This window comes from Staphylococcus sp. FSL W8-0305, assembly GCF_037966415.1.
Classification (GTDB): domain Bacteria; phylum Bacillota; class Bacilli; order Staphylococcales; family Staphylococcaceae; genus Staphylococcus; species Staphylococcus aureus.
The window spans coordinates 2,422,202-2,652,887 of sequence record NZ_CP150198.1; the positions used below are offsets into that span (position 1 = coordinate 2,422,202).

Here is a 230,686-nt window from a genome sequence, read left to right on the forward strand (position 1 = left end):
CAAATATAACTGTAACTTTAAAAGGCGATACAAAATTAAATGATAGTTCTAAAAAAGTAACTATAAATGACCGTGAAATGGCATTTTCAAGTTCCAAAACGTATGGTCCATATCCACAAAATAAAGATATTACCATTTCAGCTTCAGGTAAAGCGAAAGGTAAAACATTTACAACACAGACAAAGACGATTAAAGCCAGCGATTTAAAATACAATACAGAGATAACTTTGAATTTTGACAGTGAAGATATCGAAGACTATGTTGAAAAGAAAGAAAAAGAAGAAAACAGCTTGAAGAACAAATTGATAGAATTCTTTGCTGGATATTCTTTAGCGAATAATGCTGCGTTTAATCAGTCGGATTTTGATTTTGTATCGTCATATATAAAAAAAGGATCATCTTTTTATGATGATGTAAAGAAGCGTGTATCTAAAGGAAGTTTAATGATGATTAGTTCACCACAAATTATAGATGCCGAAAAACATGGTGATAAGATTACTGCAACCGTAAGATTAGTAAATGAAAACGGTAAGCAAGTAGATAAAGAATATGAGCTTGAACAAGGTCCGCAAGACCGCTTGCAATTAATCAAGACATCAGAAAAATAGAGTATAAAACTTAAATAAGATGCATGTGTCATGGAATACAAACAACATCCTTTCAAAGTATTTACAATTAGTGTGAATTACTTTGAAGGGATTGTTTTTTGTGAAAAAATTATGGAGTGCTGAGGTTTATATCATTTTATACCTTTTATAAGTTGTAATGATGTTCATGAAACTTGTGAGTAATGCTAATATATAAAAGAGCATATTTAAAATTAGTTTCTGTTCGTGATAGTTATAAACTAATCATAATATAAAGGAGATAGTCATATGAATGATTTAACGCATTTTAACAAGCGTTCACCGATATTTATTATTATTTTAGGATCTTTGACTGCCATTGGAGCATTATCAATAGATATGTTTTTGCCTGGATTACCAGATATTAGACATGATTTTCAAACAACGACGTCTAACGCACAATTAACATTATCGATGTTTATGATTGGTTTAGCGTTCGGTAATTTGTTTGCTGGTCCAATTTCAGATTCAACTGGGCGCAGAAAGCCGCTTATTATAGCTATGATTATTTTTACATTAGCAAGTTTAGGTATTGTTTTTGTACATAATATTTGGCTGATGGTTGCATTAAGATTTCTTCAAGGAGTGACAGGTGGAGCAGCAGCAGTTATTTCAAGAGCTATAGCAAGTGATATGTATAGTGGTAATGAACTAACTAAGTTTATGGCATTATTGATGCTTGTTAATGGTATTGCACCAGTTGTTGCGCCAACAATAGGGGGCATAATTTTAAATTATTCTGTCTGGCGTATGGTCTTTGTCATTCTGACTATCTTTGGCTTCGTCATGGTCATAGGTTCTTTATTAAAAGTACCTGAATCATTAACAGTGACAAATCGTGAGTCAAGTAGTGGATTAAAGACAATGTTTAAAAACTTCAAAATATTATTGAAGACGCCACGTTTTGTATTACCAATGCTCATTCAAGGTATGACATTTGTAATATTATTTACTTATATTTCTGCGTCTCCGTTTATTATTCAAAAAATTTATGGCATGACTGCAATACAATTTAGTTGGATGTTTGCAGGAATTGGTATTACGCTCATTATATCAAGTCAACTTACTGGGTACCTTGTTGATTTTATAGACTCACAAAAATTGATGAGAGGCATGACGATGATTCAGATTATCGGTGTAATTTTAGTGACGATTGTATTGCTTAATCATTGGAACTTTTGGATTTTAGCGATAGGATTTATCATTTTAATAGCACCAGTGACAGGTGTTGCGACACTTGGTTTTACAATAGCTATGGATGAAAGTAGTAGTGGTAGAGGGAGTTCATCAAGTTTATTAGGTTTAGTGCAGTTTTTATTTGGTGGTATTGCATCGCCATTAGTGGGGGTAAAAGGTGAAGATAATCCTATACCTTACATAATTATTATTATAGCTACAGCAGTTATATTAATTATTTTACAGATATATAATATGAAGGTATTTAAAACAAATCGATGATAAACATAGTTTCTTCTATTATAATGAATTGAAAAATTTAAAAACAAAACTTGAGCTATTCATAGACCTATGAATTTAGCATCAAAAATAAAAATGAGGCTGGGACATAAATCCCTAAAAAAACAGCAGTAAGATAATTTTCAATTAGAAAATATCTTACTGCTGTTCTCTATTTATACAATACTTCGTATTGAATGGCTTCGCTTTCCTAGGGTGCCGTCTCAGCCTCGGTCTTCGACTGGCACTGCTCCCTCAGGAGTCTCGCCATTAATACTACGTATTAACATGTAATTTTACTTTTAAATACTTTAAAAAAATAAGACACTTTGCCCAACTTGCACATAAATGTAAAATTTAATAAAATGAATTTTCTGTGTTGGGTCCCTTCGTATAATTTAATAAATACCACTAAACTAAATTAACGAGGTGCCTTATGTATAAAAATCATAATATGACCCAACTTACACTACCAATAGAAACTTCTGTTAGAATTCCTCAAAATGATATTTCGCGATATGTTAATGAAATTGTTGAAACGATACCTGATAGCGAATTAGATGAATTCAGACATCATCGTGGCGCAACATCCTATCATCCAAAAATGATGTTAAAAATCATCTTATATGCATATGAGCTTAATGTCCCAAGCGCATTTTTATATTGATAGCACCATTACATATGTACTATTATCTGTCCATTTGGTTTAACTTTATCTAGTTGTTTTATAGCATTTCTTTATTAGAATGAAACCGTATTATTGGTTTTGAAGTTTAATCGTATTAGCCAATAAAATGTCAGCAACTTCTTCAGGTGATTCATTACAACCATTCGAAAGCCAATTAATAAATACCCCAGCTTGACCGCCTATGATATATGTAACATAAAGCTGTTTATTGGTTACTGTAGTACTATAGTCATTCATAATTTTTTGATAATAATCTCTCGCTAAATTTATATAGTCTATGAATAATGTTTTCATTGGATAGGTAACTAAAATGTCTTTGAAAAACTGCTCATTGCGCTTGATATACTTAGCAATAATAATGAAGAATTTATAAAGTTTAAGCTTATCCTGTTTAATATTTTCGAAATTATGATGTAGCGCGCTTAGAAGAAATTGGAATTTTTCTTTATGCTTTGAGTTGATGGTATCCAATAAATCAAATTTATCTTTGTAATAATCATAAAAAGTAGAACGATTAATATTACAATACGCGCAAATCATTTTAGTGGATATTTCTTGAAAAGGATATTCAGCCATCAAATCAACAAGTGCGTTTTGAATTTCTATTTTGGCTTGTCGTTTCATATTGTTACACCTTTGTGAATTTTAACCAACACTCTTATAAAAATTGTTGGTGTTTTTTTAGTTATCATGTCTCTATAATAAATAAAGTGAATTTTAAAAGCAAATAGGAGGAAATGTTTCATGAAAAAGATGATATTAATTAATGTCATTACGGTTGTTGTACTGCTAGCAATTGGGATTGCTGGTTTTTATTTCTGGAATAAAACAACAAGTTATATAACAACTGATAATGCTAAAGTAAATGGCGATCAAATTAAAATAGCAAGTCCAGCTTCTGGGCAAATCAAATCACTAAATGTTAAGCAAGGTGATAAACTTGATAAAGGTGATAAAGTAGCAACAGTTACTGTTCAAGGTCAAGATGGCGAAACTAAAGATATGGAACTTAAAATGCCACAAAAAGGTACAATTGCTAAATTAGATGGCATGGAAGGTTCTATGGTACAAGCAGGCAATCCAATTGCTTATGCTTACAATTTAGATGATTTATATGTAACTGCAAATATTGACGAAAAAGATATTAAAGATGTTGAAGTTGGTAAAGATGTTGATGTGACTATTGACGGTCAAAAAGCTTCTGTTAAAGGTAAAGTTGATAGTATTGGAAAAGCTACTGCTGCTAGTTTTTCATTAATGCCATCATCAAATAGTGATGGTAACTATACTAAAGTATCTCAAGTTATACCTGTTAAAATTACGTTAGATTCAGAACCGTCTAAACAAGTTGTTCCTGGAATGAACGCTGAAGTAAAAATCCATAAAAATTAAGGGGGTCATTAAATGACTACGACCTTCATTATTAGCTACATTGTTTTAGCGCTCATTATTGTTGGTGTTATCAATTTATTATTAATAAGATCAAGAAGAAAAGCAAAACGCCAACAAAAGGAACAACATTTTGCGACACGTCAATCAAATCAATCTAAATTTAAAGCAAGTGATTTAGACAGAACAACTGATCAATCGTCACAACATACGGCGCGTGAAGAGGCACGTATTGACAATAAAGACAATCAGAATCAAGTTAGTCTAAACAAACAGACAGAGGGGTCTGAACAAGATCAAGCATCATTCACTGATAATAATGAATCTGATGAAGAAGTATATGCTGCTAAAAATCCTAACTCAGAAGAATATAAAGTAAATGAGAAAATTAAAAAAGAACATAAAAACTTTATTTTTGGTGAAGGTGTTTCACGCGGTAAAATATTAGCAGCATTATTATTCGGTATGTTTATTGCGATTTTAAACCAAACATTATTAAATGTTGCTTTGCCAAAAATTAATACGGAATTTAATATTTCTGCGTCAACAGGGCAATGGTTGATGACGGGATTCATGTTAGTAAACGGTATTTTAATACCAATTACGGCGTATCTATTTAATAAATATTCATATCGAAAATTATTTTTAGTTGCGTTAGTACTCTTTACAATTGGTTCATTAATATGTGCGATTTCAATGAATTTTCCAATCATGATGGTTGGACGTGTATTACAAGCCATTGGTGCAGGTGTACTAATGCCATTAGGTTCAATTGTTATTATTACAATTTATCCACCTGAAAAACGTGGTGCTGCCATGGGTACAATGGGTATCGCAATGATTTTAGCACCTGCAATCGGTCCAACATTATCAGGTTATATTGTACAAAATTACCACTGGAATGTGATGTTTTACGGTATGTTCATTATCGGTATTCTTGCAATCTTAGTTGGTTTTGTATGGTTTAAGTTATATCAATATACAACAAACCCTAAAGCTGATATCCCAGGCATCATTTTTAGTACGATTGGTTTTGGTGCTTTGTTATACGGCTTTTCAGAAGCGGGGAACAAAGGCTGGGGTTCTGTTGAGATAGAAACAATGTTTGCGATTGGTATTATCTTTATTATTCTATTTGTAATAAGAGAATTAAGAATGAAAGCACCAATGTTGAATTTAGAAGTATTGAAATTTCCAACATTTACACTAACAACAGTAATTAATATGGTTGTAATGTTGAGCTTGTATGGTGGTATGATTTTATTACCAATTTACTTACAAAATTTACGTGGTTTCTCAGCATTAGATTCTGGATTGTTATTATTACCTGGTTCTCTAATTATGGGTCTACTAGGACCATTTGCTGGTAAGTTGTTAGACACGATTGGTTTAAAACCTTTAGCCATTTTTGGTATTGCTGTCATGACTTATGCAACATGGGAATTAACTAAATTGAATATGGATACGCCATATATGACAATCATGGGCATCTATGTACTACGTTCATTTGGTATGGCATTTATTATGATGCCAATGGTAACAGCAGCTATTAATGCGTTGCCGGGACGACTGGCATCCCATGGTAATGCCTTCTTAAATACGATGCGTCAACTAGCTGGTTCTATAGGAACAGCAATCTTGGTTACTGTAATGACAACGCAAACTACACAACATTTATCAGCTTTTGGGGAAGAGTTAGATAAAACGAATCCTGTTGTACAAGATCATATGCGTGAATTAGCATCGCAATATGGTGGTCAAGAAGGCGCAATGAAAGTGCTATTACAATTTGTAAATAAACTAGCAACAGTTGAAGGGATTAATGATGCATTTATAGTTGCAACGATATTTAGCATCATCGCTTTAATTTTATGCTTATTTTTACAAAGTAACAAAAAAGCAAAAGCTACGGCTCAAAAGATAGATGCAGATAATAGTATCAATCATGAATAAATAAAATAAGTTAATTGAAGTGTGACTAATCAAAAATTATGTTGTGGGGACATGATTTTTAAAGTATCGGTGCCAATATATGGTTATCGATACTTTTTTATTTGTTGATTTGTAGAATATTAGAGAAATTATATTAAAATTTGGCATTGATGTAGTAGGTCATTAATAAAGAAAAAGCAGGAAGTGGGTCAACGAAATGAATTTTGTGAAAATAACATTTCTGTCCCAATCCCTACTATATAACATTATTTTAATCGAGGCATGCGATTACGGAAGAATAAGCTTATAACAAGTAAACCAATGCTACAGCCCAGTAAAATGATGCCGTTATGAATAGCGTCAGCTTCTGTAATCACTTGATCTGGTGGTACATTTAAATAATATTTTTTTAAAGCATCTGCAATTTCTTGTGCGAGTGCTTTAATAATATAACTGAAATACAATGTAATGACTAACATAATTGTTAACACTAAAATATTTACTACTTTTAGAACTGTGCGATTAAATACAATTGTCAGTATTGTTATGACTAGGCTAACGATACATAAAATAAAGAAACCGTTAAAGACTAAAATTAAGCGATCGATTCCTTGTTGTAAATCATTGATATTACCCAAATTAATATTTAATTGATGCATTTTTCCAATTGTCTCGTTAAAATTTTTAATGCCATCAAAATTTACAGATTCTTTGGTGAAGACAATATTAAAAATGGGTTGTTTCCACATGCTGTATCCAGCGATTGCGGTTAATATAACAACAATGATTTGAATAATCATGCTTACCAATGAACGTTTTTTCTTACCATATCGCTTACCACGATGAATATTCGGTTGTTGAAATGTCTCATCAAATGGTTCTAATCGTTGATTTGGATTTGTCATACAAGGCACCTCCGTATAAAGTTCTTTTCTTTACTTATCAATATGTCTAGTTGTCTGTTATAATGATGAAAAATCACTGTTCAATTGTAGTCTTAAATTTGAAAGTGAAAAAGAAAATATCTTCTACATTATATACTTTTTTTGGCAAAGAATGTAGGGGATAGACAATCATTGGATACATAAAATATATAAAGGTAGGTTAAGACATTGATTAGAAACCGTGTTATGAATAGCGTTGTCAATAAATATTTGCTTCACAATCGCTCGATTATGTTTAAAAATGATCAAGATGTTGAAAGATTTTTTTATAAAAGAGAAATTGAAAATAGAAAAAAACATAAGCAGCCTTCAACATTAAATGTTAAAGCAAATTTAGAAAAATTATCATTGGATGATATGCAAGTCTTTCGCTTTAATTTCAGACATCAAATTGATAAGAAAATTTTATATATTCACGGTGGATTCAATGCACTACAACCATCACCGTTCCATTGGAGATTGTTGGATAAAATCACTTTAAGTACATTATATGAGGTTGTACTGCCTATCTATCCAAAGACACCAGAGTTTCATATTGACGACACTTTCCAAGCGATACAACGTGTTTATGATCAATTAGTATCTGAAGTAGGCCATCAAAATGTCGTAGTCATGGGTGATGGTTCAGGTGGTGCACTGGCATTATCCTTTGTACAATCTCTTTTAGACAATCAACAGCCATTACCGAATAAATTGTATTTAATCTCACCAATTTTAGATGCAACACTATCTAATAAAGATATTTCGGATGCTTTAATCGAACAAGATGCGGTTCTAAGTCAGTTTGGTGTCAATGAGATTATGAAAAAATGGGCGAATGGCCTACCATTAACAGATAAGCGCATATCACCAATTAATGGCACAATAGAAGGATTACCACCAGTTTATATGTTTGGTGGTGGACGTGAAATGACACATCCTGATATGAAGCTGTTCGAACAAATGATGTTGCAACATCATCAATACATTGAGTTTTATGATTATCCTAAGATGGTACATGATTTTCCAATTTATCCAATTAGACAATCACATAAAGCTATTAAACAAATTGCCAAATCGATAGATGAGGATGTAACACAAAACAACTAATAACATATAAATGACCCAGTTACGATTTCATGGTAGAAGATATTTAACATGAAAACGCAACTGGGTTTTGTTTTTGAAAATATAGCAAGGATTATATAGACTAATTGTTAATGAGCTTCTGAGTGAAAATCACCAATAAGTGTATTGATATGTGTGATGATAAAGTATTGCCCTTTAATTTGATAAAATTGATCTAAAAAATTATCGAATTGACGTGGAATATCACTAAGTTCTGCAAAGTTAGCTGTTTTATCATAATTGCGATGAGCAACCTCATTTTGAAATTTATCATAATGTTCTAGGAAATGTTGATCTTCAAGCTGTTGTTCCACAATAGTCATAATATTATCGATAGCTTGCTTTTGTCCTTGAACATAAGCCATATGCACGCCACGCTTAAGTAACTGATTTGCTGGTCCGTTAATGTATAACCCTTTTTGTGCATTTAATTCTGTTAATTCAAACTTAACATCATCTAATAAATCTAGTAGTTCGATATGAATCTTTTGTTGTAATGCATCTGTCATTTTAATGCTCCTTTGTGTGGAATTGCTATTTTATGTCCTAATTGTTCAGGCCAAGTGATAGTTGGTTGATTTTTATAATAGTGTGCTATTTGTGTTGAAAATGATTCAGGAAAAGCATCAGAACGACGTGTGTGCTGATTAATTCCCATCATCATTACTTCATTTGTTGATGCTAGTGTCCCATCTTCTTTAGTTAATGTTAAAAATAAATGCAACCGCTTATAATCGTAATCATAAATATATAAAGTAACAGTAAATACATCGCCAAGAGACAATTCTGAGAGGTATGTCGTATGTTCTTCTAGTGTAAATAGCGTATATGCTAAATTTTCTCGTTCTTTTAAAGAAAGACCGTGGCTGTAATTAAAACGATTCACGACGTCACTAAAAATGATATTATAATTTGCATCATGCATATGATTGTTATGGTCGATGAATTCAGATGTTACGGTTTGAGTATGTGTAAAAAGTTGTGTGATAATAACCATCTCCTTAGTGACTATCATACTAAAATAAATTAAGACATACACGTTATTTAATTCATGATAAAATAATAGAGAATTCGTTATTTAGGGGGAGTATCGATGGCTTTAACGATACGGTATCAAACTACATACGAACCGTTTAAAGTAGTTGATGATATCAAAGAGATACCAAAAGATGCGACTATTGTTTGGTATGATTTTGATGAACCGAATGAACAAGAAAATGAATGGTTTAAAGCACATTTTAGTTTTAATGATTTAGAAGTGGATGATGCAATTAACGGTATGCCACGAGCTAAATATAAATCTTATAAAGATTATCAATACTTAGTATTCCATAGTATTATGGGGTCAAACTATTCACCAATAGCACTAAATATTTTTATACAAGACAATGTATTAGTAACATATCATCATCAAACGTTGGAATCATTAAATAAAGTAGTCTATAAGTATATGAATACATTAGATGCAGAATTAGATTGTGCAGATGTCGTCATATTAATTTTAGATATGATGGTTGATAAATATTTCAACTTTGTATATGCACTTGAAGATAGTGTTTATCATTTTGAAGACCGCCATGTAGATGATCGCTTTAATAAAATGGTCATGGATAGTGTCTTTAAGTTACGTTCGGATTTGATTAAAGTAAAACGTGTACTGTTTCCTATGCAGGAGCTAATTGATACAATGAAACAAAATGGTGATTTGATTATAGATAATAAACATTCGCTATACATTCAACATATCGATGACCACTTGATTAAGCAACGTAATATCATTCGTACTGCACAAGAAATGACAAATGAAATACGAGAAAATTTTGAGTCATACACGTCATTTAGAATGAATAGTATTATGCAAGTATTAACATTAGTATCAGTTATATTTTCACCGTTAACATTCATAGCTGGGATTTATGGTATGAACTTTGTAAATATGCCGGCATTACATTTACATTATGGATATTATATTTGCTTAGCTGTAATGTTTGTTATAGCTGTCGTATTAATCATCTTTTTCAGACGTAAAAAATGGTTTTAAATTAGAAATGACGAAAAGGTAGGTTTAATCATGAGTGATTTTCAAAGAGAACAGAGAAAAAATGAACATGTTGAAATAGCAATGGCCCAATCTGACGCAATGCATTCAGATTTTGATAAGATGCGTTTTGTGCATCATTCTATCCCATCAATTAATGTAAATGATATCGATTTGACATCACAGACACCTGACTTAACGATGACATATCCGGTTTATATTAATGCAATGACGGGTGGTAGCGAGTGGACGAAAAACATCAATGAAAAGCTAGCTGTAGTTGCAAGAGAAACTGGCTTAGCGATGGCAGTTGGATCAACACATGCAGCATTGAGAAATCCACGCATGGCTGAGACATTTACGATTGCGCGAAAAATGAATCCTGAAGGCATGATTTTTAGCAATGTTGGTGCGGACGTACCAGTAGAAAAGGCTTTGGAAGCAGTTGAATTACTTGAGGCACAAGCGTTACAAATCCATGTTAATTCTCCTCAAGAATTAGTTATGCCTGAAGGGAATCGTGAATTTGTGACTTGGTTAGATAATATAGCGTCGATTGTATCACGAGTATCTGTTCCAGTCATTATAAAAGAAGTTGGATTTGGTATGAGCAAAGAATTAATGCATGACTTACAACAAATAGGCGTTAAGTATGTCGATGTTAGTGGCAAAGGTGGTACTAACTTTGTAGATATTGAAAATGAACGTCGTGCAAATAAAGATATGGATTACTTATCATCATGGGGACAGTCTACAGTTGAGTCATTACTTGAAACAACGGCTTATCAAAGCGAAATTTCAGTTTTCGCGAGTGGTGGTTTACGTACACCACTCGATGCAATTAAAAGTTTAGCACTTGGTGCAAAGGCAACTGGTATGTCACGTCCGTTTTTAAATCAAGTTGAAAATAATGGCATTGCACATACAGTAGCTTATGTAGAATCATTTATTGAACACATGAAATCAATAATGACGATGTTAGATGCTAAAAATATTGACGACTTAACACAAAAACAAATCGTATTTAGTCCGGAAATATTGTCATGGATAGAACAACGTAGCTTGAATATACATCGAGGATAAATAAAAGAGGAGGCGAAGGCCTCCTCTTTTATTTATGAGTTTGGTGTTTAACTAAACCATTGAATGAATCCCATAATGACTATAACACCAATTAAATCGATTAAGAATGCACCAACAATAGGTACAACTAAATATGCTTTAGGTGAGTTTCCATATTTTTTAGTAATAACATCTAAATTTGCCATGGCATTTGGCGTTGCACCAAGCCCATGCCCGATAAAACCACCTACCATTACTGCAGCATCATAATCTTTTCCTAAACCTCTAAATAAAATTAAAACAGCAAATAAAATCATAACGACAACTTGAACTAAAACGATAATAATAAGAGGTATAGCAAGTTTATAAATTTCGATTAATTGAATGCTCATTAGCGCAAGAGATAAGAAAATACCTAATGCGACATCGCCAATTTGATTAGTAATTTTTAAATCTACAATATTAAAATTAAAACTTTCAGAGATATTTCGGACAATAACCGCTACAAATAATGAGCCAACGTAAATTGGAACATTAATCCCTGTTTGAGCTGTAAATAAATGACTGAAATAACTTCCAACTGCCATACAGAATACAACGATTGTAAATTGAATGAAGAATACTTCAGTGGCATTAAATTTACTATGTAAATGTTCGTTATATGCAACTTGGCTATAATCTTTAAATGTATCGTCACTATGTTGAGGCTTTAAGTTATAACGTTTGATTAAAAATTTTACAACTGGTCCGCCGATAAGCCCTCCAAATACAAGACCTAAAGTTGCAGCCGCAAGTGCTGCTGTCAATGCTGAGTCAATGCCTAAATCTTGGATTGTCTTACCATAAGCGGCAGCATTACCGTGACCACCTTCCATAGACATAGAACCAGCTGTTAATCCTAGTAACGGTTTAATATTTAATACTTTTGCTAGTGATACACCAACTATGTTTTGAATGACTGAAATGATAGCACAAAACATAAAGTATAATAGCAAGACTTTGCCACCTAATTTAAATAATTTCAATGATGCACCAAGACCGATTGTCGTAAAGAATGCTAACATGAAGAAATCTTGAATGAATGAAGCATCTAATTTAATCTTGACCATGCCAAATGAATCCAAAGCCGCAACTAAAATAGCAAAGATTAAGCCACCAATCACTGGTGCTGGTATACAAATGCGTTTTAAAAAATTAACGTGATTAACGATAGCTTTACCAAGTAAGTAAAGTATACAGGCTAAACATAATGTTGTAATTGCATTAAGTTCTATCATTTTCAAATCCCCCTTGTTGAATATCCCTCTCCCTAAATAAGCTTTTATATGTAAGCGTTATAAAAGGGCACTTTTAACATTATACATGCAATAAATCAATATTTCTAGTTTTTGAAAATAATATCAATAATATTAATACATCTAAATTTAATAATTATAAATAATTCTATTGTTATATTTTAAAATTAAGAACAAGTTCAAAAAGAGGAGATGAATCAAAAAATATGATGGACACAAAGAAAAACAATCACCCCATCCGCATGTTGACGGCTGATTGATTGACTTATAAGGAGATAGATTTCATTTTCATGATAGTAATCAATGAAAGATGACATTTATTTCCAAGTATCTTCGGGAAACATACAATCTGATTTACGCATGCGAGACACAAATGGATTACCTTTCACTGTGTAACGTAAAGATTTATGTGTCCAATCACCTTTATTTGGAATACCGATTCGTGGACTAGCAATAATATCTTTAGGATATTTACGATTCTTAGTATCAATAGACAATCTACAGTCATTTAACGTAGCGCCATCGATAGCCCGTGGAATGTTAAATGCCTTAGTCCATTTTCCTGGACCATTCGTTACCTCGTAGCCTTTCTTACCTCTGTTACGGAACATAGCGGATAAACCGTCTTCTGGTTCAATTGCGCGGATAAGTACGCCTTCAGGTATACCTTCAGATTTTGTTACAAAATTAATGAGTAAATGCGTATGCATGACATGTGCATAAATTGTACCACCACGTTTATATAATGACGTAACTTTAGGTGTTATTTTACCACCATAGCCATGAGCCGCACGATCATTCAAACCTAAGTATGCTTCCGTTTCCACGATGTAGCCTGTATACGTTTGAGTGGTATCCTGATAAATCACTTTGACACCTAATAAGTTTTTAGCAATTTGTCTTGTATCATTATTAACGAAATCCATAATATTCTCCTCGCAATTATATGATTAATTTAAATAAAAATGAAAAAGATATTTTTATTGTAGTAAATGTTTGATAAAATAGTATTGTTAAGAATTATAAAAATGTAAAGTATATACTTTGTTATGGAATATTTTATTTGCAGAGATTGAGACTCTTTTAAACATGAACATTGCAGTGTGACATATTTTTAGTATAGTTAACGAAGCATTGACTTTCAAATGAGTCTCCATATAGATGCGTACTTGTAGCGGGTTTTCATTTAACTAGTGATGAAATATAAACTTCATTTTCCAAAGTGAATGACGATTGAAATGAAGTGGCTTGATAATGAATCTTGTAAATTATAACGGTAATAATAATTAAAAATATAAATATGATTAACGAAAGGGAGATTACAATGGAACAATTACCTCAAGTAGGTTTTATGAAATCATTCGTATTATTTTGGAAAAATTATGTTAATTTTAAGGGGAGATCAAGACGTAGTGAATATTGGTATATGATGTTGTGGCATTTAATACTTATGGTTCCAGCTGTGTGTGTGCTAATAATAAGCCTATTTATATTCTTTATTTCTATAGCGGCAGATAACGAAGCATTAATAGTTATGAGTATATTGATGATTATCCTTACATCTGTGTATACTTTTGTCTATAGTTTGGCAACGTTTATTCCAAATTTAGCGTTGTGCGTTCGAAGATTTCACGATATATCAAGAACAATGTTATTTCCAATGATTATGACAGTATTCAGTATTATATTTTATATAGTATTACAGATTATCGATAGTTATTATGACAGTGATTTTACCTTAATGCCGATGGGTCTTAATATTTTGTTAGTACTTCTTTATTTTGTTTATTTAGGCCTAACAATTGTTATGATAGTATTCCTATGCTTTGACAGTAAGCCGGCAAATAAATATGGCGAAAGCCCAAAATACCCATCTTCAATTAAAAATCAATCAGTGACATCTGAAACACCGAAAAAAGCGGGGACATCTGAAACACCGAAAACACCGGAAGAAACAGATAATCAATTGTAATGATATAGATATCTCAGCAGATTGTTGCTGGGATATTTTTTTTACCAATAAGGCAATAAAGGCATGGAAAAAAGCATATCTAACGCTCATGATACTTAACATGCAAAGAAGATACTATTTAAATATTTCAATTTCAGAAATTTTAAAAATAAATTCACTTTAAAAATATTGTATTTATAGAGAATAGAAATGTTATATTAAGATAAATACATATTGTTTTAGGAGGCAAAAGATGGGACTTGTAATTGAGCATGTTACGAAACGTTTTGGTAAGATGACGGCAGTAAATGATATGTCATTAGAGTTAGAATCAGGCAAAATGTTAGGTTTTCTAGGAAGAAATGGTGCAGGTAAAACAACGACATTTCGTATGATTTTAGGCTTAAGTGAACCAACTGAAGGACACATTACGTATAACGGTAAAAAACTAGATAAAACAATGTACAATCGTATTGGTTATTTACCGGAAGAACGCGGTTTACATGGGAAATTGACAGTTGAAGAAGAATTGAAATATTTGGCAACTTTAAAGGGAATGTCAAAAACAGAAATACAACAGCAAATATCGTATTGGCTTGAGCGTTTTGATATTACTGAAAACCGTAAAAAACGAATTGATAGTCTATCAAAAGGGAATCAACAAAAAATTCAGCTGTTAGCAAGTATGTTACATAAACCAGAATTACTAATATTAGATGAGCCTTTCAGTGGTCTAGACCCAGTTAATGTTGAGTTATTAAAAGAAGCAGTTAAAGACTTAAATGATTGGGGCAGTACAATCGTTTATAGTTCTCACCGTATGGAACATGTTGAAGAATTATGTGATGATGTTTGTATTTTAGATAAAGGTCAACTTGTTGTTTCTGGTGATATCAATCATGTACGTGCATCTAATGGTAACAAGAAAGTTGTCATTGAGTCAGAAACAACACTACCAGATTTAACACACATTAGAGGCATCATTCATAGTGAAAACATGAAGCAAGGTCTTCAGTTGACGATTGAGAATGAAGACGTATCCAAAGATATTTATCAAGTTGTAGCACATCAAGGTTATGTTAAACGATTCCAAGTTGTAGAACCATCATTACAAGATATATTCATTGAGAAGGTTGGTGGCAAGGATGCATAAGTTTTGGGCGACATTTACTTTGACATATATCAAAAAAATTAAAGCTAAATCATTTGTAATTTTTATGATTATCATTGCTGCCTTAATGATTGGCCTATCTAACATTGATAAGATTATTAACATGTTTGATGATGGTCCAGATAAAATTGGTGTAGCAGCACCGAATGAACAAATCTATAAGGTTTTCAAGCAACAGGCGAATACATTTCATAGTGATGCTAAGTTTACTAAAGTTTCTATAGAAGATGCTGAAAAAGAAGTAAAAAAACATAAACTTGATAAAGCTTATATTATCAAGGTGAATCAAAATCGCACGTTGCAAGGGACAATCATTAGTGAGAAGCGAGTAAGTCATGAAGATTCACAAAAAGTACAAGCACTACTTACAGCTATTCAAACAAATATGGTAGCCGGGGAATTAAATATCAACAAAGAAGACTTACAAAAATTACAAGCACAAAGTAAAGTTGATAATAAGGTGATTTCTAATGATGAAGTCGATAAAGTATCAGAAGGACAAAAGATTTTTAACTATGCTTTAGCTTATGGCATTATCTTTCTAATGTTCTTTATTGTTTTAAATTATGCATCTCAAATAGCTATGGAAATTGCTAGTGAGAAAACATCGCGTGTCATTGAAATGATTATTACAAGTATTTCACCAATCCAACATATTTTTGCTAAAATTTTAGGCATTATAGCAGTTGCCGTGACTCAGATTATTTTAATTGTATTGATGGCAGTCATATGCATTTTTGCCTTTGACTTAAAAGACTTGCTACAAGGTTTTAACGTGGAAATGAATCAATTGTCTTGGCAAATTATTATTGTCGGAATTATAAGTAGTATTGTTGGAATTATGGCGTATGTATTACTTGCAGCCATTCTCGGATCATTAACATCTAGAATAGAAGATTTAAATCAATCTTTGATGCCACTGACATTACTTGGTATGATTGCATTTTATATCGCCATATTCACGATAAATAATCCTGATGGGCGACTTGCTTTAATCACAAGTTATATTCCGTTTTTGGCGCCATTTCAATTAGTTGTACGCGCTCAAACTTCAGGGCTTCAATTACATGAAGTCATCTTAAGTTCATTAATCTCAATTGTAATGGTAGCTGTCTTGATATGGATTGCAATTAAAACATATAAAGATTCAGTACTTACATTTGAACGTGGCTTATTTAATTCAATGAAACGTGTATTTAAAAAATAAAATTGATGAGAGTGACACACATTTATCATATAAAATGATGATGAAAGCGTGTTACTCTTATTTTTTTATATTTAGCTATAGAATAATGTCTAAAAAAGTGTACAATATGAATGTGAAAACGAACTTTTTAAAATGGGAATGTGAAGTAAGAAGAAATGTAAACAAATGATATGTAGCCGATAGATTATTGGTAGCAAATGTGTGATGGAGTGATTTCATGTTATATCCGATTTTTATATTTATATTAGCTGGCTTATGTGAAATAGGTGGGGGATACCTGATTTGGCTGTGGCTTAGGGAAGGACAGTCTTCACTTGTTGGGCTAATAGGCGGTGTGATACTCATGTTATATGGTGTCATTGCGACATTTCAATCATTTCCATCATTCGGAAGAGTATATGCAGCATATGGTGGCGTATTTATCATCATGAGTTTGATTTTTGCGATGGTCGTAGATAAACAAATGCCAGATAAATATGATGTTATCGGTGCAATCATTTGTATTGTAGGTGTTTTAGTAATGTTGCTGCCCAGCAGAGCTTGAACACTTGTGGTTAGAAGGGAGAAGTAAAAATGATAGTTGAAGTTGAGCACCAAAGACAAGGTGTAGATTTAATCAAAATTGATAATGATGAAACTAAAATTATTTTTACGAATTATGGAGCAAGAGTAGTGTCTTGGAAATATCATGATAATAATATTGTTCTTGGAAATGTTGTTGAAGCGGATGAATTTTATCATAGTAATCCTTTTAAATTTGGTGCTTCTATAGGAAGATATAGCGGTAGAATTGATAATGCTAAATTTAAGTTGCAAGGTAAAGAATATCAGTTAGAAAAAAACAACGGCGAACATCATTTACATGGTGGATGTCATGGTTTGGACAATAAGTTATTTGATTATGAAATTAGAAATGAAATTGCTCAAATTAAAGTGATATTTAAAACGGTGTTGAAATCAGCTGATGATCATTTCCCAGGTGATATCGATGTGACGATTACACATATTTATGATGCGGATCACCAATGGTCGATTGAATACGAAGCAGTTGCATCAGAAGACACATTGTTTAGTCCTACGAATCATGTGTACTTCAATTTGAATCGAGATAATAATGTCGTTGATAATCATCGCATTTCAAGTAATCAATTAGATATGTATGTATTAGATGAGCGAAATATTGTTACAGGTGATATTCTAGATTTACATGAAGTGTTTGAAGATAACAAGATAAAATTGAGTGATATTTTTACATCACAACATGCGCAATTAAGCCAACAAATGACACGTTTTGGTGGTCTAGATCACCCATTTACAGTTGGTGAACATAAAATGTATGTTGAAAATCATGAATTTATGTTAGAGGTCGATACAGATATGCCTCATGTTGTATTCTTTACTTTTAATCAGCCTGATGAGTGGGATAGTCCATTTAATATTTATAAACCACATTCTGGCTTTACATTAGAAACACAATTTTTACCAAATGATATTAATTTATATGGTGAAAAAGCACCGTCAATTTTAAAAGCTGGTGAAGTGTTCAATTCGAAAACAAGTTTCCGTATCGAAGAAAAAGTAGAAAATGATTAAAAGTATCGGCATTTATATAATATTTATGTTATTTGGCGGAATTTTGAATAGGTTATCAAGAATCGTATCAAATGAAGTGACATCATTAATATACAGTTTGAAATAAAGAAAATATATAACATAAAAAAGGAATCAATAGCATCAGTAGTTATAGATAAGACTATTATACAAACGATGTGTAAGTTGATTCCTTTTTGTTTTGAAAAGTTCATTTAACATTTATAATGAAAGGTAATTATTTCAATGTTCTGTTATACATTTTTTGAAGTTTATCGCGTCTTGTTGGTGACAGAAATGGATTGTTTAGTGCATATCGTAACATATCTTGATTTTGTCTATCATTATAATAAAGGTCATTAAGCTGTTGTACAGATAAACGATGTTCGATTGGTGCTTCTTGTATTAAGTAAAGCTGATCATTTGGAGATACATAGCCTTGTTTTAATACCCGGAAATAGAAACCTGTTTTACCAGATGTAGACATGCGCTTCACTAAATCAGGAATATTATATTTTGCTTGAATTTTCCAGCATGGTTCTCTAATTTCAGAAACCTCAATTAACGCTTCACCTAAACGATATTGATTACCAAAGTAAACATCAGATTCGTCTAAATAATCAAATGTTAAATTCTCTCCAAACATCGCATGAGTAGGTAGTGAAGGTAAATCATCTTGATACAGTGCATAGTTATGTTTACTAAACCCACAAACTGCTTTATGTGGCCCACCATGATCTTTATAAGCCTGTTCATCACCAGTGAAACCAGTTGAAGATAACCATGTTGTTTGTGAAATCTTAGTTTTATCTAAAGCAGAGCGCATCGGTCTTTTCGAGCTATAAGGCAAATCTTGGATTTTTCCTGTCGAAATTGCGTGAATTGATATCATATCATTCTCCTTAACGTTAAGTTAAAGTATATTGTACTATAAAAAATTTTTAGAATTGTAAATTCTGATTGATATGTTTAAAAAAATGTTAGAAATAAGGGTATGTTAATTTATACGAGTCATGTAAAATATGAATTGAATAGATTACATAAATATGGGAGGCTACCTTCATGAAAGATGTCAAAGCACTCAAGTTAATGACATTAAATGATGTTTTAAGTCAAATCAATGGTGACATGACGCTGGGAATTGGTACAGGAAGTACAATGGAATTACTCTTACCTCAAATGGCGCAACTAATTAAAGAACGTGGTTACAATATTACAGGTGTATGCACTTCTAATAAAATTGCATTTTTAGCAAAAGAACTAGGTATTAAAATATGCGAAATCAATGATGTTGATCATATCGACTTAGCAATTGATGGTGCTGATGAAGTAGATCCATCTTTAAATATAATTAAAGGTGGTGGTGGTGCGCTGTTCAGAGAGAAAGTGATAGATGAAATGGCATCACGTTTTGTTGTGGTTGTCGATGAAACGAAAATGGTTCAATACTTAGGTGAGACGTTTAAGTTACCAGTAGAGGTGGATAAATTTAACTGGTATCACATATTACGTAAAATTGAATCATACGCTGATATAAAAGTAGAACGCCGTGTAAACGAAGATGTCGCATTTATAACTGATAATGGCAATTATATTTTAGATTGTAAGTTACCAAAAGGAATTGACCCATATAAGTTCCATGAGTATTTAATTCATCTGACAGGTGTGTTTGAGACAGGCTACTTCTTAGATATGGCAGATCAAGTTATTGTAGGTACTCAAGAGGGCGTTAAAATTTTAGAAAAATAATATATAGTATAGAAAAGCGCTTGCTAGCATCATCTTTTTAAGAGGTACTAGCAAGCGCTTTGTTATTATTTGTTTTTATCTGAAGATTGTTCTTCAGTTTTTTCGATATGTTTTTCTGCATCGATTACAACTGATGAACGTCTGTCTTCTTTATAGGTCGCAGGTTCTTTTAATGATTGCTCTGTTTCATCTTCATTTGAATCGTTTGTTAAATCGTCACTTTGTGGTGCATGTTTAACTGATTCTGCTGATTCTACTGACTTCGAAGTGATGTCATGATCTTCATCATGATTAGATTCAGTTTGATTATCTATGTGATGTTGAGATTCTGTTTTTTCAGTACCTTCATGAATGCTTGGTTCGTCAGCCACAGTATTTTCAGTATCATTTTTAGCAATACCGACCGTTGATGCAGTAGCTACACCTGTTTTTTCAGCATCTTTAATATTTGAAGAAGATTTTTCAGCCTCAGTATGATTAGTTTCTTCATCGTCATTGACATGGTCTAAATAATTATTAGGCTCAAGTTCTTCAAGGTTTCGTCTAGTTGTTAAATAAGCAATACCTCGAATAATTAAGCTTAAACCAATATAGCCAACCGCTACAATTGCTGTTGAAATAGCAATGACCTTAATTGAAAATAAATCACCGATTTCTTCGCTAAATAAGAAAATAAGGCCAAATGTCATTGAAGCATGAAATGTTGTTGCGATGTAGATCGTACGTCCTTTTGTAGCTCTAATTAACTCACCTAGAATCATTGAGAATGAGAATGTGTAAAGGAAATTATAAGCTGCAAATTCTGTATCGTAAGTTGTATTTGCTGAAAATACAGAGTACATTAAACCAACAACTATGCTTGCAAAGAACGTATTCATTTTCGTTTCAACAATATTTTGTAAGTATGAACGGAATCCGAATTCTACTACGAACGCCATTAGAATATGTCCAATCAGAATATGTGTAATAGGTACTGATAAGCCTGTTGATTGTAATAAAATAAAGCTATCTGCAAATGTATTAAAGCTGTACATACCAATAATTAGAATAATTAAAGGTAAAATTAAAGCTAGCAGTAGACGTTCAATTACTTTCAGGCTGATTGAGAATTTTAAACCTGCAAGTTGGATCTTTTTATATTTGAAAACGAGTATACAAATGATTGCAGCAATTAATGGTGCTAGATCTGTAACTTCAAATATAAAGTGTTTGACACCAATGACAGACTGGAAATCTCTAAGCATAATGGATAACGCCATTGTAATAACGAAAAAGACGAAGATCGTCATTGCCCATTGAAAACCAGAAATTTTATTGTTTTTCATTATATGTAACCTCCATTAGGTAACAAGCAAAATATCATTTTGTAACAATTATACATATTACAAGCCGTGAGTTAAATTGTCTGTGCTAATATTAATGAAAATGTAATAGTCTTGACGTATTTTATTAACATAAATCGCTTTCGTGTTCGTTAGTGAATAGAAAATAGGGGTAAAAGGTATATAGATAAGTACTTTTTAATTATGAATTGAATTCAAAATTTGTAGTACGTTATACTTTAATTGTTAAAAAGCCACATAAATAAGAGGGGGAAATGCTGTGTACAAGCAAGGTGAACCAAATTTATGGACTGGAAGGTTAGATAGTGAAACAGACCCGAAAAAATTCAGGCATTTTCAAACAGTGACATTTGAAGATTTGTCGAAATTGGAAAAAAGTAGTACACCATCAGGGGTTGGTATATTAGGCTATGCTGTTGACAAAGGTGTTGCTTTAAACAAGGGGCGCATTGGTGCAAAAGAAGGACCAGATGCGATTAAACAAGCATTTGCAGGTTTGCCGGATTTGAATCAATGTGAAACTTTAGTCGATTACGGAAATGTTTATCATGATCATGAGGAATTAATTGATACTCAAAAAGAATTTGCAACACTTGCAGCGAAGTCAATTGTTAATCATAGACAAACGTTTTTATTAGGTGGTGGACATGATATTGCGTATGCTCAATATTTAGCAACGCGTAAAGTCTATCCAACACAATCTATTGGTGTGATAAATATTGATGCGCATTTTGATACACGTGCTGAACAACAATCTACATCTGGAACGAGCTTTAGACAAATTTTAGAAGAAGATGAAAACACAGGTTATTTAGTGCTTGGTATTGCTCAAGGTGGGAATACGCAAAGTTTATTTGATTATGCTAAAGAGAAAAAGATTGATTATGTCTTTGCAGATGAATTATTGAGTCACGTATCACCAACAATCAAAGATATGATTGAGCGTTTTATACATGAACATGATGTCATTATGTTTACGATTTGTATGGATGTCATTGATAGTGCATTTGCGCCTGGGGTAAGTGCGCCGGCAGTGTTAGGTTTGTATCCACATACTGTTCTTGAATTGGCAAAACGTATTATTCCAAGTGATAAGGTGTCTTCAGTTAGTATTGCTGAGATGAATCCAACATATGACGCTGACAATAGAACTGCGAAGCTCGTTGCTAATTTAGTGCATCATTTTTTAAAATAATTAAAAATATTTATATGTGACGAAATTTGCATTGCAGGGCAGAATGTGAGTATTTCGTAATAGAAGTTATATTAACGTTGATATATTTGAAAGATAATTGCAGTAAGAAGACTCTTAAGTTGTAGTCATCTTACTGCTTATTTATGTTTGTTGAGATAGTAAAAATAACAACTGTATTGTTTGAAAAGTTCTCTTATTATATAATAATTAATTAAAATTTTAACGGAGTTCAAGAGGCCTTTTTATAATGACGCCTTATTTGTAAAATGTCATATGTGGTTTAGCCTTTTTATAATAATTTAATCTGTTCTCAAGTGTGCCAGTATGTAATTCTAGCTTATGACCATCAGGGTCAGTAAAGTAAATTGATTGTCTATCTCTAATATCTCTAACTCTTCCTTCTAAGATATTCACGTTATTATCTTTTAACCTCTGATGCCAATATTTAAATTCGCTGTCATCTATAGTGAAAGCTATATGTGTATATGAAAAGTGGATTTCATTACGTGGTATATCTTTTTCTTCATTTAAAGCAATCCATAGGCCTGCAAGCTTAAAATAAGCAGTTTTTTACCAGTCAATAGCAATTTTCCAAGTAAAATATCTCTATAAAAATGTATTGAATCGTTTAAATTTCTGACTGAAAAGCATATATGATTAATAGATTTTAACATCGGGTTCACTTCTTTCTTAGAATTTTTATAATAAATTATTTTTGTATCGATTTTTGAAATGACGTCATTAATTTTTATACAGTTGACTGAGCAACTGCATAAGAGGCTCTAATAACTTAAGTTAAAGGCAAAAGGTATACAGTTGACTGAGCAGCTGCATAAGAGGCTCTAATAACTTAAGTTAAAGGCAAAAGGTATACAGTTGACTGAGCAGCTGCATAAGAGGCTCTAATAACTTAAGTTAAAGGCAAAAGGTATACAGTTGACTGAGCAACTGCATAAGAGGCTCTAATAACTTAAGTTAAAGAGCCTCTAAAAGTCCATATAAATAATCTTGGCATTGTTGTACGAATGTATGTACTTGTTCGGAGTGTTTACGCTTTTTATGATAATTGATATAAATTTTTCGGCATAAGTTTGGACGAATTTTTTTATATTCTAAATTGGACGTGTGAAATGATTGGTAATAAAATCTCGGAATGATAGCGTAACCTAAGCCAAGATGAACAAATCCAACTGCTGATTCGAATCGATCTGTTTCTACAACGACATTTGGACGAATATTTCTTCTATTAAAATAGTCATCTAAGTGTTTGCGCACTTGAGAATTTTTGTTTGGCAATATGAGTGGCAAATTTTCAACATCTACCCAATTTTGATTTTTAAATGTTTCTTTAGGTGCTAATAAAATGTAAGATTCCTCATATAAAGGAATGGATCTTATATCTTCGTGGGTTATTTTTTCATTTGTTATAGCTAAATGAATATTAAAATTCAGTAATTGCTCTATAGATTGATGTTTGTCATGTATTTCATATAAACGATATTGCTGTTCAGGGTAGTCGGAATGGTGTTTTCGAATTAAATTCGCAATCCATTGATTCGTAGATTCAAGAGTCCCAATTTTTATCCTTGGTTCTGATGTAACGCTTAAATCATACATTTTTTCCATCGTGGATCGATATTGTTGAACTAATTCGCTCGCATAACGATAAAACTGTATTCCTTTTTCGGTAATCTTGATGTCTTTTGTTGAACGTGTAAATAAGTCATAACCTAAATCTGCTTCCATTTTTTTAATCGTAGCAGTTAAAGATGGCTGGCTAATATGTAAAAATTGTGCAGCTTTAGTAAAACTATTATATTTCACGATAGCCAAGAAGTATTCTAACTGAATAATTTTCATGTTTTTTGCTCCTTTTATTTATAGATTCAAGCTATGGATAATTAGTTTATTTATATTTGTTGGCTATATTTTAACATACTATAATGAATATTGAAGATAATAATGTAAGCGTTTTAAATTTAGTGGAATTAACTTCTAAAAAGAACAGGAGCGAATTTTATGAGAAAAATTCAAGCAAAAAAAGGTTTGAGTATTGAGTGTAAAGGTTGGGAACAAGAAGCAGTACTTAGAATGTTATACAACAATTTAGACACAGAAGTTGCTGAAAGACCAGAAGATTTAGTTGTTTATGGTGGTATTGGAAAAGCAGCTCGTAATTGGGAAGCTTTTGAAGCAATAGAGAAAACGTTACGCGAATTAGAATCAGATGAGACAATGTTAGTACAATCAGGAAAGCCAGTTGCTGTATTTAAAACACATGAAGAAGCGCCACGTGTATTAATTTCAAATTCAGTATTAGTGCCTGAATGGGCAAACTGGGATCATTTTAATGAATTAGATAAAAAAGGTTTAATCATGTATGGACAGATGACAGCCGGTAGTTGGATATATATTGGTTCTCAAGGTATTGTGCAAGGTACTTATGAGACATTTGCTGAGCTAGGTAATCAACACTTTAATGGAGATTTAGCAGGCACTGTTACACTGACAGCAGGTTTAGGTGGTATGGGTGGTGCGCAACCGTTAGCAATTACTATGAATCATGGGGTAGCAATTTGTGTGGATGTTGATGAAACACGTGTTGATAAGCGAATTGCTACGAAATATTGTGATATTAAAACAGCTAATTTAGATGAAGCATTAAAATTAGCAGAAGAAGCGAAAGAACGTGGAGAAGGATTGTCAATCGGGTTAGTTGGAAATGCTGTAGACCTCCATCAAGCGATTCTAGAAAAAGGATTTAAAATTGACATTATTACTGACCAAACAAGTGCACATGATCCGCTAAATGGATATGTGCCACAAGGATACTCCGTAGAAGAAGCGAAAGTATTGCGTGAAAAAGATCCGAAAAAATATGTTGAACTGTCACAAGCTTCAATGGCAAAGCATGTTGAATTAATGCTTGAATTCCATAAACGTGGAGCTGTAGCATTTGATTATGGTAACAATATTCGTCAAGTAGCCTTCAATAACGGAGTGAGAAATGCTTTTGACTTCCCAGGCTTTGTACCAGCTTACATTAGACCATTATTCTGTGAAGGTAAGGGGCCATTCCGCTTTGCTGCATTGAGTGGTGATCCAAAAGATATCGAGCGTGCGGATGAAGAAATGCGTAAACTTTTCCCAGAAAATGAAAAGTTATTAAGATGGCTTGATTTAGCTGAAGAAAAAATTTCATATCAAGGACTACCATCACGTATTGCTTGGTTAGGCTATGGAGAAAGAGCAAAAATGGGCTTAGCTTTAAATCGTCTTGTACGTGACGGTGAAATTTCAGCACCAATTGTTATTGGACGAGACCATTTAGATGCTGGTTCAGTTGCGAGTCCTAACCGTGAAACAGAAAGTATGAAAGATGGTAGTGACGCGGTTGGTGATTGGGCTGTATTGAATGCACTCATTAACACGGCTGCAGGTGGTTCATGGATTTCATTCCATCATGGTGGCGGTGTTGGCATGGGATATTCACTTCATGCGGGTATGGTTGTCGTAGCAGATGGATCAGAGCGTGCTGAAAGAAGATTGGAACGCGTATTGACGACTGATCCAGGTATGGGTGTTGCACGACATGTTGATGCTGGCTATGACATTGCTATTCAAACAGCTAAAGAAAAAGGTATTCATATTCCAATGATTGATAAAGCAGGTGATAAGTAATGAATGATTTAATAATTAATCATATAGCAGAATTAATTTTACCGAGATCAACAGATAAACCTTTGAAGGGTAAGGAATTAGATGAATTAAATGTTGTGAAAAATGGTACAGTTGTCATTAAAGATGGCAAAATTGTATATGCTGGAACACATACAGATGACTACGATGCGACTGAGACAATTGATGCTAGTGGGAAGGTAGTGTCCCCAGCATTAGTAGATGCTCATACCCATTTAACATTTGGTGGATCTCGAGAACATGAGATGTCATTAAAACGTCAAGGTAAGTCTTACCTTGAAATATTAGAAATGGGTGGTGGCATATTATCTACCGTTAATGCTACTAGAGAAACATCCGAAGATGACTTGTTTAAAAAAGCAGAGCATGATTTGCTTACTATGATTAAACACGGCGTGCTTGCAGTTGAAAGTAAGAGTGGTTATGGATTAGATAGAGAAAATGAACTGAAGCAATTGAAAGTGTCTAATCGTTTAGCTGAGAAATATGATTTAGATATGAAACATACTTTCCTAGGGCCTCATGCTGTACCTAAAGAGGCAAGTTCAAATGAGGCATTTTTAGAAGAAATGATTGCGTTACTTCCGGAAGTAAAACATTATGCAGACTTTGCGGATATATTCTGTGAAACAGGTGTATTTACAATAGAGCAATCGCAACATTATATGCAAAAAGCCAAAGAAGCAGGTTTTAAAGTGAAAATACATGCGGATGAAATTGATCCATTAGGCGGACTGGAATTAGCAATTGACGAACAAGCAATATCAGCTGACCACTTAGTAGCGTCTAGTGACAAAGGAAAAGAAAAGTTGCGAAATAGTGATACTGTAGCTGTCCTCTTACCTGCAACGACGTTCTATTTAGGTAAAGAAGATTATGCAGATGCAAGAGGCATGCTTGACAATAACGGTGCGATTGCATTAGCAACTGATTATAATCCGGGAAGTAGTGTCACAAACAACATACAGCTTGTTATGGCGATTGCAGCGTTGAAATTAAAGCTATCGCCTAATGAAGTTTGGAATGCTGTTACGGTCAATGCTGCTAAAGCAATAGACATTAACGCGGGTACAATTAACACAGGTGATAAGGCTAATTTAGTAATTTGGGATGCACCAAATCATGAATATATTCCTTATCATTTTGGTATCAATCACGCAGAAAAAGTTATTAAAGACGGTAAGGTCATCGTAGATAACACATTATCTTTTAAAGTATAAAGTAATTAAAAGCTCTAAGCATTGGTTTACACTAATGTTTAGAGCTTTTTGTGGTTTGTAAAACAAGTTTATCTGAGAACACGTTTTTGTATAGGTTCTTAATTATAAAAGTTAGAATAGTTTGACAATAATGTTACGATATTATTAAACAACTGTCTATCATTAGCGAAAGTAATTAACAAGAGTACATTGTTGTGAAATCATCGTTTAATAGTTAAAGACGATCATCGTAGGGTAGACAACATATCATTGACTTAAGGAAGGGGAATGACCGATGGGATTAAAAGATCAAGCTGTTGCCTGGAGAAGGTATTTTCATCAATTTCCAGAACTATCCGATAAAGAATTTAAGACTACACAAAAAATTAAAGATATTTTAACAGAATATAATATTAGAATATTAGACTTACCACTTGCGACTGGACTTGTTGCTGAAGTGGGGCAAGGTCTGAGTTGTATAGCTGTTCGGGCTGACATTGATGCTTTACCAATTCAAGAGCTTGTTGAACAGGATTTTAAATCTGAAAATGAAGGTGTGATGCATGCGTGTGGTCATGATATTCACATGGCTAGTATTTTGGCTACAGCTGTAAAGTTAAAAGAAATTGAGGGCACTCTTACTGGGCGTGTTAAATTCATTTTTCAACCAGCAGAAGAACTAGGACATGGCGCTTTTAAAATTATTGAAACACATGCATTACAAGATGTACAAGCAGTATTGGGTTTTCATAATGACCCATCGCGTCCGGTAGGTACATTTGCAATCAAAACAGGGGCAATTACATCAGCAGTAGATCGTTTTGAGTTTCATATTAAAGGCGTGGGTGGTCATGCTGCAAAGCCAGAACAATGCAACGATCCAGTTATTGTGTTGGCGCAATTGATTAATAGTATTCAATCCATAGTTAGTAGAAATCTATCTGCGTTTGATGAAGCGGTAGTAACAATTGGACAAATATCATGTGGTAATACTTGGAATGTCATTGCTGATCATGCGTATGTACAAGGCACAGTGCGTAGTTTTGATCCTGTGGTGCGAAAGCTTGTAGAAACACGATTACAAGATATTGCGGACGGGTTAGCTCAAGCATATAATATGAAAATTAATTTAAATTATACACATTTACCTGGCGCTGTGATGAATGATGAGGCGTTGACGCATAAAGCAATAGCAGTAGCCCAACATGTTGGATATAAGGTGGAAATGATGGAACAGCCGCTTACGATTGGAGAAGATTTTTCAGGTTATAGTCAACATTTTCCAAGTGTATTTGCGTTAATTGGTTCTCATAGTGAATATGATTTACATCACCCTCAATATAAACCGGATGAAAGGATTCTAGAAAAAGTACCTGAGTATTTTGTTGAATTTGTAAAGAGACTATTGCATGAGTAATTCGAGCTTGTTTTTATAAAGAAGAAAGTAATTTTTAGTGTAATCATGATTAAGTTCCTAGGAAGATTGGGTAAATAATAACCATTAAGCGAATAAGGAGATGTTTAAAAATGGCAGCTCAAGATCCTAGAACAAAATTTAAAACCACGGATTATGAAAAACAAGAGCAAGAGGTACCGGGTTTACAATCTGAAATGACGCCAGCACCTGATTGTGGCGAAACGTCTTACCAAGGTAATCAACGCTTACAAGGCTATAAAATGTTAGTTACAGGTGGTGACTCAGCAATAGGGCGTGCAGCAGCAATTGCGTATGCTAAAGAAGGTGCAGATGTAGCGATTAACTATCTTCCGAGTGAAGAACAAGATGCACAAGAAGTACGCCAAGTGATTGAAGAAAGTGGTCAAAAGGCAGTGTTAATTCCTGGTGATATAAGAGATGAGCAGTTCAACTATGACCTTGTTGAACAAGCATATCAACAATTAGGTGGCTTAGATAATGTTACTTTAGTTGCTGGACATCAACAGTATCATGATGATATTCATGGATTTACAACTGAGGCATTTACTGAAACATTTGAAACGAATGTCTATCCGCTATTTTGGACAGTTCAAAAAGCTTTGGAATATTTAAAACCGGGTGCGTCAATTACGACGACATCGTCTGTACAAGGTTATAATCCTAGTCCTATTCTTCATGATTATGCCGCTTCAAAAGCAGCAATTATTTCATTAACTAAAAGTTTTTCAGAAGAATTAGGACCAAAAGGAATTAGAGTGAACTGTGTAGCGCCTGGTCCATTCTGGTCACCATTACAAATTTCTGGTGGACAACCTCAAAGTAAAATCCCAACATTTGGTCAAAAAACACCTTTAGGTCGTGCAGGTCAACCTGTTGAGTTATGTGGAACTTATGTGCTATTAGCGTCAGAAGAATCAAGTTATACAACTGGACAAGTGTTCGGTGTTAGCGGTGGAGTGCAAATAGATTAGGTTTGTATGAAGCTTTTAATTGAACAACATAATATTAATTTAGCTACTTCAATCAAGTAAATTAAAATGAATTGGTGAAGTGTATTTTAAATAGTCGGTAAAGGTGTGTATCTTTATCGGCTTATTTTAATACTTTGTCATAAGGAGCGTTTGCTCAGGGTGTGGATTATAAGTTTTAAGCAGAATAAACTTTCTTAATGAGGATGTCAGGACAACAACGAAAAAGTTAAAAACTATTGCGGGATTGGGTTTAGTGGCGGTTAGTGGAAGAAAGTTAAATTTATTACCAAGTGTAATGCCTAAGGTTAGATATTAGACGTCAGAACGGACAAAGAATAATAGGATATGTTTTCAATTAAATAGCGAAGTATTTATATGTTAAGATGATGTAAATTACATAGAAACGCTGACCGTAGAAGTACTGATCATAGAAATGCTGATAAACGTAAATTTGCAAACTCGATATTAAACAAAGGGGTTGTTATTATGGCATTAATAGTATCTAGAGCTATTTTATTTTTGATTTTAGCATTAGCTTTAGGAATAGCGACTGTTTTTCCTGAACAAAAGTTGCCAGTTTATATATTATTCACACTGTTTGTTGTGGTTGCGATTGTTTCGAATGTATGGCTTACACATCAAAACGTTAAAAAACATATCATTAAGTTTGACAAACATGTTGCTTACTTTTTGGGTGTGCTCTCAGGGTTACTTTACATTGGATTTGTAATTTATACATTAACTATAGGGAGCTATGATGTTTTACCAATTATTATATTTGCAATAAGTATCGTATTGGTTCAAATATTAGAAAATATACTGGGAATCAGTATAAGAAATACGCGTCCATCAAACAAACAGTTGAAAGTTATTTCTGAACAAAGTGCACAGCAATTTAAAGTCATATCATTAATATTAGTAAGTGTGTCTATCGTGTTCATTTTTATTGCATTAATGCTTAAATGGTGGCTTATACTTGCGATTAGCATTATTGTTTTGATTATTATTACAGTAGCAATGATTGTTTATGAAAAATATTATACGACTCCTAATTAATTTATGATTGACGTACTAAGGATTATCTTGTAACGTAAACGTAAATAAGCATCACTTATCTAGAGAGGTGGAGGGACTGGCCCTATGAAGCCTCGGCAACATCTCGAATGTGCCAATTCCAGTAACCGTAATGGTTTGAAGATAAGCAGGTAAAGTACATGAAAACCTCTTTCTTCATCGTTTGTGAGAAAGAGGTATTTTTAATTGGAAAGCAGGTAAAAAGGATGGAAGTACATAAAAAGAGCAATGCTTGGGCATTATTCCCCTTGTTATTATTTGTGGCGTTGTTTTTAGGCGTAGGTATTATCACGGGTGATTTTACTTCAATGCCATTAAATGTTGCAATTACGATAACGGTAATTGTGGCGTTATTAATGAATCGAAAAGAATCATTTGCTAAAAAAGTTGAGGTTTTCACGAAAGGTGCAGGCCATTCAAACATTATTTTAATGATGTTGATTTTTATTTTAGCAGGTGCATTTTCAAATACAGCTGAAAAAATGGGTGGCGTAAAGTCGACAGTTAATTTAGGACTATCATTAATCCCAGAAAATTTAATTATTGTAGGATTGTTTGTGATTTGTATGTTTGTTTCTATATCTATGGGAACGTCAGTAGGGACTGTTGCTGCAATAGCACCTGTTGGTTACGGATTTGCACAAGCGACAGATGTACCAACTGCGCTAGCAATGGCTACAGTTGTTGGAGGTGCAATGTTCGGCGATAATCTATCAATGATTTCAGATACAACAATTGCTGCGGTTAGAACACAACATACGAAAATGAAAGATAAATTCAGAGTAAACTTTAAAATTGTATTGCCAGGTGCTATTTTAACGATTATTATTCTTTATTTCTTAACGAATGGCATTTCTTTAAATCATGCTAAAAACTATGATTATAATTTAATTAAAGTTGTACCGTATATTTTAGTATTGGTATTAGCATTATTAGGTGTAAATGTCATTATCGTATTGATTGGCGGAACATTATTAGCCGGAATCATTGGTCTCATAGATGGTTCATTCAGTTGGATGGGGCTACTAGATGCAGTGTCCAAAGGTATTATAAGCATGGAAGATATTGCTATGATTGCATTGCTAATTGGTGGTTTAGTCGGTATTATTCAACACAATGGTGGTATTGAATGGTTGTTGCAATTTGTTCGCTCTAAAGTGAAATCAAAGCGTGGCGCAGAATTAGGAATTGCGAGTTTGGTAAGTGTCGCAGATATTGCCACGGCAAACAACACCATCTCTATTATTATGTCAGGTCCTTTAGCTAAAAATATTGCAGATGAATATGATGTAGATTCAAGGAAATCAGCAAGTATTCTTGATATATTTGGAGGCTGCTTCCAAGGTTTATTACCATATAGCCCGCAAGTCATTTCAGCGGCTGGTGTAGCTGGTATTTCACCGTTAATGTTATTCCCATATAGCATTTATCCTATATTATTAGGTGTATGCGGACTTGTTGCGATTTTATTTAATTTTCCAAAGCTAAAAAAGAACACTAGTCAAGAAATGAAATAGTAATGCTTAACAATATATCGATGTAGCCAAGTAAGGTGGCTTGTTATATTAACAGATCATGTTGTACTCACCGTATAACGCTAATCTTTTAAAAATGATGATCATCTATGTTTGGAACTGAGCAAAAATACGTTAAAATAAAAGTAAGAGCGAAAGTGGGTGGACAACAGTGGCAAAATTTAATGTAGAGAATGAACATGTCGAAGTTGAAATTGAAAAGCTTTATAAATTTTCTCCAGAGTTAGTATACGAAGCTTGGACAAAGAAAGATTTGTTAAAACAATGGTTTATGACATCAGCCAGAACGAATAAAGAGATTGAAGCGGATGTTAAAGAAGGCGGTAATTATCGTATTGTAGATCAACAACGTAATGGCAAAGTAAATGTGATTGAAGGTATTTATGAATCTTTAGTTATGGATGAATACGTTAAGATGACTATCGGTATGCCTGGACTAAGTGAAACACAAGATGTCATTGAGGTAGAATTTTTTGAACGTGAAACAGGTGGCACCCAAATGCTATTTTATTATCGTTCATTAGTTGAAAAGGAAAGACGATTTACTAATTTAGAATACAAGCAAAAGAAAAAAGAATATCATGATTCCATGGTGCATGGTTTCGAATTGATGTTTGATAAAATGTACCACGTTATCGAAACATCAACACAACAATAAAATGATAAAAGGAAGTTATGATAGGCTCAAGGCCATTAAATCATAACTTCCTTTTTTCTAATTTGAAATATCATTATGTAGTAAATACTCATTATATTTTCTTACAAGTGTTTCAAAGAATATATGATAACTGATGAAGCTAGAATAGTCTGTACCATCAGTTAAGTAGAATGTGTTACTGGATACATAGACGTTGTAATTTGCTTTTTGAGCAAGGGTATTATCTTTCATTGTAGTAACAGAAATAAAGTATTTTTGTCTAAGTTGAAGCAAGTTTGTTACTTCTAATAATTCATGTGTTTCACCTGATAATGAAATAATAAAGAATAAATCATTAGGTTCACTCTTGTTCAAAATCATTTTAAGTTCATGTTCATCATGAAGTACAATGACATGATTATGTAACGTTAATAATATACGCTGTGCCTCTGAAGCAACGTTTAACTGTGCACGCCCTGTACCATACAAATATATTGTTGAAGCTGTATGCATTTTTTCAGTAAGAAGCTGGTAATCAACGCGTTCTAAATAACTGAATGTACTATCGATTTCTTGCTTGAAACTATCGATAGAGTTAGATGGTAATTGGTGTGTCTTATTACTTTCAAATTTAAGGTACGATTTAAAATCACTATAACCATCAAAACCTAATTTACGTGTGAATCGATGAATGGTTGCATTCGAGGCATGTGTGAATTGCGCTAAATCTTGTATCTTCATATTTTTACATTCATCAACGTGTGTGTTGATGAAGTGGGCGATATGTAAATCATTATCATTTAGTTTGTCAAAGTTTCTATTAATGTGTTCGTCTAAAAACATATTCAACCTCCTTGGAAAATAAATTTGTGATATATGGTTTTTACATTAAAAGGTGAAATTTTAGAAATTAATTTTTTGATTGTATATAAGGTTATACATGGCTATAGTACTTACATATTTTAAAATCGAGCATATTCTCGACATGCTTGTGAAAAAATTTTCACTATATGAAAAGATAATCTGATTATACAAAATACTTTCAAAATACGTCAATGTCGTTGTAGGTGTGTAAGCGTTTACTATATATTATATTTAAATAGTAAGGCATCTATTTATAAATGAATCTAATTAGATGTATTGTTAGGAAAGATGATATGGAGGGAATAGAAGATGAATGCGATAAAGCGTTTCGGTAGTGCAATGATTGTACCAGTATTAATGTTCGCTTTCTTTGGGATAGTGCTTGGCTTTGCGACATTATTTAAAAATCCTACAATCATGGGGAGTTTAGCAGATCAACATACGTTTTGGTTTAAATTTTGGTCAGTAATAGAATCTGGTGGCTGGGTTATTTTTACGCATATGGAAGTTGTATTTGTTGTAGGTTTACCACTTTCTTTAGCTAAAAAAGCACCAGGTCATGCAGCACTTGCAGCATTGATGGGTTACTTAATGTTTAATACATTTATAAATGCCATTTTAACTCAATGGCCACATACGTTTGGCGCTAATTTAGAAAAAGGCGTTGAAAATGTACCTGGTTTAAAATCAATTGCAGGTATTGCCACATTGGATACGAATATTCTAGGTGGTATTATTATTTCAGCTATTATTACTTGGATTCACAATAGATACTATAGTAAACGATTACCAGAAATGGTTGGAGTATTCCAAGGTTTAACATTTGTAGTTACAATCTCATTTTTTGTGATGTTACCATTAGCAGCAATTACTTGTGTTATTTGGCCAACTGTTCAGCACGGTATTGGCTCAATGCAACACTTTATCATTGCTTCAGGCTATATCGGTGTATGGTTGTATCACTTCTTAGAACGTGTATTAATACCAACAGGATTACATCACTTTATTTATGCGCCAATTGAAGTTGGACCAGTAGTAGTCAATCACGGCTTGAAAGCTGAATGGTTACAACATTTAAATGAGTTTGCTAAGAGTAGTAAGCCATTAAAAGAGCAATTCCCTTATGGCTTTATGCTTCAAGGAAATGGGAAAGTATTTGGATGTTTAGGTATTGCCTTAGCAATGTATGCTACGACACCTAAAGAAAATCGTAAAAAGGTGGCGGCACTACTTATTCCTGCCACATTAACAGCAGTCGTTGTAGGTATTACTGAGCCATTAGAATTTACATTCTTATTCATCGCGCCATACTTATTTGTTTTACATGCAGTTTTAGCAGCATCAATGGATACTTTAATGTACGCATTTGGTGTTGTAGGTAACATGGGTGGTGGTTTGTTAGACTTTATTTCAACAAACTGGTTACCACTTGGGAAAGAACATTGGGGCACTTATGTAGCACAAGTTGTTATAGGCTTAATATTTGTAGCGATTTACTTCTTCTTATTCAGATTCTTAATTTTGAAATTTGATATTCCATTACCTGGACGTAAGAAAACAGAAGAAGAGGTTAAGTTATTCTCTAAACAAGACTATAAAAATAAAAAAGGTGATAACGTTGACCCTAAACGTGCTTCAACTGGTAATGAATACGAAGACAAAGCTGCGTATTACCTAGACGGTTTAGGCGGCAAAGAAAATATCAAAGATGTTACTAACTGTACAACAAGATTACGCTTAACTGTTTATGATGAAAGTAAAGTTGAGGATACGGAATATTTCACGCATCAACAAATGGCACACGGATTAGTAAAGAGTGGTAAGAGTATCCAAGTTGTAGTAGGTATGACAGTACCACAAGTTCGTGAAGCATTTGAACAAATGGTTGAGGATCAATCGTCCGAAGATAAATAATACAAAAAAAGACACATCACTATACGCAATCATTGTAAATGATCATCGTATAGATGTGTCTTTTATTATGATATACGAGCTTTGCTCATAGATGACGATCTATAATTGGCAGATAGAATGTCGATATTTCTAGTTGCAATCGTATGTAACAATTTAGCGAATATTTCTGGCGTACATATAATATGCGCATGAGACTTATTCAACGTATAAGTGATATCAGTGTGATTTTGGAACATATTCATAATATCGATGACTTTGTCTTTAATGAAAGCATCTTGCAAGCCATCAATATTGATATCGAAACGCTTTGCAGATTGATATAAATTATCAGAATCAAGTAATTCATTTATTTTCTTTGGTGAAAGTACTTGGAAAATACTATACTGATGAAAACTTAAAAATGAAATGAAGTATGGAAGTTGTTGCTTTGGTAAGCTAATTTCTAATACATACTGATTAAACTGTTTGTTTATTGAGAATTGCAACGCATCACAAAATTGTACACTTTTGCATAACTTACTTAATTTTTTTCTAGTAGTACGGTCATTTAAACCGGCGATGTTGATGATGTATGTTTCGAATTTATCAATTAACATGTGAGGACCTCCCGAGGAATACATGGCATTAAATACACGTTTAATATTTATAAAGGTGACTTAATTTTGTTCAAGTTGATTTTACCACGCTTTTTTTCTTTATTCACTAAGACTTTTGAATGAAGTTTAAAATAATTGTTTATCAGTGATAAAATATTTGCAATAAAAAGAGAATGGCTAAATAATCTCAATTTTCAGAAAAGTAATTGTAACCTTACTGGTCTTATGGTAATATTTTTCAATATTATCGACGAGGATGTGTTAACAATGTTTCAAAAATTGAGTATATTTGCCACGAAGAGTTTTTTGGTATGGATGTTAGTAGCAGCTGTTATTGGATTTATTTTCCCACAACATGTTGCGACATTAGGTAAGTGGGTACCTTATTTACTTGGTATTGTTATGTTAGGTATGGGATTAACAATTACACCTAATGATTTCAAAATGGTCTTTAAAGCACCTAGAGCAGTAATTATTGGTGTCTGCCTACAATTCAGTATTATGCCCACATTAGCATTTATAATTGCAAAGTCTTTTCATTTACCACCTGATATTGCTGTTGGCGTAATATTAGTTGGATGTTGTCCGGGTGGGACATCAAGTAATGTAATGAGTTATTTAGCCAAAGCTAACGTAGCGCTTTCTGTTTCTATTACGACGGTCTCTACGTTGCTAGCGCCATTCGTTACACCTGCGTTAATATATCTATTTGCAAATGAATGGTTGGAAGTATCTTTCCTGAGTATGTTGTGGTCAGTTGTTCAAGTTGTATTAATTCCAATTGCTTTAGGTATTGTTTTGTAAATTATTAATCGTAAAATTGCTGAAAAAGCTTCTACAGCTTTGCCGATTATATCAGTTGTTGCTATTTCATTAATTTTAGCAATAGTTGTAGGTGGCAGTAAGCACCAAATCTTAACTACAGGATTGTTAATATTTTTAGTAGTTATGTTACATAACGTATTAGGGTATACGATTGGATATTGGTTAGCTCGTCTTTTAAAATTAGATCGACAAGATCAAAAAGCAGTCAGTATTGAAGTTGGAATGCAGAACTCTGGTTTAGCTGTGTCATTAGCAGCATTGCATTTTAATCCAATTGCAGCAGTACCAGGCGCAGTGTTTAGTTTCATTCATAATATAACAGGGCCTATTTTAGCAAAGTATTGGTCAAAAAAGTTATAATTGCACTAATAGAATGAAGTGGTCATCGGACTGTGTTAAGCTTTGATAAAGAGAAAAAATAGAGGAGTAAATATATGTATAGAGCAGTTATATTTGATTTCGATGGAACAATAATAGATACGGAACAACATTTATTTAATGTTATTAATAAACATTTAGAGATGCATAATGCCGATCCTATAAGCATTGATTTTTATCGTTCTTCTATTGGAGGAGCAGCTACAGATTTGCATGACCATTTAATTAAAGCGATTGGTTCGGAAAATAAAGATAAACTTTATGAAGAACATCATCTTACTAGTACAACATTACCGATGATTGATACGATTAAATCATTGATGGCATTTTTAAAGCAACGTCACATTCCTATGGCGATTGCCACAAGTAGTGTGAAAGCGGAAATAATGCCTACCTTTAAAGCATTAGGTCTAGACGAGTATATAGAGGTAGTTGTTGGTAGAGAAGATGTTGAACAAGTTAAACCTGACCCTGAATTATATTTATCTGCAGTACAACAATTAAATTATATGCCTACACAATGTTTGGCTATTGAAGATTCTGTAAATGGTGCAACAGCCGCGATTGCAGCTGGATTAGATGTTATTGTTAATACGAATAAAATGACAAGCGCACAGGACTTTTCTAATGTAGATTATGTAGCAAAAGATATTGATTACGATCAAATTGTAGCGCGTTTCTTTACGAAATAGGAGGCGTATCATGATGGGTTACATTATATTGTTTTTTCTAGCTGGTCCAGTAATTTTAGGCGTTGGAAATTTGGTGATTGGTCCTATATTTAACAAACAGACACCATTTCGCGTGCAAGTAAGATCTTTTGTTGTTGGTTCAATGATTTACTTAATACTCGCAATAATTGGCTATTTTTTACTATTACAAGGTAAACTTTAACGAGAAAACCACCTTACCTCATTAAATGGACGACCATATGTATGTGAAATGGTAGAACGTTCATGTTTATGTATGAGATAGGGTGGTTTAAATAGTTACATATATTTTAATAATAACGTCACGATGATAAGTACAATTAAGATAATATCTATGCCTACCATAATTGTAGCTCTTGTTGCATTACTTCCTTGTTCTTTTGCTGATTTCATAGCACGGTAGTTTGGCACAAAGCTAATAATTAGTAAGATTAATACAATTACACCAATTAATGCTGTTGTCATGATGAACGACCTCCTTTATTTTTTTCAATCAATTCCCAAATAAACGTAGCAATCACACCGATGATTAACCCAGTGATGACACCGATTTGTACCGTTAAAAATATGGCGCCGAAAATGATACCAATAATTAATGCAATCGGTAAAGTCGTACCGAGTTTAATCTTGCGCTCTGGAGAATTAATAATAGAAAATACTGTAAGACAAATGAGTATGAAAGCAAGTGTTGCAATAATAGTTCTTCCAACTAAATATAGGATGTCAGGTTTTTCCATACCGATATAATTTATGATGAAAAATGCTACAGCAAAGATTACCGATATTTTTGTAGCACGTGGCAGTATTTGTTTTAACATTGATATACTCCTTTTTAATATTATTAAAATTATATCATAATTACCGAGAATAGCTGAAGTTGTATGTGACGCAACGGTTCATGGACAACTTTTTTAATTTTTTAGAAAAATCACAAAATAATTGTTTGCAAAGTTGCAAAAGCCTGCTATAGTAGTTCTGTAAACGATTGCATGGTATGCAAATATTAATGTACCAAAATCGATAATTTATAGTATAATTACGGCAATAAGTTTTTTTATGGATTTATTTAGTATCAATCAGAGATGGGGTAAGAAGTTATGGAGAACAATGAACTACAAAGGGGATTGAGTGCCCGTCAAATTCAAATGATTGCACTTGGTGGTACGATTGGCGTGGGGCTTTTCATGGGTGCCACAAGTACAATTAAATGGACAGGCCCATCAGTTATCCTTGCATATTTAATTGCGGGTATCTTTTTATTTTTAATCATGAGAGCAATGGGGGAAATGATTTATTTAAACCCTACAACAGGATCATTTGCAACATTTGCAAGTGATTATATACATCCTGCAGCAGGTTATATGACAGCATGGAGTAATATATTCCAATGGATTGTTGTTGGTATGAGTGAGGTCATCGCAGTAGGAGAATATATGAAGTTTTGGTTCCCGGAATTGCCAACTTGGATTCCTGGTGTTATTGCTATTTTATTATTAATGGCAGCGAATTTATTCTCGGTAAAAGCGTTTGGAGAATTTGAATTTTGGTTTGCTTTAATTAAAGTTGTAACAATTATTTTAATGATTATTGCTGGTTTTGGTCTTATTTTCTTTGGTTTTGGAAATGGTGGCCATGCGGTAGGTATTTCTAATTTATGGACAAATGGCGGATTTATGCCAAATGGTATTGTTGGCTTCTTCTTTGCATTATCAATTGTAATTGGTTCATACCAAGGTGTGGAACTGATAGGTATTACTGCAGGTGAAACTAAAGATCCTCAGAAAAATATCGTTAAAGCAGTGAATGGTGTAATCTGGAGAATTTTAATTTTCTATTTAGGTGCTATTTTTGTTATTGTTTCTGTGTATCCTTGGAATCAATTAGGAGACATTGGAAGTCCGTTTGTTGCAACATTTGCTAAAATCGGTATTACATTTGCAGCTGGATTAATTAACTTTGTTGTATTAACTGCAGCAATGTCAGGATGTAACTCAGGTATTTTCAGTGCGAGTCGTATGATTTATACACTTGCTCATAAAGGTGAAATGCCGAAAATATTTACTAAAATCATGAGAAATGGTGTGCCATTGTACACTGTTGTTGCAGTATCTCTTGGTATTTTAATTGGTGCTTTATTAAATGTAATTTTACCTTTATATATCGATGGAGCGAAGAGTATTTTCGTATACGTATATAGTGCGTCTGTTTTACCAGGTATGATTCCTTGGTTTATGATTTTATTCAGTCACTTACGTTTTAGAAAATTACACCCAGAAGAAGTGGAAGGTCACCCATTCAAAATGCCTGGTGGCGCAGTAAGTAACTACTTAACAATATTATTCTTAATATTAGTATTGGTCGGTATGGTATTTAATGTTGAAACTAGAATATCAGTGCTTATTGGTGTCATCTTCTTAACGATTGTAACGATTTATTATTTTATTAGATATAATAAAAATAATGTAAAAGCAAAATAGTATGATAATAATGTGCGCTTATTTTATGACAAACTTGGCCCTAGCTTATTAAAGTTAAATAGCCAAAGAAATGTTATGAGTAGGCGCATTTTTTATAAATATAGCTTAAAACAAAGATGTAGTATGAATTTACTTATAAGTGGCAATACTATCGTTAGTTTTTACTGTGGGCTTAAAAAAATAGCATTATTAAAATAACAAACGCAATTGATATATGGAATGAATCCGTTAATCAACTGCGTTTGTTTTTAATATAAGAAATAGAATGGCCTTATCAAATCATTGGTCATATGCGTATGTTATACAAGATAAAAGACATGTAAGCTTTGAAAATGATGCATAAATTATTATATGACATGATTAAAGAATTTATATAAGACTGTTAATGTTTAAAGTTAATATTTGATAAATGTTTACGATAGTTATCTAAAGCCATTTTAGATTGTGTTATGAAATCTAATGATGCGTGATAATTTAATGCAACATAACGATAATATAAAATATCAATAGTGAACATTTGAGCAAATAATGAAGTTGTTGCTCCCATATGCATCTCATTTTCATCAGTTTTCCCATATGTTAAAACAATATTTGATGCCTGTGCTACGGGATTATCCCTTGTACTAGTAATTGTGATTATAGGTATATGGTAGTCATCAATAACTTTAACCATTGATTGCATTTCACTTTGTGTACCATTGTTAGTAATAAGAATAACACTATCGTTCGAATTGTGAGTTGCTAATAATGTTGCAAAAATATGTGTTTCTTGAACAAGTTGAATATTAAGACCTATTCTTGATAACTTTTGGTATAAGTCGGTAGCAACTACAAAAGATGCGCCAAAACCATATATAAAAATCGTCTCAGAACGTTTTAAACAATGACATATTTGATCAATAGTTTTATCATTTAATTCGTTATTTGCATGATTAAGTGCGCGTGTAGTACGTGTATGGAGTTTAGTTCTTAAAGATTCTGTGCTTTCGTTATTCATTAATTCAACATTGTAAATTGATGATGCTTTAGGAACATATTTAGATATATTTATTTTCAAGTCGTGAAAACCGCCATCAGTAATTTTCTTGCTGAATCGAATGACTGATGATGTACTAATATCTAATAAGCTTGCTAAGTCTTGAGACCTCATTTTAATCACCTTTTGAGGTGAATTTAGTATAAATTTAGCTATCTTTTTTTCATTTTTAGTCATATATGGATATTGACTATCTATTTCTGTTAGTACGTTTGACATATTAATCACTCCACTTTAACGCAATATATTTTATTAGCGTTGGCTATTGTTGTTTAACGCGATGGTATTTACAACTTGTAACGTAAGAGAATGAAAAATAAGCTGAATATGTTGTTTGTTTAATGATATTGAATTATAAAACTGTAAATTTTTTTAAGATGTATAGATAAAAAATAGCATACTCCCATGTGCAAATAATATATCAATATACTGATATATTACCGTAAGTCATACTGTATATTCCCAATTTATACATTATGTACTCATCTATTTAAATCTTAGTAAATGTAGTTATATAAGACTAAATCTACCATCTTAATCATTATGATTATAACTCGATTAATGCATCTTTACAATTTGAAGAAACTTTTTAATTGTATAATTTATGTAATAAAGTGAATTTTAATAAATAACTTGTTTAAATGACATTTTATGAAAAATAGGTTAATGAGCAAATTTAATTGCAAATAATGCGTTAGATAGTTCTGTATGATAAAAATTAAGATATTGAATTTTGTTACCATAGTCGACTTGTCGGAGGGGACGTTTATTAAGTAGTGTTATAATTTCATAATAGAAAACTTGATTTTCGTTTATTATATATGATGTTTCAAAGCCTTTGAACTTATTCAATTCATTAGTAACTATTTGGTTAAATTTATAAATATGCGTTTGAATGTTCCAATCTGTCATTAAAGTATTATATTTAATCGTATCAATGATTTGAATCAAATTAGTAATTTGTTGTCTCATATACTTAGTTTCGTTTATCATGTAGAAGTACCTCCAAAAATCAATTATTAAACAGGAAAGGATATAACAGTGGAAAATGAAAAAAAGAAATACACGTTTAAAGATATAGCATGGAGAGATTTGCTTATAATTCCAATTATAGGTGTTATATTTTATGCACTCACAATTGCAGCTTACATAGGACCAATTTTGTTTGGTTATTATGAAATCGATAGTAATCTGATATTTGTAGCGACTATCACACAAGCTTTAGCATATACGATTGGGATTGGCGCATTTTATTTATTTCATTTAAAAGTGATGCCATCAAGGCTTCGAGCTGGTTTTGCGTATATCAAAAAATATTGGCTTAGATTGTCAATAACGTATATTATTGCTCTCATCTTAATTTATACATATGAATATATGACACAGTTTCTACCTAAACATTTGCAATATAGTGAAACAGCCAATGAACTTGAGCTAAATAAAATGTTTGAAGTGCCTGCATTTTTACCTGTAGCATTCTTATTAATTGTGATTGTAGGTCCAATAGTTGAAGAAATCGTATTTAGACATATTTTAATTGGAGAATTAGGTAAGAAGTTTAATTTTATAGCTATGAGTATTGTTTCGGTGTTCTTATTTGCATTTATTCATGTGACTGATGCAAAGTCGCCGTTTGAGTTTGGTCCATATCTCATACTATCCATCATATTAGTTTTCACTTATATAAAATCTGGAAGAAACCTAGGTTCAACAATTGCATTACATATAGCAAATAATTTTGTTTCTTTCGTTATATCAGTAATAAGTATTTATGCGTAGATAAAACCCCGTCGACTCCATAGTTTAGGAATCGATGGGGTTTAAAAATTGATGATAGTTATCAATGGATATGTCTCTGGTTTGAATCGTCTTACCGAATGAATACGAAATATCTATAATATTTTCAATTTCGAGTTCGGCAGTTTTGTCTTGAGCAATGTCATAAATGACTGCATGCCAATGTCCATGTTTACACAAAAGGCCAATAAATATAACGTTTTCGGCTTTAATATTATCATCAACCCTATGATCTACTAACATCACATTTCGTTCTGTACAATAAATTAAAATGTCGGAAAACAACATTGGGAGTGTCATATGTTGTGTGTCATCAAATTTAATATAAAAGTCCATGCGCTTAAGCAACTTTCTTAAGCGTGTTTGTGGAAGACTTAAACATTGTTTTATAATTGCGTTGATTTCGCTTTTATATGGTAATGTCGAGTACGACTGACTTTCATTAAGCACTAAAAATAAGGCCGATAATTGTGTTTCAGATAAGTTTAATGCAATTTTAGATTGTGCTTGTTGTATTTGGTAACCACCATTTTTCCCATAATGCGCATAAATTTTAACACCTTGATTTTCTAAATCATCAATATCTCTTAAAATTGTGCGTTTGGATACGTTGCAATATTTAGCTAATTCTAAAGCGGTCATTTTTTTATTTTGTTGAATTGCAGTAATTATTAAATTTTGCCTTTCAGCTTTATTCATGACAGCCACCTCCTAAAAGATGATATATTACACAAAGTATAACATAAGAGTGACAATGAGGACATTTTCAATATCTTTTTAAAAAAATCGGAAAAATTTTGTGGAAAACGCTTACATTTTAAAAAAGATTGTGCTATGATATTACTTGTAACAGGGGGAGCGATTAAACAAAGGGGTAGAGCTATATAACAGATAGCTTTTAATCGTTCAAGTTACATCACAATATCTTCAATATTTATTACTTACTTTCCTTTCTATTTGTCGGCTAGCACGTGACTAGCCGATTTTTTTATGCATAAAATGAAGAAGTCTTCAGTTGTATTGTTGATTCTTTTAATATAGGGTAATAATAAAATGATAATGATATGAGAAGTGGTGGACGAAATGACAGATAAAACATTACAGCAAATAGATAAGTTAATATGTTCGTGGTTGAAACAAATAGACAATGTGATTCCACAATTAATTATGGAGATGACTACAGAAACCAAGCGTCATCGATTTGATTTAGTTACAAATGTAGATAAACAGATTCAACAACAATTTCAACAATTTTTAGCAACACATTTTCCGGAACACCAACTATTAGCGGAAGAAAAAAGTAATGAAATGATTACGAATGAAATTAATCATTTATGGATTATGGATCCCATTGATGGAACTGCCAATTTAGTAAAACAGCAAGAAGATTATTGTATTATATTGGCGTATTTTTATGAAGGTAAACCAATGTTATCGTACGTATATGATTATCCGCATAAAAAGCTTTATAAAGCAATACGAGGAGAAGGTGCTTTTTGTAATGGATTTAAGATGGAAGAACCACCATCGTTAAAATTGGAAGATGCTATTATATCGTTTAATGCACAAGTGATGAATCTGGATACGGTGCAAGATTTATTTGACGCCTCATTTAGTTATCGTTTAGTTGGTGCTTGCGGATTAGATTCTATGCGAGTGGCAAAAGGTCAATTTGGGGCACATATTAATACAAATCCTAAACCTTGGGACATTGCTGCACAGTTTTTATTTGCAGAACTATTGAATCTAAAAATGACAACTTTAGATGGTAAGGCAATTGATCATTTAAAGGGTGCACCTTTTATTATAAGTAATAAAGCATGTCATGAAACGGTACTTAAAATTTTAAATGCAAATGGTGGTTATCAAAAATACAGATAGATATTCTCGAGAGATAAAAAATGATAAAAAATAGTTATACGTCTACAGAAGTATAGTAAAAAAATTATTTTACTATATAATAAATAGAGAAACCAGACAAAGTATGTAAGGAATAGTAAAGGAGTGGTGGGATTGAAACGTTCGTCTAAAAGTAAAATGAGCCTACCGAAAAAAATATTTTTATGGGTATTCGGTATTTTAGTAATCTTAGCGATTGTAGCTGTTGTGTATGTAGCTGCTAAAATTTTTATTACTGGTAATAAGATACACAATCCGTTAGATCGTAATCATTCAGAATTAAGAGATAAAAAAGTGAGTTTAAACGATGGTGATCCATTCACAATCGCTTTATTTGGTGTCGATTCAGATGCTGATCGTAAGAAAAAGGGTGGCGGAGAGCGTAGTGATAGTATTATGATTTTATCTATCAACCCTAAAACAAAGAAAACTGAAATAGTAAGTATACCGCGTGATACAAGAGCGGAAATTGTTGGCCGTGGTACTACTGAAAAAATTGCACATGCCTATGCATATGGTGGACCAAATATGGCTGTTAAATCACTTGAAAAATTGATGAATGTGCCAATTGATCATTATGCGACAATCGATATGGATGGTTTGCATAATATGATAGATAGTATCGGCGGTGTTGATGTAGTAAGTAATGATACATTCACTGTTGATGGTGTTCGTTTTACAAAAGGACAGCAAACACATGTAAATGGTGATCAAGCATTGAAGTTTATTAGAAGTCGTAAAGAAGAAGGTGCTGGTGGTGACTTTGGTCGACAACAACGTCAGCAAATTGTACTTGAAGCGATGGCTAATAAGATTGCAAGCCCATCATCGATTACACATTTTAATAGTCTAATGAATGAAATTCAAAATAATGTTAAAACAGATTTAACATTAGGTGATTTGAATACGATTAGAAGCAATTATAAAGATGCTAATGACACAATTAATAAACATCAATTGAGTGGTCAAGGCGGCATTCAAAGTGACGGATTGTACTACTTCATTCCTAGTGAGCAGTCAAAAGCTGAAAGTACTAAGTTATTAAAAGATAATCTAGAGTAGTAAACTAAGGGAAAATAAGTTATCAAATTTGTACACAAATTAATTAGATAGAATGAGCTGTAAAAAGAATAACGAATAGAATTAATAGCCCGTAAATAGAAGGTGATAACACTTTGTATTTATGGGCTATTTTATTTAATGCCTGATTTGATTTTTACAAATTATTCCATTACAAATTTAATTTAAAGATAAATCTTACCTTATAAATGGCAGTAGATATTTATCAAACTTGGGTTATTAATTTTCAGAAAAAGGGTATTTATAAATAGTATAGCGATTTTTAGGTGAGGTGATTATTAAGTATTGTCATTAATAAGGTTGTGAAAGATATGGCAAAAAGCGTGACACAGATAATTGGAAAACTAATAATGATAATTATTTTCAATTAAACAAAAAGATGATTTAATTTCGCGCAAAATATTTCAAATAAAAATGATTGCAAAAATAAAAAATACAAAAATACGCTTAACATTATACACTTAAAGTAATACAATTATATTGATTCTATCTGAAAGATGTGTGGGGCATCTTTATTTTAGGTGGAAATTAGGCAATTTATTAAAAGTCATTTACGGAAAAATATATAGATGGGGTGAATAGTATGCAAGAACATTTGGTGGTCACGCTTGATGGTAAAGATTATCTTGTAGAACCAGGTACAAATTTACTTGAATTCATTAAATCGCAAGATACTTTTGTGCCTTCAATTTGTTATAACGAATCAATGGGACCGATACAAACGTGTGATACATGTACAGTTGAGATTGATGGTAAAATTGAACGTTCATGTAGTACAGTGATTGATCGTCCAATGACAGTAAATACAGTGAATAATGACGTGAAAGATGCTCAAAAAGAAGCGCTTGATCGAATTTTAGAAAAGCATATGCTGTATTGTACAGTATGTGATTATAATAATGGTGATTGTGAAATTCATAATACGATGGATGCATGGGGGCTTCAGCATCAAACGTATGAATATAAAGAGAAGCCATATGAAAAAGATTATGGCCCATTTTATCGCTATGATCCAAATCAATGTATCTTATGTGGCCGTTGTGTAGAAGCGTGTCAAGATATTGAAGTAAATGAAACAATTAGAATTGATTGGGATCGTGAGCATCCACGTGTCATTTGGGATAATGATGTACCGATTAATGAATCGTCATGTGTATCTTGTGGTCAATGCGCAACTGTATGCCCATGTAATGCGATGATGGAAGTTAACATGGAAGGTAATGCAGGTTATATGACTGATACGGAACCTGGTTCATTAGCGGCAATGATTGATTTAACTAAAAAAGCAGAACCTGGTTATGGTCCACTATTTGCAATCTCAGATTCAGAAGCAGAAATGCGTAAAGAGCGTATTAAGAAAACTAAAACAGTGTGTACATATTGTGGTGTGGGCTGTTCATTTGAAGTTTGGACTAAAGATAGAGAAATTTTAAAAGTACAACCATCACATGATTCTCCAGCAAATAAAATTGCAACTTGTGTTAAAGGTAAGTTTTCATGGGGACATATTAATTCAGATCAACGCTTAACGAAACCATTAGTAAGGAAAAATGGTGAGTTCCATGAAGTAGAATGGGATGAAGCATTAAATGTCATTGCAGATAATTTTACATCTATTAAAGAAAAGCATGGTCCAGATGCATTATCATTCATTTCTTCTTCTAAAGCGACGAATGAAGAATCGTATTTAATGCAAAAATTAGCAAGACAAGTTATTGGCACAAATAACGTTGATAACTGTTCAAGATATTGCCAAGCACCTGCAACAAAAGGCTTATTTAGAACGGTTGGACACGGCGGTGACTCAGGTAGTATTGAAGATTTAGAAAAAGCAGCAATGTCTGTATTGATTGGTACGAATACAGCTGAAGCACATCCGGTTATTGCATCACGCATGAAGCGTGCTCAAAAATTATTTGGACAAAAAATACATGTGTTTGATATTAGAAAACATGAAATGGCTGAACGCGCAGATCGTTTTTATCAACCGAAACCAGGTACAGATTTGGCTTGGTTAAGCGCAGTGACGAAATATATCATTGATCATGACTTACACGATAAAGCCTTTATCGAAGAGTGGGTTGAAGATTTTGATGAATATTACAAGTCATTAGAAACATTTACAATGGCATTCGCTGAAGAGGCTACTGGTATTCCAGAAGCAGAGTTGATTAAGTTCGCTGAAGAATGTGCCAAAGCTGAGTCCGTTGTCATTTGTTGGGCAATGGGTATCACACAACAAGACATTGGAAGTGATTCAAGTACAGCAATTTCAAACTTATTATTAGTTACTGGAAATTATCGTCGACCTGGTACAGGCGCGTATCCATTACGTGGACATAATAATGTTCAAGGTTGTAGTGATATGGGTAGTATGCCTGATAAAATTACTGGCTATCAAAGTATTGAAGCGGACGATATTCGCGCTAAATTCGAAAAAGAATATGGCGTTAAATTGAATCCGAAAGCTGGTAAAGATAATCATGAAATGGTTGAAGGTATCCATGATGGGCAAATTCACTCATTATATCTATATGGAGAAGATACTGGTATTGTAGATTCAAATATTAATTTTGTACAAGCTGCTTTTGAAAAATTAGATTTCATGGTAGTCCAAGATGAATTTTTAACATTCACAGCAACATATGCAGATGTTGTCTTGCCAGCAAGTCCTTCATTAGAAAAAGATGGTACTTTTACAAATACAGAGCGACGTATTCAACGTTTATACCAAGCATTGAAACCATTAGGTGATTCTAAACCTGACTGGAAAATATTCCAAGCAATTGCTAATAAATTAAGTTTCGATTGGAATTACAAACATCCAAGCGAAATTATGGATGAAATTGCTAGACTAACACCATTATATGCTGGCGTAAGCTACGAACGTTTAGAAGGATTTAATAGTTTACAATGGCCTGTGCATCCAGATGGTACAGATGAACCAATACTTTATTTAGAAGGATTTAATTTCGATAATGGTAAAGCAAAATTATTCCCATTATCATTTGATAATTACTTTAAGCAAGATGAAGTTTATGATATTCATGTAAACAATGGTCGATTGTTAGAGCACTTCCACGAAGGTAACATGACATATCAAACACCAATGCTTAAATACAAAGTGCCACGTGCATTTGTTGAAATTTCTCCAGAACTTGCTGAAGATAGAGGCATTCATGAAGGTGCAGAAGTTAAGTTGATATCTGAAACAGGAGAAGCGGTATTACAAGTTCACGTGACAGATCGTGTTAAAGGTAAAGAAATCTATATTCCATTAAATAATGATGCGATGGAAAATGGAGATCTAGGCGCAATTAACTTATTAACTAATAGTGATGTTGATCAATACACGGATACACCATCTTATAAACGTACAAGCTGTCGTATGGAGGTAATTACGAAACGTGGTAAGTCACCGTTGAACCCTAATAATTTCCGTGTCAATAAAAAACGTCATCCGCAGTACAGTGTTCAAGTACAGAAAAAATGGGAACGTCCAGATTATGTTTTCCCGGGAAATCAGGTGGATAAATAATGGCTGAGAGAATATCTTCTAAAATTAGACGCTTAGAAAAATCAGAAGAACAAATTAAGTTAGAAAGTTTAAATGAAGTTACAGAGGCAATTGCTGCAAACAAAGATAGCATTTTAAAAGCAATCAAGCTCATTAAAACATTAGATGATGCAAAACTATTAGATGCTTTAAATGGCACAGTTAGAGGACGTCAAGTGATTATTAATAAATTTGCTGTTGAGCTCAACAAAGATATTTATACAGGGCTATTATCTAATATGGCTTCAATGGTATTTTTATTAGGCGAATTGAATGTATCAGATTTAAGTGACTTCCTTAATAAAGTTAACAAAGGTTTACACGTTGCCAATCAAGCGAGTCCTAATGCGAAGACATCTGTAAGAAGTCTATTAGGCGTTTTAAAAGATGACGACATGAACCGTAGTTTAACATATATGCTTAATATGTTAAAAGGTATGTCTCGAGAAGATTAATATGAGTCTATAATAAATCGGATTGATGTAAAAGTTTTTTACTTTTCATCTTTCCGATTTTTTGTTTTTGAATATAACAGTGTTTCTGCATGTCGGTGTAGGGGCACTGTTTTAAGTTATATTGAAATATTATTTGTATCCGAGTCTTCATCAAACTTCAAACAATATTTTTGAGAATCGAGAAAATCATGTGCTATTGATAATCAACCATCGACAGGGCTATGAAACATCATGTATTATTATGATTATGTAAGTTATTTAAATAAAAAGGGTGAGTGCATATTAATTCGAGAATGTTAAAAACGTCAGCTGTAATTTCTAATACATTATTAGTCATAGGTTTAGTCTGTCTATTTATGATGAAATTAGTGTTAGCTATTACTTTTTTTGCTGTTTCATTATCAATTAGTCTAGTTGTCTTTAATATGATGTTCAGAGATAGAACAACGATGAAAGTAATCGTTAACGCTTCTTTTTTAATCGTAATATTAGCGATTGTAGTGGCATATTTTTTATTGTCTAAGTAAGAAAAATGAGGTTTTGTCTATATGAAGAAGAATTTCAAGTTACGTATTTCAACGCTACTATTGATAGTTATTTTAGTTGTTTTTTCTGTATTGCTCATCGTGAATGAAACTAAATTGTTTAAAAATGATGTGAATTACTCTTTTGATGAGGCTGTTTCAATGCAACAAGGGAAAGGTATTGTACAGACAAAAGAAGAGGATGGTAAATTTGTTGAAGCAAATAATAATGAAATTGCTAAAGCAATGACTATTTCACATAAAGACAATGATATGAAGTATATGGATATCACAGAAAAAGTGCCAATGTCGGAATCTGAAGTTAATCAATTGCTAAAAGGTAAGGGGATTTTAGAAAATCGAGGGAAAGTTTTTCTAGAAGCTCAAGAAAAATATGAGGTTAATGTCATTTATCTTGTTAGCCATGCATTAGTAGAAACAGGTAACGGCAAATCAGAATTAGCAAAAGGCATTAAAGATGGAAAAAAACGCTATTACAACTTTTTTGGTATAGGAGCATTCGATAGTAGTGCTGTTCGTAGTGGGAAAAGTTATGCTGAAAAGGAACAATGGACATCACCAGATAAGGCGATACTTGGTGGTGCAAAGTTCATTCGTAATGAATATTTTGAAAACAATCAACTGAATTTATATCAAATGCGATGGAATCCAGAAAATCCTGCGCAACATCAATATGCGAGTGACATTCGCTGGGCAGATAAAATTGCCAAATTAATGGATAAATCCTATAAGCAGTTTGGTATAAAGAAAGATGATATTAGACAAACATATTATAAATAAGACATCGGTGCTTAAAGGGGCTGGAACAATTTATTGTTTCGAGCTCCTTTAGCGCATTCTGAGTGTGTTAGTTAAATGGATTTTAACCTAACATAAAACGCGGGAGTGGGACAGAAATGATATTTTTACAAAATTTATTTCGTTGTCCCACCCCAACTTGCATTGTCTGTAGAAATTGGGAATCCAATTTCTCTTTGTTGGGGCCCCGCCAACTTGCATTGTCTGTAGAAATTGGGAATCCAATTTCTCTTTGTTGGGACCCACACCCCAACTCGCATTGCCTGTAGAATTTCTTTTCGAAATTCTCTTTGTTGGGGCCCCTGACTAGAGTTGAAAAAAGCTTGTTGCAAGCGCATTTTCGTTCAGTCAACTACTGCCAATATAATATTATAGACCCTAGGACATTGATTTATGTCCCAAGCTCCCACATCATTGTTACAAATGTACATTATGTAAATGAATATTGCTGTCTAAATGTGCATGTAATATACAATGGTGCAGATAATACACTTAAGTCTTTAAAAATGAAACGTTAGTTCCAAGAGTCATTTTTAAACAATAGTGCATGTGATAAAATAGAAAAGAATGAAAAATATAGAGGTGACAATATGAAGATAGCAATTATAGGTGCAGGCATCGGTGGATTAACAGCTGCTGCACTATTACAAGAACAAGGTCATACTATTAAAGTCTTTGAAAAAAATGAGTCAGTTAAAGAAATTGGCGCTGGGATTGGTATCGGAGATAATGTGCTTAAAAAACTAGGTAATCATGACTTAGCTAAAGGTATTAAAAATGCTGGGCAAATCTTATCTACAATGACAGTGTTAGATGACAAAGATCGCCCGTTAACTACAGTTAAATTAAAAAGTAATACATTGAATGTGACGTTACCACGCCAAACTTTAATTGACATTATTAAATCTTATGTAAAAGATGATGCAATATTTACAAATCATGAAGTCACGCATATAGATAATGAGACAGATAAAGTTACCATACATTTCGCGGAACAAGAGAGTGAAGCATTTGATTTATGTATTGGTGCTGATGGAATTCATTCTAAAGTGAGACAATCTGTAAATGCTGACAGTAAAGTATTATATCAAGGGTATACATGCTTTAGAGGTTTAATTGATGATATTGATTTAAAACATCCGGATTGTGCAAAAGAATACTGGGGAAGAAAAGGAAGAGTAGGTATTGTTCCGTTATTAAATAATCAAGCATACTGGTTCATTACAATTAACTCGAAGGAAAACAATCATAAATATAGTTCGTTTGGTAAACCTCATTTGCAAGCATACTTTAATCACTATCCAAATGAAGTTAGAGAGATCTTAGACAAACAAAGTGAAACAGGTATCTTATTGCATAATATTTATGATTTGAAACCACTCAAATCTTTTGTTTATGGTCGTACTATTTTACTAGGAGATGCAGCACATGCGACAACGCCTAATATGGGGCAAGGTGCTGGACAAGCAATGGAAGATGCTATCGTATTAGTAAATTGTTTTAATGCATACGACTTTGAAAAAGCATTACAGCGTTATGATAAAATACGTGTCAAACATACTGCAAAAGTAATTAAACGTTCTAGAAAAATCGGTAAAATTGCCCAATATCGTAGTCGTTTAGTTGTTGCAGTTAGAAATCGTATTATGAAAATGATGCCAAATGCATTAGCAGCTGGACAGACTAAATTCTTATATAAATCGAAAGAAAAGTAATACAACAATATGAAAACCCCCGTATGTTGAAATTAGAGCTCAACATATGGGGGGTCTTGTTTTTATAATGTCATTATAATAAATTCAATTATTAGTTAACGACAAATTGTGGTTTCTCACCTTGAACGGCACTAATTGCAGCATTAGCAACAATTTTAGACATCATGTCACGTGCTTCAAATGTAGCATTACCAATATGCGGTGTTAATACTACATTATTAAGTGATTTTAAGTCATCGGTAATGTCTGGTTCGAATTCATATACATCAAGTGCAGCACCTTCAATTTCATTATTTTTCAATGCTTGCACTAGTGCTTGTTCGTGCACGATTGGACCACGAGAGGCATTGATTAAATACGCCGTAGATTTCATCATTTTAAATTGTTCTGTATCAATTAAATGATGCATTTTAGGATTGTAAGCAGCGTTGATAGTGATAAAATCTGCATTCTTTAATAGTGTATCTAAATCTACATATTTTGCACCGATTTCTCGTTCTTTTTCTTCTTTGCGATTAGGTCCTGTGTATAGTACATCCATGTCAAATGCTCTTGCACGACGCGCTACTGCACTACCAATTTCACCTAAACCGATAATGCCGATTGTTTTCCCAGATACTTCTCTACCTCTGAAAAATAAAGGTGCCCATCCGTCAAATCCAGTTGTACGTGATAATTGGTCGCCTTCAACAATACGACGCGCTACTGCAAGTACTAATCCAATTGTTAAATCAGCAGTCGCGTTTGTTGATGCTTTAGGTGTGTTTGTAACATCTATACTTTTTTCTCGAGCATACTCGATATCAATATTATTAAAACCAGCACCATAGTTGGCAATGATTTTTAAGTCTTTACCAGCATCGATAACATCTTTATCAACGTTTGTAGATAATAAACTAATTAAGGCAGTCGCATCTTTAACACCTTTAATTAAAGTGTCTTTATCGACTAATCCTTTACCTTCATACATTTCAACTTCAAAATGTTCTTGTAAAAGTTTTAAACCTACTTCTGGTATTGCACCAGCAACATAAACTTTTTCCATAAAAGATCACTCCTTTTATCTTAGTATAGTAGAAGATTAGACAGTATACAACTATGTCATGATGTCTTGTGTATCAATGATGTAAGCGTGTACTTTTGATGGAGGTGATATAACTTAGTCACTGTAGAACTATGAATATTGTAATGTGGAAAACTGGATCAATTAAATTAGATAACGTAGTTTTAAAGTTAATAGTATTGAAAAAATTAATATTATGAATATGGGAGGAAATATATATAAGTAGGTGGCAATGAAAAATAGCAAAAAAAGAGCTTCTCCTATAAAGGAAAGCTCAAAGTTTTTGATGACATATGTACTAGAATTAAGTTTCAAGACAATATGTATCATCGTGTTTAAATTAAATATGGATGTAGTTATAGTTACCTGCTTCACTTGCAGAAATAGTTCTTGAGCTTACTGAGAAAGGTCCGCCACTATAATTCATTTCTGAAATTGTAACTGAACCATCACTGTTTACACTTTCTACATATGCAACGTGACCAAATGGTCCTTCAGAAGATTGTAGGATAGCGCCTTTAGAAGGTGTATGGTTTACTGTGAATCCAGCACCTTGTGCAGCAGCAGCCCAATTATTAGCATTTCCCCAAGTAGATCCGATTTCTCCGCCTACTTTATCATATACATACCAAGTACATTGTCCTGCAGTGTATAAGTTACCAGAATGTGAAATTGATGATGTAGTTGTCGTAGTTGTTGTAGTCGTTGTAGTTTGAGTCGTATTATAGTTATAATTTGTATAATTTTCAGCAGCGTCTGCATGTTGTGCATGACCTACTAATGCTGTACCAATTCCTGCTGTTAACGTAGTTGCTGTTACTAATTTTTTCATGAATAAAGTCCTCCAAAGTTCTATATCTTTTTTTATAAATAAAACGTAGCGACTGTTTTATTCTCACATCTCGAATTGATGACAATAGTTACTTTAACAAAATTAATGCTTCTTGTGGGGAATGTTATTGATTTGTAAAAGAATAAAAAAACTTTGACTAATTTTGTAATAAAAATTAGTCAAAGTTACAGTGAGATTAACAGATAATTAATAGGAAATATTTATTTGTAATATGTTTAAATAAATCGAATTGTTAAAGGTATTACATATTCTTGGCCATTATAATATTTGACACACGCAATAATTGTGAATACAAAAGATAAAATTGAGAAAGCGAATATGGATAAAATACCGATAAACGTAATGATGAAACCTATAATGATAATGAAATCAATATCGGTAGCAATTAGGAAAACGCCTATAAAAGTGATAACGACTAAAACGATAGACCAAATAATATAAGAAATCGTATAGTTAAGATAATTTTTTCCAGCACGATCAACTAGTTTCGATTCATCTTTTTTCAATAACCATATAATCAGTGGACCAATAATAGATGTGAATAAACTTAATAAATAGATAAGCATCGCCATAATGTTCTCATCATTGGATTTGCGATTCGGTTGATGATTTGTTACGTCGTTCATTTCAGTTGTCATATTAGACACTCCTTTGAAAATTGTAATATTATCTTTAACTATAACAAAATATAATCAAAAATAAACATGTTTATTAAACAATTATTAAAAATAAAAATAATTGGTGGACGTCGGCGTTTAAATAGGTTAATTTAAGGTTATATATACTTAACATTTATAATGATGCGTAATGAATTCGCATCATTTTTATATTGTCTTACGTATAATTTGTTTTTAATTTTAACCAAAGATAGAAAGAGGGTTGTTTATGAAAATAGCAATTGTAGGATCAGGAAATGGCGCAGTTACGGCAGCAGTAGATATGGTGAGCAAAGGCCACGATGTTAAATTATATTGTCGTAATCAATCTATAAGTAAGTTTCAAAACGCAATCGAAAAGGGCGGATTTGATTTTAATAATGAAGGTGATGAACGTTTCGTAAAATTCACTGATATTAGTGATGATATGGAATATGTTTTAAAAGATGCTGAAATTGTTCAAGTGATTATTCCATCTTCATACATAGAATATTATGCTGATGTAATGGCAGAGCATGTAACTGATAATCAGTTGATATTCTTCAACATGGCTGCAGCAATGGGGTCAATTCGTTTTATGAATGTTTTAGAAGATAGACATATTGAAACAAAACCACAATTAGCAGAAGCTAATACGTTGATGTATGGTACGCGTGTCGATTTTGAAAATGCAGCAGTTGATTTATCTCTAAATGTACGTCGTATCTTCTTTTCAACATATGATAGAAGCTGTCTAAATGATTGTTATGACAAAGTTTCAAGTATTTATGATCATTTAGTAAAAGAGGAAAGCTTAATTAAAACAAATCTTGAAAATGGTAATCCTGAAGTGCATCCAGGGCCAACATTATTGAATGTCGGTCGTATTGATTATGCTGGTGAGTTCGCTTTATATAAAGAAGGAATTACTAAACATACAGTTAGATTACTTCATGCAATCGAATTAGAACGTTTAAATTTAGGCCGTAGATTAGGTTTTGAATTATCAACAGCTAAAGAATCACGTATTGAACGTGGTTATTTAGAACGTGATAAAGAAGATGAACCATTAAATCGTTTGTTTAATACAAGCCCAGTATTTTCACAAATTCCAGGACCAAATCATGTAGAAAGCAGATATTTAACTGAGGATATTGCATATGGTTTAGTATTATGGTCAAGCTTAGGTCGTGTTATTGATGTACCGACACCAAATATAGATGCAGTAATTGTCATTGCATCAACCATTTTAGAGAGAGACTTCTTTGAGGAAGGCTTAACAGTTGAATCCATTGGCTTAGATAAGCTTGATTTAGAAAAATATTTAAAATAAATGATGGCTTGAAGATAGAAAAGGATATAGCATTATGCAAAAGCAATAAATTGAAGAAAAGAGGTTTCTCATCAATAAGCGAAGGGGACGATAGATGATGACAAGAAAACCAACCTTTTTAGAATCAATTTCGACAATGATTGTAATGGTTATTGTTGTTGTAACAGGCTTTGTGTTTTTTGATATTCCAATTCAAGTATTATTAATTATTGCCTCAGCATATGCCGCATGGATTGCAAAACGTGTAGGCTTAACATGGCAAGATTTAGAAACAGGCATTGCAGAACGTTTAAATACTGCAATGCCTGCAATTTTAATTATACTAGCGGTAGGAATTATAGTAGGCAGTTGGATGTTTTCTGGCACAGTGCCAGCCTTGATTTATTATGGCTTAGATTTATTGAATCCAAGCTATTTTTTAATATCAGCCTTTTTTATAAGTGCTGTTACATCTGTAGCAACTGGTACAGCATGGGGCTCTGCATCAACTGCAGGGATTGCACTTATTTCTATCGGTAATCAATTAAGTATCTCACCAGGAATGGCTGCGGGTGCTATTATAGCAGGCGCTGTATTTGGCGATAAAATGTCACCTTTATCAGATACAACTAATTTAGCGGCGCTTGTCACTAAAGTGAATATATTTAAACACATTCATTCAATGATGTGGACAACAATACCTGCGTCAATCATCGGTTTATTAGTATGGTTTATTGCTGGATTTCAATTTAAAGGGCATTCAAATGATAAGCAGATTCAAACATTGTTATCAGAGCTTGCACAGATTTATCAAATTAACATATGGGTCTGGGTTCCCTTAATTGTGATCATTGTTTGTTTGCTATTTAAAATGGCTACAGTGCCAGCTATGCTAATATCAAGCTTTTCTGCCATTATAGTGGGGACTTTTAATCATCATTTCAAAATGACAGATGGTTTCAAAGCAACATTTAGTGGTTTTAACGACTCAATGATACATCAGTCTCATATTTCATTCAGTGTGAAAAGCTTGTTAGAACAGGGTGGTATGATGAGTATGACCCAAATATTAGTAACGATATTTTGCGGATATGCATTTGCAGGTATTGTAGAAAAAGCAGGATGTTTAGAAGTCTTATTAACTACTATTTCTAAAGGCATCCATTCTGTAGGAAGTTTAATATGTATTACCGTTATTTGTTGTATTGCGCTTGTATTCGCTGCAGGTGTTGCTTCGATTGTAATTATTATGGTCGGTGTGTTAATGAAAGATTTGTTCGAAAAATACCAAGTCTCTCGTTCCGTTTTATCAAGAACACTTGAAGACTCAAGTACGATGGTTTTACCTTTAATACCATGGGGAACATCAGGTATTTACTATACGAATCAACTTCATGTCTCTGTTGGAGAATTTTTCATATGGACAGTACCATGTTATTTATGCGCAATTATAGCAATTATCTATGGTTTTACAGGAATAGGTATTAAAAAGTCATCGAATTCATGTTTAACTTAATGTGAGCGTGGAATATATATAATATGTTGAAACACTTTAATCATTTATAATTGTAGCGGTTATAATTTGAAAAGGTTTTAACTTAGAATAAATATCCTCTATACATATACTGAATATGTTTTGTAGCGGAACATGTTAATATATGTAATGTAAGCTTTATGTCATGGCATGTAATGACTAAATTAATTGAGAATTTGAAGGCAAGTATATTTGTAAGTACTTTAACTAAAAATTTATCAATGTATAGCCGATTTGACGCGCCTAAATTTGGGTGTGTCAATGGCTGTATGTTGTTTATTCTTTATTACAGAGTGAATCGGATTGGTGGAAATCGAAGTTTTGAGATTTTTACCAATCCGATTTTTTGATGTCTAGAAATTAAAAAAGCCAACAAGGCTCTTGAAACCTTGTTGGCTTAATTCACTTTCATCACAAATTAGTGAATGAAGTTATAACCAGCAGCTTGGCTAGCTGAGATTGTACGTGAAGTTACAACACCTGGGCCATAACCATAGTTCATTTCTGAAACTCTTACTGAACCATTGCTGTTAACACTTTCAACGTATGCAACGTGACCGTATGCACCTTGAGTTGTTTGCATAATTGCACCAGCTTTTGGTGTATTGTTCACTGTGTAACCAGCTCTTGCAGCTGCGTTAGCCCAGTTACTTGCATTGCCCCAAGTTGAACCGATTTTACCACCTACACGATCAAATACGTAGTATGTACATTGACCAGAAGTGTATAAGTTACGTCCTGAAGTATAACCACTTGAGATTGAACGGCCATTTGATGATGGAGCCATAGTTGTAGTTACTTGAACATTGTTGCTTGAAGTGCTGTAGCTTGCACCTAAACCACCAGTACGGTAGCTGTTTGTGTTGTAACTATTATAGTTGTTGTAGTTATATGATTGATTATTATTTGAGTAGTTGTTGTAACGGCTGTAGTTATTGTAGCTATAACCGTTGTTGTAATTGTTGTAGCTATAGTTATTGTAGCCATTGTAGTAGTAATAGCTGTAGTAGCCATTATCTTGGTTTAATTGACTTGGATGCCAGTTACCTTTCCATGTGTAATGGTAGTTACCTTGTGCATCAATAGTGTAAGTATAGCTATATGATGTTGGGTCATTTGGATTATAACCGTAGTTATCTTGCTCAGAAGCATGAGCTTGATTTCCTGATGCAATTGCGATTGTAGCGAATCCTGCAGTTGCGATAGTAGCTGTAGCGATTTTCTTCATTTTAAAAATATCCTCCTAAAAATTTTAAATCTAAAATATTTTCGTAATGTCCGTGTGACAAAATTAATGTTATAAGTTATCTCTCGTAATTAAACGACAAGAAAGACTATAACAGAAATTAGCGTCCTTGTGTGCTTTGTTAACGTTTTGTAATTTTTTGCTAATATCTTGACACAATAGAATTGTAAAAGTATAGAAATTTGCATTTTGCAAAACTTATAACTACGGCATTCTTTGTAAAAACTGAATGTTTCGAAAATAAGTATGTTACAAATTTGTAATATTACTGAAAATTCTAAATGTATATTTTGTGCATAATATAGGACTTTTAATCAGAAAATGCATAAAAATTCGACACGAACGATCAAATTTCTTTGGTTAGGAAAGCTTTGGTATTTGGATAAAAATGTATATTTAATGGATAAAATATCCTAATTTAGCATAAAAAAATGTTTTAATAAAAGTGTTATTTGATATAATCGATTTATGTTTTGTTACTGCTAAAAAACATGTGGCGATATAATTGGTAGTGAATATTAGATGTTGACAATTGATTTGAGAAAGACAAACAGGAGTAAATCAATATATTTGTATATGTGAGGATGTAAGATGACAGATAATTATTCACTACATATTTTTAAAAGTATGAAAATGAGTAGTGTGAAGGAAGCAAACTTAAAAATTATATATTGGCTTCAAGGTACAGGTGTAGTTTCAATCAATCTACAACAATATGATGTGAAAAGAAATGATGTCACCGTTATTATGTTGAATGATTTGTATCAGATTGATGGTCATGATGATAGTGTATGTTGTGTTGTTGAAGTAAGTGCAAAGACATTTTTGAAGTTTATGAATGCAAACTATATGATGCGTGGCAAGATATTAACAAATGAGGTTGCTAGCACTTTTAGAATCTTGATTAAGTATTTAATCTACAGCAAAATTAAACAACAGCCTTATAATGCTAATGATAAGATTATTAATTATATGTGTGTTGAATTAATGTCATTAAATACATACGATGGTAGTCGTCATTTAGTAGCCGAAGAAGTGCACGATTATTTAACAAACAACCACTATAAAAAGATAAATAGGAAAGATGTCATTAATCAAGTTAGTATCACAAACAAAGCTTTAAGTGACATGTTTAAAGCGACGCCTTATAGTAATTTTATTCAATATTTAAATCATATTAGACTGGAGCATTGCTTAATTGATATTTTAACTTCTAAGAAGCCCATTGAAGAAATCGCAAGTAGTCATGGTTTTAATCATTATTCTCGTTTTATACACCTCTTTAAAGAAACGTATGGTGACACTCCTAAATTAATTAGAAAAAGAAATAGTCCAACATCTCATTCAATTAACCATTCCCAATTAGTTGAAATTGATAAAAATATAATTGAATTATTTGATGATACTAATCAAAGTTCTTCAAGTATGCGCGAGATTGATATACCTTTTGAGCCTACAAAAAGGAGTCAAATGTATCAACCTAAAAACATCTATATTAAAGGAAGTAATTTTTATTGGATGGATTACTATACTATTAAACAAATCATTCAAAGATTAGGTGTTAATCCTGAAAACTTGCATATAATTGTTACAATCGACACAAGCAATGAGCTATCGATTGAACAAATCACTTTATTACTTCAAAAGATAGTGAATTACAATGTAAATGTAGTATTTCGTATTAAACATGAATATAAGGAATTGTTAACGAGTACTGAAAGAGGCAAGATAGAAAAGCTAGTAGCTACAATTTTTAATATGACTTTTGAGAGTAATAGATGTAAGATTGCATTTTTAATTAACGACTTAAATACTACTGCAATTCAAAAACTGAAACGTTTAATAGATAATTATATAGGAGTATTTGAATTAATATATCATCTGGAACCAAATGAGTTGAATACGCGCTATGATAAAGAAATTGATCATCTAATAGACTATTTTATCTTACCGCTAAGACAAATAGAACAGGTGTCTATTGCACGTTCTAAAATTATATGTGATGTAGATTTGATTAATGAGAATAATGACTTAAAAGAAAAAATCACAATGTCTGATATTAATAAGGTTACTGAACTTTTGACAAATTATACAAAATTTCGAGGACTTATTATGCACATGTCAATTATAAGTGAAGCGAGCAAAGAAATAAATTTGACTAGATTATCAATATTCATTTTTATCATAAATATACTTAATCAATTACGAGGGATTGTTATTTATCAAAATGACACGATGATTGTAACGAAGTTCAAACATGAAGTACAATGTGTCATTTGTTTGCCAGCCGCATTGTTAAATGAGAATTCAGACGCTATACGTTTATCGTGTAAGGGTCTTCAACAATTTAGCCATGCTAAAACTAAACAAATTGTTTTAAGTATAGATAAAGATAATCATACTTCCGAAAATGGTGTACTTGTGAATGATATTATGCAACAACACAGTTATTGGAAAGCTAATTTTATAGAAAGAAATATTTATGATCATTCATTAATGGTCTCAAGCAATAGTATTGTTCATTTGAAATATCATCTTGAGATATAGGCATGGTTTAAGAGAGGTTTTAAAGATGTCTAAATTTAAAGTTAAGCGTTTAACTGCACACATACTAATGTTGAAAGTCATTAATGATATGTTGAAATATTCATTTCATCTCACTTTGACTCAAGTGAAACTATTAAATCTATTAGTTAAATATGATAATTCTGATTCCAATAGCGCTTCAATAGATAGGTTATTAAAAATGAAAGAAATCCAATCTAAGATGGCACTTCTTCAAATGTTAAGTTATTTAAACAATCATCAATGGCTATTGAAAGCAAGAGATCAAAGGGATCAACGTAAATTGACTATTTCGATTAATAAAATGCATATAGATAAAATAGAATATATGAATAATGAGCTTAGTGACTATATTGAACGTTATTTTGGTCAATATACATTTGATTTTAGTTGTGACTATGTATCGTATTTATTGTCGTCACAAGAATTATTGCTAAATCTAAAGTGTTATTTAAATATGTGTCAATTATCATTAGAAGAGTTATACGTTTTAGGAATATTAAATCTGCATAAAGGTCAATTGACGGTTAAAGAATTACAGGGTGAATTCCATCACCCGATATTTGCGGTTAGTCCGATTTTAAAGTGTTTAATTTTGAAAGGATTAGTTAAAAAAGAGAGATGTGAATTAGATGAAAGGCGTGTTATTGTAACAATCAAGCGGGAAAAGTTTTCTAAAGTCACTATGCTTATTCAAGCATGTTATAATTATCTTGAAAAGGGAATACAAGTTAAGCTTAATAATAAATAGTTAATCACTTGTATTTCATATACCTATGAAGAATAGTTTATAGTTTTAAGTGGGAGGGATATTATGATTTTAGATAATGTGAATCCAAATGATTTATTTCCAACTGAAAAAAAGGGTCCGTCAGTGTTAGGAATAATTGAGTATCAAGTTCAAGGTGCGAATGAATTTGAAGGGGCATTTATAGCAACAAATGAAAGATTAATTATGAATGTAGATATGAATGGCCAATTTTATTATAGAAGTATTAGTTATAATGAAATAGAAAAGATAGATTATGATGGTCAAACTATAATGTTCAAATTTAATATTGGTAATGTCCCAATGCATGATATTAAAAGTAATAACGTTGAAATGTTTGTTGAATATGTAAAACAACATATGATAGTATAATGTCAATGTATGTAGGTTGATAAGAAGAGTTTGAATGATAACTCATTGCATTTAAAGATAAATGGCATGCGTTATGATTTAAAGCTCTTCTTTTTTTATATTTTATAAATTTTGTGAGCAAGCCATCCAATTAATATAAAAAATATCAAATCAAACACGTTGATATAGATTAAAATTTTAAAAGTTTACATATCAGTTAAGATACAAAATATTCAGACTAATAATTTTCAATTTGACAAAATATCTTAAACATCAAATTATTATAAGAAATAAATGTATTTAACCATATTCTAGTAATAAAAATATTGAATTTTTATACTTATTTGTTTAGAATGAACTTTATAACATAGTTGGATAGAGTTTCGATTTAATAAATTACATGTGAACCTTGCTACAACAAGATGTGCATCAGAGGAGTGGTTTAATAATGAGTAAAATTAATGACATTAATGATTTAGTCAACGCAACATTTCAAGTTAAGAAGTTTTTCAGAGATACAAAAAAGAAGTTCAATTTGAACTATGAAGAAATTTATATTTTAAATCATATTTTAAGAAGTGAGTCTAACGAAATCTCATCTAAAGAGATTGCTAAGTGCTCAGAGTTCAAACCTTACTATTTAACTAAAGCTTTACAAAAGCTAAAAGATTTAAAATTGTTATCAAAGAAAAGAAGTTTACAAGACGAAAGAACAGTTATTGTTTATGTTACAGATACACAAAAAGCAAATATTCAAAAACTGATTTCAGAATTAGAAGAATACATTAAAAATTAAATCAAGGTTAATTGCGTTTAATAACATTGAACGATAACAATTTATTAAAACGAAGTTATTTATTCAGCATTGGGACATAAAATTAACTTAAAATTTAAATATTGAAGATGCTTTAATTAAAGTTAAAGACTAGCCATACCTTATTTCAGCTTATTAAGCTTGAAACAAGGTACACTAGTCTTTTTATTTTAATATTTTCTTAGAAAATCAAGTTTACGATCATAAATATTTTCTGCGATATAGCTTTGGATGGTTCCAAGTATTTTCTCTATAATTTGTGTGCGATAAGCAAAAATTCTAACTGCAAAACCATGTGTAGGCAATTGAGAAATAGCAACACGACAATCGAATGTATTGCTGTAAGAACTAATGGTTTCATAAACTGAATCGATTAGTTTTTGGTTAACATCTTCGTGTATGAAGTAAGCAGAGCCATAATGAGAGTAATGTTCCATATAACCTATTTCATTGATCGATTGTTTATTAGGATTCAATAATAAATTATCATATGTGACTAACTCATCTTCAATATAAATTTCATTTATTAAATGCATATATTGATACTTGAAGGCTTCGCCAGTTTTTGAATAACCAGGAGTTAAAATATCAGTATAAAATAATGAACTAGAATTATTGAGATTGAACGTATTGTGTTGATAAAATTTAGCATTTTCATATGCGATGATTGGATCAGCGACATATTCTAAATATGCGTTATCTTTCAAATTAAAAGTTTGATACTGCTCAACATGATTGGAAGGTGTCTTGTATATTTTTGTTGCACCTTGAGATGTCAATGTCACTTTAGCGTTATCTTCGACATTCACATTCATACGGTAACGATCTCCATCTAAATAGCCACCACCTACATTTACTATATAAAATGTAGGAATGGTAGATTGATTTAGATAAACTGGACGTATCACTTTAAGTGCTTTTTCAAAGAAAATATCTCTTGACACTGATCGATTGCCATCAAAAAACACTGTTAAATCAAGTTGCCCAGTCCATTGTTGTTCATCCATTATGATAATCCTTTGAGTAAAGTGTCGCGTTCAATCCAATCGATAACTTCATCCAAACCTTCGTCGGTTTTTAAGTTAGTAAAAGTAAATGGACGTTTACCACGAAATACTTTAGTATCTTCAGCCATTTGTTCTAATGATGCACCAACATAGGGAGCTAAATCAGTTTTGTTAATTACAAAGAAATCTGACTTAATCATACCTTGACCACCTTTACGTGGAATCTTTTCACCTTGAGCAACATCGATAATATAAATTGAAAAGTCAACAAGTTCTGGACTAAATGTTGCTGCTAAGTTATCGCCACCAGATTCTATGAAAATTAGTTCTATATCGTCATGACGTTCTAATAATTCGTCTATTGCTGCAAAGTTCATAGATGCATCTTCACGAATCGCAGTATGAGGACATCCACCAGTTTCAACACCAATGATTCGACTTTCAGGTAGAACTCCTGAATTTACTAATATCTTTTCGTCTTCTTTTGTATATATATCATTTGTAATAACGCCGATGCTCATTTCTTTTGAAAGACGTTTTACAACTTTTTCAATTAATTGTGTTTTACCTGCACCTACAGGACCACCAATACCAATTTTAATCGGATTTGCCACAATTATAACCTCCTATGATATGAAAATTCTAACATTGACATTCTCATGCGCCATTTGATTTAGTTCTAAACCAGGCGCTGTCATGCCAAAATCTGCTTCTTTTAATTCGAAAATCTGCTTTCTTGTTTCTTCTATATAAGGAATCATGTGAGTAACTATCTTTTGACCAGCAGTTTGTCCAAGTGGAATAGCACGAACAGCATTTTGAGTTAAACTTGAAACATTTTGATATAAATAGTAATCAATAATCGTTTCAATATCTACACCTAAATAATGGCCTAGCATAGTAAAACAAATAGCTGGATTTAACTTTGCTTTCTTATCTTGCATTTGTTGATGATACCAAGCAATCCATGGGCTATTATAAAGTTCTAAAGCCAATTTAACCATGCGAGTCCCCATTTGTTTTGCACCAACACGTGTTTCTTTAGGTAAGTTTTGAACAAACATCAGCTTATCTATGTGTAATACTTTTTGTGTATCATCATTTTCCAATGCATCATAAACTAAACGCATGGCTAAACCATCAGAATAGGTAAGTTGCTCTTGTAAAAACATTTTTAACCAAGCAATAAAAGTATGATCATCATGAATTATATTTCGTTGAATATATGTTTCAAGACCAAATGAATGACTGAAAGCACCTGTTGGAAATTGTGAATCACAGAACTGAAATAATCTTAAGTGTGTATGATCAATCATGAGAATGTCCTATATGTCTAAAAGCCTTATTAACTTTACGGTCTTCTCGAACATATGGGATGCCTAAACTTTTTAATAAATCTTCAACTAAATAATCATATTGTACTAGCATTTCAGTCTCTGTAAATTGTGCTGGCAAATGACGATTTCCTAATTGATGGGCTATATCTCCCATTTCTTGCAATGTTCTTGGTTGAATCACTAAAAGATCTTCTGAATTAACATCCACAACAATCATATTATGGTCATCTGCGTATAAAATATCTCCATATTGTAAGTCAATAGGTTGTTTTAAACGAATGCCAATTTCAGTGCCATGATCTGTTACGACTCTTTGAATACGTTTAACGAGATCTGAATTTTCAAGGTATACTTTTTCGACGTGCTTTTGTTTTTCTGAATTTGACAAATTGGCAATATTGCCTTGGATTTCTTCAACAATCATTCTATGTTCCTCCTAGAATAAGAAGTATCTTTGAGTTAATGGTAACTCAGTTGCTGCATTACTTGTAATTTTTTCTCCATCTACATATACTTCATATGTTTGTGGATCAACGTCTAATTTAGGTGTTGCGCTGTTATTTTTCATATCTGCTTTAGATAATTGTCTAATATTTTTAACTGGACGCACCATGCGTTTTAAATTTAATGCACGATTGATACCATTTTCATAAGCAGTTTTAGACACGAATGTCATTGACGTACTTGTAAGGTTTCCGCCGTATTGACCATACATTTTACGGTACTTCATCGGTTCAGATGTAGGTATAGAACCATTTGCATCACCATTTACGGCAGAGTTAATTAATCCGCCCTTTACAACTAATTCAGGTTTAACACCAAAGAAAATTGGATCCCATAAGACAATATCAGCTAGTTTGCCCGGCTCGATAGATCCTACATATTCAGAAATACCATGTGTAATTGCTGGGTTAATTGTATATTTAGCGATATAACGTTTGATACGATTATTATCATTATGTTCATAATCACCATCTAAAGGACCACGTTGTTCTTTCATGCGATGTGCTACTTGCCATGTTCGTGTAATTACTTCACCTACACGGCCCATTGCCTGTGAATCGGAACTAATCATACTGAATACACCCATATCTTGCAGAACATCTTCAGCTGCAATCGTTTCTTTACGAATACGTGAATCTGCGAATGCGATATCTTCAGGAATAGCCGCATTTAAATGGTGAGTAATCATTACCATATCTAAATGTTCATCTACAGTATTATGTGTATAAGGCAAAGTTGGATTTGTAGATGAAGGTAAAATATTTGGAAATGCAGCGGATTTAATTAAATCAGGCGCATGACCGCCACCAGCACCTTCAGTATGGTACATATGAAGTACACGGTCTTTAACAGCAGCCATTGTGTCTTCCATAAATCCTGCTTCATTTAAAGTATCTGCATGTAATGCAATTTGAACATCAAATTCATCAGCAACATCTAATGCATGACTCAAAGCAGATGGTGTTGCACCCCAGTCTTCATGTACTTTTAATCCAATTGCTCCGGCATTGATTTGTTCAATGAGTGCAGTTGGATTTGTTGCTTGTCCTTTACCTGTAAAACCGACATTAATCGGTAAACCTTCGGCAGCTTCTAACATTCTATGAATATGCCATGGACCTGGAGTTACAGTAGTTGCTTTAGAACCTTCTGAAGCACCAGTACCACCACCAATATGAGTCGTAATACCACTTTCTAATGCGACTTCTGCTTGTTCAGGATTAATAAAATGAACATGAGTATCAATACCACCAGCAGTGACGATTTTACCTTCAGCGGCAATGATATCTGTTGTTGAACCTATAATAATGTCGACATTATCCATTATATCTGGGTTGCCGGCATTACCTATGGCGAAAATATAACCATTTTTAATGCCTATATCAGCTTTAACCACTTTATCGTAATCGATAATAACGGCATTAGAAATGACAAGGTCTGCAACGTTCACATCATCACGTGTTACACGAGGATTTTGCGCCATACCGTCTCTAATAGATTTACCACCACCAAAAGTAGCTTCTTCACCATAAACCGCATAGTCTTTTTCAATTTGAGCAAATAGATTCGTATCACCTAAACGAATAGAATCTCCAACAGTTGGACCGTATAAGCTCGTATATTGATTTTGCGTCATTTTAAAGCTCATGATCTTTTTCCTCCTTTTTTATTCACGTTTTCAGTACCGTTATCTCCGAATACGCCTGCATATTCATCATTTTCATCAGTTGGGCGATAGACACGTGACTCATCGATAGGACCATTGACCATACCACGAAAACCAAAAATTTTACGTTTGCCAGCATATTCAACTAATTGAACTTCTTTTTTATCCCCAGGTTCAAATCGAACAGCTGCTCCAGCTGGAATATCTAAATGTTTTCCATATGCCATTTCACGTTCGAAATCTAATGCTGCATTTGCTTCATAAAAATGAAAATGTGAGCCCACTTGAATTGGTCGATCTCCTGTATTTTCAACTTCGATAACTGTTTCAGGATGATGGTTATTAATTTCAACCTCTGTACTTTTTGTAATAATTTCTCCTGGTATCATTTGACTGCCTCCTTTAAACAATAGGGTGATGTACTGTGATTAACTTAGTACCATCGGGGAACGTAGCCTCGATTTCGATATCTGTAATCATGTGTTCGACACCATCCATGACATCTTCTTTGTTTAGAATTTGTCTACCATAACTCATTAACTCTGCAACGGTCTTACCATCGCGTGCACCTTCTAATAATTCATCGCTGATTAAAGCTAATGCCTCAGGATGATTTAGTTTCAAACCACGTGCTTTACGACGACGTGCAACTTCCGCCGCCACTACAATCATTAATTTGTCTTGCTCTCGTTGTGTAAAATGCAAATTAAAACCCCCAATTTCATATTAGATACAATTTACAAAATTTATATTAATCCTAATTGTTGTGATAAACAAGTAATATACAAAGTTTAATACGGAACAGCAAAAAATAAATTTACTATTTCGTATTTAAAAATATATGATTATGATTAAAACGAATAGCAAAAGATATTTAGGATTTGGAAAATAGAGTTTTTAATATAACTTTTTGTAAAATGGTAGTATATTAATGAGTAAACATTCAAGAAAAAGGGTGGGCATTTTGAAAATGATAGATGTGCTTTTGAAAAATATATCTCAAGTAGTGTTAATTAGTAATAAGTGGACTGGTTTATTTATCTTGATTGGATTATTTGTGGCCGACTGGACAGTTGGATTAGCAGCTATGATAGGTAGTATCATAGCTTATGCATTTGCACGTTACATTAATTATAGTGAAGCAGAGATTAATGATGGGTTAGCCGGATTTAATCCAGTGTTAACTGCCATTGCGTTAACAATCTTTTTAGATAAGTCAGGATTAGATATTGTTATAACAATGATAGCAACTTTATTAACATTACCAGTCGCTGCTGCAGTGAGAGAAGTTTTAAGACCATATAAAGTTCCGATGCTGACGATGCCTTTTGTCATTGTGACTTGGTTTACAATTTTACTTTCAGGACAGGTTAAATTTGTAGATACATCGTTAAAGTTAATGCCTCAAAACATTGAAACGGTTAATTTTAGCAACAATGATCGAATACATGTCATTCAGTCATTATTTGAAGGATTCAGTCAAGTATTTATCGAAGCGAGTGTAATTGGTGGTGTATGTATTTTAATCGGCATATTAATAGCATCAAGAAAAGCAGCACTCTTAGCTGTTATAGCTAGTTTGTTAAGCTTTATCATTGTAGCTCTATTAGGTGGTAATTATGATGATATTAATCAGGGGTTATTCGGTTATAACTTTGTATTAATGGCAATCGCACTAGGATATACATTTAAAACAGCGATTAACCCTTATATTTCGACTTTTTTAGGTGTGTTATTAACTGTAGTGGTGCAACTAGGTACAACAACATTGCTTGAACCGTTTGGCTTACCTGCATTAACATTGCCATTTATTATTGTGACATGGATTTTATTATTTGCGGGTATTAAACATGACAAAGTAGATGCTTGATAGTTAAATCAAACCTAGTATTGTTTGAATATCACCTTAAACCATACAGCGAATTGTATAGTTTAAGGTGTATTTTTGGAGAAAATTAATTGGATACTTAATCGAATTATCAGCTTTCTTTTAATTGTTCACAGCACGTTCCTTTTTATTTTTAAAGTCGAGTGTTAAACTAGGAATAAATAATTTATATTGTGTGATGTGTGGGGTGACTAATATGAATGATATGGATAATTCCTTTTTAATAACAACGGAAATTCAAAGAAAATGGATTGAAAAATTCAAAGTAATTGGAGATATATTTAAGGCTAAGGCTGAATATAATGATCAACATAGCCAATTTCCATATAAAAATATTGAATGGTTAATTAAAGAAGGTTATGGAAAATTAACGTTACCAAAAGAATATGGTGGTGAAGGTGCGACCATAGAAGACATGGTTATTTTGCAATCATTTTTAGGCGAACTTGATGGTGCCACAGCATTATCTATTGGTTGGCATGTGAGTGTCGTAGGACAAATTTATGAACAGAAATTATGGTCTCAAGATATGTTGGAGCAATTTGCTGTTGAAATTAATAATGGTGCATTAGTTAATAGAGCAGTTAGTGAAGCTGAAATGGGTAGTCCAACAAGAGGGGGAAGACCAAGTACACATGCTGTTAAAGCTGATGATGGGTATATTTTAAATGGTGTGAAGACATATACATCAATGAGTAAAGCACTAACACATATTATTGTTGCTGCTTATATAGAAGAATTAAAAAGTGTTGGTTTTTTCTTAGTGGACAGGAATTTGCCTGGTGTTGAAATTGCCGATAATTGGGACGTATTAGGTATGCGAGCGACAGAAAGTCATGATTTAATATTAAATGATGTAAAAGTACCATTAAAACATTTAGTGGAAACAGAGAAAAGTAAAGCGTCAAATGGTTGGATATTGCATATACCAAGCTGTTATTTAGGTATAGCACAAGCTGCTAGAAATTATGCTGTAGACTTTGCAATCCAACATAGCCCTAATAGTATAGAAGGAACGATTGCAACATTGCCAACTGTGCAACAAAATTTAGGAAAAATGGAAACGCTGTTGTTATGTGCGAGACAATTTTTATGGAGTACAGCGAAAGGCTATCAACAATATACAGCCGAAAGTCAGATTAGAAATGCGACGAGTGCGAGTAAAGTAATGGTAATGAACCAAGGCCTTGAAGTGATTGATTTAGCGATGCGCATTGTTGGTGCTAAAAGTTTAGAAATGAATCGGCCATTACAACGTTACTATCGTGACATGCGTGCAGGATTACACAATCCACCTATGGAAGATGCAGCATATACAAATATTGCTAAGAGTATTACAGATACATTTTAAATTTAAAAAGGTAAATCGATCGTTGATTGGCATAAAGAGATGAAATTTGACGTTCGGATTTACCTTTTTTGCGGGAATTTATAGGTATATTAAGATATTTTGCTAAATTTTTTGCGAAAATAAAAAAATAAATAACACTAGCTATTGTAAATGTATATGCAATCTTGTATAATTTTGGAATAATTGATAATCATTTTCAATAGGAGGAAATTATGAAAAAACTATTATTACCATTAATAATTATGTTATTAGTGTTAGCTGCGTGTGGGAACCAAGGTGAAAAAAATAACAAAGCTGAAACTAAATCTTATAAAATGGACGATGGCAAAACGGTAGATATTCCGAAAGACCCTAAACGCATTGCAGTAGTTGCGCCAACATATGCTGGTGGACTTAAAAAATTAGGTGCAAACATTGTAGCTGTAAATCAACAAGTTGATCAAAGCAAAGTGTTAAAAGATAAATTTAAAGGTGTTACTAAAATTGGTGATGGTGATATAGAAAAAGTTGCTAAAGAAAAGCCAGATTTAATTATTGTATACTCTACTGACAAAGACATTAAAAAGTATCAAAAAGTAGCACCAACAGTAGTTGTTGACTATAATAAGCATAAATACTTAGAACAACAAGAAATGTTAGGGAAAATTGTTGGTAAAGAAGATAAAGTAAAAGCTTGGAAGAAAGATTGGGAAGAAACAACTGCTAAAGACGGTAAAGAAATTAAAAAAGCAATTGGACAAGATGCAACAGTGTCATTGTTTGATGAATTTGATAAAAAATTATACACTTACGGCGATAACTGGGGTCGTGGTGGAGAAGTATTATATCAAGCATTTGGTTTAAAAATGCAACCAGAACAACAAAAGTTAACTGCAAAAGCAGGTTGGGCTGAAGTGAAACAAGAAGAAATTGAAAAATATGCTGGTGATTACATTGTGAGTACAAGTGAAGGTAAACCTACACCAGGATACGAATCAACAAACATGTGGAAGAATTTGAAAGCTACTAAAGAAGGACATATTGTTAAAGTTGATGCTGGTACATACTGGTACAACGATCCTTATACATTAGATTTCATGCGTAAAGATTTAAAAGAAAAATTAATTAAAGCTGCAAAATAATTCAGCTATATAAGCCAGTGAAATGAGAGTCTGAAACATATCAATCTTTTGATATTGTATTAGGCTCTTATTTTTATAGCAAGAAGGTTAGATTTTTGTATTTTTTTAAATAATAAGTGCCGTTATTATCATTCAATTTAATTAATGATAGATTAGTATTATTACAGCTAAAGTAGTATACCTGAGAAAATAGCTCAATGTATCTCTGCATTAATAAGTTATATCATAATTATTTTAGTGCATACTTTATGGAAGGCATATCAGGGAATGCCTATCAATTAAAGAAGAGGTTTAAAAGGATTACAACAGAATGTTATGATTTTGTAGAAAGATATATTACAACGTTTTATAAAAACATAATATTGTTAATGGAAAATGAAATGTAAGGGGGATTTCGAGTGACTAAGAAAGTTTATTTTAACCATGATGGTGGTGTAGATGATTTAGTATCTCTATTTTTATTATTACAAATGGAAAACGTTCAATTGATAGGGGTCAGTACAATTGGTGCTGATTGTTATTTAGAGCCATCTTTGAGCGCATCAGTAAAAATTATTAATCGTTTTTCAAAGGAAGATATTCAAGTTGCGCCATCATATGAACGAGGAAAAAATCCATTCCCTAAAGAATGGCGTATGCATGCCTTTTTTATGGACGCATTGCCAATTTTAAATGAGCCAGTCAAACACGTTGCTTCAAATGTGAGAGACAAAGAAGCCTTTGAAGACATTATTCAAACTTTAAAGAGACAATCAGAAAAAGTAACATTATTATTTACAGGCCCGCTTACAGATTTAGCAAAAGCACTACAAAAAGATTCATCAATCGTTCAGTATATAGAAAAATTAGTTTGGATGGGTGGTACCTTTTTACCAAAAGGAAATGTTGAAGAACCTGAGCATGATGGTTCTGCAGAATGGAATGCATATTGGGATCCAGAAGCGGTTAAAATTGTTTTTGATAGCGATATAGAGATTGATATGGTTGCTTTAGAAAGTACGAATCAAGTACCGCTAACGTTAGATGTTAGACAAAGATGGGCGAATGAACGCCAATATACGGGCATTGATTTTTTAGGAGTAAGTTATGCAGCGGTACCACCATTAACACACTTTATAACAAATTCTACTTACTTTTTATGGGATGTTTTAACGACTGCTTATATTGGTAACAAGGACTTAGTTCACTCAATTGAGAAAAAAGTGGATGTAATAAGTTATGGACCAAGTCAAGGTAAGACATTTGAGTGTAAAGATGGGCGCAAAATTAATGTCATAAATCATGTAGATAACAACGCATTTTTTGATTATATAACTGCACTTGCTAAAAAAGTAAATTAACAGCTGTGTAGAATAATTAAGGTTTTAATTTATATAGAACAACTTATTGTAAACTTTTCGTTCCTTAAAGTTTACAATGGTGCTATAATAATGGTCATGAAATACGAAAGGAAGTAAAAAATGACAACAAAACAGTTAGTATACACAGCTTTAATGACAGCGATTATCGCTATTTTAGGATTGGTACCGGTAATTCCACTACCATTTTCTTCAGTACCAATTGTACTTCAAAACATTGGTATTTTCTTAGCAGGTGTGATTTTAGGACGTAAATATGGCACATTAAGTGTTATCGTCTTTTTATTATTAGTAGTTGCTGGTTTGCCACTGTTATCAGGTGGTCGCGGTGGCATTGGTGTATTCGCAGGTCCTTCAACAGGGTTTTTACTATTATATCCAGTTGTAGCATTCATGATTGGTGCGATTCGTGATAGATTCATCAATGAAATTAATTTCTGGATTTTATTCGTTGGTATTTTAGTTTTTGGTGTTATAGCATTAGATGTTATTGGTACATTGATTATGGGCATGATTATTAACATACCATTTACGAAAGCTATTTCAATTTCATTAGCTTATTTGCCTGGTGATATATTAAAAGCAATTGTAGCAAGTTTGATTGGTACAGCTTTACTTAATCACTCGCAGTTTCGTCAAATTATGGGATTAAAGTAATCATATTTAAGATAAAAAAGTAATTGATTAAGTTGCTTTTCAATTGTTGAAAGTGAAAGGAGTAGGTGCCAATGTCTCATATAAGTATGTCAGATATTAATTGCGACGGTACAATATTTGAAAATAACGACAAGCAGTTGATTTATTTAACGCCTATTTTTCCACAACGATACACAAGCAACACATGGTTATATAAAAAGATGCCTACCCAAGAGCAATGGTTGAAAGACTTAAAGCGTCAACATCAATTACATACAAATCAAGGTTCAAATCATTATGCATTTAGTTTTCCGGAAAATGAACAACTTGATGACACTTGGATGGCTATTTTTAAAGATATGAATTTTGAACTAGGTATTATGGAATTGTATGCCATAGAAAGTGATGCGCTTGCTAATTTGCCGCGTAACTCTGACGTTGAAATTGCTATCGTTGACGAGTCGCATATAGATGCCTATTTAAAAGTTGCATATCAGTTTAGTTTGCCATTTGGAAGAGACTATGCAGATGCACATGAAAAAATGGTAAGGGAACATTATCAAAAAGATGTGATTAAACGCTTAGTAGCTTATTTAAATAATGAACCTATTGGCGTTGTAGATGTCATTGAAAGTGAAAATTACATTGAATTAGATGGATTTGGTGTACTAGAACAATTTCGACACCAAGGAATCGGTTCTACCATGCAGTCATTAGTAGGTGAATATGCTTTATCTAGAAATCATAAACCGGTTATATTAGTTGCAGATGGCGAAGATACAGCAAAAGATATGTATGCAAAGCAAGGTTATGTTTACCAATCATTTTGTTATCAAATATTAAAAGAAGATATTGGAAATTAACGATTGATGATAGGTTTGTATTAGAATAAAAAAGCAGTAAACTGGTTTCGAGTAGAAATCAACTTACTGCTTTTTAAATTGTTTTGAGCTACTTATACTTATAAAAATAGTGCTTTTATATTGTTGATTCATGTAGAATACGTTCATTATGACATACTATAATGAATATGTTATTGTTCAGAATCAATGATACGTTCTGGATGACTGTATATATTAAAGCCACCATTTCGAATAAATCCAACTGCCGTAATATTTAGGTCATTAGCTAAGGTTACAGCAAGCGTTGTCGGAGCAGATTTAGATAAAATGACGCCAACACCAATTTTCGCGGCTTTAATTAAAATTTCTGATGAAATACGTCCACTGAAAATTAATACTTTATCTCGGACAGTAATATGTCGCTGAATACAAAATCCATATAATTTATCTAGAGCGTTATGTCTGCCAATGTCTTGTCGATGTACAAAAAATGTCAAACCATCGCTTAGAGCAGCATTATGCAGGCCACCTGTTTCTTGGTAAATATGACTGGCACTTTGTAAACGCGTCATCATATTAATAATTTGTTGTGGTGTTAAAGTGATTTTAGACATAGATGTTTTAGCAACAGCAGCATCATTTTGAAAATAAAACTCACGACTCTTTCCACAACAAGATGCAATCATTCGTTTTGTGGAATATTGAAAGCGATCGCCTAAATCTTTATTCAGTTCAACATGGGCAAATCCTTTACTATCATCAATCAGTACAGATTTTAATTCATCTCGCTTTAAAATGGCACCTTCCGAAGCCAGAAATCCAATGACTAACTCCTCAAGGTTTGTTGGACTGCATATAACAGTCGCAAATTCTTCACCATTCACCATAATTGTAAGTGGAAATTCTGTCACATATTGATCTGTTGTATTGAATAATTTTCCATCTTCATATCTAACAATTGGTTGACCTAAAGATACATCTTTGTTCATTATCTAACCCCTTTAATTAGCTTGAACTTTATTTTAAATCAATATGCTTAATATTTTAACATATTTGCTTAAAACTGAAATTTGATTAACTAAATAAAATAGCAGGCAATTATTTAGAATTTGATTGGATTTAGAAAAAGGCACACTAGCAGCTCAATTAATAAAAAATAATTTTTAGAAAGTGTGACAATTATTTGAATCATTATTTAAAGAGAAAACGCTTCTTTTCAAAAATATTGTTAAGTGTATAATGAGAGTGTAAATATTTAATAATTGGGGGTATTTCATAATGAAAATGAAACGTTTTATAGCTATTGTAATGGCATTATTTTTAGTATTAGCTGGTTGTTCTAATTCTAATGATAATCAAGACAACAAAAAAGATGCAGCAGACAATGGAAAAAAACAAGAAATTCAAGTTGCAGCGGCAGCAAGTTTAACAGATGTTACAAAAAAATTAGCATCAGAATTTAAAAAAGAACATAAAAATGCTGATATTAAATTTAACTATGGTGGATCAGGAGCATTAAGAAAACAAATTGAATCAGGCGCACCTGTTGACGTATTTATGTCTGCAAATACTAAAGATGTAGATGCATTAAAAGACAAGAATAAAGCACATGATACATATAAATATGCGAAAAATAGTCTAGTATTAATTGGTGATAAAGATTCAAATTACACTTCAGTAAAAGACTTAAAAGGCAATGATAAATTAGCATTAGGTGAAGTGAAAACTGTACCAGCAGGAAAATATGCGAAACAGTATTTAGATAACAATAACTTGTTTAAAGAAGTTGAAAGTAAAATCGTTTATGCTAAAGATGTAAAACAAGTATTAAATTATGTTGAAAAAGGTAATGCGAAACAAGGTTTTGTATATAAAACTGACTTATATAAACAAAATAAAAAAATTGATACTGTAAAAGTAATTAAAGAAGTAGAACTTAAGAAACCAATCACATATGAAGCTGGTGCGACATCAGATAGTAAATTAGCTAAAGAGTGGATGGAATTCTTAAAATCAGATAAAGCTAAAGAAATATTAAAAGAATACCACTTTACAGCATAAGGAGTTGTAATCCATGCCTGACTTAACACCTTTTTGGATATCAATACGAGTTGCTGTAATCAGTACGATTATTGTAACGATTTTAGGTATTTTTATATCTAAATGGTTGTATCGTCGTAAGGGTTCGTGGGTTAAAGTATTGGAAAGTTTATTGATATTACCTATTGTTTTGCCGCCAACGGTATTAGGTTTTATTCTATTAATCATCTTCTCGCCAAGAGGACCAATTGGTCAATTCTTTGCGAATGTACTACATTTACCTGTAGTATTCACTTTGACAGGTGCTGTGATAGCATCTGTCATTGTTAGTTTTCCACTAATGTATCAACATACTGTGCAAGGCTTCAGAGGTATAGACACGAAAATGATTAATACAGCTAGAACGATGGGAGCAAGTGAAACGAAAATTTTCCTCAAATTAATTTTACCATTAGCTAAACGCTCTATTTTAGCAGGTATAATGATGAGTTTTGCTCGTGCATTAGGTGAGTTTGGTGCTACATTAATGGTTGCAGGATATATTCCAAATAAAACGAATACACTACCTTTAGAAATATACTTCTTAGTGGAACAAGGTAGAGAAAATGAAGCGTGGTTATGGGTATTAGTGCTAGTCGCATTCTCTATTGTGGTTATATCTACAATTAATTTATTGAATAAAGATAAATATAAGGAGGTCGACTAGATGCTTAAAATCAATTTAAAATATCAATTAAAGAATACTTTAATTCGCATCAATATAGATGATACTGAACCAAAAATTTATGCAGTTCGTGGTCCATCTGGCATTGGTAAAACTACTGTTTTAAATATGATTGCCGGATTACGTAAAGCAGATGAAGCTATTATCGAAGTGAATGGGCAATTGCTTACTGATACGGCAAAAAACGTGAATGTTAAAATTCAACAACGACGTATTGGATATTTATTTCAAGACTACCAACTGTTTCCTAATATGACGGTCTATAAAAATATTACTTTTATGGCTGAACCATCTGAACACATCGATCAATTAATCCAAACTTTAAATATTGATCATTTGATGAAACAATATCCTATGACATTGTCAGGTGGAGAGGCACAACGTGTAGCACTTGCACGTGCACTTAGCACGAAACCAGATTTAATTTTATTAGATGAACCTTTTTCTAGTTTGGATGATACTACAAAAGATGAGAGTATTACATTAGTTAAACGTATTTTCAACGAATGGCAAATACCAATCATATTTGTGACACATTCAAACTATGAAGCAGAACAAATGGCTCATGAAATTATTACAATTGGTTAATGATACATTTGCCTTGAAAGAGTTTAGAACGTATTTAAAAATGTAGAAGTGCAATCTTCTATTAGCATTTTAATGATGTTTTAAACTCTTTTTTAGGCGCAATTTTTGAGAGACATTGACGCACGTCATATAATGAAAGTAAGGATAAATAGAAAGGATAACTTAATGTGAGTCAAGAACGTTATTCAAGGCAAATTTTATTTAAACAAATAGGTGAAATAGGTCAAAACAAAATAAATCAAAAATGCGCGTTGATTATTGGTATGGGCGCATTGGGTACACATGTGGCTGAAGGTCTTGTGAGAGCAGGCATTGCTAAACTAATCATTGTTGACAGAGATTATATTGAATTTAGTAATTTACAAAGACAAACATTATTTACTGAAGAAGATGCTTTGAAAATGATGCCTAAAGTGGTTGCAGCTAAAAAGCATTTGCTAGCGTTACGTAGTGATGTTGATATTGATGATTATATTGACCATGTGGATTATTATTTTTTGGAGACACATGGACAGGACGTTGACGTTATCATTGATGCAACCGATAACTTTGAAACACGACAACTGATTAATGATTTTGCATATAAACATCGTATACCTTGGATTTATGGAGGTGTTGTACAGAGTACATATACAGAAGCTGCATTTATACCTGGTAAAACATCTTGCTTTAACTGTTTGGTACCACAATTGCCAGCATTAAATTTAACATGTGATACAGTAGGGGTCATTCAACCTGCCGTGACGATGGCAACAAGTTTACAATTAAGAGATGCGATGAAAGTATTAACGGAACAACCAATTGACACAAAAATAACTTATGGCGATATTTGGGAAGGTAGTCATTATTCATTTGGTTTCAGTAAAATGCAACGTACAGCCTGTACAACTTGTGGAGATGTACCAAGTTATCCGTATTTAAACAAGAATGAACAACGTTATGCAACATTGTGTGGGAGAGACACTGTACAGTATGAAAATACATCAATTACACACGATATTCTTGTTCAATTTTTAAAACAGCATCAACTAAATTATCGCAGTAATTCATATATGGTTATGTTTGAATTTAAAGGGCACCGCATTGTTGCTTTTAAAGGTGGAAGGTTTTTAATACATGGCATGACACGCACATCAGATGCCACACATCTAATGAATTTATTGTTTGGATAAAAAGGTGAAACAAAAGGAGTGTAATATTATGGGCGAACATCAAAACGTTAAATTGAATCGTACAGTTAAAGCAGCCGTACTAACGGTATCAGATACTAGAAACTTTGATACAGATAAAGGTGGTCAATGCGTGCTCCAACTGTTACAAGTAGATAATGTTGAAGTTAGCGATGCACATTATACCATTGTAAAAGACGAAAAAGTAGCTATTACGACGCAGGTGAAGAAGTGGTTAGAAGAAGATGTTGATGTCATCATTACGACTGGTGGAACGGGTATTGCACAACGTGATGTAACAATTGAAGCAGTAAAACCGCTTTTAACTAAAGAGATAGAAGGCTTTGGAGAATTATTTAGATATTTGAGTTATGTTGAAGATGTTGGCACGCGTGCATTATTATCTCGCGCAGTGGCAGGTACAGTAAATGATAAATTGATATTTTCAATTCCAGGATCAACAGGTGCAGTTAAATTAGCATTAGAAAAGCTCATTAAACCAGAATTAAATCATCTGATTCATGAGCTTACAAAATAATTTATTGATCTAATTGGCGTTGAAAATCTCCAGATTTACCGCCAGACTTGCTTTCAAGGTAGGTTTCGCCAATAATCATACCTTTATCAACTGCTTTCGTCATGTCGTAAATGGTTAAAGCCGTTGCTGATGCAGCGGTTAAAGCTTCCATTTCAACACCGGTTTTGCCAGTTGTAGAGACAGTTGTTTGAATGTTTAAAGTATAAAGGGGTGCATTTGTTTCATCCCAGTTGAAGTGAACATCTATGCCAGTCAATGGTAATGGATGACACATCGGAATAATTGTTGATGTATTTTTGGCAGCCATAATACCAGCGATTTGAGCAGTGTTCAATACATTGCCTTTGGTATTGGTGTTATTAGAAATCTGCTTATAAATAGTTTCATTTACAGTAATGCTTGAATGAGCGACAGCAGTTCTTTTTGTAATTTGTTTGTCTGATACATCGACCATTTTGGCGTGGCCTTGTTGATTAATATGAGTAAACTCAGTCATTTTACCCCTCCTAGTGCATCTAGTATATCATGAAAAAATAAAAGTTTTGGAGATGATTTTTAATGGTAGTAGAAAAAAGAAACCCAATCCCAGTTAAAGAAGCAATTCAACGTATCGTTAATCAGCAGAGTACAATGCCGGCAATTACGGTAGCACTTGAAAAAAGTCTAAATCATATTTTAGCAGAAGATATTGTAGCTACTTATGATATACCAAGATTTGATAAATCACCTTATGATGGTTTTGCAATTCGCAGTGTTGATTCACAAGGGGCAAGTGGTCAGAATCGAATTGAGTTTAAAGTGATTGATCATATTGGTGCAGGTTCAGTTTCTGATAAATTAGTTGGGGATCACGAAGCGGTGCGTATTATGACTGGAGCACAAATACCTAATGGCGCAGATGCTGTTGTTATGTTTGAACAAACGATTGAACTAGAAGATACATTTACAATTCGTAAACCATTTTCAAAAAATGAAAATATATCTTTAAAAGGTGAAGAAACAACGACAGGCGATGTTGTTCTAAAAAAAGGACAAGTAATTAATCCAGGGGCTATTGCGGTCCTTGCAACATATGGCTATGCAGAGGTTAAAGTTATTAAGCAACCGAGCGTCGCTGTTATTGCAACAGGAAGCGAATTATTAGATGTTAATGATGTATTAGAAGATGGAAAAATTCGTAACTCTAATGGTCCAATGATTCGTGCCTTAGCAGAAAAATTAGGTCTTGAAGTTGGTATTTACAAAACACAACAAGATGATTTAGATAGTGGTATACAAGTCGTTAAAGAAGCTATGGAAAAACACGATATCGTTATTACAACGGGCGGAGTTTCTGTTGGAGACTTTGACTATTTACCTGAGATTTATAAGGCTGTAAAGGTGGAAGTGTTATTTAATAAAGTAGCAATGCGTCCTGGTAGCGTTACAACGGTTGCATTTGCAGATGGAAAGTATTTGTTTGGATTATCTGGAAATCCATCAGCTTGTTTTACAGCATTTGAACTATTTGTGAAACCAGCTGTTAAACATATGTGTGGCGCACTAGAAGTCTTCCCGCAAATAATTAAAGCAACATTAATGGAAGATTTTACCAAGGCAAACCCATTCACACGATTTATACGTGCTAAAGCAACGTTAACAAGTGCTGGAGCTACTGTAGTACCTTCAGGATTCAATAAATCAGGTGCAGTTGTAGCGATTGCACATGCTAACTGTATGGTCATGTTACCAGGAGGGTCACGTGGTTTTAAAGCGGGTCATACAGTAGATATTATATTGACTGAATCTGACGCTGCTGAAGAGGAACTTCTTTTATGATTTTACAAATTGTAGGTTACAAAAAGTCTGGTAAGACAACATTGATGAGGCATATTGTCTCTTTCTTAAAGTCACATGGTTATACAGTTGCTACTATTAAACATCATGGGCATGGTAAGGAAGATATTCAATTACAGGATTCAGACGTCGATCACATGAAGCATTTTGAAGCGGGGGCAGATCAAAGTATTGTACAAGGATTTCAATATCAGCAAACTGTAACACGTGTAGATAATCAAAATCTTACTCAAATTATTGAGAAATCTGTTACAATTGACACCAATATCGTATTAGTTGAAGGCTTTAAAAATGCTGATTTTGAAAAAGTCGTAGTCTATCGAAATGAAGAAGAGTTGCAAGTATTACAACAATTGACGAATGTTTGTTATAGCATTAATGTAAGGGAGCATGAAGATTTTACAGCATTTGAGCAATGGTTATTAAATAAAATTAAAAATGATTGTGATACACAATTAACATAGAGGATTGAAATGAATGAAACAATTTGAAATCGTGACAGAACCGATACAAACAGAACAATATCGTGAATTCACTATAAATGAATATCAAGGTGCAGTAGTTGTTTTTACCGGTCATGTTCGCGAATGGACTAAAGGCGTCAAAACGGAATATTTAGAATATGAAGCGTATATTCCAATGGCTGAAAAGAAATTGGCACAAATTGGAGATGAAATAAATGAAAAATGGCCTGGAACGATAACGAGTATTGTTCATAGAATAGGGCCATTACAAATTTCAGATATCGCTGTATTAATTGCAGTTTCTTCACCGCATCGTAAAGATGCCTATCGAGCAAATGAATATGCAATTGAGCGTATCAAAGAAATTGTTCCGATTTGGAAAAAAGAAATTTGGGAAGATGGTTCAAAATGGCAAGGACATCAAAAAGGGAATTATGAAGAAGCGAAGAGGGAGGAATAAGAGAGATGAAGGTACTTTACTTCGCAGAAATTAAAGATATATTACAAAAAGCACAGGAAGATATTGTGCTTGAACAAGCATTGACTGTACAACAATTTGAAAATTTATTGTTTGAACGTTATCCGCAAATCAATAATAAAAAGTTTCAAGTTGCTGTAAATGAGGAATTTGTACAAAAATCCGATTTCATTCAACCTAATGATACCGTTGCATTAATTCCACCGGTTAGTGGAGGTTAAGCGAGCATGAAAGCAATAATTCTTGCAGGTGGTCATTCAGTAAGATTTGGTAAGCCCAAAGCTTTTGCGGAAGTGAACGGTGAGACCTTTTATAGTAGAGTAATTAAGACATTAGAATCAACAAATATGTTCAATGAAATTATTATTAGTACAAATGCGCAATTGGCAACGCAATTTAAATATCCAAATGTTGTTATAGATGATGAGAATCATAATGATAAAGGTCCATTAGCAGGAATTTATACAATCATGAAGCAACATCCTGAAGAAGAATTGTTTTTTGTCGTTTCTGTTGATACACCAATGATTACTGGTAAAGCTGTAAGCACGTTGTATCAGTTTTTAGTTTCTCATCTTATTGAAAATCATTTAGATGTCGCAGCTTTTAAAGAAGATGGACGTTTTATTCCAACAATTGCATTTTATAGTCCGAATGCATTAGGCGCTATAACTAAAGCACTACATTCTGATAATTACAGTTTTAAAAATGTATATCATGAATTATCAACTGATTATTTGGATGTCAGGGATGTAGATGCGCCCTCATATTGGTACAAAAATATAAATTATCAGCATGATTTGGACGCTTTAATTCAAAAATTGTAAGCCGTTAGGAGGTCCACAAATGGTAGAACAAATAAAAGATAAACTAGGACGTCCCATCCGTGACTTACGGTTATCTGTGACAGATCGGTGTAACTTTAGGTGTGATTATTGCATGCCTAAAGAGGTATTTGGAGATGATTTCGTATTTTTACCTAAAAATGAACTGTTAACGTTTGATGAAATGGCTAGAATCGCTAAGGTATATGCAGAATTAGGTGTAAAAAAAATACGCATTACAGGTGGAGAACCATTGATGCGACGGGATTTAGATGTACTTATTGCTAAATTAAATCAAATCGATGGTATTGAAGATATTGGTTTGACTACAAATGGTTTGTTATTAAAAAAGCATGGACAAAAGTTATATGATGCTGGGCTACGCAGAATTAATGTCAGTTTGGATGCTATTGATGATACGCTATTTCAATCAATCAATAATCGTAATATTAAAGCGACTACGATTTTAGAACAAATTGATTACGCGACGTCTATTGGTTTGAATGTAAAAGTAAATGTTGTTATACAAAAAGGTATTAACGATGATCAAATTATACCAATGCTTGAATATTTTAAAGATAAACATATAGAGATTCGATTTATAGAATTTATGGATGTTGGTAATGATAATGGATGGGATTTCAGCAAAGTTGTAACTAAAGATGAAATGCTTACTATGATAGAGCAGCACTTTGAAATTGATCCTGTAGAACCAAAATATTTTGGGGAAGTAGCAAAATATTATCGACATAAGGATAATGGTGTTCAATTTGGTTTGATTACAAGTGTTTCACAATCATTTTGTTCTACATGTACACGGGCAAGGCTGTCATCAGATGGGAAGTTTTACGGATGTTTATTTGCAACTGCCGATGGATTTAACGTTAAAGCGTTTATTCGTTCTGGCGTGACCGACGAAGAATTAAAAGAACAATTTAAAGCTTTATGGCAAATAAGAGATGATCGATATTCAGATGAGAGAACTGCTCAAACAGTTGCCAATCGTCAACGTAAAAAGATAAACATGAATTATATTGGTGGTTAATGTGTAGGAACCACTACATATTAAATCATTAGAGATTCTTTAATATTTCTGTCTTACTCCCTAAAATACAATATTATTTATTAAAGTAAAAACGGTCATATCTATGCCAAATTTAATAGAAATGATCGTTTTAAATATTTTTACAAATTGGCGGGGCCCCAACATAGAAGGTGACGAAAAGTCAGCTTACAATAATGTGCAAGTTGGGGAACGGGGCCCCAACATAGAGAATTCCAAAAAGAAATTCTACAGACAATGCAAGTTGGCGGGGCCCCAACATAGAGAATTTCAAAAAGAAATTCTACAGACAATGCAAGTTGGGGAACAACGAAATAAATTTTATGAAAATATCATTTCTATCCCACTCTTAAGAATCACTACATAATAAATCTTTAGTGGCTCTTTAACATTGTTGTCACACTCCAAGTCATTGAGTTGTAATATATCTTTTTTAGGTATAAATGTTGTCGAATAAACAACAAGTTGTCCAAAAGATATAAATCTAAACAAGATATAGCTAGCAATTTAATATTTGTAATAGATAAAATGCTAAGTTTGATATATAATAAATTTAAGTAATTGTATAATAATATGAATTACAAACATCTAAGAAGAAACATAGGAGGCATCATATTATGAGTAATAAAGTTCAACGTTTTATAGAAGCAGAAAGGGAGTTAAGTCAGTTAAAGCACTGGTTAAAAACAACACATAAGATTTCAATTGAAGAATTTGTAGTACTTTTTAAAGTGTATGAAGCTGAAAAGATTAGCGGTAAAGAATTGAGGGATACATTACATTTTGAAATGCTATGGGATACAAGTAAAATCGATGTGATTATCCGTAAAATCTATAAAAAAGAGCTTATTTCTAAATTGCGTTCTGAAACGGATGAAAGACAAGTATTCTATTTCTATAGTACTTCTCAAAAGAAATTGTTAGATAAAATTACTAAAGAAATAGAAGTGTTAAGCGTTACAAACTAAAAACTTAAAAAGCATGCCAATCAGTACATCATAATTGCGTCTTGGGGACAGACAAATGATGAATAGAGATTGGCATGCTTTTTATTTTTGAATATAAATATTTAGTTCATGGCATTTCTAGTTACATGACGTCCATGAATTAAGAAGTAAACAAGCATAGTAATGATTGCTAAAGCGGCCATAAAACCGAAGATTTCACTATATGAAAACATATGAGTAAATAACCCAAGGAATGATGGACCGAAGCCGACACCTGCATCTAGACCAACGTAAAAAGTAGATGTCGCGATACCATATTTAATCGGGGGTGAGACTTTTATCGCAATAGATTGCATTGCAGATGATAAATTTCCATACCCTAAACCTAGGCAAGCACCAGCAAGTAATATTAACCAGCTTTGATAGCTTGAAATTAAGCACACAAATGAAAGGAAAAGCATGATAAATGCTGGGTAGACAATAATATTTTCATTTTTATCATCCATCAATCTACCAGCAATAGGTCTAGTAATTAACGATGCTATAGCATAGCAAATAAAGAAATAGCTTGCTGCAGTTACTAGGTGTCGCTCTATAGCAAATGCTTGTAAATAAGTTAGGATGGACGCATAGGTAACGCCAATTAAAAGCATAATAACAGCAACAGGAATGGCCTCTTTTGCAATAAATTGATGAATACTAAATCTTGGTTTATCAATGACATTAGTTTCAGTTTTGCTATTTGTTACTTCGAAATCAACTTTTATAAATAATGAGATAATGACTCCGAGTATGCCTAATATAACACAAATAATAAACAGTAAATCAATTGCGTATTTTGTAATAAGTAACATGCCTAGAAATGGGCCAATCGCTGTACCTAATACTAAACTTAAAGAAAATAAACTGATGCCTTCACTTTTTCTATTAACAGGGGTAACGTATGCCGCAATAGTACCTGTTGCAGTTGTCACAACTGCAGTTGCGATACCGTTTATGAGACGTACAAAGATTAAAAAAGCTAAAGATCCATCAATAAAATAAAGTAATTGCGTGATAATTAAAGCAATTAAACCAATAAATAATAATCGTTTAGGTCCGATTTGATTTACAAATTTACCTGTAGCAAATCGACCAATTAAAGAACCGACAATAAATAGTCCTACAACTAATCCGGCTAATGAATCGGAAGCGTCGAAAGCTTGCTTACTATAGCCAGCAATAACTACAAGTAACAAATACATGCATAGGTATACGATAAAATTGACAAAAAAGTTAATTGTAAAACTTTTGGTGAAAATAGGTGATTTATTTAATGAGCCTTGATTAGTCATTGTGTGCCTCCTTTAATAATATCTCATGAATTTGATTCATCACATTTATGGTTTCTTGCATTTGATCTTGTGAAATGTTTGTTTTGGCAACTACTGCTTGTTGGAGCTTTTGTACATCAAGACAAACAATCTCATATAATTCATGCCCTTTAGGTGTTAAAGTTAAAAACTTTTGTCGTTTATCCTCTAAACTGTTTTCTACTGTTATAAGGTCATTTTCTATTAGAGCTTTTAAAGTTTTTCTTGCAGTAGGCTTTTCAATTGCACGTCTATGTGAAATTTCAATGAGAGTAGTGGGTTGATGTTTAGCGATATCGCGTAAGATTAACCATTGACCATAATATATATTGTGTTTTTCCAAAATAGGCTCTGTTAATTTTAAATACGGGCGATATATTGTTATAAAACTATTGAAAAATTCTTGTGATAGCATAGCGACATCTCCTAAGACAAAATAGTTAGCTTAGCTAACCTTTTTTACAACAATAGTAATTATAAAACGGGGACAATTAGAAATCAATATATAATTATTAAGAGCAAAAATATTTATACTTTGTTAAAATAAGCGTAATTACATGTAAATAGGGGGATACTAATGATATTGAAATTTGATCACATCATTCATTATATAGATCAGTTAGATCGGTTTAGTTTTCCAGGAGATGTTATAAAATTACATTCAGGTGGGTATCATCATAAATATGGAACATTCAATAAATTAGGTTATATCAATGAAAATTATATTGAGCTACTAGATGTAGAAAATAATGAAAAGTTGAAAAAGATGGCAAAAACGATAGAAGGTGGAGTCGCTTTTGCTACTCAAATTGTTCAAGAGAAGTATGAGCAAGGCTTTAAAAATATTTGTTTGCGTACAAATGATATAGAGGCAGTTAAAAATAAACTACAAAGTGAGCAGGTTGAAGTAGTAGGACCGATTCAAATGGAAAGAGATACACATAAAGATGGTAAGGTAAAGTGGCAATTGCTTTATATAATGAATCAGGATGATGATGAAATTAAGCCACCATTTTTTATTCAATGGGAAGAAAGTGATTCCATGCGTACTAAAAAATTACAAAAATATTTTCAAAAACAATTTTCAATTGAAACTGTTATTGTGAAAAGTAAAAACCGATCACAAACAGTATCGAATTGGTTGAAATGGTTTGATATGGACATTGTAGAAGAGAACGACCATTACACAGATTTGATTTTAAAAAATGATGATATTTATTTTAGAATTGAAGATGGTAAAGTTTCAAAATATCATTCGGTTATAATAAAAGACGCACAAGCAACTTCACCATATTCAATTTTTATCAGAGGTGCTATTTATCGCTTTGAACCATTAGTATAAATATACGTAAGTGCTATGAGCGAGAATGCCCATATGAATAATGGCAAGCGCAATGGAAAGAATCGTTAATATATTATTTAATCGTGATGACTTAATTAAAATGAAAAAGATTGATAATATAAATGTGAAAAAGATAAGTATAACCCGTAAACTAAAGTAATTCACGGTGAGAGGTTGACTCAATGTCATAATGATTGCAACGATGTTCATAATTATAAATAGACTTAAAATAATTGTTCTCATATCAAACACCTCATTGTTAGATTATTGACATTATAACAGGGGTAATTGTATATGAACATTAATGTGGTTGCTTGAGGAGAAATTTATTCATTGAAGTCAAATTGGTTCATGTTAGAAATGAATATCGTGTTAGATGATGAAAGTATATTGAAGTATAGGTAACTAGTTGAAAAGTATTAATTGTACGATAACATTAAATTTAACAGGAAGCATAGATATAAAATGATTCACAATTAAAATGAGTAAATTTGAACTTGCTAAACTATTAATTGGAGCATGGACATTTCAAAAATAAGAGTTCAAATCTTACACAAGCTCTGAATCGACACTATAAGATACAAACTGTATAATTAAAGGTATTGTTAAATAGAAGGAGATATCATAAATCATGGAAAAGATGCATATCACTAATCAGGAACATGACGCATTTGTTAAATCTAACCCAAATGGAGATTTATTACAATTAACGAAATGGGCAGAAACAAAAAAATTAACTGGATGGTACGCGCGAAGAATCGCTGTAGGTCGTGACGGTGAAATTCAGGGTGTTGCGCAGTTACTTTTTAAAAAAGTACCTAAATTACCTTATACGCTATGTTATATTTCACGTGGTTTTGTTGTTGATTATAGTAATAAAGAGGCGTTAAATGCATTGTTAGACAGTGCAAAAGAAATTGCTAAAGCTGAGAAAGCGTATGCAATTAAAATCGATCCTGATGTTGAAGTTGATAAAGGTACAGATGCTTTGCAAAATTTGAAAGCGCTTGGTTTTAAACATAAAGGATTTAAAGAAGGTTTATCAAAAGACTACATCCAACCACGTATGACTATGATTACACCAATTGATAAAAATGATGATGAGTTATTAAATAGCTTCGAACGCCGAAATCGTTCAAAAGTGCGCTTGGCTTTAAAACGAGGTACGACAGTAGAACGATCTGATAGAGAAGGTTTAAAAACATTTGCTGAATTAATGAAAATCACTGGGGAACGCGATGGCTTCTTAACGCGTGATATTAGTTACTTTGAAAATATTTATGATGCGTTGCATGAAGATGGAGATGCTGAACTATTTTTAGTAAAGTTGGATCCAAAAGAAAATATAGCGAAAGTAAATCAAGAATTGAATGAACTTCATGCCGAAATTGCTAAATGGCAGCAGAAGATGGAAACATCTGAAAAGCAAGCTAAAAAAGCGCAAAATATGATTAATGATGCGCAAAATAAAATTGCTAAAAATGAAGATTTAAAACGAGACCTAGAAGCTTTAGAAAAGGAACATCCTGAAGGTATTTATCTTTCTGGTGCACTATTAATGTTTGCTGGCTCAAAATCATATTACTTATATGGTGCGTCTTCTAATGAATTTAGAGATTTTTTACCAAATCATCATATGCAGTATACGATGATGAAGTATGCACGTGAACATGGTGCAACAACTTACGATTTCGGTGGTACAGATAATGATCCAGATAAAGACTCAGAACATTATGGATTATGGGCATTTAAAAAAGTGTGGGGAACATACTTAAGTGAAAAGATTGGTGAATTTGATTATGTATTGAATCAGCCATTGTACCAATTAATTGAGCAAGTTAAACCGCGTTTAACAAAAGCTAAAATTAAAATATCTCGTAAATTAAAACGAAAATAGATTAACGACTGAAATCTGAACGCTCATAAGACTGTCATTTGCGTTCAGATTTTTTTACACAATATAGAATGGTTGAGTAAAATATTTTTGAATATAGTGAAAGAGGGGGAAGTACTGTGATAAAAAAGCTATTACAATTTTCTTTGGGGAATAAGTTTGCTATCTTTTTAATGGTTGTTTTAGTTGTCTTGGGCGGTGTATACGCGAGTGCTAAATTGAAATTAGAATTACTACCAAATGTACAAAATCCAGTTATTTCAGTTACAACATCAATGCCGGGTGCAACGCCACAAAGTACCCAAGATGAAATAAGTAGTAAAATTGACAATCAAGTAAGATCGTTGGCATATGTGAAAAATGTTAAAACGCAATCCATACAAAATGCTTCAATTGTAACAGTTGAATATGAAAATAATACAGATATGGATAAAGCAGAAGAACAGCTTAAAAAAGAAATCGATAAAATTAAATTTAAAGATGAAGTTGGTCAACCAGAATTAAGACGTAATTCGATGGACGCTTTTCCGGTTTTAGCATATTCATTTTCAAATAAAGAGAATGACTTGAAAAAAGTAACGAAAGTACTGAATGAACAATTAATACCAAAATTACAAACGGTAGATGGTGTGCAAAATGCGCAATTAAATGGGCAGACGAACCGTGAAATCACCCTTAAATTTAAGCAAAATGAACTTGAAAAATATGGGTTGACTGCTGATGATGTAGAAAACTATCTAAAAACGGCAACAAGAACAACGCCACTTGGATTGTTCCAATTTGGTGATAAAGATAAATCAATTGTTGTTGATGGTCAATATCAATCTGTTGATGCTTTTAAAAACATAAATATTCCATTAACGTTGGCAGGAGGGCAAGGGCAATCTCAATCCCAAAGTGACAATAAACAAAATTCAGCCATGTCAGACGTTAATCAGGCATCACCGCAGCAAAATTCAAAAACGTCAGCATCAAATAATATAAGTGGTATGCCGACAGCGAAACTAGGAGATTTAGCTGATATTACAGTTGGTGATGTGCGTACTTCTATTTCTAAAACGAATGGCAAGGATGCGGTTAATCTACAAATAACTAAAGCTCAAGATGCCAATACAGTTCAAGTAGCCAAAGATGTACAGCGTAAAATTGATACATTCGTTGATGAAAATAAAGATTTTAATGTCACAAAAACAATGGATACTGCAAAGCCTGTTGAGAAATCACTTTATACGATGGTTGAAAAAGCATCATTAGGTACAATCGTGGCAATTATAGTTATTTTGCTGTTTTTAAGAAACATTCGTACGACGGCAATTTCTATTATATCCATTCCATTATCACTTCTTATGGCGCTTATTGCTCTGAAATTGAGTGATGTTTCATTGAATATACTAACGTTAGGTGCATTAACAGTAGCGATTGGACGTGTGATAGACGATTCGATTGTAGTTGTTGAAAATATTTATCGACGCTTAACAGATTCAGAAGAACAACTAAAAGGTGAAAATTTAATTATCAGTGCGACAACTGAAGTATTTAAACCAATAATGTCATCGACACTAGTTACTATTATCGTCTTCTTACCACTTGTGTTTGTATCAGGTTCAGTAGGAGAAATGTTTAGACCTTTTGCATTGGCTATTGCATTTAGTTTATTAGCATCGTTATTAGTGTCAATTACACTCGTTCCAGCGTTGGCAGCAACACTATTTAAAAAAGGCGTTAAACGTCGTAATAAACAACATCAAGAAGGATTAGGTGTTGTTAGTACAACTTATAAAAAAGTATTGCATTGGTCACTAAATCATAAGTGGATTGTAATTATATTAAGTACATTAATTTTGGTTACAACTATTGTATTTGGAGGACCGAGACTAGGCACTAGCTTTATTTCAGCAGGTGACGATAAATTTTTAGCTATTACTTATACACCGAAGCCTGGTGAAACGGAGCAAGCAGTGTTGAATCATGCGAAAGATGTTGAAAAATATTTAAAACAGAAAAAGCATGTAAAAACAATTCAATACTCAGTTGGCGGTAGTAGTCCAGTAGATCCAACGGGTAGTACAAATAGTATGGCAATCATGGTTGAATATGATAATGACACGCCTAATTTTGATGTAGAAGCGGATAAGGTTATTAAACATGCAGATGGCTTTAAACATCCTGGAGAGTGGAAAAATCAAGATTTAGGAACAGGTGCAGGTAATAAATCTGTAGAGGTTACTGTGAAAGGTCCATCTATGGATGCCATAAAATCAACTGTAAAAGATATTGAACAGAAAATGAAACAGGTTAAAGGTCTAGCCAATGTCAAATCTGATTTATCACAAACATATGATCAGTATGAAATTAAAGTTGATCAAAATAAAGCGGCAGAAAATGGTATTTCTGCAAGTCAACTTGCAATGCACTTGAATGAAAACTTACCAGAAAAAACAGTTACGACTGTTAAAGAAAATGGTAAAACTGTTGATGTTAAAGTCAAACAAAATAAGCAAACAGACTGGTCAGAAGATAAGTTGAATAATATAACTTTGAAAAAGCCGACTGGTGGTACGATTAAATTGGGAGATATCGCTACGTTAGTTAAAACAACGACACCAAGTAAATTGACGCAAGAACAAGGTGATTATGCAACGACGGTATCTGCTAAAGTAACAAATAAAGATGTGGGTGGCACAACACGACAAGTGATGTCTAAAATAAATAATTTGGACAAACCGAATAATGTAAAGGTTAATATCGGTGGTGCATCAGATGATATTAACAATGCAATGACACAATTAGCCTTTGCAATGTTAGCTGCAATCATTATCGTATATTTAATCCTAGTTATTACATTTAAAGGTGGCTTAGCACCATTTACAATTTTATTCTCTTTACCATTTACAGTTATCGGTGTAATTATTGCACTATTAATCACAGGAGAAACAATATCAGTACCAAGTTTAATTGGTATGCTAATGTTAATTGGAATTGTAGTAACAAATGCCATTGTGTTAATAGACCGTGTCATTAATAATGAGCAGCAGGGCATGGAGATGAAAGAAGCATTAATCGAAGCAGGCGGTACTAGAATTAGACCGATATTAATGACGGCGATTGCAACAATCGGTGCATTAGTTCCTTTGTTATTTGGTCAAGATAGCTCGATTCTTATTTCGAAAGGATTAGCCGCTACAGTTATTGGTGGTTTAATTTCATCAACTTTATTAACACTTGTAGTTGTACCAGTAATATATGAAATTCTCTTTACTTTAAAAAAACGATTCACTAAACGATAGATAATATAAAAGCCATAAAAGCGGTCATGATGTTGACTACTTTTATGGCTTTTTAAAATTTGAAATTTTAGACCTTATTTCACGTGCGATTTAATCGATGTGTTAATAAAACAATACTGGCATTCGATATGTAATCTGATGATAATATAAGGTTGCAATTATGTTATTGCATGTTTTGTTTATTACTTAGAATAGTACGATGGTTAAGATGAAATATATGACGAAGATAAATAATGACATTAAATTCAAGATGTTTACGCCTTTTAGATCTTTTTTAAGCATTTTAAATCCTGTCACTTCGACATTACCAACTAAGAGTAATAAGACGATAAATACCCACCAATTCTCTTTTGGAAAACTCATCGTCGTTAATGCTAAGACGAATAATAACAACACACCCATAATAATTCTCAAAATTCGAGTAAATACAACTTCCATTTTAAAAATACTAATAAAACTAACAATTAGATAAAGTATTGCTAGTAAAATCAGATAAAATTGCATATGATAACTTCCTCTCCGTTTCAAAGGGTTCATGTAGTACAGTAGCGTAGAAAACATAAATAGCAGTGTTGGGATAGATATGCGCGTATGTTGTTAATGAGACACTAAATCATAACACGACAACATCTTGTGATTCTAGATGTAATTGAGCGAAAAATGAAGCAATTCATCAATATAACGTATTCAGAGCAATGCTAGTCAAATTTATGTAATGAAAAGCATTTATTGTCTGAATGATAGATTATTAATCTTGCATTTGAGCACGAACGTTTCTAATTTCATTTTCAATATCTTTAAGTTGACGAACAAGAGCGGAAGTATCTAAATTCAAAGATTCCCGTTTTTCTAAGTCACCTTGAAGACGAACATAATCATATTTAAGTTCGGCTAGTTGGTTTTCTAAAGACATACTATAACACTCCTTTGAAATATAATTAAGTGCATTTAATGTAGATTATAGCATGAAACAGTAGACTTCTAAAATATCTGTGGAGTATGTTAAAGTTATAAATTATGAAGATTATTGAAAGAAGGGATAACAGTGACAGAACAATTTACTATGATTATTTTATTAATTGCGCTTGGTTACTTTTTGAAGCGCATTAATTATATAAAGGCAACAGATAGTCAAGTCATTGCTACATTAGTTCTTAATGTCACACTCCCATCTTTAGTTATTGTGAATTTAAACAGTGCAGAATTAAAATTGTCATTATCCATTTTACCAATTTTAATGATTATCTATGGTATTGTGGCGAAAATGATTGCTGTCTGGTTTTTTAGAAAATATGATAATCACATGCGTGGATCAGTAGGTATGATGACTGGTGCTATGAATATTGGATTGTTTGCATATCCACTAATTGAAGTGATATGGCCTAAAACGGGACTTATTTATTTTGGTATGGCTGATATAGGTGGTGCCTTTGTGATGTTTGGAATTACTTACTTTGTAGGTAGCTACTTTAGTGAAGGTAGTGATCAATTCGATTTTAAATATTTAGGTAAGAAATTATTACAATCAGTGCCACTCGTTACATACATTGTAATGTTTATATTGAATATAAGTCACATCCATTTACCACATGTGGCAATCGATTTCTTTAGCATACTTTCCCATGCAAATATGCCGTTATCAATGATTTTGCTAGGTGTCATGTTGAATTTTACTCTGGAAAGAAAGTATATACCTGCTACTATTAAATATTTATGTTTACATTATGGATTAGCATTAGTTGCGGGATTGTTAGTACATGTGTTGCTACCGGTATCAGATGATATGATTAAGACGACATTGTTGGTCACTTGGATGTTCCCGGTTGGTGTCGCAATTATTTCTTATGGTATTCAGTTTAAATATCGAACACTGCCATTTATAGGTATGACGACCAATTTAACAATCATTATTAGTATCATTATTTTGTACGTGTATCAGGCAGTGTTTGTCTAGTTTACACATTTGAAAATAAAATCCATTTTAGTATTCGTAGAAAATGAGAGCCCCCTTTACCACAATATGTAAATGCATAGTGTGAAAAGGGGGCTTTTATTTATGACATAGTTGTTCAACTCATACATTCTAGCAGATAATGCAGTGCGTTATGCAGCTATCCACTTCATATGTATGGCGCATACCTGATAAACGAATATCATCAAGACTTTAAAAGTATCGCTAATTTTAAAGTCTTAAACCGCATGATTAATGTCATGATGTGTTATTGCGTTTTGTTTTTAGAGCCATGTATTTCCTGGGACATATAGAGGAACATTCAACGTAAAATTCACGAAAATTAATTTTAAACATTCTAAAAGTGAATGGTTATTTTCAGAAACGATAACATTTTTACGTTACATGAGTATTTAACTTTCTATTTCAAATTACCTAGAATTATAGCAGCTATCACGATAATTATAATACCTACCCAAATACCAGTCATCTGACGACGATCTTTTCTTTCGCCTAAAATGAAAATACCGCCTAATGTTGAAACGATAACAAGTAACTGTGATAATGAGAAACTTGTAGCTACACCAACTTTTGGTTGAGAATAGAACATGAACAAGTTACCAATTCCCCAAATCACACCTGGCAATAGATTAAGTGCTGTTGATTTAAGTGATGTTTTATGATTCATGGATAGGATAAAGCCACCAATTGCCATACCGACAGATTGGAAGAACAATGCATCAGTTCCACCAACACCAAAGATGTCACCAAGTACAACGAAACCTACATATCCAACTGTAGATACAATTAAAATACCCATTGCTTTTTTAAATTCAGGATTATCTGATTGACGTTCATTTTTAGCTTTAAGTGAAGTAAGTGCTACACCAGTAACTAATAATATCATGGCGATTAAACCAAAGATAATTTGAGTCATTGAAGACCATTCACCTAAAAAGATAACACTGAATAATGTTGTACCAACTAATTGCATACCTGTAGAAACTGGCATAGTATTTGATACACCGATTAAACTAATAGATTTAAGCTGATTCGCTTGTCCAAACGCCCATAATGCACCAGAAATAAGACCGACAATAATTACAGTAGGATTATTGAATTTTGCGAAACCAGTAATAAGTAAACCTAATCCAACAATGAGTGCGCCTAGCGTCGTACCACGAATTTGGTTGTAAGGTCCACCGCCGACGAACACATTAATAAGAACGACACTTCCCCAGAATAAAGCAGGTAAAAGTGCGATTAAGAAATCAAGAAATTGCAAGACTACTCACTCTCCTATACTATTTATGCAAGTGCTCCCCTTAATTGACACTTGCATGTTATTGTAAAGCATTCTGCCCTAATAGTAAAAAACAACTACTTATAATTTTCAATATTTACAAAAAGTAGAAAAACCCACAATACATGCTAATGATGTACTGTGGGGTATTTGCTTGGTATTTTATTCAGGGATTGTTTGATCTTTTACGTTACGTGATTCGAATTTGAATTTAATGTACTCATAGTTGATATGGAAACCTAGACCATTAAATCGTTCGATGAGTTTATTATTTTTGTTACGAATTTTAAAATAAACTTTTCTAATATCAAAGTTATCAAAAGCATATTGCAATGCATACGCAAGCAACTCGAAAGCGATACCTTTCAAACGGTAATCTACATGAGAACTGAAGTATTTAATCTCGGCGATTGACTGTTGTGAATCAATTTCAAGGTATAAATAACCTTTAAGTAAACCTTCGCTAACAAATAAAAACAAATGATGATGGTCGTCTAAACTATCAATGATATCTTGTGGTGACTGGGCCTGATATTTAAATGTAGTTGTGTGTAATTTGCTGAAAGCACGATAAAACCCTTTGTGATAAGGAATGATATTTGGTTGGTGCATATCTTCTTCTAATCTTGTACGGGCTTCTATGTAATAGTCAGTGAAGTTATAACTTGCTTGAATAACTTTCATTAATGGTTTGTATTGTTGAATGCCTTCTTCAAAAGAAAAGTTAAAGACGGCATCGTCAGGTTGATTCGAAGTCATTGTTTTAAACAGCGTTTCAAACGTTTCGACAGATAATACATAATTGTCAGCCACGAAAGGACCTATGACTTTGAATTTATTTTTATCGTATGCAAAAGACAATATGATTGCTTTAATTGAATCGTTTTCTTTAATTGAAAATACACCAGGTGATTCAATCGCATCGGTTATTAATACATCTATTTCATTGTACTGTTGAGGAAGTTTATATAAGTATGATGCTGATTCATAATTCGAATGTTTAATGAACGATTTTATTTGTGTAATATCATATAACTGAACTATGCTCATGTCATTACCTCCGTACTTTTTGTTACTTTTATTATATAGTATTTCAACTGAAATGAAAGTTAATAGTGATATTAACATGTTACAATACATTTAACACATCATTTGCAATCATTGAATTTAAATCAAAGATTAGTGGAATAGATGAAGCACGTTCGAAATAAAAGAAAGTATGAGAAAGGATAATTTATGAAATCTTTAATATTAGCTGAAAAACCATCAGTCGCAAGAGATATTGCTGATGCTTTACAAATAAATCAAAAGCGTAATGGTTACTTTGAAAATAACCAATATATTGTCACGTGGGCGTTAGGTCATCTAGTGACAAATGCGACACCTGAACAATACGATAAAAATTTAAAGGAATGGCGATTAGAAGACCTTCCAATTATACCTAAATATATGAAAACTGTTGTTATTGGTAAAACAAGCAAACAATTTAAAACAGTAAAAGCGTTAATTTTAGATAATAAAGTGAAAGATATTATTATTGCAACAGATGCTGGACGAGAAGGTGAACTAGTTGCAAGATTGATTTTGGATAAAGTTGGTAACAAAAAGCCACTCCGTCGATTATGGATTAGCTCAGTTACTAAAAAAGCTATTCAACAAGGTTTTAAAAATTTAAAAGACGGTCGCCAATATAACGATTTGTATTATGCAGCGTTAGCGAGAAGTGAGGCGGATTGGATTGTTGGGATTAATGCAACGCGTGCACTAACAACAAAGTATGATGCACAGCTATCCCTGGGACGTGTTCAGACACCAACGATTCAATTAGTAAATACACGACAACAAGAGATTAATCAGTTCAAACCACAACAATACTATACATTATCATTAACGGTAAAAGGGTTTGATTTTCAGCTAGAATCAAATCAGCGATATACCAATAAAGAAACTTTAGAACAGATAGTTAATAATTTGAAAAATGTCGATGGTAAGATTAAATCTGTTGCTACTAAACATAAGAAGTCGTATCCGCAATCACTGTACAATTTAACAGATTTACAACAAGATATGTATAGACGTTATAAAATTGGACCTAAAGAAACATTGAATACACTTCAAAGTTTATATGAGAGACATAAAGTCGTAACCTATCCAAGAACAGATTCAAACTATTTAACAACTGATATGGTAGATACTATGAAAGAACGTATTCAGGCGACGATGGCAACAACATATAAAGACCAAGCGCGCCCATTAATGTCTAAAACATTTTCATCAAAAATGTCGATATTTAATAATCAAAAAGTATCTGATCACCATGCAATTATTCCTACAGAAGTGAGACCTGTCATGTCAGACTTAAGTAATAGAGAATTAAAGTTATACGATATGATTGTCGAGCGTTTTTTAGAAGCTTTAATGTCTCCGCACGAGTATGACGCGATAACTGTTACTTTAGAGGTTGCAGGGCACACATTTGTTTTGAAAGAGAATGTAACAACTGTATTAGGCTTTAAATCTATTAGACAAGGTGAATCTATTACAGAGATGCAACAGCCTTTTTCAGAAGGCGATGAAGTGAAGATTTCAAAAACAAACATTAGAGAACATGAAACAACACCTCCAGAATATTTTAATGAAGGTTCGTTATTAAAAGCGATGGAGAACCCTCAGAACTTTATTCAATTGAAGGATAAAAAATATGCGCAAACATTAAAACAAACAGGTGGTATCGGCACAGTTGCAACAAGGGCCGACATTATCGATAAATTATTTAATATGAATGCCATTGAATCAAGAGACGGTAAAATTAAAGTGACGTCAAAAGGTAAACAAATATTAGAATTAGCACCAGAAGAATTAACGTCGCCACTTTTAACTGCACAATGGGAAGAAAAATTACTTTTAATTGAACGTGGTAAATATCAGGCGAAAACATTCATTAATGAAATGAAAGATTTTACGAAAGATGTTGTAAATGGGATAAAAAATAGTGATCGTAAATATAAACACGATAATTTAACAACCACTGAATGCCCAACGTGTGGTAAATTCATGATTAAAGTTAAAACTAAAAATGGTCAGATGCTTGTGTGCCAAGATCCATCTTGTAAGACGAAAAAGAATGTACAGCGCAAAACAAATGCAAGATGTCCAAACTGTAAAAAGAAATTAACGTTGTTTGGTAAAGGAAAAGAAGCGGTATATCGTTGTGTTTGTGGACATTCTGAAACGCAAGCACATATGGATCAGCGTATGAAGTCTAAATCCTCTGGTAAAGTATCTCGTAAAGAAATGAAAAAGTATATGAATAAAAATGAAGGTTTAGACAATAATCCGTTTAAAGATGCATTAAAAAACTTGAATTTATAGATAAAATCGAACAAAGTTGAATCATAAAATCGAAAAGTTCGCTTTTGGTATTGTTTTTTATTAAGAATGATATTAAACTATTAAGGTATTTTAAAAAAAGGAGCATCCATTCGTGAAAAACTATTTCCAGTTCGATAAATATGGAACAAACTTTAAAAGAGAAATATTAGGCGGTATCACAACTTTCTTATCTATGGCCTATATTTTAGCAGTTAACCCGCAAGTTTTAAGTTTAGCAGGTGTTAAAGGCGTATCAGAAGATATGAAAATGGACCAAGGTGCCATTTTTGTAGCGACTGCATTAGCAGCATTTGTAGGCTCGCTATTCATGGGGCTAATAGCTAAATATCCAATTGCGTTAGCACCAGGTATGGGATTAAATGCATTCTTTGCATTTACTGTTGTGTTAACCATGGGTATTCCTTGGCAAGTTGGTTTAACAGGTGTTTTATTCTCAGGTATATTCTTTGCGATATTAACTGTCACAGGGTTTAGGGAAGTTATTATTAATGCAATTCCTTATCAAATGAAGATGGCTGTTTCAGCAGGTATAGGGTTATTCATTACATTTGTAGGTTTACAAAGTTCGGGTATTATAGTTAAAAATGAATCTACATTAGTAACATTGGGACATTTAACTGATCCACCAGTACTTTTAGCGATATTCGGTATCGTTATTACAGTTATTTTATATGCAATTAAATTGCCAGGTTCTATCTTTATCGGTATGATCATCACAGCAATCGTTGGTATGTTCACTGGATTGATTCAAATGCCATCTGGTATTGTAGGTAAGATTCCAAGTATTGAACCAACGTTCGGCGCTGCATTTGAAGCGTTTAAAGACCCAAGTCAATTATTAACGATACAGTTCTTAATTGTTATTTTAACGTTCTTATTTATTGATTTCTTTGATACAGCTGGTACATTAGTAGCCGTTGCTACTCAAGCAGGTATTATGAAAGATAATAAATTACCAAGAGCTGGTAGAGCATTGTTCTCAGATTCTTTAGCTACGATTGTAGGATCAGTTTTTGGAACAACTACAACAACTTCTTATATCGAATCAACTTCAGGTGTTGCTGTAGGTGCTAGAACAGGATTTGCTAGTATCGTAACAGGTTGTTGTTTCCTATTAGCGCTATTCTTTAGTCCGTTAATCGCTGTTGTAACAAGTGCAGTTACGACACCAGCTTTAGTGGTGGTAGGTGTATTAATGGCTGCAAACTTTGCTGAAATAAACTGGAAAAGTTTTGAAGTTGCAGTGCCAGCATTCATTACAATCATTATGATGCCTTTATCATATTCAATTGCAACTGGTATTGCGTGTGGATTTATTTTCTATCCAATTACAATGCTTATCTCTAAAAAACATAAAGAAGTACATCCGATAATGTATGTATTAATGGTACTATTCATTTTGTACTTCATATTTGTTCATGGTTAACTCCAGACACAAAAAACGACTGCCAATGATTGGTAGTCGTTTTTTCTTTGAAGTAAGGATAAAATAAGAAGCGAAATAACATAAAGCAATATTATGAATGTCTTTAAATATCCGATATAAATATACTTCTTTTAAAATTGTTGAACGTGTTTCTTCTATAATATATATACCTAATTAAAAAGGTTTTAAGAATTATTCTCTATGTCCATCTTTGTATTGTGTGTAAATGACACGAGCATTTTTATTAGGTATATAGGTTGGCGCTGATAATACAACTAGGACAAATAGAATCATTAGGAAAAATAAAATCCAATGAATCAAAATTCCTAAGAAGGGGATAATAGCTAAAAAACTACCTACTATACCAAATATTGGAATAATCGCTATAGGTCTAATTGTATTTTGTCTATTCACTAATAATATAATAGTAAGAATTAGATAAAGTAATGCATTAAAGAGTAAAGGCTGCCATCCAAAACTTAAAATAAACGTTGCACCTAAAAAAGGAATGCCATAGAAAAACTCACAAAGTATTAAAAAGATACCTATAAGTGCTAAAGATAATTTTGGTCCATTTTTCATATTCATTCACCACCGTTCTTATGACTAATTATATAGAATAATTTTCAATGATAATAATAAAATGATTCAAGGTACGAATTTACAATAAAGAAGGAAATAAAAAATATCTCGAAAATAGTTGAACTGACTAAGTATATAAAGTAAAATATAAAAGTATGTGTTAGACAGATAGAAAAATTATGTGAAAAGCCTTGATTTATCGATGTTTTTCGTGTAATATAACTAACGTTGGACTTTAAGAAAAGCGATGAAGCGAAAGGTTACTGACACACCCGGCCGCTTTGCCATGGCGCTGTGTAAGATAGTTTTCGTGGAGAAGTCTATCACTAAATGTAGACGAATAAGGAGGGAAAATTATGGCAAAACAAAAAATCAGAATCAGATTAAAAGCTTATGATCACCGCGTGATTGATCAATCAGCAGAGAAGATTGTAGAAACAGCGAAACGTTCTGGTGCAGATGTTTCTGGACCAATTCCGTTACCAACTGAGAAATCGGTATACACAATCATCCGTGCCGTGCATAAGTATAAAGATTCACGTGAACAATTCGAACAACGTACACATAAACGTTTAATCGATATTGTAAACCCAACACCAAAAACAGTTGACGCTTTAATGGGCTTAAACTTACCATCTGGTGTAGACATCGAAATCAAATTATAATAGACAATTTTAGGAGGTGGACTTTCGATGACCAAAGGAATCTTAGGAAGAAAAATTGGGATGACACAAGTATTCGGAGAAAACGGTGAATTAATCCCTGTAACAGTAGTAGAAGCTAAAGAAAATGTTGTATTACAAAAGAAAACTGTAGAAGTTGATGGATACAACGCAATCCAAGTTGGATTTGAAGACAAAAAAGCATACAAAAAAGATGCAAAATCTAACAAATATGCTAATAAACCAGCTGAAGGTCACGCTAAAAAAGCTGACGCAGCACCTAAGCGCTTCATTCGTGAATTCCGCAATGTAGACGTGGATGCTTACGAAGTAGGTCAAGAAGTCTCAGTAGATACTTTTGTAGCTGGCGACGTTATTGACGTAACAGGCGTATCAAAAGGTAAAGGTTTCCAAGGTGCAATTAAACGCCACGGACAATCTCGTGGACCTATGTCACACGGTTCTCATTTCCACAGAGCGCCAGGTTCTGTAGGTATGGCTTCAGATGCTTCTAGAGTATTCAAAGGCCAAAAAATGCCAGGACGTATGGGTGGAAACACTGTAACTGTTCAAAACTTAGAAGTAGTTCAAGTTGACACAGAAAACAAAGTTATCTTAGTAAAAGGTAATGTACCTGGACCTAAAAAAGGTTTAGTAGAAATCAGAACTTCAATTAAAAAAGGTAATAAATAATAAGAAGTGAAAGGAGGAAATGCATAATGGCTAATTATGATGTTTTAAAATTAGACGGAACTAAATCAGGTTCAATCGAATTAAGCGATGCAGTATTCGGTATTGAGCCAAATAATAGCGTTTTATTCGAAGCTATTAATTTACAACGTGCTTCATTACGTCAAGGTACGCATGCTGTTAAGAATCGTTCAGCAGTAAGCGGTGGCGGACGTAAACCATGGAAGCAAAAAGGAACAGGTCGTGCTCGTCAAGGTACAATCCGTGCTCCACAATGGCGTGGCGGTGGTATCGTATTCGGACCAACTCCAAGAAGTTATGCATACAAAATGCCTAAGAAAATGCGTCGTTTAGCTTTACGCTCAGCATTATCTTTCAAAGTTCAAGAGAATGGCTTAACTGTAGTTGACGCATTCAACTTCGAAGCTCCAAAAACTAAAGAATTCAAAAATGTATTATCTACATTAGAACAACCTAAAAAAGTATTAGTAGTTACTGAAAACGAAGATGTAAATGTTGAATTATCAGCACGCAACATCCCTGGCGTTCAAGTGACAACTGCTCAAGGTTTAAATGTTTTAGATATCACTAATGCTGACAGCTTAGTAATTACTGAAGCTGCTGCTAAAAAAGTTGAGGAGGTGCTCGGATAATGGAAGCAAGAGATATTCTTAAGCGCCCCGTAATCACTGAGAAATCTTCTGAAGCAATGGCTGAAGACAAATACACTTTCGACGTTGATACTCGTGTTAACAAAACACAAGTGAAAATGGCAGTTGAAGAAATCTTCAACGTAAAAGTTGCAAGTGTTAATATCATGAATTACAAACCTAAGAAAAAACGTATGGGCCGTTACCAAGGCTATACAAACAAAAGAAGAAAAGCGATTGTAACTCTTAAAGAAGGATCAATCGACTTATTTAACTAATAAACCAATTACCATTAAGGAGGTAAGCGACAATGGCTATTAAAAAGTATAAGCCAATAACAAATGGTCGTCGTAATATGACTTCGTTAGATTTCGCAGAAATCACGAAAACTACACCTGAAAAGTCATTATTAAAACCGCTACCGAAAAAAGCGGGACGTAACAACCAAGGTAAATTGACTGTAAGACACCATGGTGGTGGACACAAACGTCAATACCGTGTTATCGATTTCAAACGTAACAAAGATGGTATCAATGCAAAAGTTGATTCTATTCAATATGATCCAAACCGCTCAGCAAACATCGCTTTAGTTGTATATGCAGACGGTGAAAAACGATATATCATTGCTCCTAAAGGATTAGAAGTAGGTCAAATCGTTGAAAGTGGTGCTGAAGCTGACATCAAAGTTGGTAACGCATTACCATTACAAAACATTCCAGTTGGTACAGTAGTACACAACATCGAGCTTAAACCTGGTAAAGGTGGACAAATCGCTCGTTCAGCTGGTGCAAGTGCTCAAGTACTTGGTAAAGAAGGTAAATACGTATTAATCAGATTAAGATCTGGTGAAGTTCGTATGATCTTATCTACTTGCCGTGCTACAATCGGTCAAGTTGGTAACCTACAACACGAATTAGTTAACGTTGGTAAAGCCGGACGTTCAAGATGGAAAGGTATTCGTCCAACAGTTCGTGGTTCTGTAATGAACCCTAACGATCACCCACACGGTGGTGGTGAAGGTCGTGCTCCTATCGGTAGACCATCTCCAATGTCACCATGGGGTAAACCTACGCTTGGTAAGAAAACTCGTCGTGGTAAAAAATCATCAGACAAACTTATCGTTCGTGGACGTAAGAAAAAATAATATAATCAACTTATTTGGGTGTGCGGCTTAAAGCTGCACGCACATAATAAGAAGGGAGGCGCCCAAATGGCTCGTAGTATTAAAAAAGGACCTTTCGTCGATGAGCATTTAATGAAAAAAGTTGAAGCTCAAGAAGGAAGCGAAAAGAAACAAGTAATCAAAACATGGTCACGTCGTTCTACAATTTTCCCTAATTTCATCGGACATACTTTTGCAGTATACGACGGACGTAAACACGTACCTGTATATGTAACTGAAGATATGGTAGGTCATAAATTAGGTGAGTTTGCTCCTACTCGTACATTCAAAGGACACGTTGCAGACGACAAGAAAACAAGAAGATAATATCTATTAAGTAGAGGAGGACATCCTAATGGAAGCAAAAGCGGTTGCTAGAACAATAAGAATCGCACCTCGTAAAGTAAGACTAGTTCTTGACTTAATCAGAGGTAAAAATGCTGCTGAAGCTATTGCAATTTTAAAATTAACAAACAAAGCTTCATCACCAGTAATTGAAAAAGTATTAATGTCCGCTTTAGCTAATGCTGAACATAACTATGACATGAACACAGATGAATTAGTAGTTAAAGAAGCATATGCTAACGAAGGACCAACATTAAAACGTTTCCGTCCACGTGCGCAAGGTCGTGCAAGTGCGATTAACAAACGTACAAGCCACATTACAATCGTCGTAAGTGACGGTAAAGAAGAAGCTAAAGAAGCTTAATTAACTTTTAAGGAGGGAATACTGTGGGTCAAAAAATTAATCCAATCGGACTTCGTGTTGGTATTATCCGTGATTGGGAAGCTAAATGGTATGCTGAAAAAGACTTCGCTTCACTTTTACACGAAGATTTAAAAATCCGTAAATTTATTGATAATGAATTAAAAGAAGCATCAGTTTCTCACGTAGAGATTGAACGTGCTGCAAACCGTATCAACATTGCAATTCATACTGGTAAACCTGGTATGGTAATTGGTAAAGGCGGTTCAGAAATCGAAAAATTACGCAACAAATTAAATGCGTTAACTGATAAAAAAGTACACATCAACGTAATTGAAATCAAAAAAGTTGATCTTGACGCTCGTTTAGTAGCTGAAAACATCGCACGTCAATTAGAAAACCGTGCTTCATTCCGTCGTGTACAAAAACAAGCAATCACTAGAGCTATGAAACTTGGTGCAAAAGGTATCAAAACTCAAGTATCTGGTCGTTTAGGCGGAGCTGACATCGCTCGTGCTGAACAATATTCAGAAGGAACTGTTCCACTTCATACGTTACGTGCTGACATCGATTATGCACACGCTGAAGCTGACACTACTTACGGTAAATTAGGCGTTAAAGTATGGATCTATCGTGGAGAAGTTCTTCCTACTAAGAACACTAGTGGAGGAGGAAAATAATAATGTTACTACCAAAACGTGTAAAATATCGTCGTCAACATCGTCCTAAAACAACTGGTCGTTCTAAAGGCGGTAACTACGTAACATTTGGTGAGTTTGGTTTACAAGCTACAACAACGTCTTGGATCACATCTCGTCAAATCGAATCTGCTCGTATAGCAATGACACGTTACATGAAACGTGGCGGGAAAGTTTGGATTAAAATCTTCCCACATACACCATATACTAAAAAACCTTTAGAAGTACGTATGGGTGCTGGTAAAGGTGCGGTTGAAGGCTGGATCGCAGTTGTTAAACCAGGTAGAATTTTATTCGAAGTTGCTGGCGTTTCTGAAGAAGTTGCGCGTGAAGCACTACGTTTAGCAAGTCACAAACTTCCAGTAAAAACTAAGTTTGTAAAACGTGAGGAATTGGGTGGTGAAACAAATGAAAGCTAAGGAAATTAGAGACTTAACCACTTCAGAAATCGAAGAACAAATCAAATCTTCAAAAGAAGAGCTTTTTAACCTACGCTTTCAGTTAGCTACAGGTCAATTAGAAGAAACTGCACGTATTCGTACAGTAAGAAAAACGATTGCACGTCTAAAAACTGTTGCTCGTGAAAGAGAAATTGAACAAAGTAAGGCTAATCAATAATTAAGTAAGAGGAGGTTACAAAAGTGAGCGAAAGAAACGATCGTAAAGTTTATGTAGGTAAAGTTGTTTCAGACAAAATGGACAAGACTATTACAGTACTTGTTGAAACTTACAAAACACACAAATTATACGGTAAACGAGTGAAATACTCTAAAAAATACAAAACTCATGATGAAAACAATTCAGCTAAATTAGGAGACATTGTTAAAATTCAAGAAACTCGTCCTTTATCAGCAACAAAACGTTTTCGTTTAGTAGAGATTGTTGAAGAGTCAGTAATTATTTAATACAAGTTTAGAGATAAGGGAGGTTTAACTAATGATCCAACAAGAAACACGCTTGAAAGTAGCAGACAACTCTGGTGCTCGTGAAGTTCTTACAATCAAAGTATTAGGTGGATCTGGTCGTAAAACAGCAAACATCGGCGATGTTATCGTATGTACTGTTAAAAATGCAACACCAGGTGGCGTTGTTAAAAAAGGTGACGTTGTCAAAGCTGTAATCGTACGTACTAAGTCAGGTGTTCGTCGTAATGACGGTTCATATATCAAATTTGATGAAAATGCATGTGTTATCATCCGTGATGACAAAGGCCCACGTGGTACTCGTATCTTCGGACCTGTTGCTCGTGAATTACGTGAAGGTAACTTCATGAAAATCGTATCATTAGCACCAGAAGTACTTTAATTAATAACAACCAATACAAATAAGGAGGTGCCCACATGCATATCAAAAAAGGTGACAACGTTAAAGTTATCGCAGGTAAAGACAAAGGTAAAGAAGGTAAAGTAATCGCTACTCTACCTAAAAAAGACCGTGTCGTTGTGGAAGGTGTTAACATTATGAAAAAACACCAAAAACCAACTCAATTAAATCCTGAAGGTGGAATCTTAGAAACAGAGGCAGCAATCCATGTTTCTAATGTACAATTATTGGACCCTAAAACAAACGAACCAACTCGTGTAGGTTACAAATTTGTTGATGGTAAAAAAGTTCGTATCGCTAAAAAATCTGGCGAAGAAATTAAATCTAATAATTAATAACAAGTTGAAAGGAGGATCCCACTTTGAACCGTTTAAAAGAAAAGTTTAACACTGAAGTTACTGAAAACTTAATGAAAAAATTCAATTATAGTTCAGTAATGGAAGTACCAAAAATAGATAAAATCGTTGTGAACATGGGTGTAGGTGACGCAGTACAAAATTCTAAAGTATTAGACAATGCTGTTGAAGAATTAGAATTGATCACTGGTCAAAAACCATTAGTAACTAAAGCTAAAAAATCAATCGCGACTTTCCGTTTACGTGAAGGTATGCCAATCGGTGCGAAAGTAACACTTCGCGGTGAAAGAATGTATGAATTCTTAGACAAATTAATTTCAGTATCATTACCACGTGTACGTGACTTCCAAGGTGTTTCTAAAAAAGCATTTGACGGACGCGGTAACTACACTTTAGGTGTTAAAGAACAATTAATTTTCCCAGAAATCGACTATGATAAAGTAAGTAAAGTTAGAGGAATGGATATTGTTATCGTAACGACTGCTAACACTGATGAAGAAGCTCGTGAATTGTTAGCTAACTTCGGTATGCCATTCCGTAAATAATTATTTAAAGGAGGCTAATTAAGTGGCTAAAACTTCAATGGTTGCTAAGCAACAAAAAAAACAAAAATATGCAGTTCGTGAATACACTCGTTGTGAACGTTGTGGCCGTCCACATTCTGTATATCGTAAATTTAAATTATGCCGTATTTGTTTCCGTGAATTAGCTTACAAAGGCCAAATCCCTGGCGTTCGTAAAGCTAGCTGGTAATAAAAAAGAGTCTGAAAGGAGGCAACAATCAATGACAATGACAGATCCAATCGCAGATATGCTTACTCGTGTAAGAAACGCAAACATGGTGCGTCACGAGAAGTTAGAATTACCTGCATCAAATATTAAAAAAGAAATTGCTGAAATCTTAAAGAGTGAAGGTTTCATTAAAAATGTTGAATACGTAGAAGATGATAAACAAGGTGTACTTCGTTTATTCTTAAAATATGGTCAAAACGATGAGCGTGTTATCACAGGATTAAAACGTATTTCAAAACCAGGTTTACGTGTTTATGCAAAAGCTAGCGAAATGCCTAAAGTATTAAATGGTTTAGGTATTGCATTAGTATCAACTTCTGAAGGTGTAATCACTGACAAAGAAGCAAGAAAACGTAATGTTGGCGGAGAAATTATCGCATACGTTTGGTAATAAAAAATAAGGAGGTGCCATAACATGAGTCGTGTTGGTAAGAAAATTATTGACATCCCTAGTGACGTAACAGTAACTTTTGATGGAAATCATGTAACTGTTAAAGGTCCTAAAGGTGAATTATCAAGAACTTTAAATGAAAGAATGACATTCAAACAAGAAGAAAACACAATTGAAGTTGTAAGACCATCTGATTCTAAAGAAGATAGAACAAACCATGGTACAACTCGTGCTTTATTAAATAATATGGTACAAGGTGTTTCTCAAGGATACGTAAAAGTACTTGAACTTGTTGGTGTAGGTTACCGTGCTCAAATGCAAGGTAAAGACTTAATCCTTAACGTTGGTTATTCTCACCCAGTAGAAATTAAAGCTGAAGAAAACATTACTTTCTCAGTTGAGAAAAACACAGTCGTTAAAGTTGAAGGTATTTCAAAAGAACAAGTTGGAGCATTAGCATCTAACATCCGTTCAGTAAGACCTCCAGAGCCTTACAAAGGTAAAGGTATTCGTTACCAAGGTGAATACGTTCGCCGTAAAGAAGGTAAAACTGGTAAATAATAGATAAACTCTAAAGAAAGGAGTATTGAAATGATCAGTAAAATTGATAAAAATAAAGTGCGTTTAAAAAGACATGCTCGTGTTCGTACTAACTTATCAGGTACAGCTGAAAAGCCACGTTTAAACGTATATCGTTCAAACAAGCATATCTACGCTCAAATTATTGATGATAATAAAGGCGTAACATTAGCTCAAGCTTCTTCAAAAGACAGCGACATTGCTACTACAGCAACTAAAGTTGAATTAGCAACTAAAGTCGGTGAAGCAATTGCTAAAAAAGCTGCTGACAAAGGCATTAAAGAAATCGTATTTGACCGTGGAGGATATTTATATCACGGACGTGTTAAAGCATTAGCTGAAGCAGCAAGAGAAAGCGGATTAGAATTTTAATTTAAAGGAGGGACAAATACATGGCTCGTAGAGAAGAAGAGACGAAAGAATTTGAAGAACGCGTTGTTACAATCAACCGTGTAGCAAAAGTTGTAAAAGGTGGTCGTCGTTTCCGTTTCACTGCATTAGTTGTAGTTGGAGACAAAAATGGTCGTGTAGGTTTCGGTACTGGTAAAGCTCAAGAGGTACCAGAAGCAATCAAAAAAGCTGTTGAAGCAGCTAAAAAAGATTTAGTAGTTGTTCCACGTGTTGAAGGTACAACTCCACACACAATTACTGGCCGTTACGGTTCAGGAAGCGTATTTATGAAACCGGCTGCACCTGGTACAGGAGTTATCGCTGGTGGTCCTGTTCGTGCCGTACTTGAATTAGCAGGTATCACTGATATCTTAAGTAAATCATTAGGATCAAACACACCAATCAACATGGTTCGTGCTACAATCGATGGTTTACAAAACCTTAAAAATGCTGAAGATGTTGCGAAATTACGTGGCAAAACAGTAGAAGAATTATACAATTAAGGAGGGAAAACTAGTTATGGCTAAATTACAAATTACCCTCACTCGTAGTGTTATTGGTCGTCCTGAAACACAACGTAAAACTGTTGAAGCTTTAGGTCTTAAAAAGACTAACAGTTCAGTAGTTGTTGAAGATAACCCTGCTATTCGTGGGCAAATCAACAAAGTTAAGCACTTAGTAACAGTAGAAGAAAAATAATCAAGGAGGTGCCGAAATGAAATTACATGAGTTAAAACCGGCAGAAGGTTCACGTAAAGAACGCAATCGTGTTGGACGTGGTGTTGCGACAGGTAACGGTAAAACAAGTGGTCGCGGACACAAAGGTCAAAAAGCTCGTTCAGGCGGTGGTGTAAGACCAGGATTCGAAGGTGGTCAATTACCATTATTCCGTCGTTTACCAAAACGTGGTTTTACTAACATAAATCGTAAAGAATATGCTATTGTTAACTTAGACCAACTTAATAAATTTGAAGATGGTACTGAAGTAACTCCAGCTTTATTAGTAGAATCTGGTGTTGTTAAGAATGAAAAATCTGGTATCAAAATACTAGGTAATGGTTCACTTGATAAGAAATTGACAGTGAAAGCTCATAAATTCTCAGCTTCAGCAGCAGAAGCTATTGATGCTAAAGGTGGAGCACACGAGGTGATCTAATGATTCAAACCCTTGTGAACTTCTTTAGAACAAAAGAGGTTCGTAACAAGATTTTCTTCACACTAGCAATGTTAGTAATTTTTAAAATAGGGACTTATATACCAGCTCCAGGAGTAAATCCTGCAGCTTTTGATAATCCCCAAGGTTCTCAAGGTGCCACTGAGTTATTAAATACTTTTGGTGGCGGAGCCTTGAAACGATTTTCTATTTTTGCAATGGGTATTGTACCCTACATCACTGCATCAATCGTAATGCAATTATTACAAATGGATATTGTCCCTAAATTCTCAGAATGGGCAAAACAAGGTGAAGTAGGTAGAAGAAAGTTAAATAACGTTACTCGTTATTTAGCAATTTCTTTAGCATTTATCCAATCTATAGGTATGGCATTCCAATTTAATAATTATCTCAAAGGTGCGCTGATTATCAATCAGTCAATTATGAGTTATTTATTAATAGCACTAGTTTTGACAGCAGGAACTGCTTTCTTAATATGGCTTGGTGATCAAATCACTCAGTTCGGTGTTGGTAATGGTATTTCTATTATCATATTTGCGGGTATTTTATCAACGTTGCCAGCCAGTCTAATTCAATTTGGACAAACTGCGTTCGTTGGGCAAGAAGATACATCATTAGCATGGTTGAAAGTATTAGGACTTTTAGTGTCACTGATACTATTAACTGTAGGTGCTATTTATGTACTTGAAGCCGTTCGTAAAATTCCGATTCAATATGCTAAGAAACAAACTGCTCAAAGATTAGGTTCACAGGCAACTTATCTACCTTTAAAAGTGAACTCAGCCGGTGTTATTCCTGTAATCTTTGCAATGGCGTTCTTCTTACTGCCTAGAACATTAACGTTGTTCTATCCAGATAAAGAATGGGCACAAAACATTGCGAATGCTGCAAATCCTTCAAGTAATGTTGGTATGGTTGTATATATTGTACTAATTATACTATTCACATACTTCTATGCATTTGTACAAGTTAATCCGGAAAAAATGGCTGATAACCTTAAGAAACAAGGTAGCTATGTTCCAGGTATTAGACCTGGTGAACAAACCAAAAAATATATTACTAAAGTTTTATATCGTTTAACTTTTGTAGGTTCTATCTTCTTAGCCGTTATTTCAATTCTACCGATATTAGCAACTAAGTTTATGGGATTACCACAATCAATTCAGATTGGTGGTACAAGTTTACTTATCGTTATTGGTGTAGCGATTGAAACAATGAAATCTTTAGAAGCACAAGTATCTCAAAAAGAATATAAAGGCTTTGGTGGTAGATAATTTTAGGAGGGCACTTATGAATATCATTTTGATGGGTTTACCTGGCGCAGGTAAAGGAACTCAAGCAAGTGAAATTGTCAAGAAATTCCCAATACCCCACATTTCAACTGGTGACATGTTCAGAAAAGCTATAAAAGAAGAAACTGAATTAGGTAAAGAAGCTAAGTCTTATATGGACCGTGGCGAATTAGTTCCTGATGAAGTGACTGTAGGTATCGTTAAGGAAAGAATTTCTGAAGACGATGCAAAAAAAGGCTTTTTATTAGATGGCTTCCCAAGAACAATCGAGCAAGCTGAGGCATTAAATAATATTATGTCTGAGCTTGACAGAAACATTGATGCTGTCATCAATATCGAAGTTCCGGAAGAAGAATTAATGAACCGTCTTACAGGTCGTCGAATCTGTGAGTCATGTGGTACAACGTATCATCTTGTATTTAATCCTCCGAAGGTCGAAGGTATTTGTGATATCGATGGTGGTAAATTGTATCAACGAGAAGATGATAATCCTGAAACGGTAGCTAATCGTTTGAGTGTTAATATTAAACAATCTAAACCTATTTTAGATTTCTATGATCAAAAAGGTGTATTGAAAAATATTGATGGTTCAAAAGATATTAGCGACGTTACCAAAGATGTCATTGATATTTTAGATCATTTGTAATAGATCAACTTTTAGCGGTCTATTTTAAGTGAGGCATGATTTAATCATATTAGATAGATGAGAGTGGCAATTAACGATAATTAATTCCCGTAATTTTTGTTTAACTTATAAAATTAATCACTGATAGATTCGTAACAATAAAGTTGTCTATTGACGATTACCTTACTATTGCAAAAAGGGGGAAGTTAATCAATGGCTAAACAAGATGTAATTGAATTAGAAGGTACTGTATTAGATACTTTACCGAACGCAATGTTTAAAGTAGAATTAGAAAATGGTCATGAGATTTTAGCTCACGTAAGTGGTAAAATCAGAATGAATTACATTCGTATTCTACCTGGCGACAAAGTAACTGTTGAGATGTCTCCGTACGATTTAACACGCGGAAGAATTACTTATCGTTATAAATAATCGTCACTCCATAATATAGGGAGGTATAAAAATGAAAGTAAGACCATCAGTAAAACCTATTTGCGAAAAATGTAAAGTCATTAAACGTAAAGGTAAAGTAATGGTAATTTGTGAAAATCCAAAACACAAACAAAGACAAGGTTAATAAAAGAGAGGTGTAAATTAATATGGCACGTATTGCAGGAGTAGATATTCCACGTGAAAAACGCGTAGTTATCTCATTAACTTATATATACGGTATCGGTACGTCAACTGCTCAAAAAATTCTTGAAGAAGCTAACGTATCAGCTGATACTCGTGTGAAAGATTTAACTGATGACGAATTAGGTCGCATCCGTGAAGTTGTAGACGGTTATAAAGTCGAAGGTGACTTACGTCGTGAAACTAACTTAAATATCAAACGTTTAATGGAAATTTCATCATACCGTGGTATCCGTCACCGTCGTGGTTTACCAGTTCGTGGTCAAAAAACGAAAAACAACGCGCGTACTCGTAAAGGACCAGTTAAAACGGTAGCTAACAAGAAAAAATAATAGGTAAAGGAGGCAAATTTTAAATGGCACGTAAACAAGTATCTCGTAAACGTAGAGTGAAAAAGAATATTGAAAATGGTGTAGCACACATCCGTTCAACATTCAACAACACTATTGTAACTATCACTGATGAGTTCGGTAATGCTTTATCATGGTCATCAGCTGGTGCATTAGGATTCAAAGGATCTAAAAAATCAACACCATTTGCAGCACAAATGGCTTCTGAAACTGCATCTAAATCAGCTATGGAGCATGGTTTAAAAACAGTTGAAGTAACAGTTAAAGGACCTGGTCCAGGTCGTGAATCAGCTATTCGTGCATTACAATCTGCAGGTTTAGAAGTAACTGCGATCAGAGACGTTACTCCAGTACCTCATAACGGTTGTCGTCCACCAAAACGTCGTCGTGTATAATTTATGATGGTATTGTTACAGGTCACTGAGCAAACATTTTAAATTAAGTCGACGTATATAAGGAGGATATTTAAATGATAGAAATCGAAAAACCTAGAATTGAGACAATTGAAATTAGTGAAGATGCTAAATTCGGTAAGTTCGTTGTTGAACCACTAGAACGTGGCTACGGTACTACACTAGGAAACTCCTTACGTCGTATCCTACTATCTTCATTACCAGGTGCAGCCGTTAAGTACATTGAAATTGAGGGAGTTTTACATGAATTCTCAGCAGTAGACAATGTAGTTGAAGATGTTTCTACAATTATTATGAACATTAAACAATTAGCATTGAAAATTTACTCTGAAGAAGATAAAACTTTAGAAATTGATGTACGTGATGAAGGCGAAGTAACAGCAAGCGACATTACACATGACAGTGATGTTGAAATTTTAAACCCAGAGCTTAAAATTGCAACAGTATCTAAAGGTGGTCACTTAAAAATTCGTCTAGTTGCTAACAAGGGTAGAGGTTACGCATTAGCAGAACAAAATAATACTAGTGATTTACCAATTGGTGTAATCCCTGTTGATTCATTGTATTCACCTGTTGAACGTGTGAACTATACTGTTGAAAATACACGTGTAGGTCAAAGCAGTGATTTTGATAAATTAACATTGGATGTTTGGACTAATGGTTCAATCACACCACAAGAATCAGTTTCATTAGCAGCAAAAATAATGACTGAACACTTGAATATCTTCGTTGGTCTTACTGATGAAGCGCAAAACGCTGAAATCATGATTGAAAAAGAAGAAGATCAAAAAGAAAAAGTATTAGAAATGTCTATTGAAGAATTAGACTTATCTGTACGTTCATATAACTGCTTAAAACGCGCAGGAATCAATTCTGTTCAAGAGTTAGCTGACAAATCTGAAGCTGACATGATGAAAGTGCGTAATTTAGGTCGTAAATCTTTAGAAGAAGTTAAATACAAATTAGAAGATTTAGGATTAGGATTAAGAAAAGAAGATTGATAAAGGAGGTTAACTCATGGGTTACAGAAAATTAGGTCGTACTTCTGATCAACGTAAAGCTATGTTACGTGACTTAGCTACATCACTTATTATTAGTGAACGTATTGAAACTACAGAAGCTCGTGCAAAAGAAGTTCGCAGTGTTGTTGAGAAATTAATCACTTTAGGTAAAAAAGGAGATTTAGCTTCTCGTCGTAATGCAGCTAAAACTTTACGTAATGTTGAAATCTTAAACGAAGATGAAACTACACAAACTGCACTTCAAAAATTATTTGGTGAAATCGCAGAGCGTTACACAGAACGTCAAGGTGGTTACACTCGTATCCTTAAACAAGGCCCTCGTCGCGGTGACGGTGCTGAATCAGTAATTATCGAATTAGTATAAGAATTTATATAAATACACTAACTACTTTTATATAAAGCAAATGAGTGCAACGATAATGTTTGCCACATACAAATATTGTCTAGCTCAGAGTACCCCATCAACTAAATAAAGATTTAAAGCGTGAACTCAACAAACTTATGATGGGGTGCGCGCTTTTTTATTGAATAAGATATCGGACTTATGAACAGAAATGTGAAATGCTCCCTTCAAAGTAGACATTGAAAAAATGAAAACTTTGAAGGGAGCTTTATTTATGTCAATAAAACCTAAAGTAGACATAGATGTACTGCTATATATGTTTCAAGAATATGAAAAAGGCGTGTCGTTTCAATACTTAATCGATACATTACAATTAGATATTAATGTCAATACTTTGTATCCTAAGTATAAATATTATAAAACCCATGGTATTGAAACACTACTTACACAAAAACAATACAATCACTATTCAAAGGAACTAAAATTAAAAGTTGTAAATGAATATTTGAATTCAAATCAATCAACCCAAGACATCGCAATCAAATACAATATTCGTAGTTCGACACAAGTCAAAAATTGGATAAAAATGTATACTGTAGGAAAAGAGATTAAGAATCAATCTCCTAAAACTGGGGTGTATATCATGAAAGCAAGAAAAACCACATTTGAAGAACGTGTAACAATTGTTGAATATTACTTGAATCATAAACAATCTTATAGAGAAGTTGCAGAACACTTTAATATCTCATACGGTCAAATTTACCAGTGGGTTCATAAGTATCAAGCACATGGTAAAAATGGATTAGTAGATGGCAGAGGCAAAGGAAAACCCAAATCTATGATGACGCCAGAAGAACAAAAAGAAGCTGAAATTCAAGCATTAAAAGCACAAAATCGATTATTAGAGATGGAAAATGACGTTTTAAAAAAGTTTCAAGCATTGGAAAGAGAGATGATTCAAAGAGAAAACAAATCACGGCATACAAAACGATCGAAGCGTTAAAACATCAATACCCTATCCAACGCTTGTGTCGTATTTTAGGCATTTCTAGAGCGAGTTATTATAAGTGGGTACATTATCAATCGAGTGAACTTGAATTAGAGAATGAACAGCTTAAGCGAGAAATAGAATCAATCTATCATAAGTATAATGGTATTTATGGCTATCGTCGCATTTATATCTATATTCGCTTAAAACTAGGTAAACAAGTAAACCGAAAGCGAATTTATCGTTTGATGAAAGAACTTAATTTAAAAGCAGTAATACGTCAAAAGCGAAAACCTTATCGACGTTCAACGCCACAAATCACATCAGAAAATAAGCTTAATCGACAATTTGACATTGATACGCCAAATAAAGTTTGGTTAACAGATGTAACAGAATTTAAAATCAAAGAAGGTAGTAAGATATATTTGAGTGCCATTTATGACTTAGGTGCTAAACGTATTGTTAGTTATGAGCTAGGCCCTTCTAACAATAATCAATTAGTATTTAAAACATTCAATCAAGCGATAGAAAAAGTAGAAAATACCAAAGGTATTTTATTTCATAGTGACCGAGGTTTTCAATATACATCGAAAACATTTAAACATATGTTGGATGAATGTGGCATGATTCAAAGTATGTCACGTGTTAGCAAATGTATCGATAACGGTCCAATGGAAGGTGTATGGGGTACAATAAAAAGTGAAATTTTTAGAGGAAATAAGCACTTTAAATTTAATAGTGTAGAAGAAGCTACAAAAACAATTCATGATTTTATTCTTTTCTTTAATCATGAAAGAATTACATTAAAAATGGCTGATTCTGTATAACAACAAAACCAACCATTAATTTTAATTATTTAATTGTCTACTAGACTGGGTGCAGTTCAATGTTTTTAAGTCCGATTTCTTTATATCTACTTTTTTGAGTGCGAATCTAAAAATATGATCAAGCTAGTTTGATCAATTTCACTAGAACTGAATGAAGTGAAAGTATTATCGTTGAATCAAACGCGGCCAACACTAGTAAATCATTTATTTTATTAACGTTTATACATAATTGTTAGAGAGGAATAAATGTCCTTATCATTAGTTGTTAAACAACACTTTAAAGACTAGAAATGAGTCAGAAAATACTAGTAATATATAGCAAACCCAGTCAATGTCATATACAGCGATTTATAAATATTGTAAAATATGATAGATACACGAATCGTAAAGGAGAGAGACAAGTGGAGGATAAGAATTCAGTTATTGTATTTAAAAATGTTTCATTTCAATATCAAAGTGATGCATCCTTCACATTGAAAGATGTTTCTTTTAATATACCTAAAGGTCAGTGGACATCTATTGTTGGTCATAACGGTTCTGGGAAATCTACAATTGCCAAGTTAATGATTGGCATAGAGAAAGTTAAATCTGGAGAAATTTTTTATAATAATCAAGCTATAACAGATGATAATTTTGAAAAGTTAAGAAAAGACATAGGAATTGTATTTCAGAATCCGGATAATCAATTTGTTGGTTCAATTGTAAAATACGATGTGGCATTTGGACTCGAAAATCATGCGGTTCCACATGACGAAATGCACAGAAGAGTCAGCGAAGCACTTGAACAAGTAGATATGTTAGAACGTGCAGATTATGAACCTAATGCATTATCGGGGGGACAGAAGCAGCGTGTGGCTATAGCAAGTGTATTAGCACTTAACCCCTCTGTCATTATATTAGATGAGGCGACTTCTATGTTAGATCCTGATGCACGTCAAAATTTATTGGATTTAGTGAGAAAAGTTAAATCAGAACATAATATTACAATCATTTCTATTACGCATGATTTATCTGAGGCGATGGAAGCAGATCATGTTATCGTTATGAATAAAGGGACTGTCTATAAAGAAGGAACAGCGACTGAAATTTTCGACCATGCAGAAGAGTTAACAACAATAGGTCTAGATTTGCCATTCCCAATCAAAATAAATCAAATGCTGGGACACCAAACATCATTCTTAACTTATGAAGGGCTGGTGGATCAACTATGATTATACGCTTTGACAATGTAAGTTATACCTATCAAAAAGGGACACCATACCAGCATCAAGCTATTCATGATGTTAATACAGAATTTGAACAAGGTAAATATTATGCCATCGTTGGACAAACGGGTAGTGGTAAATCGACATTGATACAAAATATTAATGCACTGTTAAAGCCAACTACTGGGACAGTTACAGTTGATGATATTACTATTACACATAAGACCAAAGATAAATATATTAGACCTGTAAGAAAAAGAATTGGAATGGTATTTCAATTTCCCGAATCTCAATTATTTGAGGACACAGTAGAGCGTGAAATGATATTTGGACCTAAAAACTTTAAAATGAATTTAGATGAAGCCAAAAACTATGCCCATCGTCTGTTGATGGATTTAGGCTTTTCAAGAGATGTAATGTCACAATCACCATTTCAAATGTCAGGTGGACAAATGCGTAAAATAGCGATTGTATCGATATTGGCAATGAATCCTGATATTATCGTGGTTGATGAACCTACAGCAGGACTTGATCCACAAAGTAAACGACAAGTAATGCGATTACTCAAGTCACTACAAACAGATGAAAATAAGACAATTATCCTAATTTCACATGATATGAATGAAGTCGCACGTTATGCAGATGAAGTCATCGTAATGAAAGAAGGTAGTATCGTGTCGCAAACATCACCAAAAGAGCTCTTCAAAGATAAAGAAAAATTGGCGGATTGGCATATTGGTTTGCCTGAAATTGTTCAGTTACAATATGACTTTGAACAAAAACATCAAACAAAATTAAAAGATATTGCCTTAACTGAAGAAGCATTTGTAAGCTTGTATAAGGAGTGGCAACATGAAAAATAAATTGATTATAGGGCGATATTTACCAATTAATTCTTTTGTTCATCATCTTGATCCAAGAGCAAAGTTAATGTTTGTTTTTCTTTTTATTATATTAATATTTTTCTGTCATTCACCATTAACATATCTTTGGATGTTTGCACTTATCTTATTCTTTATGAGATTAGCAAAAATTCAATTATGGTTCCTAATCAAAGGTTTAACGCCAATATTTTTCTTTTTAATCTTCACATTAATGATGCATATATTTTTAACTAAAGGTGGATATGTATTAGTTGAATGGCATGGCATCACGATTGAAACTAATGGTATTTTAGAAGGGCTATATATATCACTGCGTTTAATTGGGATTGTGATGATTGCAACAATAATGACACTATCTACAAGTCCAATTGATTTAACAGATGCGTTTGAAAGATTACTTGCGCCACTAAAGATGTTTAAATTACCAGTTCATCAATTAAGTATGATAATGTCCATTGCGTTACGATTCATCCCGACGTTAATGGATGAGTTAGATAAAATCATTTTGGCGCAAAAGTCGCGTGGTTCTGAAATAAGTTCAGGGAACATTGCAACACGTATTAAATCATTTATTCCATTACTAGTGCCACTATTCATCTCAGCTTTCCAACGCGCCGAAGAATTAGCGGTCGCAATGGAAGTTAGGGGTTATGATGCCAATGTTAAGAGAACGAGCTACAGACAGCTTAAATGGCAATTGAGAGATACGTTATCTTTAATCATGATTATCCCAATTGCAATTATTTTATTCGTATTAAAATATTCAGGAGTGTAAATTCATGCGTATATTAGTAGAAATTGCGTATCAAGGAAATAATTTTCTAGGTTTTCAAATTCAACAAAATGGTCGAACGGTACAGCAACAATTTGAAAAGCTATTACAACGCATTCATAAAAGACATGTGAGAATCCATCCTTCAAGTAGGACTGATAGAGGTGTACATGCGATACAGCAGTACTTTCATTTCGACACAGATTTGAATATACCTATGTCACAATGGCAATATGCAATGAACCGAACGTTACCTGATGATATTTATGTCAACAATGTAGTTACAGTCGATGACGATTTTCATTGTCGTTACGATTGTGTCGGTAAACGCTATCGATATAAAGTATATCAAGCACAACAACGCGATCCATTTCAAAGTGGTTTGAAAACATTTATTCCTGAACCATTGGATTTAGACAAAATGAACAGAGCGGCACAACAATTCATAGGTACACATGATTTTACGGGTTTTTGTTCGCAAAAAACTGAAGTAGAAAGCAAGGTTAGAACATTATACCAAAGTGAAATTGTAAAGACAGATGATGGCTTTGATTATATTGTCACTGGATCTGGATTTTTATATAACATGGTGCGTGTCTTAGTTGCATTTTTAATAGAAGTCGGAAAAGGGCGACATGAAGTATCAGATGTACCAAAACTTCTTGAATCAAAGAATCGTAAGAATGTACCTTTCACTGCACCGGCTGAAGGATTATATTTAGAGAAAATTTATTTAGATGAAAATGAGTTATTAAAAGACTTTGGTAACGATATCAAAATACATCGTAAAAAATCATTATAAAATGACTGATTGCCATTGACAAAAAGCTTGTGAAATTATAAGATTATTAACGGTATTGTTTTATATCCACCCCACGATAAGCCCCGGAAACTTATTGTGTTACAAGATATATAAGCAGAAACGAACAACAGTTAACAAAATAAATGAAATGAAACGTTTTAAAAATGAAACAAATGAAATCATCTATTAGGTTATGAAACTGTTTATAGCTTGAATAGAAGCATTTATTTTTTAGGAGGACAATTATTATGCGTCAAACATTTATGGCAAATGAATCAAACATTGAGCGCAAATGGTATGTTATCGATGCTGAAGGCCAAACATTAGGTCGTTTATCATCAGAAGTAGCATCTATCTTACGCGGTAAAAATAAAGTAACTTACACACCACACGTTGATACTGGTGATTATGTAATCGTTATTAATGCATCAAAAATCGAATTTACTGGTAACAAAGAAACTGACAAAGTTTACTACCGTCACTCAAATCACCCAGGTGGTATCAAATCAATCACTGCTGGTGAATTAAGAAGAACTAACCCAGAACGTTTAATTGAAAATTCAATTAAAGGTATGTTACCAAGCACTCGTTTAGGCGAAAAACAAGGTAAAAAATTATTTGTATATGGTGGCGCTGAACATCCACACGCTGCACAACAACCAGAAAACTACGAATTACGTGGTTAATTAGAAGGAGGAAATGACTTTGGCACAAGTTGAATATAGAGGCACAGGCCGTCGTAAAAACTCAGTAGCACGTGTACGTTTAGTACCAGGTGAAGGTAACATCACAGTTAATAACCGTGACGTACGCGAATACTTACCATTCGAATCATTAATTTTAGACTTAAACCAACCATTTGATGTAACTGAAACTAAAGGTAACTATGATGTTTTAGTTAACGTACATGGTGGTGGTTTCACTGGACAAGCTCAAGCTATCCGTCACGGAATCGCTCGTGCATTATTAGAAGCAGATCCTGAATACAGAGGTTCTTTAAAACGCGCTGGATTACTTACTCGTGACCCACGTATGAAAGAACGTAAAAAACCAGGTCTTAAAGCAGCTCGTCGTTCACCTCAATTCTCAAAACGTTAAGCTGCAGCTGTTGCGAACTTGTTCGCTTACAGATGGAGTTCGCAAATTGCGTCAGCAATTTGTGTTCAACTGAAGAAACGTTTACAGCACTCTTTGGATTATTCCAAAGAGTGTTTTTTGTGTTTTTATAGAGTCATTTAGATACTATTTAGTTACCCCTAGAGGAACTAATTTGTTTCAATTCTGCTTAAAATTCAATGATATGAAACTTTAGGAAACCATATGAAATGACCTGGTTTTTCTTTGGGATTCGTACGACAAGCAGATAGAGGTTGTAATGATATTCGATAGATATAGTATTGAATGTTATAATAAAGTCAATAAGATGCGAGATTGCGAGGTTTATATATGACTAGTAGTAAGTATATTGAATATTTGCAAACTGAGGTTGAAGGACAGCTTCTAGATCGAAAGAGGGCATCTATAAATCCTAAAGATGTTGCTCAACACATTAGTGCGTTTGCAAATGCTGAAGGTGGCAAACTGGTAATTGGTATTGAAGATAATGGAGAAATTTCGGGATTTAATCATTCAAAAGCAAAAAAGAAAGAGGTTTATATTGAAGCACCTTTCGAACATTTATATAGAATACCTAAATATACATATGAAATAATAGAAGTGAAGAAACGCGATGGAACTATGGATGAAATTCTTATTTTCGACATTGAACCCAGTTATGATGCCATAATCACCTTAAAAGATGATTCAGTATATTTAAGGATTAACGATAAAAGTAGAAAACTGACACACAATCAAATTACAAATCTAGAATACGACCGTGGTTCACGAAGATTCGAAGAAGAATTAGTAGAGTATTCTAGTATTGAAGATGTGAATGAAGAACTAGTTGATGAATTTAAGCAATTACTTAATACAAACGTAGATAATGAAAAATTATTAAAAGCTAGAGGATTTATGCGTGAAGGTAAATTGACAGTTGCAGGTTTGTTATTGTTTAGTAATAACATCAATGTTTATTTACCAGGCGCTAGAATTCGATTTATGAGGTATGAAGGAACAAAAGAAGAATCTGGGACAAGACTTAACATTGTAAAAGATATTACTTTTGATAAAGCTTTGCCAGTAGCAATAAGAGAAGCGAGAGCCTTTATCAATACACAATTACGTGAATATACTTTTTTAGGTAAAGAGGGAAGATTTGTAACTTTGCCAGAATATCCAGAATTTGCTTGGTTTGAGGGGATGATAAATTCTATTGTACATCGCAGATATGATAATCAAGGCGATCATATAAGAATAAAAATGTTTGACGACAGATTAGAAATTAGTAGCCCGGGTGCACTGCCTGCTTCTGTTACGTTAGAGAATATTAAAGAAGAAAGATATTCAAGGAATCCAAAATTAGCTGCAGCATTAACTCAATATAAATGGGTGAGAGAATCAAATGAGGGCGTGGGACGTATATTTGACGAAATGAAGCAATTATTTTTTAGATGATCCTGTATACTCAGAGCCTAATAATAGTTCAGTACAACTAGCTTTGAAGAATAACATAATAGCAAGGAAAAAAAGAGAAACAGGGAGAGTGAGTAATATAATAACACCTGAATTATTTGAAAGTTTAAATGAGCAACAAGAATTAATTGTGAGACATTTATATAATCAAGGCGAACTAACAGCATCTAAAATTGCTAATATTATTCAAAGGTCTGTTCCTACTGCTAGAAAAAGATTGAAAGAATTAGAGGAAATGAATATTATATCGACACATGGATCAAGTAAGAATGATCCAAAGAGAACATATTATTTACTCGGATTCGAGTAAAGAGAAAAATTTTCGAGTAACTCAAAAGAAAAATATTAAAAAATCATGAGAAACCAATGATATCAAGGGTTTTGTGAGCTTTCGAGTAAAGAGGAAAATTTTCGAGTAACTCAAAATAAAAACATTAAAAAATCATGAGAAACCAGTGATATCAAGAGTTTTGTGAGCTTTCGAGTAAAGAGGCGGATTTTCGAGTAGTACTATTTAATAAGAATTACAAGTTAAATAAAATACCTACTAATCAGAAGTTGACAGAGATTGTAGAATTTCTGTCAGATGGTAAGTTAGCAAGTAGGCTAGAAATTCAAGAAACAATGGGACTTCAAAAAAGTTATACATCTGAGTTAATTGCTGAACTAAAGAAATTAGAGATTATCGGATCTGAAGGTAGAGGTCCGGGAACTAGATATTATTTAATTAGAGACTAATAAATTCATCAAGTGATAACCGGACGATAACCTATTGATATACATAAAAACATTGATAAATCAATATATTTACGACCGGACGATAACCGGACGATACGAGAGTATATACCACCGGACAGCAGTTTATTTAGTTACCCTTTAGTTACCCCTAGGTGATATTTGATGCAATTCTATGTGAACGAAAAAATTAGGAATCCTTTAGTATCAAGGCTTACGACAGTCTATACAATTGTACGAAACCCTAAAGTTTTTTGAACGTAAAAAACCAAGTCTTAAAGCAGCTCGTCGTTCACCTCAATTCTCAAAACGTTAATTGTCGGACGATATATACAAAACACCTCGATATTATGTCGAGGTGTTTTTTTACGTTTGTGTGGGGAATATGGAATGTGTAGAGTATAATGAATTTTCCTTTATTTAATGTCTAAGGAATAGAATAAATTCAACTATGAATTATTGATTTACACGTATAATTTGAACATGCTTACACAATCAAAAGTGTACATTATTAAATTGTCATTTAGCTTGCGGAGGACGGACAATAATGTTTTAATCATAGTGGTTCAAGGGAAAGGGCTATCGGATGAAAATCGGAAGATAGCTCAAGAACCATGATTTAAGAGTGTTATCAAAATAAGGAGTGACTTAATTGATAGATTCTGTATTTTGGAAGAAAGCTTTTATTCCTGTTTATTTTATTGTTGCAATGCTGGTGTTTCTACTTTTTAGGTTTTATATTAAAACAAATAACTTTTCTATATACTTAATGATTATCTTCTTAATGTGTTTAGGAACTGCATCTATCATTTATAACTATAAAAACAATCGATAAATATAAGTATGAAATGTATAAGTCACAGTTAGATCTAAGTCTTGCTGTGGCTTTTTTTATCGAAATGACAATTTTAAATCGCCAAAAACAGCATTTTCAAACCGTCATAAAACAGCATTTTCAGCCCGCCATAAAACGACAATTTCAAACCGTCATTGACTAAAGACCTCATTCTCAAATATGCTAACAATCCTCCACACCAATCAATCCAACATCCCTTATAATCACTCCCTTCAAAATCTACTCATGCATTTTTGGAATACTTAGTATTACAAATAACGATTTTTATTCATCTTACAAAGGATATATAATGTACTGAAGGCAATTTTTATGTATCACAAATCTAATTGTATATGTAAAGTTTTGATAAATATCATTAATTTTACATAACTATCATTAGATTACAAATCACAATGTAATTACATGTAATACACATCTACACATCACATTTGAAGGGAAATGAATATAAATGACTGATAAAAAGTACACTGCAGCCGATATGGTTATTGATACTTTGAAAAATAATGGGGTAGAATATGTTTTTGGTATTCCGGGTGCAAAGATAGACTATCTATTTAATGCTTTAATTGATGATGGTCCTGAACTTATTGTCACTCGTCATGAACAAAACGCCGCAATGATGGCGCAAGGTATTGGAAGATTAACAGGCAAACCGGGTGTAGTACTTGTTACAAGTGGTCCTGGTGTAAGTAATTTAACGACTGGACTATTAACAGCTACATCTGAAGGGGATCCTGTCTTGGCGTTAGGCGGCCAAGTGAAACGTAATGATTTATTACGATTAACGCATCAAAGTATTGATAATGCTGCGCTATTAAAATACTCATCAAAATACAGTGAAGAAGTACAAGATCCTGAATCATTATCAGAAGTTATGACAAATGCAATTCGTATTGCTACTTCAGGGAAAAATGGCGCAAGTTTTATTAGTATTCCGCAAGACGTGATTTCTTCACCAGTTGAATCTAAAGCTATATCACTTTGCCAAAAACCAAATTTAGGAGTACCGAGTGAACAAGATATTAATGATGTCATTGAAGCGATTAAAAATGCATCATTTCCTGTTTTATTAGCTGGTATGAGAAGTTCTAGTGCTGACGAGACGAATGCCATTCGCAAGCTAGTAGAGCGTACGAATTTACCAGTTGTAGAAACATTCCAAGGTGCAGGTGTAATTAGTCGTGAATTAGAAAATCATTTCTTCGGTCGTGTGGGCTTATTCCGTAATCAAGTTGGTGATGAATTATTACGTAAAAGTGATTTAGTTGTTACAATCGGTTATGATCCAATTGAATACGAAGCTAGTAACTGGAATAAAGAATTAGAAACACAAATTATCAATATTGACGAAGTTCAAGCTGAAATTACTAATTATATGCAACCGAAAAAAGAGTTGATTGGTAATATTGCTAAAACGATTGAAATGATTTCTGAAAAAGTAGATGAGCCATTTATAAATCAACAACATTTAGACGAATTAGAACAATTAAGAACACATATTGATGAAGAAACTGGTATTAAAGCGACGCATGAAGAAGGAATTCTACATCCAGTTGAAATTATTGAATCTATGCAAAAGGTATTAACTGATGATACAACAGTGACAGTTGATGTTGGAAGTCACTATATTTGGATGGCACGTAATTTCAGAAGTTACAATCCAAGACATTTATTATTTAGTAACGGTATGCAAACACTTGGTGTAGCATTACCGTGGGCAATTTCAGCTGCGCTTGTACGCCCTAATACGCAAGTTGTATCCGTTGCTGGCGATGGAGGCTTTTTATTTTCATCACAAGATTTAGAAACAGCCGTACGTAAAAATCTAAACATTATTCAACTTATTTGGAACGATGGAAAATATAACATGGTTGAATTCCAAGAAGAAATGAAATATAAACGTTCATCAGGTGTCGACTTCGGTCCTGTAGATTTCGTAAAATATGCTGAATCATTTGGCGCAAAAGGTTTACGAGTTACTAATCAAGAAGAATTAGAAGCGGCAATTAAAGAGGGCTATGAAACAGATGGTCCAGTATTAATTGATATACCTGTAAATTACAAAGATAATATCAAACTTTCAACAAATATGTTACCTGACGTATTTAACTAAAACAAAGATAAATGTTAATGAGGAGTGGGAAATTTTATGGCTAGTGTTTTATATCAACATGGTACATTAGGCACATTAATGGCAGGTTTATTAAAAGGAACTGCATCAATAAATGAATTATTGCAACATGGTGATTTAGGTATCGCTACACTAACAGGTTCAAATGGTGAGGTCATCTTTTTAGATGGAAAAGCCTATCATGCAAATGAACATAAAGAATTTGTGGAATTAAAAGGTGATGAGTTAACACCATATGCAACTGTAACTAAATTCGTAGCAGATACAAGCTATGAAACGAAAGATAAATCTTCTGAAGCAGTTTTTGCAGAAATTAAGGAAAAGATGTTGAGTGAAAATTTATTTTCTGCAGTAAAAATTTCAGGCTTATTTAAAAAAATGCATGTACGTATGATGCCGGCACAAGAGCCACCTTATACACGTTTAATTGACTCAGCTAGAAGACAACCTGAACAAACTGAAACGTACGTCAAAGGCGCAGTCGTTGGGTTCTTTACACCAGAACTATTCCATGGTATCGGGTCAGCAGGATTCCATGTACACTTTGCAAATGATGATCGTAACTTTGGTGGACATGTCTTAGATTTTGAAGTAGAAGATGTTAAGGTAGAAATCCAAAATATAGAAACATTTGAACAGCATTTTCCAATTCAAGATGAAGATTTCATAAATGCAAATATTGACTATAAAGATATTGCAGACGAAATTAGAGAAGCTGAATAATGAATGCGGAAATGTAATGATGGATTATAAAAATTGAAGCATTGACTTCATAATGTTCGATTTGGAAATTTAGCAATGATAAAAGGTTGTGTAATACGGTTAAGCATGGTTGTCATAGAGCATACGTCTATGTAATAAAATAAATCCCTTCACTATTAACGGTAGTGAGGGGATTTATTTATGTTCTAGCTATTTGTAATTTGCTGTTATGTTAGATTATAAATTACGGAAGACGTTAATATAGAATTTACTTTAGTATAGGCCAATCTAATCTATTGTCAGTAGAAGCAATCAATAATAAATTACAAGTTCGATTATTCATTTCATACTAAAAAGACAAACGCAATTTTTCAGCGTTTGCCCTGTATAACTATTTTCATTTTCAAATTATTATTTAACTACAATTTGTATTTGTTTGATTGTACTTGGATCAATTGAATTTTTAGCGTCGTCATTTTTCTTTAGATTCACTACTTTTTTATTACCATCATTCAAAGTAAGTGTATACGTTGCTGTTTGTGCATTATTAATTTTTTCTGTTGTAACACCACGTTGAGAAGCTAATTGATTTTTTACTTTACTGTCAATTTCTTGATAAAGTACTTTTTTATTTTCTGGAAAAACAAAGTAAGTTCGATGTAATGCAGTAATACCATCTACTGAAATCGTGTAAGGAACAGTGTGATAACCATCCATTGTCATTTCTTTATAGCCGTTATTACTATCTGCAGATGCTTCGTGACTAGGTAATGCAGCTCCGACCGTTGATAATAAGCCCAATGCTAAAGTGGCAGTAACAAATGATTTTAGTTTCATATCTCAATCTCCTTTTAAAGTTGTGGTATATTACACTATTTATATAACACGTTTCATAAAGTTTAAAACATACTTTTTGATTTTTTTATATTTTTGATTTTTAGTAATAGTTTTTAACGAGGGATATGACCCGTGTATTTTGAAAAGTGGTAAGCAATGTTTTTAGTTTATAGGGATTCATTAGTTGTATATAATAAGCATGAAAAGCATATAGTCGATCTTATACTTTTAATTGAGACTTATAGTGTATTTAAGTTATAGATAAATTCATTAAAATATTATGGAGGAATGAGTATGTCAAAGCGTCTATTATTGTTTGATTTTGATGAAACATATTTTAAACATAATACAAATGAAGAAGATTTAAGTCATTTAAGAGAAATGGAAAAATTGTTGGAAAAATTAACTAATAATAATGAAGTGATCACTGTTGTATTGACAGGAAGTACATTTCAAAGTGTCATGGATAAAATGGATCAAGTTAATATGACGTTTAAACCATTACATATCTTTTCTGATTTGAGTTCTAAAATGTTCACTTGGAATAATGGCGAATATGTTGAATCAGAAACATATAAAAAGAAAGTCTTGAGCGAACCATTTTTATTTGAAGATATTGAGGATATATTACATCATATTTCTGCGCAATATAATGTCGAATTTATTCCACAAAGAGCATTTGAAGGTAATGAAACACATTATAATTTTTATTTTCATTCAACAGGTAATCACAACAATGATAGGCGTATTCTAGAAGTACTTGTCAGATACGCAAATGACCAAAACTATACAGCGAGATTTAGTCGAAGCAATCCATTAGCTGGTGATCCTGAAAATGCGTATGATATTGACTTCACACCGTCAAATGCTGGAAAACTATATGCTACTCAATTTCTGATGAAGAAATATAATATACCAGTAAAATCAATATTAGGTTTTGGAGATAGCGGCAATGACGAAGCATATTTAAGCTATCTTGAACATGCCTATTTGATGTCGAATAGTAGAGATGAAGCATTAAAGCAGAAATTTAGATTAACAAAATATCCATATTATCAAGGGATAACACTGCATGTTAAAGAATTTGTTGAAGGTAAGTATGATTATTGATTGGTTGAGTGATATGTATACTTTTTAAGTACAAATATTAATATTTAAGGGATGATTAGAAAATATAGTGAATCGACTACACTTTAGTTTTAAAAAATTATTTATATGTTGATTTGTCCAATTAAGTGTAGACGATTCAGGTAGCGCAAAAATGACGCAGGAACTGGAGAAAGAATTGATACCAAAATTAATATAAGAGGTTAAGTATATATGAATAAAACAAACTTTGGGGATTATTTAAATAAAAGTAAGAGCAGGAAAATATATAAGATTTTTGATCAAAATTTGAAGCGAGAGTTTAGTTATTGGCAGTTTAGGAAACTTTTCAAATCTTATACATGGCAGTCTGATGTACATGAATTAAAAGTGTGTACTCAAAATGATGGTACTATTGAGCAAATATGGATAGATAAAGCAAATCAATTTGGAGTGGCAGTGACATGGAAAGATAATAGTATTATCGGATTTGTTATGCGTCCGTTAATCAATTATGATGCGATTAAGAATGAAACGACTTTAAAATACGCAGTGCCGACAACAGATTGCTATGAGGTTTTTTGGGGTGGAGATAATGAATTATATAATTATCACTATTTATACCCACATCAAAGGTATGCTATTGATTTAGTTATTAAAGAAAATCATAAAACATATAAGAACCTAGGAAAAGTAAATGCTGATTATTTTTGTTTTGGAAAAGATATCATTGCGCCAGCAAATGGTACAGTTGAAAAAGTAGTGAATGGGGTTCAAGACAACAGTATTGGAAGTACGAAGGAATCACAGTTTTTAGGAAATTATATTGTAATCAAGCACGCAGAAAATGAGTATAGCTTAATAGCTCATTTACAACAATATTCAATCATTGTGAATGAGGGGCAAAATGTTAAATATGGTGACATCATTGGGAAGGTTGGGAATTCTGGCAATTCTACTGAACCTCATATACATTTTCAAGTAATGAATGATAAGAATATTGAAGCATGTACATCTTTAAAAATTCGATTTATAAATAATCGAGAACTTATCAAAGGAGATGTGGTCTGCGGATTACAAGGTGAATGATAGTTATGCTTATAAAATCTCGACACTATAAAAATGGTATAGTGCCGAGATTTTCTTGCTTATTTAGTTAATTCAAAGCGTACGCCGGATTCATTAGAAGTCGACGTATTTTTGTTTATAATAGAGTATCCAGTCATTGAAATTTTAGATTCAATATCTGAAACGGAATTTGTAGATTCGGGATTATAGAAGCTACATTCATAAGTGTTATCATCTTTCTTTGTAAGAATAAACATTCCTTTGGCTTTAACTTCGACTTTAGTGTTATTAATTTCAAAAGTTTTAGCGCTATCACTATAATTGATACCAGCCCAAACCGATTCATTATCTTTCACAACGTGGAAGTCATCTTCTTGCTTAACGACAGTTACTTTGCTTGCTTTGGATTTAAAGACATCTTTAGATAAGCCTGGATACAACACATATGCATATTTACTATCTGTATTAGAATGCTTTTGAGTTACTTCATAATACTCATCAGTTTTTTGTATATCCTTTTGGCTTTTATTTATATCACTCCACTTACCAGTATGACTTTCTTTTTTTACAGTTATTTTCGATTCGTTAAAAAAATGATAACCTATATTGTTTTGAGTGCTATTCGTTGACTCTAAAAAGAGGGAATTGGTTTCCTGATTATCGGAATTGGTTGTTTGCGTATCATCTTTATATAATTTATAATCATTCGCTTTGCGATTTTCAATCGTTGTAACTGGATTCTTTGATGAATCAGTACTTTTAATGCCAGTTCCTAAGAAGACAATTTTATCGTTTAATATGAAATATGATTTTTTGGCAGTTAAAGTTTTGTCCTGATTTTCAAAATCCATTCCGATACTAGCATGTTGGTCATCGAATTTTGTTCCTCCTACAAAAGTTTTACTAGACTTTTTAACATCCGTACTTTTAGGTTCTTCATTATCTAAAGTTGTAGTACCTGCTAAACGTTTCATATCAGCTGTCGCCCAGAAGTTATCACGGTAGTGTTTCACATCGCTATTGTATAAATAAGACATTCCAGCACCAGTGTGCCAACCTTTTAAGTTCTCTCCGTTGATACTTTCGTAACGTGCGACGTTTTTCGACGTCATACTTAAACCAAATGCAAAGTCTAAGCCTTTATTGTGATAGGTGACACGATCCATGTCATTATATATTTTAAGTTGTTGTGTTAAACCGTTAGTAGAAATAGTGCTGTCTTCCATTAAAGACTTCATTTTGCTTATATCCGAATAAGAGCTTAAATAATCGGTTTGTTTATAACTTGAATCTGACTCTACTGAAGTCTTGACAATCTTTTTATATTTAGCTTTTGTAGACTTATCCATGGTATCACTCAATCTCAACAATGATTTCATTACTGTTGCAGATGCTGAGTGACTCGTTTCATTTTCACGACTGATAGCTCTACCTCTTGATAAATCCATCATTTCACCTTTATAAATGAGTGGCATAAATCCGTCGTCAATCCATGATTTTAAGGTTGTATCATTTTGGTTACTATCATTAAAAGGTGTTTCTTTTATCATCGGCATCATTTGAGAAATACCCTCTAATAGTACAACACCATAAGCACCAGTGTATGGGACGTCTTGATGATCAATGTAAGAGCCATCTTTATAGAATCCATTACGTTCTTTTCCAGTGGCAGAATTTTGCGCGTAAGTGAAGACTGTATTAAATGAATCTATAGACTTTTTCATCATATCTTTGTCTTCTTCGATAATACTTTCTAAAAGTTTTACTTTAGAAATGTCTACTAAATTTCCGCCTTTAGCAGGTTCAGATTTTCCTACAGAAGATAATATTTTGTCACTATCTGGGGCGAAAGTTTTAATAGGAGCTGTATATTTTTTCTTTTCTTCATCAGTGAAATCTTCTTGTAAGAGTATAAGCGTATTTGTTAATGCTCTAGGTGTTCCAATTTCATAATCCCACCAATTTAAGTTGGTATTTCTAGAAGTTTTATTTTTAAAGTTTGAGGTCAAATCAGCAACTTTTTTATCTGGTTCTTTTCCATATGCATTTTTATGCAGCCACTCAAGTGCATCTTTTACTTTTGTCTTGTTTTCATCTGTTTTTAATTTAGTATTTTTATGTTTCATCGCTTCTGAGATTTTCTCAATATTACGATAGGTACGAGTCATATCCGCAGACTTCGTATCTAAATCTTTTGAGCTTTCCCACAAGTATTTCCTATCACTTTCAGTTTTCATTTCCTTGAGTAATTTCTCTGCCTCATTCTCCGTAGCCTCAAACTTCTTCTTCATATCTGGATTATTCTCATCATACTTATCATAACCATAGTTAACGTCCAGCCATATGTTCCTCAACTTTTCATAATCTGTCGTTTGAACATTCGTATCAGCCACAGCGATTTGATGTTTATCAATACTTCTGAATTCACCACCATTCAAAGTAATCACACCAGCCATTAATAACGTAATGGTGGACAATTTTTGCCATTTCTTCATTCTATATGTCATTGACATGTCTCCTTTTTGTGTTGCGCGTGCGCAATGAATATTATGATTAAATAATGATTCAATTTTTCAAAATTCGTTAACGTATACAATTGACTGTCTACTGTCAAACAATCCACAAAGAATGTTGATGCATATAAACAATCGATCACCCAAATTTTCAGCATCACCCAAAAATTGCAACGAAAATATTTTTTAAAAATTAAATATTATCAACCTTTGTGATTATATCATTTTAAATATTTAAGTTATACAATTTTTAAAGTAATTAAAAACGATGAAATGTAAAATGTTAAAAAAGAGACAAATTTAAATTTGAGTAATAAAATAAGAAGTATTCAAACGAAGATGACAATATATAAAGTAACATTACTTTAGACAACCAAACATAACTGAAAGGATAGTCACAATGAAAACTAAAGAAGTCGTAGCGCTCATGAATATATCTCAAGACACTTTAAGATATTATGAAAAGGTTGGTGTGATTCCACCTGTTAATCGAGATGAAAATGGATATAGAATATACAATGATAATGATTTAAATTGGATTTATTTAGTGAAAAATTTGCGAAATGCAGGCGTCAGTATTGAATCGCTTATCGAATTTTGTAGGTTAGCGCAGCTTCCTAAAAATGAAAATATTCAAGCACAGCAAAAGCAAATTTTAAATAAGCAACTCGAAGAATTAAATGAAAACTTAAAGACAATTCATGATGCGAGAGATTTACTACAATATAAAATTGATAATTATGATAATCATATTGCTAAAATCAATGCTAGTGATAATCATGATGACAATGTTGAACGTCTTTGGGAGAGAAAGTAAACCTCTGGCTTGCTATAGAGTTTGCTCCATGGTTTATAGTGGACTTACAAGATAAAGGAGGTTCATTTTATGAATCATATTGAAATAAGTAAAGATGTAAAGATTCCAGTATTAGGTTTCGGAGTATTTCAAATTCCTCAAGAACAAACAGCAGAAGCGGTTAAAGAAGCAATTAAAGCGGGTTATAGACATATTGATACAGCACAAAGTTATTTAAATGAAACTGAAGTAGGTCAAGGTATTGAAGCTTCAGGTATTGATAGAAGTGAACTATTCATTACGACTAAAGTATGGATTGAAAATGTTAACTATGAAGATACTATCAAATCAATCGAACGATCATTACAACGATTAAAATTGGACTATATTGATCTAGTGCTTATTCACCAGCCTTACAATGATGTATATGGCTCATGGCGTGCATTAGAAGAGTTAAAAGAAACTGGTAAAATTAAAGCAATCGGTGTATCTAACTTCGGCGTTGATCGAATTGTAGATTTAGGTATTCACAATCAAATTCAACCACAAGTGAACCAAATAGAAATTAATCCATTCCATCAACAAGAAGAACAAGTTGCAGCACTTCAACAAGAAAATGTTGTGGTAGAAGCTTGGGCACCATTTGCAGAAGGTAAAAATCAATTATTCCAAAATCAATTGTTGCAGGCCATTGCAGATAAATATAACAAATCAATTGCACAAGTTATTTTACGGTGGTTAGTAGAACGTGACATCGTTGTACTCGCAAAATCAGTGAATCCAGAACGTATGGCTCAAAACTTAGATATATTTGATTTTGAACTTACAGAAGAAGATAAACAACAAATTGCGACATTAGAAGAAAGTAATAGCCAATTTTTCTCACATGCTGATCCAGAGATGATTAAAGCACTTACAAGCAGAGAATTAGATGTTTAATCATAATATAACAAAGTAAATAATTTACATTACGCTAACCTGAAACTTGGATGTTAAAGTCTATGTTTCAGGTTAATTTATTACTCTTAAAAAGTGAAAGGAGCAAGCAAATAAGCTATTATGAATTTTTATATTATGCAATAACTTACCTAAGGTTATAATTAGATAATTAATATGTCTTGGAATTAATTATCTAATAAGTTGTATAGCAGGTGGCGATATGACATATATACCCTTTTCTATTATTACATTAATTACAGGTATCATTATGCATATGACAATGTACTTTGTAAAATTTGAATGTCGGAAAATGCCATTATTCATGACGATTATTTTTACAATCTAAAAGCAGTAAAGACTCATAATATAGCCAAAAACGTTAATAAAAGTTTGTTAAATGATAAGGGGGTGAGTATTGGTAAATTTATTCAAAAGCTTAAAGGGAAAAATCCTACCTGGAGATATCCAAAAATTAAATGGACTATTTCCAAAAATAAAGGGCAATCATATGGTGGTTCTTATTGGAAGTTAATAAATAACAAAGGAAAAAGAATAGCTTCTTTAACTAAAGAAGGAAAAATCTTAAGGGAATAAGGTGTTGTAAATTATGTGCTTTGATATAAATAATTTTGATATAAAAAAGTTGAATTTTAGAAAGGTAAAAAACGCAATTCATTTAAGTTTAAGTGGCGATAAATACCAGTTTTTGGAGGACGGTAAAACTATCAATAATACTTATTTTTTAGCTGTATATGATAATGCAATAAACATTTTTGAAGATTTGTTTTCGCCTTCTGATTCTATAAATTTGGTTCATGTAGTATATGTTTATAATGAACCTTATAAGAGAACAAATGTTATAAAAAAATTTACATCGTTAACAATAGATGAATTGTATTACTTTAAAGAATATAAAAAGGAGAAGGATGATAATATTTTGTGCGAGGAGTTTTCATATAAGTGTTCCATAAAAGATATAAAATATAAAAAATTATTAAAAGCTATATCCAATCAAGACTTTAAAGGGTTAGTTCCAAATATCAATCAGAATGATAATTATTCTGAAATATATATAATTAACAATACTAAAAACTTAATATATCATTTATATGATGATAGAGGTCTATGGTTAGCTTTTAATAATAATGAAGATTATGCAAGATATTCTGAAAAATATAATGATTTAATATTGGAATTTGATAACGAAGATATCTGATTTTTTAATCTAACAAATGACAAACCATTAAAAGTAGCATCCCAACATCAAATAAAACACAAATCATCAAATAAAAATCGCTACAAAACCAAATCGTTAAGCACGCAATAAATAAAATTTCTCACTCATTTTAATTTGGAATTCCAAACGTCGAATTCCGAAAACCAAACTCCGAATTCCAAGCTCAAAAAATGAATACGCAACTTCAAAATTAAAAGCATTTCCCTGTTACTCGGGAAATGCTTTTTACGTACTGATTACTCTGTCATTAATGATTTTACAACGGAAACCATGTCGTCATGTATGACCAAAGTAGCGTCGTTATCATAAGGTGTTCGATCTTTATTGATAATAATTAAATTGTCGCCTTTAAAATTTGATATTAATCCTGCGGCAGGTTGTACAACGAGTGATGAACCTAGTACGACAAGGGTGTCAGCATCTTCAATTTTATTTAATGCCCGTATGATGGTAGGTTGATCTAACATTTCACCGTATAATACGATGTCCGGTCGAATGGCACCACCACAATTATCACAATGTTTCAAAGTTCTATCAATAACATCTGACTTCATATAAGATTTATGACATGCATTACAATAAAAACGATTTAACGTGCCATGTAATTCATCAACATGTTGACTTCCAGCGTCTGAGTGCAAACCATCGATATTTTGCGTGATGACACCTAAAGATTGTTGATTACGTTCTAATTTTGCAATCCAATCATGAACGATATTGGGCATCGTATCGACAAATAGTAAGCGCTTATGGCAGAAATTGATAAAACCTTCAGGATCATCTTCTAAATAATCACGGCTTAACAAGTATTCTGGCGAAAGCCCATCTTTTGAAATTTCATCAAATAAGCCACCCATTGAACGGAAATCTGGAACACCACTTGCGACAGATACACCAGCACCTGTAAAAAATGTAATACGATTCGAACTATCTATAATATGTTTTAGTGTCTCTAAATCATGTTTCAAGTTAAACACCCCATCAAAATAATGAATGATTTATAACGTCTTTTGCTTTTATTATAGTATATTCATTTTACGATTATCAAAAGCGCAGTTTAAACAGTTCTTTTTAAAAATGAATTATACATATAATCGAACAGTTAAATTATATTAGTTTTTACGCAATTTTTATTATAGAATAAGCATGTATATTAAAATTGATGTCTAAACATAAAGGATAATGACCCATCGACTAAATAAAGGAGGCAATTTTACATTGAATAAACATGAACGTTTGGACGAAATTGCTAAACTAGTGAATAAAAAGGGCACGATAAGAACGAATGAAATCGTCGAAGGTTTAAATGTGTCTGATATGACAGTTCGAAGAGATTTAATTGAATTGGAAAATAAAGGGATTTTAACGAAGATTCATGGTGGTGCACGCAGTAATTCAACATTTCAGTATAAAGAAATATCGCATAAAGAAAAACATACCCGTCAAATTGCAGAAAAACGATTTATAGCTAGAAAAGCTGCATCATTAATTGAAGATGAGGATACTTTGTTTTTCGGACCAGGAACAACAGTGGAACTATTAGCAGAAGAAGTCAATCATCATACGCTCACAATTATTACGAATTGTTTGCCGGTGTATAAAATTTTGTTGGAAAAACAAACAGCACATTTTCGTGTCTATTTAATTGGTGGTGAAATGCGCCATATTACAGAAGCATTTGTAGGTGAAATGGCGAATGCCATGTTAGAAAAACTAAGATTTAGCAAGATGTTCTTTAGTAGTAACGCAGTAAATAAAGGTGCTGTGATGACATCTACATTAGATGAAGCTTATACGCAACAATTGGCACTAAGTAATTCAATTGAAAAATACTTGCTAATTGATCATACGAAAGTTGGGAAAGAAGATTTTACATCATTTTGTCAGTTAAACGAATTGACTGCAGTGGTCATGGACTATGAAGATGAAGAAAAAGTAGAAACGATTAAAACATATATTGAAGTAGTCGACTAAATTAAAAATATAACTGCATTGTTAAAATATGTGTCTATATGCTCATAAGTGAATGTGAATTTGCATTCATTTATGGGCTATTTTTTTGCAAATTTATGTAAACGGGAACCCCGACAAATTTTTACTACAATTTCAGACGAATACCTAATTAAAACAACACCACAATAAGAATGTTCACTTATTGTTTGAAAATATGTCATAAACAAACAGATTATAAACATATTATGTTGATTTATTGTTTGTTTATGTTTATAATTTAAACGTAATCAAATTGAAAGCCTTTTCTCAAGATTTTCATAACCTACAAATAAATATGTCATATTTTAAGAAAGGTATTTCAAAATTAAAGTAAAAAGGAGTCTTATTATGGCGATTATTATTGGTTCAGATGAAGCTGGCAAACGATTAAAAGAAGTCATCAAATCATACTTATTAGACAATAAATATGACGTTGTTGACGTAACAGAAGGACAGGAAGTTGACTTTGTTGATGCAACTTTGGCTGTAGCAAAAGATGTTCAAAGTCAAGAAGGTAACTTAGGTATTGTTATCGATGCATTTGGTGCAGGTAGCTTTATGGTTGCTACAAAAATCAAAGGCATGATTGCTGCTGAAGTATCAGATGAACGCTCTGGATATATGACTAGAGGCCATAACAATTCAAGAATGATCACTATGGGATCTGAAATTGTTGGAGACACATTAGCGAAAAATGTCGTTAAAGGTTTTGTTGAAGGTAAATACGATGGTGGTAGACACCAAATCCGCGTAGATATGCTTAATAAAATGTGCTAAGGAGGAAAAATTACTATGAAGATTGCATTAGGATGCGACCATATTGTTACAGATACAAAAATGCGTGTATCTGAATTTTTAAAATCAAAAGGACATGAAGTCATTGACGTAGGAACATACGATTTCACAAGAACACATTATCCAATTTTTGGTAAAAAAGTTGGAGAACAAGTTGTTAGCGGTAATGCAGACTTAGGTGTTTGCATTTGTGGAACAGGTGTTGGTATTAACAATGCTGTAAATAAAGTACCTGGCGTTCGTTCAGCACTAGTACGTGATATGACATCAGCGCTATATGCTAAAGAAGAATTAAATGCGAACGTTATTGGCTTTGGTGGACGTATTATTGGTGAGTTATTAATGTGCGATATTATCGATGCATTTATTAATGCTGAATATAAACCAACTGAAGAGAACAAAAAATTAATCGCTAAAATTAAACATTTAGAAACAAGCAATGCAGATCAAGCTGATCCACATTTCTTTGATGAATTCTTAGAAAAATGGGACAGAGGCGAATACCACGATTAAGGGACGACACATATGATTTTAACTTTAACATTAAATCCATCCGTTGATATTTCATACCCATTAACAGCATTGAAATTAGATGATGTTAATCGTGTTCAAGAAGTAAGTAAAACAGCTGGTGGTAAAGGTTTAAATGTAACAAGAGTACTTGCGCAAGTAGGTGAGCCAGTCCTTGCGAGTGGTTTTATTGGCGGTGAATTAGGTCAATTTATTGCTAAAAAATTAGATCATGCCGGCATCAAGCATGCATTTTATAACATTAAGGGTGAAACACGAAACTGCATTGCAATTTTACATGAAGGACAACAAACAGAAATTTTAGAGCAGGGACCGGAGATTGATAATCAAGAGGCTGCAGGATTTATTAAACATTTTGAGCAATTACTAGAAAAAGTTGAAGCAGTTGCTATTTCAGGTAGCTTACCAAAAGGATTAAATCAAGATTATTATGCACAAATCATTGAACGATGCCAAAACAAAGGTGTGCCTGTGATATTAGACTGCTCGGGTGCAACTTTACAAACAGTATTGGAAAATCCATACAAACCAACAGTCATTAAACCAAACATTTCTGAATTATATCAGTTGCTTAACCAGCCACTTGATGAAAGTTTAGAAAGTTTGAAACAAGCAGTTTCACAACCCTTATTCGAAGGAATTGAGTGGATTATTGTGTCTTTAGGTGCACAAGGTGCGTTCGCTAAGCACAATCACACATTCTATAGAGTGAATATTCCGAAAATAAGCGTATTAAATCCGGTTGGTTCAGGTGATTCTACAGTTGCTGGAATTACTTCAGCAATTCTTAATCATGAAAACGACCACGATTTACTAAAAAAAGCCAATACTTTAGGCATGCTGAATGCGCAAGAAGCACAAACAGGTTATGTCAATTTAAATAATTATGATGATTTATTCAATCAAATTGAAGTTTTAGAGGTGTAAAAAATGTCAAAATCGAATCAAAAAATCGCATCAATTGAACAATTAAGTAATAACGAAGGTATCATTTCTGCATTAGCATTTGACCAACGTGGTGCTTTAAAACGCATGATGGCAAAACATCAAACTGAAGAACCAACTGTAGCTCAAATTGAACAATTAAAAGTATTAGTTGCGGAAGAATTAACGCAATATGCATCTTCAATTTTATTAGATCCTGAATACGGTTTACCAGCTTCTGATGCACGTAACAAAGATTGTGGATTATTACTTGCTTATGAAAAAACTGGATATGACGTAAACGCTAAAGGTCGTTTACCTGACTGTTTAGTAGAGTGGTCTGCAAAACGTTTAAAAGAACAAGGTGCAAATGCTGTTAAATTCTTACTTTACTATGATGTTGATGATGCTGAAGAAATTAACATTCAAAAGAAAGCATATATTGAAAGAATCGGTTCAGAATGTGTTGCAGAAGATATTCCATTCTTTTTAGAAGTATTAACATACGATGACAACATTCCTGATAACGGTAGTGTTGAATTTGCAAAAGTTAAGCCTAGAAAGGTTAACGAAGCAATGAAATTGTTCTCAGAACCACGCTTTAACGTTGATGTATTGAAAGTTGAAGTACCAGTAAACATGAAGTATGTAGAAGGCTTTGCTGAAGGTGAAGTGGTTTATACAAAAGAGGAAGCGGCACAACACTTTAAAGATCAAGATGCATCAACTCATTTACCATACATTTACTTAAGTGCTGGTGTTTCTGCGGAATTATTCCAAGAAACTTTAAAATTTGCTCACGAAGCTGGTGCTAAATTCAACGGTGTACTTTGTGGCCGTGCTACATGGTCTGGTGCTGTTCAAGTATACATTGAACAAGGTGAAGATGCTGCTCGTGAATGGTTACGTACAACTGGTTTCAAAAATATTGATGACTTAAATAAAGTATTAAAAGATACTGCGACATCTTGGAAACAAAGAAAATAAGTATAAAAGGGGATTAATGCTATGAATAGAGAAGAAGTCCAATTATTAGGTTTTGAAATTGTTGCATTTGCAGGGGATGCACGTTCTAAGTTTTTAGAAGCATTAACAGCAGCTCAAGCTGGAGATTTTGCAAAAGCAGATGCACTGATTGAAGAAGGAAACAATTGCATTGCTGAAGCGCATAGAGCACAAACAAGCTTATTAGCTAAAGAAGCGCAAGGTGATGATATTGCATACAGTGTGACGATGATGCATGGTCAAGACCATTTAATGACAACAATTTTACTGAAAGATTTAATGAAGCATTTATTAGAATTTTATAAAAGAGGGTGATGACAATGATGCAAAAATTGATCGCACAAATTGAAAAAGGGAAGCCATTTTTCGAGAAATTATCACGTAACATATATTTAAGAGCCATCCGTGATGGATTTATTTCTGCAATGCCTGTCATCTTATTCTCAAGTATCTTTCTATTAATTGCATACGTGCCAAATATATTTGGTTTTAAATGGGATAAAGGCATGGAAGCCATTTTAATGAAACCATATAACTATACGATGGGGCTTGTAGCATTTTTAGTAGCAGGAACGACAGCGAAATCTTTAACAGATTCATTTAACCGTAAGCTAGAAAGTACAAATCAAATTAACTTTATTTCTACAATGCTAGCAGCGATGTGTGGATTCTTGTTCTTAGCTTCTGATCCAGCCAAAGATGGTGGATTCTTAAGTGCGTTTATGGGAACTAAAGGTTTATTAACAGCATTCTTATCAGCATTTGTAACTGTTATTGTTTATAACTTCTGTGTGAAGCGCAATATTACAATTAAAATGCCGAAAGAAGTACCGCCGAATATTTCACAAGTATTTAAGGACTTAATTCCATTTTCAGCGGTAATCATCATTCTTTATGCACTAGATTTAGTCATTCGCAACAGCTTTAAATCAAATGTAGCGGAAGGTATTTTAAAATTATTCGAACCATTATTTACAGCAGCAGATGGATGGATAGGTGTCACAATTATCTTTGGTGCCTTTGCATTATTCTGGTTTGTAGGAATTCATGGTCCATCAATAGTAGAACCAGCAATTGCAGCCATTACATATGCGAATATCGAAGCGAACTTCAAGTTGCTTCAAGCTGGTGAACACGCAGATAAAATTATTACATCAGGTACACAAATGTTTATCGTTACATTTGGTGGTACGGGTGCAACATTGGTCGTGCCATTTATGTTTATGTGGATGACGAAATCTAAACGAAACAAAGCGATTGGACGTGCATCTGTTGTACCAACATTCTTTGGTGTAAACGAGCCGATTTTATTCGGGGCACCACTAGTATTGAATCCTGTGTTCTTTATTCCATTTGTATTAGCGCCAATTGTGAACGTATGGATATTTAAACTTTTCGTTGAAGTGTTAGGAATGAACAGTTTTAGTGTGAACTTACCATGGACAACACCAGGTCCACTCGGCATCATCATGGGTACTGGATTTGGTTTATGGTCATTCGTACTAGCGATTACTTTAATTGTTGTAGATATTATTATTTACTACCCATTCCTAAAAGTTTATGATAGTGAAATTCTTGATGAAGAAGAAGGACGTAAAGAAAGTAATTCAGATTTAAAAGAAAAAGTTGCAGCAAACTTTGATACGAAAAAAGCTGATTCAATTTTAGCGGCAAGTGGTGTATCAGACGATGCAGCTAAAGCTTCAAATATCACAGAACAAACAAATGTCTTAGTACTTTGTGCCGGTGGTGGTACAAGTGGATTATTAGCCAACGCACTTAATAAAGCAGCTGAAGAATATCATGTGCCAGTGAAAGCGGCAGCTGGCGGATATGGCGCACATATGGACATTATGAAAGAGTACCAATTAATCATTTTAGCGCCACAAGTTGCGTCTAACTATGAAGATATTAAGCAAGATACAGATAGATTAGGTATTAAATTAGCGAAGACTCAAGGTGCTGAATATATCAAATTGACACGAGATGGCCAAGCAGCCCTTGATTTCGTTCAACAACAATTTGAAAATTAAGAATAGGAGTTTTTCATATGACTAAAACATTACCTGAAGATTTTATTTTTGGTGGAGCAACAGCAGCATATCAAGCAGAAGGTGCGACAAATACGGATGGTAAAGGTCGCGTAGCATGGGATACGTATTTAGAAGAAAACTATTGGTACACTGCAGAACCAGCGAGTGATTTTTATAACAGATATCCAGTGGATTTAGAATTAAGTGAAAAATTCGGTGTTAATGGTATCCGTATTTCAATTGCATGGTCTCGTATCTTCCCAAATGGATATGGCGAAGTTAACCCTAAAGGTGTTGAGTATTACCATAAGTTATTTGCGGAGTGTCATAAACGTCATGTTGAACCATTTGTAACATTGCATCATTTTGATACACCAGAAGTGTTACACAAAGATGGCGATTTTCTAAATCGTAAAACGATTGACTACTTTGTAGATTATGCTGAATATTGTTTTAAAGAATTCCCAGAAGTAAAATATTGGACTACATTCAATGAAATTGGACCAATTGGTGATGGCCAATATTTAGTAGGTAAATTCCCTCCAGGTATTAAATATGATTTTGAAAAAGTTTTCCAATCTCATCATAATATGATGGTTGCTCATGCAAGAGCAGTAAAATTATTTAAAGATGGCGGCTATCAAGGAGAAATTGGTGTTGTACACGCATTGCCAACAAAATATCCGTTCGATCCATCAAATCCTGAAGATGTTCGTGCAGCAGAATTAGAAGATATCATCCATAACAAATTCATCTTAGATGCAACATATTTAGGTGAGTATTCTCGTGAAACGATGGAAGGTGTGCAACATATCTTATCTGTTAATGGCGGTAAATTAAACATTACAGATGAAGATTATGCCATTTTAGATGCAGCCAAAGATTTAAACGACTTCTTAGGTATCAATTACTACATGAGTGATTGGATGAGAGGTTATGATGGAGAATCTGAAATTACGCATAATGCGACAGGTGATAAAGGCGGTTCTAAATACCAACTTAAAGGTGTCGGTCAACGTGAATTTGATGTCGACGTACCTCGCACAGACTGGGACTGGATGATCTATCCTCAAGGTTTATATGATCAAATCATGCGTGTTGTTAAAGATTATCCTAACTATCATAAGATTTATATCACTGAAAATGGTTTAGGATATAAAGATGAATTTATTGAATCTGAAAAAACAGTTCATGATGATGCACGTATTGATTATGTAAGACAACATTTAAACGTTATTGCAGATGCTATTAAAGATGGTGCAAATGTTAAAGGTTACTTTATTTGGTCATTAATGGATGTGTTCTCTTGGTCAAATGGTTATGAAAAACGATATGGTTTATTCTATGTCGATTTTGAGACTCAAGAACGCTATCCTAAGAAAAGTGCTTATTGGTACAAAGAGTTAGCCGAAACAAAAGAAATTAAATAATAAAAGATATTAAAAGGCCTATCAGTCGTGTACTGGTAGGTCTTTATTTATAAAAAGAGAAAAATTAAACATGCATATACATATTTTTATATTAATCAATGGGAGACACACGATTGAAAGTTAAATAAGCAATCAATTAACAAACGTTAACGGACAATTTTCCAAAGTCATCTTTAAAGTTAATGATGTATTCAAAATCAACTAAAGGACATTTTTAATCACATCCTTTATACTTAAATAAAAGACATGAATGGGAGTTAAAAGTGTGAAGAAAATTTTTGTAATTAGTACGACATTGTTAGCGGTCGCTATTATTATAGGCACTATTATTACGGTTGTGTTTAGTCAACGACAGGCACAAACATTTAAAATACAACAACAGCAATTTGTTAAAAAGCCAATTCCGACATTGTTTTTACATGGATTTGGTGGTAGTGCCAACTCTGAAAAATTTATGGTGAAGCAAGCAGAAAAAAGAGGGGTAACTAAAGATATCATCACTGCTTACGTTTCAAAGGATGGTGCAGTGACATTTAAAGGGAAACTAAGTAAAGATGCAGTGAATCCTATTGTGAAAATTGAACTTGAAAATAACAGACAAGGCTATTTGGATAAGAATGCTGCGTGGTTTAAAAATGTACTGACTAAGTTACAATCTGAATACAATTTCGATAAATTCAACTTTGTCGGTCACTCAATGGGGAACTTAACATTTGCACAATATATGATGACATATGGTAACGACAAGTCACTGCCACAGTTAAACAAACAAGTGAATATTGCTGGGACATTTAATGGCGTTTTAAATATGAATGAAGATGTCAATGAAATTACAGTTGATAAAGATGGTAAACCAAGTCGAATGAATCAACCTTATCAGCAATTACGCGTGCTAAAAGATATTTATAAAGGTAAAGGTATCGAAGTGCTAAATATTTATGGAGATTTGAAAGATGGTACACATTCAGACGGCAGAGTGTCTAATAGTTCTTCGAAATCATTAAAATATTTACTGGGAAATAGTCCGAAAAGTTATCGAGAATCTAAATATGAAGGTGAGTCTGCACAGCATAGTCAGCTTCATGAGAATGAAAATGTTGCTAATGAGTTGATCGACTTCTTATGGAAAAAATAAAGCAACTGCTAGTTTTTCGGGGGCAAAAAAGCTTGTAATATTAGAGTTTTTCAAAAATTATCTATTGTTTGAGAGTTTCCATAAAATGTCTAAGTCGTAACATTTTAAATTTATGATTATAGCAAATATAATGTGGTTGAAGTTACATGAATGAATCAGTGCTTAAGTCCAAATATAACAACTAAGAATGTATTTGCATACAGACATCACGAAGACACAATTCAAACTTAACGCTTAAGTAACAAGTAAGTAAAAGTTTCAAATAAAGAAAGGTGATTAATGATGCAAAATAAACAAATTCTTTTTAACAAAATACCAGAAGGCATGCCTCAAGAGGATACATTCAAAATTGAAGACATTGACACGCCTAAACTTGAGAGCGATGGTGTACTTGTACAAACGCTGTATATTTCAGTGGATCCATATATGAGAGGACGTATGACTAAGGCAGATTCGTATGTACAGCCTTTTGAAATTGGTAAACCGATTGTTAGCCATGTCGTTGCAAAAGTAATTGATTCGACACTCGCAGATTATAAAAAAGGAGATGTCGTTGTAGGTATGTTGCCTTGGCGAATCATTAATCATGTCCAAGCGGATCAAATTACTAAAGTTCCAACGACAGATGTACCACTTGATTTATATTTAAGTGTCTTAGGAATGCCAGGACAAACGGCATATCATGGTCTGCTTGATATTGGACAACCTAAAGACGGTGATACTGTTGTGGTTTCAGCTGCATCTGGCGCTGTAGGTTCAGTTGTAGGTCAAATTGCTAAGATTAAAGGTTGCCGTGTTGTAGGTATTGCGGGTGGCGACAAAAAAGTAAATTATTTAACAGAGACACTGGGCTTTGACGCTGGTATTGATTATAAGAAAGAGGATTTTGCAGAATCGTTAGCACAAGCAGTACCAGATGGTATTGATGTTTATTTTGAAAATGTTGGTGGTACAGTTGGCGATGAAGTATTTAAGCATTTAAATCGTTTTGCACGTGTACCAGTATGTGGCGCAATTTCGTCATATAATCATCCTGAAGCAGATATCGGACCACGTATTCAAGGTACGCTTATTAAGAAGCAAGTAATGATGAGAGGCTTCTTAGTAAGTGAATTTGCTAATGCTTTTAAAGAAGCTAGTGAACAGCTCGCAACATGGGTTCAAGAAGGTAAAATTCAGTCACAAGTAACCATTGAAGATGGTTTTGAAAATGCGCCACGTGCATTTAAAAATTTATTTACGGGCGATAACTTTGGTAAACAAGTTATTAAAGTTACGGAATAATAAAGTATACATTTTTACAAATCAACTTTGTTAATTGACCAAAATTTAATAACTTTCTTATCTAAAGCAAATTTGTTCAGTAACATGGTAGAAATAAGTCTAAAATGTAATACGAAAGTCGTCTGTAATTATTTATATATTCAAATGAAAAAGGAGTCATGATGCTGCGACATAAGCACACATGGCTTCTATTTTGTATAATAAGAAATAAGTTCATAAATGAGGTGAAACGATATGAAAATGATAGGATTTGAAAAGCCCTTTAAATTGGAAGAAGGAAATTTATTTAAAGTATACGAACAAAGAAAGCCAACGCCAGAAAACGATGATATCTTAGTCAAAGTAAATAGCATTAGTGTAAATCCTGTAGATACAAAACAACGACAAATGGAAGTCACTCAAGCACCTCGTGTACTTGGGTTTGATGCTATTGGTACTGTTGAAGCTATCGGACCAAACGTTACATTATTTAGTCCGGGTGACGTTGTATTTTATGCTGGATCGCCAAATAGACAAGGATCAAATGCGACATATCAATTGGTTTCAGAAGCTATAGTTGCAAAAGCGCCACACAACATAAGCGCTAATGAAGCGGTTAGTCTACCGCTAACTGGTATTACGGCATATGAAACGTTTTTTGATACATTTAAAATTTCACATAATCCTTCTGAAAATATAGGTAAATCCGTGTTAATCATTAATGGCGCTGGGGGTGTAGGAAGTATTGCCACTCAAATTGCTAAACGGTATGGTTTAACTGTCATTACAACAGCATCACGACAAGAAACAACAGAGTGGTGTGAAAAGATGGGCGCAGATATCGTATTGAATCATAAAGAGGATTTAGTGCGTCAATTTAAAGAAAAAGAAATTCCATTAGTAGATTATATATTTTGCACCTATAATACAGACTTGTATTACAATACTATGATTGAACTGATAAAACCATTAGGGCATATTACAACTATCGTAGCTTTTAATGAAGATCAAGATTTAAATGCATTAAAATTAAAAAGTATAACATTTACACATGAATTTATGTTTGCGCGTCCAATTCATCGAACGCCTGATATGATTAAACAACATGAGTATTTAGAAGATATTACGAAAAATATAGAATCAGGACATTACCAACCAACAACGACACAAGTTTTTGAAGGTTTATCACCTGAAAACTTATATCAAGCACATCTATTGTTGGAAAAACAGTCAATGATTGGGAAATTAGTAATTAATATATAGATTAGTAAGTAAAGTCGCCTTATGCAGAAAATACTGTATAGGGCGACTTATTTTTTGTGTTTAGCGACTATTGATTCTAAAGTGAAATATGGCAACTTTGCAGGTATCAATTCAATAATGCATTAGAAAGGCATTACTTAAATACAATAAAATACTTTGTTGTTCAATGATAAATAATTTGAGAGTATTTTATATATCATTTTTAAAAGATGAAGCATTATTAATTGTGTCTATATAAAATTACAAATGATTAAAATGTTGCAGTTGTGGGTATGAACTTACCATTACACAGAAAGGGTTTGTATTTATGAAAAATAAATCAGTAAGTCTAGTGTTTTGGGTATCGTTAGTGATTTGTACGATATTTGTTGCTTTTGGTGCAATATTTCCGAAACAGTTAGAAAAACTCACGCAAAACATTACTTCATTTATTGCGCTACATTTTTCTTGGTATTATTTATTGCTCGTTTTAGTTATTTTATTTGTCTGTGTGTATATATTATTTTCAAGATACGCATCAATTACATTAGGTGAAGAAGGTGAAGACCCAGAATTTTCATTGCCATCTTGGTTTGCTATGTTATTTAGTGCTGGTATGGGTATAGGACTTGTGTTCTGGACAACGGCAGAACCAATCAGTCACGCCTTCAAATTAACGCCTATTCATAAAGCTGGCACGCAATCCGCTATTAATGATGCAATGCAGTTTTCATTTTTCCATTGGGGGATTCATGCATGGGCAGTCTATGGTATTGTCGCGCTTGTGTTTGCATATTTTAGCTTTCATAAAGGATATCCTGGCTTAGTCAGCGCTACATTGACGCCTTTATTAGGTGAAAAAGCAATGCGTGGCCCTTTAGGTGGTGCCATTGATGTATTGGCAGTCATAGCTACAGTAACAGGCGTTGCTGCAACATTAGGTTTCGGTGCATTGCAAATAAACGAAGGTTTACATTTTTTATTTAATGTACCGAGTAACTTCACGATGCAAGTAATCTTGATTGTCATTGCAACTATATTATTTACTTGGTCAGCATGGTCAGGTATCGATAAAGGTATCAAAACGTTGAGTAATATCAACATGTTACTTGCTTTTGTAGTACTTCTTGGTCTTTTTATTGTTGGGCCAACGCTTTACATTTTAAATACATTTACGAATGGTCTAGGTAATTATATTGCAAATTTCTTTAGTATGAGTTTACGCATTCCGTCTGGCGGTCAAAAATTCCAATGGTTACAAAATTGGACAATCTTTTACTGGGCATGGTGGATATCTTGGGCACCATTTGTAGGTATATTTATTGCACGTGTGTCAAAAGGACGTACGATTAAAGAATTTATTCTAGGTGTACTTTTTGTCCCGGCGTTAGTTTGCTTTATATTCTTTGCGGTATTCGGCGCGTCAGCAATTTACTTACAAGATAATCATATTGCCGAAATTGCTAAAGCTGCGACAGAAACAGCAACTTTTGCAACGCTACAACATTACCCACTAGGTTTTGTATTAAGCTTAATTACTTTACTTGTTATTATGATTTTCTTTGTTACATCAGCGGACTCGGCAACTTATGTTTTAGGGATGTTGAGTTCAAGTGGTGATATTAATCCAAAGTCATTTGTCAAAGTGAGTTGGGGTATCATTATGGCATTATTTGCAATTATTATGATTTACACAGGTGGTACGCAAGCGATACAAAATTTATTAATCATCGCAGCGTTGCCATTTTCCGTGGTCATTATTGCGATGATATGGTCGCTTTTAAAATCTTTAAGTGAAGAAAAACCTAGAAATAGTAATAAGGTTTTAATTAAACATCGTGATCCAGACGTATTAGAATATCGTTCTTCAAAACATATTGACGAAAATTAATTAACAAAGAGGTTTTATTTACAAAAACTAGGGAATATATTACTAAATGGTACTTCATCTTATATATTAAAAATAAATTTAAAGTTATTAATTTATTATGTTTAAGAAAAAATCTGATGGGTACATATTTAATATGTTTTTAAATTAACTTTAACTAAGGAGGTGTCGTTAGGGGTGAAACGACTTAAAAACTTTATCCTTGGCTTATTAATAGTAGTAATCGTGGGGTTCCTGTTATTCATGTATATCCAAGATGGACGTATAACTGAATATCAAGACTACTTCCTTCAATTTGAATGGTTCCAACCATTACTTATTTCACTTGCTGCACTATTGATATTAATAGGTCTTATATTAGTATTTAGTATCTTCAAACCTACGCATCGAAAACCTGGATTATACAAAGACTTCGATGATGGTCATGTTTACGTATCTCGTAAAGCTGTTGAAAAAACTGCATTTGATACAGTTGCAAAATATGACCAAGTAAGACAACCGAATGTAGTTGCAAAACTATATAACAAAAAAAATAAATCTTATATCGACATTAAAACTGACTTTTTCGTACCGAATAATGTTCAGGTACAATCTTTAACTGAAGCAATTCGTGCGGATATTAAAAAGAATGTAGAACATTTTACAGAAATGCCAGTACGTAAGTTAGAAGTAAATGTGAGAGATCAGAAAACTTCTGGTCCACGAGTGTTGTAAGGGAGGTATATCATGGCTAACAATCATAACCAAAACGGACAAGACTCTACACAACAAGTGATTAATTTTTTAAAAGTATTTAAATGGAGAATCGTTGGTTTCTTAGCGTTTCTATTAATCGCGATATTATTCTTAACGTTAGGTTTTTGGAAAACAATACTTATCATCGTTTTATGTTTAATTGGTGTAGGTATTGGGTATATGAAAGACCGTAAGCAAGATTTTATGAATTTTTTAAATCGATGGAGTTAATTCATCAATTTAGAATTTAATTAAAAAAATATAAAAAATAACAAGTAAAAGGAGAATCTATTATGACTGTAGATAACAATAAAGCAAAACAAGCATACGACAATCAAACTGGTGTTAACGAAAAAGAAAGAGAAGAGCGTCAAAAACAACAAGAACAAAATCAAGAGCCTCAATTCAAAAACAAATTAACTTTCTCTGATGAAGTTGTTGAAAAAATTGCTGGTATCGCTGCACGTGAAGTTAAAGGTATCTTAGACATGAAAGGTGGCTTAACTGATACATTCACTAATGCATTCTCAAGTGGCAACAACGTTACACAAGGTGTATCTGTTGAAGTTGGTGAAAAACAAGCTGCTGTAGACTTAAAAGTAATTTTAGAATATGGTGAATCAGCACCTAAAATCTTCCGTAAAGTAACTGAATTAGTTAAAGAACAAGTTAAATATATTACTGGTTTAGATGTAGTTGAAGTTAACATGCAAGTTGACGATGTAATGACTCAAAAAGAGTGGAAACAAAAACACGAAAAAAATAATGAAAACAATAACCAAGAAAGACAAGGTTTACAATAAGTTATTCGATAAAAAAGCTCGGCACACCATTTTAGTGCCGAGCTTTTTTGTGATTTTTAATAATTTGAATATGGAAAATGTATTATTCTCTTATTTGTATAGATTGTATTTAATAAGTTAATGTAATCCTTGAGCTCACGATTAATGAAATTCTATAATTTTAATTATTTTCTCGATACAAAGGGTTGTTAACTTTAATATAAGTATAATGATGTGCTTCATCTTCAAGCCGCATTGTTGTAACACACTTATAATCTATAAATGGCGCGAACATGGTATCTTTAATTTCATTTATACGATTCTCATTTACTTGATTAGATTTGTGTGTCGAATGTACAAGTTGATCAAAGATGTTATCTAGTACATCACGAACGATATACCACATATGTCTTTCTAAGTTTGAATCATTCGATGCTTTAGAGATTGTAAGAATTAATTCGCCTAAATGGTTTTGAACGGTAGAATAAAAGGCTTTGTTAAACACAGACGTTTTTGAATCAGTAAGAATTCTTGATTTTTCATGGAAATGAGATGTACTGTATCCCATTTCATTTAGTTGTGCTTTATCAATTCTTAAACCTTCAAAGTCTCTAATATACATCGTGTCCAATAGACCATCTTTCCGAAATGTTGCAATAGCATTTTGCAAGTGAGCCTCTAATGCAATGCCATATTTAGTAACTAGTGGGATTACGAGACCAAGCAATGCTTTACTGTAAGTTTCAATCCACGATTTCGCCGATGATTCAAAATCAGACAATGATGCAGCTGATTGATAACGTTTAATCAATGTCACGATAGGTGATTCATTGTTAAATGGGTAGGTTGCAACTAAGCTTGAAGGAATCATTGGTGTGACTTCTTGTGGAATCATTTGGTATATGTTTTTTCTAAATAATGTACCTAATTGTTCACTTCGTTCAGTTTGATAGTCTGCTTCGTCTTGCTCATTATAAAAATGAATACCAGCAACTTCATCAATAATTGTTGATGCATAGGACTTAAATATGACATCTTTCTCCAAAATATCATTTAAAATACGTGTCATTAGTGGACCATTGTGCGTCGTTTGTTCTGATAATGTACGAATTTCACCTGTAATATGAACGTTTGTCGACAATTTGATGTGTGGCGACATAGCTGGGTATTTAGGAACTAATGTTCTGAAAGATAAACCGGCATAATAATCCAACGTATGTTTTGCTTCAATGATTAATTCTTTATCTACTTCTGCTTGATAATCAGAATGTAATACGTCATCTAATTGCCATGGATGTACAATCATAATGTGATAATCATTAAAGTTAAAGTTTGGTGTAAATTCATTTTCCAATTGTTTAATTAAGTCCGGAAATAGTTGATGAACAGTTGTATCATAATCTTTAGACAGTGACATAGTACGGCTTAATTTACTGTGAATCAGTACTATTTTCAACTTAATAGGCTGATTGAATTCTGAAGAATATAAGAATGTTTGTAATGCATTTAAACCTTTACGTAATTTAGCCCCGGGATGTAGCGGATGACCTTCAATAACGGCTTGCTCTGAACGCAAGTAACTATCTTCGCTATTTTCGATAATATTAAATAAAGGTGTAGAATCATGTTGCATTGACAGTGCTTGATAGCTCATCGCAAATGTCATATTAGTTGCACTGTTTATTAAATCTTGCTGAAATTGATCACTAGCAGCATTTTTTAAATCTGGTGCTTCAATTAAAATACACTCAAGAATTTCATTTGGATGGTGTACTCGTGTAATCATATTTGTAATGTTATCTTTAATGTAGAAAGGGCCTTCAACATCAATTCGATCAAAGGCGTGTTCTCCAGTGATAGGAGCATATAATGTTTGCTTAGCTTGTGGGAACTGGATTTCTAGTATATGAGTCGTTGAGATATCTAACATAATCAAATCACGACTCAATATTTTCTTACTTTGAGTGCGCGCTTTAACTAAGTTTTCGCGATGCATTGATGTGACTAATCTCTGAGTGACTTTATCTCTTCCTTGTAAAATCATCTCTTTAAAAATATTAGCCCAATCGCTATTATGTTGTTGTAAAAATAAATATGTTTCTTGTTCTTCTTTGTTAAATTTTAATGTCTGTTCTTTAAAAATTAAGTTCAAGTTCATAATTCACCTCTATGAAATATTTTACAAAAGCAAGATAGATTTGTATAATCCATATTAATGATAATGATTCTTATTATCAACAGAATGCGGGTGTAAGTTTTATGACAAAATATTTTTTTAGCAGTTCTTTTCTACTATTTCTAGGTAATTGGATTGGACAAATAGGGCTAAATTGGTTTGTACTTACCACTTATCATAACGCAGTTTATCTGGGGATTGTCAATTTTTGCAGACTTGTACCAATATTATTACTAAGTGTGTGGGCAGGGGCAATTGCCGATAAATATGATAAAGGGCGATTGCTGAGAATTACAATTTCATCATCATTTTTAGTAACTGCAATTTTATGTGTGCTTACGTATAGTTTCACTGCAATTCCAATTAGCGTCATTATTATATATGCGACATTAAGAGGGATTTTAAGTGCAGTTGAAACACCTTTAAGACAAGCAATCTTACCAGATTTATCAGATAAAATATCTACTACACAAGCTGTATCATTTCATTCATTCATCATTAATATTTGTCGTTCAATAGGGCCTGCCATTGCTGGTGTCATATTAGCAGTCTATCATGCGCCAACAACATTTCTTGCACAGTCAATTTGTTATTTTATCGCAGTTTTATTATGCTTACCATTACATTTTAAAGTAACTAAAATACCTGAAGATGCAACAAGGTACATGCCGTTAAAAGTCATTATAGATTACTTCAAATTACATATGGAAGGTCGACAAATATTTATAACATCATTATTGATTATGGCGACAGGTTTTTCATATACGACACTTTTACCAGTTTTAACAAACAAAGTATTTCCGGGGAAATCTGAAATATTTGGTATCGCTATGACGATGTGTGCCATTGGTGGTATTATTGCAACGCTAGTTTTACCTAGAGTACTTAAATATATTGGTATGGTAAATATGTATTATTTAAGTTCATTTTTATTTGGTATTGCTTTGTTAGGTGTGGTATTTCACAATATTGTCATCATGTTCATTTGTATTACATTGATTGGGTTATTTAGTCAATGGGCACGTACGACAAATCGCGTTTATTTTCAAAATAATGTTAAAGATTATGAACGTGGTAAAGTACTGAGTATTATTATGATGGATAGAGGTATGATTCCATTGGGAAGTCTGTTGATGAGTATATGTGCAGATGTGTTTGGCATTGTTAGAACTTTTTCAATAATGGGAATAAGTACTATATGCATTACAATGGTATTCTATTTTATAAATAGAAAGTTGAAGTTAAAGTTGGAGGAAAGTAATCATGGTATATCTTGAATGGGCAAAGGCAGATAGAAATATTCAATATCGTGTAATTAACGCCATTATTAAAGAACGTATTTACCCCGAGCAAACATTTATTTCACAAAAAGAATCTTTAATTGAAATTCAGTATCATATGCATGTGTTGACTATTGAAGTTGTTAGAAAAAGTGCATTAGAACGCTATGAGTTTACAGGTGATATTACTTATTTAAATAAAGGTGAAACGTCGCTAATCATGACGTTAGAAGGGCTACTAGATGTGTTGAATCATGACTTTGATATCCCTATTTCAGAGCGACTACGCGAAGAGTTAATACACAGTCGAGATAGTTTAGTTGAAACATATAAGCAAATGTCTCACAGACAAACATTAATAAGTCAAAGTTTTAAATTTTCAAGATTACCACAAGATATTAACTTTTTTTCATGGTTACAACATGTAAAAGATAGTGATAAGACAGATGATTTAACTTATTCTGAGAGTTTGGTACCAGAGGGGCATCCAACACACCCTTTAACCAAAACGAAATTGCCCTTAACTATGGAAGAAGTACGAGCATATGCACCTGAGTTTGAAAAAGAAATCCCTTTGCAAATTATGATGATTGAAAAAGACCATGTTGTGTGCACAGCTATAGATGGTAATGATCAATTTATTATTGATGAAATAATTCCCGAATACTACAATCAGATTCGTGTGTTTTTGAAGAGTTTAGGTTTGAAAAGTGAAGACTATAGAGCGATTTTAGTACATCCTTGGCAATATGATCATACGATAGGGAAATATTTTGAAGCATGGATTGCTAAAAAAATATTAATTCCAACGCCGTTTACAATACTTTCAAAAGCAACTTTATCATTCAGGACGATGTCTTTAATTGATAAACCATATCATGTTAAGTTGCCCGTCGATGCACAAGCAACAAGTGCCGTTAGAACAGTCTCAACTGTGACTACTGTAGATGGACCAAAGTTAAGTTATGCTTTACAAAACATGTTGAATCAATATCCAGGATTTAAAGTTGCTATGGAACCGTTCGGTGAATATGCAAATGTTGATAAAGATAGGGCGCGTCAGCTTGCTTGTATTATAAGACAAAAGCCTGAAATTGATGGAAAAGGTGCAACAGTAGTTAGTGCAAGTCTAGTTAATAAAAATCCAATAGATCAAAAAGTTATCGTGGATAGTTACTTAGAGTGGTTAAATCAAGGAATTACTAAAGAAAGTATTACGACATTTATTGAACGATACTCTCAAGCATTAATCCCGCCTTTAATTGCTTTTATTCAAAATTATGGAATTGCATTAGAAGCACACATGCAAAATACAGTAGTGAACTTGGGGCCACATTTTGACATTCAATTTTTAGTGAGAGATTTAGGTGGTTCTAGAATTGATTTAGAAACATTACAACATCGTGTATCAGATATTAAAATTACAAATGATAGTTTAATAGCTGATTCTATAGATGCAGTGATTGCAAAATTCCAACATGCTGTTATTCAAAATCAAATGGCAGAATTAATCCATCATTTTAATCAGTATGATTGTGTTGAAGAAGCCGAATTATTTAACATAGTACAGCAAGTAGTAGCGCATGCCATTAACCCAACACTACCACATGCAAATGAGTTAAAAGATATTTTGTTTGGACCGACAATTACTGTCAAAGCGTTGTTAAATATGAGAATGGAAAATAAAGTAAAGCAATATTTAAATATTGAGTTAGATAATCCGATAAAAAAAGAGGTGTAGTACTACATGGCACACGTTAATATAAATATATCGAAGATTAAATATAACGCCAAAGTACTTCAAACAGTTTTTCAAAGTAAAAATATTCAATTCACACCAGTAATTAAGTGCATAGCTGGTGACCGTACAATTGTAGAAAGCTTAAAAGCGTTAGGTATCAATCATGTTGCAGAATCCAGATTGGATAACATAATTAGTATGGCAGATCAGGATTTAACATATACGTTATTGCGTACGCCTGCCAAAAAAGAGATTTCAGATATGATAGAAAAAGTTGATATGAGTATCCAAACAGAATTATCTACCATACATCATATAAATGAAGTAGCAGAAGTTTTAGGAAAAAAACATAAGATTTTATTAATGGTAGATTGGAAAGATGGCCGTGAAGGTGTTCTGACTTATGATGTTTTAGATTATATTAAAGAGATTATTCACTTGAAAAATATCCATTTTGTTGGTTTAGCATTCAATTTTATGTGTTTTAAATCTGATGCGCCAAGTGATGATGATATCTTTATGATTAATCGATTCGTCTCAGCTGTTGAAAGAGAAATAGGATATCGATTGAAAATTATTTCAGGTGGTAATTCGAGCATGTTACCACAACTTTTATATAATGATTTGGGTAAAATAAATGAATTGCGAATAGGTGAAACGTTGTTTAGAGGTGTTGATACAACTACAAATCAAGCGATAGCTATGTTATATCAAGATGCGATTACATTGGAGGCTGAGATTTTAGAAATTAAACCTCGAGTTAATACACAAACGCATGAATCATTCATACAAGCTATTGTAGATATTGGGTATTTAGATACAAAAGTCGATAATATTTCACCTATGGATCAGCATATCAATATTTTAGGCGCTTCGAGTGATCATTTAATGCTTGATTTAAATGGTCAAGGACACTATCAAGTAGGAGATCATATTAGTTTTTCACTTAATTATGAAGCACTTTCTCATTCGATGTATATGAAAAATTTACATAAGGTATATATTGATGATTCAAAGATTGATACGCTACTTCAAAATTTTGATGTGAAATCTCCTGCTATGGTGAACCAATATTAATATATTTATCAATAAGTCTAAGTTGACAAGTTATACTACATATCGTTTGCACGGTTGTATGATAATTGTTCAACTTAGATTTTTTGTATTTAATGATTTATCAAATTAAGTGCAACAGTTCGTCACATAAAACTGCAATAGGTAATATCAGCTGAATTAAAGAGATAACGGTCATGCTAAATGGTGTCAATTGTATTAATTCAAAGATGATATAGCCATGATACATTATCAGTATTTTGTCTAAGGAAATGTGCTAATTGTAGTCATAATTATTAGAGGAAATAAATATAGTCATACATTTTAGTAATATAAAAAGATTGAACGCTACTTGACAATGATAATTGTTATCAATAAAATAATAAATGAAGTTATACATATTAAGGAGTGGAACGATGAGAGGTCTAAAAACTTTTAGTATATTGGGATTAATAGTTGCCTTATTTTTAGTTGCAGCTTGTGGTAATACGGATAATTCAAGTAAAAAAGAATCATCAACTAAAGATACTATTTCGGTAAAAGATGAAAATGGTACAGTAAAAGTACCTAAAGATGCAAAACGTATCGTTGTATTAGAGTACTCATTTGCAGATGCATTAGCAGCATTAGACGTTAAACCAGTTGGTATTGCTGATGATGGTAAGAAAAAACGTATCATTAAACCAGTTAGAGAAAAAATTCGGGATTATACTTCTGTAGGTACACGTAAACAGCCAAACTTAGAGGAAATTAGTAAATTAAAACCGGATTTAATTATCGCTGATAGCAGTAGACATAAAGGTATTAATAAAGAATTAAACAAAATTGCACCAACATTATCATTAAAGAGTTTTGATGGTGACTACAAGCAAAATATCGATGCTTTCAAGACAATTGCGAAAGCTTTAGATAAAGAAAAAGAAGGCGAAAAACGTCTTGCTGAACATGATAAATTAATCAATAAGTATAAAGATGAAATTAAATTTGATAGAAATCAAAAAGTGCTTCCAGCAGTTGTTGCGAAAGCTGGTTTATTAGCACATCCAAACTATTCGTATGTTGGACAATTTTTAAACGAACTTGGATTTAAAAATGCATTAAGTGATGATGTAACAAAAGGTTTAAGTAAATACTTGAAAGGACCTTACTTACAATTAGATACTGAACATTTAGCTGACTTAAATCCTGAACGCATGATTATTATGACAGATAATGCTAAAAAAGATTCTGCTGAATTCAAGAAGTTACAAGAAGATGCAACATGGAAAAAATTGAATGCAGTTAAAAATAATCGTGTTGATATTGTTGACCGTGATGTTTGGGCAAGATCTCGTGGCTTAATTTCTTCTGAAGAAATGGCTAAAGAACTTGTTGAATTATCAAAAAAAGAACAAAAGTAAGGTGGAAGTAAATGGCTATAAAAGAATTAAGTAGCCAATCTGCCATAGATCATAAAAGAAAAAGACGCACAACACTCACGTATATGGTGAGTGTGTGCTTTCTTTTTATTTGTGTATATTTAAATATGGCAATTGGTTCTTCAAAAATTAATTTTAGCGATATCGTTCACTATGTTACTGGTCATACGGATACAAAAGCAACGTTTTTATTACATAATGTACGTATGCCAAGGATGATTGCAGGGTTATTTATTGGCGGTGCGTTAGCGGTATCTGGTTTGTTAATGCAAGCAATGACTCGTAACCCACTGGCATCTCCAAAGATTTTTGGTGTTAGTTCTGGCGCGTCATTTGTCATTGTATTAGTAACGATTATTATTCCATCATTAGAATACTACTCACTTTATTTAGGTGTCATTGGCGCCTTTATTGGTGGATTAACTGTCTACACACTTTCTGGTGCTACAAAAGGTATGACGCCTATTAAATTAGCGTTGGCTGGTATGGCCATTCATTTATTTTTTAGTAGTATGACTGAAGGGATTATAATCTTAAATGAAAATTCTAATGAACAAGTGATGTTTTGGCTTGTTGGTTCATTATCCAGTATGAAGTGGGATGAGATTTTAACCATTCTACCATGGCTTATTGGTGCATTAATTGCAACAGTCTTTATTGGTCGTCAGTTAACGATAATGGAACTTGGCGATGATATTGCTAAGGGATTGGGTCAAAATATAAATAAAGTTAGAATCATCATTGGACTATTAGTTATTATTCTTACAGGTATGTCTGTATCAATAGCAGGACCAATTGGCTTTGTTGGTTTAATTGTGCCACATATCGTCAAGCGCTATGTGAGTAAGAATTATTTAGTCATGATTCCATTAACATTTATTATAGGTGCAGATTTATTACTACTATCAGATGTATTAAGTCGTTTAATTACATATCCTTATGAATCACCAGTAGGGATTGTTACATCATTCGTAGGTGCACTTTACTTCTTATTTATAACGATTAAAGGGGTGAAAAGAATATGATGACAACGAAAATTATACGTCGTTATAGTTTAATCACAATCCTTTTAATTGTGAGTATATTCATAAGTTTATGTGTAGGGTCTGTCATGATTCACCCGATTGATGCTATTAAGGGAATCTTTACACAAGATGATTTTATTTTAAATGAGTATCGTATACCTAGAACGTTACTTGGTATTATTATCGGTAGTAGCTTGGCTATATCAGGTGCAATTATACAAGCTGTAATAAGAAACCCGTTAGCCTCACCTGATGTTATAGGTATTTCTAAAGGTGCCAGTTTAGCTGCTGTGATTATTATTATGATCTTTCCAACAGCACCATTGTTTGTATTACCTATAGGTTCATTCTTAGGTGCCTTTGCAGTAAGTTTATTTTTATCATTTTTAATTTCAAAATATGATGTTAAAGGTTCAAAGCTTGCCTTAATTGGTTTAGCAATAGGCGCAATATGTACGGCGATTGTGCAGTTCTTATTAATCAGAAATCCACTGGAAGCAAACAAAGCGCTTGTTTGGTTGACGGGTAGTCTATATGGACATGATATGTCGAATATTTATACTATATTACCTTGGTTTTTAATAACGATACCAATCATCATTTTATTGAGTTATCAATTAGATGTATTGAATCTAGGTGATGCTGTTGCAACCGCACTCGGTTTAAAAGTTAAAACTATTAAAATGCTATTGCTAATTTTAGCAGTAATATTAGCAGGATCCGCAATTTCAGTTGTCGGTGGTATTAGCTTTTTAGGATTAATTGCACCTCATATTTCGAGACAGTTAATAGGAAATAAAACATTACACGTTATTATCATGTCGGGGTTAATTGGTGCTATATTGTTAACATTTGGTGATGGTTTAGCCCGTGGCATTCATCCGCCACTGGATATTCCTGTAGGGGTTATCATTGCAATTATCGGTGCACCATACTTCTTAATATTATTACGAAGAATGAAATAACTAACATATGATTAGAGTTTATAAAAGGTTAAGTACGAAATCAGTAATTGTACTTAACCTTTTTTGAATTCATCTTGAAAAATTACAAGAAATAGCGTATATTTAATAACTGTAATTATTCATTATTTTGCATACATAAACATTTTAAAAGATATAATGATAAGGAATATGTTTGTTAACTGAATAGAATTCTGTATATACTTAAAACGAATACATAGAGAAATGGATTGATTTTATGGATAGCTTTTCAAGGAAAGAGATAGTCATTGGGAGACTTAAGTTTATTACGATGTCTTTAATTGGTATCTTATTATTTCTAGTACCAATTCCAGTCGAACAAGATGGACAGAAGCAAACAACGTTGCCAGTGGCATTTTTAGCAGGCGTTCTTAAAGATGTATTAGGTGGCGTAATGCCATTTTTAATTGTGACGATAATTACTTTGTCGGGTATCATAACACTGATTTGTTCAACTATTTTAAAAGATAAATTGAAACCTGATGGATTATTGCATAATGCGTTTAATGTAAGAATAGGTTGGTTAATTTTGCGATTACTTGCCGTTGTCTTTGCGTGGATGACATTTTTACGAATTGGTTCAAAAGTAATATATTCAGATGAAACGGGTGGATTATTGTTCTCGAGTTTATTGCCAACTTTAGTGGCAGTATTCTTATTTGCGGCATTATTTTTGCCACTATTAATGGAATACGGTTTGTTAGAGATGTTGGGTCCTATTTTTAGACCGGTTATGAGACCTTTATTTACATTGCCAGGACGTTCGACGGTAGATAATTTAGCATCATTTATTGGAGACGGAACTGTTGGGGTCTTAATTACAAGTAGACAATATGGTGAAGGATATTATTCTCGTCGTGAGGCAACAGTTATTTCAACGACATTTAGTGTAGTTTCTATCACCTTTGCAATTGTAGTTGCTGAAACAGTACATATGCAAAATCAATTTTTTGCTTTCTATTTATCAGTGATAGTATCCTGCCTCGTTGCAGCAGTCATTATGCCAAGAATTTGGCCTTTAAATAAAATTCCTGATGAGTATGCTAAGGAGGTACCTGAAAGTGCGCGTACTGAGGCATTGCCAGAAGGAAAGACGGCATTGAGACATGGCTTTGATACTGCAACAGAAGTAGGTATTAAAGCACCGGGCATTGTTGACTTCTTTAAGTCAGGATTGAAAACGGTTGTTGATATGTGGTTTGTTATTTTACCTGTTGTGATGAGTATTGGTACTATTGCTACCATTATTGCGAACTACACGCCATTGTTCGTTATTTTGGGTAAACCTTTTGTTCCATTTTTAGAGTTAATGCATATACCTGAAGCGGCACAGGCTTCTCAAACGATTATTATCGGTTTTGCCGATATGTTTTTACCTTCTATATTAATTGAAGGTGTACAAAATGATATAACTCGTTTTGTTATTGGGGCACTTAGTATATCGCAGTTAATATACTTGTCTGAAGTAGGTGGCGTCATACTTGGTTCGAAGATTCCTGTAAGCATCGGCAAATTGTTTATGATTTTCTTGATTAGAACAATCATTACACTACCAATTATTTCTTTGATGGCACACTTGTTATTGTAATTAGATATAGAAAAGGACAACTGTTAAAATTGTGAAAACAGTTGTCCTTTTGTATTTGTTTATGCTGGGTGTTGAATCAATTAAAAAAATCATTCATGAAGCCCTCACCATGAATGATTTTTTTATACAATTTATTTAGTTAATTCATTGTAAACTTTTTGATCATTTTGAGTATAAATAATGTATTCGTGGTCTTCAGTATCGATAATAACGCGATTCGTTTTACCAAATGTTGAGCCGATTCTAGATACATCTTTGCTGTCTAATTTAGGAACTGCGTGAATATCTTGGTCTTGTGTAATATTTTTAATTTCACTTGTAGGAATTTTGATATCAGCAACTCTCCATTGAATACGCACTTCATTATTATCCTTTTTTACTGTCATTGCCATTATTCAAACACATCCTTTAAATATTTTGTAAATACATCATAAACGATTTTGTAATCGTTTTCAAGAGTTATGTGATACTTTTTTAAATTGTGTCATACTAATGAAGTTCAACCCGAAAATATGTTCGTGTTTTTGGCGAATTTATGGTAAAATATGAGTATTAAAGGAGAACAAATATGACAGGTAAAACACATGCTTCATGCGGCATGCTCGTTGGAGCGCTAACAACACAATATTTTCAAACGGATATTTTTTCGTCGGTTACGGTTATCATTCTAGCAACTCTAGCTAGCTTATTACCCGATATATGTCACACTCAAAGTAAGATTGGCAGAAGGTTTAAGGTAATTAGTTTTTTTGTGAGATTGATCTTTGGACATCGAACCTTTACGCATTCAATATTATTTATCGCAATCATAGCATTTTTATTGCAAATTATTCAGACGCCTAATTATTATATGGCAGCAATTATAATTGGATTAGTGTCACATGTTATACTAGATATGATAACACCAAAAGGCGTGAAATTATTTTATCCGTTACCGTTTAATGTGAAGACACCGATTCAATTTAAAACAGGTGGACTTGTAGACTTATCTTTAGCTACTGCGTTAATGATCGGAACAGTTTATGTTTTATTTCAGCCTTTCATCAATGATATAATAAGCAACTGGAATACTAAGTTTTTATAGAAAATAAATTATTAAAGGTTACAAACTCAGCAGGAGGCATAAAATGCTAGATAAAAATCAATTAGCTAAATATAAACAAGATCATTTATGTGAATATGAAAAAATAATGAGTAACAATGAAAAAGAAGCACTTGAAGAGAAGGTAGCGTCATTAGATTTAGATTTTATTGCCAAATTATATAACGATTTATACATCAATAAGAAAACGATAGATGATGTATCTGCAGTTTCTGAAGTGAAATATGATATTAAATCACAAATGAGTGATGATGAGATTAAGCGTTTAGAGGAACAAGGACTTCAAGCTATTAAAGAAGGACAATTTGCAGTACTTTTGATGGCAGGTGGACAAGGAACAAGACTTGGATATAAAGGACCTAAAGGTTCATTCGAAATTGAAGGTGTAAGTTTATTTGAACTTCAGGCAAAACAATTAAAAGAACTACATCGACAAACTGGTCATAAAATTCAATGGTACATTATGACAAGTGATATCAATCATGAAGAAACTTTAGCTTATTTTGAATCACATAACTACTTTGGTTATGATCAAGAATCAATCCATTTCTTTAAGCAAGATAATATTGTGGCGCTTAGTGAAGCAGGACAATTAATTTTAAATCAACAGGGTCGTATTATGGAAACGCCGAATGGTAATGGTGGCGTGTTTAAATCTTTAGACAAGGCAGGATACTTAGAAGAAATGTCTAATAATGGCGTTAAGTATATTTTCTTGAATAATATCGATAATGTTTTAGTAAAAGTGTTGGATCCACTATTTGCAGGATTTACGGTAGAACATGATTACGATATTACTTCTAAAACGATTCAACCAAAACCAGGAGAAAGTGTTGGGCGATTAGTTAATGTCGATTGTAAAGATACAGTATTGGAGTATTCAGAATTAGATCCAGAAGTTGCAAATCAATTTAACAATGCTAATATCGGTATTCATGCATTTAAACTTGGTTTTATTTTAAATGCTGTAAATCGTGAATTACCTTATCATTTAGCTATTAAGAATTTGAAGCAATTAGATGAGAACTTTGGTGTTATTGAACAACCAACTTTAAAATTCGAATTGTTCTATTTTGACATATTTACTTATGGAACTAGTTTTGTCACGTTACAAGTTCCTAGAGAAGAAGAGTTCTCACCTCTTAAAAATAAAGAAGGTAAAGATAGTGTTGCAACAGCGACTGAAGATTTACGTAGAATGGGTTTAATTTAATGTTAGGCGGTGACTTACGTGTCCAAATCTAGTGAAAAAAGTAATGACACAATCGTAGAAACATTTAAGGATATCATCCCTTTATCATTTGGAGAAGAAATTGGTAATGCAGCATCTCATGGTGTTGCAGCTTTGTTAACATTATTAGTGTTACCCTATGCAGCTGTGCACAGTTATATTGCATATGGTACGCTTGCGTCTGTGAGTATGTCTATTTATGTTATTTCTATCTTTATGATGTTTATTTCATCTACTATTTATCATTCTATGCAAAATGAAACGCCTCATAAATATATTTTAAGAATTATTGATCATAGTATGATTTATGTAGCAATTTCAGGTACATATACGCCTATTTTATTAACAGTTGTAGGTGGTTGGATTGGATGGACAGTGTTTATCCTATTATGGGGCACAACGCTTTGGGGAATTTTATATAAATCCATAGCTGTCAAAGTTAACCAAAAGTTAAGCTTAATTGTCTATTTAGTGATGGGCTGGGTAGGTATTATCTTGTTACCAATTATTTTTATTCGCACATCATGGATATTCATATTATTCATTTTCTTAGGCGGTGTGTCATATACGATTGGTGCATGGTTCTATGCACAAAAAAACAGACCATATTTTCATATGATATGGCATATTTTTATTGTTATAGCATCATTATTGCATTTAATTGCTATTTTATATTTTATGTAATAGTTTATCAGAAGGTGGGGGGAACTCCGCTTTTTTTATTACTTAATTCATTCTAATAGAGGATTGTTTTGTATGACTATTATCGTTAAGATTTGAAAGTCAAAAGTGTTTATACAAATACAAATCAATAGTTTGTAAATAAAATCGTATAAATATATATAAAGAAGGAGGTATAGCATGCGTTTAAAATCAATTGTAACTGTAATAGCTTTAATATTAATCATGTTTATGGCTGCAATCGAATCATCAATTATTTCTTTAGCGTTACCAACAATTAAGCAAGATTTAAATGCAGGGAATTTAATTTCATTAATTTTTACCGCGTATTTTATCGCATTAGTAATTGCCAATCCTATAGTAGGTGAATTATTAACTCGTTTTAAAATTATTTATATTGCTATCGCAGGTCTTACACTATTCACGGTTGGTAGTTTAATGTCAGGTTTAAGCACACATTTTAGTATGTTGGTTATATCACGTGTAATTCAAGGGTTTGGATCTGGTGTCATGATGTCCTTGTCACAAATTGTGCCCAAATTAGCATTTGAAATTCCATTACGCTATAAAATTATGGGTATCGTTGGTAGCGTTTGGGGGATTTCGAGTATCATTGGACCACTTCTAGGTGGTGGCATATTAGAATTTGCAACATGGCATTGGTTATTCTACATAAACATACCGATTGCGATTATTGCAATAATATTGGTTGTCTGGACATTTCATTTTCCAGAAGAAGAAACTGTGGCTAAATCAAAATTCGATACTAAAGGTATCACCCTGTTTTATATTTTCATTGGTTTAATTATGTTTGCATTGTTAAACCAACAACATTTATATTTAAATATCATAGGTTTTGTCTTAGCAATATTAGTTGCACTTCGATTATTTAATGTTGAGAAAAAAGTTTCATCCCCATTCTTACCAGTAGCAGAATTTAATCGAATGATTACTTTGGTCTTTATTACAGATCTTCTTACAGCTGTTTGTTTAATGGGCTTTAATTTATATATTCCTGTGTATCTTCAAGAACAACTGGGGTTATCGCCATTGCAAAGTGGATTAGTTATTTTTCCACTTTCTGTAGCGTGGATTACATTGAATTTTAATTTGCACCATATTGAAGCGAAGTTATCAAGAAAAGTTATCTATTTGTCGTCTTTTACATTATTATTATTAAGTAGTATAATCATTGCGTTTGGTATAAAATTACCAATTCTTATAGCATGTGTCTTAATTTTAAGTGGACTAAGCTTTGGATATATTTATACAAAAGATAGTGTAATTGTCCAAGAGGAAACAAGTCCAATACAAATGAAGAAAATGATGTCGTTTTATGGATTAACAAAAAACCTTGGCGCATCAATAGGTTCGACGATTATGGGATACCTTTATGCGTTAAAATCAGGATTGTTTGGTGCAAACTTGCATAATATTTTAGGCGTTGTATCCTTGATAAGTGTAGGGCTCATCGTTGTATGGCTCATATTTTATAGAGAAGCGGCGTCACAAACAAAAGAATAGAATTATGATTAAAATTGATGTAGTGTAAATAAAGTAACAAATAATCATTTTACTAAGTTTGAAGTGTAATCAACTATCTTAAAATTAAAAGCAATATAAATTATTTATGGTAAGGAGGACAATAGTTATGAATTATCTTAAACATAAGTTTTATAATTTATTAACAACAATTATTGTTCTCTTTATCTTTGTGCTTTCTGGTGCGATATTCTTAACGTTTTTAGGGTTCGGACTATATGGATTAAGTAGAATTCTTATTTATTTTAGGTTAGGTGACTTCACATATAACAGAAGTATGTACGACAATTTGCTATATTATGGTAGTTATATTATATTTGGCTACTTTATCGTATTTGCAGTTGAACATTTGATGGATTATTTTAGAAAAATGTTACCTGAAAATGCTTATTTTAGAGGTGCAACTTTTCATTTAATCTCTTATATGGTTGCAACAACGTTATTTTATTTTATTATTCATCTGAACTATGTGTATATCAACATTGATTTTTGGGTCATCATGGTTATTATAGGCTTTTTATATGTTTGTAAGCTGCAGTTTTACCCTGAAAGTAAAAATCTAAATAATAGAAAATAGAGTTTTGAAGTTGGGGGCAATGATGTGTTCCAACTTCTTTTTATTCATATAGTAGAAAATGAGTTGTTTTGCTTCAATTAATCACGGTTAATAATAACCATTGATATAAATAGTTGGTACTTTAATCTGAAATATATTTTAAGTATATATGCTAATAAACGTAAATTTGTTACAAAGGAGGAATTATGATGGCTAAAGTTGAATTAACAACCCGGAGACGAAACTTCATAGTTGCTGTTATGTTGATTAGTGCGTTTGTAGCTATTTTAAATCAAACATTATTAAATACAGCGTTACCTAGTATAATGAGAGAATTAAATATTAATGAAAGTACATCGCAATGGCTAGTTACTGGGTTTATGCTTGTTAATGGCGTCATGATACCTCTAACAGCATACTTAATGGACAGGATTAAAACTAGACCTTTATACTTAGCAGCGATGGGGACATTTTTAGTAGGATCAATTGTTGCAGCCATGGCACCCAATTTTGGAGTTTTAATGTTAGCACGTGTCATCCAAGCTATGGGGGGCAGGCGTACTCATGCCTTTAATGCAATTCACATTGTTTACGTTATTCAGTAAAGAACATAGAGGATTTGCAATGGGATTAGCTGGTTTAGTTATTCAATTTGCACCAGCAATCGGGCCTACTGTTACTGGATTAATCATTGATCAAGCGAGTTGGCGAGTACCATTTATTATAATTGTAGGAATTGCTTTAGTCGCATTCATCTTCGGTTTAATTTCAATTTCAAGCTATAATGAAGTGAAATATACTAAGCTAGATAAGCGCTCTGTAATGTATTCAACGATTGGATTTGGATTAATGTTATATGCATTCAGTAGTGCAGGCGACCTAGGATTTACTAGCCCGGTAGTCATTGGTGCAATGATAATTAGTTCTATTATCATCTACTTATTTATTCGTAGACAATTCAATATAAGCAATGCACTTTTAAATTTAAGTGTTTTTAAGAATAGAACATTTGCATTATGTACGATTAGTTCAATGATTATAATGATGTCAATGGTTGGTCCAGCGTTATTAATACCGCTCTATGTTCAAAATAGCTTAGCTCTATCTGCATTATTGTTTGGACTTGTTATCATGCCAGGTGCAATCATAAATGGTATTATGTCGGTTTTTACAGGTAAATTTTATGATAAGTATGGTCCTAGACCACTGATTTATACTGGTTTTACGATTTTAACAATTACTACTATTATGTTGTGTTTCTTGCATACAGACACATCTTATACGTATTTAATAGTCGTATATGCAATTAGAATGTTTTCAGTTTCTTTACTCATGATGCCGATAAATACTACAGGAATTAATTCTTTGAAAAATGAAGAAATCTCACATGGCACGGCTATTATGAACTTTGGTCGTGTAATGGCTGGCTCATTAGGAACAGCATTAATGGTTACTTTGATGAGTTTTGGCGCAAAAATATTCTCATCTACATCGCCATCGCATTTAACTGCAACTGAAATTAAACAGCAATCAATTGCTATAGGGGTGGATATCTCATTTGCTTTTGTAGCTGTGCTTGTTATGGCAGCTTATGTGATAGCGCTTTTTATAAGAGAACCTAAAGAAATAGAAAGTAATAGAAGGAAATTTTAAAATAATTATAGTAGTTGGTCTATTGAAAATAATAGGCTAACTTCTTTTTTTATTTAATGAAAAGTTTTATACTTTTATTGATAGACTAAGCAAAAATTGTTATTTGCTATGATGTAGATATTTTAAATTGATTAAGGGGGATTTGCTTTGTTAACGGTAGATCAAGTTAAAGAACTAATAGGAGAAATTAAAGATCCTATTATAGATGTACCTTTAAAAGAAACAGAAGGTATTGTAGAAGTTTCTATTAAGGAAGAAAAAGAACATGTAAGTGTTAAAGTGGCAATGGCACAATTAGGTGGTGCACCGCAATTAGATTTACAGATGGCAGTTGTTAATGTTTTAAAAGAAAATGGTGCAAAAACTGTGGGTATACGATTTGAAACGTTACCAGAAGAAAAAGTAAATCAATTTAAACCAAAAGAAGAAAATAAACCTAAAACGATAGAAGGCTTATTATCTCAAAATAATCCAGTTGAATTTATTGCTATTGCTTCAGGTAAAGGTGGCGTCGGTAAATCTACTGTTGCAGTAAATTTAGCCGTTGCCTTAGCCCGTGAAGGTAAAAAAGTTGGATTAGTAGATGCCGATATATATGGATTTAGTGTACCAGATATGATGGGTATTGATGAAAAGCCTGGAATTAATGGGAAGGAAGTAATTCCAGTTGAACGTCATGGCGTTAAAGTTATATCAATGGCATTTTTTGTGGAAGAAAATGCACCAGTTATATGGAGAGGACCAATGTTAGGTAAAATGTTGACGAATTTCTTTACAGAAGTTAGATGGGGAGACATTGAATATTTAATACTCGATCTTCCACCTGGAACAGGAGATGTAGCTTTAGATGTTCATACGATGTTACCTTCAAGTAAGGAAATTATTGTAACGACACCTCATCCTACAGCAGCATTTGTTGCAGCTCGCGCAGGTGCGATGGCAAAACATACGGATCATTCTATTCTTGGCGTAATTGAAAACATGAGTTATTTTGAAAGTAAAGAGACGGGGAATAAAGAATATGTCTTTGGCAAAGGTGGCGGTACTAAGTTAGCTGATGAACTTAATACTCAATTACTTGGGGAATTACCTTTAGAGCAACCATCTTGGAATCCAAAAGATTTTGCACCGTCAATATATCAATCAGATGATCGTCTAGGTAAAATTTATAGCTCGATTGCACAAAAAGTTATAGCTGCCACAAATAAATAGGTATAATATATGCTAAACGTACAAAATTACTTTTATTTTGTACGTTTTTATATTGATTTGTTTTGGAATGCTGGTAAAATAAGTTCTTGTGTTAAGCAATAAACGCATTGAAAAAAGAAGCGACTTGCAAACACGAATGTTTTTCAAAAAAGTTATTGACTTTAAATTATAAAGTTGATAAGATAATAAAGTCGTCAAAAACGGTGATGATGTTTTTAAAGAAGAATTTCAAAAGTGTAAAACTTACCATTGAAATAACTATAAAAACAATATAAAATAAATAAAGTAATCGTTCGAAAAGTTATTGACTTCAATAATTAAATGAAGTACAATAAAAGAGATTGAACATTAATGAACATTGAAAACTGAATGACAATATGTCAACGTTAATTCCAAAAAACGTAACGATAAGTTACAAACATTATTTAGTATTTATGAGCTAATCAAACATCATAATTTTTATGGAGAGTTTGATCCTGGCTCAGGATGAACGCTGGCGGCGTGCCTAATACATGCAAGTCGAGCGAACGGACGAGAAGCTTGCTTCTCTGATGTTAGCGGCGGACGGGTGAGTAACACGTGGATAACCTACCTATAAGACTGGGATAACTTCGGGAAACCGGAGCTAATACCGGATAATATTTTGAACCGCATGGTTCAAAAGTGAAAGACGGTCTTGCTGTCACTTATAGATGGATCCGCGCTGCATTAGCTAGTTGGTAAGGTAACGGCTTACCAAGGCAACGATGCATAGCCGACCTGAGAGGGTGATCGGCCACACTGGAACTGAGACACGGTCCAGACTCCTACGGGAGGCAGCAGTAGGGAATCTTCCGCAATGGGCGAAAGCCTGACGGAGCAACGCCGCGTGAGTGATGAAGGTCTTCGGATCGTAAAACTCTGTTATTAGGGAAGAACATATGTGTAAGTAACTGTGCACATCTTGACGGTACCTAATCAGAAAGCCACGGCTAACTACGTGCCAGCAGCCGCGGTAATACGTAGGTGGCAAGCGTTATCCGGAATTATTGGGCGTAAAGCGCGCGTAGGCGGTTTTTTAAGTCTGATGTGAAAGCCCACGGCTCAACCGTGGAGGGTCATTGGAAACTGGAAAACTTGAGTGCAGAAGAGGAAAGTGGAATTCCATGTGTAGCGGTGAAATGCGCAGAGATATGGAGGAACACCAGTGGCGAAGGCGACTTTCTGGTCTGTAACTGACGCTGATGTGCGAAAGCGTGGGGATCAAACAGGATTAGATACCCTGGTAGTCCACGCCGTAAACGATGAGTGCTAAGTGTTAGGGGGTTTCCGCCCCTTAGTGCTGCAGCTAACGCATTAAGCACTCCGCCTGGGGAGTACGACCGCAAGGTTGAAACTCAAAGGAATTGACGGGGACCCGCACAAGCGGTGGAGCATGTGGTTTAATTCGAAGCAACGCGAAGAACCTTACCAAATCTTGACATCCTTTGACAACTCTAGAGATAGAGCCTTCCCCTTCGGGGGACAAAGTGACAGGTGGTGCATGGTTGTCGTCAGCTCGTGTCGTGAGATGTTGGGTTAAGTCCCGCAACGAGCGCAACCCTTAAGCTTAGTTGCCATCATTAAGTTGGGCACTCTAAGTTGACTGCCGGTGACAAACCGGAGGAAGGTGGGGATGACGTCAAATCATCATGCCCCTTATGATTTGGGCTACACACGTGCTACAATGGACAATACAAAGGGCAGCGAAACCGCGAGGTCAAGCAAATCCCATAAAGTTGTTCTCAGTTCGGATTGTAGTCTGCAACTCGACTACATGAAGCTGGAATCGCTAGTAATCGTAGATCAGCATGCTACGGTGAATACGTTCCCGGGTCTTGTACACACCGCCCGTCACACCACGAGAGTTTGTAACACCCGAAGCCGGTGGAGTAACCTTTTAGGAGCTAGCCGTCGAAGGTGGGACAAATGATTGGGGTGAAGTCGTAACAAGGTAGCCGTATCGGAAGGTGCGGCTGGATCACCTCCTTTCTAAGGATATATTCGGAACATCTTCTTCAGAAGATGCGGAATAACGTGACATATTGTATTCAGTTTTGAATGTTTATTTAACATTCAAATATTTTTTGGTTAAAGCGATATTGCTTGTGATAATAAAGCAGTATGCGAGCGCTTGACAATCTATTCTTTTTAAAGAAAGCGGTTGTCAGACAATGCGTTAAGAAAAATTAAAGCGGAGTTTACTTTTGTAAATGAGCATTTGATTTTTTGAAAACAAAGCAGTATGCGAGCGCTTGACTAAAAAGAAATTGTACATTGAAAACTAGATAAGTAAGTAAAATATAGATTTTACCAAGCAAAACCGAGTGAATAAAGAGTTTTAAATAAGCTTGAATTCATAAGAAATAATCGCTAGTGTTCGAAAGAACACTCACAAGATTAATAACGCGTTTCCTGTAGGATGGAAACATAGATTAAGTTATTAAGGGCGCACGGTGGATGCCTTGGCACTAGAAGCCGATGAAGGACGTTACTAACGACGATATGCTTTGGGGAGCTGTAAGTAAGCTTTGATCCAGAGATTTCCGAATGGGGAAACCCAGCATGAGTTATGTCATGTTATCGATATGTGAATACATAGCATATCAGAAGGCACACCCGGAGAACTGAAACATCTTAGTACCCGGAGGAAGAGAAAGAAAATTCGATTCCCTTAGTAGCGGCGAGCGAAACGGGAAGAGCCCAAACCAACAAGCTTGCTTGTTGGGGTTGTAGGACACTCTATACGGAGTTACAAAGGACGACATTAGACGAATCATCTGGAAAGATGAATCAAAGAAGGTAATAATCCTGTAGTCGAAAATGTTGTCTCTCTTGAGTGGATCCTGAGTACGACGGAGCACGTGAAATTCCGTCGGAATCTGGGAGGACCATCTCCTAAGGCTAAATACTCTCTAGTGACCGATAGTGAACCAGTACCGTGAGGGAAAGGTGAAAAGCACCCCGGAAGGGGAGTGAAATAGAACCTGAAACCGTGTGCTTACAAGTAGTCAGAGCCCGTTAATGGGTGATGGCGTGCCTTTTGTAGAATGAACCGGCGAGTTACGATTTGATGCAAGGTTAAGCAGTAAATGTGGAGCCGTAGCGAAAGCGAGTCTGAATAGGGCGTTTAGTATTTGGTCGTAGACCCGAAACCAGGTGATCTACCCTTGGTCAGGTTGAAGTTCAGGTAACACTGAATGGAGGACCGAACCGACTTACGTTGAAAAGTGAGCGGATGAACTGAGGGTAGCGGAGAAATTCCAATCGAACCTGGAGATAGCTGGTTCTCTCCGAAATAGCTTTAGGGCTAGCCTCAAGTGATGATTATTGGAGGTAGAGCACTGTTTGGACGAGGGGCCCCTCTCGGGTTACCGAATTCAGACAAACTCCGAATGCCAATTAATTTAACTTGGGAGTCAGAACATGGGTGATAAGGTCCGTGTTCGAAAGGGAAACAGCCCAGACCACCAGCTAAGGTCCCAAAATATATGTTAAGTGGAAAAGGATGTGGCGTTGCCCAGACAACTAGGATGTTGGCTTAGAAGCAGCCATCATTTAAAGAGTGCGTAATAGCTCACTAGTCGAGTGACACTGCGCCGAAAATGTACCGGGGCTAAACATATTACCGAAGCTGTGGATTGTCCTTTGGACAATGGTAGGAGAGCGTTCTAAGGGCGTTGAAGCATGATCGTAAGGACATGTGGAGCGCTTAGAAGTGAGAATGCCGGTGTGAGTAGCGAAAGACGGGTGAGAATCCCGTCCACCGATTGACTAAGGTTTCCAGAGGAAGGCTCGTCCGCTCTGGGTTAGTCGGGTCCTAAGCTGAGGCCGACAGGCGTAGGCGATGGATAACAGGTTGATATTCCTGTACCACCTATAATCGTTTTAATCGATGGGGGGACGCAGTAGGATAGGCGAAGCGTGCGATTGGATTGCACGTCTAAGCAGTAAGGCTGAGTATTAGGCAAATCCGGTACTCATTAAGGCTGAGCTGTGATGGGGAGAAGACATTGTGTCTTCGAGTCGTTGATTTCACACTGCCGAGAAAAGCCTCTAGATAGAAAATAGGTGCCCGTACCGCAAACCGACACAGGTAGTCAAGATGAGAATTCTAAGGTGAGCGAGCGAACTCTCGTTAAGGAACTCGGCAAAATGACCCCGTAACTTCGGGAGAAGGGGTGCTCTTTAGGGTTAACGCCCAGAAGAGCCGCAGTGAATAGGCCCAAGCGACTGTTTATCAAAAACACAGGTCTCTGCTAAACCGTAAGGTGATGTATAGGGGCTGACGCCTGCCCGGTGCTGGAAGGTTAAGAGGAGTGGTTAGCTTCTGCGAAGCTACGAATCGAAGCCCCAGTAAACGGCGGCCGTAACTATAACGGTCCTAAGGTAGCGAAATTCCTTGTCGGGTAAGTTCCGACCCGCACGAAAGGCGTAACGATTTGGGCACTGTCTCAACGAGAGACTCGGTGAAATCATAGTACCTGTGAAGATGCAGGTTACCCGCGACAGGACGGAAAGACCCCGTGGAGCTTTACTGTAGCCTGATATTGAAATTCGGCACAGCTTGTACAGGATAGGTAGGAGCCTTTGAAACGTGAGCGCTAGCTTACGTGGAGGCGCTGGTGGGATACTACCCTAGCTGTGTTGGCTTTCTAACCCGCACCACTTATCGTGGTGGGAGACAGTGTCAGGCGGGCAGTTTGACTGGGGCGGTCGCCTCCTAAAAGGTAACGGAGGCGCTCAAAGGTTCCCTCAGAATGGTTGGAAATCATTCATAGAGTGTAAAGGCATAAGGGAGCTTGACTGCGAGACCTACAAGTCGAGCAGGGTCGAAAGACGGACTTAGTGATCCGGTGGTTCCGCATGGAAGGGCCATCGCTCAACGGATAAAAGCTACCCCGGGGATAACAGGCTTATCTCCCCCAAGAGTTCACATCGACGGGGAGGTTTGGCACCTCGATGTCGGCTCATCGCATCCTGGGGCTGTAGTCGGTCCCAAGGGTTGGGCTGTTCGCCCATTAAAGCGGTACGCGAGCTGGGTTCAGAACGTCGTGAGACAGTTCGGTCCCTATCCGTCGTGGGCGTAGGAAATTTGAGAGGAGCTGTCCTTAGTACGAGAGGACCGGGATGGACATACCTCTGGTGTACCAGTTGTCGTGCCAACGGCATAGCTGGGTAGCTATGTGTGGACGGGATAAGTGCTGAAAGCATCTAAGCATGAAGCCCCCCTCAAGATGAGATTTCCCAACTTCGGTTATAAGATCCCTCAAAGATGATGAGGTTAATAGGTTCGAGGTGGAAGCATGGTGACATGTGGAGCTGACGAATACTAATCGATCGAAGACTTAATCAAAATAAATGTTTTGCGAAGCAAAATCACTTTTACTTACTATCTAGTTTTGAATGTATAATCTACATTCATATGTCTGGTGACTATAGCAAGGAGGTCACACCTGTTCCCATGCCGAACACAGAAGTTAAGCTCCTTAGCGTCGATGGTAGTCGAACTTACGTTCCGCTAGAGTAGAACGTTGCCAGGCATTAATATTAATCCACAGTAGCTCAGTGGTAGAGCTATCGGCTGTTAACCGATCGGTCGTAGGTTCGAGTCCTACCTGTGGAGCCATGGCTCCTTGGTCAAGCGGTTAAGACACCGCCCTTTCACGGCGGTAACACGGGTTCGAGTCCCGTAGGAGTCATTATATTGGAGAATTAGCTCAGCTGGGAGAGCATCTGCCTTACAAGCAGAGGGTCGGCGGTTCGAACCCGTCATTCTCCACCATTTTGATTATTAATTAACTGAATAAGCTGGAGGGGTAGCGAAGTGGCTAAACGCGGCGGACTGTAAATCCGCTCCTTCGGGTTCGGCAGTTCGAATCTGCCCCCCTCCACCATCTATATATTGGGCTATAGCCAAGCGGTAAGGCAACGGACTTTGACTCCGTCACTCGTTGGTTCGAATCCAGCTAGCCCAGCCATTAGAGCCATTAGCTCAGTTGGTAGAGCATCTGACTTTTAATCAGAGGGTCAGAGGTTCGAATCCTCTATGGCTCACTACTTGCACTTTCCATTCTTGGGAAGTGCTTTTTTTATTTTTTGAGAATTAGGATGCTAAGGCGTTATGTTATGGCTATTACTTGATTATAGTAAGCGTATACATTATTCTGAAATTATGTATAACAAAGGGGGACGCTTATGACAAAGAAAAAAGGAATTGATATTATTGGTGTACCGTCAACATTTGGACAAAGAAAATTAGGTGTTGATTTAGGACCAACTGCGATTAGATATGCAGGTTTAATACCAAGACTAAAGCAATTAGACCTTGATGTTAATGACAAAGGGGATATTAAGGTATCAGCTGTAGACATTGAAAAATTTCAAAGTGAACAAAATGGATTAAGAAACTACGATGAAATTATAGATGTTACTCAAAAATTAAATAAAGAAGTATCAGCATCAATTGAAAATAACAGATTTCCTCTAGTTCTTGGTGGAGATCATTCTATTGCGATAGGTTCAGTATCAGCAATAAGTAAACATTATAATAATTTAGGTGTTATTTGGTATGATGCACATGGTGATTTAAATATACCTGAAGAGTCACCAAGTGGAAATATTCATGGTATGCCTCTAAGGATTTTGACAGGTGAAGGTCCTAAAGAACTTTTAGAATTAAATAGTAATGTAATCAAGCCAGAAAACATCGTACTAATTGGTATGAGAGATTTAGATAAAGGTGAAAGACAATTTATCAAAGATCATAATATTAAAACATTTACTATGTCAGATATTGATAAATTGGGGATAAAGGAAGTAATTGAAAATACAATAGAATATTTGAAGTCACGCAATGTTGATGGCGTTCATTTATCTTTAGATGTTGATGCCTTAGATCCACTTGAAACGCCAGGCACAGGTACTAGAGTCTTAGGCGGACTTACATATAGAGAAAGTCATTTTGCGCTGGAATTATTACATCAGTCTCAGTCAGTTACTTCAATGGACTTAGTTGAAGTGAATCCACTTATTGATCATAACAACCATACTGCTGAACAATCGGTTTCGTTAGTTGGAACATTTTTTGGTGAAACTTTATTATAAATAAATGATTTGTAGTGTATAAAGTATATTTTGCTTTTTGCACTACTTTTTTTAATTCACTAAAATGATTAAGAGTAGTTATAATCTTTAAAATAAATTTTTTTCTATTTAAATATATGTTCGTATGACAGTGATGTAAATGATTGGTATAATGGGTATTATGGAAAAATATTACCCGGAGGAGATGTTATGGATTTTTCCAACTTTTTTCAAAACCTCAGTACGTTAAAAATTGTAACGAGTATCCTTGATTTACTGATAGTTTGGTATGTACTTTATCTTCTCATCACGGTCTTTAAGGGAACTAAAGCGATACAATTACTTAAAGGGATATTAGTAATTGTTATTGGTCAGCAGATAAGTATGATATTGAACTTGACTGCAACATCTAAATTATTCGATATCGTTATTCAATGGGGGGTATTAGCTTTAATAGTAATATTCCAACCAGAAATTAGACGTGCGTTAGAACAACTTGGTAGAGGTAGCTTTTTAAAACGCTATACTTCTAATACGTATAGTAAAGATGAAGAGAAATTGATTCAATCGGTTTCAAAGGCTGTGCAATATATGGCTAAAAGACGTATAGGTGCATTAATTGTCTTTGAAAAAGAAACAGGTCTTCAAGATTATATTGAAACAGGTATTGCAATGGATTCAAATATTTCACAAGAACTTTTAATTAATGTCTTTATACCTAATACACCTTTACATGATGGTGCAATGATTATTCAAGGCACGAAGATTGCAGCAGCAGCAAGTTATTTGCCATTGTCTGATAGTCCTAAGATATCTAAAAGTTTGGGTACAAGACATAGAGCAGCGGTTGGTATTTCAGAAGTATCTGATGCATTTACCGTTATTGTATCTGAAGAAACTGGTGATATTTCGGTAACATTTGATGGAAAATTACGCCGAGACATTTCAAACGAAATTTTTGAAGAGTTGCTTGCTGAACATTGGTTTGGCACACGCTTTCAAAAGAAAGGTGTGAAATAATATGCTAGAAAGTAAATGGGGCTTAAGATTTATTGCCTTTCTTTTGGCATTGTTTTTCTTTTTATCTGTTAACAATGTTTTTGGAAATATCTTTAACACTGGTAATCTTGGTCAAAAGTCTAGTAAAACGATTCAAGATGTACCCGTTGAAATTCTTTATAACACTAAAGATTTGCATTTAACAAAAGCGCCTGAAACAGTTAATGTGACTATTTCAGGACCACAATCAAAGATAATAAAAATTGAAAATCCAGAAGATTTAAGAGTAGTGATTGATTTATCAAATGCTAAAGCTGGAAAGTATCAAGAGAAGTATCAAGTTAAAGGGTTAGCTGATGACATTCATTATTCTGTAAAACCTAAATTGGCAAATATTACGCTTGAAAACAAAGTAACTAAAAAGATGACAGTTCAACCTGATGTTAGTCAAAGTGATATTGATCCACTTTATAAAATTACAAAGCAAGAAGTTTCACCACAAACAGTTAAAATAACAGGTGGAGAAGAACAATTGAATGATATCGCTTATTTAAAAGCCACTTTTAAAACTAATAAAAAGATTAATGGTGACACAAAAGATATCGCGGAAGTAACGGCTTTTGATAAAAAACTGAATAAATTAAATGTATCGATTCAACCTAATGAAGTGAATTTACAAGTTAAAGTAGAGCCTTTTAGCAAAAAGGTTAAAGTAAATGTTAAACAGAAAGGTAGTTTAGCAGATGATAAAGAATTAAGTTCGATTGACTTAGAAGATAAAGAAATTGAAATCTTCGGTAGTCGAGATGACTTGCAAAATATAAGCGAAGTTGATGCAGAAGTAGATTTAGATGGTATTTCAGAATCAACTGAAAAGACTGTAAAAATCAATTTACCAGAACATGTCTCTAAAGCAGAACCAAGTGAAACGAAGGCTTATATAAACGTAAAATAAATAGCTAAATTAAAGGAGAGTAAACAATGGGAAAATATTTTGGTACAGACGGAGTAAGAGGTGTCGCAAACCAAGAACTAACACCTGAATTGGCATTTAAATTAGGAAGATATGGTGGCTATGTTCTAGCACATAATAAAGGTGAAAAACACCCACGTGTACTTGTAGGTCGCGATACTAGAGTTTCAGGTGAAATGTTAGAATCAGCATTAATAGCTGGTTTGATTTCAATTGGTGCAGAAGTGATGCGATTAGGTATTATTTCAACACCAGGTGTTGCATATTTAACACGCGATATGGGTGCAGAGTTAGGTGTAATGATATCAGCCTCTCATAATCCAGTTGCGGATAATGGTATTAAATTCTTTGGATCAGATGGTTTTAAACTATCAGATGAACAAGAAAATGAAATTGAAGCATTATTGGATCAAGAAAACCCAGAATTACCAAGACCAGTTGGCAATGATATTGTACATTATTCAGATTACTTTGAAGGGGCACAAAAATATTTGAGTTATTTAAAATCAACAGTAGATGTTAACTTTGAAGGTTTGAAAATTGTTTTAGATGGTGCAAATGGTTCAACATCATCACTAGCGCCATTCTTATTTGGTGATTTAGAGGCAGATACTGAAACAATTGGATGTAGTCCTGATGGATATAATATCAATGAGAAATGTGGCTCTACACATCCTGAAAAATTAGCAGAAAAAGTTGTTGAAACTGAAAGTGATTTTGGGTTAGCATTTGACGGCGATGGAGACAGAATCATAGCAGTAGATGAGAATGGTCAAATCGTTGACGGTGACCAAATTATGTTTATTATTGGTCAAGAAATGCATAAAAATCAAGAATTGAATAATGACATGATTGTTTCTACTGTTATGAGTAACTTAGGTTTTTACAAAGCGCTTGAACAAGAAGGAATTAAATCTAATAAAACTAAAGTTGGCGACAGATATGTAGTAGAAGAAATGCGTCGCGGTAATTATAACTTGGGTGGAGAACAATCTGGACATATCGTTATGATGGATTACAATACAACTGGTGATGGTTTATTAACTGGTATTCAATTAGCTTCTGTAATAAAAATGACTGGTAAATCACTAAGTGAATTAGCTGGACAAATGAAAAAATATCCACAATCATTAATTAACGTACGCGTAACAGATAAATATCGTGTTGAAGAAAATGTTGACGTTAAAGAAGTTATGACTAAAGTAGAAGTAGAAATGAATGGAGAAGGTCGAATTTTAGTAAGACCTTCTGGAACAGAACCATTAGTTCGTGTCATGGTTGAAGCAGCAACTGATGAAGATGCTGAAAGATTTGCACAACAAATAGCTGATGTGGTTCAAGATAAAATGGGATTAGATAAATAATTTCAAGATATAAATCAAACCGATGCTTATGCATCGGTTTTTTAATTTGACTAAAGCAAGAATATTATTTCGTAAAGTCAAAATAATAAAGAATACATAAAAACAAAGTAATCAATATGTAATATAAAATTCACTGGTAAGCAATATATAATTATGATAAAATTAATTTTAATTAGATAGAGTTGCTCTACCTTTTATAAGATGGAAGCAAACTGTTTATCTTAAAAGTTGATTAAGTGACATCATTTAACAGCGAGAATAATCAACCAGGAGGATGACTTAATGAATTTATTCAGACAACAAAAATTTAGTATTAGAAAATTTAATGTCGGTATTTTTTCAGCTTTAATTGCCACTGTTACATTTATATCTATTAACCCGACAACAGCGTCTGCAGCAGAGTAAAATCAGCCTGCACAAAATCAACCAGCACAACCAGCTGATGCCAATGCACAGCCTAACGCAAATGCTGGTGCTCAAGCTAATCCTACAGCACAGCCAGCTGCACCTGCCAACCAAGGACAACCAGCAGCACAACCAGCAAACCAAGGTGGACAGGCTAATCCAGCAGGAGGCGCAGCACAACCGGCAGCAGGTACAGCACAACCAGCTGGACAAGGTAATCAAGCTGATCCGAATAACGCTGCACAAGCACAACCTGGAAATCAAGCAGCACCTGCCAACCAAGCAGGTCAAGGAAATAACCAAGCAACACCTAATAATAATACAACACCGGCAAATCAAACACAGCCAGCGAATGCTCCAGCAGCAGCGCAACCAGCAGCACAACCAGCAGCACCTGTAGCAGCAAACGCACAAACTCAAGATCCAAATGCTAGCAATACTGGTGAAGGCAGTATTAATACAACATTAACGTTTGATGATCCTGCCATATCAACAGATGAGAATAGACAGGATCCAACTGTAACTGTTACAGATAAAGTAAATGGTTATTCATTAATTAACAACGGTAAGATTGGTTTCGTTAACTCAGAATTAAGACGAAGCGATATGTTTGATAAGAATAACCCTCAAAACTACCAAGCTAGAGGGAATGTAGCTGCATTAGGTCGTGTGAATGCAAATGATTCTACAGATCACGGTAACTTTAACGGTATTTCAAAAACTGTTAATGTAAAACCAGATTCAGAATTAATTATCAACTTTACTACTATGCAAACGAATAGTAAGCAAGGTGCAACAAATTTAGTTATTAAAGATGCTAAGAAAAATACTGAATTAGCAACTGTAAATGTAGCTAAGACTGGTACTGCACACTTATTTAAAGTACCAACAGATGCTGATCGTTTAGATTTAGAATTTATTCCTGACAATACAGCAGTTGCTGATGCTTCAAGAATTACAACAAATAAAGATGGTTATAAATACTATTCATTCATTGATAATGTAGGTCTATTCTCAGGATCACATTTATATGTCAAAAATAGAGATTTAGCACCGAAAGCAACTAACAATAAAGAATATACTATTAATACTGAAATCGGTAACAATGGTAATTTTGGTGCTTCATTGAAAGCAGATCAATTTAAATATGAAGTAACATTACCACAAGGTGTAACTTACGTTAATGATTCATTAACTACAACATTCCCTAATGGTAATGAAGACAGTACAGTATTGAAAAATATGACTGTCAATTATGATCAAAATGCAAATAAAGTTACATTTACAAGCCAAGGTGTGACAACAGCACGTGGTACACATACGAAAGAAGTGTTATTCCCAGATAAATCTTTAAAATTATCATATAAAGTTAATGTTGCGAATATTGATACACCTAAAAATATTGATTTTAATGAAAAATTAACATATCGTACTGCTTCAGATGTTGTAATTAATAATGCGCAACCAGAAGTTACACTAACTGCAGATCCATTTTCAGTAGCAGTTGAAATGAACAAAGATGCGTTGCAACAACAAGTTAACTCACAAGTTGATGATAGTCATTACACAACAGCATCAATTGCAGAATACAATAAACTTAAACAACAAGCAGACACTATTTTAAATGAAGATGCGAATCATGTTGAAACTGCAAATCGTGCATCTCAAGCGGATATTGATGGTTTAGTAACTAAATTACAAGCTGCATTAATTGATAATCAAGCAGCAATTTCTGAATTAGATGCTAAAGCTCAAGAAAAGGTTACAGCAGCACAACAAAGTAAAAAAGTTACGCAAGATGAAGTTGCAGCGCTTGTGACTAAAATTAACAATGATAAAAATAATGCAATCGCAGAAATTAATAAACAAACAACAGCACAAGGTGTCACAACTGAAAAAGATAATGGTATCGCAGTGTTGGAACAAGATGTGATTACACCAACAGTTAAACCTCAAGCGAAACAAGATATTATCCAAGCAGTTACAACTCGTAAACAACAAATTAAAAAGTCAAATGCATCATTACAAGATGAAAAAGATGTAGCAAATGATAAAATTGGTAAAATTGAAACAAAGGCAATTAAAGATATTGATGCAGCAACAACAAATGCACAAGTAGAAGCCATTAAAACAAAAGCGATCAATGATATTAATCAAACTGCACCTGCTACAACAGCTAAAGCAGCAGCTCTTGAAGAATTTGACGAAGTTGTTCAAGCACAAATTGATCAAGCACCTTTAAATCCTGATACAACAAATGAAGAGGTAGCGGAAGCGATTGAACGTATTAATGCAGCTAAAGTTTCAGGTGTTAAAGCAATTGAAGCGACAACGACTGCACAAGATTTAGATAGAGTTAAAAACGAAGAAATATTCAAAATTGAGAATATTACGGACTCTACGCAAACAAAAATGGATGCCTATAATGAAGTTAAACAAGCTGCTACAGCTAGAAAAGCTCAAAATGCTACAGTTTCAAATGCAACTGATGAAGAAGTAGCAGAAGCTGATGCAGCAGTAGATGCAGCTCAAACAGAAGGTTTACATGACATCCAAGTTGTTAAATCAAAACAGGAAGTGGCTGATACTAAAGCAAAAGTATTAGATAAAATCAATGCCATTCAAACACAAGCTAGAGTTAAACCTGCAGCGGATAGAGAAGTAGACAACGCATATAATACACGTAAACAAGAAATCCAAAATAGTAACACTTCAACAACAGAAGAAAAAGAAGCGGCATATACGCAATTAGATGCAAAAAAACAAGAGGCAAGAACGAATCTTGATGCTGCAAATACAAACAGTGCTGTAACGACAGCTAAAGACAATGGTATTGCTGCAATTAATCAAGTTCAAGCTGCCACTACTAAGAAATCGGATGCTAAAGCAGAAATCGCTCAAAAAGCAAGTGAACGTAAAACTGCAATCGAAGCAATGAATGATTCGACTACTGAAGAACAACAAGCAGCGAAAGATAAAGTGGATCAAGCAGTAGTTAATGCAAACGCTGATATTGATAATGCCGCAGCAAACAATGATGTGGATAATGCAAAAACTACAAATGAAGCTACAATCGCAGCCATTACACCTGATGCAAATGTTAAACCTCAAGCGAAACAAGCAATTGCAGATAAAGTACAAGCGCAAGAAACAGCAATTGATGCTAATAACGGTGCAACAACAGAAGAGAAAACAGCAGCGAAACAACAAGTTCAAACAGAAAAAACGACAGCTGATACAGCAATAGATGGTGCACATTCAAATGCAGAAGTTGAAGCGGCTAAGAATGCAGAAATTGCTAAAATTGAAGCAATTCAACCAGCGACAACAACGAAAGATGATGCGAAACAAGCCATTGCTACGAAAGCGAATGAACGTAAAGCAGCCATTGCTCAAACGCAAGAGATTACAGCAGAAGAAATTGCAGCGGCTAATGCGAACGTAGATAATGCAGTAACAGAAGCAAACAACCACATTGAGACTGCTAATAGTCAAAATGAAGTTGATCAAGCGAAGACAACAGGTGAAGCTAGTATTGATCAAGTGACACCAACTGTTAATAAAAAAGCTACAGCACGTAATGAAATCACTACAATATTAAATAACAAGTTACAAGCAATTCAAGCTACGCCAGATGCAACAGATGAAGAGAAACAAGCAGCAGAAACTGAAGCTAATACTGAAAATGCTAAAGCAAATCAAGCCATCACAGCAGCTACAACAAATGCAGAAGTAGATGAGGCAAAAACTAATGCAGAAGCGGCAATTAACGCTGTAACACCAAAAGTTATGAAGAAACAAGCAGCGAAAGATGAGATCGATCAATTACAAGCAGCACAAACAGCGGTTATTAATAACGATCAAAACGCAACAAATGAAGAAAAAGAAGCGGCGATTCAACAACTAGCAACAGCAGTTACAGACGCGAAAAATAACATTACAGCTGCAACTGACAATAATGGTGTAGACACTGCTAAAGATGCAGGTAAAAATTCGATTCAAAGTACACAACCAGCAACAGCAGTTAAATCGAATGCGAAAAATGAAGTAGATCAAGCTGTGACAACTCAAAATCAAGCAATTGATAATACTACAGGTGCAACGACTGAAGAGAAAAATGCAGCAAAAGATTTAGTTTCTAAAGCTAAAGAAAAAGCATATCAAGATATTTTAAATGCGCAAACGACTAACGATGTTACACAAATTAAAGATCAAGCAGTTGCTGACATTCAAGGTATTACTGCTGATACGACAATTAAAGATGTAGCTAAAGATGAATTAGCAACAAAAGCAAAGGAACAAAAAGCACTTATTGCACAAACTGCAGATGCGACTACTGAAGAAAAAGAACAAGCAAATCAACAAGTAGATGCACAATTAACGCAAGGTAATCAAAATATTGAAAATGCAAAGTCAATCGATGATGTAAACACTGCAAAAGATAATGCAATTCAAGCAATTGACCCAATTCAAGCATCAACAGATGTTAAAACGAATGCAAGAGCGGAATTGCTAAATGAAATGCAAAATAAAATAACTGAAATCCTTAATGATAATACGACTACAAATGAAGAAAAAGGAAAAGATATAGAACCAGTTAGAGCAGCATATGAAGAAGGTTTAAATAATATTAATGCAGCAACTACTACAGGTGATGTAACTACTGCTAAAGATACAGCAGTACAAAAAGTTCAACAACTTCATGCAAATCCTGTTAAGAAACCAGCAGGTAAAACAGAATTAGATCAAGCTGCAGCTGATAAGAAAACACAAATTGAACAAACACCAAATGCGTCACAACAAGAAATTAATGATGCAAAACAAGAAGTTGATGCAGCGTTAAATCAAGCGAAAACAAATATTGATCAATCATCAACAAATGAATATGTTGATAATGCGGTTAAAGAAGGGAAAGCTAAAATTAATGCAGTTAAAACATTTAGTGAGTACAAAAAAGATGCTTTAGCTAAAATTGCAGATGCATATAACGCTAAAGTGAACGAAGCGGATAACTCTAACGCATCGACTTCAAGTGAAATTGCTGAAGCGAAACAAAAACTTGCTGAATTAAAACAAACAGCGGATCAAAATGTTAATCAAGCTACTTCTAAAGATGACATTGAAGTTCAAATTCATAATGACTTAGATAATATTAACGATTACACAATTCCAACCGGTAAAAAAGAATCGGCTACAACAGATTTATATGCCTATGCAGATCAGAAGAAAAATAATATTTTAGCTGACACTAATGCAACACAAGATGAAAAACAACAAGCAATTAAGCAAGTTGACCAAAATGTTCAAACTGCATTAGAAAGCATTAATAATGGTGTGGATAATAGTGATGTTGATGATGCATTAACACAAGGTAAAGCGACAATTGATGCAGTTCAAGTAGATGCTACTGTTAAACCTAAAGCAAACCAAGCGATTGATGCTAAAGCACAGGAAACGAAAGAGTCTATAGACCAAAGTGACCAGTTAACTGCTGAAGAAAAAACGGCTGCATTAGCAACGATTAAACAAATTACAGATCAAGCTAAACAAGGTATTACTGATGCAACAACAACTGCTGAAGTTGAAAAAGCGAAAGCTCAAGGACTTGAGGCGTTTGATAACATTCAAATTGACTCAACAGAAAAACAAAAAGCTATCGAAGAATTAGAAACTGCACACCAGATTGAAGCAGGAGTAAATGTCGACGCTGATGCTACAACTGAAGAAAAAGAAGCGTTTACGAATGCATTAGAAGACATTTTATCAAAAGCAACTGAAGATATTTCTGATCAAACTACAAATGCAGAAATCGCTACTGTCAAAAATAGTGCGCTTGAACAACTTAAAGCACAACGTATTAATCCAGTAGTTAAGAAAAATGCTTTGGAAGCAATTAGAGAAGTGGTTAACAAGCAAATAGAAATAATTGAAAATGCAGATGCAGATGCATCGGCGAAAGAAATTGCACGTACAGATTTAGGTAGATATTTTGACAGATTTGCTGATAAATTAGATAAAACGCAAACAAATACAGAAGTTGATGAATTACAAAATGTAACGATACCTGCAATTGAAGCGATTGTACCTCAGAAGGATCCAAATGCTAATGCAACACCAGAAAATACTGGACAACCTAATGTAACTGAGTCAACAGATAATGCCAATGCAGATACGTCTTCAACAACGACAAATAATCATAATGATGCGGCAACTGGTGGAACAACAGCAACATCAACAGACAATTCGGCAACGGGTAATGGTACAAGTGATAAATCAGAAGTAGAATCAACTAATAACGGCACAACTGATAAATCTGCAACAGAAACAGATAATGCAACGCCAGCAGAAAGCGCAAGAAATAACAATAGTACAACTGCAACAAACGAGAACGCACCAACAGGATCAACAGCAACGGTTCCAACAACAAATGCGAGCACAGGTGCAGCATCATCTGCTGATAGCAAAGATAATGCATCTGTAAATGATTCAAAACAAAATGCTGAAGTAAATAATAGTGCTGAATCTCAATCAACTAATGGCAAGGTTGCACAACCAAAATCTGAAAATAAAGCTAAGGATGAAAAAGATGGTAGAGATTCAACAAATCAAAGTATGGTTGAATCAACAACTGAAACATTGCCTTCAGCAGACATTACAGAACCAAAAGTACCTTCTAATACAGAGAAAGATAAAAAAGAAAGTACGACAAATCAAACAGATGCTGGACAACTTAAGTCTGAAACTAACGTTGCATCTAACGAAGCAGATAAATCTGAAGGCAACGTTGATACTGATGTATCGAATAAACCATCAACATCTAAACCGTCAGAAGCAAAAGATAAAGCGACTTCGACTGAGGATAGTCAAAAGGCTGACATGGCAACATCAGATAAAAAAGATAATCAAGCAGCAATTGGTGCAACTGCAGATGTAAACAATAAAGCTACGCAAAACGACGGTGCCAATGCATCTCCAGCTACAGTTTCAAATGGAAGCAATAGTGCTAATCAAGATATGCTTAAAGTAACTAACACTGACAAACACCAAGCTAAGGCAACATCAGCGCAACAAGGTAAAGAAAATAAAGCAAAACAACAAGCTAAAACTTTACCAGATACTGGTATGTCACATAATGACGATTTACCATATGTTGAATTAGCTCTAGGTGCAGGTATGGCATTCTTAATTAGAAGATTCACTAAGAAAGACCAACAAACTGAAGAATAAAATTTATTTAAGAATGTGAACATCTAGTTATTTCATAGGGAAATATTCCTTACTAAGTAACCAAGTCTAACAGTTAATATGAATTTGTTTTAGTAATGACCAATAGCCATTGAATAGGTGGCTGTGGCTCGAAAATAAAACAAATTATTAACGCAAAAATACTCCTTTCATACATAACACAAGTTAAGTGTCTATGTTGAAGGGAGTATTTTTTATGTTCAGAAATGTAATATTGTTAATTCAACGGAACTACTACATTATTACTGATTGTTAACGAATAACGTTGGAAAATTATAGTTTCAAACAAAGCTCAATAAATTATGAAAGTGAATTGTAAGCTTCAATTATTTCATCGGCTAAGCCATCGTCAACTTTAGCATATTCGCTTAAGAACGCTTTTAAACCGTGTTCTTTAATGTAATTATTTTTCTCAACAGTTTCTTGGTCTGCTGTATCATCATACTTCAATAACAATGCAGCTGTATTTAATAAACCAGTGCGTTCTAAATCTTTATTATAAAGATATGCTAATGGTTTTATAATTCTATCTTTAGGGCCAATTTTACGTAACGTACCTCGTCCGACACGTGTTACTTCATCAGATAAATAAGAATCGTTGAAACGGTCTATTATTTTTTCAACATAACCAGCTTGTTCCGCTTCAGTAAAATCAAATTCATTAGTAATATATTGACTTGTTTCAGCTAAAACACGGCGTAAGCCAGCTTCAATTGAACTATCTTTTACAGCGTCTAAAACTGTAGCTTTACCAGCAAATTTTCCAGCATACGCTAAATATGCATGTCCTGTATTCACAGTTAATAATTTACGCTCAATATATGGTGTTAAATCATCAACATATTTAATATGGTTTAGTTCTGGACCATACCATGCATCTTTTTCAACAACCCATTCATAAAATGGCTCAACCATAACGTCTAATATATTTTCATTCTTTTGTAATGGTACAATTCTATCAACTGCTGAGTTAGCAAAATGAATATTGTTACCAAGAGGTCCAGTAATATCAAGTACCGCTTTTTTCAATGTATCAGTTGCCATAATAGCATTCTCACAAGCAACAATATTAACATGGTTTGTTTTTTCTTTTAAGAAAGGCGCAAAAGATTTAGCAATAATAGGTAGTATATTAACACCAACAGCTGTTGTAATAATATCTGCTTCTAAAATTGCTTGTTTCAATTCTTCAGAAGGTTGCATTGAGTTAATCGCTGCAACATTATTTACACGTGTTGTTGTTTTAGACTCATCAGCTAAAATAACATCATATTGATGTCCAGTAGCTAATGCATTAATGATTTCTTCATTTACATCTGCAAATGTTACTTTTACATTGTTATCTGCTAGAATATATCCAATAAATCCACGACCTATATTACCAGCACCAAAATGAACTGCTTTCATTATGCATCTGCCTCCTCGAAAACTTGTTTAATTTCTTCTGCAGATTTTGCTTGAACGATACGGTCTACATTTCCTTCTTCGCTAAATGTAATTGCAATTTTAGATAACAAGTCTAAATGTTCGCCATCTTTACCAGCGATTCCCACGACAACTTTAACTACTTCGCCATCCCAGTCAATGCCTTCAGGGATTTGTAATAATGTTAAACCTGAGTGAATCACATTTGTTTTAGCTTCATCTGTGCCATGAGGAATTGCTAAGCCATTTCCCATAAATGTTGATACGACTTGCTCACGATCTTTCATTGCTTGAATATAAGCATCTGTTACAGCACCACTATCAACTAAGGCTTTACCTGCTTTTTCAATTGCTTCATTTTGGCTGTTAACATTTACATTTAAAAAGATATTGTCATTACTAAATAATTCGCTCATTTTGTACACTCCTAAATAAATTGTTTTTTAATTCGTTCTAAAAATTTGTTTCTTAATAATGTTTCAAGTTCCTGTGGATTTTCCATAAAAGTATCAATAGATTCTAATTTCAAACTTAAAAATTCGGACAAGTCACTTATCAGTGATGCCATAAAATCATTGTCAGGAATAAACATGGAAATCATATATTTAATTGTTTGATTGTCATTTTGAATACTAGGCAATGTTAACGGTTCTTCTAAAACTGTGATTAGAATCATAGGGTGTTTAATCATATTGTCTCTTAGGTGTGGTATTGCAACAGGATATGGACTTAATATCCATCCTGGATTGTCAATCAATCGTTGCTCTAGTAGTTCAGCGAATGACGTTGGATCGTTTATTACATCGCATTGATATAGATAATCTGCGATATATGTTTGCCACTGTTTAACTTCGGTACTAACTATTTTCACTGAATCAAGCAAAGTTAAACCCGAACGCATATGATGCATTAATTGTTCTGATTTTTCGTCACTTAAATGTTTTTCGAAAACTGAAGTTAAGTATGAAGTTTGTTCATTTTCAAAAGATGTGTTGCCATCAATATCTTTCGTTTCAATATGAACATCATCCTTATCAATCATGTTTGATGATTTATCGCGCGTCTCTTGGAACGTAGACTTTGTATTTAAAAACTGTGCGACATAACTGATATCACTATCTGGTAATAATGGGTTTACCGTTAAATAGGGGGAGTCTATGTCTAAATTCACAGTAGAAATAATGCCATCATATTGACTTAAATCTAGTGACTTCAAATCGCTGACTGATGCTTGTGTAATACGCTCAATCTCACTAAAAACTTGTTCTAGACGAGTTGATAATAGACGGCTAGTTCCCATACCACTGCTGCAAACGACTAATATGTTTAAAAATCGATTACCTTGGTTTTTAATCGAGCCACCAAAGTGTAAAACTATAAAAGCAATTTCACTCTCTGGAAAAATCAAATCAGGCCAACAATCATTTAAAGCTAATCTTACATTTTCAAACAGTCTTGGATATTTGAACTTAATCATGTCTGTTAACGGATTATAGGTCTCGATATTAGCTTGCAAACGATTGATTGCAGGATTAAGGTGTAGCGTCAGTCCATCTACTAAAGTATCCAAATCTGCAAATGTCATACCTGAAATCATTTCTACTTTTTTAACAAACGCTTTAATTTTGTTTTCTTCACAACGATTATTTAATGATGTATCATTAAGATTTTTTCGTTTAGCACCACGTAAATGGATAGTAATGAAAGCAATTTCTGCCAGATTAAACGTGACGTCATATATTTGACCAAGTTTATCAGCAAGTTCGCTTGCTACTTTGTGTTCAAATGTGTTTTGTACAGAATCATAAATATCATCGTTTAATGCGACATACTCTCCATTTTTTATACGTGAAATGGATAGCACGATATGGACAGTTAAAGTTAAATAACTTGATTCGGTAAGTTGGTAGGGTAAGGCACTTAGGTAGTCCATTAATAGTCTTTCAACATTAAAAATACGCTCTAAGTCAACAAAGTCTTTGTGGATTTGATTTAATGAATGAAAGACAAAATGATTTTCAATTACTGAATAAACGCTAGTACTATTTAAGTTATTCACCATTAATTGACTTAAAAATTCACGTTTCTTTGATTCAGTACCTACCAAGTAAATACCTTCGCCACGCTTTCGAGATAAAGATAGTTGGTACTTATTTAAATCGAGCTCTAAATCATCTAACATCTTTGCTAAAGTCTGGACAGAAACGCCAATTTCTTGCGCTAAACTATATTGTTTAACTGGCTCCTTGGCTTGTATCAAAGCGTATATAATAATTACTTTCTGCTCTTCAACAGATAAGTCAATGGTTTGATGTTGTGCAATCGATTGCTTCAAATCGTTTAAATCAGAATCTGCGCCAGTAATGCGTAGCCCTTTTTTGTTTGCGCGTTCTAAAGTTAATGAAAATGAAGTTAAATATGCTTCAACACCTTTTAATTCACGGTGAATAGTACGAGAGGACACCGCAAGTTGCTGAGCAATGTCGTGTATAGTGATATATTGACCGTGGTACTTAATCAATAGGGCTATCATTTCTTTTTCACGTGTACTCAATAACATGGCGGTATCCTCCATTTTTTAATTTATTTAATTATTATGCTTGATCATCTTTTTTTAGATTATTTAAAAGTTCTTCATATCTTGGTGAATTAAGGAAATTATCCACTGAAATATGGATGGCATTTGGTGTTTGTTTAATTGCACGATCAGTTAGTTTTTTTTGAGTGATAACTAATTGAGCATCTTTTGGCAATTGATTAATTGCAGTATTTGTAACTGTAATATCATTAATGCCCGCTTTTTTAAATTTATTACGTAACATGCTTGCACCCATTGCACTAGAACCCATACCCGCATCGCAGGCAAAAATAACATGATTTATATTATTGTAATTGTGTGCATCAACATCTTCAGTGTTGTAATTATCCAATAGCGCTTCAGGATCATCATCTAATGAAGATGTTTCACTAACATTACCACTAGCATTTTCTTCTGTATTAACATTTTTATCAGAAGATACTAACTTAGATGCAACACTAGATTTTTTACCTTTAGTAGTTTCCATTTGAGCAGTTGCAGCTTCTAAATCTTGTTTAGGTTCTTTAGTGAACTTCATAATTAAAGCTGCTACGACAAATGATACAAGTGTAGCAAGGAAGACACCGAGTAACATGTGCAAGAATTCACCTCTAGGTGCATTTAAACAGTAAACTATAAATGAACCAGGTGACGCGGGACTTTTAAATCCAAATCCTGTTGCTTGATAAGTTGCAACACCAGTCATTCCGCCTAAAATAACAGCGATGAATAATAAAGGACGCATTAATACATATGGGAAATAAATTTCATGAATACCACCGAAGAAGTGGATAATTCCAGCACCATATGAAGTTGCTTTTGCAGTACCTTTCCCAAAAATCATATATGCAAGTAAAATTCCTAAACCTGGTCCAGGGTTAGATTCAATTGTGTATAAAATAGATTGACCAGCTTTTGCAGCTTGATCTGCACCAAGCGGTGTGAATACACCATGGTTAATCGCATTGTTTAAAAATACAATTTTTGCAGGCTCTACTAAAATACTTACAAGTGGAAGTAGGTGTGCATGTACTAATGCTTCAACTGCCACTGATAAAATATGCATGATAAATTTCATAAGTGGTGCTAAAATTTTAAATCCTGCAATTGTCATGATAAATCCTAAAATACCAGCTGAAAAATTATTAAATAGCATTTCAAAACCTTGTGGTGTTCTAGGTTGGATCAATTGGTCAGTCTTTTTCATTAACCAACCAACTAAAGGACCCATAATCATAGCTCCAAGTAACATTGGTGTATCAGGTAATGCAACGATGACCCCCATAGTTGCCGTTGCAGCGATAATACCACCACGTAAATCATAAATTAAACGACCGCCACTAAATGCAATCAATAGTGGGATTAAATAAGTAATCATTGGACCAGCCAACGTAGCTAAATCTTTATTCGGGAACCAACCATTATCTATAAAAATGGCCGCGATGAAACCCCAAGCGATGAATGCACCAATGTTTGGCATAATCATACTACTCAAAAATGATCCGAATGCTTGAACGCGACGACCAATTCCTTTTTTCTCTTCAGTTTGCGACATATTTACACCTCTTTTTTAATGTATGTGACTATCTTTAGTGTAAAGAGCCATAACGCAATCCTCAATATAAACAAAAATCAACTTTGTCAAAATAAATGTGACAAAATTAAATAAAGTGTCATCAATGTGACTGCGTAGATATTTTGAAAAAGTAAAACAAAAAATTGTTTTAGGATTTTTAAAATTTTATTGTGAAAATATTTGCAAAACAAAACAACACCGTTGTACAATAATGATTAATGGAAAGGGGGAAAGTTCGGCAGTACAGTTAAAGCGCCTGTGCAAATAAATATTTGTATTTGAAGATTAAAGGTTAATATATGAGTGGCCTTTATAGAGTGCAAAATATGTATTTGTAGACGAGGAGGATAGTGATCGAATAGATCGGCGGATGCTATCCCGGATGTGGCTCATTCGTTAGCTTATTAAGTAAAACATTAGGGTGACTTAATGGACAAAGTTAATAAGATCGCCAGAAATTGAATATAAAAAATATTAATATGGAAAGTACAGTGTGAGCAATTTGCATAGTTGTAAAAATAACTATGCTTAATTTGTTATGGATGAATGCGATGATAGCATGTTCCTATTTATATTATGAAAGCAGATTGTCAATCTAAATTATCGGCAATAAATCATAATTTACGCGTACTATTCCAATATGGAGGAAAATGTCGTTATGTGTGGAATTGTTGGTTATATTGGCTATGATAATGCCAAAGAATTATTATTAAAAGGTTTAGAAAAATTAGAATACAGAGGTTATGACTCTGCAGGTATCGCAGTAGTAAATGATGATAATACAACTGTATTCAAAGAAAAAGGTCGTATTGCAGAATTACGTAAAGTTGCTGATAGTAGCGATTTTGATGGTCCTGTTGGAATCGGTCACACACGTTGGGCAACACACGGTGTACCGAATCATGAAAACTCTCATCCACATCAATCATCAAATGGCCGTTTTACTCTAGTTCATAACGGTGTTATTGAAAACTATGAAGAGTTAAAAGGTGAATACTTACAAGGTGTATCATTCATTTCAGAAACAGATACAGAAGTTATCGTTCAATTAGTTGAATACTTTTCAAATCAAGGACTTTCAACTGAGGAAGCATTTACAAAAGTTGTGTCATTATTACATGGTTCATATGCATTAGGTTTATTAGATGCTGAAGACAAAGACACAATCTATGTTGCTAAAAATAAATCACCATTATTATTAGGTGTTGGTGAAGGTTTCAATGTTATCGCATCAGACGCACTTGCAATGTTACAAGTGACAAGCGAATATAAAGAAATCCATGACCATGAAATCGTTATTGTTAAAAAAGATGAAGTTATTATTAAAGATGCAGATGGAAACGTTGTAGAACGTGATTCATATATTGCTGAAATTGATGCATCAGATGCTGAAAAAGGTGTTTATGCACACTACATGTTAAAAGAAATTCATGAACAACCAGCAGTAATGCGTCGTATTATTCAAGAATATCAAGATGCAGAAGGTAACTTGAAAATTGATCAAGACATCATTAATGATGTTAAAGAAGCAGACCGCATTTACGTTATTGCAGCAGGTACAAGCTACCATGCAGGTTTAGTAGGTAAAGAATTTTTAGAAAAATGGGCTGGCGTACCAACTGAAGTACACGTTGCATCTGAGTTTGTCTACAACATGCCATTATTATCTGAAAAACCTTTGTTCGTTTATATTTCTCAATCAGGTGAAACTGCAGATAGCCGCGCCGTATTAGTTGAAACTAATAAATTAGGTCATAAATCATTAACAATCACTAATGTTGCAGGTTCAACTTTATCACGTGAAGCAGACCACACATTGTTATTACACGCGGGTCCTGAAATCGCAGTTGCATCTACAAAAGCATATACTGCACAAATTGCAGTATTATCAATCTTGTCTCAAATCGTTGCAAAAGAGCACGGTCGTGAAGCAGATATTGATTTATTGAGAGAATTAGCAAAAGTAACAACAGCAATTGAAGCGATTGTTGACGATGCACCAATCATGGAACAAATTGCTACAGATTTCTTAGAAACAACACGCAATGCATTCTTTATCGGACGTACTATTGACTATAACGTAAGTTTAGAAGGTGCGTTAAAACTTAAAGAAATCTCTTACATTCAAGCTGAAGGTTTTGCAGGTGGAGAACTTAAACACGGTACAATTGCCTTAATCGAAGAAGGTACACCAGTTGTAGGTTTAGCAACACAAGAGAAAGTTAATTTATCAATTCGTGGTAATGTTAAAGAGGTAGTAGCACGTGGAGCACACCCATGTATTATTTCTATGGAGGGCCTTGAAAAAGAAGGCGACACTTATGTCATTCCTCATGTACATGAATTATTAACGCCATTAGTATCAGTTGTTACATTACAATTAATTTCATACTATGCAGCATTACACAGAGATTTAGATGTTGATAAACCACGTAACCTTGCTAAATCAGTTACTGTGGAATAATTCACTTTTTTAGAATCAATCATGTATTAAAATTAAAGTATATGGCACCCTTTTAGATTAATCGACTAAAAGGGTGCTTTTTTAGGTCGACTTAGCGTTTACTTCATCTTAATTCGGCAGAAATGCGTAAAAATGAAGTAGTTTATTTATTTAAATAGTCTGACAATTAAGAGTGATATGTTAATATGATTTTATGAGAAGTATGGAGTAGCAATAAAGGGGTGACATCGCATGTTAATTCAATTAGATCAAGTTGGGCGAATGAAGCAAGGAAAAACAATTTTAAAAAATATTTCTTGGCAAATTAATGAAGGTGATAAATGGATTCTATATGGTTTAAATGGTGCTGGCAAGACAACACTTCTAAATATTTTAAATGCGTATGAGCCTGCGACAACTGGCTATGTTAATCTATTTGGTAAAATGCCCGGCAAGGTAGGGTATTCTACAGAAACTGTACGACAACATATAGGTTTTGTATCTCATAGTTTACTGGAAAAGTTTCAAGAGGGTGAAAGAGTAATCGATGTAGTGATAAGCGGTGCTTTTAAATCAATTGGTGTTTATCAAGATATTGATGATGAGGTACGTAATGAAGCACATCAATTACTTAAATTAGTTGGAATGTCTGCTAAAGCACAACAATATATTGGTTATTTATCTACCGGTGAAAAACAACGAGTGATGATTGCGCGAGCTTTAATGGGGCAACCCCAGGTTTTAATTTTAGATGAGCCAGCAGCTGGTTTAGACTTTATTGCACGAGAATCGTTGTTAAGTATACTTGACTCATTGTCAGATTCATATCCAACGCTTGCGATGATTTATGTGACGCACTTTATTGAAGAAATTACTGGTAACTTTACTAAAATTTTGCTATTAAAAGATGGGGAAAGTGTACAACAAGGGTTAATAGATGATATTTTGACATCTGAAAACATGTCACGATTTTTCCAGAAAAATGTAGCAGTTCAAAGATGGAATAATCGATTTTCTATGGCGATGTTAGAGTAAATATTTTGCAAATACTAACTAATAATGACAAAATTTAATTAAGCTAAAATTGACAGTGGAGGGCAATATGGATAACGTAAAAGCAATATTTTTGGACATGGATGGTACAATTTTACATGAAAATAATCAAGCATCAACGTATACGAAAGATGTCATTAATCGATTGAGAGAGAAAGGATATAAAGTATTTTTAGCGACTGGACGTTCGCATTCTGAAATACATCAACTTGTACCTGAAGATTTTGCGGTAAATGGCATCATTAGTTCAAATGGAACCATTGGAGAAGTAGATGGAGAAATTATCTTCAAACATGGTTTATCATTGGCTCAAGTGCAACAAATTATTAATTTAGCTAAGCGCCAACAAATTTATTATGAGGTATTTCCTTTTGAAGGTAATAGAGTTTCTTTAAAAGAAGATGAAACATGGATGCGAGATATGATTCGTAGTCAAGATCCTATTAATGGCGTAAGTCATAGTGAATGGTCTTCAAGACAAGATGCGCTTGCTGGTAAGATAGATTGGGTAACTAAGTTTCCTGAAGGTGAATATTCAAAAATTTATCTGTTCAGTTCTAATTTAGAAAAAATAACAGCATTTAGAGATGAATTAAAGCAAAATCATGTGCAACTACAGATTAGTGTTTCAAATTCATCAAGATTTAATGCGGAAACAATGGCTTATCAAACTGATAAAGGTACAGGCATTAAAGAAATGATTGAACATTTTGGCATCAATCAAAAAGAAACGTTAGTTATTGGAGATAGCGACAATGATAGAGCAATGTTTGAATTTGGCCATTACACAGTCGCTATGAAAAATGCACGTCCTGAAATCCAAGCATTAACTTCAGATGTAACGGCTTATACGAATGAAGAGGATGGCGCAGCAAAATATTTAGCAAAGCATTTTTTAGCTGATTAATAACATCGGCAGTTATTTATTATTTAATTTACAATAGTTGAAGAGTAATTTACAAAGGAGCAGTAAAGTTATTTTCTATTAGAAAATGTCTTACTGCTCCTTTGTATGCTAGTAATCCAGATACTAGTGTTATTTCTTCTTTTTGTCTTTCTTCTCCATATATGGAATGAAGAAAATCACAAATAGGGCACAGAGTATAGCTACAATTGAACCGTATGTCATATTAGCATCACCTTTTATATGGTTTATGCATTTAAGTATACTATAACAACTACCGTTATTTTAAGTAGGAGTGTATTTGCGTTAGAGCCCCTAACAACTCCAAAATCGCATTTGTGATTTTGGGATAATCAAACATTTCATTCCATAAGTAAGATATGTTTCACTTTATATGAGTTTTTTACATTCACATTCTGTAGTGGTTGTAAGAAAATTTTTTCTTTCTCTTAGGCAGTAATAGGCAATTTACCTGTACTAGTATGAACTTAGTAGTTAAATCGTTCATTAAGATTAAAAAAACTTAGGAATCTCTTCCAAATGCAATTCGTCTTGGTAAGCATTAATTTCATCTAATATTTTTGTTATTGATTCAACTTTATCTTTTTCTAGGGAGGCCGGAAATACAAGGTTTTACTTGAAATTTAAAACCATCAGCGAATTATTTAAATCTACGATTTATTCGACCACTTGTACTTTCTTTTCTTGGCTTATACATGACTATTTTCAAGTTATCCGTTACAAGTTCATTATATACACCTTCTATTAGCTCAAACGATTGTGTTAATGAATTAAATAAGGCATCACTTGATTTACTCATTGTCATACATGATTATAAAACGAGAATAATAAAGTAGTAGCACACCTATATATAGTGGAATCCTTTGATTATCTTTCGTTTTAAAGTTAATGCTTTCTTTCCAGTCAAACTGTGCTTGATGATCAGGTTTTGTCTCGAATCTTGTTGTATCTTTAGGCGACATCTATTGATAACATTTCATAATATAAGGAGTAAATTCATCATGTTTAAGTATATAAGCTCTAAATGTATAATATGCATAGGTTAATCCATGTTTTTCCTTCGAATATTGCCAAAGTATACGCTTATAGTAAAATTTTTGTTCACTTGTGTCTGAAAGTAATTTTTCGAGGATAGGATAATACTTATCAATAATAGACTGACGATTTCTCTTTCAAAGTTTTCATTTTTCAATGTCTATTTTGAAGGGAGCATATCAGCCGAAAAGGTTGGTGCTCTTCTTTATCAGAGAATAAAAAATGAGAAATTAAATTTTTATATGATGAACAAACGATAACAGGGGAAGAAATAGCTAGTTAGACAAGGGTATGTCACTCAACTGTTTATCGAGTTGATTAAGAAATGAAAAAACTTATACTATGAATTACTGTTTAAAAGTGTGCATGTTATAATATTTATTGAGCAAGTTGGATAGATGGTGGCTAATCTCTTAATAAAGGGGTGATGCCTATGGTTATAGTTGTTACTCCTAGAAAGGACTAGCATGTCTGATTTTGAAATGCTGATGATTGTATTAACAATCATTGGTTTAGTATTGATTAGTACTCAAGACCATAAAAAATAACCTTCTATTCGCTTTGACCGGCATTTTGAAGGCTATTTTTAAATAAAATATAAGGTCACCGTCTTTTTAACGGGCTCATTAGGGTAACATGTTTCCGAGTGTTGCCCTTTTTGTGTTTCAAGAGTTAAAGATTTTCATCTTTTGCTTCTACTTACTACAAATATATTTTAACACATTTTTCTTATGAATTGTAGTTCTGAACATAATCAGAATTAATAAAACCAACTTTCCATACAGCAGAAAATACAATTAAAAGTATAGAATGTAATCACGAATTATATAAAAAGTATTGGAGACCTCTTCATATATAGATAATTCACTTAGTTATTTTAGAAAGAAGCCCCTAACAACTAAAGTTGAAAAATAGAGGAACACAGTTGGATGCTGCGCATCAACTGCATAAGAGCCCCTAACAACTAAAGTTGTTAGGGGCTCTAAAATTTATTTTGGTTGGTTGTCTTCTGGTTTATCTGAAGTCATTGTTTTTGTAGTATTATCATTTAATGAATCTTGTGCTTTTTCTGTTTTCGTTTCAACAGATGTTGTCACTTTATCATTTTCTACTTTTGTATTTTTTGGTTCAGTGACAACTTTTTTATTCTTGTCAGCTGTTTTTACTTTATCTTTAGTAATTTTTTGACCACGTTTTAAGTAATATTGAACGATACCCATTAAAATGACTGCATGAATAACAACGAATAAAATGATTGTTATTACTGTATAAACTCTTATGATATTTTCTGCAACACTTTGAGAGAGTGATTGCGTATTAAATGAAATCAAGTAACCCACAGGTGTTTTAAATAAAATAATAACTAAGTTTAATAATAGTATTCCAATGAAAAATTTGAAAAATGTTTTTTGACCATTTTTCATTGCTTTAAATCCATTAGCTAAGTGTGTTTTTACTTTATCGTTAGTTGATTCAACGAAACTAGTCATAAAGTTGAAAATAGGTATTAACAATAACCAAGTAATAATTGCTTTAATCAATAAAACAACAATGATTATGATGCTTTGAGTTGTAATAGCAATACCAACCAGGTGTGTACTATCTGCATATGATGATTGTACTGAATTCATAATCATTTCTGATACTGGAGAAAATAATTTGTATAGTAATGATGTCAGAAGTGAAAGAACGATAATCATTGCTATAGATACAAGGCCGATCAGAACGCTCTTTAAATAATTACCTTTTTTAAATGCAATAAATAAATCGGTAAATTTTACTTTTTCATGACTCATTGCTCGTTTCATAACATTTGTAATTCCGATAAAAATTTGAACTAAAACAAACAGTGAAACTACAGCTGCTATAAGTAATACAGCGATAACTTTTAAATATGCATCTACTGGTGGTTTTTGCCCAAATTGTGAATAAATTGCAATAGTTTGTACATACTTAGCAAGCTGGAAATTAGCAAGTAAATATACAACTGCAATTACAGCAAATGCTATAAGTGCATATATCAATGTTATTAATAATTGTGGTTTAGCATTTTTAAATGCTGATTTAAAGTAAGTAAACAAAGTGGTGCCTCCTTTTCTTCATATAAATACAATAACAAAAAACACGTTATTTTCATATTAATATCTAATAAAAATTAATTAAAGTGACTAAAGTTAGAGAATTATAATAGTAAATTGTCAAAAATATGACTAATGTAAGAAATAATAGTTGAAAATTTGTTAATAAACATTGCATCATCAAAGACCAAATAAGTCGCCATAAAGACATAAAAAACCTACTGCCATTGAAAAGTTTAATCGATGCAATGGCAGTAGGTTAAAATTATTAATGTACATGCGCGTGATGATGAGCATGGTGGCTATGTGAATGACTATGTGTTCCTGAACATATAATCGATTCATCATGTTTGTGATTAGGCGTTTCTAATTGAATAGTCATATGGTGAATATTTAAATGTAATAAATCATGCTCAATGTTTTCTAATAATAATTCACATTCTTTCATTGTCAATGTATGGTCTACAACAACATGACAACTTAATGCATTCATATCATTTGAAATTGTCCAAACATGGCAATCATGCACACTTTGTATTCGTGAATCCTTTTTAATAGTAGCTATAACTTCATCTATATCAACATCACTTGGTGTGCCTTCCATTAAAATGTTAATTGAAGATTTTGTGATACCCCAAGCGCTTTTTAAAATAATAACGGAAACTAAAATACTTGCGATAGGATCGGCGATTGTCCATCCAAATGCCCAAATTAAAATAGCTGCAGTAATGGCGCCAACTGAACCTAATAAGTCTCCGATAACATGTAGAAAAGCACCACGCATATTTAAATTGTGTGAAGTGTCGCCGCCTTTAAACATAAAGAATGCAACAACGATATTGACAATTAAACCAATAATACTAATGATTAACATTTCTTTAGATTGGACTTCAGAAGGAACAAAGAAACGTTTAATCGCTTCAAAAACAATTAAAATACTTATTACAAAAAGCGTTACACCGTTAAATAACGCTGCGAGTACTTCGAAACGTTTATAACCAAATGTTTTTGTAGTTGTGGCATTCTTTTCAGCATATATAAATGCGATTAAAGCAACACCTAATGAGAATGTGTCGCTAAACATATGGATACCGTCAGATAGTAATGCCAAGCTGTTAGCAAGGAGACCGCCGATGATTTCGATAAACATATATAGACCGATTATTAAAAACGATATAAACAATACTTTCTTATTATTTGTAGTTACATGACTATGCATATGGTCATGATGATGATGTGAATGAGACATATTATAACCCACTTTCTTTAGGATGATTCGCGTGATGTATGGCTTGCTTTAACATAGTTGCTACGTGGATGTCATCTAATGAATAAATCATTGATTGGCCTTGTCGTTTTGCTTTCACAAGATGCACACTTTTAAGTAATTTTAATTGGTGCGAGACATTTGATTGAGATAAATTCAATTGATGTGAAATGTGACCAACACTTGCTTCACTGACTGATAACAATTCCATGATACGTATTCGATTGTAATCGCCTAATGCCTTGAAGATTTCAGTTACGCGTTCTAATGTATCTGTATTTATTTCTGAATATTGTTCTGACATTATATGACAATCCTTTCATATGAATATTTGTTCATATATTAATTTAATACGTTCCCAGTAGTATGTCAATTGATTTTTATAGTTGTAACAAGTTTTACATATCTCATAAAGTGGTATGGCATAGGGAATAATAAATAGGAGAGTGTTGTAAATGAATATTTTGGTTATAGGTGCTAATGGCGGTGTAGGTTCGTTACTAGTGCAACAATTAGCAAAAGAAAATGTACCATTTACTGCAGGTGTTAGGCAATCCGATCAACTTAATGCGTTAAAATCACAAGGTATGAAAGCAATTCTTGTTGATGTTGAAAATGATTCAATAGAGACTTTAACTGAGACGTTTAAACCATTCGATAAAGTTATCTTTTCAGTAGGTTCTGGAGGGAATACGGGTGCAGATAAAACAATTATTGTCGATTTAGATGGTGCTGTTAAATCAATGATTGCGAGTAAAGAGGCTAATATTAAACACTATGTCATGGTTTCAACATATGATTCGAGACGTCAGGCTTTTGATGATAGCGGTGATTTAAAGCCATATACAATTGCTAAACATTACGCTGATGACTATTTAAGACGTTCAGGTTTGAATTATACAATTTTACATCCAGGGGCACTTACAAATGCAGCAGGATCTGGAAAGATAGAAGCAGCACAATATTTTGAAGGTAAAGGTGAAATTCCTAGAGAAGATGTTGCGACAGTATTAAAAGAAATTGTCACATCCAATCATTTTAATCACCAAGAGTTTCAAATTATTAGTGGTGACCAGGACATTAAAGATGCTTTAACTCAATTTGAAAATGAAACGGATTAATAAGGATAGTAAATATGATTTGAAGCGGGTTACTTTTTCGTAACTCGTTATTTTTTTGATAATGATGAATTATAAGTATGAATAAGTACGTATTGTCTATGTGTTTTACAATGAATTTGAACAATGTATGGCACAACTATTAAAGTTGTTTATTAATTGGTATAATGGGCGAGTAAATTTAAAGAGAAATATGTACAAATGTAAGAGAGATATAATCTCTATGCTATAAAATTTTAAAAATGTTAAAGTACTGTAAATTTAAGTGAAGCGCTTTAATTGGCAGTACTGCAATGTTAGTAAATATGGTACAATCACTAATAGTTAATTTGAAATGTGGAAGTTTATAATACGATATAAATGAGAACAAAATCAAAATATAATGGAACAACAACATCAGAGTTCTATTGCTTACTTAATCACAATGGAGGTGCAACAATGCCATTATTTTTACAACCAATTTTAAAAACAAAATTATGGGGCGGTCAACGTCTAAGTGAGTTTGGATATCAATTAGACAATGATACAACTGGGGAATGTTGGTGTGTGTCAGCACATCCAAATGGTACGAGCGAGATTATTAATGGACCATATCAAGGTCAAACATTAGACCGTATTTGGTCAGAACATCGTGAATTGTTTGGTGATTTCCCAAGCAAAGATTTTCCGCTTCTAACTAAAATAGTGGATGCAAGAGAATCACTTTCTATTCATGTGCACCCTGATAATTCTTATGCTTTTGAACATGAAAATGGGCAATATGGCAAATCTGAATGTTGGTATATTATAGATGCTGAAGAAGATGCAGAAATAGTTATAGGGACATTAGCAGAGTCTAGAGAAGAAGTTGCGAATCATGTTCAACACGGAACGATAGAGTCGATACTTAGATATATTAAAGTAAAACCTGGAGAATTCTATTTTATTCCAGCAGGAACAGTACATACTATTTCTTCAGGAATACTAGCATACGAAACGATGCAATCGTCAGACATTACATATAGACTTTATGATTTCAATCGTCAAGATAATCAATATAATGGTAGACCGTTAAATATTGAAAAAGCTTTAGACGTTATTCAGTACAATGCACCATTACCTAATATTTTGCCTGAAAGTGAAATTATTGAGAACCATAAGTGTACACACATTGTATCGAATGATTTCTTTACATTGGTTAAATGGGAAATTTCTGGCACGTTAAATTATATGAAGCCTAGAGAGTTCTGTTTAGTTACAGTGTTGGAAGGTGAAGGGCAAATGATTGTCGATGGTGAAATTTTCAAACTGACTACTGGTACAAACTTTATTTTGACTTCTGAAGATTTGGATAGTGTCTTTGAAGGTGATTTCACATTGATGATTAGCTATGTGTAATAGTGTAATAACAATTTAGGAGTGAATGATTTGAAGCAATTTCTATATATTGCGTTAGTATGTGGTGTGATAGCAGGTCTTGGTGCTTTCTTACATATACCGCAGTATCCGAGCATGACAATTCCACGTATAGTGGCTATTTTAGGAATTATCAGTGCTATGTTGACTTTTAAAGACAAGCAAATCAGCGCCTCATTAAAGTTTAGCGCATTGTTAATTAATGTGCTGCCATTATGCGGTACCTTTGTAGCTTCAAATTAATAGTCGATAGCGCGTTTGAATATAGTACAGTGCATTAACAGCAGAAATATGATTGTGTTAATGACATTGTTGAAAATAAAGCACATCAACATAACCTCTCACTTGCATAGTAGTGAGGGGGTTTTTGTTGGTGTATATAAAATGAAGTAATTAATATTTAATGAAAATTAAGACATGCTAAAATTCTAAAGGCGTATAGATATTTAAAAATGCGTATCAATGGCGCTATAGAGATAAGCAAGCATAGTGGTATCATATATAATTTTGTAATTTTTATTGCATAGTGTATGCAAGCATGTTTTTTATATGCAAAATAGGTAGCTAAATATGTTAAACTGTTTGTAACAATTTTTATCATTAAGACATATATAATAAATAAAATATAGAAAACTGATTAAAAGGTATACAGTTGCTCGTATGTGTGTGTCCAACTGCATATAGAGTCGCACTTGTTGTAAAGCAAAATAGTTCGACTTACTTAGAAGTGAAAACGATAAGGGTCTGGGACGTAAATTAATGTCCTAGGCGCTACAATGTTATAGGAAATGCGATTAAAATCGCAGTGAACAAAGGGGATACAGTTGATCGTATACGCGCCCAACTGCATAAGAAACATTAAAAGAATGTAATTCATAGTGTTTCTAAAATTTATTCAGGTTAAGGAGTATTAAGATGACAGCAGAAACGAATTATTTTTGGTTGAATTGTGGATATAACCGTTGGAATCATAATGAACCGTTAGTAGGACAAACAGCTTTATTTGAATCAGGCGCACATTTTAATCCATCTCAAGGATTTAGAGCGTTTAAAAAGGCTAAAGTAGGAGATCAAGTCATCTTTTATCAAGTTCAGACGGATACTGGACTACTTGGATGTGGTGAAATTATTAGTGTTGAAACAGGTGCACAAAATAAAATACGTGTACAGTTTCGTTTTAATGAACAATTGAAACCATTAATAGCAGATTATTTAAAGCGTAGTGAAGCTTTGGAATTTCGTATGAGTAATATGAAAGAGACATTGTTCAACCAAATCACTGCAGAAGAGTTTGATTTAATAAGTGGTCTTGGTAAAGGCGAAATTAAGATACCACGTTATTTCTTTTTAGCTGAAACTGAAGAATTTGAACCTGGAAACCAATATACGATTTATACGCACACGTACAACGGTATTAAACGTAATGGTTATCATTTTTATACTCAGTTAGAAGAAGGCGACAATATTATTTTTTATAATCGAACGAAAAATCAATCTGTCGTTGGAATTGGAGAAGTATCAAAGCATATTCATGAAAAACCACCAATTCCTGGTAGAACAAATAGTACAGTGATTGAAGTGTCTTATGAGAAAGACATTACGCCGATTACATTAAGTACATTAAATAAGCATCCTAAATTGAAAAATTTATATTTCCTTCAAGAAAATGCAAAACAGGCTATTGCAAGTATGTCACAAGCACAGTATGATGCAATTATTGAAATGAGCGATAATAATGGATTGAAATCTCCATTTGAAATGGTTCAAAAACCAGATATGCTTGAAAGTGAAAAAGAAGAAGCGTTAAAGCCATTTATTTTACTTGTTGTAGATCGAAAAGAGGAAGGCTTAAAAGCGGCTAATGACTTATTGCAAAAAGCGAATGCAAATCCTGTTATAACAACAGGTCATCCTGATTTTTCAGAAGATATGCTTTATGGCAAGTATTTACCAAATGAAACAGGGGCATTATACTATCGTGAAGGATTTATTACTCAATTAATGCCTAAAAAGGATAAAAGTTATTTAGTTATTGATAATTTTAATCGTATAGATACAGACATTTTCCAAACGTATATTAATGTGTTAGAAGGCTATGAGGTAACATTACCACGTTATAATAAAGACGGTAATATGATTAAATGGTCACGACAAAAAGATTCTTTCTATTATTTCAATCCTAATTGGCATATTGTAGGTATTACATATGATAGTTTAGAGGAAATTAAGGAGAAATATTCAGAGCAGTTTTTAAAATACACACGTATAGTCAAAGTCAAACATGACTAATAATATATGGTAGTTTTTGAAAAGAAGTAAGGAAAGATTAAAAATTGCATATTTGAATAACCGTATAAAGAAAAAATGACGGGTAATCAACCATAAGAGCTAATTAAGAGCTTATGATAGATTACTCGTTTTTATTTTAATAAATAATAAAGACAGTATATGAATATAAATGAATTTATGTTACTGAATTAAAACTTTATTTGAGTTTTCCAGTGGTATGTTGAATAAGACAAACGACTAAACGCTAAGTTGATAATAAGAAATAAGATTACACTGTAGATTGAGAAATTTAAAGTAAATAAAAAATGCATTATACAATAAATACAAAACTGAAAAATAAATTTTATGGCAATTTCGTGTCGCGAGGACTTATCAAGTGACAACCTTGTTTAAATGTTTTTAAATTAGGAAAAATGACTATAAGTACTATTGAAGGAGCGAATAAATTATGCCAATCGTATATTATGATGGAAACTGTATATATTGTTATAACTATGTCATCTGGTTAATTCAACATGACCTACCAAGAAATTATCAATTTACCACGTTAAAAGGTGAAGTTGGACAACAATTTTTTAAACAACATCCAGAAGCGGCAAATAAAAATAGTGTGATTTTACAGAAAGGTGATCGTATATATTTTGAATCGCAGGCGATTATTAAACTAATCACAGCACTACCTAATCGAACTAAATTATTGGGCGTAGGTTTATGGCTTGTACCTAAACCAGTCCGTAATTTCGGTTATCGAATGTTTGCTGATAATAGAAATAGAATGTGGAAAACAACATGGCACCAACCAAATGATTATGAAAAATCGTTCTTTTTAGATGATAATGCGAAAGTAAAACTTACTGATTGATAAAACATACTTTCTAATTGATAATAGATATACTAGATGATGAATTAAAATTTAGATATTTAAAAAGCGGAACACTTAACAGATAGATTAGAATAATTATAAAAAAGAGAGTAAAAACACTTTACAGATTAGAATCATTATAATATAATAATTAATATAAACAAGCAAGACGTAGACAATTTTAAGGAGTGTATTAAATATGAGTAATCAACAAGATGTTGTAAAAGAATTGAATCAACAAGTAGCAAACTGGACAGTAGCTTATACAAAGCTACATAATTTCCACTGGTATGTGAAAGGGCCTAACTTCTTCTCATTACACGTTAAATTTGAAGAATTATATAATGAAGCAAGCCAATATGTAGACGAATTAGCTGAAAGAATTTTAGCGGTAGGAGGAAACCCTGTAGGTACATTAACTGAATGCTTAGAGCAATCAATTGTTAAAGAAGCTGCGAAAGGTTACTCTGCAGAACAAATGGTTGAAGAATTATCACAAGACTTCACAAATATCTCAAAACAATTAGAAAACGCAATCGAAATTGCTGGTAATGCAGGCGATGATGTATCAGAAGATATGTTTATAGGTATGCAAACATCAGTAGATAAACATAATTGGATGTTTAAATCTTACTTAAGCTAATCTACAGATAAGTAATAATATAAATAAAAGCCAACACATAAATGGGGATACGCCCAGAATGTGTTGGCTTTTTGAGTTTAATCGCATTGTTAAAGAGCAATTAAACTCAATTTAAATAAGTTACTCTGCGATTTCTAAAGCGATTTCCATCATTTGTGTAAATGAATTTTGACGTTCTTCAGGTGTAGTAGCTTCGTCACGTAAAATATGATCACTTACTGTGAAAATACCAAGTGCTTTTTTACCAGCATGAATCGCATTTAAATATAAACCAGCTGATTCCATTTCGATACCTAAAATACCCATTTTTTTCCAAGCATCATTGAATGTTGGATCGGCATTGTAAAATGTATCAGAAGATAATACGTTACCTACGTGTGTAGTAGCACCGATTTGGTCAGCGACATTTTTAGCTTTAGTTACTAACTCGAAGTCAGCGATAGGCGCGAAATGACCTGGAATATTGTATTGATCTACATAATTTGAATTAGTTGATGCAGCTTGTGCAATAATAACATCGTATAAGTTAACATTTTCTTGTAATGCGCCACAAGAACCGATACGAATGATTGTATCTACATCAAAGAAGTTGTATAACTCATATGAGTAAATACCAATACTTGGAATACCCATGCCAGAACCCATTACAGAAACTTCTTTACCTTTATATGTACCAGTGTAACCAAACATGTTACGTACATCGTTAAATTGTTCAACATTTTCTAAAAAATTATCAGCAATATATTTTGCGCGTAGCGGATCGCCAGGCATTAATACTGTTTTAGCAATTTTTACTCCATTTGGTTGAATATGTGGTGTACCTTTTGTCATTTGTTATCTTCTCCTTAATATTCATTAATAATTTTAAGATAACATTTGTTTCCCTTTTTTGCGAATTTTTGTACTATAGAATTAAAGAATTATAAAAATATAATCCCGATTAGCTTGTTGTCAAGTCATCGTTCATAATGAAGATATCACGTTCAATTGTATTGTTTGTTTATGGGAAATGAATTAATGTAATAGTATATGTATGCGGTTACATAAAAAGCGAACATCTAACCTGATATTTAAATGAACCTGACGCTCAATCAACTAATTTACAACCGTATTTTTATAATCAACCATAAAGGAGGAGATAGAAAATGAATAGTGCAAAATTGATTGATCACACTTTATTGAAGCCTGAGTCAACACGTACGCAAATCGATCAAATCATCGATGAAGCGAAAGCATACAATTTTAAATCTGTATGTGTGAATCCAACGCATGTAAAATATGCAGCAGAGCGACTAGCTGATTCAGGTGTGCTCGTTTGTACGGTAATAGGGTTCCCATTAGGTGCGTCGACAACTGCAACGAAAGCATTTGAAACAGAAGATGCAATTCAAAATGGTGCAGATGAAATTGACATGGTCATCAACATCGGCGCATTAAAAGATGGGCGTTTTGATGATGTACAACAAGACATTGAAGCAGTGGTTAAAGCTGCGAAAGGTCACACAGTAAAAGTGATTATTGAGACGGTATTGTTGGACCATGACGAAATTGTAAAAGCGAGTGAATTAACAAAAGCGGCTGGTGCGGACTTCGTTAAAACTTCAACAGGTTTTGCAGGTGGCGGTGCGACTGCAGAAGACGTTAAATTAATGAAAGATACAGTAGGTGCTGATGTAGAAGTAAAAGCATCAGGTGGCGTATGTAATTTAGAAGATTTCAATAAAATGGTTGAAGCAGGTGCGACACGTATTGGTGCGAGCGCAGGTGTTCAAATTATGCAAGGTTTAGAAGCAGATTCAGATTACTAATTTTATAAAAAATATGTAAGCATGGGACATCGTAACCATATATAAGTATGTCGATATCAGTTTTAAGACATCATAAATGCCATGATGATTCTAAGATAATTTAATAGGGACTTTGACGTTATAACCAATCTATTTAAGAATAATAACATCGCATTTAAATTGTGATATTAAAAATGAAATCGATAGCTTGCTATAATAATTTTCGCTTGTGCTTTTAAAAATGGACTAGAGAAAGCGCAGATGCTTTGTCCTAAGCTTTTTAAGAAAAGGATGATAAAAATGAGAATGATAGACATTATTGAGAAAAAGCGTGACGGTCATACACTAACAACGGAAGAAATTAATTTCTTTATTGACGGCTATGTTAAAGGGGATATTCCTGATTATCAAGCATCAAGTTTAGCAATGGCGATTTATTTCCAAGATATGAACGATGATGAGCGTGCAGCATTAACGATGGCTATGGTTAATTCTGGTGATATGATAGATTTGAGTGATATTAAAGGTGTCAAAGTAGATAAGCACTCAACAGGTGGTGTAGGAGATACAACTACATTGGTTTTAGCACCATTAGTAGCAGCTGTAGATGTTCCTGTTGCAAAAATGAGTGGGCGTGGATTAGGTCATACAGGTGGTACGATTGATAAATTAGAAGCAATTGATGGTTTTCATGTTGAAATAGATGAAGCAACATTTGTGAAATTGGTTAATGAAAATAAAGTGGCAGTTGTAGGACAATCAGGAAATTTAACTCCTGCAGATAAAAAATTATATGCCTTAAGGGATGTTACTGGTACTGTCAATTCAATACCATTAATTGCCTCTTCAATTATGAGTAAAAAGATTGCTGCTGGTGCAGATGCAATTGTATTAGATGTAAAAACTGGTAGCGGTGCATTTATGAAAACATTAGAAGATGCTGAAGCATTAGCGCACGCAATGGTACGTATTGGTAATAATGTGGGACGTAATACGATGGCGATTATTTCTGATATGAATCAGCCACTTGGACGTGCGATTGGCAATGCGCTTGAGTTACAAGAAGCAATTGATACGTTGAAAGGACAAGGTCCGAAAGATTTAACAGAACTTGTATTAACATTAGGTTCTCAAATGGTTGTACTTGCAAACAAAGCTGAAACGCTTGAAGAAGCGAGAGCGTTGCTAATTGAGGCAATTGATTCAGGTGCAGCATTAGAAAAATTCAAAACATTTATTAAAAACCAAGGTGGCGACAAAACAGTTATTGACCATCCAGAGCGTTTGCCACAAGCTCAATATCAAATCGAATATAAAGCTAAAAAATCAGGTTATGTGACTGAGTTAGTCTCTAACGATATAGGTGTCGCTTCGATGATGTTAGGAGCGGGACGTTTAACAAAAGAGGATGATATTGATTTAGCGGTTGGTATTGTTTTAAATAAAAAAATTGGTGATAAAGTAGAAGAAGGAGAATCATTATTAACGATTCACAGTAATCGCCAAGATGTAGACGATGTTGTTAAAAAATTAGATTCAAGCATAACAATTGCTGATTATGTTGTATCGCCTACATTAATTCATAAAATAATTACAGAGTAGGAGTTGAAGCTGATTGAACATACTAAGATATTTATTAGGAATAGGTTTTAGTATAATAGGTGTATTGCATTTTACACGAGAACGACAATTTAGAAATATCATACCGAAATGTTTGCCGCTTCGAAAAACAGCGGTTCTTGTTACAGGAATCTTTGAGATATTATTTGGACTTGCACTTTTAATTAAAAGACCATCTCAATGCTTGAAAAATACAATCAATCTATTCTTGCTAGCTGTATTCCCAGCTAATATCTATATGGCAGTTAAAAAGTTACCTTTAGGAGATAAACAATTGCCAACATGGCAACTATATTTAAGGTTACCTATGCAGTTCGTGTTAATGGGACTAATTAAGAAATTATAGTGGTTCTCAAATAAATCGGACAAATGTTAAAGATTTTACTTTTTCATTTGTTCGATTTTTTGACTTTGAAGCATAATAAAAAGCAGTTGGACAATGGCGATTGTAACATCATTGTTCGACTGCTTTTCTGATTAACTTGATTGACTAAGATTTATTTTCCTGTACCGAAAACATCATGCCATTCGTTTCGTTTGTCTAGAAATGCTTGAGCGATAGTTTTAGCACCTTCTAATGAATGACTTGCTGCCCAGCCACATTGTACTTCATTACAAGCAGGCACCTCAGTAGCATTTAGCACATCATTTAAAGTTGCTTCAACAATATTTAATACATCATCATAATTATCATGATTAATAAATGATACATAGAAACCAGTTTGGCAACCCATAGGACTTAAATCAACGACTTTGTCACTATGATTTCTAATATTTTCAGCCATTAAATGTTCTAATGAATGCAATCCAGGCATATCCATATGTTCTTTGTTTGGTTGTTTGAAACGAATGTCGTATTTGTGAATGACATCTCCGTTTAATCCTTCCATCGTTCCCGCTAATCTAATAAATGGGGCAACCACTTTAGTATGATCTAAATTAAAACTTTCAACATTCATTTTTGTCATTTTAAATTTCCTCCTATTAACTACTCAAAACTATAAAACGCTTATGATTCGTTACATTATTAAACTTAAATTTGTTGCAAGTTGCGTTTCTAACAATACTTAAATTGTAACAATAGGGCTTATGTTTTACAATTTGAAACTGTTTTATAAATTTATGAAGGCTTTTAGTTATTAGAAAATTTTGTAAATAAAGAAAAACTAGATGACATCAAGAGATAAAACCGATAGAATAAGTAATAATTCATTTTGAAAGAACAAAATATTGTGGATGATTAAAATGAGTGTAGGGTAAAAGGAAGATAGTAAAAAATGAGTGAAAAACAACAAATTCTCGATTATATAGAAACAAATAAATATAGTTATATCGAAATCAGTCATAGAATTCATGAACGTCCTGAACTTGGTAATGAAGAAATATTTGCGTCTCGAACTTTAATAGATCGTTTGAAAGAACATGATTTTGAAATTGAAACCGAGATTGCTGGACATGCAACTGGGTTTATAGCGACATATGATTCGGATCTTGACGGGCCAGCTATAGGTTTTTTAGCAGAATACGATGCTTTGCCAGGATTGGGTCATGCTTGTGGTCATAATATCATTGGAACTGCAAGTGTGCTTGGTGCAATTGGTTTGAAGCAAGTGATTGACCAAATTGGTGGTAAAGTAGTCGTTCTCGGATGTCCAGCTGAAGAAGGTGGGGAAAATGGTAGCGCTAAAGCTTCTTATGTCAAGGCTGGTGTGATTGATCAAATAGACATTGCCTTAATGATTCATCCGGGAAATGAAACTTATAAAACGATTGATACTTTGGCAGTGGATGTTTTAGATGTTAAATTTTACGGAAAAAGTGCTCATGCCTCTGAAAATGCAGATGAAGCGTTAAATGCATTAGACGCTATGATTAGTTATTTTAATGGTGTAGCACAACTACGACAACATATTAAAAAAGATCAACGTGTGCATGGTGTGATTTTAGATGGCGGGAAAGCAGCTAATATTATTCCAGACTATACACATGCTCGTTTTTATACTAGAGCAATGACGCGTAAAGAATTGGATATATTAACAGAAAAAGTAAATCAAATCGCACGTGGAGCTGCGATACAGACTGGTTGTGATTATGAATTTGGTCCAATTCAAAACGGTGTGAATGAATTCATTAAAACGCCGAAATTAGATGATTTATTTGCTAAATATGCTGAAGAAGTTGGTGAAGCAGTTATTGATGATGATTTTGGTTATGGCTCTACGGATACAGGGAACGTAAGTCATGTTGTGCCAACAATACATCCTCATATTAAAATAGGATCACGTAATTTAGTAGGACATACGCATAGATTTAGAGAAGCAGCTGCGAGTGTACATGGTGATGAAGCATTAATTAAAGGTGCTAAAATAATGGCGTTGATGGGGTTAGAGTTAATTACAAATCAAGACGTTTATCAAGACATTATTGAAGAGCATGCGCATTTGAAAGGGAATGGGAAGTAATGACAAATAATGGTAATGAGCCGAACTTAACGTTAAGTGATTTATATGACAAAGATGTTGTCTATACGTCAAGACCTTCGTATATATCGAATCCATGGTTGAAACCGGACGAACATCAATCTAATTTTTTAACTGGTAGGGAGTTATTAATAGCAAATCAATTACCTGTTATTGTTCACGAAGCTAGTGCGACAGACAAATTGCATCAGCTATTTCAAGTTATTGGTAAGGAAGTACCGAACTCAATTTATACATTTAACAATCAGCAATCTTACGAAAACTTGATTAAACAATTGGCACATAAGGAAAATAAAAAGATTTATTTTCAATATATTCATGATGAAACAATCTTGAATCAGCAATATTATGCATTAGATAAAACGTTATTTGTTGCTTTAAATAATAAAGCAAGAATACCTGAATGGACAAATGGGAAGTTTTTACCAAAAAGAAAAGTTGTAAAAATTGAGCAATTCGAAAACGAGATTAAGAATTGGGAATTCCCGTTTGTAATTAAGCCGGGAGATGATCTTCCGACAGCAGGTGGCTATGGCGTTATGATTTGTTATCATGATGCAGATTTACAAAAAGCGATAACGCGTATTAAACAGGCAACTGCTGAAACGAATTCGCTTATTATCGAACAGAAGATTGAAGAAAAAGCGAATTATTGCGTTCAGTTTGCATACTCGGAATCGCTAGGTATTCAATATCTTGGTGCGGCAACGCAATTAACGGATAAGTACGGATTTTATAACGGAAATGAAAATACTACTAATGTACCAGAGCACGTTATAGAAGCAGGTAGACAAATTATGGAAAACGGTGTGAATCAAGGATTCTTTGGTGTAGCTGGTTTTGACCTACTCGTCGATGAGGATGATAACGTTTATGCAATTGATTTAAACTTTAGACAAAATGGTTCAACGAGCATGTTATTACTTGCTAACGAGTTGAATTCAGGATATCAAAAGTTTTATAGTTATCATTCAAAAGGTGATAACACACATTTCTTCAATACGATTTTGAAATATGTCAAAGAAGGTAGTTTATACCCGTTATCTTATTATGATGGTGATTGGTACGGTGAAGATAAAGTTAAATCAAGGTTTGGCTGTATTTGGCATGGTGATTCAAAAGAAACAGTACTGGAGAATGAACGCGCATTTTTAGCTGAACTTGAACACTATTAGAGTTCGGAACATAAGGCGCTACAATGTTGTGTTGCCAGTAGTTGACTGAATATGCGTTTGTAACAAGCTTTTTTCGATTCTAGTCAACAGTAATTAAATTTATGATATGGCAATACTTTGTAATACTAATATTAAATGGCGACTTTTATTTCACTATGTTATAAGAGTTGCCATTTTGTTGATAAAGGTATACTAAAGGTTTTCGTTTTGAAATTTTTAGTAACTAGATATGTTTCGTGTTATAGACCGAATTTGTGTATACGTAAAATTTAATGCTATTGAATTTTTAAAATGAAAAACATGACATTAAATTGAATTCATAATATGTCTAATTGACTAACTTGTTGGAGTCATTTACTATTTTATGTATGACATATTTTAAAAAGTGAGGGTCAAGCATGTCTTATAAAGCATATCCATTCTTTAGAGATATATTAATAAATGAATGTATTTATTTCGCCTCTAAAAATAAAAAACTAGTACGCCTAAATTATAAAAGTGAAGCGTATGTAGGCGTTTGGACAGAAGAAAGTGTGGCCGTATCATTTTTAACAAGTCGTGATATTCCATTTGATAAAGTTGTAAAAATGGACGTTGATCGTTTTGCTACTTATGAATTAGATGAATTGTTTGATGAACAAGACCATATTATTATGAATCAAACAATGGAAGAAGAAGGGCATCTACTAAACGTTGTAGCTGTTACACAAGAAGTGATGACGGAATTAGATAAAATTAGAATCAAAGAATTTGTCCAAGATGTAGCGAAATATGATGAAGTATACGGCTTAACTAAAAAAGGTAGTAAGCAGTTTATTCTCATTAGTGAAAATGATAGCGACGAAAAAAAGCCGCATATTATGCCTGTATGGAGTATTAAAAACAGAGCGTTAAAAGTTCGAGATGAAGATTTTGAAGAGTGTGATTTAATTACGATTGAAGGTTCTGTTTTCGGAGAATGGCTAGATGAACTTAGAGATGATCATAAAGCCGTTGCGATAGATTTAAAAACTGGCGTGGTTGGTACAATTGTTTCAGCGCAAAAATTGTCTAATGAACTTACATTTTAACTGAATTGAGTTGTAATTAAGTGATAATAAATGGAACAATACGTATTCAAAACACTTAGACCATAAAATAAAAGGCCATTTATATAGCGTCTATTTAAAACAACGCGCATATAAATGGTCTTTTTCTATTTTCCTAAATATAATGCACCAATAGCACCTGAAAATGCGCCGTTTTCAACATAGTACGGTTTGCAACCGCGTAACACAGTGTAATCTTCCACAACTTTGCGTAATAAAGCGTTATTATGAAATGAAGAACCGATATAAACGATATTTTCAGTTTTAAATTCACGTGCAACAGTAATGGCCATTGTCGTAACAACTTCGCCAACGACACCAATAACGGCTGCTAATTTATTGCTAGGTGTAAAATCAGCATCTAAATGATGTAGTACATGACCAAAATTAGCTGCTGTTAAATCACCGGGAATGGGTGGTTCGGTATCTTTATAAATATGTCTAACCTTTAAATCGATAGTGTTACGATCACCGTGTTGTGCCATGTCAGTTAACTGTTTATAATCAGTGATTTGACTTAGTAAATAACCGAGTCCTTGAATCATGCCACCACCTGTACCGATACCGCCTACACGACGTTGTGATTGGCCGTCGAAATAATGTAGTGACGTACCGGTACCGACATTTGCAAAAATATAATCTGCTAAGTCATGGCCTTGCTCTTTTAACAAAATACCTAGTCCTTGAGATGCAGCATCAAACTCTACAAAAATTTGTGCAGGAATGTTGATGTTTTCAGCAATAACACCTGCATTACCTCCAGTTAAGCATAATTTTTCAATTTGCTGTTGGTTTAACCATTCCACAACTTGATCAATATTTTTAGTTAATTCAGTTTTAAAAGTACGTTGGTTATCTTGCTCTTGAACGATTTTAATTAGTGTACCGCCAGCGTCAATGCCAACTTTCATAAGATTCCCACCTCATTATTAATGTCTATCCTTAAATAATAGTATAGTAAAATGACTAAAAAACAAGTAATAATAGTAATTATTAACAAATTTGATGCCATTGTATTTCAACATTGTAAGCGTATCGCAATTAATGTATTACAAACGTAGACGTTAAGTTATATATATTATTTTCTAGGAATTTTGAAGTTGTATAGGATTGTTAGTTAGTGACGCAATATTAAAAGTAGTTCGTACGCAGTGTATTTGTAAGTCTCTGATTAAAATGATAAGTAATGAGGAATAGCACATTAATTTTGAAATTTAAAAAATATAAATAAGTAATTTATTTAACTTAGAGCAAATAATGGTATCGTAGTGAAATAATAGGTAAAATAATATGGGGATTCATGCTTCATATATAAAAAGATAGGGGTTAAATATATGGCTAAAGAACTTTGTTTTGAAGGTATCACTTTAAAAGCATTTGATGAACAATATCGTTCAGCAATTAATGATTTTGACTTGAATGAAAGACAACAAATATATTCATCTTTACCTAAAGAAGTTATTGATGATGCAATTAATGATGCTGATAGGATTGCTAACGTAGCAATAAACGATAAAAATGAAGTGGTGGGCTTTTTTGTATTACATCGTTACTATCAGCATGAAGGTTATGATACACCTGAAAATGTCGTTTATATTCGTTCATTATCGATTAATGAAAAATATCAAGGTTTTGGATATGGCACGAAAATAATGATGTCATTGCCGCAATATGTTCAAGGTGTATTTCCTGATTTTAATCATCTATATCTAGTAGTAGATGCGGAAAATGACAATGCTTGGAACCTATACGAACGTGCTGGATTCATGCATACAGCGACTAAAGAAGAAGGACCAATTGGCAAAGAACGACTATATTACTTGGACTTAGATTCAAAACATGTTTCGTCATTAAAGCTTGAAGAAGAAAGTCGTTCAGAAGTGACCAATGTACATATCATTAATTTAATGATTGATGGCCAAAAGGTTGGCTTTATCGCATTGGAGCAGATTGGTGAACGCATGAACATTGCTGCTATTGAAGTGGATAAATCATATCGCTTTAATGGTATTGGTTCAAGTGCGCTTCGACAATTGCCTACTTACTTAAGAAAAAACTATGACAACCTTAATGTGATTACGATGATTCTGTTTGGAGAGAATAATGATTTTAAACCATTATGTTTAAATAGTAATTTCGTTGAAATCGAACAAACTGATGATTATGTCGTTTTTGAAAAATATTTAAATTACTAACAGTGATTGCGAAATATGATATTGTCATTTATAATTTAGTTTTGTTACTATATATAAATGAATTCAGACGTATAAATTTAGATTATATCCTTCGAAAGGAAGTATTGGGCAATGAAAATTCAAGATTATACAAAACAAATGGTTGATGAAAAATCATTTATTGATATGGCTTATACATTATTGAATGATAAAGGCGAAACTATGAACTTATATGATATCATCGATGAGTTTAGAGCGTTAGGTGATTATGAGTACGAAGAAATTGAAAATCGCGTTGTACAATTTTACACAGATTTAAACACAGATGGTCGTTTTTTAAATGTTGGAGAAAATTTATGGGGATTACGTGATTGGTATTCGGTAGATGATATTGAAGAGAAAATCGCACCAACTATTCAAAAATTCGATATTCTGGATGCAGATGATGAAGAAGATCAAAACTTAAAATTATTGGGCGAAGATGAAATGGATGACGACGATGATATTCCAGCTCAAACAGATGATCAAGAAGAACTAAATGATCCAGAAGATGAGCAGGTTGAAGAAGAAATCAATCATTCGGATATAGTCATTGAAGAAGATGAAGATGAACTAGACGAAGATGAAGAAGTGTTTGAAGACGAAGAAGACTTCAACGATTAATTTTTTGTTTGACTTTTAGTTGAAAGATGATAAAATTTTATTCGGGCTCCTTTAAATAGGACACGTGTATAAAATTTATACGCTCCCCTTACAAAATTTGTGAGAGGGAGCGTTTTTTTATTTAATTGAGTAAATCAAGAAATGATAACGCAATAATCAAAGTTGTAAATGATATACATAGTGACATAGCAGTATGAAAACGGTAAGTAAACAGAATTTAATTTTGTCGAATTCGACAAATGAACAACTTGAATGAGCTTACTCAAATGTTATGTTTTACGTAATTTTTACAATTGATGAGGAAGCATTCCCTTTAATAATTAGGAGGTCAAGACATGACAAAATTTATTTTTGTAACAGGTGGCGTAGTTTCATCATTAGGGAAGGGTATTACAGCATCTTCTCTAGGTAGATTATTAAAAGATAGAGGTCTAAATGTAACAATTCAAAAATTCGATCCATACTTAAATGTTGACCCAGGTACAATGAGTCCTTATCAACATGGTGAAGTATTCGTAACGGATGATGGTGCAGAAACTGACCTAGACTTAGGACATTACGAAAGATTTATTGATATTAATTTAAACAAGTTTTCAAATGTAACAGCCGGTAAAGTGTATTCACACGTATTGAAAAAAGAACGTCGTGGTGATTACTTAGGCGGAACAGTTCAAGTTATTCCGCATATCACAAATGAAATTAAAGAACGTTTATTACTTGCAGGGGAAAGTACGAATGCAGACGTTGTTATCACTGAAATTGGCGGTACAACAGGTGATATTGAGTCATTACCGTTTATTGAAGCGATTCGTCAAATTCGTAGCGATTTAGGTAGAGAAAATGTTATGTATGTTCACTGTACATTACTGCCTTATATTAAAGCTGCTGGAGAAATGAAAACGAAGCCAACACAACATAGCGTTAAAGAATTACGAGGCTTAGGTATTCAACCAGACTTAATCGTTGTAAGAACTGAATATGAAATGACACAAGATTTAAAAGATAAAATTGCATTATTCTGTGACATTAATAAAGAAAGTGTTATTGAATGTCGTGATGCAGATTCTTTATACGAAATTCCGTTACAATTAAGCCAACAAAATATGGACGATATCGTTATTAAACGTTTACAATTAAACGCGAAATATGAAACACAGCTTGATGAATGGAAACAGTTGTTAGATATCGTTAATAATTTGGATGGTAAAATTACAATTGGTTTAGTTGGTAAGTATGTTAGCTTACAAGATGCATATTTATCTGTAGTTGAATCATTAAAACATGCCGGATATCCTTTCGCTAAAGATATTGATATTAGATGGATTGATTCAAGTGAAGTTACAGATGAAAATGCGGCCGAATACCTTGCAGATGTCGACGGTATTTTAGTACCAGGTGGATTTGGTTTCCGTGCAAGTGAAGGTAAAATTAGTGCAATTAAGTATGCTAGAGAAAACAATGTACCATTCTTTGGTATTTGTTTAGGAATGCAACTTGCAACAGTTGAATTTTCAAGAAACGTATTAGGCCTTGAAGGCGCACATTCAGCTGAATTAGACCCAGCAACACCATACCCAATTATAGATTTATTACCAGAACAAAAAGATATCGAAGATTTAGGTGGTACATTACGCTTAGGCTTATATCCATGTTCAATTAAAGAAGGCACATTGGCACAAGATGTTTACGGTAAAGCGGAAATTGAAGAAAGACATCGTCATCGTTATGAATTTAATAATGACTATAGAGAACAATTAGAAGCAAATGGTATGGTAATTTCTGGTACAAGTCCAGATGGACGTTTAGTAGAAATGGTAGAGATTCCGACAAATGATTTCTTTATTGCTTGTCAATTCCACCCAGAATTCTTATCTAGACCAAATCGTCCGCACCCGATTTTTAAATCATTCATTGAAGCTTCATTAAAATATCAACAAAATAAATAAATTTGCTAATAAAACCGGTACTTTCATTGTTAAACATTGAAAGTACCGGTTTTTCTTATAATTTTAATATTATGTTAGTGACAAGGTATTAAATAACAATAGTGACTTTTATAATTCTAAGTCTCTTGTCATTTCAATCATTTGTGTATAAATGTCATAGTATACATAATTCAATGCCATCGCATGTGGCTGGACAATCTTATCGTAATCTTCAGTATAGACTATAGGTCTTGGTGTAGATAAATCGATAAAATGTACGAGATGATCAGGGAAATCATCTGTTTTAGGTTTGTTGCTTATTAAGACCACATCGATATCTAAGGCGATAAGTTTTTGAATATCTAATGCAACTTGATCATTATAAAATGGTGCGAATAATAATACACGATCAGTTGAGTCAATTTCTTTAAAGTCTTTAATAGCGTCAAGTTTTCGGCTAGATTTTAAACGCTCATCACTATGTAGAATGAAACTTTCGAAAAACTGTAAATCATCATAACCTTTTACATAAACATAACCTTCGCCACCAATTGCTTGAATTAAACATTGGGCGGCCATTTGAATTTCTAAAGATTGTTTTTCTAGCCTATTAAAGATACCTATTAGTTGTGTGTTTAAGATTTTTGACATCTTTATCCTCCAATCTACTTATAAAATATTGTAATTAATGACTACATATTATGCAACGGCTTAAATTGTATAAAAATGTATACGTTTGCATTTAGTATAACTATCGCATTTTTCAAAAAATACACATTTAATCTGCAGTATTTCAATGCATTGACGCTATTTTTTTGATATAATTACTTTGAAAAATACGTGCGTAAGCACTCAAGGAGGAACTTTCATGCCTTTAGTTTCAATGAAAGAAATGTTAATTGATGCAAAAGAAAATGGTTATGCGGTAGGTCAATACAATATTAATAACCTAGAATTCACTCAAGCAATTTTAGAAGCGTCACAAGAAGAAAATGCACCTGTAATTTTAGGTGTTTCTGAAGGTGCTGCTCGTTACATGAGCGGTTTCTACACAATTGTTAAAATGGTTGAAGGGTTAATGCATGACTTAAACATCACTATTCCTGTAGCAATCCATTTAGACCATGGTTCAAGCTTTGAAAAATGTAAAGAAGCTATCGATGCTGGTTTCACATCAGTAATGATCGATGCTTCACACAGCCCATTCGAAGAAAACGTAGCAACAACTAAAAAAGTTGTTGAATACGCTCATGAAAAAGGTGTTTCTGTAGAAGCTGAATTAGGTACTGTTGGTGGACAAGAAGATGATGTTGTAGCAGACGGCATCATTTATGCTGATCCTAAAGAATGTCAAGAACTAGTTGAAAAAACTGGTATTGATGCATTAGCGCCAGCATTAGGTTCAGTTCATGGTCCATACAAAGGTGAACCAAAATTAGGATTTAAAGAAATGGAAGAAATCGGTTTATCTACAGGTTTACCATTAGTATTACACGGTGGTACTGGTATCCCGACTAAAGATATCCAAAAAGCAATTCCATTTGGTACAGCTAAAATTAACGTAAACACTGAAAACCAAATCGCTTCAGCAAAAGCAGTTCGTGACGTTTTAAATAACGACAAAGAAGTTTACGATCCTCGTAAATACTTAGGACCTGCACGTGAAGCTATCAAAGAAACAGTTAAAGGTAAAATTAAAGAGTTCGGTACTTCAAACCGCGCTAAATAATTAATATTTAGTCTTTAAGTTATTAATAACGTAGGGATATTAATTTTAAAAGAAGCAGACAAAATGGTGTTTGCTTCTTTTTTATGTTGTATAAGTAATAAATAAAACAGTTTGATTTTAAAATGAAAGCGTAAAAATGGTAAAATATATCAAAATTGATTGTGATATAATTATAAGGAAAATGAGCAATTTATGAAAAAAGTTTACGTGAAAACCGTAGAATTAAAACTAAATAATTGTCAAAACAACGTCAATATTTAGTTGAATAATCAGACTTTAGACCATGGTCAAGTGGGGAAGAACAGCATATATTAGTAAAGGTGAATGATTTGTTATTAATCAATCGAAAATAGAAAGACAAGATTTTAACGATTAAAATAAACTATTTTACAAATAAAGTAAAATTAATTTATAATGCTAATAATGCAAAAAATTAAAAAGTAATGGACAAAGGAGATAAATGATATGGCTCAAGAGGTAATAAAAATAAGAGGTGGACGCACACTAAATGGGGAAGTTAATATCAGTGGCGCGAAAAACAGTGCTGTAGCTATCATTCCTGCAACATTATTAGCTCAAGGACATGTGAAATTAGAAGGGTTACCGCAAATCTCTGATGTTAAAACTTTAGTGAGTTTATTAGAAGATTTAAATATTAAGGCATCACTAAATGGTACGGAATTAGAAGTTGATACAACTGAAATACAAAATGCTGCATTACCAAATAATAAAGTTGAATCATTACGTGCTTCATACTATATGATGGGTGCCATGTTAGGTAGATTTAAAAAATGTGTGATTGGTTTACCGGGAGGATGTCCACTTGGGCCACGTCCAATTGATCAACATATTAAAGGATTTAAAGCTTTAGGTGCTGAAATTGATGAATCAAGTACGACATCAATGAAAATCGAAGCTAAAGAGTTAAAAGGTGCACATATTTTTCTAGATATGGTTAGCGTAGGTGCAACAATTAACATTATGCTAGCTGCAGTTTATGCAACAGGACAAACTGTAATTGAAAATGCTGCTAAAGAACCGGAAGTAGTTGATGTTGCTAACTTCTTAACAAGTATGGGAGCTAATATTAAGGGAGCGGGTACATCAACAATTAAAATCAATGGTGTCAAAGAATTACATGGTTCTGAGTATCAAGTTATACCTGATAGAATTGAAGCAGGCACATATATGTGTATCGCTGCAGCATGTGGAGAAAATGTTATATTAAATAATATTGTTCCGAAACATGTAGAAACATTAACTGCTAAATTTAGTGAATTAGGTGTGAATGTTGATGTAAGAGACGAAAGAATTCGCATCAATAATAATGCGCCATATCGATTTGTTGATATTAAAACACTAGTATATCCAGGTTTTGCTACTGATTTGCAACAGCCTATTACACCATTATTATTTATGGCAAATGGTCCTTCATTTGTAACTGATACGATTTATCCGGAGCGTTTTAAACATGTTGAAGAATTAAAGCGCATGGGTGCAAATATTGAAGTTGACGAAGGCACAGCAACGATAAAACCATCAACATTACATGGTGCTGAAGTTTATGCTAGCGATTTAAGAGCAGGAGCTTGTTTAATTATTGCTGGTTTAATTGCTGAGGGTGTAACTACAATTTACAATGTTAAACATATTTATAGAGGTTATACAGATATTGTAGAACATTTAAAAGCTTTAGGTGCAGATATTTGGACGGAAACTGTATAGATTTATCTTGTTTTGTGGTATAATAATTATACTGATTAAAAAAGGGTGTTCGTTTACATTCTAAATTTATTGATGGGAGGTGAAGATGATGGAAGTATGTCCGTATCTCGAAGAAACTTTTAAAATACTTGGTAGAAGTTGGAATGGATTAATCATTAATTATCTCTCAAGATGTAATGACTGTTCAGCACACTTTTCCGATATGAAAAGAGATTTGAAAACAATAACACCACGTGCTTTAAGTCTTAAGTTGTCAGAGCTTGCACAATGGGAGTTAGTTGAGAAGCAAATCATTTCTACGAGTCCAGTACAAATTATTTATGTGCTAACTGAAAAAGGTAAAGCGTTAGCAGAGGCTTTACATCCAATTGAAGCATGGGCGCAATCATATGTCGATTTAACAGATCAACGTACTGCTAAATGATTACATGACGTTTAAACATAGCATTGATTATAACTATTTCTAAGTCTTCGCATTATTTGCGATGATGTGGGAATAGTTATTTTTATTTAAAAATATAAAAAATTAGATGCAGCAAAATTTTAAAGCATTTTATTTTGAACATATTAAAAGGGAGCGTATCATAATGGAATGTAATGTTTATATCGTATGCATTACGGATAAATAATATATAAATCATTCTTGAGGAGTGAAAGAATAATGAGAGACTACACAAAGCAATACATTAATGGCGAATGGGTAGAAAGTAATAGTAATGAAACGATAGAAGTTATAAATCCAGCAACCGAAGAAGTAATGGGGAAAGTTGCTAAAGGTAATAAAGCTGATGTTGATAAAGCCGTCGAGGCGGCAGACAATGTTTATTTAGAGTTCCGTCATACATCTGTGAAAGAAAGACAAGCGTTATTAGATAAAATTGTAAAAGAATATGAAAACAGAAAAGACGATATTGTACAAGCTATTACGGATGAGTTAGGTGCTCCTTTATCATTATCTGAGCGTGTCCATTATCAAATGGGACTAAACCATTTTGTTGCAGCGAGAGACGCATTAGATAATTACGAATTTGAAGAACGCCGCGGAGATGATTTAGTTGTTAAAGAAGCAATCGGTGTATCTGGCTTAATTACACCGTGGAACTTCCCTACAAACCAAACATCATTAAAATTAGCAGCAGCATTTGCGGCTGGTAGTCCAGTTGTACTTAAACCATCTGAAGAAACACCATTTGCAGCTGTTATTTTAGCTGAGATTTTTGATAAAGTCGGTGTTCCTAAAGGTGTATTTAACCTTGTTAATGGTGATGGTGCAGGCGTTGGGAATCCTTTATCTGAACATCCTAAAGTACGCATGATGTCATTTACAGGATCAGGCCCTACTGGTTCTAAA

The 230,686-nt window shown here is 33.3% G+C and carries 225 protein-coding genes, 6 tRNA genes, 3 rRNA genes, 14 pseudogenes and 1 riboswitch (2 of these 249 cut by a window edge); of the genes and pseudogenes, 187 read left to right on the forward strand and 61 right to left on the reverse strand.

The window, feature by feature from the left end; all coding sequences use genetic code 11:
• The 4 genes and pseudogenes from tcaA to NST10_RS11710 form a co-directional block, all read left to right on the forward strand.
• Nucleotides 1-608 carry the end of a glycopeptide resistance protein TcaA gene (tcaA, locus tag NST10_RS11695; protein ID WP_000833805.1) on the forward strand. Its footprint begins 775 nt before the window's first position, so the window shows 608 of its 1,383 coding nt (coding positions 776-1,383); its start codon lies beyond the left edge, outside the window; the stop codon is at nucleotides 606-608.
• A 30-nt stretch (nucleotides 609-638) separates the two neighbouring features.
• Nucleotides 639-766 (forward strand): annotated as a pseudogene (locus NST10_RS11700) (hypothetical protein).
• Nucleotides 767-875: 109 nt separating this feature from the next.
• Nucleotides 876-2,084, forward strand: a complete 1,209-nt coding sequence (locus NST10_RS11705) for a multidrug effflux MFS transporter (RefSeq protein ID WP_000999130.1) — start codon at nucleotides 876-878, stop codon at nucleotides 2,082-2,084.
• A 433-nt stretch (nucleotides 2,085-2,517) separates the two neighbouring features.
• Nucleotides 2,518-2,715 (forward strand): annotated as a pseudogene (locus tag NST10_RS11710) (IS5/IS1182 family transposase); the annotation flags it as partial.
• 123 nt (nucleotides 2,716-2,838) lie between these two features.
• Here the strand turns inward: NST10_RS11710 and NST10_RS11715 are convergent.
• A complete protein-coding gene (locus NST10_RS11715; RefSeq protein ID WP_000828572.1) occupies nucleotides 2,839-3,393 on the reverse strand; it encodes a TetR/AcrR family transcriptional regulator in 555 nt (184 codons plus the stop codon).
• Nucleotides 3,394-3,513: 120 nt separating this feature from the next.
• Here NST10_RS11715 and NST10_RS11720 point away from each other — a divergent pair, with 120 nt between their 5' ends.
• Nucleotides 3,514-4,161, forward strand: coding sequence for an HlyD family efflux transporter periplasmic adaptor subunit (locus NST10_RS11720; protein WP_000738244.1), 648 nt, complete (start codon nucleotides 3,514-3,516; stop codon nucleotides 4,159-4,161).
• A gap of 12 nt (nucleotides 4,162-4,173) precedes the next feature.
• On the forward strand, nucleotides 4,174-6,111 hold the full coding sequence (locus NST10_RS11725; protein WP_000213898.1) for a DHA2 family efflux MFS transporter permease subunit: 1,938 nt from the start codon (nucleotides 4,174-4,176) through the stop codon (nucleotides 6,109-6,111).
• Between the two features lie 245 nt (nucleotides 6,112-6,356).
• On the opposite strand, the gene NST10_RS11730 is transcribed toward NST10_RS11725, so the two are convergent.
• Nucleotides 6,357-6,995 (reverse strand): hypothetical protein, encoded by a 639-nt coding sequence (locus tag NST10_RS11730; RefSeq protein ID WP_000184231.1) that lies wholly within the window; start codon nucleotides 6,993-6,995, stop codon nucleotides 6,357-6,359.
• A 207-nt stretch (nucleotides 6,996-7,202) separates the two neighbouring features.
• Between NST10_RS11730 and NST10_RS11735 the strand changes: the two genes are divergently transcribed.
• Complete coding sequence (locus NST10_RS11735) at nucleotides 7,203-8,123, forward strand: alpha/beta hydrolase (protein WP_000620864.1); 921 nt, start codon at nucleotides 7,203-7,205, stop codon at nucleotides 8,121-8,123.
• Between the two features lie 107 nt (nucleotides 8,124-8,230).
• Here NST10_RS11735 and NST10_RS11740 read toward each other — a convergent pair whose 3' ends face one another.
• Both NST10_RS11740 and NST10_RS11745 read right to left on the reverse strand, forming a co-directional pair.
• On the reverse strand, nucleotides 8,231-8,650 hold the full coding sequence (locus tag NST10_RS11740; protein WP_000128656.1) for a hypothetical protein: 420 nt from the start codon (nucleotides 8,648-8,650) through the stop codon (nucleotides 8,231-8,233).
• Nucleotides 8,647-9,138, reverse strand: coding sequence for a thioesterase family protein (locus tag NST10_RS11745; RefSeq protein ID WP_000234803.1), 492 nt, complete (start codon nucleotides 9,136-9,138; stop codon nucleotides 8,647-8,649). The genes NST10_RS11740 and NST10_RS11745 overlap by 4 nt, the downstream gene beginning before the upstream one ends.
• A gap of 96 nt (nucleotides 9,139-9,234) precedes the next feature.
• Between NST10_RS11745 and corA the strand changes: the two genes are divergently transcribed.
• Together corA and fni are read left to right on the forward strand one after the other, a co-directional pair.
• Nucleotides 9,235-10,182 (forward strand): magnesium/cobalt transporter CorA, encoded by a 948-nt coding sequence (gene corA, locus NST10_RS11750; protein WP_001229250.1) that lies wholly within the window; start codon nucleotides 9,235-9,237, stop codon nucleotides 10,180-10,182.
• A 30-nt stretch (nucleotides 10,183-10,212) separates the two neighbouring features.
• Nucleotides 10,213-11,262, forward strand: coding sequence for a type 2 isopentenyl-diphosphate Delta-isomerase (fni, locus tag NST10_RS11755; protein WP_001279385.1), 1,050 nt, complete (start codon nucleotides 10,213-10,215; stop codon nucleotides 11,260-11,262).
• 47 nt (nucleotides 11,263-11,309) lie between these two features.
• Here the strand turns inward: fni and gltS are convergent, their stop codons facing one another.
• Together gltS and NST10_RS11765 are read right to left on the reverse strand one after the other, a co-directional pair.
• Nucleotides 11,310-12,518: a sodium/glutamate symporter gene (gene gltS / locus NST10_RS11760; protein WP_000571584.1), complete on the reverse strand. Its 1,209-nt coding sequence runs from the start codon at nucleotides 12,516-12,518 to the stop codon at nucleotides 11,310-11,312.
• A 335-nt stretch (nucleotides 12,519-12,853) separates the two neighbouring features.
• Nucleotides 12,854-13,462 carry a DNA-3-methyladenine glycosylase gene (locus NST10_RS11765; RefSeq protein WP_000348297.1) on the reverse strand — a complete coding sequence of 203 codons (609 nt, stop codon included), beginning with the start codon at nucleotides 13,460-13,462 and terminating at the stop codon, nucleotides 12,854-12,856.
• Between the two features lie 398 nt (nucleotides 13,463-13,860).
• On the opposite strand from NST10_RS11765, the gene NST10_RS11770 reads away from it, so the two are divergent.
• From NST10_RS11770 to NST10_RS11795, 6 genes are all read left to right on the forward strand, one after another.
• A complete protein-coding gene (locus NST10_RS11770; protein WP_000436832.1) occupies nucleotides 13,861-14,508 on the forward strand; it encodes a DUF805 domain-containing protein in 648 nt (215 codons plus the stop codon).
• A 232-nt stretch (nucleotides 14,509-14,740) separates the two neighbouring features.
• A complete protein-coding gene (locus tag NST10_RS11775; protein ID WP_000524842.1) occupies nucleotides 14,741-15,640 on the forward strand; it encodes an ABC transporter ATP-binding protein in 900 nt (299 codons plus the stop codon).
• Complete coding sequence (locus NST10_RS11780; RefSeq protein ID WP_000548698.1) at nucleotides 15,633-16,865, forward strand: ABC transporter permease; 1,233 nt, start codon at nucleotides 15,633-15,635, stop codon at nucleotides 16,863-16,865. The genes NST10_RS11775 and NST10_RS11780 overlap by 8 nt, the downstream gene beginning before the upstream one ends.
• Nucleotides 16,849-17,034 (forward strand): hypothetical protein, encoded by a 186-nt coding sequence (locus NST10_RS11785; protein ID WP_001789152.1) that lies wholly within the window; start codon nucleotides 16,849-16,851, stop codon nucleotides 17,032-17,034. Before NST10_RS11780 ends, NST10_RS11785 begins: the two co-directional genes overlap by 17 nt.
• A 48-nt stretch (nucleotides 17,035-17,082) precedes the next feature.
• The gene (locus NST10_RS11790; RefSeq protein ID WP_000966697.1) at nucleotides 17,083-17,409 is read left to right on the forward strand and encodes a YnfA family protein; all 327 of its coding nucleotides are present in this window, start codon (nucleotides 17,083-17,085) and stop codon (nucleotides 17,407-17,409) included.
• Nucleotides 17,410-17,438: 29 nt separating this feature from the next.
• Nucleotides 17,439-18,458: an aldose epimerase family protein gene (locus NST10_RS11795; protein WP_000634691.1), complete on the forward strand. Its 1,020-nt coding sequence runs from the start codon at nucleotides 17,439-17,441 to the stop codon at nucleotides 18,456-18,458.
• Between the two features lie 235 nt (nucleotides 18,459-18,693).
• Here NST10_RS11795 and NST10_RS11800 read toward each other — a convergent pair whose 3' ends face one another.
• Nucleotides 18,694-19,347, reverse strand: coding sequence for an MOSC domain-containing protein (locus NST10_RS11800; RefSeq protein WP_000623445.1), 654 nt, complete (start codon nucleotides 19,345-19,347; stop codon nucleotides 18,694-18,696).
• A 170-nt stretch (nucleotides 19,348-19,517) separates the two neighbouring features.
• On the opposite strand from NST10_RS11800, the gene NST10_RS11805 reads away from it, so the two are divergent.
• Entirely contained in the window at nucleotides 19,518-20,204 is a 687-nt protein-coding gene (locus tag NST10_RS11805) for a ribose 5-phosphate isomerase A (protein ID WP_000655867.1), read from the forward strand.
• Between the two features lie 65 nt (nucleotides 20,205-20,269).
• Here NST10_RS11805 and sdpC read toward each other — a convergent pair whose 3' ends face one another.
• The gene (gene sdpC, locus NST10_RS11810; RefSeq protein WP_000794464.1) at nucleotides 20,270-21,529 is read right to left on the reverse strand and encodes a CPBP family intramembrane glutamic endopeptidase SdpC; all 1,260 of its coding nucleotides are present in this window, start codon (nucleotides 21,527-21,529) and stop codon (nucleotides 20,270-20,272) included.
• 277 nt (nucleotides 21,530-21,806) lie between these two features.
• Between sdpC and hutG the strand changes: the two genes are divergently transcribed.
• Nucleotides 21,807-22,742 (forward strand): formimidoylglutamase, encoded by a 936-nt coding sequence (hutG, locus tag NST10_RS11815; protein WP_000277982.1) that lies wholly within the window; start codon nucleotides 21,807-21,809, stop codon nucleotides 22,740-22,742.
• Nucleotides 22,743-22,997: 255 nt separating this feature from the next.
• Here hutG and fosB read toward each other — a convergent pair.
• Together fosB and NST10_RS11825 are read right to left on the reverse strand one after the other, a co-directional pair.
• Nucleotides 22,998-23,416 (reverse strand): annotated as a pseudogene (fosB, locus tag NST10_RS11820) (FosB/FosD family fosfomycin resistance bacillithiol transferase).
• A gap of 301 nt (nucleotides 23,417-23,717) precedes the next feature.
• Entirely contained in the window at nucleotides 23,718-24,602 is an 885-nt protein-coding gene (locus NST10_RS11825) for a LysR family transcriptional regulator (RefSeq protein WP_000691837.1), read from the reverse strand.
• A 159-nt stretch (nucleotides 24,603-24,761) separates the two neighbouring features.
• On the opposite strand from NST10_RS11825, the gene hutU reads away from it, so the two are divergent.
• The 7 genes from hutU to NST10_RS11860 all read left to right on the forward strand — a co-directional run bounded on the left by hutU (nucleotide 24,762) and on the right by NST10_RS11860 (nucleotide 33,316).
• A complete protein-coding gene (hutU, locus tag NST10_RS11830; RefSeq protein WP_001226833.1) occupies nucleotides 24,762-26,423 on the forward strand; it encodes a urocanate hydratase in 1,662 nt (553 codons plus the stop codon).
• Nucleotides 26,423-27,661, forward strand: coding sequence for an imidazolonepropionase (gene hutI, locus NST10_RS11835; protein ID WP_000998764.1), 1,239 nt, complete (start codon nucleotides 26,423-26,425; stop codon nucleotides 27,659-27,661). Before hutU ends, hutI begins: the two co-directional genes overlap by 1 nt.
• Before the next feature lie 274 nt (nucleotides 27,662-27,935).
• Nucleotides 27,936-29,057: a M20 peptidase aminoacylase family protein gene (locus NST10_RS11840; RefSeq protein WP_000523140.1), complete on the forward strand. Its 1,122-nt coding sequence runs from the start codon at nucleotides 27,936-27,938 to the stop codon at nucleotides 29,055-29,057.
• Between the two features lie 110 nt (nucleotides 29,058-29,167).
• Complete coding sequence (locus NST10_RS11845) at nucleotides 29,168-30,049, forward strand: SDR family oxidoreductase (RefSeq protein WP_000730056.1); 882 nt, start codon at nucleotides 29,168-29,170, stop codon at nucleotides 30,047-30,049.
• Between the two features lie 486 nt (nucleotides 30,050-30,535).
• On the forward strand, nucleotides 30,536-31,105 hold the full coding sequence (locus NST10_RS11850) for a hypothetical protein (protein WP_001185204.1): 570 nt from the start codon (nucleotides 30,536-30,538) through the stop codon (nucleotides 31,103-31,105).
• Nucleotides 31,106-31,157: 52 nt separating this feature from the next.
• A riboswitch (SAM riboswitch) is annotated at nucleotides 31,158-31,253 on the forward strand.
• Nucleotides 31,254-31,329: 76 nt separating this feature from the next.
• Nucleotides 31,330-32,640: a Na+/H+ antiporter NhaC family protein gene (locus NST10_RS11855; protein ID WP_000451830.1), complete on the forward strand. Its 1,311-nt coding sequence runs from the start codon at nucleotides 31,330-31,332 to the stop codon at nucleotides 32,638-32,640.
• Nucleotides 32,641-32,809: 169 nt separating this feature from the next.
• On the forward strand, nucleotides 32,810-33,316 hold the full coding sequence (locus NST10_RS11860) for an SRPBCC domain-containing protein (RefSeq protein WP_001051558.1): 507 nt from the start codon (nucleotides 32,810-32,812) through the stop codon (nucleotides 33,314-33,316).
• 57 nt (nucleotides 33,317-33,373) lie between these two features.
• On the opposite strand, the gene NST10_RS11865 is transcribed toward NST10_RS11860, so the two are convergent.
• The gene (locus tag NST10_RS11865; protein ID WP_000477997.1) at nucleotides 33,374-34,138 is read right to left on the reverse strand and encodes a MurR/RpiR family transcriptional regulator; all 765 of its coding nucleotides are present in this window, start codon (nucleotides 34,136-34,138) and stop codon (nucleotides 33,374-33,376) included.
• A gap of 330 nt (nucleotides 34,139-34,468) precedes the next feature.
• Between NST10_RS11865 and NST10_RS11870 the strand changes: the two genes are divergently transcribed.
• Nucleotides 34,469-36,073, forward strand: coding sequence for an alpha-glucoside-specific PTS transporter subunit IIBC (locus NST10_RS11870; RefSeq protein WP_000991495.1), 1,605 nt, complete (start codon nucleotides 34,469-34,471; stop codon nucleotides 36,071-36,073).
• 65 nt (nucleotides 36,074-36,138) lie between these two features.
• Here NST10_RS11870 and NST10_RS11875 read toward each other — a convergent pair whose 3' ends face one another.
• Nucleotides 36,139-36,669, reverse strand: coding sequence for a hypothetical protein (locus tag NST10_RS11875; protein ID WP_000904065.1), 531 nt, complete (start codon nucleotides 36,667-36,669; stop codon nucleotides 36,139-36,141).
• A 267-nt stretch (nucleotides 36,670-36,936) separates the two neighbouring features.
• Here NST10_RS11875 and NST10_RS11880 point away from each other — a divergent pair.
• The 3 genes and pseudogenes from NST10_RS11880 to NST10_RS11890 all read left to right on the forward strand — a co-directional run bounded on the left by NST10_RS11880 (nucleotide 36,937) and on the right by NST10_RS11890 (nucleotide 38,766).
• Nucleotides 36,937-37,854: pseudogene (locus tag NST10_RS11880) on the forward strand (bile acid:sodium symporter family protein).
• Between the two features lie 74 nt (nucleotides 37,855-37,928).
• Complete coding sequence (locus tag NST10_RS11885; RefSeq protein ID WP_000285452.1) at nucleotides 37,929-38,564, forward strand: HAD family hydrolase; 636 nt, start codon at nucleotides 37,929-37,931, stop codon at nucleotides 38,562-38,564.
• 10 nt (nucleotides 38,565-38,574) lie between these two features.
• Nucleotides 38,575-38,766 carry a hypothetical protein gene (locus NST10_RS11890; RefSeq protein ID WP_000971979.1) on the forward strand — a complete coding sequence of 64 codons (192 nt, stop codon included), beginning with the start codon at nucleotides 38,575-38,577 and terminating at the stop codon, nucleotides 38,764-38,766.
• 95 nt (nucleotides 38,767-38,861) lie between these two features.
• Here the strand turns inward: NST10_RS11890 and NST10_RS11895 are convergent, their stop codons facing one another.
• Nucleotides 38,862-39,047 (reverse strand): hypothetical protein, encoded by a 186-nt coding sequence (locus tag NST10_RS11895; protein ID WP_000205307.1) that lies wholly within the window; start codon nucleotides 39,045-39,047, stop codon nucleotides 38,862-38,864.
• Complete coding sequence (locus NST10_RS11900) at nucleotides 39,044-39,400, reverse strand: hypothetical protein (protein WP_000917674.1); 357 nt, start codon at nucleotides 39,398-39,400, stop codon at nucleotides 39,044-39,046. The genes NST10_RS11895 and NST10_RS11900 overlap by 4 nt, the downstream gene beginning before the upstream one ends.
• Before the next feature lie 279 nt (nucleotides 39,401-39,679).
• On the opposite strand from NST10_RS11900, the gene NST10_RS11905 reads away from it, so the two are divergent.
• Nucleotides 39,680-41,059, forward strand: a complete 1,380-nt coding sequence (locus tag NST10_RS11905) for an amino acid permease (RefSeq protein ID WP_339209905.1) — start codon at nucleotides 39,680-39,682, stop codon at nucleotides 41,057-41,059.
• Between the two features lie 382 nt (nucleotides 41,060-41,441).
• Here NST10_RS11905 and NST10_RS11910 read toward each other — a convergent pair whose 3' ends face one another.
• Together NST10_RS11910 and NST10_RS11915 are read right to left on the reverse strand one after the other, a co-directional pair.
• The gene (locus NST10_RS11910) at nucleotides 41,442-42,314 is read right to left on the reverse strand and encodes a MurR/RpiR family transcriptional regulator (protein WP_000073195.1); all 873 of its coding nucleotides are present in this window, start codon (nucleotides 42,312-42,314) and stop codon (nucleotides 41,442-41,444) included.
• A gap of 444 nt (nucleotides 42,315-42,758) precedes the next feature.
• Nucleotides 42,759-43,088: a hypothetical protein gene (locus tag NST10_RS11915; RefSeq protein WP_000606724.1), complete on the reverse strand. Its 330-nt coding sequence runs from the start codon at nucleotides 43,086-43,088 to the stop codon at nucleotides 42,759-42,761.
• A 48-nt stretch (nucleotides 43,089-43,136) separates the two neighbouring features.
• On the opposite strand from NST10_RS11915, the gene sdpB reads away from it, so the two are divergent.
• Entirely contained in the window at nucleotides 43,137-43,874 is a 738-nt protein-coding gene (gene sdpB / locus NST10_RS11920) for a CPBP family intramembrane glutamic endopeptidase SdpB (protein ID WP_000426695.1), read from the forward strand.
• Between the two features lie 24 nt (nucleotides 43,875-43,898).
• On the opposite strand, the gene NST10_RS11925 is transcribed toward sdpB, so the two are convergent.
• Entirely contained in the window at nucleotides 43,899-44,591 is a 693-nt protein-coding gene (locus NST10_RS11925) for a YafY family protein (protein ID WP_001030125.1), read from the reverse strand.
• A gap of 384 nt (nucleotides 44,592-44,975) precedes the next feature.
• Between NST10_RS11925 and NST10_RS11930 the strand changes: the two genes are divergently transcribed.
• The 7 genes from NST10_RS11930 (at nucleotide 44,976) to NST10_RS11960 (ending at nucleotide 53,940) form a co-directional block, all read left to right on the forward strand.
• Nucleotides 44,976-45,773 (forward strand): inositol monophosphatase, encoded by a 798-nt coding sequence (locus NST10_RS11930; RefSeq protein WP_000130451.1) that lies wholly within the window; start codon nucleotides 44,976-44,978, stop codon nucleotides 45,771-45,773.
• 132 nt (nucleotides 45,774-45,905) lie between these two features.
• Nucleotides 45,906-46,853: an LCP family protein gene (locus NST10_RS11935; RefSeq protein WP_000831055.1), complete on the forward strand. Its 948-nt coding sequence runs from the start codon at nucleotides 45,906-45,908 to the stop codon at nucleotides 46,851-46,853.
• 601 nt (nucleotides 46,854-47,454) lie between these two features.
• Entirely contained in the window at nucleotides 47,455-50,409 is a 2,955-nt protein-coding gene (gene fdhF / locus NST10_RS11940) for a formate dehydrogenase subunit alpha (protein ID WP_001155271.1), read from the forward strand.
• Nucleotides 50,409-50,882, forward strand: a complete 474-nt coding sequence (locus NST10_RS11945) for a DUF1641 domain-containing protein (RefSeq protein ID WP_339209910.1) — start codon at nucleotides 50,409-50,411, stop codon at nucleotides 50,880-50,882. Before fdhF ends, NST10_RS11945 begins: the two co-directional genes overlap by 1 nt.
• Nucleotides 50,883-51,175: 293 nt before the next feature.
• A complete protein-coding gene (locus tag NST10_RS11950) occupies nucleotides 51,176-51,409 on the forward strand; it encodes a hypothetical protein (RefSeq protein ID WP_000921246.1) in 234 nt (77 codons plus the stop codon).
• Nucleotides 51,410-51,430: 21 nt separating this feature from the next.
• Nucleotides 51,431-52,207: an N-acetylglucosaminidase gene (locus NST10_RS11955; RefSeq protein WP_000739235.1), complete on the forward strand. Its 777-nt coding sequence runs from the start codon at nucleotides 51,431-51,433 to the stop codon at nucleotides 52,205-52,207.
• A gap of 608 nt (nucleotides 52,208-52,815) precedes the next feature.
• Nucleotides 52,816-53,940: an FAD-dependent monooxygenase gene (locus tag NST10_RS11960; protein WP_000684154.1), complete on the forward strand. Its 1,125-nt coding sequence runs from the start codon at nucleotides 52,816-52,818 to the stop codon at nucleotides 53,938-53,940.
• 91 nt (nucleotides 53,941-54,031) lie between these two features.
• On the opposite strand, the gene NST10_RS11965 is transcribed toward NST10_RS11960, so the two are convergent.
• The 3 genes from NST10_RS11965 to NST10_RS11975 all read right to left on the reverse strand — a co-directional run bounded on the left by NST10_RS11965 (nucleotide 54,032) and on the right by NST10_RS11975 (nucleotide 56,494).
• Nucleotides 54,032-54,985, reverse strand: a complete 954-nt coding sequence (locus NST10_RS11965) for a 2-hydroxyacid dehydrogenase family protein (protein ID WP_000417008.1) — start codon at nucleotides 54,983-54,985, stop codon at nucleotides 54,032-54,034.
• A gap of 358 nt (nucleotides 54,986-55,343) precedes the next feature.
• On the reverse strand, nucleotides 55,344-55,835 hold the full coding sequence (locus NST10_RS11970) for a CHAP domain-containing protein (RefSeq protein WP_000737700.1): 492 nt from the start codon (nucleotides 55,833-55,835) through the stop codon (nucleotides 55,344-55,346).
• A gap of 236 nt (nucleotides 55,836-56,071) precedes the next feature.
• Nucleotides 56,072-56,494, reverse strand: a complete 423-nt coding sequence (locus NST10_RS11975) for a DUF4870 domain-containing protein (protein ID WP_000206106.1) — start codon at nucleotides 56,492-56,494, stop codon at nucleotides 56,072-56,074.
• A gap of 247 nt (nucleotides 56,495-56,741) precedes the next feature.
• On the opposite strand from NST10_RS11975, the gene NST10_RS11980 reads away from it, so the two are divergent.
• From NST10_RS11980 to NST10_RS11990, 3 genes are all read left to right on the forward strand, one after another.
• Nucleotides 56,742-57,824, forward strand: a complete 1,083-nt coding sequence (locus tag NST10_RS11980) for an NAD/NADP-dependent octopine/nopaline dehydrogenase family protein (protein ID WP_061650623.1) — start codon at nucleotides 56,742-56,744, stop codon at nucleotides 57,822-57,824.
• 94 nt (nucleotides 57,825-57,918) lie between these two features.
• On the forward strand, nucleotides 57,919-59,319 hold the full coding sequence (gene nhaC / locus NST10_RS11985) for a Na+/H+ antiporter NhaC (protein ID WP_339209923.1): 1,401 nt from the start codon (nucleotides 57,919-57,921) through the stop codon (nucleotides 59,317-59,319).
• Between the two features lie 173 nt (nucleotides 59,320-59,492).
• A complete protein-coding gene (locus tag NST10_RS11990) occupies nucleotides 59,493-59,687 on the forward strand; it encodes a hypothetical protein (protein WP_001791509.1) in 195 nt (64 codons plus the stop codon).
• A gap of 68 nt (nucleotides 59,688-59,755) precedes the next feature.
• Here NST10_RS11990 and NST10_RS11995 read toward each other — a convergent pair whose 3' ends face one another.
• Nucleotides 59,756-60,565, reverse strand: a complete 810-nt coding sequence (locus NST10_RS11995) for a CHAP domain-containing protein (protein WP_000717395.1) — start codon at nucleotides 60,563-60,565, stop codon at nucleotides 59,756-59,758.
• A gap of 609 nt (nucleotides 60,566-61,174) precedes the next feature.
• On the opposite strand from NST10_RS11995, the gene NST10_RS12000 reads away from it, so the two are divergent.
• The 4 genes from NST10_RS12000 (at nucleotide 61,175) to sarR (ending at nucleotide 65,064) form a co-directional block, all read left to right on the forward strand.
• On the forward strand, nucleotides 61,175-63,130 hold the full coding sequence (locus NST10_RS12000) for an AraC family transcriptional regulator (protein ID WP_339209928.1): 1,956 nt from the start codon (nucleotides 61,175-61,177) through the stop codon (nucleotides 63,128-63,130).
• Nucleotides 63,131-63,155: 25 nt separating this feature from the next.
• Nucleotides 63,156-63,899, forward strand: coding sequence for a SarA family transcriptional regulator (locus NST10_RS12005; protein ID WP_000032840.1), 744 nt, complete (start codon nucleotides 63,156-63,158; stop codon nucleotides 63,897-63,899).
• Between the two features lie 63 nt (nucleotides 63,900-63,962).
• The gene (locus NST10_RS12010) at nucleotides 63,963-64,289 is read left to right on the forward strand and encodes a PH domain-containing protein (protein WP_000599586.1); all 327 of its coding nucleotides are present in this window, start codon (nucleotides 63,963-63,965) and stop codon (nucleotides 64,287-64,289) included.
• A gap of 427 nt (nucleotides 64,290-64,716) precedes the next feature.
• Nucleotides 64,717-65,064 carry an HTH-type transcriptional regulator SarR gene (sarR, locus tag NST10_RS12015; protein WP_000036076.1) on the forward strand — a complete coding sequence of 116 codons (348 nt, stop codon included), beginning with the start codon at nucleotides 64,717-64,719 and terminating at the stop codon, nucleotides 65,062-65,064.
• Nucleotides 65,065-65,252: 188 nt separating this feature from the next.
• Here the strand turns inward: sarR and NST10_RS12020 are convergent, their stop codons facing one another.
• The 7 genes from NST10_RS12020 to NST10_RS12050 are packed head-to-tail and all read right to left on the reverse strand — an operon-like array spanning nucleotide 65,253 to nucleotide 70,301.
• The gene (locus NST10_RS12020) at nucleotides 65,253-66,089 is read right to left on the reverse strand and encodes an urease accessory protein UreD (protein ID WP_000344352.1); all 837 of its coding nucleotides are present in this window, start codon (nucleotides 66,087-66,089) and stop codon (nucleotides 65,253-65,255) included.
• Entirely contained in the window at nucleotides 66,089-66,703 is a 615-nt protein-coding gene (ureG, locus tag NST10_RS12025; protein ID WP_000002973.1) for an urease accessory protein UreG, read from the reverse strand. The genes NST10_RS12020 and ureG overlap by 1 nt, the downstream gene beginning before the upstream one ends.
• Nucleotides 66,704-66,715: 12 nt before the next feature.
• Nucleotides 66,716-67,405: an urease accessory protein UreF gene (locus NST10_RS12030; RefSeq protein ID WP_000565259.1), complete on the reverse strand. Its 690-nt coding sequence runs from the start codon at nucleotides 67,403-67,405 to the stop codon at nucleotides 66,716-66,718.
• A complete protein-coding gene (ureE, locus tag NST10_RS12035; RefSeq protein WP_000634592.1) occupies nucleotides 67,398-67,850 on the reverse strand; it encodes an urease accessory protein UreE in 453 nt (150 codons plus the stop codon). Before ureE ends, NST10_RS12030 begins: the two co-directional genes overlap by 8 nt.
• Before the next feature lie 12 nt (nucleotides 67,851-67,862).
• The gene (gene ureC, locus NST10_RS12040) at nucleotides 67,863-69,578 is read right to left on the reverse strand and encodes an urease subunit alpha (RefSeq protein ID WP_000008670.1); all 1,716 of its coding nucleotides are present in this window, start codon (nucleotides 69,576-69,578) and stop codon (nucleotides 67,863-67,865) included.
• The gene (locus NST10_RS12045) at nucleotides 69,575-69,985 is read right to left on the reverse strand and encodes an urease subunit beta (RefSeq protein ID WP_000612132.1); all 411 of its coding nucleotides are present in this window, start codon (nucleotides 69,983-69,985) and stop codon (nucleotides 69,575-69,577) included. Before NST10_RS12045 ends, ureC begins: the two co-directional genes overlap by 4 nt.
• Before the next feature lie 13 nt (nucleotides 69,986-69,998).
• Nucleotides 69,999-70,301 (reverse strand): urease subunit gamma, encoded by a 303-nt coding sequence (locus NST10_RS12050; RefSeq protein WP_000545928.1) that lies wholly within the window; start codon nucleotides 70,299-70,301, stop codon nucleotides 69,999-70,001.
• A gap of 259 nt (nucleotides 70,302-70,560) precedes the next feature.
• Here NST10_RS12050 and yut point away from each other — a divergent pair, with 259 nt between their 5' ends.
• From yut to NST10_RS12080, 6 genes are all read left to right on the forward strand, one after another.
• On the forward strand, nucleotides 70,561-71,466 hold the full coding sequence (gene yut, locus NST10_RS12055) for an urea transporter (RefSeq protein ID WP_001573532.1): 906 nt from the start codon (nucleotides 70,561-70,563) through the stop codon (nucleotides 71,464-71,466).
• Between the two features lie 214 nt (nucleotides 71,467-71,680).
• Nucleotides 71,681-72,835: an acyl-CoA dehydrogenase family protein gene (locus NST10_RS12060; protein WP_303661124.1), complete on the forward strand. Its 1,155-nt coding sequence runs from the start codon at nucleotides 71,681-71,683 to the stop codon at nucleotides 72,833-72,835.
• Nucleotides 72,836-73,047: 212 nt separating this feature from the next.
• Nucleotides 73,048-73,956 carry an ABC transporter substrate-binding protein gene (locus NST10_RS12065; RefSeq protein ID WP_000735034.1) on the forward strand — a complete coding sequence of 303 codons (909 nt, stop codon included), beginning with the start codon at nucleotides 73,048-73,050 and terminating at the stop codon, nucleotides 73,954-73,956.
• Nucleotides 73,957-74,354: 398 nt separating this feature from the next.
• Nucleotides 74,355-75,296 (forward strand): nucleoside hydrolase, encoded by a 942-nt coding sequence (locus NST10_RS12070; protein WP_000163414.1) that lies wholly within the window; start codon nucleotides 74,355-74,357, stop codon nucleotides 75,294-75,296.
• A gap of 120 nt (nucleotides 75,297-75,416) precedes the next feature.
• A complete protein-coding gene (locus NST10_RS12075) occupies nucleotides 75,417-75,971 on the forward strand; it encodes a biotin transporter BioY (RefSeq protein WP_000208740.1) in 555 nt (184 codons plus the stop codon).
• 71 nt (nucleotides 75,972-76,042) lie between these two features.
• Nucleotides 76,043-76,813 (forward strand): GNAT family N-acetyltransferase, encoded by a 771-nt coding sequence (locus NST10_RS12080; RefSeq protein WP_000018337.1) that lies wholly within the window; start codon nucleotides 76,043-76,045, stop codon nucleotides 76,811-76,813.
• Between the two features lie 170 nt (nucleotides 76,814-76,983).
• On the opposite strand, the gene fdhD is transcribed toward NST10_RS12080, so the two are convergent.
• Complete coding sequence (fdhD, locus tag NST10_RS12085; protein WP_001030831.1) at nucleotides 76,984-77,781, reverse strand: formate dehydrogenase accessory sulfurtransferase FdhD; 798 nt, start codon at nucleotides 77,779-77,781, stop codon at nucleotides 76,984-76,986.
• 289 nt (nucleotides 77,782-78,070) lie between these two features.
• Between fdhD and modA the strand changes: the two genes are divergently transcribed.
• From modA to NST10_RS12110, 5 genes are all read left to right on the forward strand, one after another.
• Nucleotides 78,071-78,853, forward strand: a complete 783-nt coding sequence (modA, locus tag NST10_RS12090) for a molybdate ABC transporter substrate-binding protein (RefSeq protein WP_000782739.1) — start codon at nucleotides 78,071-78,073, stop codon at nucleotides 78,851-78,853.
• A gap of 13 nt (nucleotides 78,854-78,866) precedes the next feature.
• The gene (gene modB, locus NST10_RS12095) at nucleotides 78,867-79,538 is read left to right on the forward strand and encodes a molybdate ABC transporter permease subunit (RefSeq protein ID WP_001113086.1); all 672 of its coding nucleotides are present in this window, start codon (nucleotides 78,867-78,869) and stop codon (nucleotides 79,536-79,538) included.
• Nucleotides 79,539-80,144: an ATP-binding cassette domain-containing protein gene (locus NST10_RS12100; RefSeq protein ID WP_000913006.1), complete on the forward strand. Its 606-nt coding sequence runs from the start codon at nucleotides 79,539-79,541 to the stop codon at nucleotides 80,142-80,144. It abuts the gene before it with no gap.
• 167 nt (nucleotides 80,145-80,311) lie between these two features.
• Nucleotides 80,312-81,316, forward strand: a complete 1,005-nt coding sequence (locus NST10_RS12105; RefSeq protein WP_339209951.1) for a ThiF family adenylyltransferase — start codon at nucleotides 80,312-80,314, stop codon at nucleotides 81,314-81,316.
• 28 nt (nucleotides 81,317-81,344) lie between these two features.
• Complete coding sequence (locus NST10_RS12110) at nucleotides 81,345-81,851, forward strand: molybdenum cofactor biosynthesis protein B (RefSeq protein WP_000503824.1); 507 nt, start codon at nucleotides 81,345-81,347, stop codon at nucleotides 81,849-81,851.
• Between the two features lies 1 nt (nucleotide 81,852).
• Here NST10_RS12110 and moaC read toward each other — a convergent pair whose 3' ends face one another.
• Nucleotides 81,853-82,347, reverse strand: a complete 495-nt coding sequence (gene moaC, locus NST10_RS12115) for a cyclic pyranopterin monophosphate synthase MoaC (RefSeq protein ID WP_000134529.1) — start codon at nucleotides 82,345-82,347, stop codon at nucleotides 81,853-81,855.
• Nucleotides 82,348-82,409: 62 nt separating this feature from the next.
• Between moaC and glp the strand changes: the two genes are divergently transcribed.
• Genes glp through moaA form a run of 6 tightly spaced genes read left to right on the forward strand, consistent with a single transcriptional unit; the run spans nucleotide 82,410 to nucleotide 86,498 of the window.
• Nucleotides 82,410-83,669, forward strand: coding sequence for a gephyrin-like molybdotransferase Glp (gene glp, locus NST10_RS12120; protein WP_339209955.1), 1,260 nt, complete (start codon nucleotides 82,410-82,412; stop codon nucleotides 83,667-83,669).
• Nucleotides 83,666-84,151, forward strand: a complete 486-nt coding sequence (gene mobB, locus NST10_RS12125) for a molybdopterin-guanine dinucleotide biosynthesis protein B (protein ID WP_000602938.1) — start codon at nucleotides 83,666-83,668, stop codon at nucleotides 84,149-84,151. Before glp ends, mobB begins: the two co-directional genes overlap by 4 nt.
• A 13-nt stretch (nucleotides 84,152-84,164) precedes the next feature.
• Complete coding sequence (locus NST10_RS12130) at nucleotides 84,165-84,611, forward strand: molybdenum cofactor biosynthesis protein MoaE (protein WP_000808500.1); 447 nt, start codon at nucleotides 84,165-84,167, stop codon at nucleotides 84,609-84,611.
• Nucleotides 84,612-84,616: 5 nt separating this feature from the next.
• The gene (gene moaD / locus NST10_RS12135; protein ID WP_000866973.1) at nucleotides 84,617-84,850 is read left to right on the forward strand and encodes a molybdopterin converting factor subunit 1; all 234 of its coding nucleotides are present in this window, start codon (nucleotides 84,617-84,619) and stop codon (nucleotides 84,848-84,850) included.
• A 6-nt stretch (nucleotides 84,851-84,856) separates the two neighbouring features.
• Nucleotides 84,857-85,456: a molybdenum cofactor guanylyltransferase MobA gene (mobA, locus tag NST10_RS12140; RefSeq protein WP_000643988.1), complete on the forward strand. Its 600-nt coding sequence runs from the start codon at nucleotides 84,857-84,859 to the stop codon at nucleotides 85,454-85,456.
• A gap of 19 nt (nucleotides 85,457-85,475) precedes the next feature.
• Nucleotides 85,476-86,498: a GTP 3',8-cyclase MoaA gene (gene moaA, locus NST10_RS12145; protein ID WP_000230171.1), complete on the forward strand. Its 1,023-nt coding sequence runs from the start codon at nucleotides 85,476-85,478 to the stop codon at nucleotides 86,496-86,498.
• A 339-nt stretch (nucleotides 86,499-86,837) separates the two neighbouring features.
• Here the strand turns inward: moaA and NST10_RS12150 are convergent, their stop codons facing one another.
• Nucleotides 86,838-87,008, reverse strand: a complete 171-nt coding sequence (locus NST10_RS12150; RefSeq protein ID WP_001791501.1) for a hypothetical protein — start codon at nucleotides 87,006-87,008, stop codon at nucleotides 86,838-86,840.
• A 125-nt stretch (nucleotides 87,009-87,133) separates the two neighbouring features.
• On the opposite strand from NST10_RS12150, the gene sarV reads away from it, so the two are divergent.
• Complete coding sequence (sarV, locus tag NST10_RS12155) at nucleotides 87,134-87,484, forward strand: HTH-type transcriptional regulator SarV (protein WP_000066900.1); 351 nt, start codon at nucleotides 87,134-87,136, stop codon at nucleotides 87,482-87,484.
• A 101-nt stretch (nucleotides 87,485-87,585) separates the two neighbouring features.
• On the opposite strand, the gene NST10_RS12160 is transcribed toward sarV, so the two are convergent.
• Nucleotides 87,586-88,797: an MFS transporter gene (locus NST10_RS12160; RefSeq protein ID WP_000184409.1), complete on the reverse strand. Its 1,212-nt coding sequence runs from the start codon at nucleotides 88,795-88,797 to the stop codon at nucleotides 87,586-87,588.
• On the reverse strand, nucleotides 88,790-89,230 hold the full coding sequence (locus tag NST10_RS12165) for a MarR family transcriptional regulator (protein ID WP_000951069.1): 441 nt from the start codon (nucleotides 89,228-89,230) through the stop codon (nucleotides 88,790-88,792). Before NST10_RS12165 ends, NST10_RS12160 begins: the two co-directional genes overlap by 8 nt.
• A 162-nt stretch (nucleotides 89,231-89,392) precedes the next feature.
• Here NST10_RS12165 and NST10_RS12170 point away from each other — a divergent pair, with 162 nt between their 5' ends.
• Nucleotides 89,393-90,157, forward strand: a complete 765-nt coding sequence (locus tag NST10_RS12170; RefSeq protein ID WP_000600967.1) for a VOC family protein — start codon at nucleotides 89,393-89,395, stop codon at nucleotides 90,155-90,157.
• On the opposite strand, the gene NST10_RS12175 is transcribed toward NST10_RS12170, so the two are convergent.
• Nucleotides 90,149-90,400, reverse strand: a complete 252-nt coding sequence (locus tag NST10_RS12175; RefSeq protein ID WP_001573526.1) for a hypothetical protein — start codon at nucleotides 90,398-90,400, stop codon at nucleotides 90,149-90,151. The two genes, NST10_RS12170 and NST10_RS12175, sit on opposite strands and share 9 nt — an antisense overlap.
• Before the next feature lie 388 nt (nucleotides 90,401-90,788).
• Between NST10_RS12175 and femX the strand changes: the two genes are divergently transcribed.
• The gene (gene femX / locus NST10_RS12180; protein WP_000413875.1) at nucleotides 90,789-92,054 is read left to right on the forward strand and encodes a lipid II:glycine glycyltransferase; all 1,266 of its coding nucleotides are present in this window, start codon (nucleotides 90,789-90,791) and stop codon (nucleotides 92,052-92,054) included.
• Between the two features lie 116 nt (nucleotides 92,055-92,170).
• A complete protein-coding gene (locus NST10_RS12185) occupies nucleotides 92,171-95,338 on the forward strand; it encodes an efflux RND transporter permease subunit (RefSeq protein ID WP_000592291.1) in 3,168 nt (1,055 codons plus the stop codon).
• Nucleotides 95,339-95,524: 186 nt separating this feature from the next.
• Here NST10_RS12185 and mspA read toward each other — a convergent pair whose 3' ends face one another.
• Entirely contained in the window at nucleotides 95,525-95,842 is a 318-nt protein-coding gene (gene mspA, locus NST10_RS12190) for a membrane stabilizing protein MspA (RefSeq protein ID WP_001161085.1), read from the reverse strand.
• Nucleotides 95,843-96,086: 244 nt separating this feature from the next.
• The gene (locus tag NST10_RS12195) at nucleotides 96,087-96,251 is read right to left on the reverse strand and encodes an SE1832 family protein (RefSeq protein ID WP_000051210.1); all 165 of its coding nucleotides are present in this window, start codon (nucleotides 96,249-96,251) and stop codon (nucleotides 96,087-96,089) included.
• A 132-nt stretch (nucleotides 96,252-96,383) separates the two neighbouring features.
• On the opposite strand from NST10_RS12195, the gene NST10_RS12200 reads away from it, so the two are divergent.
• A complete protein-coding gene (locus tag NST10_RS12200; protein WP_000139200.1) occupies nucleotides 96,384-97,292 on the forward strand; it encodes an AEC family transporter in 909 nt (302 codons plus the stop codon).
• 170 nt (nucleotides 97,293-97,462) lie between these two features.
• Nucleotides 97,463-97,603, forward strand: coding sequence for a hypothetical protein (locus tag NST10_RS12205; RefSeq protein WP_001791500.1), 141 nt, complete (start codon nucleotides 97,463-97,465; stop codon nucleotides 97,601-97,603).
• A gap of 107 nt (nucleotides 97,604-97,710) precedes the next feature.
• Here NST10_RS12205 and NST10_RS12210 read toward each other — a convergent pair whose 3' ends face one another.
• Together NST10_RS12210 and NST10_RS12215 are read right to left on the reverse strand one after the other, a co-directional pair.
• Nucleotides 97,711-98,574, reverse strand: a complete 864-nt coding sequence (locus NST10_RS12210; RefSeq protein ID WP_001159900.1) for a GRP family sugar transporter — start codon at nucleotides 98,572-98,574, stop codon at nucleotides 97,711-97,713.
• 180 nt (nucleotides 98,575-98,754) lie between these two features.
• Nucleotides 98,755-99,642, reverse strand: coding sequence for a GNAT family N-acetyltransferase (locus NST10_RS12215; protein WP_000029546.1), 888 nt, complete (start codon nucleotides 99,640-99,642; stop codon nucleotides 98,755-98,757).
• Between the two features lie 65 nt (nucleotides 99,643-99,707).
• Between NST10_RS12215 and NST10_RS12220 the strand changes: the two genes are divergently transcribed.
• The 3 genes from NST10_RS12220 (at nucleotide 99,708) to NST10_RS12230 (ending at nucleotide 103,411) form a co-directional block, all read left to right on the forward strand.
• Nucleotides 99,708-99,803, forward strand: a complete 96-nt coding sequence (locus NST10_RS12220; RefSeq protein WP_001790553.1) for a hypothetical protein — start codon at nucleotides 99,708-99,710, stop codon at nucleotides 99,801-99,803.
• A 25-nt stretch (nucleotides 99,804-99,828) separates the two neighbouring features.
• On the forward strand, nucleotides 99,829-101,964 hold the full coding sequence (locus tag NST10_RS12225; protein ID WP_000838499.1) for a DNA topoisomerase III: 2,136 nt from the start codon (nucleotides 99,829-99,831) through the stop codon (nucleotides 101,962-101,964).
• Between the two features lie 112 nt (nucleotides 101,965-102,076).
• Nucleotides 102,077-103,411: an NCS2 family permease gene (locus NST10_RS12230; protein WP_000800700.1), complete on the forward strand. Its 1,335-nt coding sequence runs from the start codon at nucleotides 102,077-102,079 to the stop codon at nucleotides 103,409-103,411.
• Between the two features lie 192 nt (nucleotides 103,412-103,603).
• On the opposite strand, the gene NST10_RS12235 is transcribed toward NST10_RS12230, so the two are convergent.
• Complete coding sequence (locus tag NST10_RS12235) at nucleotides 103,604-103,993, reverse strand: hypothetical protein (protein WP_339209979.1); 390 nt, start codon at nucleotides 103,991-103,993, stop codon at nucleotides 103,604-103,606.
• A 356-nt stretch (nucleotides 103,994-104,349) separates the two neighbouring features.
• Between NST10_RS12235 and rpsJ the strand changes: the two genes are divergently transcribed.
• The 40 genes and pseudogenes from rpsJ to NST10_RS12435 all read left to right on the forward strand — a co-directional run bounded on the left by rpsJ (nucleotide 104,350) and on the right by NST10_RS12435 (nucleotide 127,866).
• Nucleotides 104,350-104,658, forward strand: coding sequence for a 30S ribosomal protein S10 (rpsJ, locus tag NST10_RS12240; protein ID WP_001118667.1), 309 nt, complete (start codon nucleotides 104,350-104,352; stop codon nucleotides 104,656-104,658).
• 27 nt (nucleotides 104,659-104,685) lie between these two features.
• Nucleotides 104,686-105,348: a 50S ribosomal protein L3 gene (rplC, locus tag NST10_RS12245; RefSeq protein WP_000160212.1), complete on the forward strand. Its 663-nt coding sequence runs from the start codon at nucleotides 104,686-104,688 to the stop codon at nucleotides 105,346-105,348.
• Nucleotides 105,349-105,374: 26 nt separating this feature from the next.
• Nucleotides 105,375-105,998, forward strand: a complete 624-nt coding sequence (rplD, locus tag NST10_RS12250; RefSeq protein WP_000024830.1) for a 50S ribosomal protein L4 — start codon at nucleotides 105,375-105,377, stop codon at nucleotides 105,996-105,998.
• The gene (gene rplW / locus NST10_RS12255) at nucleotides 105,998-106,273 is read left to right on the forward strand and encodes a 50S ribosomal protein L23 (protein WP_000388082.1); all 276 of its coding nucleotides are present in this window, start codon (nucleotides 105,998-106,000) and stop codon (nucleotides 106,271-106,273) included. Before rplD ends, rplW begins: the two co-directional genes overlap by 1 nt.
• A 32-nt stretch (nucleotides 106,274-106,305) precedes the next feature.
• Nucleotides 106,306-107,139 carry a 50S ribosomal protein L2 gene (rplB, locus tag NST10_RS12260; RefSeq protein WP_000985472.1) on the forward strand — a complete coding sequence of 278 codons (834 nt, stop codon included), beginning with the start codon at nucleotides 106,306-106,308 and terminating at the stop codon, nucleotides 107,137-107,139.
• A 66-nt stretch (nucleotides 107,140-107,205) separates the two neighbouring features.
• Nucleotides 107,206-107,484: a 30S ribosomal protein S19 gene (gene rpsS / locus NST10_RS12265; RefSeq protein WP_000124353.1), complete on the forward strand. Its 279-nt coding sequence runs from the start codon at nucleotides 107,206-107,208 to the stop codon at nucleotides 107,482-107,484.
• A 28-nt stretch (nucleotides 107,485-107,512) separates the two neighbouring features.
• Nucleotides 107,513-107,866, forward strand: coding sequence for a 50S ribosomal protein L22 (rplV, locus tag NST10_RS12270; RefSeq protein WP_000387527.1), 354 nt, complete (start codon nucleotides 107,513-107,515; stop codon nucleotides 107,864-107,866).
• Nucleotides 107,867-107,889: 23 nt separating this feature from the next.
• Nucleotides 107,890-108,543, forward strand: a complete 654-nt coding sequence (gene rpsC, locus NST10_RS12275; protein ID WP_000529877.1) for a 30S ribosomal protein S3 — start codon at nucleotides 107,890-107,892, stop codon at nucleotides 108,541-108,543.
• Between the two features lie 2 nt (nucleotides 108,544-108,545).
• Nucleotides 108,546-108,980 carry a 50S ribosomal protein L16 gene (rplP, locus tag NST10_RS12280; RefSeq protein ID WP_000926310.1) on the forward strand — a complete coding sequence of 145 codons (435 nt, stop codon included), beginning with the start codon at nucleotides 108,546-108,548 and terminating at the stop codon, nucleotides 108,978-108,980.
• Nucleotides 108,970-109,179: a 50S ribosomal protein L29 gene (rpmC, locus tag NST10_RS12285; RefSeq protein ID WP_000644737.1), complete on the forward strand. Its 210-nt coding sequence runs from the start codon at nucleotides 108,970-108,972 to the stop codon at nucleotides 109,177-109,179. Before rplP ends, rpmC begins: the two co-directional genes overlap by 11 nt.
• 23 nt (nucleotides 109,180-109,202) lie before the next feature.
• Nucleotides 109,203-109,466: a 30S ribosomal protein S17 gene (rpsQ, locus tag NST10_RS12290; protein WP_000004086.1), complete on the forward strand. Its 264-nt coding sequence runs from the start codon at nucleotides 109,203-109,205 to the stop codon at nucleotides 109,464-109,466.
• Between the two features lie 31 nt (nucleotides 109,467-109,497).
• Nucleotides 109,498-109,866: a 50S ribosomal protein L14 gene (rplN, locus tag NST10_RS12295; RefSeq protein WP_000615921.1), complete on the forward strand. Its 369-nt coding sequence runs from the start codon at nucleotides 109,498-109,500 to the stop codon at nucleotides 109,864-109,866.
• 35 nt (nucleotides 109,867-109,901) lie between these two features.
• Entirely contained in the window at nucleotides 109,902-110,219 is a 318-nt protein-coding gene (gene rplX / locus NST10_RS12300; protein ID WP_000547687.1) for a 50S ribosomal protein L24, read from the forward strand.
• Nucleotides 110,220-110,245: 26 nt separating this feature from the next.
• The gene (gene rplE / locus NST10_RS12305; RefSeq protein WP_001080824.1) at nucleotides 110,246-110,785 is read left to right on the forward strand and encodes a 50S ribosomal protein L5; all 540 of its coding nucleotides are present in this window, start codon (nucleotides 110,246-110,248) and stop codon (nucleotides 110,783-110,785) included.
• A 22-nt stretch (nucleotides 110,786-110,807) separates the two neighbouring features.
• Nucleotides 110,808-110,993: a type Z 30S ribosomal protein S14 gene (locus NST10_RS12310; protein ID WP_001140799.1), complete on the forward strand. Its 186-nt coding sequence runs from the start codon at nucleotides 110,808-110,810 to the stop codon at nucleotides 110,991-110,993.
• A gap of 31 nt (nucleotides 110,994-111,024) precedes the next feature.
• Nucleotides 111,025-111,423 (forward strand): 30S ribosomal protein S8, encoded by a 399-nt coding sequence (gene rpsH, locus NST10_RS12315; RefSeq protein WP_000178881.1) that lies wholly within the window; start codon nucleotides 111,025-111,027, stop codon nucleotides 111,421-111,423.
• A gap of 24 nt (nucleotides 111,424-111,447) precedes the next feature.
• Nucleotides 111,448-111,984, forward strand: a complete 537-nt coding sequence (rplF, locus tag NST10_RS12320; RefSeq protein WP_000091975.1) for a 50S ribosomal protein L6 — start codon at nucleotides 111,448-111,450, stop codon at nucleotides 111,982-111,984.
• A gap of 30 nt (nucleotides 111,985-112,014) precedes the next feature.
• Nucleotides 112,015-112,374: a 50S ribosomal protein L18 gene (gene rplR, locus NST10_RS12325; protein ID WP_000623881.1), complete on the forward strand. Its 360-nt coding sequence runs from the start codon at nucleotides 112,015-112,017 to the stop codon at nucleotides 112,372-112,374.
• A gap of 20 nt (nucleotides 112,375-112,394) precedes the next feature.
• Nucleotides 112,395-112,895 carry a 30S ribosomal protein S5 gene (gene rpsE, locus NST10_RS12330; RefSeq protein ID WP_000113851.1) on the forward strand — a complete coding sequence of 167 codons (501 nt, stop codon included), beginning with the start codon at nucleotides 112,395-112,397 and terminating at the stop codon, nucleotides 112,893-112,895.
• A gap of 16 nt (nucleotides 112,896-112,911) precedes the next feature.
• Nucleotides 112,912-113,091 carry a 50S ribosomal protein L30 gene (gene rpmD / locus NST10_RS12335; RefSeq protein WP_001096577.1) on the forward strand — a complete coding sequence of 60 codons (180 nt, stop codon included), beginning with the start codon at nucleotides 112,912-112,914 and terminating at the stop codon, nucleotides 113,089-113,091.
• 16 nt (nucleotides 113,092-113,107) lie between these two features.
• Entirely contained in the window at nucleotides 113,108-113,548 is a 441-nt protein-coding gene (gene rplO / locus NST10_RS12340; RefSeq protein ID WP_000766074.1) for a 50S ribosomal protein L15, read from the forward strand.
• Nucleotides 113,548-114,840: a preprotein translocase subunit SecY gene (gene secY, locus NST10_RS12345; RefSeq protein WP_000616784.1), complete on the forward strand. Its 1,293-nt coding sequence runs from the start codon at nucleotides 113,548-113,550 to the stop codon at nucleotides 114,838-114,840. The genes rplO and secY overlap by 1 nt, the downstream gene beginning before the upstream one ends.
• A 16-nt stretch (nucleotides 114,841-114,856) precedes the next feature.
• Nucleotides 114,857-115,504, forward strand: coding sequence for an adenylate kinase (locus tag NST10_RS12350; protein WP_001021468.1), 648 nt, complete (start codon nucleotides 114,857-114,859; stop codon nucleotides 115,502-115,504).
• A gap of 192 nt (nucleotides 115,505-115,696) precedes the next feature.
• A complete protein-coding gene (gene infA, locus NST10_RS12355) occupies nucleotides 115,697-115,915 on the forward strand; it encodes a translation initiation factor IF-1 (protein WP_001118443.1) in 219 nt (72 codons plus the stop codon).
• Nucleotides 115,916-115,946: 31 nt separating this feature from the next.
• The gene (gene rpmJ, locus NST10_RS12360; protein WP_000868342.1) at nucleotides 115,947-116,060 is read left to right on the forward strand and encodes a 50S ribosomal protein L36; all 114 of its coding nucleotides are present in this window, start codon (nucleotides 115,947-115,949) and stop codon (nucleotides 116,058-116,060) included.
• A gap of 22 nt (nucleotides 116,061-116,082) precedes the next feature.
• Nucleotides 116,083-116,448, forward strand: coding sequence for a 30S ribosomal protein S13 (gene rpsM, locus NST10_RS12365; RefSeq protein WP_000090796.1), 366 nt, complete (start codon nucleotides 116,083-116,085; stop codon nucleotides 116,446-116,448).
• A gap of 23 nt (nucleotides 116,449-116,471) precedes the next feature.
• Nucleotides 116,472-116,861 (forward strand): 30S ribosomal protein S11, encoded by a 390-nt coding sequence (gene rpsK, locus NST10_RS12370; RefSeq protein ID WP_000101625.1) that lies wholly within the window; start codon nucleotides 116,472-116,474, stop codon nucleotides 116,859-116,861.
• A gap of 74 nt (nucleotides 116,862-116,935) precedes the next feature.
• Complete coding sequence (locus NST10_RS12375) at nucleotides 116,936-117,880, forward strand: DNA-directed RNA polymerase subunit alpha (protein WP_000569649.1); 945 nt, start codon at nucleotides 116,936-116,938, stop codon at nucleotides 117,878-117,880.
• A 16-nt stretch (nucleotides 117,881-117,896) separates the two neighbouring features.
• Nucleotides 117,897-118,265, forward strand: coding sequence for a 50S ribosomal protein L17 (gene rplQ / locus NST10_RS12380; protein ID WP_000542274.1), 369 nt, complete (start codon nucleotides 117,897-117,899; stop codon nucleotides 118,263-118,265).
• Between the two features lie 226 nt (nucleotides 118,266-118,491).
• Nucleotides 118,492-120,059 (forward strand): IS3-like element ISSau2 family transposase gene (locus tag NST10_RS12385; RefSeq protein ID WP_094409958.1). Its coding sequence is split into 2 segments (ribosomal slippage): nucleotides 118,492-119,167 and nucleotides 119,167-120,059, totalling 1,569 coding nucleotides; the frame shifts between segments, so codons are not numbered across the junction.
• Nucleotides 120,060-120,460: 401 nt separating this feature from the next.
• Nucleotides 120,461-121,270, forward strand: coding sequence for an energy-coupling factor transporter ATPase (locus NST10_RS12390; RefSeq protein WP_000389651.1), 810 nt, complete (start codon nucleotides 120,461-120,463; stop codon nucleotides 121,268-121,270).
• On the forward strand, nucleotides 121,267-122,127 hold the full coding sequence (locus tag NST10_RS12395; RefSeq protein WP_000586768.1) for an energy-coupling factor transporter ATPase: 861 nt from the start codon (nucleotides 121,267-121,269) through the stop codon (nucleotides 122,125-122,127). The genes NST10_RS12390 and NST10_RS12395 overlap by 4 nt, the downstream gene beginning before the upstream one ends.
• A complete protein-coding gene (locus NST10_RS12400) occupies nucleotides 122,117-122,923 on the forward strand; it encodes an energy-coupling factor transporter transmembrane protein EcfT (RefSeq protein ID WP_000791607.1) in 807 nt (268 codons plus the stop codon). Before NST10_RS12395 ends, NST10_RS12400 begins: the two co-directional genes overlap by 11 nt.
• Nucleotides 122,924-122,927: 4 nt before the next feature.
• Nucleotides 122,928-123,722: a tRNA pseudouridine(38-40) synthase TruA gene (gene truA / locus NST10_RS12405; protein WP_001221836.1), complete on the forward strand. Its 795-nt coding sequence runs from the start codon at nucleotides 122,928-122,930 to the stop codon at nucleotides 123,720-123,722.
• Nucleotides 123,723-123,970: 248 nt separating this feature from the next.
• The gene (rplM, locus tag NST10_RS12410; protein ID WP_001250038.1) at nucleotides 123,971-124,408 is read left to right on the forward strand and encodes a 50S ribosomal protein L13; all 438 of its coding nucleotides are present in this window, start codon (nucleotides 123,971-123,973) and stop codon (nucleotides 124,406-124,408) included.
• A 19-nt stretch (nucleotides 124,409-124,427) separates the two neighbouring features.
• Nucleotides 124,428-124,820, forward strand: a complete 393-nt coding sequence (rpsI, locus tag NST10_RS12415) for a 30S ribosomal protein S9 (protein WP_001790547.1) — start codon at nucleotides 124,428-124,430, stop codon at nucleotides 124,818-124,820.
• Between the two features lie 348 nt (nucleotides 124,821-125,168).
• Nucleotides 125,169-126,606: pseudogene (locus NST10_RS12420) on the forward strand (ATP-binding protein).
• Between the two features lie 248 nt (nucleotides 126,607-126,854).
• The gene (locus tag NST10_RS12425; protein WP_000136272.1) at nucleotides 126,855-127,034 is read left to right on the forward strand and encodes a hypothetical protein; all 180 of its coding nucleotides are present in this window, start codon (nucleotides 126,855-126,857) and stop codon (nucleotides 127,032-127,034) included.
• 202 nt (nucleotides 127,035-127,236) lie between these two features.
• Nucleotides 127,237-127,347, forward strand: a pseudogene (locus NST10_RS12430) (30S ribosomal protein S9); the annotation flags it as partial.
• A gap of 336 nt (nucleotides 127,348-127,683) precedes the next feature.
• Nucleotides 127,684-127,866: a hypothetical protein gene (locus NST10_RS12435; protein WP_001791584.1), complete on the forward strand. Its 183-nt coding sequence runs from the start codon at nucleotides 127,684-127,686 to the stop codon at nucleotides 127,864-127,866.
• Here the strand turns inward: NST10_RS12435 and NST10_RS12440 are convergent.
• Nucleotides 127,848-128,046: pseudogene (locus NST10_RS12440) on the reverse strand (hypothetical protein). The gene NST10_RS12435 and the pseudogene NST10_RS12440 sit on opposite strands and share 19 nt — an antisense overlap.
• A 289-nt stretch (nucleotides 128,047-128,335) precedes the next feature.
• Here NST10_RS12440 and alsS point away from each other — a divergent pair.
• Complete coding sequence (gene alsS, locus NST10_RS12445; RefSeq protein WP_000130145.1) at nucleotides 128,336-130,000, forward strand: acetolactate synthase AlsS; 1,665 nt, start codon at nucleotides 128,336-128,338, stop codon at nucleotides 129,998-130,000.
• Nucleotides 130,001-130,036: 36 nt separating this feature from the next.
• Entirely contained in the window at nucleotides 130,037-130,741 is a 705-nt protein-coding gene (gene budA / locus NST10_RS12450; RefSeq protein WP_000179061.1) for an acetolactate decarboxylase, read from the forward strand.
• A gap of 390 nt (nucleotides 130,742-131,131) precedes the next feature.
• On the opposite strand, the gene NST10_RS12455 is transcribed toward budA, so the two are convergent.
• Nucleotides 131,132-131,557, reverse strand: coding sequence for an MAP domain-containing protein (locus tag NST10_RS12455; RefSeq protein WP_000769709.1), 426 nt, complete (start codon nucleotides 131,555-131,557; stop codon nucleotides 131,132-131,134).
• Between the two features lie 294 nt (nucleotides 131,558-131,851).
• Between NST10_RS12455 and NST10_RS12460 the strand changes: the two genes are divergently transcribed.
• The gene (locus NST10_RS12460) at nucleotides 131,852-132,667 is read left to right on the forward strand and encodes an HAD-IIB family hydrolase (RefSeq protein ID WP_000044369.1); all 816 of its coding nucleotides are present in this window, start codon (nucleotides 131,852-131,854) and stop codon (nucleotides 132,665-132,667) included.
• A gap of 210 nt (nucleotides 132,668-132,877) precedes the next feature.
• Complete coding sequence (locus NST10_RS12465; protein ID WP_001044451.1) at nucleotides 132,878-133,732, forward strand: M23 family metallopeptidase; 855 nt, start codon at nucleotides 132,878-132,880, stop codon at nucleotides 133,730-133,732.
• 59 nt (nucleotides 133,733-133,791) lie between these two features.
• Here the strand turns inward: NST10_RS12465 and NST10_RS12470 are convergent, their stop codons facing one another.
• Nucleotides 133,792-136,218: a polysaccharide lyase 8 family protein gene (locus NST10_RS12470; protein ID WP_339210117.1), complete on the reverse strand. Its 2,427-nt coding sequence runs from the start codon at nucleotides 136,216-136,218 to the stop codon at nucleotides 133,792-133,794.
• Entirely contained in the window at nucleotides 136,215-136,382 is a 168-nt protein-coding gene (locus NST10_RS12475; RefSeq protein ID WP_001791582.1) for a hypothetical protein, read from the reverse strand. The genes NST10_RS12470 and NST10_RS12475 overlap by 4 nt, the downstream gene beginning before the upstream one ends.
• 242 nt (nucleotides 136,383-136,624) lie before the next feature.
• Between NST10_RS12475 and NST10_RS12480 the strand changes: the two genes are divergently transcribed.
• The 5 genes and pseudogenes from NST10_RS12480 (at nucleotide 136,625) to NST10_RS12500 (ending at nucleotide 139,175) form a co-directional block, all read left to right on the forward strand.
• Nucleotides 136,625-137,041 (forward strand): MerR family transcriptional regulator, encoded by a 417-nt coding sequence (locus NST10_RS12480; protein ID WP_000850000.1) that lies wholly within the window; start codon nucleotides 136,625-136,627, stop codon nucleotides 137,039-137,041.
• Nucleotides 137,042-137,110: 69 nt separating this feature from the next.
• Complete coding sequence (locus NST10_RS12485) at nucleotides 137,111-137,959, forward strand: aldo/keto reductase (RefSeq protein WP_339210122.1); 849 nt, start codon at nucleotides 137,111-137,113, stop codon at nucleotides 137,957-137,959.
• Between the two features lie 220 nt (nucleotides 137,960-138,179).
• Nucleotides 138,180-138,305, forward strand: a complete 126-nt coding sequence (locus NST10_RS12490; protein WP_001573519.1) for a hypothetical protein — start codon at nucleotides 138,180-138,182, stop codon at nucleotides 138,303-138,305.
• Nucleotides 138,305-138,553, forward strand: a pseudogene (locus NST10_RS12495) (hypothetical protein); the annotation flags it as partial. The gene NST10_RS12490 and the pseudogene NST10_RS12495, both read left to right, overlap by 1 nt.
• A gap of 13 nt (nucleotides 138,554-138,566) precedes the next feature.
• On the forward strand, nucleotides 138,567-139,175 hold the full coding sequence (locus NST10_RS12500; protein ID WP_000333457.1) for a DUF3885 domain-containing protein: 609 nt from the start codon (nucleotides 138,567-138,569) through the stop codon (nucleotides 139,173-139,175).
• 4 nt (nucleotides 139,176-139,179) lie between these two features.
• Here the strand turns inward: NST10_RS12500 and NST10_RS12505 are convergent.
• Both NST10_RS12505 and NST10_RS12510 read right to left on the reverse strand, forming a co-directional pair.
• Nucleotides 139,180-139,396, reverse strand: a pseudogene (locus NST10_RS12505) (hypothetical protein).
• A gap of 36 nt (nucleotides 139,397-139,432) precedes the next feature.
• Nucleotides 139,433-140,173, reverse strand: a complete 741-nt coding sequence (locus NST10_RS12510) for an NAD-dependent protein deacylase (protein ID WP_001573518.1) — start codon at nucleotides 140,171-140,173, stop codon at nucleotides 139,433-139,435.
• 241 nt (nucleotides 140,174-140,414) lie between these two features.
• Between NST10_RS12510 and NST10_RS12515 the strand changes: the two genes are divergently transcribed.
• From NST10_RS12515 to NST10_RS12585, 15 genes are all read left to right on the forward strand, one after another.
• On the forward strand, nucleotides 140,415-141,170 hold the full coding sequence (locus NST10_RS12515) for a DeoR/GlpR family DNA-binding transcription regulator (protein ID WP_339210127.1): 756 nt from the start codon (nucleotides 140,415-140,417) through the stop codon (nucleotides 141,168-141,170).
• A 366-nt stretch (nucleotides 141,171-141,536) separates the two neighbouring features.
• The gene (gene lacA / locus NST10_RS12520) at nucleotides 141,537-141,965 is read left to right on the forward strand and encodes a galactose-6-phosphate isomerase subunit LacA (protein ID WP_000974608.1); all 429 of its coding nucleotides are present in this window, start codon (nucleotides 141,537-141,539) and stop codon (nucleotides 141,963-141,965) included.
• A gap of 15 nt (nucleotides 141,966-141,980) precedes the next feature.
• Nucleotides 141,981-142,496: a galactose-6-phosphate isomerase subunit LacB gene (gene lacB, locus NST10_RS12525; RefSeq protein ID WP_000684746.1), complete on the forward strand. Its 516-nt coding sequence runs from the start codon at nucleotides 141,981-141,983 to the stop codon at nucleotides 142,494-142,496.
• Between the two features lie 12 nt (nucleotides 142,497-142,508).
• On the forward strand, nucleotides 142,509-143,441 hold the full coding sequence (gene lacC, locus NST10_RS12530) for a tagatose-6-phosphate kinase (RefSeq protein ID WP_000604142.1): 933 nt from the start codon (nucleotides 142,509-142,511) through the stop codon (nucleotides 143,439-143,441).
• A gap of 3 nt (nucleotides 143,442-143,444) precedes the next feature.
• Complete coding sequence (gene lacD, locus NST10_RS12535; protein WP_000047012.1) at nucleotides 143,445-144,425, forward strand: tagatose-bisphosphate aldolase; 981 nt, start codon at nucleotides 143,445-143,447, stop codon at nucleotides 144,423-144,425.
• Between the two features lie 21 nt (nucleotides 144,426-144,446).
• Entirely contained in the window at nucleotides 144,447-144,758 is a 312-nt protein-coding gene (locus NST10_RS12540; protein ID WP_001078309.1) for a PTS lactose/cellobiose transporter subunit IIA, read from the forward strand.
• A gap of 5 nt (nucleotides 144,759-144,763) precedes the next feature.
• Entirely contained in the window at nucleotides 144,764-146,476 is a 1,713-nt protein-coding gene (locus NST10_RS12545; protein ID WP_000983330.1) for a lactose-specific PTS transporter subunit EIIC, read from the forward strand.
• 17 nt (nucleotides 146,477-146,493) lie between these two features.
• Complete coding sequence (gene lacG / locus NST10_RS12550; protein ID WP_000169223.1) at nucleotides 146,494-147,906, forward strand: 6-phospho-beta-galactosidase; 1,413 nt, start codon at nucleotides 146,494-146,496, stop codon at nucleotides 147,904-147,906.
• A gap of 265 nt (nucleotides 147,907-148,171) precedes the next feature.
• Nucleotides 148,172-149,041, forward strand: coding sequence for an alpha/beta hydrolase (locus NST10_RS12555; protein ID WP_000719346.1), 870 nt, complete (start codon nucleotides 148,172-148,174; stop codon nucleotides 149,039-149,041).
• A 282-nt stretch (nucleotides 149,042-149,323) separates the two neighbouring features.
• A complete protein-coding gene (locus NST10_RS12560) occupies nucleotides 149,324-150,325 on the forward strand; it encodes an NADP-dependent oxidoreductase (RefSeq protein WP_001180212.1) in 1,002 nt (333 codons plus the stop codon).
• Nucleotides 150,326-150,559: 234 nt separating this feature from the next.
• Nucleotides 150,560-151,567, forward strand: a complete 1,008-nt coding sequence (locus NST10_RS12565; RefSeq protein ID WP_000781946.1) for a zinc-binding alcohol dehydrogenase family protein — start codon at nucleotides 150,560-150,562, stop codon at nucleotides 151,565-151,567.
• A 307-nt stretch (nucleotides 151,568-151,874) separates the two neighbouring features.
• The gene (locus NST10_RS12570) at nucleotides 151,875-153,437 is read left to right on the forward strand and encodes a BCCT family transporter (protein WP_000792332.1); all 1,563 of its coding nucleotides are present in this window, start codon (nucleotides 151,875-151,877) and stop codon (nucleotides 153,435-153,437) included.
• Nucleotides 153,438-153,611: 174 nt separating this feature from the next.
• Nucleotides 153,612-154,148: an alkaline shock response membrane anchor protein AmaP gene (gene amaP, locus NST10_RS12575; protein WP_000825817.1), complete on the forward strand. Its 537-nt coding sequence runs from the start codon at nucleotides 153,612-153,614 to the stop codon at nucleotides 154,146-154,148.
• Between the two features lie 12 nt (nucleotides 154,149-154,160).
• A complete protein-coding gene (locus NST10_RS12580; protein WP_000002682.1) occupies nucleotides 154,161-154,400 on the forward strand; it encodes a DUF2273 domain-containing protein in 240 nt (79 codons plus the stop codon).
• Nucleotides 154,401-154,462: 62 nt separating this feature from the next.
• Nucleotides 154,463-154,972 (forward strand): Asp23/Gls24 family envelope stress response protein, encoded by a 510-nt coding sequence (locus tag NST10_RS12585; protein WP_000215236.1) that lies wholly within the window; start codon nucleotides 154,463-154,465, stop codon nucleotides 154,970-154,972.
• Nucleotides 154,973-155,132: 160 nt separating this feature from the next.
• Here NST10_RS12585 and sfaD read toward each other — a convergent pair whose 3' ends face one another.
• Nucleotides 155,133-157,109 (reverse strand): D-ornithine--citrate ligase SfaD, encoded by a 1,977-nt coding sequence (sfaD, locus tag NST10_RS12590; protein ID WP_001052574.1) that lies wholly within the window; start codon nucleotides 157,107-157,109, stop codon nucleotides 155,133-155,135.
• Between the two features lie 101 nt (nucleotides 157,110-157,210).
• Between sfaD and sfaA the strand changes: the two genes are divergently transcribed.
• From sfaA to sfaC, 3 genes are read left to right on the forward strand one after another with little or no spacing between them, the layout of a single operon-like run.
• Nucleotides 157,211-158,404, forward strand: a complete 1,194-nt coding sequence (gene sfaA, locus NST10_RS12595) for a staphyloferrin A export MFS transporter (RefSeq protein WP_000170411.1) — start codon at nucleotides 157,211-157,213, stop codon at nucleotides 158,402-158,404.
• Entirely contained in the window at nucleotides 158,391-160,148 is a 1,758-nt protein-coding gene (gene sfaB / locus NST10_RS12600; RefSeq protein ID WP_000262632.1) for a staphyloferrin A synthetase SfaB, read from the forward strand. Before sfaA ends, sfaB begins: the two co-directional genes overlap by 14 nt.
• Nucleotides 160,149-160,154: 6 nt before the next feature.
• On the forward strand, nucleotides 160,155-161,225 hold the full coding sequence (sfaC, locus tag NST10_RS12605) for a staphyloferrin A biosynthesis protein SfaC (protein WP_000951627.1): 1,071 nt from the start codon (nucleotides 160,155-160,157) through the stop codon (nucleotides 161,223-161,225).
• Between the two features lie 100 nt (nucleotides 161,226-161,325).
• Here the strand turns inward: sfaC and NST10_RS12610 are convergent, their stop codons facing one another.
• Nucleotides 161,326-161,451 carry a hypothetical protein gene (locus NST10_RS12610; RefSeq protein WP_001791577.1) on the reverse strand — a complete coding sequence of 42 codons (126 nt, stop codon included), beginning with the start codon at nucleotides 161,449-161,451 and terminating at the stop codon, nucleotides 161,326-161,328.
• A 166-nt stretch (nucleotides 161,452-161,617) separates the two neighbouring features.
• Between NST10_RS12610 and NST10_RS12615 the strand changes: the two genes are divergently transcribed.
• From NST10_RS12615 to NST10_RS12630, 4 genes are all read left to right on the forward strand, one after another.
• Entirely contained in the window at nucleotides 161,618-162,601 is a 984-nt protein-coding gene (locus NST10_RS12615; protein ID WP_001214655.1) for a Fe(3+) dicitrate ABC transporter substrate-binding protein, read from the forward strand.
• Between the two features lie 11 nt (nucleotides 162,602-162,612).
• The gene (locus NST10_RS12620; RefSeq protein WP_000974927.1) at nucleotides 162,613-163,644 is read left to right on the forward strand and encodes an iron ABC transporter permease; all 1,032 of its coding nucleotides are present in this window, start codon (nucleotides 162,613-162,615) and stop codon (nucleotides 163,642-163,644) included.
• Nucleotides 163,641-164,609, forward strand: a complete 969-nt coding sequence (locus NST10_RS12625) for an iron chelate uptake ABC transporter family permease subunit (protein ID WP_339210166.1) — start codon at nucleotides 163,641-163,643, stop codon at nucleotides 164,607-164,609. Before NST10_RS12620 ends, NST10_RS12625 begins: the two co-directional genes overlap by 4 nt.
• A gap of 235 nt (nucleotides 164,610-164,844) precedes the next feature.
• The gene (locus tag NST10_RS12630) at nucleotides 164,845-166,215 is read left to right on the forward strand and encodes a YjiH family protein (protein WP_001573509.1); all 1,371 of its coding nucleotides are present in this window, start codon (nucleotides 164,845-164,847) and stop codon (nucleotides 166,213-166,215) included.
• Between the two features lie 131 nt (nucleotides 166,216-166,346).
• Here NST10_RS12630 and NST10_RS12635 read toward each other — a convergent pair whose 3' ends face one another.
• Nucleotides 166,347-166,607, reverse strand: a complete 261-nt coding sequence (locus NST10_RS12635) for a hypothetical protein (protein WP_001251935.1) — start codon at nucleotides 166,605-166,607, stop codon at nucleotides 166,347-166,349.
• Between the two features lie 176 nt (nucleotides 166,608-166,783).
• Here NST10_RS12635 and NST10_RS12640 point away from each other — a divergent pair, with 176 nt between their 5' ends.
• From NST10_RS12640 to fmtB, 22 genes and pseudogenes are all read left to right on the forward strand, one after another.
• Complete coding sequence (locus NST10_RS12640; protein WP_000147093.1) at nucleotides 166,784-167,299, forward strand: metal-dependent hydrolase; 516 nt, start codon at nucleotides 166,784-166,786, stop codon at nucleotides 167,297-167,299.
• Nucleotides 167,300-167,342: 43 nt separating this feature from the next.
• On the forward strand, nucleotides 167,343-168,530 hold the full coding sequence (locus NST10_RS12645; RefSeq protein ID WP_000884730.1) for a UDPGP type 1 family protein: 1,188 nt from the start codon (nucleotides 167,343-167,345) through the stop codon (nucleotides 168,528-168,530).
• A gap of 18 nt (nucleotides 168,531-168,548) precedes the next feature.
• Nucleotides 168,549-169,232 carry a hemolysin III family protein gene (locus NST10_RS12650; RefSeq protein WP_000047120.1) on the forward strand — a complete coding sequence of 228 codons (684 nt, stop codon included), beginning with the start codon at nucleotides 168,549-168,551 and terminating at the stop codon, nucleotides 169,230-169,232.
• A gap of 177 nt (nucleotides 169,233-169,409) precedes the next feature.
• Complete coding sequence (gene sdrM, locus NST10_RS12655) at nucleotides 169,410-170,753, forward strand: multidrug efflux MFS transporter SdrM (RefSeq protein WP_001237527.1); 1,344 nt, start codon at nucleotides 169,410-169,412, stop codon at nucleotides 170,751-170,753.
• A gap of 121 nt (nucleotides 170,754-170,874) precedes the next feature.
• Nucleotides 170,875-171,348, forward strand: coding sequence for a multidrug efflux transporter SepA (gene sepA, locus NST10_RS12660; RefSeq protein ID WP_072435031.1), 474 nt, complete (start codon nucleotides 170,875-170,877; stop codon nucleotides 171,346-171,348).
• Nucleotides 171,349-171,536: 188 nt separating this feature from the next.
• Nucleotides 171,537-172,980 (forward strand): annotated as a pseudogene (gene lmrS / locus NST10_RS12665) (multidrug efflux MFS transporter LmrS).
• A 147-nt stretch (nucleotides 172,981-173,127) separates the two neighbouring features.
• Nucleotides 173,128-174,192 (forward strand): Mrp/NBP35 family ATP-binding protein, encoded by a 1,065-nt coding sequence (locus NST10_RS12670; protein WP_000958522.1) that lies wholly within the window; start codon nucleotides 173,128-173,130, stop codon nucleotides 174,190-174,192.
• An 88-nt stretch (nucleotides 174,193-174,280) separates the two neighbouring features.
• Nucleotides 174,281-174,467 (forward strand): annotated as a pseudogene (locus tag NST10_RS12675) (hypothetical protein).
• Nucleotides 174,468-174,650: 183 nt separating this feature from the next.
• Nucleotides 174,651-176,202: ribosomal RNA gene (locus NST10_RS12680) — 16S ribosomal RNA — on the forward strand.
• Between the two features lie 441 nt (nucleotides 176,203-176,643).
• A 23S ribosomal RNA gene (locus NST10_RS12685) occupies nucleotides 176,644-179,566 on the forward strand.
• 72 nt (nucleotides 179,567-179,638) lie between these two features.
• A 5S ribosomal RNA gene (gene rrf, locus NST10_RS12690) occupies nucleotides 179,639-179,753 on the forward strand.
• Together the 16S, 23S and 5S rRNA genes with 6 tRNA genes alongside form the textbook arrangement of a ribosomal RNA operon.
• 11 nt (nucleotides 179,754-179,764) lie before the next feature.
• Nucleotides 179,765-179,839: transfer RNA gene (locus tag NST10_RS12695), tRNA-Asn, on the forward strand.
• A gap of 1 nt (nucleotide 179,840) precedes the next feature.
• Nucleotides 179,841-179,912 (forward strand) — tRNA-Glu (locus NST10_RS12700).
• 7 nt (nucleotides 179,913-179,919) lie between these two features.
• A tRNA-Val gene (locus NST10_RS12705) sits at nucleotides 179,920-179,995 on the forward strand.
• Nucleotides 179,996-180,023: 28 nt separating this feature from the next.
• Nucleotides 180,024-180,107 (forward strand) — tRNA-Tyr (locus NST10_RS12710).
• A gap of 9 nt (nucleotides 180,108-180,116) precedes the next feature.
• Nucleotides 180,117-180,191: transfer RNA gene (locus tag NST10_RS12715), tRNA-Gln, on the forward strand.
• Between the two features lie 3 nt (nucleotides 180,192-180,194).
• Nucleotides 180,195-180,267: transfer RNA gene (locus NST10_RS12720), tRNA-Lys, on the forward strand.
• A 141-nt stretch (nucleotides 180,268-180,408) separates the two neighbouring features.
• Nucleotides 180,409-181,317, forward strand: coding sequence for an arginase (gene rocF, locus NST10_RS12725; protein ID WP_000162591.1), 909 nt, complete (start codon nucleotides 180,409-180,411; stop codon nucleotides 181,315-181,317).
• Nucleotides 181,318-181,506: 189 nt separating this feature from the next.
• Nucleotides 181,507-182,316, forward strand: coding sequence for a diadenylate cyclase CdaA (gene cdaA / locus NST10_RS12730; protein WP_000347896.1), 810 nt, complete (start codon nucleotides 181,507-181,509; stop codon nucleotides 182,314-182,316).
• Between the two features lies 1 nt (nucleotide 182,317).
• The gene (locus NST10_RS12735; RefSeq protein ID WP_000894028.1) at nucleotides 182,318-183,250 is read left to right on the forward strand and encodes a CdaR family protein; all 933 of its coding nucleotides are present in this window, start codon (nucleotides 182,318-182,320) and stop codon (nucleotides 183,248-183,250) included.
• A gap of 26 nt (nucleotides 183,251-183,276) precedes the next feature.
• Nucleotides 183,277-184,632: a phosphoglucosamine mutase gene (gene glmM / locus NST10_RS12740; RefSeq protein WP_000521495.1), complete on the forward strand. Its 1,356-nt coding sequence runs from the start codon at nucleotides 183,277-183,279 to the stop codon at nucleotides 184,630-184,632.
• Between the two features lie 282 nt (nucleotides 184,633-184,914).
• Nucleotides 184,915-192,264, forward strand: a pseudogene (gene fmtB / locus NST10_RS12745) (LPXTG-anchored DUF1542 repeat protein FmtB).
• A gap of 318 nt (nucleotides 192,265-192,582) precedes the next feature.
• Here fmtB and NST10_RS12750 read toward each other — a convergent pair.
• The 4 genes from NST10_RS12750 to NST10_RS12765 are packed head-to-tail and all read right to left on the reverse strand — an operon-like array spanning nucleotide 192,583 to nucleotide 197,840.
• Entirely contained in the window at nucleotides 192,583-193,689 is a 1,107-nt protein-coding gene (locus NST10_RS12750; RefSeq protein WP_339210184.1) for a mannitol-1-phosphate 5-dehydrogenase, read from the reverse strand.
• Complete coding sequence (locus NST10_RS12755) at nucleotides 193,689-194,123, reverse strand: PTS sugar transporter subunit IIA (protein WP_339210187.1); 435 nt, start codon at nucleotides 194,121-194,123, stop codon at nucleotides 193,689-193,691. The genes NST10_RS12750 and NST10_RS12755 overlap by 1 nt, the downstream gene beginning before the upstream one ends.
• A gap of 11 nt (nucleotides 194,124-194,134) precedes the next feature.
• On the reverse strand, nucleotides 194,135-196,267 hold the full coding sequence (locus NST10_RS12760; protein WP_000927367.1) for a BglG family transcription antiterminator: 2,133 nt from the start codon (nucleotides 196,265-196,267) through the stop codon (nucleotides 194,135-194,137).
• A 34-nt stretch (nucleotides 196,268-196,301) separates the two neighbouring features.
• On the reverse strand, nucleotides 196,302-197,840 hold the full coding sequence (locus tag NST10_RS12765; RefSeq protein ID WP_000083795.1) for a PTS mannitol transporter subunit IICB: 1,539 nt from the start codon (nucleotides 197,838-197,840) through the stop codon (nucleotides 196,302-196,304).
• Between the two features lie 679 nt (nucleotides 197,841-198,519).
• On the opposite strand from NST10_RS12765, the gene glmS reads away from it, so the two are divergent.
• The 3 genes from glmS (at nucleotide 198,520) to NST10_RS12780 (ending at nucleotide 202,264) form a co-directional block, all read left to right on the forward strand.
• Nucleotides 198,520-200,325 (forward strand): glutamine--fructose-6-phosphate transaminase (isomerizing), encoded by a 1,806-nt coding sequence (gene glmS / locus NST10_RS12770; protein WP_000334466.1) that lies wholly within the window; start codon nucleotides 198,520-198,522, stop codon nucleotides 200,323-200,325.
• Between the two features lie 231 nt (nucleotides 200,326-200,556).
• Nucleotides 200,557-201,339, forward strand: coding sequence for an ABC transporter ATP-binding protein (locus NST10_RS12775; protein ID WP_000908186.1), 783 nt, complete (start codon nucleotides 200,557-200,559; stop codon nucleotides 201,337-201,339).
• 67 nt (nucleotides 201,340-201,406) lie between these two features.
• Entirely contained in the window at nucleotides 201,407-202,264 is an 858-nt protein-coding gene (locus NST10_RS12780; RefSeq protein ID WP_000370937.1) for an HAD family hydrolase, read from the forward strand.
• 658 nt (nucleotides 202,265-202,922) lie between these two features.
• On the opposite strand, the gene NST10_RS12785 is transcribed toward NST10_RS12780, so the two are convergent.
• Nucleotides 202,923-203,081, reverse strand: a complete 159-nt coding sequence (locus NST10_RS12785) for a hypothetical protein (RefSeq protein ID WP_001792784.1) — start codon at nucleotides 203,079-203,081, stop codon at nucleotides 202,923-202,925.
• 420 nt (nucleotides 203,082-203,501) lie between these two features.
• Between NST10_RS12785 and NST10_RS12790 the strand changes: the two are divergent.
• Nucleotides 203,502-203,600 (forward strand): annotated as a pseudogene (locus tag NST10_RS12790) (resolvase); the annotation flags it as partial.
• A gap of 160 nt (nucleotides 203,601-203,760) precedes the next feature.
• Nucleotides 203,761-203,865 (forward strand): hypothetical protein, encoded by a 105-nt coding sequence (locus NST10_RS12795; protein WP_073392962.1) that lies wholly within the window; start codon nucleotides 203,761-203,763, stop codon nucleotides 203,863-203,865.
• 38 nt (nucleotides 203,866-203,903) lie between these two features.
• On the opposite strand, the pseudogene NST10_RS12800 reads toward NST10_RS12795, so the two are convergent.
• The 4 genes and pseudogenes from NST10_RS12800 to czrA all read right to left on the reverse strand — a co-directional run.
• A pseudogene (locus NST10_RS12800) lies at nucleotides 203,904-203,978 on the reverse strand (hypothetical protein); the annotation flags it as partial.
• A 328-nt stretch (nucleotides 203,979-204,306) separates the two neighbouring features.
• Nucleotides 204,307-205,398, reverse strand: a complete 1,092-nt coding sequence (locus NST10_RS12805) for a hypothetical protein (RefSeq protein WP_000495684.1) — start codon at nucleotides 205,396-205,398, stop codon at nucleotides 204,307-204,309.
• A gap of 265 nt (nucleotides 205,399-205,663) precedes the next feature.
• Entirely contained in the window at nucleotides 205,664-206,644 is a 981-nt protein-coding gene (gene czrB, locus NST10_RS12810) for a CDF family zinc efflux transporter CzrB (protein WP_000019741.1), read from the reverse strand.
• A 1-nt stretch (nucleotide 206,645) separates the two neighbouring features.
• Nucleotides 206,646-206,966, reverse strand: coding sequence for a Zn(II)-responsive metalloregulatory transcriptional repressor CzrA (gene czrA / locus NST10_RS12815; RefSeq protein WP_000003759.1), 321 nt, complete (start codon nucleotides 206,964-206,966; stop codon nucleotides 206,646-206,648).
• 151 nt (nucleotides 206,967-207,117) lie between these two features.
• Here czrA and NST10_RS12820 point away from each other — a divergent pair, with 151 nt between their 5' ends.
• The 6 genes from NST10_RS12820 to NST10_RS12845 all read left to right on the forward strand — a co-directional run bounded on the left by NST10_RS12820 (nucleotide 207,118) and on the right by NST10_RS12845 (nucleotide 212,969).
• Nucleotides 207,118-207,783 carry an SDR family oxidoreductase gene (locus tag NST10_RS12820; protein ID WP_001024099.1) on the forward strand — a complete coding sequence of 222 codons (666 nt, stop codon included), beginning with the start codon at nucleotides 207,118-207,120 and terminating at the stop codon, nucleotides 207,781-207,783.
• A gap of 435 nt (nucleotides 207,784-208,218) precedes the next feature.
• Entirely contained in the window at nucleotides 208,219-209,157 is a 939-nt protein-coding gene (locus NST10_RS12825) for a type I phosphomannose isomerase catalytic subunit (RefSeq protein ID WP_001127959.1), read from the forward strand.
• 30 nt (nucleotides 209,158-209,187) lie between these two features.
• Nucleotides 209,188-209,418 (forward strand): hypothetical protein, encoded by a 231-nt coding sequence (locus NST10_RS12830; protein ID WP_000808817.1) that lies wholly within the window; start codon nucleotides 209,188-209,190, stop codon nucleotides 209,416-209,418.
• A gap of 672 nt (nucleotides 209,419-210,090) precedes the next feature.
• Complete coding sequence (locus NST10_RS12835) at nucleotides 210,091-211,464, forward strand: EVE domain-containing protein (RefSeq protein ID WP_339210204.1); 1,374 nt, start codon at nucleotides 210,091-210,093, stop codon at nucleotides 211,462-211,464.
• Nucleotides 211,465-211,912: 448 nt separating this feature from the next.
• Nucleotides 211,913-212,326, forward strand: a complete 414-nt coding sequence (locus NST10_RS12840; RefSeq protein WP_001123310.1) for a thiol-disulfide oxidoreductase DCC family protein — start codon at nucleotides 211,913-211,915, stop codon at nucleotides 212,324-212,326.
• 199 nt (nucleotides 212,327-212,525) lie between these two features.
• A complete protein-coding gene (locus tag NST10_RS12845) occupies nucleotides 212,526-212,969 on the forward strand; it encodes a Dps family protein (protein WP_000070866.1) in 444 nt (147 codons plus the stop codon).
• 120 nt (nucleotides 212,970-213,089) lie between these two features.
• Here the strand turns inward: NST10_RS12845 and deoD are convergent, their stop codons facing one another.
• Nucleotides 213,090-213,800 (reverse strand): purine-nucleoside phosphorylase, encoded by a 711-nt coding sequence (gene deoD / locus NST10_RS12850; RefSeq protein ID WP_000160304.1) that lies wholly within the window; start codon nucleotides 213,798-213,800, stop codon nucleotides 213,090-213,092.
• Nucleotides 213,801-214,114: 314 nt separating this feature from the next.
• Here deoD and deoC point away from each other — a divergent pair, with 314 nt between their 5' ends.
• The 3 genes from deoC (at nucleotide 214,115) to NST10_RS12865 (ending at nucleotide 216,722) form a co-directional block, all read left to right on the forward strand.
• Nucleotides 214,115-214,777 (forward strand): deoxyribose-phosphate aldolase, encoded by a 663-nt coding sequence (deoC, locus tag NST10_RS12855; RefSeq protein ID WP_339210213.1) that lies wholly within the window; start codon nucleotides 214,115-214,117, stop codon nucleotides 214,775-214,777.
• Between the two features lie 279 nt (nucleotides 214,778-215,056).
• A complete protein-coding gene (locus tag NST10_RS12860; RefSeq protein WP_001242308.1) occupies nucleotides 215,057-216,358 on the forward strand; it encodes a pyrimidine-nucleoside phosphorylase in 1,302 nt (433 codons plus the stop codon).
• Nucleotides 216,359-216,371: 13 nt separating this feature from the next.
• Nucleotides 216,372-216,722 carry a membrane protein gene (locus NST10_RS12865; RefSeq protein WP_001024028.1) on the forward strand — a complete coding sequence of 117 codons (351 nt, stop codon included), beginning with the start codon at nucleotides 216,372-216,374 and terminating at the stop codon, nucleotides 216,720-216,722.
• 151 nt (nucleotides 216,723-216,873) lie between these two features.
• On the opposite strand, the gene NST10_RS12870 is transcribed toward NST10_RS12865, so the two are convergent.
• Nucleotides 216,874-217,344, reverse strand: a complete 471-nt coding sequence (locus NST10_RS12870; protein ID WP_000164421.1) for an S-ribosylhomocysteine lyase — start codon at nucleotides 217,342-217,344, stop codon at nucleotides 216,874-216,876.
• Nucleotides 217,345-217,653: 309 nt separating this feature from the next.
• Here NST10_RS12870 and NST10_RS12875 point away from each other — a divergent pair, with 309 nt between their 5' ends.
• The 3 genes from NST10_RS12875 (at nucleotide 217,654) to NST10_RS12885 (ending at nucleotide 221,101) form a co-directional block, all read left to right on the forward strand.
• A complete protein-coding gene (locus NST10_RS12875; RefSeq protein ID WP_001291490.1) occupies nucleotides 217,654-218,838 on the forward strand; it encodes a M20 family metallopeptidase in 1,185 nt (394 codons plus the stop codon).
• Complete coding sequence (locus tag NST10_RS12880) at nucleotides 218,838-220,031, forward strand: hypothetical protein (RefSeq protein WP_000183722.1); 1,194 nt, start codon at nucleotides 218,838-218,840, stop codon at nucleotides 220,029-220,031. The genes NST10_RS12875 and NST10_RS12880 overlap by 1 nt, the downstream gene beginning before the upstream one ends.
• A 398-nt stretch (nucleotides 220,032-220,429) precedes the next feature.
• Nucleotides 220,430-221,101, forward strand: coding sequence for a DUF2750 domain-containing protein (locus NST10_RS12885; protein WP_000120549.1), 672 nt, complete (start codon nucleotides 220,430-220,432; stop codon nucleotides 221,099-221,101).
• Nucleotides 221,102-221,226: 125 nt separating this feature from the next.
• On the opposite strand, the gene coaW is transcribed toward NST10_RS12885, so the two are convergent.
• Nucleotides 221,227-222,030 carry a type II pantothenate kinase gene (coaW, locus tag NST10_RS12890; RefSeq protein WP_000862728.1) on the reverse strand — a complete coding sequence of 268 codons (804 nt, stop codon included), beginning with the start codon at nucleotides 222,028-222,030 and terminating at the stop codon, nucleotides 221,227-221,229.
• Nucleotides 222,031-222,453: 423 nt separating this feature from the next.
• On the opposite strand from coaW, the gene NST10_RS12895 reads away from it, so the two are divergent.
• The 3 genes from NST10_RS12895 to NST10_RS12905 all read left to right on the forward strand — a co-directional run bounded on the left by NST10_RS12895 (nucleotide 222,454) and on the right by NST10_RS12905 (nucleotide 225,902).
• Nucleotides 222,454-223,314: a GNAT family N-acetyltransferase gene (locus tag NST10_RS12895; RefSeq protein WP_001040736.1), complete on the forward strand. Its 861-nt coding sequence runs from the start codon at nucleotides 222,454-222,456 to the stop codon at nucleotides 223,312-223,314.
• Nucleotides 223,315-223,425: 111 nt separating this feature from the next.
• Nucleotides 223,426-223,956, forward strand: coding sequence for a DNA-directed RNA polymerase subunit delta (gene rpoE, locus NST10_RS12900; protein ID WP_000701483.1), 531 nt, complete (start codon nucleotides 223,426-223,428; stop codon nucleotides 223,954-223,956).
• Nucleotides 223,957-224,291: 335 nt separating this feature from the next.
• Nucleotides 224,292-225,902 (forward strand): CTP synthase, encoded by a 1,611-nt coding sequence (locus NST10_RS12905; RefSeq protein WP_000159960.1) that lies wholly within the window; start codon nucleotides 224,292-224,294, stop codon nucleotides 225,900-225,902.
• A 108-nt stretch (nucleotides 225,903-226,010) separates the two neighbouring features.
• Here the strand turns inward: NST10_RS12905 and NST10_RS12910 are convergent, their stop codons facing one another.
• Nucleotides 226,011-226,532: a DUF2529 domain-containing protein gene (locus NST10_RS12910; protein WP_000035000.1), complete on the reverse strand. Its 522-nt coding sequence runs from the start codon at nucleotides 226,530-226,532 to the stop codon at nucleotides 226,011-226,013.
• Nucleotides 226,533-226,749: 217 nt separating this feature from the next.
• Here NST10_RS12910 and fdaB point away from each other — a divergent pair, with 217 nt between their 5' ends.
• The 4 genes from fdaB to NST10_RS12930 all read left to right on the forward strand — a co-directional run.
• Nucleotides 226,750-227,610: a class IIb fructose-bisphosphate aldolase FdaB gene (fdaB, locus tag NST10_RS12915; protein ID WP_001131841.1), complete on the forward strand. Its 861-nt coding sequence runs from the start codon at nucleotides 226,750-226,752 to the stop codon at nucleotides 227,608-227,610.
• Nucleotides 227,611-228,075: 465 nt separating this feature from the next.
• Complete coding sequence (locus NST10_RS12920; RefSeq protein ID WP_000046606.1) at nucleotides 228,076-229,335, forward strand: UDP-N-acetylglucosamine 1-carboxyvinyltransferase; 1,260 nt, start codon at nucleotides 228,076-228,078, stop codon at nucleotides 229,333-229,335.
• Nucleotides 229,336-229,423: 88 nt separating this feature from the next.
• On the forward strand, nucleotides 229,424-229,759 hold the full coding sequence (locus NST10_RS12925) for a helix-turn-helix domain-containing protein (RefSeq protein ID WP_000451438.1): 336 nt from the start codon (nucleotides 229,424-229,426) through the stop codon (nucleotides 229,757-229,759).
• 237 nt (nucleotides 229,760-229,996) lie between these two features.
• Nucleotides 229,997-230,686, forward strand: partial view of an aldehyde dehydrogenase family protein gene (locus tag NST10_RS12930; RefSeq protein ID WP_303661679.1) — the start only. The gene runs 738 nt beyond the window's last position; the window shows 690 of its 1,428 coding nt (coding positions 1-690); the start codon lies at nucleotides 229,997-229,999; its stop codon lies off the right edge, out of view.

Bases quoted from the DNA above. Each gene is read 5' to 3' on its own strand.
- NST10_RS11705 (WP_000999130.1), top strand. From the start codon at position 876: ATGAATGATTTAACGCATTTTAACAAGCGTTCACCGATATTTATTATT.
- NST10_RS11715 (WP_000828572.1), bottom strand. From the start codon at position 3,393: ATGAAACGACAAGCCAAAATAGAAATTCAAAACGCACTTGTTGATTTG.
- NST10_RS11720 (WP_000738244.1), top strand. From the start codon at position 3,514: ATGAAAAAGATGATATTAATTAATGTCATTACGGTTGTTGTACTGCTA.
- NST10_RS11725 (WP_000213898.1), top strand. From the start codon at position 4,174: ATGACTACGACCTTCATTATTAGCTACATTGTTTTAGCGCTCATTATT.
- NST10_RS11730 (WP_000184231.1), bottom strand. From the start codon at position 6,995: ATGACAAATCCAAATCAACGATTAGAACCATTTGATGAGACATTTCAA.
- NST10_RS11740 (WP_000128656.1), bottom strand. From the start codon at position 8,650: ATGACAGATGCATTACAACAAAAGATTCATATCGAACTACTAGATTTA.
- NST10_RS11745 (WP_000234803.1), bottom strand. From the start codon at position 9,138: ATGGTTATTATCACACAACTTTTTACACATACTCAAACCGTAACATCT.
- corA (WP_001229250.1), top strand. From the start codon at position 9,235: ATGGCTTTAACGATACGGTATCAAACTACATACGAACCGTTTAAAGTA.
- fni (WP_001279385.1), top strand. From the start codon at position 10,213: ATGAGTGATTTTCAAAGAGAACAGAGAAAAAATGAACATGTTGAAATA.
- gltS (WP_000571584.1), bottom strand. From the start codon at position 12,518: ATGATAGAACTTAATGCAATTACAACATTATGTTTAGCCTGTATACTT.
- NST10_RS11765 (WP_000348297.1), bottom strand. From the start codon at position 13,462: ATGGATTTCGTTAATAATGATACAAGACAAATTGCTAAAAACTTATTA.
- NST10_RS11770 (WP_000436832.1), top strand. From the start codon at position 13,861: ATGGAACAATTACCTCAAGTAGGTTTTATGAAATCATTCGTATTATTT.
- NST10_RS11775 (WP_000524842.1), top strand. From the start codon at position 14,741: ATGGGACTTGTAATTGAGCATGTTACGAAACGTTTTGGTAAGATGACG.
- NST10_RS11780 (WP_000548698.1), top strand. From the start codon at position 15,633: ATGCATAAGTTTTGGGCGACATTTACTTTGACATATATCAAAAAAATT.
- NST10_RS11790 (WP_000966697.1), top strand. From the start codon at position 17,083: ATGTTATATCCGATTTTTATATTTATATTAGCTGGCTTATGTGAAATA.
- NST10_RS11795 (WP_000634691.1), top strand. From the start codon at position 17,439: ATGATAGTTGAAGTTGAGCACCAAAGACAAGGTGTAGATTTAATCAAA.
- NST10_RS11800 (WP_000623445.1), bottom strand. From the start codon at position 19,347: ATGATATCAATTCACGCAATTTCGACAGGAAAAATCCAAGATTTGCCT.
- NST10_RS11805 (WP_000655867.1), top strand. From the start codon at position 19,518: ATGAAAGATGTCAAAGCACTCAAGTTAATGACATTAAATGATGTTTTA.
- sdpC (WP_000794464.1), bottom strand. From the start codon at position 21,529: ATGAAAAACAATAAAATTTCTGGTTTTCAATGGGCAATGACGATCTTC.
- NST10_RS11825 (WP_000691837.1), bottom strand. From the start codon at position 24,602: ATGAAAATTATTCAGTTAGAATACTTCTTGGCTATCGTGAAATATAAT.
- hutU (WP_001226833.1), top strand. From the start codon at position 24,762: ATGAGAAAAATTCAAGCAAAAAAAGGTTTGAGTATTGAGTGTAAAGGT.
- hutI (WP_000998764.1), top strand. From the start codon at position 26,423: ATGAATGATTTAATAATTAATCATATAGCAGAATTAATTTTACCGAGA.
- NST10_RS11840 (WP_000523140.1), top strand. From the start codon at position 27,936: ATGGGATTAAAAGATCAAGCTGTTGCCTGGAGAAGGTATTTTCATCAA.
- NST10_RS11845 (WP_000730056.1), top strand. From the start codon at position 29,168: ATGGCAGCTCAAGATCCTAGAACAAAATTTAAAACCACGGATTATGAA.
- NST10_RS11850 (WP_001185204.1), top strand. From the start codon at position 30,536: ATGGCATTAATAGTATCTAGAGCTATTTTATTTTTGATTTTAGCATTA.
- NST10_RS11855 (WP_000451830.1), top strand. From the start codon at position 31,330: ATGGAAGTACATAAAAAGAGCAATGCTTGGGCATTATTCCCCTTGTTA.
- NST10_RS11865 (WP_000477997.1), bottom strand. From the start codon at position 34,138: ATGTTTTTAGACGAACACATTAATAGAAACTTTGACAAACTAAATGAT.
- NST10_RS11870 (WP_000991495.1), top strand. From the start codon at position 34,469: ATGAATGCGATAAAGCGTTTCGGTAGTGCAATGATTGTACCAGTATTA.
- NST10_RS11875 (WP_000904065.1), bottom strand. From the start codon at position 36,669: ATGTTAATTGATAAATTCGAAACATACATCATCAACATCGCCGGTTTA.
- NST10_RS11885 (WP_000285452.1), top strand. From the start codon at position 37,929: ATGTATAGAGCAGTTATATTTGATTTCGATGGAACAATAATAGATACG.
- NST10_RS11890 (WP_000971979.1), top strand. From the start codon at position 38,575: ATGATGGGTTACATTATATTGTTTTTTCTAGCTGGTCCAGTAATTTTA.
- NST10_RS11895 (WP_000205307.1), bottom strand. From the start codon at position 39,047: ATGACAACAGCATTAATTGGTGTAATTGTATTAATCTTACTAATTATT.
- NST10_RS11900 (WP_000917674.1), bottom strand. From the start codon at position 39,400: ATGTTAAAACAAATACTGCCACGTGCTACAAAAATATCGGTAATCTTT.
- NST10_RS11905 (WP_339209905.1), top strand. From the start codon at position 39,680: ATGGAGAACAATGAACTACAAAGGGGATTGAGTGCCCGTCAAATTCAA.
- NST10_RS11910 (WP_000073195.1), bottom strand. From the start codon at position 42,314: ATGTCAAACGTACTAACAGAAATAGATAGTCAATATCCATATATGACT.
- NST10_RS11915 (WP_000606724.1), bottom strand. From the start codon at position 43,088: ATGATAAACGAAACTAAGTATATGAGACAACAAATTACTAATTTGATT.
- NST10_RS11925 (WP_001030125.1), bottom strand. From the start codon at position 44,591: ATGAATAAAGCTGAAAGGCAAAATTTAATAATTACTGCAATTCAACAA.
- NST10_RS11930 (WP_000130451.1), top strand. From the start codon at position 44,976: ATGACAGATAAAACATTACAGCAAATAGATAAGTTAATATGTTCGTGG.
- fdhF (WP_001155271.1), top strand. From the start codon at position 47,455: ATGCAAGAACATTTGGTGGTCACGCTTGATGGTAAAGATTATCTTGTA.
- NST10_RS11945 (WP_339209910.1), top strand. From the start codon at position 50,409: ATGGCTGAGAGAATATCTTCTAAAATTAGACGCTTAGAAAAATCAGAA.
- NST10_RS11950 (WP_000921246.1), top strand. From the start codon at position 51,176: ATGTTAAAAACGTCAGCTGTAATTTCTAATACATTATTAGTCATAGGT.
- NST10_RS11955 (WP_000739235.1), top strand. From the start codon at position 51,431: ATGAAGAAGAATTTCAAGTTACGTATTTCAACGCTACTATTGATAGTT.
- NST10_RS11960 (WP_000684154.1), top strand. From the start codon at position 52,816: ATGAAGATAGCAATTATAGGTGCAGGCATCGGTGGATTAACAGCTGCT.
- NST10_RS11965 (WP_000417008.1), bottom strand. From the start codon at position 54,985: ATGGAAAAAGTTTATGTTGCTGGTGCAATACCAGAAGTAGGTTTAAAA.
- NST10_RS11970 (WP_000737700.1), bottom strand. From the start codon at position 55,835: ATGAAAAAATTAGTAACAGCAACTACGTTAACAGCAGGAATTGGTACA.
- NST10_RS11975 (WP_000206106.1), bottom strand. From the start codon at position 56,494: ATGACAACTGAAATGAACGACGTAACAAATCATCAACCGAATCGCAAA.
- NST10_RS11980 (WP_061650623.1), top strand. From the start codon at position 56,742: ATGAAAATAGCAATTGTAGGATCAGGAAATGGCGCAGTTACGGCAGCA.
- nhaC (WP_339209923.1), top strand. From the start codon at position 57,919: ATGATGACAAGAAAACCAACCTTTTTAGAATCAATTTCGACAATGATT.
- NST10_RS11990 (WP_001791509.1), top strand. From the start codon at position 59,493: ATGACTAAATTAATTGAGAATTTGAAGGCAAGTATATTTGTAAGTACT.
- NST10_RS11995 (WP_000717395.1), bottom strand. From the start codon at position 60,565: ATGAAGAAAATCGCTACAGCTACTATCGCAACTGCAGGATTCGCTACA.
- NST10_RS12000 (WP_339209928.1), top strand. From the start codon at position 61,175: ATGACAGATAATTATTCACTACATATTTTTAAAAGTATGAAAATGAGT.
- NST10_RS12005 (WP_000032840.1), top strand. From the start codon at position 63,156: ATGTCTAAATTTAAAGTTAAGCGTTTAACTGCACACATACTAATGTTG.
- NST10_RS12010 (WP_000599586.1), top strand. From the start codon at position 63,963: ATGATTTTAGATAATGTGAATCCAAATGATTTATTTCCAACTGAAAAA.
- sarR (WP_000036076.1), top strand. From the start codon at position 64,717: ATGAGTAAAATTAATGACATTAATGATTTAGTCAACGCAACATTTCAA.
- NST10_RS12020 (WP_000344352.1), bottom strand. From the start codon at position 66,089: ATGGATGAACAACAATGGACTGGGCAACTTGATTTAACAGTGTTTTTT.
- NST10_RS12030 (WP_000565259.1), bottom strand. From the start codon at position 67,405: ATGATTGATCATACACACTTAAGATTATTTCAGTTCTGTGATTCACAA.
- ureE (WP_000634592.1), bottom strand. From the start codon at position 67,850: ATGATTGTTGAAGAAATCCAAGGCAATATTGCCAATTTGTCAAATTCA.
- ureC (WP_000008670.1), bottom strand. From the start codon at position 69,578: ATGAGCTTTAAAATGACGCAAAATCAATATACGAGCTTATACGGTCCA.
- NST10_RS12045 (WP_000612132.1), bottom strand. From the start codon at position 69,985: ATGATACCAGGAGAAATTATTACAAAAAGTACAGAGGTTGAAATTAAT.
- NST10_RS12060 (WP_303661124.1), top strand. From the start codon at position 71,681: ATGAATGATATGGATAATTCCTTTTTAATAACAACGGAAATTCAAAGA.
- NST10_RS12065 (WP_000735034.1), top strand. From the start codon at position 73,048: ATGAAAAAACTATTATTACCATTAATAATTATGTTATTAGTGTTAGCT.
- NST10_RS12075 (WP_000208740.1), top strand. From the start codon at position 75,417: ATGACAACAAAACAGTTAGTATACACAGCTTTAATGACAGCGATTATC.
- NST10_RS12080 (WP_000018337.1), top strand. From the start codon at position 76,043: ATGTCTCATATAAGTATGTCAGATATTAATTGCGACGGTACAATATTT.
- fdhD (WP_001030831.1), bottom strand. From the start codon at position 77,781: ATGAACAAAGATGTATCTTTAGGTCAACCAATTGTTAGATATGAAGAT.
- modA (WP_000782739.1), top strand. From the start codon at position 78,071: ATGAAAATGAAACGTTTTATAGCTATTGTAATGGCATTATTTTTAGTA.
- modB (WP_001113086.1), top strand. From the start codon at position 78,867: ATGCCTGACTTAACACCTTTTTGGATATCAATACGAGTTGCTGTAATC.
- NST10_RS12100 (WP_000913006.1), top strand. From the start codon at position 79,539: ATGCTTAAAATCAATTTAAAATATCAATTAAAGAATACTTTAATTCGC.
- NST10_RS12110 (WP_000503824.1), top strand. From the start codon at position 81,345: ATGGGCGAACATCAAAACGTTAAATTGAATCGTACAGTTAAAGCAGCC.
- moaC (WP_000134529.1), bottom strand. From the start codon at position 82,347: ATGACTGAGTTTACTCATATTAATCAACAAGGCCACGCCAAAATGGTC.
- glp (WP_339209955.1), top strand. From the start codon at position 82,410: ATGGTAGTAGAAAAAAGAAACCCAATCCCAGTTAAAGAAGCAATTCAA.
- mobB (WP_000602938.1), top strand. From the start codon at position 83,666: ATGATTTTACAAATTGTAGGTTACAAAAAGTCTGGTAAGACAACATTG.
- NST10_RS12130 (WP_000808500.1), top strand. From the start codon at position 84,165: ATGAAACAATTTGAAATCGTGACAGAACCGATACAAACAGAACAATAT.
- moaD (WP_000866973.1), top strand. From the start codon at position 84,617: ATGAAGGTACTTTACTTCGCAGAAATTAAAGATATATTACAAAAAGCA.
- mobA (WP_000643988.1), top strand. From the start codon at position 84,857: ATGAAAGCAATAATTCTTGCAGGTGGTCATTCAGTAAGATTTGGTAAG.
- moaA (WP_000230171.1), top strand. From the start codon at position 85,476: ATGGTAGAACAAATAAAAGATAAACTAGGACGTCCCATCCGTGACTTA.
- sarV (WP_000066900.1), top strand. From the start codon at position 87,134: ATGAGTAATAAAGTTCAACGTTTTATAGAAGCAGAAAGGGAGTTAAGT.
- NST10_RS12160 (WP_000184409.1), bottom strand. From the start codon at position 88,797: ATGACTAATCAAGGCTCATTAAATAAATCACCTATTTTCACCAAAAGT.
- NST10_RS12165 (WP_000951069.1), bottom strand. From the start codon at position 89,230: ATGCTATCACAAGAATTTTTCAATAGTTTTATAACAATATATCGCCCG.
- NST10_RS12170 (WP_000600967.1), top strand. From the start codon at position 89,393: ATGATATTGAAATTTGATCACATCATTCATTATATAGATCAGTTAGAT.
- NST10_RS12175 (WP_001573526.1), bottom strand. From the start codon at position 90,400: ATGAGAACAATTATTTTAAGTCTATTTATAATTATGAACATCGTTGCA.
- femX (WP_000413875.1), top strand. From the start codon at position 90,789: ATGGAAAAGATGCATATCACTAATCAGGAACATGACGCATTTGTTAAA.
- mspA (WP_001161085.1), bottom strand. From the start codon at position 95,842: ATGCAATTTTATCTGATTTTACTAGCAATACTTTATCTAATTGTTAGT.
- NST10_RS12195 (WP_000051210.1), bottom strand. From the start codon at position 96,251: ATGTCTTTAGAAAACCAACTAGCCGAACTTAAATATGATTATGTTCGT.
- NST10_RS12205 (WP_001791500.1), top strand. From the start codon at position 97,463: ATGTATGGCGCATACCTGATAAACGAATATCATCAAGACTTTAAAAGT.
- NST10_RS12215 (WP_000029546.1), bottom strand. From the start codon at position 99,642: ATGAGCATAGTTCAGTTATATGATATTACACAAATAAAATCGTTCATT.
- NST10_RS12225 (WP_000838499.1), top strand. From the start codon at position 99,829: ATGAAATCTTTAATATTAGCTGAAAAACCATCAGTCGCAAGAGATATT.
- NST10_RS12235 (WP_339209979.1), bottom strand. From the start codon at position 103,993: ATGAAAAATGGACCAAAATTATCTTTAGCACTTATAGGTATCTTTTTA.
- rpsJ (WP_001118667.1), top strand. From the start codon at position 104,350: ATGGCAAAACAAAAAATCAGAATCAGATTAAAAGCTTATGATCACCGC.
- rplC (WP_000160212.1), top strand. From the start codon at position 104,686: ATGACCAAAGGAATCTTAGGAAGAAAAATTGGGATGACACAAGTATTC.
- rplD (WP_000024830.1), top strand. From the start codon at position 105,375: ATGGCTAATTATGATGTTTTAAAATTAGACGGAACTAAATCAGGTTCA.
- rplW (WP_000388082.1), top strand. From the start codon at position 105,998: ATGGAAGCAAGAGATATTCTTAAGCGCCCCGTAATCACTGAGAAATCT.
- rplB (WP_000985472.1), top strand. From the start codon at position 106,306: ATGGCTATTAAAAAGTATAAGCCAATAACAAATGGTCGTCGTAATATG.
- rpsS (WP_000124353.1), top strand. From the start codon at position 107,206: ATGGCTCGTAGTATTAAAAAAGGACCTTTCGTCGATGAGCATTTAATG.
- rplV (WP_000387527.1), top strand. From the start codon at position 107,513: ATGGAAGCAAAAGCGGTTGCTAGAACAATAAGAATCGCACCTCGTAAA.
- rplP (WP_000926310.1), top strand. From the start codon at position 108,546: ATGTTACTACCAAAACGTGTAAAATATCGTCGTCAACATCGTCCTAAA.
- rpmC (WP_000644737.1), top strand. From the start codon at position 108,970: ATGAAAGCTAAGGAAATTAGAGACTTAACCACTTCAGAAATCGAAGAA.
- rplN (WP_000615921.1), top strand. From the start codon at position 109,498: ATGATCCAACAAGAAACACGCTTGAAAGTAGCAGACAACTCTGGTGCT.
- rplX (WP_000547687.1), top strand. From the start codon at position 109,902: ATGCATATCAAAAAAGGTGACAACGTTAAAGTTATCGCAGGTAAAGAC.
- rpsH (WP_000178881.1), top strand. From the start codon at position 111,025: ATGACAATGACAGATCCAATCGCAGATATGCTTACTCGTGTAAGAAAC.
- rplF (WP_000091975.1), top strand. From the start codon at position 111,448: ATGAGTCGTGTTGGTAAGAAAATTATTGACATCCCTAGTGACGTAACA.
- rplR (WP_000623881.1), top strand. From the start codon at position 112,015: ATGATCAGTAAAATTGATAAAAATAAAGTGCGTTTAAAAAGACATGCT.
- rpsE (WP_000113851.1), top strand. From the start codon at position 112,395: ATGGCTCGTAGAGAAGAAGAGACGAAAGAATTTGAAGAACGCGTTGTT.
- rpmD (WP_001096577.1), top strand. From the start codon at position 112,912: ATGGCTAAATTACAAATTACCCTCACTCGTAGTGTTATTGGTCGTCCT.
- rplO (WP_000766074.1), top strand. From the start codon at position 113,108: ATGAAATTACATGAGTTAAAACCGGCAGAAGGTTCACGTAAAGAACGC.
- secY (WP_000616784.1), top strand. From the start codon at position 113,548: ATGATTCAAACCCTTGTGAACTTCTTTAGAACAAAAGAGGTTCGTAAC.
- NST10_RS12350 (WP_001021468.1), top strand. From the start codon at position 114,857: ATGAATATCATTTTGATGGGTTTACCTGGCGCAGGTAAAGGAACTCAA.
- infA (WP_001118443.1), top strand. From the start codon at position 115,697: ATGGCTAAACAAGATGTAATTGAATTAGAAGGTACTGTATTAGATACT.
- rpmJ (WP_000868342.1), top strand. From the start codon at position 115,947: ATGAAAGTAAGACCATCAGTAAAACCTATTTGCGAAAAATGTAAAGTC.
- rpsM (WP_000090796.1), top strand. From the start codon at position 116,083: ATGGCACGTATTGCAGGAGTAGATATTCCACGTGAAAAACGCGTAGTT.
- rpsK (WP_000101625.1), top strand. From the start codon at position 116,472: ATGGCACGTAAACAAGTATCTCGTAAACGTAGAGTGAAAAAGAATATT.
- NST10_RS12375 (WP_000569649.1), top strand. From the start codon at position 116,936: ATGATAGAAATCGAAAAACCTAGAATTGAGACAATTGAAATTAGTGAA.
- rplQ (WP_000542274.1), top strand. From the start codon at position 117,897: ATGGGTTACAGAAAATTAGGTCGTACTTCTGATCAACGTAAAGCTATG.
- NST10_RS12395 (WP_000586768.1), top strand. From the start codon at position 121,267: ATGATTATACGCTTTGACAATGTAAGTTATACCTATCAAAAAGGGACA.
- NST10_RS12400 (WP_000791607.1), top strand. From the start codon at position 122,117: ATGAAAAATAAATTGATTATAGGGCGATATTTACCAATTAATTCTTTT.
- truA (WP_001221836.1), top strand. From the start codon at position 122,928: ATGCGTATATTAGTAGAAATTGCGTATCAAGGAAATAATTTTCTAGGT.
- rplM (WP_001250038.1), top strand. From the start codon at position 123,971: ATGCGTCAAACATTTATGGCAAATGAATCAAACATTGAGCGCAAATGG.
- alsS (WP_000130145.1), top strand. From the start codon at position 128,336: ATGACTGATAAAAAGTACACTGCAGCCGATATGGTTATTGATACTTTG.
- budA (WP_000179061.1), top strand. From the start codon at position 130,037: ATGGCTAGTGTTTTATATCAACATGGTACATTAGGCACATTAATGGCA.
- NST10_RS12455 (WP_000769709.1), bottom strand. From the start codon at position 131,557: ATGAAACTAAAATCATTTGTTACTGCCACTTTAGCATTGGGCTTATTA.
- NST10_RS12460 (WP_000044369.1), top strand. From the start codon at position 131,852: ATGTCAAAGCGTCTATTATTGTTTGATTTTGATGAAACATATTTTAAA.
- NST10_RS12465 (WP_001044451.1), top strand. From the start codon at position 132,878: ATGAATAAAACAAACTTTGGGGATTATTTAAATAAAAGTAAGAGCAGG.
- NST10_RS12470 (WP_339210117.1), bottom strand. From the start codon at position 136,218: ATGACATATAGAATGAAGAAATGGCAAAAATTGTCCACCATTACGTTA.
- NST10_RS12475 (WP_001791582.1), bottom strand. From the start codon at position 136,382: ATGCTGAAAATTTGGGTGATCGATTGTTTATATGCATCAACATTCTTT.
- NST10_RS12480 (WP_000850000.1), top strand. From the start codon at position 136,625: ATGAAAACTAAAGAAGTCGTAGCGCTCATGAATATATCTCAAGACACT.
- NST10_RS12485 (WP_339210122.1), top strand. From the start codon at position 137,111: ATGAATCATATTGAAATAAGTAAAGATGTAAAGATTCCAGTATTAGGT.
- NST10_RS12490 (WP_001573519.1), top strand. From the start codon at position 138,180: ATGACATATATACCCTTTTCTATTATTACATTAATTACAGGTATCATT.
- NST10_RS12500 (WP_000333457.1), top strand. From the start codon at position 138,567: ATGTGCTTTGATATAAATAATTTTGATATAAAAAAGTTGAATTTTAGA.
- lacA (WP_000974608.1), top strand. From the start codon at position 141,537: ATGGCGATTATTATTGGTTCAGATGAAGCTGGCAAACGATTAAAAGAA.
- lacB (WP_000684746.1), top strand. From the start codon at position 141,981: ATGAAGATTGCATTAGGATGCGACCATATTGTTACAGATACAAAAATG.
- lacC (WP_000604142.1), top strand. From the start codon at position 142,509: ATGATTTTAACTTTAACATTAAATCCATCCGTTGATATTTCATACCCA.
- lacD (WP_000047012.1), top strand. From the start codon at position 143,445: ATGTCAAAATCGAATCAAAAAATCGCATCAATTGAACAATTAAGTAAT.
- NST10_RS12540 (WP_001078309.1), top strand. From the start codon at position 144,447: ATGAATAGAGAAGAAGTCCAATTATTAGGTTTTGAAATTGTTGCATTT.
- NST10_RS12545 (WP_000983330.1), top strand. From the start codon at position 144,764: ATGATGCAAAAATTGATCGCACAAATTGAAAAAGGGAAGCCATTTTTC.
- lacG (WP_000169223.1), top strand. From the start codon at position 146,494: ATGACTAAAACATTACCTGAAGATTTTATTTTTGGTGGAGCAACAGCA.
- NST10_RS12560 (WP_001180212.1), top strand. From the start codon at position 149,324: ATGCAAAATAAACAAATTCTTTTTAACAAAATACCAGAAGGCATGCCT.
- NST10_RS12565 (WP_000781946.1), top strand. From the start codon at position 150,560: ATGAAAATGATAGGATTTGAAAAGCCCTTTAAATTGGAAGAAGGAAAT.
- NST10_RS12570 (WP_000792332.1), top strand. From the start codon at position 151,875: ATGAAAAATAAATCAGTAAGTCTAGTGTTTTGGGTATCGTTAGTGATT.
- NST10_RS12580 (WP_000002682.1), top strand. From the start codon at position 154,161: ATGGCTAACAATCATAACCAAAACGGACAAGACTCTACACAACAAGTG.
- NST10_RS12585 (WP_000215236.1), top strand. From the start codon at position 154,463: ATGACTGTAGATAACAATAAAGCAAAACAAGCATACGACAATCAAACT.
- sfaD (WP_001052574.1), bottom strand. From the start codon at position 157,109: ATGAACTTGAACTTAATTTTTAAAGAACAGACATTAAAATTTAACAAA.
- sfaA (WP_000170411.1), top strand. From the start codon at position 157,211: ATGACAAAATATTTTTTTAGCAGTTCTTTTCTACTATTTCTAGGTAAT.
- sfaB (WP_000262632.1), top strand. From the start codon at position 158,391: ATGGTATATCTTGAATGGGCAAAGGCAGATAGAAATATTCAATATCGT.
- sfaC (WP_000951627.1), top strand. From the start codon at position 160,155: ATGGCACACGTTAATATAAATATATCGAAGATTAAATATAACGCCAAA.
- NST10_RS12610 (WP_001791577.1), bottom strand. From the start codon at position 161,451: ATGTATCATGGCTATATCATCTTTGAATTAATACAATTGACACCATTT.
- NST10_RS12615 (WP_001214655.1), top strand. From the start codon at position 161,618: ATGAGAGGTCTAAAAACTTTTAGTATATTGGGATTAATAGTTGCCTTA.
- NST10_RS12620 (WP_000974927.1), top strand. From the start codon at position 162,613: ATGGCTATAAAAGAATTAAGTAGCCAATCTGCCATAGATCATAAAAGA.
- NST10_RS12625 (WP_339210166.1), top strand. From the start codon at position 163,641: ATGATGACAACGAAAATTATACGTCGTTATAGTTTAATCACAATCCTT.
- NST10_RS12630 (WP_001573509.1), top strand. From the start codon at position 164,845: ATGGATAGCTTTTCAAGGAAAGAGATAGTCATTGGGAGACTTAAGTTT.
- NST10_RS12635 (WP_001251935.1), bottom strand. From the start codon at position 166,607: ATGGCAATGACAGTAAAAAAGGATAATAATGAAGTGCGTATTCAATGG.
- NST10_RS12640 (WP_000147093.1), top strand. From the start codon at position 166,784: ATGACAGGTAAAACACATGCTTCATGCGGCATGCTCGTTGGAGCGCTA.
- NST10_RS12645 (WP_000884730.1), top strand. From the start codon at position 167,343: ATGCTAGATAAAAATCAATTAGCTAAATATAAACAAGATCATTTATGT.
- sdrM (WP_001237527.1), top strand. From the start codon at position 169,410: ATGCGTTTAAAATCAATTGTAACTGTAATAGCTTTAATATTAATCATG.
- rocF (WP_000162591.1), top strand. From the start codon at position 180,409: ATGACAAAGAAAAAAGGAATTGATATTATTGGTGTACCGTCAACATTT.
- cdaA (WP_000347896.1), top strand. From the start codon at position 181,507: ATGGATTTTTCCAACTTTTTTCAAAACCTCAGTACGTTAAAAATTGTA.
- NST10_RS12735 (WP_000894028.1), top strand. From the start codon at position 182,318: ATGCTAGAAAGTAAATGGGGCTTAAGATTTATTGCCTTTCTTTTGGCA.
- glmM (WP_000521495.1), top strand. From the start codon at position 183,277: ATGGGAAAATATTTTGGTACAGACGGAGTAAGAGGTGTCGCAAACCAA.
- NST10_RS12750 (WP_339210184.1), bottom strand. From the start codon at position 193,689: ATGAAAGCAGTTCATTTTGGTGCTGGTAATATAGGTCGTGGATTTATT.
- NST10_RS12755 (WP_339210187.1), bottom strand. From the start codon at position 194,123: ATGAGCGAATTATTTAGTAATGACAATATCTTTTTAAATGTAAATGTT.
- NST10_RS12760 (WP_000927367.1), bottom strand. From the start codon at position 196,267: ATGTTATTGAGTACACGTGAAAAAGAAATGATAGCCCTATTGATTAAG.
- NST10_RS12765 (WP_000083795.1), bottom strand. From the start codon at position 197,840: ATGTCGCAAACTGAAGAGAAAAAAGGAATTGGTCGTCGCGTTCAAGCA.
- glmS (WP_000334466.1), top strand. From the start codon at position 198,520: ATGTGTGGAATTGTTGGTTATATTGGCTATGATAATGCCAAAGAATTA.
- NST10_RS12775 (WP_000908186.1), top strand. From the start codon at position 200,557: ATGTTAATTCAATTAGATCAAGTTGGGCGAATGAAGCAAGGAAAAACA.
- NST10_RS12780 (WP_000370937.1), top strand. From the start codon at position 201,407: ATGGATAACGTAAAAGCAATATTTTTGGACATGGATGGTACAATTTTA.
- NST10_RS12785 (WP_001792784.1), bottom strand. From the start codon at position 203,081: ATGAGTAAATCAAGTGATGCCTTATTTAATTCATTAACACAATCGTTT.
- czrB (WP_000019741.1), bottom strand. From the start codon at position 206,644: ATGTCTCATTCACATCATCATCATGACCATATGCATAGTCATGTAACT.
- czrA (WP_000003759.1), bottom strand. From the start codon at position 206,966: ATGTCAGAACAATATTCAGAAATAAATACAGATACATTAGAACGCGTA.
- NST10_RS12820 (WP_001024099.1), top strand. From the start codon at position 207,118: ATGAATATTTTGGTTATAGGTGCTAATGGCGGTGTAGGTTCGTTACTA.
- NST10_RS12825 (WP_001127959.1), top strand. From the start codon at position 208,219: ATGCCATTATTTTTACAACCAATTTTAAAAACAAAATTATGGGGCGGT.
- NST10_RS12835 (WP_339210204.1), top strand. From the start codon at position 210,091: ATGACAGCAGAAACGAATTATTTTTGGTTGAATTGTGGATATAACCGT.
- NST10_RS12840 (WP_001123310.1), top strand. From the start codon at position 211,913: ATGCCAATCGTATATTATGATGGAAACTGTATATATTGTTATAACTAT.
- NST10_RS12845 (WP_000070866.1), top strand. From the start codon at position 212,526: ATGAGTAATCAACAAGATGTTGTAAAAGAATTGAATCAACAAGTAGCA.
- deoD (WP_000160304.1), bottom strand. From the start codon at position 213,800: ATGACAAAAGGTACACCACATATTCAACCAAATGGAGTAAAAATTGCT.
- deoC (WP_339210213.1), top strand. From the start codon at position 214,115: ATGAATAGTGCAAAATTGATTGATCACACTTTATTGAAGCCTGAGTCA.
- NST10_RS12860 (WP_001242308.1), top strand. From the start codon at position 215,057: ATGAGAATGATAGACATTATTGAGAAAAAGCGTGACGGTCATACACTA.
- NST10_RS12870 (WP_000164421.1), bottom strand. From the start codon at position 217,344: ATGACAAAAATGAATGTTGAAAGTTTTAATTTAGATCATACTAAAGTG.
- NST10_RS12875 (WP_001291490.1), top strand. From the start codon at position 217,654: ATGAGTGAAAAACAACAAATTCTCGATTATATAGAAACAAATAAATAT.
- NST10_RS12880 (WP_000183722.1), top strand. From the start codon at position 218,838: ATGACAAATAATGGTAATGAGCCGAACTTAACGTTAAGTGATTTATAT.
- NST10_RS12885 (WP_000120549.1), top strand. From the start codon at position 220,430: ATGTCTTATAAAGCATATCCATTCTTTAGAGATATATTAATAAATGAA.
- coaW (WP_000862728.1), bottom strand. From the start codon at position 222,030: ATGAAAGTTGGCATTGACGCTGGCGGTACACTAATTAAAATCGTTCAA.
- NST10_RS12895 (WP_001040736.1), top strand. From the start codon at position 222,454: ATGGCTAAAGAACTTTGTTTTGAAGGTATCACTTTAAAAGCATTTGAT.
- rpoE (WP_000701483.1), top strand. From the start codon at position 223,426: ATGAAAATTCAAGATTATACAAAACAAATGGTTGATGAAAAATCATTT.
- NST10_RS12905 (WP_000159960.1), top strand. From the start codon at position 224,292: ATGACAAAATTTATTTTTGTAACAGGTGGCGTAGTTTCATCATTAGGG.
- NST10_RS12910 (WP_000035000.1), bottom strand. From the start codon at position 226,532: ATGTCAAAAATCTTAAACACACAACTAATAGGTATCTTTAATAGGCTA.
- fdaB (WP_001131841.1), top strand. From the start codon at position 226,750: ATGCCTTTAGTTTCAATGAAAGAAATGTTAATTGATGCAAAAGAAAAT.
- NST10_RS12920 (WP_000046606.1), top strand. From the start codon at position 228,076: ATGGCTCAAGAGGTAATAAAAATAAGAGGTGGACGCACACTAAATGGG.
- NST10_RS12925 (WP_000451438.1), top strand. From the start codon at position 229,424: ATGGAAGTATGTCCGTATCTCGAAGAAACTTTTAAAATACTTGGTAGA.